The following is a 225,222-nucleotide window of genomic DNA, read 5'->3' as shown; positions in this document are numbered from 1 at the left end:
ATGCTGCGCGCCGCCCGCGCGTCAGGCTCTGAACTGGGTCAGCGCGTTGCGACCATCATGGACGAAGGCGGCCTCGTGTCCGACGAGATCGTGATCGCCCTGATTGATGAACAGCTGACCGCCAATCAGGGCGCAGCGGGCTTCATCTTCGATGGCTTCCCGCGCACGGTCGGACAGGCCGCTGCCCTGGATGAGCTCCTGAAATCCCGTGGAACGGAAGTGAACCGCGTTGTCCGCCTGGTGGTGGATGACGAGCAGCTTCTGGCACGCGTCACTAAGCGTTTCGAAGAGCAGGGCCGCAAGGATGACAACCCGGAAACCTTCTCGAAACGTCTTGAGAAGTATTACGAGGATACTGCCCCGCTGGTGCCGATTTACGCTGAGCGGAGCATCCTGACGGAAGTCGACGGGATGGCCTCGATTGAAGAGGTTGCAACCCAGATTGACGCTGCGCTGAAAGAGACGGCATAAAGCTGGGATTCCGCTGTTGACGCGTTAATTTCCCCAGTTATAAGCCTCCATTCTTAGCTTAAGGCTTAATCGCCGGCGCGCGAGGCGGATCCGCTTTCCGACTCGGCGCGCTTTTAATGTTTGAACAGTCCGCTTGAGGAGAATCGGCTTTGGCCCGTATTGCAGGCGTAAATATCCCGACCAACAAGCGCGTCGTAATTGCGCTGCGGTACATCCACGGCATCGGCCCGGCCTTCGCAAAGGAAATTTGCGAGAAGGTGGGTGTCGACGAGTCGCGCCGCGTGACCGAACTGACCGACGCTGAAGTGATCAAGATCCGCGAAACGATCGACTCCGATTACATGGTCGAAGGCGACCTGCGCCGCGATACCTCCATGAACATCAAGCGCCTGATGGACCTCGGCTGCTATCGTGGCCTGCGTCATCGCCGCAAGCTGCCGGTTCGCGGTCAGCGTACGCACACCAACGCTCGTACCCGCAAGGGTCCGGCCAAGCCGATCGCCGGCAAGAAGAAGTAAGGGGTAGCTCGTTATGGCTCGTGAGACGACCCGCGTCCGCCGCAAGGAGCGCAAGAACATCACCTCTGGTGTCGTTCATGTGAACTCCTCCTTCAACAACACGATGGTGACCATCACCGACGCGCAGGGGAATACGATCTCCTGGTCGTCGTCTGGCACGATGGGCTTCAAGGGGTCGCGTAAATCGACCCCGTATGCTGCCCAGATGGCTGCCGAAGATGCCGCGAAAAAGGCCATGGAGCATGGCCTGCAGACCGTCGAGGTTCTGGTGCGTGGTCCGGGTTCGGGCCGCGAAAGCGCCCTGCGTGCCCTTCAGGCTGCTGGCCTGACGGTTACGGCGATCAGCGACACCACGCCGATCCCGCACAATGGCTGCCGCCCGCCGAAACGCCGCCGCGTCTAAACGGAATGAACCTTCCCGGCGGCGCGCCCAATTCGCGCCGCCATCCGCTTTTTGAGGATCGCCACACATGGCAGAGAACACCGCCGTAAACGACCGTAACTGGAAAGAACTGATCCGCCCGAACCGCCCGGTGGTTCAGGCTGGATACGACCCGAAGCGTAAGGCGAAGCTCGTCATCGAGCCGCTGGAGCGTGGCTATGGTACGACGCTGGGCAACGCCCTGCGCCGCGTGCTGCTGTCCTCTCTGCAGGGCGCTGCCATCATTGGCGTCCAGATCGACAACGTCGTTCACGAATTCTCCGCCATCCCGGGCGTCCGCGAAGACGTCACGACGATCGTCCTGAACCTCAAGCAGGTCGCGATCTTCATGGAAGGCGACACGGCCAAGCGCATGGTGCTGAAAGCGACCGGCCCGGGCGAAGTGAAAGCTGGCCAGATCGAAACCTCGGGCGACACGAAGATCCTCAATCCGGATCACGTGATCTGCACGCTGGACGATGGCGCTGAAGTCCGCATGGAATTCACTGTCGCCACCGGCAAGGGCTATGTCCCGGCCGAAGCGCACCGTCCGGAAGACGCTCCGATCGGTTATATCCCGATTGATGCCATCTATTCGCCGGTTCGCCGCGTTGGCTACCAGGTGGAAGACACCCGCGAAGGCACGAAGCTGGACTTCGACAAGCTGACCCTCGACATCGAAACCGATGGCTCGGTCACGCCGGAAGATTCCGTCGCTTACGCCGCCCGCATTCTGCAGGACCAGCTGCAGCTCTTCATCAACTTCGAAGAGCCGACGCTGGAAGCCGGCACCCAGACAGAAGAAACCGATCTCGGCTTCAACCCGGTCCTCCTCAAAAAGGTGGACGAGCTGGAACTGTCCGTGCGTTCGGCAAACTGCCTGAAGAACGACAACATCGTTTACATCGGTGACCTGATCCAGAAGTCGGAAGCGGAAATGCTGCGCACGCCGAACTTCGGCCGCAAGTCGCTGAACGAAATCAAGGAAGTCCTCGCTGGTCTTGGCCTGCATCTCGGCATGGAAGTGCCGGACTGGCCGCCGGAAGACATCGAAGGCCTCGCCAAGAAATACGACGACCACCTATAGGACCCGGCAGATGGGGGCCTGATCACCTCCTGAAGGACAATCACAATGCGCCATAAACTTGCACACCGCACTCTGAACAAGTCGACTTCTCACCGGAAGGCGATGTTCGCCAACATGGCCGCAAGCCTGATCGAGCACGAGCAGATCGTCACGACGCTGCCGAAAGCCAAGGAAATGGCGCCGATCATGGACAAGCTGGTGACTCTGGCCAAGAAGGGCGACCTTGCTGCCCGCCGCCAGGCTCTCTCCAAGGTCCGTAACGAAGATGCTGTCCGCAAGCTCTTCGACGTGTTCGGCGATCGCTACAAGGACCGCAACGGTGGCTACACCCGCGTGCTGAAAGCCGGCTTCCGCCATGGCGACAACGCACCGGTTGCTGTCCTCGAGATGGTCGATCGTGACGAGACCGCCAAAGGCGCCGCTGACAAGGCCCGCCACGAGGCTGAACTCGAAGCCGGCGAATAATCTGCGCAAAGAATTTTCCGCAAGGAAATCAAAGAGCCCCGGAGCTTTCCTCCGGGGCTTTTCGTTTTTGCGGTTGACGCCTCTGCGCGTTTCCATCATACGGCGCCTCCAATGCAGCCAGAGGACGGACCGATGAAACGGCCAGAATCAAATTTCCAGAGGACAGCTCCGGCCCTGTATCAGGGCGAGGATCGCTGCCGCATGGAGGTTGCTGGATAGGGGTTGATGGTCAGTCCCGGGCTCCGAAAGGAGTTTATGCCGCCCTCCGCGCTTTTACCGCCCGGAGGGTTTTTCTTTGTCTTTCTAAACCCGAAGGACCGCGCGGAGGGCTTATCAGGAGGAGCTTTGTCAGAAGAAGCTGTGAGAACGATGAGCCAGTTTGAAGTATTTGAAACCAGCGCCGGTGGGCGCATCAAGGCCTGGGTGAAAGGGGTCCCTGTCGAATCGCAGGCGCGCGCGCAGCTTGAGAATGTTGCGGGCCTGCCTTTCATTCACTCGCACCTGGCCGTGATGCCCGACGTCCATTTTGGGCGCGGGGCGACGGTCGGGTCGGTGATCCCCACGAAGGGTGCGATCATTCCGGCGGCTGTCGGCGTCGACATCGGCTGCGGAATGATGGCGGTTCGGACCAGCCTGACGGCGAACGACCTGCCGGACAGCCTGTCGGCCATCCGCAGCGAGATCGAACGCAAGGTACCGGTCGGCAACGGTCGCGGTGGCAACCACAAGGAAGCGCCCGCCCGTGCGGCCACCGCGCTGCGCGCCTCTGGCCTCGCCGACAAGCTCGACGTGATCCTCCGCAAGCACAAGCGGATCCAGCGCACGGCCTTTGCCAAACAGCTGGGCACGCTTGGCGGCGGGAACCATTTCATCGAGCTCTGCCTCGACGAAGCGGATCGCGTGTGGGTAATGCTGCACTCGGGCTCCCGCGGCACGGGGAACATCCTCGGCACCTACTTCATCCAGGAAGCCCGCGAGGCCTTGGAGAAGCGGGTGCTCGGTTATCACGTCCCGGACAAGGACCTCGCCTTCTTCGTGGAAGGGGAAGAATTGTTCGATGACTACACGATGGCCGTCGGCTGGGCGCAGGACTACGCGCGCCTCAACCGCGAAGTGATGATGGACCGTGTGCTGCTTGCGCTGCGCGATTTCTTCCCCGGCTTCTCGCTGGAGAAGGAAGCGGTGAACTGCCACCACAATTATGTGGAGCGGGAACACCACTTCGGCGCCAATGTCTGGGTCACCCGCAAGGGCGCAGTAAGCGCCAAGACGGGCGAACTCGGCATCATCCCGGGATCGATGGGGGCGAAATCCTTCATCGTGCGCGGGAAGGGGCATGCGGACTCGTTCTGCTCGTGCTCGCACGGGGCAGGGCGGACGATGAGCCGGTCGGAAGCCAAGCGGACCTTCACTGTGGAGGACCACCTTGCGGCGACCGAAGGCGTCGAATGCCGGAAAGACTCCGGCGTCATCGACGAAACGCCGATGGCCTACAAGGACATCGACGCTGTCATGGCGGCCCAGTCCGACCTTGTGGAGATTGTTCACACGTTGAAGCAGGTCGTGTGCGTTAAGGGGTGATCGAATTAATTTCGACGTGTCCTTGACAGTCAGTGGTGGCTCACCTTATACGCCACCTTCCTCTTGACCAGCCATCCGAACACGGATGGCTGGTCAAACCAACCAACGGACCAAACAGATGAAGCACGGTTGCGCAAAAACAATCCTGCTCCTCAGTCGATGGGGAGCGCTGTCAGCGTCCCCCGCGCGTTTGCCGGTGGGCGTCTGACCTCACAATTTTTCTGACTTCAATCGGTCCGTGTCCGGCTTTCCGGATTGCGGGCGATCTGGAAGGAGGTGGATCATGGGCAATCCCATGACCCGGCGCCTTGTGCGGCTCCATGGCCGTGCCGGTGCCATGACGCCCTTGCTCCGGTTTCTTGCCGGGGCGCACGCTGAAGCGCTTGCCATTGCATGGCCGGCACCTCATGCGGGCTTTCTAGCCTTGCCGTCCGCCCGCCGTCATGCGGCGGCGATCCTGCTGTCGCGTGATCTCGACTTGTACGAGATTGCGCGGGTCGTGGAATACGGACGGGATGGAGATGTTGCGAAACACCTCATGCACGGACAAGCCTCGGGTGGATTGATGAAAGCACTGTCCCGGCTGGGTGAAACCCTGTGGGAGGCGGCAGATTATGATCTGTTCCTGTCCCTTTTCTCTGATGAGAATACGGCGCAGGTGCTGCGGCATACGGATGAGATTCGTCCGCCGCAGCTTTACCTGATCCGCAGGCTTCCTGTGCTGCTCCGAGTGCCGAAAATCCTTCGGCACATTCCGGACAGCCAGGGCGCCGTAGATGACCTGGCGGAGGCTTTCCGTCTGGCCGTCCGCATCCGCGGTAAGGAGCAGACTGCATCCATCGCGCGCCGGTGGGAGCGAGCTGCATCTGCAGAACGCCTTTTTGACATGGCGGCGGAAGATCTTCAGCCGACCGAGTTCGGGAAGTCGTTGGCTCCGCCGGATCTGCCGTCTGCCTTCTCCCGGGTCACCGACAGAAAAACGCTGGAACAGGTCGCACTGGAATTCCGTAATTGCCTGCGGGATTTCACCAGCGACATCGCGGCCGGGCAAATGGCGGTCTACGTCCTGCGCGACGGTGTCGAGCGGGCCGTCCTGGCGCTTCGCCGGGATACCGCCGGCTGGCGGCTCGCAGAGGCGAGAGGCAAAGACAATGCGGATCTGCAGGAAGACACCCTGCGCTTCATTGTCGATGCCGTGGAAAAGGCAGGGGCCCGTACCGGCGAATCCAGCTGGATCCTTGCCCGGCGCCTGCACGAGCATGTCTGCCGCCGTTGCGGACCGGCGCATGCGCCGATGCGGGAGACCTGGGTCGACCAGCTGGCGCTGGGCTCGCTCTGGGACTGATTGTCGGTGCGCAACATGGGACGCCTCTCCGGAAACGGAGGGGCGTCTTGCGTATGGAAACGCTTGTGTCCTCCGGAATTACGGATAGGCTCAACGCCGCTTATCGGAGCATTCCCCATGATATTCGACCGTATCAAACCGCTCGACGCCATCCTTGCGACAGCGGAGAAGAAGTCCCTGCACAGATCCCTCGGCGCCTTCCAGCTTACCATGCTGGGCATCGGGGCCGTGATCGGGACAGGTATTTTCGTTCTCACCGCTGCGGCTGCTCAGAAGGCCGGGCCGGGGATGATGTTCTCTTTCGTCATTGCAGGTTTCGTCTGCGCCGTGGCCGCGCTCTGCTATTCTGAACTTGCCTCTATGGTGCCAGTGTCGGGCTCTGCCTACACTTATACATATGCCGTGATGGGCGAGCTTCTGGCCTGGATGGTGGGCTGGGCACTGATCCTCGAATACGCCGTGGCGGCGTCGGCGGTGTGCGTGGGCTGGTCCGGCTATGTCATGGGCCTCGTGGAGAATTTAACCGGGTTTACCTTGCCCGGGGCGCTCAGTAGCGGCCCCGCCTGGGGCTTCGCAGGCGGTATCCCGCACGTCGATTTCAGCCATGGCGTGGTGAACCTGCCGGCCATTGTGGTGGCGGCTGTGGTGACCTGGCTTCTGGTCATCGGGACCAGCGAAAGCGCCTCGGTCAACGCGGTTCTGGTGGCCATCAAGGTCACGGCACTGACGGCTTTTATCGTGCTTAGCTTCCCGATCCTGAAGGGGGAGAACTTCACACCGCTGATGCCAACCGGCCTGCTGGGGCATGACGGGCTCGGCGTCGTCGGGGCGGCGGCGACCATCTTCTTCGCCTATGTCGGCTTCGATGCGGTTTCGACCGCTGCTGAAGAAACTAAGAACCCGCAGCGCAACGTGCCGATCGGCCTGATCGGTTCGCTCGCTATCTGTACGGTGTTCTACTTCCTTGTTGCGGCCGGTGTGGTTGGAACCGTCGGGGCCCAGCCCGTGCGGGATGCTGCCGGCGCAGTTCTCCCACCGGATGGGGCAGGCTTTGCCGCCCGCTGCACAGAACTCAGGGCGCTGGGCGAGGCACCAATCGTCTGTTCGGACGAAGCACTTGCCGAGACGCTCCGTATTGTCGGCTTCCCCATAATCGGCAACCTCGTCGGCCTCGCGGCCTCCATCGCCCTGCCATCCGTCATCCTGATGATGATCTACGGCCAGACGCGGATCTTTTTCGTCATGGCCCGCGATGGCCTGCTGCCGGAGAAGCTTGCCGACGTGCACCCCAAATTCAAGACGCCGTGGAAGATGACTATCTTCACCGGGATTTGTGTGGCCATCGCAGCGGCCTTTTTCCCGGTCGGCCAGCTGGCGGATATTTCGAACTCCGGCACGCTGTTCGCCTTCTTCATGGTTGCGATTGCGGTGATGATGCTCCGACGGACAGATCCGGACCGCTTCCGCCCGTTCCGCACCCCATTCGTCTGGGTGATCGCCCCGATCGCGGCGATTGGCTGCCTTGGCCTTTATCTGAACCTGCCATTCGTGGCGAAGATGGTGTTGCCGGTCTGGGGCGCGATCGGACTCGCGATCTACTTCTTCTACAGCCGTAAGCGCAGCCATGTCGGCCTTGGCCTGATCGAGGTGCACGAGGAAGATTCTGACGTTCCGCCTTCGGCTGCGCCGCCGATCTGACGGGACGGGGATTGGAACTCTCTCGCGGCGGGGCTATCCTGCCGCGAGACAACAAGAAACCGGAGGAAATGAGATGGCTGACGGACACGCCGTAGGCGAACGCGCAAAATTCCGCGAAATGCTGGAGGGCACCAAGGAAGACTGGGAAATCATCGCGGAGCATTCCAGGATCTTCAACAAGGGCCTCGCCAAGCGCGTGCTGGATCACCTCCGTCTGCTGGATGGCGATTTCGGTGGTTTCCCCATCGACCGGCTGGAGCACTCGCTGCAGACGGCGACCCGCGCCCACCGCGACGGCCGGGATGAGGAATATGTTGTCTGTGCGCTGCTGCACGACATTGGTGACACGCTTGGCAGCATGAACCATCCGGACGTGGCGGCCGCGATCCTGAAGCCGTTCGTGTCGGAGGAAAATCTCTGGATGGTCGCCAATCACGGCGCCTTCCAAGGCTATTATTTCTTCGAGTATCTCGGCCTCGACAAGAACATGCGCGAACAGTTCAAGGACAGCCCGCACTATCAGCGTTGTGCCGAGTTCTGCCACAAATACGACCAGGCGGCCTTCGATCCGGACTATGAAAGCGAGCCACTGGAATTCTTTGAGCCGATGGTGGAGCGCGTCTTCTCGAAGCCAAAGAACTCCATGTACCTCAAGGCGATGAAGAGCGCTGAATAGTCTGCACGCAGAATGAAAAAAGGGCCCGTATTCCAGAGGAGTACGGGCCTTTCTTCATCCGTGAGCGTGAGGCTTTGCTGTCAGCTCTCTTTCACCTTGCACTCGCCGGGATAGGCGACGCTGACGCCCTCGGCATAGGCTTCGCAGCGATTGCCATAGGTTTCGCCATCGCATCCGCAGACCGGGCGGTATTCCTTGGTGCAGAACGGTCCGGCTTTCCTGCAGGTGCCAGCGGCATCCGCGATGGCGTGGCAGGCACCATCTTCATAGATACAGGTCAGCCCGCTTTCGCATTGGATGGCCGCGATCCCGCCGCACATTTCGCCTTCGGCCGCCTCGGGGATGCCCGGCGATGTAGCGTCTTCATCCTGGGGCGTGGAGATGTCTTCTGGCGGAGCGGTGCGGTCCGGCACGACGCCCGGTTCGAGAAACCATGCGCAACCGGCTAGAAACATTGGGAAAAACAAAAGAACGGCGAGGCGCATGGGAGTTCTCCTTTTCAGGGAACAACCTGCGCCTCGCCGTCATTTTTGGCAAGCTTTCGAGGCGGGTGGCGTTCCCGCCTCAGGCTTCAGTCTCAGCCCTTGCCTTTGCCTTCAGCGACAAGCGAGAACATGTTCGCGCCGTGCTGGCCGCCGGAGGTGAAGGCGTCGAGCGTCTTGCTCGTGTCGGTGATTTCGCCCCATTTCGCGGCGACGGCCTCGGCGGTGAGCTCTTCGCCCTGGCCGACATAGGCACCGCGGGTTTCGACGATGCGGGCCATCGAGAAGGCACCGGCGCCAGCCGACAGGATCATGCCGGTCGGGGCGTCGTCTTTCACCAGGTTCATCACGCCCGGCGTGACATATTCCGGCTTCAGCTGCTCCAGCGCTTCCGGCGGCATCAGGCCTTCGGTCATGCGGGTCGCGGCGACCGGGCAGACGGCGTTGATCTTGATGTCGTTCTTCGCGCCTTCGATTTTCAGCGTGTTCATCATGCCGACCACGCCCAGCTTGCCGGCGCCATAGTTCGCCTGGCCGAAATTGCCGTAGAGGCCGGTGGAGGAGGTGGTCACGACGATCCGTCCGTAGTTCTGCTCCTTCATGATGTTCCAGGCAGCGTGGACCGGCAGGAAGGTGCCGCGCAGGTGAACGGCGAGGACCAGGTCGATGTCCTGGGTCGTCATCTTGGAGAAGGACTTGTCGCGCAGGATGCCGGCATTGGCGATGAGGATGTCGATGCGGCCCCATTTGGCCATCGTGTCATCGATCATTTTCTGCACGCCGGCCTCGTCGGCGACGGACGAACCGTTGGAGATGGCTTCGCCACCCAGCGCTTCGATTTCCTTGACGACAGCTTCAGCCGCTTCGGAGCTGCCGCCCGAACCGTCCATGGAAGCGCCAAGGTCGTTGACGACGACTTTTGCGCCGCGGCGGGCGAGTTCGAGGGCATGGCAGCGGCCAAGACCGCCACCAGCGCCGGTGACAATGGCAACACGGCCGTCAAAACGGATGTCAGACATGGGCTTTCTCCTGAAAAGTCTGGGGGTTTCACACCAGACGCTCACGTGAACGTCAAGCATCTCCCCTGCGTCATACCTTGCGCGTGTTGTCGCGGCGTGTATCGGTTCCATTCTGGAATGCACCAGAGGAGGAAACAACATGCTCGCTTATGTCACGCTCGGCTCCAATGATACGGCCAAGGCCTGCGCCTTTTACGACGCGGTTCTGGGGGAGATGGGGGCCAAACAGGTCTTCAACAATGGCCGCCTCTATTTCTATGGCACAGGTCCGGGCGCGCCCATGCTGGCAATTGGTGGCCCGTACGACGAAAAGGCGGCCAGCTGCGGCAATGGCGTGATGCCGGCGATTGCTGCGCCCGACGCTGCCACCGTCGACAAGGTCTACAACAAGGCCATCGAACTCGGCGCACAGGACGAAGGTGCCCCCGGCCAGCGCATGCCGACTTTCTACGGCGCCTATTTCCGCGACCCGGACGGCAACAAGATCTGCGTCTGCAAACTGGGCTGATCCGGTTTTCGATTCTCATGAAAGCGCCCCCGGCAATTTGCCAGGGGCGTTTTTTATCGGGCTTTAATCCGGCCGTTGGTCTTCCAGCTGTCCGGCGTAGAAGCTGCGAATATCCTTCACCAGAGCATCCAGCGCGCCTTCGTTCAGGTACATCATGTGGCCGCCCTGATAGTAGGTCATGTCGACCCGGTCCTGCGGGATGCCATAGCGTGCGAAGGTGATCTCCGCGTCGAAGAAGGGGCAGATCAGGTCGTAATAGCCGCTGGCGACCATGACGTTCAGACCGGTATTGTGGCGCATGGCGGTGGTCAGCTTGCGCCCGGCATTCACATAGTGCGGTTCCCAGTACTGGCCTTCCGGCACGTCGCGGAAGTTCCATTGCTCGCCTGCATCCGGGCTGGAGACCATGTAAGGCCGGTCCATCTCAACGCCGAGATCGGTGGCGAGATACTGGTTCATCAGGGCCGAATAGGCCGAGCTGACCGCATAGCTCGCCACGTCATCTTCCGGGCCTTCGGCAATGTCGTCGGCCTCATCGCCCAGATAACGCCCGTCGAGCCGGCCGAGCGCCACGCCCTCGTCGCGCAGCAGCTCTTTCTGGAACCGGTGCATCAGGATGCGCAGGTTCGACGTCTCGACATATTGCGGATCGAGCCCGGTGAAATAGACGAGCTTGTCACGGATATAGGCGCGCTCCTCCGGGCTCAGCCGGTCGCCTTTCCAGAGGGCCGGGCCATATTCGTCGCGTGCAAAGGCGCGGGCCTCAGCCAGGAAGTCCGCCTGCGGAATGCCTTGCCCGGCACGGCCATGATACTGGGCCACGGCTGCCATGGAGGGCAGGTAGGTGACGTAGGAATAGACATTGTCGTGGACGGAGGTGGAACCTTCATAGTCCAGCGCCTGCGAGATCAGCACGATGCCGTTGAGGGCAATGTCCACGTCGCCGACCGTCAGCTCATTGGCAAGATACGCCGCGCGCGTCGTGCCGAAGCTTTCGCCGATCAGGTATTTCGGCGCGTTCCAGCGTTTGTGCTTCGTGATCCAGATGCGGATGACTTCGGCGATGGATTCCTTGTCGCCCGCTTCGCTCCAGTAATCCTTGTTCTCGCCTTCGCCGATGGCCTGGCTGAAGCCGGTGCCGACCGGGTCGATGAAGACAAGGTCAGTCTGGTCAAGGATCGACAGAGGATTGTCCACCATCCGGTAGGGCGCGGCGCCGTCATCCGCGTCAGCATCGCTCGCCACCACGACGCGTTTCGGCCCCAGCAGGCCGAGATGCAGCCAGACCGAGGCAGAGCCCGGCCCGCCATTGAACACGAAGGTGACCGGGCGGTTCGGACCGGCATTATCCTGAATGTAGGAAATGGTGAACAGGCTCGCCGCCGGCTTGCCTTCGTCATTCCTGATCTGCGTCTCGCCTGCCTCGACCTTGTAGTTCACCTTCTGGCGGCCGAACGTGCCGGAGTGCTGGGTGACGAACATGACCGGTTCGGGGACTGGCCTGGCTTCGGTCTCCTTCGCCGTTTCGGCGCTGTCGGTTTCGGCAAAAGCGGGGGCGGCCATGGCCATGAGGGCAGCCATGAAAAGAGCACGCAGTTTCATTCGGGTCTGTTCTCCTGGGCGACGGGCGGTTTGTCTCTCAGGAGACGGCGCCAGAGGCCTGAATATTAAGGCGAAAACCTATCCACCGCAGGTATCTGCGTCAAATGAAGGTTGAGTCTCATGTGCGGTTGGCCGGCCGGGCGCCTGCGGGACCGCCAGGAACCGCGCATTGCACCCGCCGCACACATGAAAGCTTTCCCTGCGGCGATGTCACGTTTAATCCATAAGGCTCATATCTTCGGGGAAGGGAGACTGGGCCGGGATGAACATCATGGGTTTCGAATGGGGCTGGGACAATGCCCGTGCGTTGCTCGGCATCGCCATGATCTACGGCCTTTGCTGGGCCTGGTCTGAAAAGCGCAAACTGTTCCCGTGGAAGGTCGTCATCGGCGCCACCGTGATGCAGTTCGTTTTCGCGCTGATCCTGTTCGGCATTCCCTTCATCCGCTCCATCCTGTTCCGCGCCAATGATGTGGTCGACGGCCTTCAGGCGGCGACGCGCGCGGGCACCGGCTTCGTGTTCGGCTATGTCGGGGACAATGTCGCCGGGGCCGAGCTGATGGATGGCACGCCCCCGCCACTCTTCTTCTTCCAGATCCTGCCCATCGTGATCGTCGTGGCCGCCCTGTCGGCGATGCTCTGGCACTGGGGCATCCTGAAATGGATCACGAACGGCTTCGCCTTCATCTTCCGGCGGGGCATGGGCCTTGGCGGAGCGACGTCGCTGGCCGTTTCCGCCAACGTCTTCATGGGCATGACCGAGGCGCCGGTTCTCATCCGGCCCTACATCAAGGGCATGACGCGGTCGGAACTGCTGATCATGATGACAGCCGGTTTTGCGACCATCGCGGGCTCGGTCCTCGTCGTGTACGGCTCGTTCCTTGAAGGCAAGATGGCGAACCCGCTGGCCCAGCTGCTGACCGCGTCCATCATGGCTGCGCCCGCAGCTGTCGCCGTCGCGCTCACCATGATTCCGGAAACCACCCCGGCGACCGAGCGCATGAAAGAGCCGGACTTCAACTACGCCTCAACGATGGATGCCTTCTCGCGCGGGGCGACCGACGGGCTGCAGATCGTGTTCAACATCGCGACAATGCTGATTGCGGCGCTGGCGCTGCTCTGGCTGGTCAATGCCGGGCTTGGTGCCCTGCCGGACGTTGCCGGCGCACCGCTCTCCATCGAGCGTATCCTCGGCTGGATCTTTGCGCCGCTGATGTACATGGTCGGCGTGCCGATGGAGGAGGCGGCGAAGTCAGGCTCCCTGATGGGCGTGAAGACGGTGCTGACCGAATTCGTCGCCTTCCTGCAGCTCGCCGAAGTGCCGCCGGATGCGATGGACCCGCGCACGCGCATGATCACGGCCCACGCGGTCTGCGGCTTTGCCAATTTCGGCTCCATGGGCATCCTGATCGGCGGCCTGTCGATCATCGAGCCGAGCCGCCGGGATGACTTCCTCTCCCTGTCCTGGCGCACCCTGGTGGCGGGCACGTTCGCGACCTGCCTCTCGGCAGCCGTCGTCGGCGCGCTGCCTTATCAGCTCTTCGCCGGGCATGCGGGCTGACCAGCTGACAAAAGCCTGACACGCAGGCGTGACTGACTGGCCCTTGCGTGCCGCAGCGGCACGTACGAAACACAAGGCTTCCGCTTGGGAGGAAGCGTTCATGCATACTGGTCCGGATCGTGTCATCCCGGAAAACGCGAAGCGTTTGTCCGGGACTCAGCTCAGACTTTCGCTGATGGCCTCTGGCTCCCGGCTCTCTGCGCTTTGCGCTGCGGCCGGGATGACGATGGCTTTTGGCTCACTACCGGCCTTCGCGCAGCAAGCCGGTAATGAAGACGTCTCGCTTCCTGCCTGCGATGCGCCGGTCGACAAATCGCAAGGCGCAGGAACTTGCGTTGATGAAACCGGTCAGAAGCGCGTCTGGTGGATTGAGAATAGACTTTCTCCGGTCGAAATCTGGGGTGACCGGTCTGAAGCCGATCCCGGCAGCCAGAGTTTCGCGACGGCAGAACAGATTGACGCCACCGCCGCCGACCACCCGGCTGAAATCCTGAACCAGCTGCCCGGCGTGAACGTGCAGATGAATTCCGGGCAGGAGCATCTGATTGCCATCCGTTCGCCGGTGCTGACCGGCGGAGCCGGGCAGGGCAGCTTCCTGATCCTCGAGAACGGTGTCCCCACCCGCTCCCCTGCCTTCGGCAACGTCAATTCCCTGATCGAGCCGCACCATGAGATCGCCGATGCGATCGAGGTTGTGCGCGGGCCGGGCAGTGCGAAATACGGCTCAAATGCCGTGCACGGACTGATCAACGTGATCCTGCCAGAACCGGGCGAAGGCAGCGAAGTGCGCGCCTCCTATGGCACGCTCGGCCGCTGGCGCACCGACATGAAGCTGGACGAGGGGCAGCACTGGCTGGTGAACCTCTCGCTGATGAAAGACACTGGCTGGCGCGATAATACCGATGTCAGCCAGCAGAAACTCTCCCTCATTGGCAAGTTCAATCCGGGCCTTTGGGACGCGACCGTCTGGCTATCCGGCCAGAACCTCGAGCAGGAATCCGGCGGCTATATCACCGGCGCCGATGCCTACAAGGATGAGGACATCGCGAAGACGAACCCCGATCCGGATGCCTATCGCAATGCCTGGTCGGCACGCGTTGGTGCGCGTCTTGAACGGCCCCTGTTCGATGGCATACTGACCCTCATCCCCTATGCGCATTCGCAGGCGATGATCTTCTCCCAGCACTTCCTGCCGAATGGCGGCGTGGAGAAGAACGGCCATACCGGCGGCGGCGTCATGGTGCGCTATGAGCAGCCTGTGTCCGAACAGCTCACCTGGCGCGTCGGCACAGATCTCGACGCGGCCAGCGGTTACCTGCGCGAAATCCAGCCGGACCCGTTCGGCTTCTTCCCCGGCGACTCCCGCTTCCCGCAGGGCGTCCACTATGACTATGACGTCGACACCACCGTCGCGGCGCTGTGGACCGAACTGGAATGGGCGCTTTCTGAAGATGTCCGTATCCTCGCAGGGCTCCGCGGTGAAAGCCATGACTATGACTACAGCACGAAGGCTCCTGCGGGCATCAATGGCCGCTTCAACGTGCCCGCCGACCGGTTGGATTCCTATGAGTTCCTGACACCGAAGCTCGGCGCTGTCTGGTCCGTCTCCGACACGTTCGATCTCTATGCCAACTATGCGCGCGGCGCCCGCGCCCCGCAGGTGTCGGACCTCTACCGCCTGCAAAGCCTGCAGGTCGTCGGCCAGATCGATGCCGAAACGCTGGACAGTGTGGAAATTGGCGCACGCGGCGCGGCCCTCGACGGACGGCTTGTCTTCGATGTCTCCGCCTACTGGATGGACAAGGAGAATTTCTTCTTCCGCGACTCCGACGGCCTGAACGTCACCGACGGCTCAACCGAGCACAAGGGCATCGAAGTCTCCGCCGCCTACGACCTCACAGACACGCTGTCCCTGTCCGGCAATGTGTCCTGGTCGGACCAGACCTATACGTTCGACCGCATTATTGCAGGCTCTGCCTCAAACACGATCCTCGACGGTAACGAGATCGATACCGCACCGGAATGGCTCGCCAATGCGCGCCTGAACTGGCAGGCAACGGACCGGCTGGCCCTGTCGCTGAATGTCGAACACATCGGCGAATACTTCACCGATCCCGGCAACCAGTATACCTATCCGGGACATACCGTGCTCGGCGCCCGCGCGGCCTGGGCCTGGACGGATACGCACACGGTCTGGATCAATATCCGCAACCTGACAGACGAGCGCTATGCCGACCGGGCAGATGTCTCTTTCGGCACGCCGCGCTACTTCCCAGGCGAGCCAGTCAATGCCACGATCGGCCTCAGCCGGACATTCTAGAACATAATCGGAGGAAACCCATGAAGCTCTATCACAGCCCCAAGGCGCCGAACCCGGACCGTGTCGTCTACTTCCTGCGTGCCAAGGGCAAGCTGGATGCGGTCGACCTCCAGGAAGTCTCCATCATGCAGCAGGAGCACAAGACGGCGGAATACCGTGAAGTCTCGCCTTTCTCGCAAGTGCCTGCACTGGTGCTGGATGACGGCACCAAGATCACCGAGAGCCGGGCGATCTGCACCTATTTCGAAGGCATCTTCCCGGAGCCGAACCTGATGGGCGCAGATCCGAAGGAGAAGGCCCTGATCGAGATGTGGGACCGGCGCGTGGAACTGATGTTCTTCATGCAATTTGCCACCTGGTTCCGAAATGCCCATCCCATGATGGCCCCGCTCGAAGTGCCGCAGAGCGCCGAGGCTGCTGCCAAGGGCGAAAAGGCCGCGAAAAAGATGGCCGAGCGGTTCGACGCGCATCTCGCCGGCAATGAATTCCTCGCCGCCGGCCGCTTCTCCATTGCGGACATCACGCTCTTCATCGGCTGCGGTTTCTGCGGCGTGATGAAATGGGCCCCGCACAAGGAGCACGCCAATCTCGGCCGCTGGTTCGAGGCCATGAAGGCACGCGGCTTCGCGGGCTAGGCCATCGCTTCGGCGATCAGCTCATAGGAGCGGATGCGGTCTTCGTTCCGTTCCGCCAGTGTCAGGATGAAAAGCTCGTCGGCGCCATGCTCGCCCGCGAACGCCGTGAGCTGCCCTGCGACATCGCCTGCCGCGCCGATCACGCCGCGTCCTTCCGCGGCCGCCAGCGCTTCGGGCGACGCGGCGGCGATCACGGCATCGGCCTCGGAAGACGGGACAAAGGCGCGGAAGTCGCCCGTGCTGCGGGCGAGGTTCCAGGCGATGGCGGGTTTTGACAGGCGGCGAGCTTCCGCCCCGGTCTCCGCGGCCAGCGCAACGAGTCCCACGGCGGCATAAGGTTCAGACGCGAACGGCGAAGGTTCGAACGCCTTGCGGTAGGTCTCGATCGCGGCGCCCGCTCCGCCCGGCGCGAGGAAATCCGCAAAGGCGAGCTTCAGGCCCATCGCCCCGGCAAAGGCGGCGGAGTCCGGTGAAGACGACAGCATCCACAGATCCGGGCGGGCGCCGCGCGGCCCGACATGGATACCCGTGGCACGGTGGCCTTCCGGCAGGGGCGCCTCGCCGCTCGCGTCCAGCATCCAGTCCATCAGCATGCGCAGCATGGTCGGGAAGGCCTGCGCGCCGGGGCCGAGCAGGGCGGCGGAGGTGCGCGGGTCCGCCCCGGTCGCCCGTCCCACGCTCAGTTCGATCCGGTCCGGCGCCAGGGCTTCCAGCGCGCAGAACTGCTCTGCCACTTTCAGCGGTGAATAGTTCGGCAGCATCACCCCGCCCGAGCCGAGCTTCAGGTGCTGCGTCCGCTGGCTGAGCGCGGCGATCAGGACTTCCGGCGCGGCGCCTGCGAAGCTGCGTGCATTGTGATGTTCCTGCACCCAGAGCGACCGCCAGCCCCGCCCGTCCAGCGCCTCGGCCAGTGCCAGAGAATTGGCGAAGGCATCTGCGGCGGTCTGGCCCTCGAACAAGGGGGACGGATCGAGTATCGACAGGGCAGGTTTCATGCCCCTCGTGATGCGCTATGCAGGGGCAGCATACAAGACAAGGAAGCGATTCATGCGGTATCTGGCAGCGTCCGTTCTCCTCCTGCTGGCGGCCTGCGTGCAGCCGTCGGCATTTGGTCCTGAGGTGCGGGCCGTGCCCATGGACACGCTGCGCGAGGCCGCGCCACGGGGCCAGCTTTCCGGCGTCGCCCAGCCGGTCGCCTACCGGGTGGAGATGAAGGTCGATCCGCGCGAGACACATTTCTCCGGCCGGGTTCTGATTGATGTGAACCTTGAGGCCTCCTCGCCCGGCATCTGGATGCATGGGGCGGACCTCGACGTCTCGTCCGTGAAAGTCACGGCAGGCGGCGAGACGCGGCCAGCCAGCTGGACCCAGGTCGACCCCACCGGCGTTGTCTGGGTAGGATTTCCGAACCGAGTTCATGCCGGCGGCATTACGCTCGACATCGACTATACCGCCGCCTTCGACGCGAATCTCGCCGGCCTGTTCCGGGTGGAGGAAAAGGGCGAGGCCTATGCGCTGGCCAAGTCCGAGAGCATCCAGGCCCGCCGCTTCCTGCCAAGCTTTGACGAGCCGGGCTTCAAGGCGCCGTTCGACATCACGCTGATCGTGCCGGACGACATGCTGGCGATCGGCAACACGCCGATTGCCTCACGCGTGCCGGACCAGGCAGGCTATGACCGGGTGACCTTCCTGCGCACCCGGCCGCTGTCGACCTATCTTCTCTCGATCGCGGTGGGGAATTTCGAAAAGGTTTCCGCCGGGACGATCCCGGTGAATGCGCTGCGCGACTGGCCTGTGCCGCTGACAGGCTATGCCCGTGCGGGCAAGGGCGAGGAGCTTGACGCGATCCTCTCCATCACACCGGCCATGGTGGAGTTCTTCGAGGACGCGCTGCAACAGCCCTATCCCTATGAGAAGCTCGACATCATCGCCGCGCCGCAATGGCCATCCGGCGCCACCGAACTTGCCGCTGCGATCACGTACCGGGAAAGCCGGATCCTCGCCAATGAGAAGTCGGGCGCTCTGTTCCTGCGCTCCATGAAGGGCGTGCACGCGCATGAGCTGTCGCACATGTGGTTCGGCGATCTCGTGACCCCGCCCTGGTGGGACGATCTCTGGCTGAAGGAAGGCATCGCCAGCTGGGCCGAGCCGGCTGTGCTCGGCTTCCTGGAGCCGGATGGCGGACATGACATTCAGGCCGTCGCCGATGCGATCTCCGCAATGCAGCTCGACAGCCTGTCCAGCGCCCGCGCGGTGGCCCAGCCGATCACCGAGAATGCCGACATCCGCAACGCCTATGATGCGATCACGTACAATAAAGGCCAGGCCGTGCTCGGCATGGTGGACGCCTGGTTCGGGCCGGAAGCCTTCCGCCAGGCCCTAGGCCGCTATATCGCCGAATATGCCGACGGCGCCGCTGACAGTGCGGAGTTCTTCAAGGCCATAGGGAAATCGACCGGCAACAGGGACATTGGCCGCTCGCTGAAATCCTTCGTCACGCAGAATGGTGTGCCGCTGCTGGAGACCGAACTTCAGTGCACCAGTATCGGCGCGAAAGTGACCCTGGAGCAGAGCCGCTATCGCCCGCTCGGTTCCGATGCGGACCCGGCACGCCACTGGATCATCCCTGTCTGCGTGTCCTGGCGCGAAGGTGACGAGTCGGGCCGGTCCTGCACGCTGATGCAGGCGCGCCGACAGGTCATGTCGTTGGAGGGCGCGCACTGCCCGGACATGTATCATCCGAATGCGAACGGTACCGGCTATTACCGCTTCAACCTGGCGGGCGATGGTTGGGACCGCCTGATCAGCACCTTGCCGGACCTGCCCGCAACGGAAGCCCTGACGGCGATCGATAGCGCCCAGGCAGACTTCGCGGCTGGCAAGATGGATGCGGCCACGCTGCGCCGCCTGCTGGCCATCGGCGCAGCACATGAGGACTCCGCGGTCGCCTCAGCGGTGCTGAACCTCTATGCGGACCTGATGGACCGGCTGGACGGTGCAGATGTGCCGGGCCTGCAGGCCGATGCCGAGGCCGCGACCGAGCGTTTGTGGGGGCTGATGGAACGGGATGGCGACAAGGAGCTCGAGGCCAGCCTGACAAAGTTCGAAGCCGTGATCCTGAAGCGCGAGGCGGCCCGCGAGCGCCTCGGCACGGAGATGGACAAATGGCTGGACGATCCGGATTCCGACGTGAACCTGTCCAGTGACCTTTATGCCGCCGGCCTCAGCGTCCTGCTGGATGAGGGCGGCGAGGCAGCCTATGATCGTGTGCTGACGGCTTATGACACGATCGACGACCCGGCCTTCGGCCAGTCGGTCGCCATGGCGCTTGGCGGCGTGACGGACCCGGCGCAGGCGGCCCGCACGCGGGGCCTGATCGCGTCGGCGGAACTGGGGCCACGCGAAACCTACACTATGGCCCTCTTGCAGATGCAGGCACCGGAAACCCGCGCGGCAATGTGGGCCTTCCTGGAAGACAATTTCCCGGCTTTCCTGAAAGCGATCCCGGCCCAGTGGAAACGCCGCACGCCGGGGCTCGCCGCCTATTTCTGCGATGCAGACGGCCTGGAGTCGCTGAACTCGCTCTTCGAGGAATATGGCGACCTCGCCGAAGGCCATGAACGCGCCCTGTCGCAGGCACGCGAGCAGATCAATCTCTGCATCGCCCAGAAAGCGGAGACAGAAGCGGACCTCGAAGCCGCCTTCGCCGCGATGCCGTAGTGCGGCGAGACCTGTCCTTCCTGCTTGTGGCCGTCACCGCGCTGGCGACCGCGTGTTCAAAGGACATTCCGTCGGCAGAGCCTGACGTGGAGCAACTGCCTCCGCAGCAGATCCTGTCAGACGTCGGTGCAGACAGCCGGGCCTTTTCGGTGGCCTCGGCAGACGGCACGCAGATAACCGGGCAGGTGGATGTGCCCATGGGGGGCGACGGTCGCGAACCTGTGGTCGTTCTGTCGGCGGGCACGGGTCTCTTTGATCGGGACGTCATGCTCGGCAATTCCGGTACGGAACGCGACGCCGTGTTCGCGGATCTGGCCCGCCGGTTCACGCAGGCGGGGATTGCAGTTGTCCGGTATGACCGGCGCGGTGTGCGCTACAGGCCCGCGGACGGACAGATGCTGGACAAGGCCGTGTCCGGAACATCCACGGTAGAGAGCCAGCGGGATGACCTTGGTGCCGTCTATGATCAGGCGCGTAAGGATTTCGGCGGACCAGCGGCCTGCATCGCCCTGCTCGGCCATTCCGAGGGCCTCCAGCATATCGCCGGTCTCGCTGCGGCGGATGCGGTCGCACCGGATCTCGTGGTCGGTATCGGCGGGCCGCTGCAGGCGCCGGCAGACGTGTTCAGATGGCAGCTCTCAGGGCGTGATGGCTTTTCCCTGCACCAGATGGATGCGGATGGTGATGGTGTGACAACCAATGAAGAGGTGCGGGCAGGATTGTCCGGCACGCCGTCCGCTGTGTCCGGCAAGCTCCAGCCCTATCTTCATCCGTCTGGAAAGTGGATGCCGGGGGCCATTGCGCGGAAAATGGCCGGGCAGAAGATGAACTACGAGGTGGCGAAGCTGCAGGCGCTGGCAATGCCGCCGACGGCGCCTTATCCGGACGCGAAGACGCCGATGGCGCAATATAGCTGGTTTCAGAACTGGTATACGGACGATGCACCAGTTGCCGGGAAACTTGCCGCCTGGAATGTGCCGATGCTGCTCTATTATGGCGACCGGGATTCCCAGGTACGCTACGAATTCCAGAAGCCGGTGGCAGAAGCGTTTCTGGGCAACCGGGCAGAGATGCACATCCTGCCCGGCCTTGGCCACTCGCTCGGCCCCCATGTGCTGTTTGGACCAATGGACGAGGCGGCGGCGGACGCGCTGGTCGCCCGCACCGCCGCCATCCTCAATGAGCGTTGTTCGTCCTAGGCGTTCTTGCCCTACGCGTTCTTGATCGTCAGGCCGCCATCGACCGGGATGAAGACGCCGGTCATGAAGCTGGCGGCCGGCAGGACGCAGGAGAGGGTGATGTTGGCCACCTCTTCCGGAATGCCGTAACGGCGCAGCGGCACGCGGCGCTTGGAATAGATTTCCTTGTGCTCGTCGGGAATGCCCGCCGTGATGCCAGTCTTGATCGGGCCGGGGCAGATGCAGTTTACGGTGATGCCTTCGCGGCCAAGGTCCACGGCGAGGCCGCGGGTCAGGCCGATCACGCCATGCTTCGCGGCGACATAGGGGCTGTTGCCGGGCGTCGCGCCGAGGCCTTCCGTAGACGCTACATTCACGATCCGGCCATAACCCGCCTTGCGCATATAGGGCAGTGCCGCGCGGATGGCACGCTGGTGGCTGGTCAGCATGACATTGATGCTGGGGCCCCAGCTGTCCTCATAGCTTTCCTCGGCAATATCGGCCGGAATGGCGAAGCCGGCATTGTTGACCAGGATTTCCAGCCCGCCGAAATGGGCGGCCGCTTCGTCGATGACGCGCTTGATCGTGGCGGCGTCGGAGACGTCCATCGCCCAGCCCTTCACATGGTCGATCCCGGCGGCCTTGATCTCCTCGACCACCTTGTCGACGGCGTCCTGCTTCAGGTCCGTGACGGCGACGTTCGCGCCTTCGCGGGCGAACAGGTGGGCGGTGGCCCGGCCCATGCCGCTGGCGGCGCCCGTGATGAGGGCGGTCTTGCCCTTGATCGAACGCGACAGCGCTTCATAGGGTGGCTGGCTCATGACTGTTTCCTCTTTTTGATGGTTCCGGAGAAGTTCATGACCGGCCGGCCGTCCTCTCCGCTTATGATTCCCCGGATGAAGCTCAGCGAGCCGCCCTTGCGTAGCACGTCGCCGCGCGCTTCGAGGCGTTCGCCTTCCAGGGCGCCGCTGATGAATTCAGCATTGAAGGCCACGGTCACGCCGTAGGCGCCTTCCATGGCTTCGTGCCCGATGGCGAACAGCGAAAAGTCGGCAAACGTCATCAGGCAGCCGCCATGCACGACGCCGCCGGCATTCATGTGCTTGCGCTGCACCCGGAAGGCGGCGACGGCGCCCTCCTCATCGACCCTGAAATAAAACGGACCGGCGCTTTCAAATTCGAACGGCTCGTCCTTCCACGTGGTCCAGCCCGCGAATTCGCCTGTATCCTCAATTGTTTTAGTCATCCTCGCCCTACGTACCTGTCATCCCGGGGCCGCGAAGCGGAACCCGGGACCTTGTCCATGATCGTCCCGAATAGCCCTGCGCTGCGAACCTGCAAAGCATTCCGCGGCGTCAGGGCTTTGTCAGCTGGTCATAAAGATCCACCCATTCGGGGTTTTCCTTCGCAATCAGCTCATCCTTCCAGGCTCGCCGCCAGCGCTTTAGCTTCTTCTCGAACGCGATCGCATCTTCAGGATTGGGGAACTCGTCGAACCAGACGAGCCGCCGGATGTGGTACTTTTTTGTGTGCCCTCCATAGGTGCCCTGGCGGTGCTGCCAGACACGGCCCAGCAGGTCGCTGGTGATGCCGACATAGATCGCGCCGTCCTTTTTCGAGGCGAGGATGTAGACCCAGTATGACTCCATTCGCCAACGGTAGGGTTGTGACACGGGGTTGTCATTACGGCATGGGGCAGAAGGTCCCGGGTTCCGCTTCGCGGACCCGGGATGACAGGTCCTCACGGCGGGCTTACAGTGCGCCCGAAACGATAATGCCCCAGAAAATAATGAAGGGAAGCAGACCATGGCCTTCGACGCCGAGATCCGGGACGCACTGATTGAACAGGTGCGCCGCTTTGTGACCGAGAAATGCGTGCCGGCAGAGGCCGAAGTCGCCGAAAATGACGAGGTGCCGCAGTCGATCGTCGACGAGATGAAGAATCTCGGCCTGTTCGGCATCGCCGTGCCGGAGGAATATGGCGGCCTGCAGCTGGATATGGAGACCGAATGCCTCGTCGCCTTCGAGCTGGGCCAGACCTCTCCGGCCTTCCGCTCCGTTGCAGGCACGAATATCGGTATCGGCTCCCAGGCCCTCGTCCTGTTCGGCACCGAGGAACAGAAATCGAAATGGCTGCCCGGCGTTGCCTCGGGCGACCTGATCGCCAGCTTTGCCCTGACCGAGCCGGAAGCCGGCTCCGACGCCGGCAGCCTGACGACCAAGGCCATCCGCGACGGCGATCACTATGTCTTCAACGGCACCAAGCGTTACATCACCAATGCCAACAAGGCCGACATCTTCACGGTCATGGCCCGCACCGATCCGGACATGCCCGGCGCAAAAGGCGTCTCGGCTTTTGTGGTTGAGCGTGACACGCCCGGCGTCTCCGTCGGCGTGCCGGAGAAGAAGATGGGCCAGCAGGGCGCCCATATCTGCGACGTCATCTTCGACAATGCCCGCGTGCCGGCGTCGAACATGATCGGCAAGGAAGGCGAGGGCTTCAAGGTCGCGATGAGCGTGCTGGACAAGGGCCGCCTGCACATCTCCGCTGTGGCGACCGGCGTTTCCAAACGCCTGATCCGCGAGATGGTGAACTATGCGCTGGAGCGCAAACAGTTCGGCAAGCCGATCATGGAACACCAGATGATCCAGGCCATGATTGCCGACAGCCAGGCCGAGACCTATGCGGCCGAGTGCATGATCATGGATGCCGCCCGCCGCCGCGATGCGGGCGAAGACGTCACCCTGCTCGCCTCGTCCACGAAACTGTTCGCCACTGAGGCGTGCGGCCGTGTGGCCGATCGCGCGGTGCAGGTATTTGGCGGTGCAGGCTATGTCTCCGACTATGGCATCGAGCGCTTCTATCGCGACGTCCGCATCTTCCGCCTCTATGAAGGCACCAGCCAGATCCAGCAGATCATCATCGCCCGCGAACTGGCGCGTGCGGCGAAGAAAGGGGCCCTGTAAGGGCGCCATTGCCGAAGCGGGCGGACCGGGTAGAGTCCCCGCCCGTCCGCTGACGCCACAACAAGCATACCGGGATAACAGGAAACGCACGCAGATGTTCGAACACGACCCTACAGATCCGCATGAAGTCGGCCTTAATGCGGACCGCCTCGCGGCGGTTCCGGCTTTCTTCGCCGAGAATTATCTCGACACCGGCAAGCTGCCCTGCATGGCAACGCTGATCTCCCGCAATGGCGAGATTGCGCTGGAAGACTATCGCGGCACGACCGAGTTCAGCGGCTCCACGCCCATCGGCCCGGAAACGATCTTCCGCATCTATTCGATGACCAAGCCGATCACATCCCTGGCCGCGATGATGCTGTTCGAGGAAGGCAAGCTGCGCCTCGATCATGACGTCGCCCGTTACATCCCGGAATTTGCCGATGTCGAGGTTTTCGACAGCGGCAGCCGCGAAGACTACAAGACGCGCAAGCCTGACCGGCCAATGAAAGTGCTGGACCTGTTCACCCACACGTCCGGCCTGACCTATGGCTTCATGATGCAGTCGGAAGTCGACGCGCTCTACCGCAAGGAAAAGATCGGCCGGCCGGACGAGACGCTGCAGGAAATGGCGAAACGCCTCGCCAAGCTGCCGCTCGAATGCTCGCCGGGCGATGAGTGGTGGTACAGCCACTCGACGGATGTGCTGGGTGCCATCGTCGAAATCGTTTCCGGCATGGAGCTTGATCAGTTCTTCCGGGAGCGGATCACCGGCCCGCTCGGCATGGACGACACGGATTTCTGGGTGCCGGAAGACAAGATCGACCGTCTCATGGCCTGCTATGAGCGCCACCCGATCACCGGCGAAGTGACGCAGTCCGATGGCGCAGGCCGGGCTTCGAAAGCCTATTCGAAACGTCCGAAGCTGCTGAATGGCGGTGGCGGGCTTGTCTCCACGGTGCGCGACTATCACCGTTTCTGCCTCATGCTGCTGCGCGGCGGCACGCTGGATGATGCCCGCATCATCAGCCCCAAGACCTGGGAATTCATGCGCCAGAACCATCTGCCCGGCGGGCAGACGATCCGCGACATGGGCCGTTCCCTGTTCAGCGAAGTGATCACGGGCGGCACGGGCTTCGGCCTTGGCGGCTCGGTCGTCACCGATGTTGTGGATACACAGCAGCCGGGCAGCGAGGGCACGTTCAGCTGGGGCGGTCTCGCCTCCACCTTCTTCTGGATCGATCCGGAAGAAGAGATCATCGGTATCCAGATGACCCAGCTGATGCCGTCCTCGACCTATCCGATGCGGCCCCAGTTCCAGCAACTGGCTTATTCGGCCATCGACTGGTGAGCGAGCCATCCACAAACCCCGTCCGCGAGGCGATCCTGGAGCTGACGGAAGCAGCCGGTCCCGGCAAGTCGATCAGTGCGGAGCAGGCGGCCCGGGCCGTCAGCGACAAGAACTTCCAGCGCGTCCTGAAGGATGTGCGGGCAGAGGCGATCCGCCTGCACAAGGAAGGCACCGTCCTGATCTACCGGAAAGGCAAGCCGGTGGAGGACCCGGACGCCTTCAAGGGCGTCTACCGGCTCGGGCGCCCGGCTGCCAGCTGATGGCCAAGCCGCCGGACCCGTTCCATGAATTCGTCATGGAACTGTTCGCGCCGATGGGGCCGGTCAGCGTGCGGCGCATGTTTGGCGGCGCGGGCGTTTTCAAGGATGGCCTGATGTTCGCGCTGCTGGCCGATGACGTGATCTACCTGAAAACCGACGCGGCCTTCCGCGCGGAACTGGAAGCCGAAGGCTGCCAGCCCTTCATCTGGACCCGGCCGAGCGACGGCAAGCAGACCGACATGGGCTATGTCAGCCTGCCGCCGGATGCGATGGACGAAGCCGACCTGGCCAGCGAATGGGGCCGCAAGGCGTTCGGCGTTGCGCTGGCCGCAAAGGCGAAGAAGCGCAAATAGAGCCCGTCAGGCGCCGCTATATATGGCGTATATATGGTCTGTATATTGGATTGTTCATGGTCTGAAGGGCGGCTTATCCAACACCGGAGTTCTCCCTCTGGTAGTGAGGCTTTTATTCCCCGTAGCGGCGCAGCTCGCTCTTCACCCGGCCTTTGGTAACCGTCACGACATAGAGCCGGTCATACTCATCGGCCTCAGCAATCGGGGTGCCGGGCTTGCCGCCCAACAGGCCCACAAGGTCCGGAATCGTATTGGAATGGCCGACGACCAGAATGGCGCCGGGCGTCGCTTTCAGCCGGCTGGCGAAGGCGGGCTGGCGGCTGGCATCATAGATCTGGACGGGCAGGCCGGCGCGAGTCGCGGTCGGCTTGGCGGTTTCGATCGTGCGGGTTGTGTCCGTTGACCAGACTTCCGTAAGCCCCGCATCCTGTAACTCCCGCGACAGGATGTCGGCGCGGGCACGGCCCACGACGGTCAGGTCCGGATTGTCACCGGCCTGTTTCTCCGCATGGCGGACGAGGTAAATCGTTGTGTCTGGCGGTGTCGGCGCGCTGGCGCAGGCGCCAAGGGCCAGGAAGGACAGGGCCGCGAGGGTGCCGCGGCGCGTCAGGTTCATGCGGCGACGGGGCGATCCATCGGATCGTCCAGCGAGAAGGCTTCCGGCGTCGAGCCGTGTTGCCTCAGGTGCTGCAGTTTCTGCCATCCGTCCTCCATCGAGACGCGTTCGCCCCTCGGAGCCCACCACATCACAAAGCTGGCGCCATTGGAACGGTCGATCTCCGCTGCCAGACGTCGCATGCTCGGCGGATGCGTGCGGCCGGAATAGGAAAATTCCCGAAGTTTTTCAAAGGATTCCCAGCCACCCATGGTCGACACGTCCGGCGCGCCCATGCCTTCCGGATAAGGGAAGATCCCGTCCAAAGGCATCCACACCCCGTCCGGGCGGCGCACGCCATGACGGTGAAAGTGCAAACCTTCGAACGCGGCAGCATCCGCAAAAACACGCGGCATGATGCTTACAAATACACGAATGAACTCATTCTCAAGACTGAACGCCCCAAGTGGGCGCGCACAGTTGAAATGAATAAGGCGATAACCCATCCCCAGCCTCCTGAATGCGGAGGATTTACCGGGAAGGAATTACCCCATTCTTAAAAGCCCGTGGGTAAGCGTCATAAATCTTAGGTTACTTTCCCTGAAAGTTCGCCTGCCGCTTCTCGAGGAAGGCTTTGACCCCTTCGCCAAAATCGGCTGTCCGGCCCGCCGTGCGCTGTGCCAGGCGCTCCTGATGCAGCGCTTCGCCGAGATTGGTCTCGGTGGCATCCCAGATCAGCTTGCGCATGCCGGCGAGCGCGACGGTGGGGCCGGTCGAAAGGGTCTCAGCCCATTCCATCGCAGTCGCCATCAGCTGGTCATCCTCGACCACCTTGTTGATCATCCCCCACTCCAGTGCCTTGTCTGCAGGGAGTTTTTCACCGAACAGCGCCATCTCCATCGCGCGGACGCGGCCAACATTGCGCGCAAGCAGCCAGGTGGAGCCGCCATCCGGCACGAGGCCGATGCGGCGGAAGGCCTGAAGGAAATAGGCGCTTTTGCCGGCGACGATCAGGTCGCCCATCAGGCCGATGGAGCAGCCCACGCCTGCCGCCGCGCCGTTGACGGCGGTGATCACCGGATGGGGATGCTCGCGGATGGCGACGATCATCGGGTTGTAATGGGTATCCAGCGGGCGGCCGGCATCCGGCTTGGAGCCCGGATGGCTGAGCGACGGGCCCGAAACCTTGCCGAGATTGGCACCGGAGCAAAAGCCGCGGCCATTGCCGGTGATCACGGTACAGCGCGCTTCGTCCGCTGCCTTCTCAAGGGCGTGCAGCATTTCCTGCGCGGTATCGACGCCGCAGGCATTCATTGTCTTCGGGTCGTTGAAGGCGATGACGGCAACATTGCCCTTCAGTTCGTAGGAAATCAGCTCGTAGCTCATGCTCGCCCTCCCTTTGGCGGTGTCTCTTGATTTGACAGCAATCTAGCCGCCCCGGACGGCTTGTGAACGCCTCACCCGGCGGCAAGGCCAATCTCCCATTGTTAAGCCCTGAACGTGCGCTACACTGTTCACAACAACCGATAAGCAGGGAGATCGGATCCATGGCCCTCGACAGCGCCCCCACCACCGGCATGGCCGGCATTCTCGCAAAGCAGAAAGCCGCGCACATCCGCGACGGAATTCCGTCCGCGGCCAAGCGGACCGAGTGGCTGGACAAGGCCATCGACCTGCTGATCACCTATAATGACGAACTGGTCGATGCCATGTGCCAGGACTTCGGTCACCGCTCGAAAGACCAGTCGGGCTTCACCGACATTGCCGGCTCCATCGGCGCTCTGAAGCACGCCAAGAAACATGTCGCCAAATGGATGCGCCCCGACAAGCGCAAGCCGGAATTCCCGCTCGGCCTTTTGGGCGCGAGAGCGGAAATCCAGTACCAGCCCAAAGGCGTGATCGGCGTCATCAGCCCGTGGAACTTCCCGGTGAACCTGACCTTCACGCCGCTGGCCGGCGTCTTCGCTGCGGGCAACCGCTGCATGATCAAGCCGTCGGAATTTACTGAAGTCACATCCGAAGTGATGAAAAAGGCGATCGCGCAATACTATTCTGATGAAGAAGTGGCCGTGATCACCGGCGGGCCGGAGATCGGCGCCGAGTTCACGAAGCTTGCCTTCGACCACATCCTGTTCACGGGCGCGACCTCCATCGCGCATCATGTCATGCGGGCGGCGGCGGACAATCTCGTTCCGCTGACACTGGAACTGGGTGGCAAGAGCCCTGTCGTGCTCGGCCGGTCAGCCGACCTGCAGAAGGCGGCGACCCGGATCATGGCGGGCAAGGCGCTGAACGCCGGGCAGATCTGCCTTGCGCCGGACTATGCCTTTGTGCCGAAGGAAAAGACGTCCGACTTTGTGGCCGCTGCAACCAAGGCCATCGAGACGATGTATCCGAGCGGCTTGAAGGACAATGACGACTACACGTCCATCGTGAACCAGCGCCACTATGACCGCCTGATGGGCTATATCGACGAAGCGAAATCAAAAGGCGCCGAAGTCATCGAGATCAACCCGACCGGCGAGAACTTCTCCCAGCAGCCGCATCACAAGATCCCGCCGCACATTATCGTCGACCCGTCCGACGACCTGAAAGTGATGCAGGACGAGATCTTCGGCCCGATCCTGCCAATCAAGTCCTATTCGGACACCAAGGACACGATCGCCTATATCAACGCTCACGACCGCCCGCTGGGCCTCTACTATTTCGGTGAGGATGCAGCGGAGAAGGATATGGTGCTGAACAACACCACGTCCGGCGGTGTGACCGTGAATGACGTCATCATGCATGTCGGCCAGGAAGACCTTCCCTTCGGCGGTGTCGGCCCGTCGGGCATGGGGTCCTACCATGGCCGCGAAGGCTTCATGGAATTCAGCCACAAGAAATCTGTCTTTACACAGACGGGCAGCGAAATGATCTCGATGATCCGCCCGCCCTATGGCGAGAAGTTTCGCAAGCAGATCCAGGGCAGGCTGAAGCGCTAGCCCCCTCAACCAACAAAAAGAGCCCCTCGTCCGCACGGATGAGGGGCTCTTTTTGTCAGGTTCTGGCTGGAAGCGCTTAGCGCTTCAGGAAGGCCGGGATGTCGTTGCCGAAGCCTTTGACGTTTTCCGGGGCCGGATCCAGGATGAGATCGTCATCCTTGCGTTTGCGGTCACGTTTCGGCTTGTCCTTGCGCTCGGCGCGTTCGCGCTTCGGTTTTTCAGACTTTTCCGGCTTTTCAGATTTCTCTGACTTCTCGGACTTCTCTGGCTGCTCAGCTTTCCCGGTCTTTGCGGCCTTTTCCGGTTTGTCGGATTTTGCCGTTGTTTCCGGCTTGGCCGGTGCGTCTTCTGTCACAGGCGTGTCCGCCTGTTCGGAGGCCTTCGCGGTTTCCGCGTCGTCCTGCTGCGTTTCCTCGCGGCGGCTGCGGCTGCGGCTTCCGCCGCGCGTCCGCTCACCGCGCCCGCCCCGGCTGCGTCCGCCATCGCGGCTGCTGCCACGGCGCCCGCGCCCGGATTTTTCTTCCGGCGGCAGGTTTTCGATTTCTTCGAGCAGGCCTTCCGGCATGTACTCTTCGACATCCTTGTTGATCATCTTGAGGACAAAGCCCCAGGATTTCTCATCATCCGGGGAGACCAGCGTGAAGCTCTCGCCGGTGCGCCCGGCGCGGCCCGTGCGGCCGATCCGGTGGATATAGTCTTCATCCTTCGGCGGCGGGGCGTAGTTGAAGACATGGCCGACATCCGGAATGTCGAGTCCGCGGGCCGCAACATCAGAGGCGACGAGCAGTTTCAGGTCGCCGTCACGGAATTTCTGGAGCGTTTCGGTCCGGATGGATTGCGGCAGGTCGCCATGGATCGGCGCGGCGTCATGGCCATGCTTGGTCAGCGATGCCGCCACGATGTCGACCTCGACCTTGCGGTTGCAGAAGACGATGCCGTTTTTCACATCACGCGACTCGATCACGCGGCGCAGCGCCGTGCGCTTGGCCTTGGCGCTGTCGGTCGGCAGGTGGACAACATGCTGGGTGATCGTGGTTGCGGCATCAGTCGGACGGGCGACTTCAATCTTGACCGGATCGCGCTGGAAGGTTTTCGCCAGGCGCTGAATATCGGTCGGGAAGGTGGCGGAGAAGAGCAGCGTCTGGCGGCGCGGCGGCAGCTTGGCGCAGATCTTCTCGATGTCCGGAATGAAGCCCATGTCGAGCATGCGGTCGGCTTCGTCGATGATGAAATATTCCACGCCCATCAGCAGCAGCTTGCCGCGGTCGAACTGGTCGAGCAGGCGGCCCGGCGTGGCAATCAGCACGTCCACGCCGCGTTGCAGCAGGCCTTCCTGCTCCTTGAAGCTGACCCCGCCGATCAGCAGCGCCATGGTGAGCTTCAGATACTTGCCGTATTTTTCGAAACTCTCGGCAACCTGCGCAGCGAGTTCGCGCGTCGGGCAGAGGATCAGGCAGCGCGGCATGCGGGCCCGGGCACGGCCACGGGCCAGGCGGTGGATCATCGGCAGCACGAAGGCAGCCGTCTTGCCGGTGCCGGTCTGGGCGATGCCTGTGACGTCTCCGCCACTCAGTACATGCGGGATGGCTTCAGCCTGGATCGGCGTCGGATGCGTGTAGCCCGACTCGTCCAGGGCTTTGAGAATGTTCGGGCCAAGCCCGAGGTCGGCGAATGTTTTTTCAGTCAATGTCTGTCGTTCCTGAGATGGAAGTTGTTACCCGGTGCAGCCCGAATGGCCGCCAACATTCCGCTTTCCGCACACCCATGTGCGTTCCACGGACCGGGCGCTTTCCATGCCCGGAGCGTCTTGTGCGCTGCACATAGTGTATTTCGGGGCTGAGGTGAAGAGCCTGCGTTCAGGACCGGGAGTCAGCCTCCGGCCGGCGTGTCGCGATACTTCATCACATCTTCCACCAGCGCCTTCAGGACACGCTTGGACTGGCCCATGTCAGAAAGCTGCCCCGGAACGGTGATGGCAGCGCTCATCAACGTGCCTTCCTCCTTGGCTTCCAGTGTGATGATCAGGTCCCCTTCCCAGGACCAGATCGAAGACAGCATTTTCGAGCGGATAACACAGCCATTGGTGGCTTCGGTGATGTCTTCGAGCGGCTGGCTGCGGCTGGCGAGGGAGCAAAGCACGGCGGCCAGCGTCTCGCCGAATGTGTTGCGGAAGCCCTGCGACGTGTCCCGGCTGGTTTTCATGCCCAGCCTTGCGGAGATCGGCAGGGAGATGTCCTTGATGAGTTTGAGCGGCGGGACAGGACCGGCGCCGGTGATCGCCATGACAGGCCGGGCAAACTCATAGAATTGCTCGGCCGACATGCCTCTTGGGTTTTCGCCGGTGACCGCCTCGATCCGCGCGCGGACGTCGGGATGCCCCATGATCTCGCGCGGCACCATGGAGGCGCGCCAGTCAAGCGACGGATCGGTTTCTGGTACAGGGGGAGGTTGGGGGGGAGCCGCTTCAGCGCCGGCTTTCGGCGCGCCGCACTGGGCGCAAAATCTGTCAGTCTCGCCGAATTTTCGGCCGCACTGCGTACAGAACATGGTCGGGTCCCCACGACATTTCTCGCGGGGACCCTACCTCAATTAGGCGCCCGCGTCAGCGAGGTTCTGGTTCACGAAGTCCCAGTTCACCAGGCTGTTCAGGAAGGTGTCCATATAGTTCGGACGGGAGTTCTGATAGTCGAGATAATAGGCGTGTTCCCACACATCCATGGTCAGGAGCGGGGTCGTGCCGTCTTCGGTCAGCGGGGTTTCGGCGTTCGGAGTCTTGGTGATGGCCAGCTTGCCACCTTTCAGGACCAGCCAGGCCCAGCCGGAACCGAACTGGCCGCCACCAGCCGCCTTGAACGCTTTGACGAACTCGTCATAGCCGCCAAGGTCGCGGTCGATCAGTTCAGCGGCCTTGCCGTGCGGCTTGCCACCGCCACCTGGCTTCATGGAGTGCCAGTAGAAGGTGTGGTTCCAAACCTGAGCGGCGTTGTTGAACAGGCCGGCCTTCGATGCGTCTGCTGCGGCGACCTTGATGATGTCTTCGAGCGACTTGCCTTCGAGGTCAGTGCCTTCGATCAGGCCGTTCAGGTTCGTCACATAGGCCTGATGGTGCTTGCCATGGTGGAAATTCAGGGTCTGTTCGGAAATGTGCGGCGCCAAAGCATCGCGCCCATAGGGAAGATCGGGAAGTGTGAATGCCATCTGGAATTCCTTTCTTGCAGGTAGGTATCTGGTAGATAAGCGCGTCATCCGACATATGGGTTCCATGCCGAACACAACCAACCCCCTCTCCAAATCACAGTGGGCCGCAATCGACAAGCGCGTGCGCAAGGTCGATGAGGACCGCTGGATCTCCAGCCGCTACGCGCCCGCAGCCCAGCGCCAGGCGCTGACGGCGCTCTATGCGCTGGCCTATGAACTGGCCCGGGTCAGGCTGGCCGTCTCCGAAGAGACGCTGGGCCTGATCCGCTTTCAGTGGTGGCGCGAGGCGCTCAACGAGCTGGACGAAGGCAAGCCGGCCCGCGAACACGATGTCTGCCTCGCTCTGGCAGAAGAGGTCGCCGCCGGCCGGCTGAAGCCCGGCGCGATGCAGCGGCTGGTCGATGGCTATGAGGCGGCCTTCGTTGCGCAGGATCGCAGTCAGGAACCGGAAGCCTGGCTTGCTTTGATCGCAGCAAGCCTGCTGGCCAGCCATCACGACTGGGCCGAGGAAATCCGCGATGTGGCCCCCGCCTATGCCGCGCTCCGCCGGTCAGAGACGAAAGCTTTCGGCCCGCATGTAAAGTCGGTGCCGAAATCCATCCGCCCGGCCGTCGCCCATTACCGCCTGCGCAAGCACTATAGCGAAAAGGGCGAGCCGAACGCGGTCACCAAACGCCTCAGCATCCTGAAAGCCATCCGGACGGGGCAGGTTTAGACGGTCTCTGCCGACTGCGCTGCCAGCCAGCCATCAATGTCCTGCAGGGCGCGGGCGGCTTGAGCACCTTTCTTGGCGCGGCCCTTGGCCTTGCCACGCAGGCGCTTTCCGTTCTCGTCCTTTTTCGGGAAATCCTCGATGTCCGGGAAGAGGCCGAAATTGACATTCATCGGCTGGAAGGTCTGCTTGCCTTCAAGGTGCCCGCCCGTGATGTGGGTGACGAGCGCGCCGAGCGCTGTGGTCGGCGGCGGGGCATCCAGCGTCCGGCCAAGCCGCTCCGCCGCAGCAAAACGACCGGCCAGCAGGCCCATGGCCGCGCTTTCGACATAGCCTTCGACGCCGGTCACCTGACCGGCAAAGCGCAGGCGCGGCATGGACTTCATGCGAAGCTGCGCGTCCAGCAGTTTCGGTGAGTTCAGGAAGGTGTTGCGGTGAATGCCGCCAAGGCGCGCGAACTCTGCCTTTTCAAGGCCGGGGATCATGCGGAAGATGTCCGTCTGGGCGCCGTATTTCAGCTTGGTCTGGAAGCCGACCATGTTCCACAGCGTGCCGAGGGCATTGTCCTGGCGCAGCTGGACGATGGCATGGGCCTTCACATCCGGCTGGTGCGGATTGGTCAGGCCGACCGGTTTCATCGGTCCGAAGCGCAGCGTCTCGCGGCCGCGCTCTGCCATCACCTCGATCGGCAGGCAGCCTTCGAAATAGGGGGTATCCTTTTCCCAGTCGCGGAACTCCGTCTTCTCGCCTGCGATCAGCGCGTCGATGAAGGCATTGTATTGCTCTTCCGACAGCGGACAGTTGATATAGGCAGCCGTGTCGCCGCCGGGGCCCGGCTTGTCGTAACGGCTCTGGCGCCAGGCCTTGTTCATGTCGATGCTGTCGAAATAGACGATCGGCGCAATGGCATCGAAGAAGGCGAGATCGTCTTCGCCTGTGTGGGCGTGGATCGCTTCGGCGAGGGCGATGGAGGTCAGCGGGCCGGTCGCGATGATGACGCTGTCCCAGTCCTCCGGCGGGATGCCGGTAATCTCTTCGCGCACGATGGTGACATTCGGATGCGCTTCCAGTTTGGCGGTGACCGCTTCGGCAAAGCCTTCCCGGTCGACGGCGAGCGCACTGCCGGCCGGCACCTGGTGTTCTGCTGCGGTCGAAATGATCAGCCCGTTCGCGCGGCGCATCTCTTCGTGCAGCACGCCGACAGCGTTGGATGTGTGATCGTCGGAGCGGAAGGAGTTCGAACAGACCAGCTCTGCCAGCTTGTCGGTCTGGTGGGCGTCGGTGCCCTTCACGCCGCGCATTTCGTGCAGGATCACAGGCACGCCGGCATTCGCCGCCTGCCAGGTTGCTTCCGATCCGGCCATGCCGCCGCCGACGATATGAATGGGTTTGATGCTCATGCGCCGGACATGCGCAGGCCGGCCGCTTCCGTCAAGACGGGGTTTGCGGCTGCGGCTGGGAGCGCTAAGGCATTCTGCATGGAGTCAAACACGTCACCCCCGGCCGCGTCGCCGTCCATACCTGACCTGATTGTCGAGGCCTGGCGCCTGGCGGCAAAGTCGGCTCTGCCGGCGCTGCCCTGGCTGGTCCTGTTGTCGCTTATGGGCGGATTCTACAAATGGGCGCTCAACACCGGCGCTGGCGGCACGATGCTCACCCTCGCCGCGCTGGTCGTCCTGTTCCTGGCAGGCGTGCAGGCCTCCCTGACGATTTACCGGGCGATGATTCCCGATGCGAAAGGCGCCTTCATGGCCCTGATGCACATGAATCTCGCGATTTATCTCGCCTTCTTTTTCGTCAGCTTTTTCATCTTCTTCTTTGTCGGCATCTTCGGCGTGGTGATGCTGCAGCTGTCAGGCCTGGTGGATCTGGCAGCGGAAGGCGCGGACCAGCAGATCCCCGCCGCGCTGGCAGGGATGATGTCGACGCCCTATGGCTGGGCACTGTCCATCGTCTATGCCACGGGGCTCGGCGGCCTTGCCTTTCTCGCGCTCCGGCTGCTGCTGACAGGCGCGGCCACGGTGAAGACCGGGCGGGTGATGGTGTTCCGCACCTGGCGCTGGACGAAGGGCGATGCCGTGCGCTTCGGGACGGCTTCGCTGGCCACGCATGTCCTGCCATTCCTGGTGGGGTATGTCGCCAATCTCGCGATCGTCAGCCTGGCCGGGCAGGGAGAGATCGCTCTCTTTGCCACGGGCGTGACAGGACTGTTGCTGCAGGCGCCATTTATCCTTGCGGGCCATGGCCTGGCCGTGGCCGCGCTGAGGGCGGTGAACCCGGCGTCCGACATTGCCTAAGCCGCCGAAACCGGCTTAGCTCCCGGCTTGTGGGGCAAGACTGAGGGACGCAACATGGCCAGCCGGTTTACGTTCGATGGCGCATTGATGTTCGGCTTCCGGGCCGCGCACGCAAAGTCGTTTCCCTGGAAATTTGCGCTGGCGTTCGCGGTTGTCAGCACGGTGCTGACTGCGCTCTTCGCCTGGCTGACCAAAGACGCGATCTTCGGCTTCATGGACACGGTTGAGCAGCTCGACAGTGTGGGCGCCGATGACCCGGCACAGGTTTTCAGCGTTTTCTTCAGCCTGTTCGGCGGGCTGCTGCCGTGGATCGTGCTGGGGTCGCTCGCCAGCCTGGTCGTGTGGGCAATGTTCATGGCCGCGACGCAGCGGCGTTATATCCGCGATGAGGCGTTTTCGATCCGGTTCGGGCCCGACGAATTACGGATTATGGCGGTTGGCGTCGTCTGGTATCTCGGCGTGTCGCTCATGTATTTGCTGCCGGGCCTGGTCATGCTGCCGATGTTCGGCATCGTCTCTGACTTCGCGAATGGCGACATCTCGGAAAATGAAATGGTGGCCTTCATGCTGGGGCGCATGAGCATCGTGGCGCTGATGTTCCTGGTGATGTTCCCGGTCTACGTCTTTTTCGCAACACGGTTCTCGCCGGTCTTTGCCATGACCGTGAAGGAGCGCCGGATCGCGTTCGGTGATGCCTGGATCGTGTCACGCGGCCGTTTCTGGCCGATCCTCGGAGCCTTTCTGATCCTTGCAATCGTGGGCGGTATGGCGGTCGGCTTTGCCGGGTCCATTGCCCAGATGCTGGTCACCCCCGCCTTCATGGGCTCGGTATCCAGAGTGGAGGATTCGTCGGAGCTGCGCAGCCTGTTCACCCCGGCCCTCACGATCGCACTGCTGCTCTATGCCTTCATCCGCTATTTCCTGTCGGGTTTGCTGATGCATTTCGTACAGGGGCCTGCGGCCTTCGCCGCGCGGCACGATCCGCGTGGCAGTGTCGACGATGCTCTGAGTGTCGAGGAATTCAACTGAGGCAAAATTCATGACCCCGATCGAGTTCAATTTCGGAAATGCCGTCGGCCACTTCACGAAAACAGACGGGCCGCGCGGCTTCCTCTGGAAGTTCGCATTGGCCTATGCGGCGCTCGCCTGCCTGATGCAGGTCTTTTCGGTCTTCATGCAGTGGCCGATCTATGAAGCCTATATCCAGCTATTCACCGGTGGCGGGGACTTCGATCAATATGCCGAGGACATGGAGAACATGTCCATGGCGACCACGTTTGCCGGCCTGCTGACCATGCCATTGGGCATCCTGCTCTGGGTAATGTTCGAAGGGGCAAACCAGCGCCGCTACATGCACGGGGCAGGCTTTGGTGTGCGTATCGGGGCTGATGAAGGCCGTCTGCTGCTGGTCGGACTGATCTGGATCGCGCTGTTCATTGGCATGTATATCGGCTTTGCCATCATGATCGCAATCCCGGTTGCTGTCGGGCTTGCTATGGGCTCGGATGCGGCGATGCTGGCGGTCCTGCTCGGTATCGTCCTGGTGCTGGGATATATGTTGCTGGTGCTGTGGTTATCGGCACGTCTCTCCGCAGCGGCCGCGCTGACGGTGCGGGACAAACAGATCCGCTTTTTCGAATCCTGGCGGGTCACCCGCGGAAAAGGCTGGACGATTCTCGGCGCGTGGATCGTTCTGGGTCTGATCGCGACGCTGGTAATGATCGCCTTCTACCTGCTTCTTTTCGCACTCGGCGCCGGCATCTTGTCGGTGCAGGTGCCGGACCTCATGGATGGCCGTGCGCCTGACGATGAGATCATGGCGGCGGTGATGTCCCCGGTCTTCTGGGGGCCTATGCTGTTTCTGGTGCTGGGATTCGCGGTCGCGCAATCCATGCTGATGCATATTTTCAGCGGCCCGGCCGCCCTGGCGGCGCGAACAGATCCGGAATGGATCAGCGAAGGTACACTCGGCGCCTTCGAATAGAGCGCCCGGCCAGCCGCTATTTGGCAGGGCTGGCCGTTTTCTTTGCGCGGGGTTTGGCCGGAGTTTTTTTCGCGGCAGGTTTCTTCGCAGGCGGCTTCTTTGTGGCTGGCTTCTTGGCGGCCGTCTTGGTGCTGTTCTGCTTCGCCGCAGCCGCCGGGGCTTTGGCCCGCTTGTTGCGGGCGGCGCGTCGCTCATCCTGGCGCCGGAAAGTTTCGACCAGGAAGCGGCCGGTCCAGCTTTCCTTGCAGGCGGCGATGTCTTCCGGCGTACCGGCGGCAATCAGCTGGCCGCCACCGTCTCCGCCTTCCGGCCCGATGTCCAGCACCCAGTCGGCCGTCTTCACGACGTCCAGATTGTGCTCGATCACCAGGACGGTGTTGCCGCCGTCGACCAGCTCGTGCAGCACCTCCAGCAGCTTGCGCACATCCTCAAAGTGAAGGCCGGTCGTCGGTTCGTCCAGAATGTACAGCGTACGGCCGGTTGCGCGCTTTGAGAGTTCCTTGGCGAGTTTTACGCGTTGCGCCTCACCGCCGGATAAGGTCGTCGCCTGCTGGCCGACCTTGATATAGCCGAGGCCAACGCGGTTCAGCGTTTCAAGCTTGTTGGCAATCGCCGGCACGGCGGAGAAGAATTTCGCGCCGTCTTCCACCGTCATGTCCAGCACATCGGCGATGGACTTGCCCTTGAACTTCACTTCCAGCGTCTCGCGATTGTAGCGTTGGCCCTTGCAGGTTTCGCAGGTGACGTAGACGTCCGGCAGGAAGTGCATCTCGATCTTGATGACGCCGTCGCCTTCGCAGGCTTCGCAGCGGCCGCCCTTCACGTTGAAGCTGAAGCGGCCCGGCGCATAGCCGCGGGCCTTGGCTTCCGGCAGGCCGGCATACCAGTCGCGGATCGGTCCGAAGGCGCCGGTATAGGTCGCCGGGTTCGAACGTGGTGTCCGGCCGATCGGGCTCTGGTCGATGTCGATGACCTTGTCGAGATGTTCGAGGCCCTGAATGCTTTCATAGGGCAGCGGCGGGCTGGAGGCGCCGTTCAGCTTACGCGCCAGCGCCTTGTACAGCGTCTCGATGATGAGGGTGGACTTGCCGCCACCGGAGACACCGGTCACGCAGGTGAAGCTGCCGAGCGGGATGGTCGCATCAACGCTCTTCAGATTGTTGCCGGTTGCACCTTTCAGCGTGATCTTGCGCTTCACCTTTTCCACTGGGCGGCGCTTCGGGATGACAATTTCCTTCGTGCCGTTCAGATAGTCCGCTGTCAGACTGTCCTTTGATTTCAGAATGTCTGCGGGCGTGCCTTCGGCAATGATTTCGCCGCCATGCACGCCGGCGCGCGGGCCCATGTCGATCACATGATCGGCAGTCAGGATCGCGTCCTCGTCATGCTCAACGACGATCACGGAATTACCGAGATCGCGCAGGCGTTTCAGCGTTTCCAGCAGCCGCTCATTATCGCGCTGGTGCAGACCGATGCTGGGTTCGTCCAGAACGTACAGTACGCCGGTCAGGCCGGAACCGATCTGGCTGGCGAGTCGGATGCGCTGGCTCTCCCCGCCCGACAGCGTGCCGGACGCGCGCGACAGGCTAAGATAGTCGAGGCCGACATCGTTGAGGAAGATCAGGCGGTCATTGATCTCTTTCAGGATGCGGGAAGCGATCTGGTTCTGCTGCTTGGTCAGCGACTTGTGCGCGACAGCGAACCACTCGCCGGCCTCCCGGATCGAGAACTGGCCCGCATCGGAAATGTCGAGCCCGGCAATCTTAACCGCCAGCGCTTCGGGCTTCAGGCGTTTGCCGCCACAGGCCGGGCAGGGGGCGGCGGCCTGGAACTTGCCGATTTCCTCGCGCACCCACTGGCTGTCGGTCTCGCGGTAGCGGCGCTCGAGGTTCGGGATGACGCCTTCGAACGTCTTCGTCACTTCATAGCGGCGCATGCCGTCATCATAGACGAAGTCGATTTCTTCCTCACCCGTGCCGAACAGGATGACGTCCTGTACTTTCTTCGACAGCTTGTTCCACGGGTGTTTCAGGTCAAAACCGTAATGGTCCGCCAGAGCCTGCAGGGTCTGGGTCTGGTAGGGCGAGGTCGACTTGGCCCAGGGCGCGATGGCGCCATTCATCAGGTCAAGGTCCTTGTCCGGAACGACCAGGCCCTCATCGATCTTCAACTGCTCACCCAGACCGTCACAGGTCGGGCAGGCGCCGAAGGGGTTGTTGAAGGAGAAGAGGCGCGGCTCGATTTCCGGAATCGTGAAGCCGGACACCGGGCAGGCAAAATTCGCGCTGAAGGTCACGCGCCGCGGCTCGGTCTCGTCATCCGCCTTGTCGGCGAATTCCGCGATAGCGATGCCGTCGGCGAGGCTGAGCGCGGTCTCGAAGCTTTCCGCAAGGCGCTGCTCCATGCCTTCGCGCACGACGACGCGGTCGACCACGACGTCGATGTCATGCTTGAATTTCTTGTCGAGCTTGGGCGGGCTTTCGAGTTCGTAGAACTCGCCGTCCACTTTCACGCGTTGGTAGCCGTTCTTCAGCAGTTCGGCGAATTCCTTGCGGTATTCCCCCTTCCGGCCACGGACGATCGGGGCGAGCAGGTAGAGACGCGAGCCCTCCGGCAGGTCCAGCGTCCGGTCCACCATCTGGCTGACCGTCTGGCTCTCGATCGGCAGGCCGGTGGCGGGCGAGTAGGGCACGCCAACCCGCGCCCAGAGGAGGCGCATATAGTCGTAGATCTCGGTCACCGTGCCCACAGTGGAGCGCGGATTCCGGCTGGTCGTTTTCTGCTCGATGGAGATGGCAGGCGAGAGGCCCTCGATGCTCTCCACGTCCGGTTTCTGCATCAGCTCGAGGAACTGGCGGGCATAGGCCGACAGGCTTTCCACATAGCGGCGCTGGCCCTCGGCATAGATCGTGTCGAATGCCAGCGAGGATTTGCCCGAGCCGGACAGGCCGGTCATCACAACCAGTTCGCCGCGCGGAATGTCCACGTCGATGTTCTTGAGATTGTGTTCCTTTGCGCCGCGAACGCGGATGAAGGGGGACTCAGCCATGGTGGGGACTTTCGGGCTTTTTGCTCGTTACGTCTGCAAAACGGGAATTGGATTGGTGCTAGTGCTTATGTGTGTCGCGAGTCCAGCTTGACGACAAGAACAAAGTATGAACATCTTTGGGCTGCTGCAAAAATGTGTCAGCAGCGATCTCTTGTGGACAGAGGGCCTGCGGCCGCTGCCCGGCAGGCGACAGAGGCGCCCAGTCGGGGTACAAGGGTCGAATCGAATACGAAACGGATCAGATCGGAGCGGAGTTTCAACCATGGCAGGATCAGTGAACAAAGTCATCCTCGTCGGGAATGTCGGGCAGGATCCTGAGGTTCGCCAGTTCCAGAACGGCGGACAGGTGGCCAGCTTCTCGCTCGCGACGTCTGAAACCTGGAAAGACAAGAACACCGGCGAGCGCCGCGAAAAGACCGAATGGCACCGTATCGCCGTGTTCAGCGAAGGTCTCGTCCGCGTGGTTCAGAACTATGTGAAAAAAGGTTCGAAACTGTACATCGAAGGCCAGCTTGAGACCCGCAAGTGGCAGGACAAGGATGGCCAGGACCGCTACACGACCGAGGTTGTGCTGCGTGGCTTCAATTCCACGCTGACCATGCTCGACAGCCGCGGTGAAGGCGGCGGCCGGTCTGCCGGTGGCGATTTCGGCGGTTACTCGCAAGGTGGCGGCGGTGCCCGCCAGATGAGCGGCCCGCAGGAAAGCTTTGCCAGCCACGATCTCGACGACGAGATCCCGTTCTAAGGCTCACCAGTATGGTCAGGGCGTTGCTCTGGCCGTTTCTGGCGGCGTCGGCCTGCCTTCTGGTCGCATGCACGCTTCCGGTGTCCGGTAATGCGCCGCAGAGCGTTGAATCCTCTGTCGAAAAGGCCGGTGTGGATCCCTCGCGGTCTGCAATGCTTATCGTGCGTCTGGAAGATGGGGCAAGCTGGTCCAGCGGCGGCGCCCGGGTGGACGAGCGGTTTGTTGCCGCCTCCACGTCCAAGATCCCGCACACGCTGATCGCCATTGAGACGGGTGCGGTGTCCGGACCGGACGAATGGTTCGAATGGGACGGGCAGGCGCGCTTCCTGCCGGCCTGGAACAAGAGCCAGACGCTGGCCGATGCTTTTCGCAACTCGACCGTCTGGATCTACCAGACGATCACGCCGCGCATCGGAAGCGAGGCCCTGCATGGCTGGCTTGAGGCATTCGGCTACGGAAACGCCGACACAGGCGCCCCTCAAGATGTGACGACCTATTGGCTGCGCGGGCCGCTGCGCATCTCTGCGCGCGAGCAGGTGGGCTTCCTGACGCGGCTGGTGCGGCGTGAGCTGCCCCTTTCGGCACGTACTTACGATCTTGCCGTGCCGGTCATGCTGGCGGACGAGGGCGAGGATTGGCGCCTCTATGCCAAAACCGGCTGGTACAGCAGCGATGAAGCGCAGGACATCGGCTGGTATGTCGGATGGCTGGAGCAGCGCAGCGGTGCCGCACAGGACACCTATGTCTTCGCCTTCAATATGGATATTGAGGCCCCGGAAACGGACATTCCGAAGCGTCCGGAGGTTGTCCGTGAGGCGCTTGTGGAAATCGGGGCGCTGCCCGCGCCCTGAGCCTTGTTGTAAAACCGTTTTTTTACCCCGGAATCACTGCAATTTTCGGGGCTTTCAGGTTTGTTTTGGCGCCCTGAAATGCTAGACAAACAGGCAAGATATAGAAGCGCGATTCCCGCGCGCCCTCTGCAGCTGACACGAGTTTCTCATGAGCGACCAGACGACCCCTCCGGAAGACCCGGAAACCCCCGAAAATGGCGGTGGGGGCGGCGCCGGCCTGCCTGACGGGATTGAGCCCGTTTCCATCGAATCCGAGCTGAGAAGCTCCTATCTCGACTACGCGATGAGCGTGATCGTCAGCCGGGCGCTGCCGGATGTGCGCGACGGCCTGAAGCCGGTGCACCGGCGTATCCTGTATGCCATGCAGGTGAACGGCAACACGCCGGACAAGCCCTACAAGAAATCCGCCAACATCGTCGGCGCCGTGATGGGTAACTACCACCCCCATGGCGACAGCGCGATCTATGACGCGCTGGTGCGGATGGCGCAGCCTTTCTCGATGGGCCTGCCCCTGGTCGACGGGCAGGGCAATTTCGGCTCGATCGACAATGATCCGCCGGCCGCCATGCGTTACACCGAATCCCGGATGATGAAGGCGGCGACGCACCTCCTAGCCGACATCGACAAGGATACGGTCGATTTTCAGGATACCTATGACGGCTCCCAGCAGGAGCCGATGGTCCTGCCGGCCCAGTTCCCGAACCTCCTGGTCAATGGCGGCGGCGGCATCGCGGTCGGCATGGCGACGAACATCCCGCCGCACAATCTGGGCGAAGTGGTCGATGCGACGATTGCCGTGATCGATGATCCGGAAATCGATGACGATGCGCTGTGTGAAATCGTCCCCGGACCGGATTTCCCGACCGGCGGCCTGATCATGGGCATGTCCGGGTCCCGCAAGGCGCTGCTGACAGGACGTGGCAGCGTGATTGTCCGTGCCAAGACGGATATTGAAGAAGCCCGCAATGGGCGTCAGGCCATCATCGTCACCGAGATTCCCTATCAGGTGAACAAGGCTGCGATGATCACCAAGATTGCCGAACTCGTCCGCGAGAAGCGGATCGAAGGCATTGCTGACCTGCGTGACGAATCCGACCGGCACGGCATCCGCGTCGTGATCGAGGTGAAGAAGGACGCCAGCGCCGAAGTCGTGCTGAACCAGCTTTACCGCTTCAGCCAGATGCAGAACTCGTTCCCGGTGAACATGCTGGCGCTGAATGGCGGCCGGCCGGAACTGATGAATTTGCGCAAGGTGCTCGATTGCTTCATCGCCTTCCGCCAGGAAGTCGTTGTCCGCCGCACCAAGCACGATCTCAACAAGGCACGGGACCGGGCACACGTCCTCGTTGGCCTTGCCATGGCCGTCGCCAATATTGACGAAGTCATCCGCATCATCCGCCACTCGCCCGATCCGAACACGGCCCGCGAACAGCTGCTTGCGAAAGCCTGGCCGGTCATGGACATGGGACCGCTGCTGGACCTCATTGCAGACCGCCGCACGCGCAAGGGCGAAGGCGATACGATCTACCTGTCGGACGAGCAGGCCCGCGCCATTCTCGCGCTGCAGCTGTCGCGCCTCACCGGCCTTGGCCGGGACGAAATCGGCAATGAAGCCAAGGGCTTGTCCGAGAAGATCGCCGACTATCTCGACATTCTCAGGTCCCGTCCTCGCATCCGCGACATCATCAAGGGCGAGCTGACCGAGGTGAAAGAAAAGTTCGCTGTGCCGCGCCGGTCCGAGTTCACCGCCGGCGGCATCGACATGGAAGACGAGGACCTCATTGAGGTCGAAGACATGGTCGTCACGGTCACGCATGGCGGCTACGTCAAGCGGACGCCGCTCTCGACCTACCGGACGCAGCATCGCGGCGGCAAGGGCCGCTCCGGCGTGTCGATGAAGGAAGACGATTTCGTCGTCCAGCTCTTCTCGGCCACGACGCATACGGAGATGTTGTTCTTCTCGTCTGCGGGCATGGTCTACAAGGAGAAGGTGTGGCGCCTGCCGGTCGGTGGGCCGACCTCACGCGGCAAGGCGCTGGTCAACATCTTCCCGCTGGCTGCTGACGAACGTATCGAGAGCGTCATGCCGCTGCCGGACGATGAAGAGTCCCGCAACGAACTGGACGTCATGTTCGCCACCAAGACGGGCAATGTCCGCCGCAACAAGCTGTCAGAGTTCATCCGCGTCAACCGCAACGGCAAGATCGCGATGAAGCTGGAGGAAGATGCCGATGACGGCATTGTCAGCGTGAAGATCTGTTCCGAGAAGGACGACATCCTGCTGACCACGGCACTCGGCCAGTGTATCCGCTTCCAGGTCACGGACGTGCGCGTCTTTGCAGGCCGTAACTCCACCGGTGTCCGCGGTATCCGCCTCGCCGATGGCGACGAAGTCATCTCCATGGGCATCCTGCGCCATGTGGATGTCACCTCGGAAGAGGCGCGCGCCTATCTCAAGCACGCAGCGGCAATGCGCCGTGCGGCGACGGGCGAGGAAGAAGAAGTGTCCGACGATGACGAGGAGGTCACGGAAGAGGCGTCCCTGTCGACCGAGCGCCTGGCCGAGCTCGGCGCGGCAGAGGAGTTCGTCCTGACCATTGCCGATGACGGTATGGGCAAGCGCTCTTCCGCTTACGATTATCGCGTCACCGGACGGGGCGGCAAAGGCCTTGTCGCCCAGAACATCTGGGGCCGCGACAAGAAAAAAGGCCCGGTCAAGAAAGTGGCCCAGTCCTTCCCGGTCGATGATGGGGATCAGGTCATGCTTGTCACCGATGGCGGACAGCTGATCCGCACGCCGGTGGACCAGATCCGTATTGCCGGCCGCTCGACGGGCGGTGTCTGGGTGCTTCGCACGGCGGAAGGAGAGCGCGTTGTTTCCGTTGCTCGCCTTGTGGAAGACGCTGAAACCGTTATTGAGGAGGGCGGCGGCGCTGAGTAAGCGCCGCTGTTGTACGAATAACAGGGCCGGGGAGGGCCGCCATGCACCGCGTTGGATTGTATCCGGGAACATTCGACCCCCCGACCATTGGCCATATCGACATCATTGGCCGGGCACGCAAACTGGTCGACACGCTCATCATTGGCGTGGCGATCAATGAAGCCAAGAAGCCCTTGTTTTCACTGGAAGAACGCGTCGCCATGGTGCGCTCGGAATGTGAGAAACTGAACGGGCCGGGCCTGGCGGACATCAAGGTCATGCCGATGCACGGCCTGCTCATGAAATTCGCTGAAGCGTGCGGCGCGCAGATCATCGTGCGTGGCCTGCGGGCTGTGCAGGACTTCGAATACGAATTCCAGATGACCGCGATGAACGAGCAGCTCAATCCGGACATTGAGACGGTGTTTCTGATGGCCGATGTGCGCCATCAGGCTGTGGCATCGCGTCTCGTCAAGGAAATCGCCAGCCTTGGCGGCGACATCACGCCCTTCCTGACGCCGGATGTGAAGCGCGCGCTGATGGAAAAGTACGGGAAGTAATTCCTGCGCGACGGATCAACTGTCTCAGACCGTTGAAACCTGACAGGTGATGCCTGACATTACGGGCAACACATGGCGCCGTGCGTGCGCCCGGATGGAGACGTTGCCTATCATGAATCTGGCCCCCCTGAAATTTGCGTCCCTGGCCTTTGCGGCCTCCGCCGTGGCCCTGTCCTTTGCGGCAAACGCCGAAGATGCTGCGGAGGCGGCGCCTCCGGTTGAAATGACGCTGGCGCAGGCGAAGGCAGACCCGGACAACTGGCGTCCGGTCGATCCGGAGAACCTCTTCATCTTCGATACGACCAAGGGCCGCGTCCTGATCGAGGCCTTCCCGGAGGTCGCGCCGAAACACTATGAGCAGTTTTCAACCATCATCCGGTCCGGCGATTTCGACGGCACCAGTTTCCACCGCGTGATCGCTGACTTCATGGCGCAGGGCGGTGACATTTTTGCGCTCAAGGGCCGGGATTCCGGTCTGCCGGATCTTGAAGGCGAATTCACCTTCCGGCGCGATCCGGCGGCGATGCCGCTGGAAGCCACGATTGGCCCGGAAGACACGGCGAAGTTCGGTTATATCAAGGGCTTTCCGATCGGGACGCAGGCCAGCTTCTTTGCGGAAATGTCGGTCGACGGCATGGTCGAAAGCTACATTCCGCACTGCAAGGGCATGGTCTCCACCGCCCGGACCGATGATCCGAACTCGGCCAATTCGCAATTCTTCCTGATGCGCGGCCAGGCCGAACACCTTGACCGTAAATACACGGCCTGGGGCCGTGTGGTCGTGGGGGAGGATGTGGTCATGGCTATCAAGCATGGCCCCGATGCCCGGGATGGCCATGTCGACAATCCGGACATCCTGAAATCGGCCAAGGTTGCCGCCGACCTGCCGGAGGGCGAACGCCCCGAAGTCTGGGTTGAGCGGACCGATGGGCCGCTGTTCCTTGCCGAAATGGCCGACAAGGACGACATCGACGTCTGCTCGCTGCCGTCCGTGCCTGCGGTTGTCGGCGAGTAAGGCCTGCACAGGTCTTGTTGCGCGGCGCGCGGCTTTCTGCGAGACGGGCGCCCCATGGACCTGAGCCAATTCCAGTTTGACCTGCCCGAACGGCTGATCGCGCTTCGCCCGGCGGAGCCGCAGGATTCCGCGCGCCTTCTGGTCGTGCATGGCGATGGCCGGCTGGAAGATGCCGGTGTGCGGGATCTGCCGCGTTACCTGAACAAGGGCGATGTTCTGGTCTTCAACGACACGCGTGTCCTGCCCGCTGCGCTGAAGGGCATACGCCCCGCGCGGGACGAGGCGGGGCAGGACGTTGCCTGCGACGTGAACCTCACCGAACGGGTGGACGGCCGCAACTGGCGTGCGCTGGCCCGGCCGGGCAGGCGGCTGAAAGACGGCGATACGATCGTCTTCGCCGAAGGCTTCACCGCAGAGATCACCGGCCACCATGAGGGTGGCGAAATCGGGCTTCGCTTTTCCCTGGAAGGCGAGGCGCTGACCGCGGCGCTCGACAAACACGGCGCGATGCCGCTGCCCCCCTATATCGCGCGCCGCCGCCCGGCCGATGCGAAAGACCGGGAAACCTACCAGACCGAATTTGCGGGCGAAGACGCCGCCTCCGTCGCTGCGCCGACAGCGGGCCTTCACTTCACGCCGCGCTTGTTGGCTGAGTGTGACGCGGCAGGGCTCGTACGGGAGACTGTGCGCCTGCATGTCGGCCTCGGAACGTTCAAGCCGCTCGAAGAGAAACAGCTGGAAGAGAACCGGCTGCACCAGGAGTGGCGCCGCCTGACGCCTGAAACCGCTACGCGCCTGAATGCGGCTCGGGCCTCAGGCCGCCGGGTGGTGCCGGTCGGTACGACGGCCATGCGTACGCTGGAAAGCTGTGTGGATACGGAGGGTGTTCTTCACCCGGCCACGGGCCCGACGGACATCTTCCTGAAGCCGGGCGATGCGGTGCGCGGCACCGATGCCCTGGTGACGAACTTCCACCTGCCGGGCTCCAGCCTGTTCATGCTGGTTTCGGCCCTGATGGGAACGGAGGTGATGCGCGCAGCCTACGCCCACGCCATCGCGAACGAATACCGCTTCTACTCCTACGGCGACGCCTGCCTGCTACTTCCCTAGCTGGGAGGCGACGTCCGGGCGGAGTTCCGTCATTTCACGGATGGCTTTGGCAGCCGTGATGCGGGCGAGATGACGGCCTTTCTCATCGCGCCAGTCGGCTTCGACAAGACCTGTGGTCCGGCCCCGGCTGACAAGGCGGCCTTCAATCGTGATGATGCCGTGCGGCACCGGGCGCAGGATGCGCGTCTGCAGTTCCATCGTGGTGAACCATTCGCCATTTTCCAGCGCACTGGCCATGGTCATGGAGACGATGTGGTCCGACAGGCCCGCAACCCAGCCGCCAAATACGCGGCCATCATTGATGTCGCGGTCACCCTCGTTCGGCCACTCATACAGTGTGCGGCCATAGCTGACTTCTTTCAGCCAGAGGTCCGGCCGGATACCGAGATTGCGGATGCCCGGGGGCAGCTCCCATTCGCCGCTTTTCAGCCGGTCGAAAAAGGCTTTCTGTTGTTCGGATAAATCTGTCCGGCTCATGCGAGGCGTGCTCCGTTCGGGACGGGTTTGTCAGGGGAAAACATGACGATGGCGCCTTCGGCATCGGCAAAGCCGAGTGTCAGCACTTCCGACATGAACTTGCCGATCTGGCGCGGCGGGAAATTGACGACGGCGGCGACCTGTTTGCCGACCAGTTCGTCCGGCGAATAGTGCGCCGTGACCTGGGCGGAGCTTTTCTTCACACCGACGCCAGGGCCAAAATCGATCTGCATGCGAATGGCGGGCTTGCGCGCGCCTTCCAGCGGCGCGGCTTCCAGCACCGTGCCCATGCGAATGTCCACCTTGCGGAAGTCGTCAAAGCTGATTTCGTCCGCAGCGGCGTTTTCAGGCGCGTCGACCAGATGCATCAGGTCGACGTCGCCCCGCCATCGACCACCATCATCTGGCCGGTCATGTAGGCGCCAGCTTTCGAGGCGAGATAGACGGCGGCGCCGGCGATCTCTTCCGGTTCGCCGATCCGCTTCAGCGGCGTGCCGGACAGGCTGCGCTTCAGCGTGTCGGGATTGTCCCACAGCGCTTTGGCGAAGTCGGTCTTGATCAGGCCCGGAGCGATGCAGTTCACGCGGATATTGTCGACGCCGAGTTCGGTCGCGAGGTTGCGGGCGAGCTGGAAGTCCGCCGCCTTGGAGATGTTGTAGGCCCCGATCACAGGCGAGCCGCGCAGGCCGCCGATGGACGAGACGATGATCACCGCGCCATCCTTGCGCTCGCGCATTTGCGGCACGCACATCTGGATCAGCCAGTTATTGGAAATGATGTTGTTCTGCAGGATCTTGGCGAAGGCATCGTCTTCAATCCCGCTCATCGGGCCGTAATAGGGGTTCGAGGCGGCGTTGCAGACGCAGGTGTCGATCTTGCCGAACGCCTTGTTGGTGGCATCCACCATGGCCTGCAGGTCTTCCTTGGACGAGATGTTGGCCGGCACCGCGATGGCTGTGCCCTCGCCGTGTTTGGCGTTGATCGCATCCGCCACTTCCTGGCACGGGCCGGGCTTGCGGGACGAGATCGTCACTTTGGCGCCGGCATCGGCCATGGCTTCGGCGATGGCCTTGCCGATGCCGCGGGAAGATCCGGTGATGACGGCAACTTTGCCGGTAAGGTCGAACAGGCTCATGGCGGGGCTCCCTGCATGCTGTGTTATCCCGCACAGGCTAGGCCCTCCGGCGGGTTGCCGCTAGGGGTTCCCCAAGGAAAGCAACGGTCTCAGCGCTGTCAGATGTCCCAGGCTTCGCAGAGGATGTTGACCAGCATCTCGGTCCGCTTGCGCACCACGTCCGCCGTCCAGGCATGCTGGTCCTGCAGGTCGCGGGTGAGGGCGAAGTCCATCCCGCCGCCGCCATTGAAGTAGACGTCCTTCTTGGCGCGATAGTCCTGCCGGTCGGCCTTCTGGTTCACCTTGTGTGTCAGCAGCACGAAATTGCCGAGCGTGTCGCACTGTTCGCGGCGTTTCGCCGGGTCCGGCCAGACCGTCAGCCAGTGGCTGTCCTCATGGATATTGCGCGGCAGAACATGCTCCACCGTCGCGTCGGATTCCGGCGGGATGGTCAGGCCATCTTCCAGGGCCGCGTTCAGCCGGAGGGCCATCGCCCGGCGCTGGGCGAAGGTGGCGAACCGGCCGAGCATCCGTTCGCGGGCCTTGCGGGCGTCCGAGCGGTCGACCGACAGCGGGCCGTTCTTGGCGAACAGGGTGCGGTCATTGGTGATCGCGTCCATCACCTTGTTGAAGCGCCGGTTGCGCTGGTCGCGGTCGGTGACCACCAGCATGATGATGAAGGCCTGGCGTTCCAGGCGTGTGAAGAATTCCGGCGCTTTCGGGTCTGCCACGCCCCGTTCGACCAGGAATTTCAGGGCCGGTGCGCGCCAGCTGGACTGATCGAGGGCGCGCATCTGGTTCAGCTTGTCGCTGACGATTTTCGCATTCGGCCCGTCCTGCACTTCGCCCGTCGTGATCAGCCGGTAGGCGTCGACATAGCGCGGCAGCACTTCGTCCAGGAAGGTGCGCGGGTCGACCTTGGACAGCACCGCTTTCGGGAAGGCCGAGACCAGTTCCCCGCGCCCGGACTTGTCATAGATCGAGCGGATCTGGCGCAGCAGGTCGTCAAAGGCGGATCCGCCGAGCGCCGCCTCATGTTCCGACCAGCGTTCGGCATAGGCGCTGGCTTCCTCATCGGTGAATTTGGCCCGCTGGAACAGCTCGGTCTTGATGATGTCGTGCGCGTCCGGCTCCTTGCCGCGCGTGTTGAGCACGCGGAACACCTTGAAGCCCTGATCCTTTTCGCCAACGACAACCCGCACCAGCGCGCAGCGGTTCATCACGACATCGGCGAGCGCGCGCCGTGTGTCGTCACTCATGCTCTCGATCCGTTTGGCAAAGGCGGCGGCGTTGCGCACCATGCGCGCCTGGCTTTCGCTTTCGCCGGGTTCCTTGTCCAGGTTCCGCGTGGCGCCCGGCGTCTGGATCGAGGCGCGGAAGAACGGCCCGTCCATATGGTTCAGCGTCAGCCGCCAGTTGGCGCCTTCTCCCAGCATCGGCCGCGCCTCGTCGGCGATCAGCGCATGCAGCATGGCCGCGCGCGCCTTGTCCGGTTCCAGGTCGCGCAGCACGGCCAGCAGGATGGTCAGCGTGGTCAGCCGCTGCTGGCCATCGACAATCTCCAGCACGCCGCTTTCCGCACCGTGGATCAGGACGATCGCACCGACAAAGTGCGGTGTGCCCGTTTTGACGGAATCGATGAGATCGCCGAGCAGTTCGTTGGCTTCCCTCGTCTCCCAGGAATAGCTGCGCTGATAGGGGGGCATCTGCAGCCGTTCGCCCGGCGCAAAAATCGCCCGCACGGAGCTTTCCTGCGCCCGGACTCCGAGGTCGATATTCTGGTCCATGGCAGTGTCCATTCTGGCGCCCTCGTAACTGTCTTCTGACTAGCTCTTGCCAACCCACGTCACAACGCGAGATGAACCGCGTGACGTGTGTTTCTGGCTGAAGTGTGACGAGAGGGTAACGATATGCATGTGATCAGGTACCGCCAAGGAAATTCTATCCGATATGGAAGACTGTCTGCACAGTCCGTAACCCCGATTCGGGGGACGAGCCTGGAAGAGGCCATGAAAGGCGAGGCGGACGGCGCGCCTGTGCCGCTCGCTGAAATCGACATCCTGTCGCCTGTTGCCCGGCCGGGAAAAATTCTCGGCATCGGTGTGAACTATGCAGCGCACGCCGCAGAGAGTGTCAGTTTTGTCGATACGAAAAAACCGGAAATCCAGAAATGGTTCAACAAGCAGGCCACAGCAATCAACGATCCGTATGCTGATGTCGACCTTCCGAAAGTGTCGGAACAACTTGATTATGAAGGGGAATTGGTGGTCGTGATCGGCAAGCGCGGGCGGCATGTGCCGCGCGAGCGGGCGTTCGAAATCGTGGCGGGCGTGACCATTGGCTGCGACTATTCGGTGCGCGACTGGCAGCGCGCCAGCCAGACCATGATCATGGGCAAGGGGTTCGACACGCATGCCCCGGTCGGCCCGGCCATTGTCACGCTGGATGAGATCGAAGACCTGTCCGCGCTGGAAGTGCGCACCTTCGTGAACGGCGAACAGCGCCAGTCCGGCCATGTGCGGGACATGGTTCACGACATTCCCGCACAGATTGCGCACCTGACGGCAGCCTTCACGCTGGAACCCGGCGACCTGATCTTCACCGGCACGCCGGCAGGTGTCGGCGCAGGCTTCAATCCGCCGAAATGGCTGAAGGCCGGAGACCGTGTCCGGGTCGAGATCGACGCGCTGGGTTACATCGAACAGCAAATCGTGACAGAGCCGGGACGTACGGTGATCGGCTGAACCGCGAGGTAGTCCTGTGCCCCGATCCGGCGTTATCGCCTTCCTGTTTTCTGTCATCCTGTCTGCGTGTGGAAACGGGCAGGGCGCCGTGTCTGCCATCGGCCCGGATGACATCCGCAGCGCCGACTATGCCCTGTTGCCCTGTGCCGCCTCGACCGCCACGGCACCGTGCCTTCTGGTTGTGGCCGGCGGCAAGCGGGTGCTGTTCGGCACGCCGCCGGGGCTTCGAGCGGCGATGGACGGGCCTGTACTGGCCAGCCTCGATGCCGTCCTGTTGTTCTCCCTGCAGGGGGCGAATCTCGAAGGGCTGGACGAGGTGCGCAATGCGGGCTGGACGGCCGGGCGTGAGACGCCACTGGCGGTCGGTGGCCCGTCCGGAACGCGGGATGTCGTCGCGGCGCTGAACAAGGCGTTCGAACTTTCTGATGCGGAGATATTCGTGAAGGATTCGCCGAAGGGCGGTTTTGGCGCCGCGCTTCTGGGTGTCCTGCCGGGCGAAGGCGATGCGAAGACGGAAGTCTTCAATACCGGAGATCTGGTCGTCACCAAGATCGAGTCGGCAGATGGCCAGGCTGGGTACTGGGTGGACTATGGCGGCCAGCGGGCCGTGTTGCAGCCCTGCGGCATGACCCTCGCGGTGAAGTTCAATCAACAGGAGGCGTTTGCCCTGTCCTGCGGCGCAGATTCGCCGAATGCATGGCCGCTCGGCAAGGTCCATTACCTTGTTGAAGGGGCCAGCGCAGAGCCTTGATTTTTGTCTGAAAACAGAGCCCTGAGAAAGGACCGGGGCGCACATTTCTGCGCGCCCCGTGTCTCCCCCGAGACTGCCCCCGCTCCGGCCAATAAGATGGCCGCGGACCGGTGGTGCCGGGTCTCTGACTCTTGGCTATCGGGCGTTCCGCGTCCTGTCCAGTTACGGTTTGTATCCGATTGTGACACGCGCCGTGTCTGTGACCTCTCCGCAACAATGTTCGGCGGGATTGCCGGACCACCCAAATTGCGCCACATCCAAGCAATTCGTTAACTTCTGGACCTTATCTGTTAAGATTGACGAATTGTTTCGGGTGCTGAGCTGATGACGTTTATCTTGTTCCTGCTGTACATGGCAGCCGGCGGTGCCGCCGGATACGCCGGCGCGACGGTGCTGGAACTCGGCCTGCCGATCTCCATCGGCGCTGGCGTGCTGACGACCGCCGTTCTCAGCCAGATCCACGTCCTTGTTTCCAATGGCAGTTCGAAGCGCGAAATCGATGCGCGCATGCAGGCAATTGAGAAAGAGAACCGTGACGCCGAACGCCGGATGGACGTGATCGAAGCGCGCACTGACGTGGTCGAGGAAACGGTCAAGCATGAGTTGACCGAACGGCGCGATGCGCTGGTCTCGGAAATGAAGCAGCTGGAAAGCCTGATCGACCGGCTGTCCCACAGCTTTGAAACCCGTCTGGCGGAAACCTCCACCAACAAGATCGTCGCCCCGCAGGAAGATGCGATTCTCCGCGATGTGCGTGACGCGCTGAAGGATGGCCGGGTGGATCTGCACCTGCAGCCGATCGTGTCACTGCCGCAGCGCCGCGTCTCTTTCTATGAAGGCTTCACGCGGCTGCGCCGCCCGGATGGCTCTCTGATCCTGCCGGCGGAATTCCTCGACGCCGGCCGCCGCGCGAACCTGATGGGGCAGATCGACAATTTCACCCTGTTCCGCTGCGTGCAGATCGTGCGCCGCCTGGCAGAGCGTGACCGCCGCGTTGGTGTCTTCTGCAACATCGCCGCAAGCTCGCTGGAAGATTCGACCTTCTTCCCGATGTTCCTTGAATTCATGACGGAAAACCGGGACCTCTCCGGCGCCGTCATTTTCGAGATCCGCGCCGACCGGTTCGAAACCCGCTCGCGCACCATGCGGGACAATATGGACAAGCTGACCGCGCTCGGCTTCCGCTTCTCCATCGACCACGCCCCGGACCTCGGTCTCGACCTGCCGCGTCTTCAGTCGGCCGGCGTGCGCTTCGTGAAGATGAATGGCGGCGCCCTGATCGACCAGCTGCGTGACCCGGCTGGCCCGCGTCCGGTGTCCTCCATCAACCGCCGCGTCGATGGCGAGGAAGTCTCCGCCGTGTTCTCCCGCTATGGCATCACCATGGTGGCCGAGAAGATGGAAGACGAGGCGAGCGTCGTCGAAATTCTCGAATACGAGATCCCGTATGGTCAGGGCCATGTCTTCGGCGCGCCGCGCCCGATCAAGGCCTCGCTGATGGAAGAAACCGCCCCGCCGCGGGAAATGGTCCAGCGCCTGACCAATTTCGGCTAGGCGCCGGTCTCCCTCAAATCGCCCCAATCCCGGTGTGTGCTGGCCTCCGTTTCAAAGCGGAGGTGTTTTCATGCGTGCGATAATCCTGGCGCTTGCTGCCTTGCCCGCCGGTGCCGCGGCCGGAGAGGTCCGGACGGTCGTCGCGGACCTGCCGGGGCCTGTGGAATTCGAGGCGCCCGAGTCGCTCCAGGCACTGGAAGAAGGCCCGGTCTGGCTGGACCTCTCGATTGCGCCGCCGCTTGATCCGGCAGGGCAGCAGGAAGACGGCTCATGGTCCGTTATAGTCTGCGATAGTCATGGCGAGGTCAGCGCGAAGTCGGTCTCAGTCCCCACCGGGTCCAACCATTTGCTGCTGGAAGTCCGACCCGGCACGCCGGAGCAGCACGCCGCAAACATGGTCTCCTGCAACTACGCGCCCCAATATTCAGACGAGACAAGCCTCGGCCATGTGATCCGTATCAAGGGCTGCTATTTCGCCAATTCGGTCTCCATCCCGACGGCCAATCAGTGGATCCTGAACCCGCTGCCCGCCAGCGCCTGCCAATCCCGCGATTGACCGAAGCGCCTGCGCAGCTTACCTCGCCGCGCATGACCGCACCGCAATTCCCGCAAGGGCTTTCCGAAATCGCCAGCCGCTACGACACGATCCTGTGTGACGTCTGGGGCGTGATCCACAATGGCCGCAGCGCATTTACCGAGGCGTGCGAGGCGCTGGTGCGCTTTCGCGAGGGCGGCGGGCATGTCTGCCTGATCACCAATGCGCCAGTGCCCAAAGCGCAGGTGACGCGCTATTTCCAGCCGCTGGGTGTGCCGGACGCCGCGTTCGACGATTGTGTCTCCTCCGGCGATGCCACCCGCGCGGAACTGGTCCGGCGCAAGGGGCAGGCCGTCTGGCGTCTCGGCGCTGATGAAGGCTGGGAGCACGACCGCCACCTCTATGAGGGGCTGGACCTCAAATTCACCGAGGCCGACGAAGCCGACCTGCTGCTGTGCATCGGCCTGCGCGATCATGTCGGCGAGCATCCGGAAGACTATCGCGAGGAACTCTCCGCCGGCATCGCCCGGAACCTTCCCATGATCTGCGCCAATCCGGACAAGCAGGTGCGTGTCGGCGGCCAGCTCTACTGGTGCGCAGGCGCTCTGGCCGATGTCTACGAAGACCTTGGCGGCAAAGTGATTTATCCCGGCAAGCCGCACCCGCCGATCTATCATCTCGCTATTGAGCGGGTCGAGGCGCTGACCGGCGGCAAGCCGCTCGACCGGTCACGCATCCTCTGCATCGGCGACAGCCCCGGCACGGATGTACGCGGCGCAGGCGTGCAGGGCTTTGACAGCCTCTATGTCGGCACCGGTCTCAAGGAGCATGGCGAGGATTTCGAAGAGGAAGTCGCCGAATTGCTGGCAGCCTATGGCGAGCAGGCAACCTGGGCCATGACAGGCTTAAGATGGTGACGCATCGCCCTCAGGCGTGTAACGAAGCCCGTCGAAAGAATCGGAGCATCCCGGAATGACTGAATTTACCGGCTTCAAATACGAAGACCTCGAAATCGGGCAGTCGCACGAAACCGTGCACAAGATCACTGCAGACGACATCCAGCGCTTTGCTGAAGTGTCGGGCGATTTCAATCCGCTGCACATGTCCGACGAATATGCCGCCACGACCATGTTCGAGAAGCGCATCGCCCATGGCGCGCTGACGGCCAGCTATATCTCCGGCATCCTCGGCAACAACCTGCCGGGACCGGGGGCGGTCTTTGTCGGGCTGAACATGCGGTTCCGGCGTCCGGTCTATATCGGCGACACGGTCACGGCGAGGGCGACGGTCGCCGAGAAGATCGACCGCGGCAACCGGGTTGTCCTCAAGATCGAGTGCATCGTGGATGGCAAGCGTGTCATCGCCGGTGACGCGGAAGTGGTCGCACCGAGCCGGGGGGCCTGATTGGCTGTCTATGCCGGCTACCGGGACCTGCCCGCCGTCGCGCGGGGCGCTTCGATTGCGCTCGGCAATTTTGACGGGCTCCATGCCGGCCACCGGGCGGTGATGGAGGCGGCAAAGCAGGCGGGCGGCGGCAAGTTCTCCGTCGCCACCTTCGAACCGCCGCCGCGCGCCTATTTCCGGCCAAGCGACCCGCCTTTCCGTATTTTCCGGCCTGAGCGGCGCAATAACGCCATTCTGGCAGCTGGCGCCGATACGGTGTTCGAATTGCCGTTCAATGGCGAAATGGCGTCGATGACCGATGAAGCCTTCGTTCGCGAAGTTCTTGTCGAGGGGCTGTCAGTCAGCCATGTGTCTGTCGGTTTCGACTTCCGGTTCGGGCGCGGCCGGATGGGCCATGCCCAGCGGCTGGCCAGTCTCGGACGGGCCCTCGGATTCGGGGTAACGATCGTTGACGAAGTGATTGAGCTGGAAGGCAAGGCGTCGTCCACGGCCATCCGGCAGGCGCTCCATGCCGGCGAACCCGAAACGGCTGCTGAGCTGCTTGGCACTTGGTGGATCGCCGATGGCGTCGTCGAGAGCGGCGAGAAGAATGGCCGTACCCTCGGCTTCCCGACGGCAAACCTGCACCTCGGCGACCTGATCCATCCGCGCCACGGCATCTATGCGGTGCGGGCGCGGATCGACCGGCAGGGCGACTGGCTGGACGGTGTTGCCAATTTCGGCCGCACGCCCACGACCGGTATCCGCGATCCGCTGCTGGAGACCCACATCTTCGATTTCGACGGTGACCTCTATGGCAAGTGGCTGGAGGTCCAGCTGATCTCCTTCATCCGGCCCGAACTGAAGTTTGCCGATCTGGATGCTCTGGTTGAAGCCATGCACGCAGACGCTGCAGAAGCCCGCAAACGCCTCGCGAATCTGTAAATTTCGTTAGACTTTTCTCTTTTCATTACCGCCGTACCCCGCCATGCTGCGCCCATCTGGGGACAGCAACAGGGAGTTTCCCATGCGCACTTTGCTCACCACGGCAGCCTTGGCGGCGGCCATATCCTTCCCGGCTTTCGCACAGGAGTTCAGCGCCGACACGTCTCTGGCGAATGACGACCGGATCGTGCGCAGCGTCAACCTGGAAGACCTGAAGGCTATCGCGGTTTCCGAAGGCCATACAATCACCGAAGTTGGCGGCGAGGGCGATGTCTCGGTCCGGGCAACAAATGCCGACGGTCTGATCTTCCACCTGATTGGCACGGCATGTGGCTCCGAATACTCCGAGGATTGCCTCGGCATGATGGTGCAGGTCCGTTACGACAGCGACGAGGACGTCACGGCGGAAAAGATCAATGAGGCCAACCTCGCCTACGCCGCGGTTTCCACCTGGTGGGACAAGGAGGGCGAGACGCTTGGCGTCACCCGCTACATCATCCTAGACGGCGGTCAGCGGATGGAGAATTTGAAAATCAATCTCCAGAATGCACTCGCCCTGGGCCCGCTCGTGGCAGATGTCATCTGGCCCTATGAGGACGACTACGACTGGCTGTGGGACGAAGAAGACGAGGACAGCGAGTAACCCGCCTCGGGTCTGCCATATTACTGACATCGAAGCCGGGCATGAGATATGTCTGGCGGGGAATTGGCAGGCAAGGGGTGAGGTTTGCGGACTGTTTTCGCAGCATTTTTTCTTTGGGCACTCGCAGGCAGTGAGGCGCTGGCTCAACCGGTATCTGTGGCGCCGCCAGAGACACTGGAAGACGTGCCGCGTGTCAGCCGGTCTCCGGATGTCCTGATCCGCAATGTCCAGCTCGATGACCTTCGCCTGCTCGTCGACGATCTCGGCGGTGCATTCCTGGCAGCCGGACAGAATGAGACGGGTGCCCCGTTCGTATTCGCCCGCTTGCCGGATGGCCTGACGCTCGGGATCTATTCGGTTTGTGCGGATGAGGCGGCGACCGATTGCCGGGGCGTCGAGTTCATGGCGGCTTTCGGCTCGGCCATGTCCTATGAGGAGGTCACGGCCATTGACCGGTCCTTCAGCGCTGTCTCCATCTACAAGGAGGACCGGGATACGGTGCATGTATCCCGCTATGTGATCCTCGATCAGGGCATCACCTGGGGCAATCTGATCGAGAATGCGGCCGTTTTCGATGCCCTGTGCGCCAAAGTGGCCAGCCGCCTGGCCTATGGCCCGCCACAGGCCGCGGTCACGGCACCGCGCTGAGGCATCCGCCCTAGTGACAGGTTAACCTCTGCCTGTTAAGGCGCTTGCCGATGGACCGGATATTCACAATTCGAATTAGCCGCCCGGCTGCGCGCTGACCCCACCGAAGGGTCTGGGCGAGGCCGGGATTTGCTTTTCGAGCCCTGCATTCCTCTTCCAATCCGTTCACACTGAAGATCCATGACCGATTCCCTGACCGACCGAGATTATCGCGACACCCTGTTCCTGCCCGCGACCGAATTCCCCATGCGTGGCGGCCTGCCCAAGCGTGAGCCTGACTGGATCAGGCGCTGGGACGATCTGAACCTGTACGACCGCCTGCGCGCCGATGCGAAGGAACGCGGTGCGAAGCCGTGGATTCTCCATGATGGCCCGCCCTACGCCAACGGCCACATCCACCTCGGCACGGCGATGAACAAGATCGTCAAGGACATCATCGTCCGCTCGCACCAGATGGCGGGTTTCGACGCGTCCTACCTGCCGGGTTGGGACTGCCACGGCCTGCCCATCGAATGGAAGGTGGAAGAAGAGTTCCGCGCCAAGGGCAAGACGAAGGACGATGTGCCGCCCGGAGAATTCCGCGCCGCCTGCCGCGCCTATGCCGAGAAATGGGTCGAGGTGCAGGGCAAGGAATTCCGCAACCTCGGCATCGAGGGCGAGTGGGACAATCCGTACCTGACGATGAAGTTCGAGAGTGAAGCCTCTATCGTCGGCGAATTCCTGCGGATGGCGATGACCGGCTCGCTGGTCCGCGGCGCCAAGCCGATCATGTGGAGCCCGGTGGAGCGCACAGCGCTCGCCGAAGCGGAAGTCGAATACCACGACCGCAAGGTGCCGGTGATCTGGGTGAAGTTTCCTGTTGCGGAATATACCGGGGACCCGAGCGGCCATTTCGACGAGTTGGAACACGCGAGTGTTGTCATCTGGACAACGACTCCGTGGACCATTCCCGCAAACCAGGCCGTCGCATTTAATCCGAATGTCGATTATTCACTGTATCGCGTGGAGGAGGTTTATTCCTCTGAAGAACTGGGCTTCGAACCTTATGCGCTGCCGGGTGATCTCCTCATCGTTGCGGATAAGCTTGTTGATGAGGTGATGGCCGCAGCGAAGGTCAAATCATTCCGAAAAGTGATTGAACTGACCGCTGAGGAAAACCTCAATCATATCAAATTGCATCACCCCTTTGTCCGGAGCGGCCCGGACGGGCGGTTCGATGACCATTGGGCTAAGGAATTCTGGTCGGAGTTGCGTCCGCTCCTCGCCGGTGAGCACGTCACCGACGATGCCGGTACCGGTTTCGTGCACACCGCACCGGCACATGGCGAGGACGACTTCAATGTCTGGGTCGAGTCCGGCCACACGACGCAGGAAATCCGCCAGATCGTCGATCCGGACGGCTGCTACACGCCGGATGTGCCGCGCTTCGGCGGCATGGACATCATCCGCACCAGCGGCAAGAAGCGCGGCGAGCCGGGCAAGGCGAACAATGAAGTGATCGCGGCCCTCGCCGAGAGCGGCAATCTGCTCGCACGCGGCATGACGACGATCCGCGATGCGCACTCCTGGCGCTCGAAAGCGCCGGTCATCCGCCGCGCTACGCCGCAATGGTTCATCTCGATGGACAAGCCCGGCCCGAACGGCAAGACGCTGCGCGAGAACGCGCTGAAAGCCATCGACGAGACCGAATTCTTCCCGGCCGTCGGCCGCAACCGGCTGCGGTCCATGGTCGAGGGCCGTCCGGACTGGCTGATCTCGCGCCAGCGCAACTGGGGCGTGCCGATCACCATCTTCGTCAACAAGTCGGGTGAGCCGCACACGGCCGCGCTGGCGAAAGAGCAGGCGGACGCGCTCAACGCAGCCATCCGCACCGCCATCTCAAAGGGCGGCGTCGAAGCCTGGTTCGATACGCCGGCGGAAGACTTCCTGAGCCCCCTCGGCCTGTCGGCCAATGAATGGGACAAGGTCACGGACGTGCTCGACGTCTGGTTCGACTCGGGAACCACGCACGCCTTCGCCCTGCGCGAACGCGGCATCATCGATCCCGAAACCGGGCAGGCGGACCTCTACATGGAAGGCTCCGACCAGCATCGCGGCTGGTTCCAGTCGTCCCTGCTGGAATGCTGCGCCACGCGCGGCATGGCGCCCTACAAACAGGTGCTGACGCACGGTTTCATCGTCGATGCCGAAGGCAAGAAGATGTCCAAATCGATCGGCAACACGATCGAGCCGGAACAGATCCAGAAACAGTACGGGATCGAGATCCTGCGCATCTGGACCGCGTCCGGCGACTATACCGAAGACCTCCGCATCTCCGACGAGATCATCAAGGGCTCGGTCGAAACCTACCGCAAACTGCGCAACACGGTGCGCTACCTGCTGGGCGCGCTCGACGGCTGGACGGAAGACGAGGCGATCGAAGCGGCGAAAATGCCGGGTCTCGAACGCTGGGTCCTGCACCGACTCGCCGAGCTCGATGCGCAGGTGAAGGCCGCCTACACGGTCTACGACTTCAAGCGTGTGATGAGCCTGCTCATCAATTTCGCGGGCGTGGACCTGTCGGCCGTCTATTTCGACATCCGCAAAGACAGCCTCTATTGCGACCCGCGTTTCAGCACGATGGAAGCCTGGGATGATCTCACGACCGTCTATGGCAACCGCCGCCGCGCCGCGCGCACGGTCATGGCCGCCGTCCTTGAGCGCCTGCTCACCTGGCTTGCGCCGGTAATGCCGTTCACGATGGAAGAGGCCTTCCTCGAAAGCCATCTCAGCGGCAAGGCGGACTCGGTCCACCTGCTCCTTTTCCCGGACACGCCGGAAGACTGGAAAGACGAGAAGCTGGCAGAGCGCTGGGCGAAGATCTTCACCGTGCGCCGTGTCGTGACCGGTGCGCTGGAAGTGGAACGCCGCGAGAAGCGTATCGGGGCTTCGCTGGAGGCGGCGCCGGTGGTGCACATTGCGGATGAGGACCTGGTGAAAGCCTTCGAAGGCGAAGACGCAGCCGACCTGTTCATCACGTCGGGCGTCGAGCTGGTGAATACGCTGGAAGGCAAGGGTGGCGGCTTCACGCTGGACGACACGCCCGGTGTGGTCGTCTACCCGCAAAAAGCCGAGGGCATCAAATGCCGGCGCAGCTGGAAGTATTTCGACCCGGCCATCGCCGATCCGGAATTTCCGGACATCACCCCGCGTGATGCGCTGGCCGTGAAGGCCTGGGATGCGACGCACGGCGAGTGAGCGGACAAACCTGCACGGAATCGCTTGATCTGACGGGGACGGGGTGCAATCTCCCCGCATGCAAATGAAACCTGCTCAGGTCTGGCCGCTGGCCATCATTCCGGTCACGCTGATTGCAGACCAGGTGACCAAATCGATGGTTCTGGCGAATGAGCGGTTCCGTGCGATGGAATGCTTCCATAACAGCTTTGCCTGCGGAACGGTCGAACTGCCCGGCCCGGTCAACCTGTCCATGGTTTGGAACCGGGGCATGAGCTACGGCATGTTCCAGTCCGAGGGCATCGGCCGGTGGATCCTGGCCGGCATCATGCTGGCCATCGCGCTGGGCTTCCTGCGCTGGCTGCTGGTGGCCGAAGGACGGCTGCTGAAACTGTCGCTGGCACTGGTGATCGGCGGGGCGTTCGGCAATCTGATCGACCGCGTGCGTTTCGGTGCCGTGGTGGACTTCATCAACGCCGGCGCCCTTCACTTTCCGTGGGTCTTCAATGTCGCCGATGCTGCGATCAGTGTTGGCGCGGTCTTGCTGTTTGTCGATCAATTCGTACTGTCGGGTAGAAAGCCGTCCGGGAAACCGGACCGGCCATCCAAAACTTAGAGGCGAGGACGCCACATGAAGACGCAGCTTTCCCTTCTGGCCCTGGGCGCCGTTTGCCTGGCGACGGCGGCCTGCTCCAGCGGAGCCGGTTCCCGTACGCCGGACGAGTTCCGGGTTGTCACCAAAGCGCCGCTGACTGTGCCGCCGGACTATTCTTTGCGCCCGCCGGGGGCTGGCGAGTCGCTCCCGCCTGAAGTGGAGGCCGCCCAGAATGACAATGCAGCCGCCTTCGGCGCGACGCTCGGCGTCAATGCCAGCGCCTCGGAACGGGCGCTCGTGGCCGCAGCGAACGCAAATGCCGTCAGCCCGATGATCCGCACCCGCCTCGACTATGAAGAGTTCAAGTCGATCCGGAAGCCGACCACGATCACCGACCGCATCCTGTTCTGGCGGAAGGACAATCCGGAAGACGCTGAATCGGCGGCGACGGACAACGCTACCGGCAATGAACCGGTGATAATCGAAAGCACGTCGGCCAAGCCGCGCGTCAAGCTGCCGGGAACCTGATCCAGCCCGGTGTCGGACCTCCAACTCTTGCAAGGGAACAAGCCCATGAAACGGACACTGACCGGAGGGCTTGTGGCCCTTGCCGTCTTTGCCCTGCCGGCCCTGGCTGACAATGCCACCGCCCCGGCAGAGGCATGGACCCCCAAAACCTTCGAACTCGACAATGGCATGGAAGTGGTCGTGATCCCCGATCACCGCGCGCCGGTCGTGACCCATATGGTCTGGTACAAGGTTGGTGCCGTCGATGAGGCGCCCGGCAAGAGCGGGATCGCCCACCTCTTCGAACACGTCATGTTCCAGCAGACCGATACGCTGGCGCCGGGTGAGTTCGACTCCATCGTGTCGCGCAATGGCGGCCAGTCCAACGCCTTCACCAGCTGGGACTACACTGCCTATTTCGAGCGCGTGGCCAAGGAACAGCTCGGCACGATGATGGAGCTGGAAGCGGACCGCATGGTAAACCTGGTTATCGATGACGACCCGGAAGGCGCCTTCATCTCCGAACGGGATGTTGTGAAGGAAGAACGCCGCCAGCGGATTGACAACAATCCCGGTGTTATCCTGCAGGAACAGGTCCTGTCCGAACTGTGGAAGGGCCATCCCTACGAGATCACTGTCATCGGCAACATGGATGAAGTGGCCGCGCTGACGCCGGAAGACGGCCTGAACTTCTATCATGAATACTACAGCCCGGAGAACGCCATCCTGGTCGTCGCCGGCGATGTGACCGAAGACGAAGTGCGCACGCTTGCCGAGGCGACCTATGGCCAGATCGTTCCGACCGGCACGGCACATGGCCAGCGCAAATGGCGCGACGTGCCGCTGCTGACCGAGAACGACCTGCTCATCCATTCCGACCCGAAAGTCCGTCAGCCGGTCTGGAGCCGCTACTACAATGGCGTATCGAAGATCCGCTCCCCGGAAGAGGCTTATGCGCTCGAGGTTGGCCTGGAAGTACTGGGCGGCGGCATGACCAGCCGCCTCTACCAGTCGCTTGTGGAGCAACAGCAACTGGCGATCAGCGCCTCCACCTATGCCTGGACCGATCTGCACGATCAGGGACCGGCCGTGATCTCGGCCAGCCCGGCCCCAGGCGTCAGCATGGATGAGCTGGAAACGGCCGTGATGGCGGAAGTCGGCAAGGCGCTGGAAGAGGGCTTCACGGAAGAGGAAGTCATCCGGGCCCGGAACAAGTTGGCCGCAAGCGCGATCTATGCGCGTGACAGCCAGTCGACCATGGCGAATGTCTTCGGTTCGACCCTCGCCATCGGCGGGACGATTGAGAGCGTCCTTTCCTATCCGGATGATGTCCGCGCGGTTACGCCGGAAGAGGCCATCGCCGCCGTGCGCACCGTGTTTGGCCCCGACCGTCATTACATCGAGGCACAGCTGCTGCCGTCCGAGGAAGGAAACTGATATGAGACTCCTGACTTTTACCGCCGGCCTGCTTGCCGCGACCAGCCTGTCCGCCTGCGCCTATTTCAATCCGCCGCCGGTGGAGCCGGAAACAATTGTCGAAGTCGAGGTGGAGACCGTCGAGGAACCGGCACCGCTTGAAGTCGCGGTTCACTCCGGCGACTTCGCCGAGATCCAGCAATTCACGACGCCGGGTGGCGCTTCGGTCTGGCTGGTGTCGGAACCCTCGATCCCGATCCTGTCGCTGAACATGGCGTGGAAAGGCGGCGAGGCGAGCGACCCGGAGGGGCTGGAGGGCCTGACCGATGCCGTCACCTATCACATGAATGAAGGCGCCGGCGATCTCGACTCCCTTGGCTTCCAGACGCGGATGGAAGACCTGAACATGAGCTTCGCCTGTTCGGCCTCGAATGACTGGACCTCCTGCTCGGCTTCCATGCTGACCGACAATGCCGGTGATGCCATGGACCTGATCGCGACGGCCTTTGCCGATCCGCGGTTCGACGAAGGCCCGTTCGAACGTTTCCGCCGTGAGCAGCAGGTCGGTCTCAAGACCCGTGAGACGAGCCCCGGCTATCTCGCCTGGAAAGCCACGTCGCAGGCGCTTTATCCCGACCACCCCTATGCACGGACGAAATCAGAGGAAAGTGTCGCAGCGCTGACGCCGGAACTGGCGAAAGAACAGATGCGCAAGCTGATGGTGAAAGACCGCCTGCTGGTCACCGCAGTTGGTGCGGTCACGCCGGAAGAATTGGCACCGATGATCGACGAGGTTATTGCCGAGCTTCCCGAGACGTCGACACTGCCGGAAACGCCGGACATCGTCCTGCCGGAACTGGAGCCTGCTGATCCGATTGTCGTCGACCTGCCGCAGCCGCAATCTCTGGTACAGTTCACCGGCCCGGGCCTTGAGCGGGACGATCCGGATTTCTTCACCGCCTATGTCCTGAACTATACCTATGGCGGTGGCGGCTTCGAGAGCCGGCTGATGAAAACCCTCCGTATCGAGAAAGGCCTGACCTACGGCATCTATACGAGCCTGTCGGCAGGCGAACACCTGCAGACCTGGGGTGGCGGCGGCCAGACCAAGAATGAAAGCGCCGGTGAATTCATCGAAGGCATCAAGGCCGAGATGGAAGACTTCGCCCAGAACGGTGTCACCGAGGAAGAGCTGGCGGATGCCAAGGCCTACCTCACCGGCTCCTACCCGCTGGGCTTTGATTCAAATGCCAAGATCGCCAGCCAGATGATGGGCGTTCGTCAGGAAGAACTCGGCATCGACTATTTCGACACGCGCAACGACATGGTGCGCGCAGTTACGCTGGAAGATGTGAACCGCGTGGCGAAGGAATATCTCGATCCGCAGCAGTATCTCTTCATCGCCGTGGGCCAGCCGGAAGGCATCGCCGAGGAAGAGTTCGAAACCGAAGCGGAAGAATAAGTCAGTCTGCTGACCGGCGCGGGGTCGACAGGCCCGGCGCGCCGGTCGAGATGGCCTGGTCCCGGCAGAAGCGGTAAAGCTCGGCCGGGCGCCCGCCCGTTCCGGTCTCCATGGCGCCCGTGCCCGTCACCAGCCCCGTCTTGTCCAGCGCGCGGCGGAAGTTCTGCGTGTGCAGGCTGAGGCCGAGAATGCCCTCGACCGTCCGCTGTAGCGCCGACAGGGTGAACCGCTCCGGCATCAGCTCGAACACGACCGGACGGTATTTGATCTTGCCGCGCAGGCGGGAGATGGCGGTGGCGAGAATGCGCCGGTGGTCGGAGGCCATCGCCTCGCCCAGTGCAATGTCCGGCTCGGCGAGGTTCGCATCGCGTGCGCACTCAGCCACGAGGCCAGCTTCATAGAGCAGCTCGTAGCGGTCCAGCACGCGCTCCTCTGCCCAGCGCGCGCCATCCAGGCCGAACGCGATCTTTGCCCGCTCCAGCCGCAGCTCCTTGCCGGCCGCCCAGGTGAACAGGCGCGGCGCGATCTGGTTGTCGATCAGCTGCGGGCGGCCGTTGCGGTGATCTTCCCAGGGGAAATAGCGGTACCAGTTCTGCCAGCGGGCTTCGAAACCGGCTCCGGCCGGTCGGGCATCGGGGGTCAGTGCAAGATAACCGACAGAGATGACGCGGGAATCCGGCGGAGCGCCGGCCAGTGTCGCTTCCGGCGTTTCCCGGTCGCGGTCGCCGAATGTGTAGAGCTGTTCGACATAGCCGAGTTCAAAGCCCGTCTGTTCCCGCACCCAGCCGCGCAGCGACAGGTCGAACGTGCGGTGCTTGTCCGGGTGGAACGGGCCGAAGGGTAGCGCATCCTCGCTGCCGCGGCGCGTGACCAGCACCAGCGGCATGTCGTCCTCGATGGCCACCATCACGGCGGAGAGGCCAATCAGCAGCGGAGATGCGGAGCTCATCATGGCGTGCCGATCTCCGTCATGATTTCGCGGAACCGGGCCAGAAAGGCGTTCTGTGCGTCGGTCACGGATTTCGGGGCGAGGCGCAGGCGCACGCCTTCGGGCGGCACCACGAAGAAGCGGTTGGCCTCGGCCTCGTCAAACCCGGCCAGCTGCGTCGCCTCGAACCAGGCGCAGATCAGGTCCGCTTTCTTGATCTTCTTCTTCAAACGCGCAGGGGTGACCGGCGGCAGGCCGAAGCGGATATGGATCGCTTCCTGCAGCCGGCCTTCAATATCCTTGTAGCCTTCGCCCAGCAGTGCCTTGAACGGCGAGATCATGTCGCCGATCACATATTCCGGGCTGTCATGCAGCAGGGCCATCAGGCTGTGCTTTGCGCTCATGGTCGGGTCCAGCTTGCGGCAGATCCGTTCCACGATGACAGAATGTTCGGCAACGGAGAAGGCATTCTCGCCTTTTGTCTGTCCGTTCCACCGGGCCACCCGCGCCAGGCCGTGGGCGATGTCCTCGATTTCCACATCCATGGGCGAGGGGTGGGCAAGGTCCAGCCGCCGGCCGGACAGCATGCGCTGCCAGACCCTCGGAGCCTTAACGGATTGCTTCTTGCGAACGCTCATGGAGGCCTTCTTTAAAGCATCAGTAACAAGGGTAAAGAAAGGGGGGCATTCTGGTTACAAACCCGCCCTGCGATCGCCCCTATTTCCAAATGCGCTGTTAAGGGCTTTGCGCGAAAACTGCTGCACTGACAACAGGGAACGGAATCAGCTCCGTTTACCCGGCTCAATAAAAGGCGGTGATGATGTTTGAAGCAGTGGCACAGACGGCTCCCTGGCAGGTTATGGCGTTCTGCGTGCTTCTGATGGGCGGAATCATCGTTGTCGTCGAGGCTGCCAAGTCCAGCCGCGAAGTCTTCTGGGGCGACCTGTTCAGCGACGACGAGTACGACTGAGCCCGCAGGGGCCGCTCGTCTTACGCCGTTTTCTCGACAAACACCGTGCCGGCGGAGTAGCCCGCGCCGAAGGAGCAGATTAGCCCCTTCTCGCCGGGTTTGAAGTCTTCCGAATGCTTGTGGAAGGCGATGATCGATCCGGCCGATGAGGTGTTGGCATAGGTGTCCAGCACGGTCGGGCTTTCATCAGCGCTGGCCTCGTGGCCCAGCACCTTGGTGGAGATCAGCCGGTTCATGTTGGCATTCGCCTGGTGCAGCCACAGGCGGCGCAGGTCCGTGCCCTGAAGGTTTAGTTCATCAAGATGTTCGCCGATCATCGTCGCCACCATGGGCACGACTTCCTTGAACACTTTGCGGCCTTCCTGCTTGAACAGCTTGTCCGGCGCGCCGATGCCTTCCGGCGCCGCGCGGTTCAGGAAGCCGAAATTGTTGCGGATATTGTTCGAGAATTCGGTCTTCAGCTTCGTGCCGAGAATCTTCCAGTGACCAGCCGGCGCGATGCTCTCCTCTTCCACCAGAACGGCGGTGGCGACATCGCCGAAGATGAAGTGGCTGTCGCGGTCGGTGAAGTTCAGGTGGCCGGAACAGATTTCCGGGTTCACCATCAGCACGGATTTCGCAGACCCCGTGCGCACGAAATCGGCGGCGGTCTGGATGCCGAAGGTCGCTGAGGAACAGGCGACATTCATGTCAAAGGCAAAGCCGCCAATGCCGAGGGCCTGCTGCACTTCGATGGCCATGGCCGGGTAGGCGCGCTGCATGTTGGAGGCGGCGCAGATCACAGCGTCCACGTCTTCCGGCTTGCGGCCAGCCCGCTCCAGCGCCTGACGCGCCGCGTTCACCGCGATTTCGGCGAGGACCGAGATCTGCTCGTTCGGGCGTTCCGGAATGCGCGGGGCCATAATGTCCGGGTCCAGCACGCCGGATTTGTCCATTACGTAACGCGCCTTGATGCCGGAGGCTTTCTCGATGAATTCGACGGAGGAATGGGTCTTCGGCTCGATCAGGCCGGACGCAATATCGGCGTCCCGCTCGCGGTTCCAGTTGTCCGCCCAGGCATTGTAGGCTTCGACCAGTTCTTCATTTGAAATGGAATGCGGCGGCGTCCACAGGCCCGTGGACGAGATGACGGCGTTCTTCATTGTGCCCTCTTGATGCGAGCCGCATGCAGGTCACGCGGCAAGATGCTGAATCGTTAGCTGATTTTCTGTAGCGCGGCTTTGGGGCCGGGTCGAGTTGCCCGTTCAGTCCCTGCCGGATCAATCAGGCAGGTGCAGGCCGGACTCGATGGTCTGTTTCGCATCTTCGCGGGAGACGCCGGAAGCTTCCAGAATGGCCTGGCGCTGCTCCGCGTCTTCACGGTTGGTCTGGATGCGCTGGGCCTCGTTGCGCTCACGCGCCTGGATCAGCGCCAGTTCGGTCTTCATGCATTTCTCGCGCTCTTCCGGCCCGGGGGCATAGCGGCATTTGGCATAGGCCTCGGCTTTCGCGCCTTCGGCACTGTTGGCAGACACACAGCCAGCCATCAGCGGCAGGGCCAGCATGGCGGTCATGGCAACGTATTTCATAGCGGCTCCGTAGGTCTCGTTTTGCAGCGGTCAGGGTGCAGCGCGCATTCTTCGGCAGTCGGGAGGATCTGGCAACCGTCCGGAACCTGGTCGCAAAGGTCCAGCGGCAGGCCGCGGGAACGGCTTTCATAGATCAGGCGATTGTCACGGTTCGCATCGTCTTCGGTCTGGCGGCACATCTGCCGGTCGGAACCAGGTTCGAGCGTATCGCATACGCTCGCAGTCTCGGGCGCCTTTGTTGCAGGTTCACTGCCAGAGGCGCACGCGGAGGCGAACAAAATCAGAGGCAGGAACAGGATGCGCATTTTACATCTCCTGCACTTCGCGGTGACGGGGGCAAGTTACGTCATGGTCATTCACCATGCCAACTGCCTGCGCCCAGGCATAGACGATGGTCGGGCCAACGAATTTGAAGCCGCGCTTCTTGAGGTCCTTCGACATCGCCGCCGACCAGTCAGTGGAGGTGGGCGCCTGCCGGAAATGCTTCCACTTGTTCACGATGGGCGCGCCGCCGACAAAACCCCAGCAATAGTCGGCAAAGCCCTCACCGGCTTCTTCCATGGCGAGGAAGGCCTGCGCATTGCCGATCACGGCGTCGATCTTCTTGGGGCTGCGGATGATGCCCGGATTTTTCAGCGCTTTCTCGGCGCGCTTTGGTGTCCACCGGGCGAGTTTCTCCGGGTCGAACTGGTCGAACTCCTCGCGGATGGACTCGCGCTTGCGCAGGATGGTGATCCAGGAAAGGCCGGCCTGCATGCCGTCCAGCTGCAGCTTCTCCCACAGCGCCCGGCCATCATATTCCGGCACGCCCCATTCGGTGTCGTGATAAGTGCGGTAAAGGTCGTCCGTCAGCGGGGCCCAGGCGCAGGGGAAGTCGTCACTCATCATCCGTCTCCGTCAGCGCAGCCAGTTCCGCCTCGGCCCAGTCCTGCAGTTCGAACCGGGCGGGCGCTTCATTGCAGGTCAGGTCTGCGCTGCCGGTCAGGGCTTTCTGAAGCCGGTCGGTGCGGACGAGGGCGAGGCCCGTGTCTCCGGCAGCGCTGGTCACGGTGCCGATGGGCGCGCCTGCCAGAATGTCGGCCCCGGCTGTCAGGCCGGCGCCGTGCACGATCAGCGTACGCTTCCGTATCTTGCCGCGCCGCTTCATCCGGCTGGCCACTTCCTGCCCGACAAAGCAGCCCTTCTTGTAATCGATGCCACCCATCACATCCATGTTGATGTCGGTCGGGAAGACTTCCGCCGCGCGGTAGTCGCTGCCCCATTCAGGCACGCCTGCCGCGATACGGTTAGCGGTCCAGTCGGCGTCCGGGATCAGGTCTCCGGCCTCGGCCAGCGGGACCCATTTGCGGCCCCAGAGGGTGGGTGACCGAGGGTCGCTGCCATCCGGGTCGCGAACGGCGGCGAATGTGTCGTCGAGCGCGATCTCGACCGCAGCGCGCAGGCGGAACATCTTGAGGCGCTTCATCAGGTCTTCGGCGGCGTCTTCATGCACATCCAGAAGCACGCCGTCGTCCGTCCTAAGCACGGTATAGTCCGATATGATCTTGCCCTGGGGGGTCAGAAGTGCGCCGTAGCGCACCTCGCCCGCCGCCCAGTCCTTCACGGAATTGGTCACGGTCCGCTCCAGAAGAGCGATTGTGTCAGGCCCGGAAAGGCGGATCAGGCTGCGGTGCGGAAAGCGCATGCTCGGTGTCCCCGGCTCAGGCCGACCGGCGCGGGAAGGCGGCCAGCAGCGCCGTGGCCAGACCGCTCTTGATCAGCGCGCCCAGCAGGAACGGCGCCACGCCGGTCGCGAAGGCAATCTCCGGCCCGGTCAGCGCGGACAGCCAGCTCCAGCCGGCAAACAGGATCACGCCGTGCAGGGCCAGGAAGCCGGCGAGGCGGGCGCCATGCGCGCCAAGCTGGTCGCCCTTCGGCAGGTACCCGGCCGCGAACGCCACGAGCGGGAAGGAAATCAGATACCCCGCAGTCGGGCCGGCAAGGGCCACAAGGCCCGGCTTGCCGCCGGAGAGGACCGGAGCGCCCGTAACCGACAGGGCGAGCCATGCGAGCACAGTGGCAGCACCTGCCCGCGGCCCCATCAGGGCGCCCAGCATCAGCACAACCAGCGTCTGCATCGTCATCGGCACCGGGTACATCGGCACAGAGATGTGCGAGGAGGCCGACAGGGCCGCAACACCGGCAAGGCCGATCAGCAGCGGGCGCAGCAGGGTCTGGATGTTGGGGCGGGTCTGGGCGAGCTTCATGGGGAGGGCCTCGTATCCGGTGGGAAAGGAGGCCGAGTTGTGGGATGCCACCGGCGACGGGTCAAGCAGCCCTGCTGACAGCTCTTGTCAGCGGCGGAACACGAAATAGCGATTGAGCAGGTAATTGGTGCTGAAAGACGCGCCGACCCCGGCTGCGAAATACAGACTCACCCAGATGCCGGCAGGTGCCCGCGCCCATTCCAGCGCTGCGATCACCCCGACCCGCACGGCGCCGGACAGGATCAGAACGCCCATGTTCGCGGCCATCCGGCGCGTTGAAAAGCGGGAGGATTCCTGCCGGAAGGTCCAGAATTCATGGACGAGGTAAAACACGGCCCCGACGGCGATAAACGCAATTGCGGCGGATACCGACAGGTCCAGATGGGCAAAATAGTAGAGCGCCAGCGTCACAACATAGTCGATGGCCAGCGCCGCAAGACTGGCCGTGAAATAGCGGGCGCCGGGGCTTTGCCGGAGCCGCTTCACTGCTGCGCTATCGAATGTCATGGTCACGCGTGTGCCCGTGCTGGCTTCAGACCGGGCGATCCTATACGCGAATCCCTAACATCCCCCTGCGGTCAGGCGTCTGCCTTTTCCGCGGCAGGCCAGGGCTGCATCTTCGCCGGTGGTGGAGACGGTTTGAACTCGGTCTCGTCCAGCGCGGCGAGGGCGCGTTCCCGGTCGGCCGGTGTAAAGCTGCCCGTCGTGGCACAGAACTCCACCATGTTGCCGTTCGGATCGCGGGTGTAGACCGAGTGGCACCAGTTGTGGTCGATCTCCAGCACGTCCAGCCCGGCGGCGTTCCAGCGGTCCTTCCACGCCAGCAACTCCTCGACCGTATCCACGGTGAAGGAATAGTGGTTCGTGCCCGGCGGCAGGCCGGCGGCTTCGTTGAGATCGTATTTGTAGCCTTCCTGCCCGGCAGTATCGTGCAGTTCCCAAAAGGCGATGAAACGCTTGTCGTCGCCATCCATGCGGTAGAAGAAGTGCTTGCCCCAGCCGCCGCCGGGAATCGGTGCGACTTCGACCTTTACCAGTTCGAAGCCCATGATCCGCTCGTAGAAATCGTGCGTCGCCTTCATGTCCTTCGCGGCGAGGGCGAGGTGATGGTATCCCATGATCAGTTCTCCTCCGTATCGACCATGTTCATGACATCGGCGCTATCGCCGGTGGGTGCGGGCACTTCGACCACCCGTTCATCCACATCGTCATATTCAAGGCGCAGCGCCCGGCTCATCACCGCGTGCATCATGTAGGTGCAGGTGATGTAGGTGAATTCGAGGATTTCCTCGTCGCTGAGGTGCTTCTTCAGCGTTTCGAAAACCCCATCCGGCACACGTCCGCGATCCAGCACCAGCGCGTCAGTGTAGGCGAGAAGTGCCCTTTCTGTCTCGTCATAGCAATTCGCCACCTGCCAGTGCGGAATGGCCTGTATCTGTTCTTCGGTGAAACCGGCATCGCGGGCGGCCTTGCAGTGCTGCGAAAAGACAAACTGGCTGCCAACGGCATAGCCTGCCCGGATCTGCCCGAACTCGCGATGTTTCGCGCTCAGCTTGCGGTTCGGCGATCGATAGAAGCGGAAGCCTTCTGTCGTATGCTCGAAGGCGTCCGGTACGATGTTGAACACCGTCCACCAGTTTCCGGGCGTTCCGGTTGCGGTGCCGGGCTCTGTGAGCGGGTCGCGGTCTCCGAACAAAATGTCGAAGAGACGGTTGGCATACGGGTTGCCGGCCTCGCGCCCGGCCTGTTTCAACCTGGGCATTCCATTTCCTCCTGCCGCGGTTTTGTCCCGCAGTCTGCATTCAGCCTATGCGCAGGGGCGCAAAGGGCAAGTGTCACGCCGCGTCATCTTACGTGCAGACGGGGCGGGTGACATGACGGGCAGGCAGGCGCATATAGGGCCTTATGAGCGAGACTTACGACCTGATCCTTCGCGGCGGCACTGTCGTCACTCCCGGTGGTGAAATGGAGGCTGACATCGGCGTGCGCGGTGAGCGCATTGCCCGTATCGGCGACCTGTCCGGCGCGTCTGCCGGTGAGATCTACGGCGCCACCGGCCTGCACATCCTGCCGGGTGTCATCGACAGCCAGGTGCACTTCCGTGAGCCGGGCATGGAGTACAAGGCCGACCTTGAAAGCGAGGCGCGCTCCGCCGCGCTTGGCGGCGTTGTTGCCGTGTTCGAGATGCCGAACACCAATCCGGCCACGACGACCCCGGCTGCTCTGCAGGACAAGCTGGACCGCGCGGCCGGCCGCATGGATGTCGACCACGCCTTCTATGCCGGCGCCACGCACGAGAATGTCGACCTGCTGCCCGAGATGGAGCGCATGCTCGGCTGTTGCGGGGTGAAGGTCTTCATGGGCGCTTCGACGGGCGACCTGCTGATTGCCGATGATGAAGGTGTCGAAGCCGTGCTGCGCGCTATCAAGCGCCGGGCGGCCTTCCACTCCGAAGACGAATACCGGCTCGAAATGCGCCGCAACCTCGCGGTGGAGGGGGATTGGCGCAGCCATCCGGTTGTGCGCGATGTCGAGGCGGCCGTCTCTTCTACCACGCGCCTGCTGCGCCTCGCCCGCAAAGTGGGCAAGCGTATCCATGTGCTGCACATCTCCACGGCCGAGGAAATGGAATTGCTGCGCGATGCCAAAGACATCGCCAGCGTGGAGTGCCTGCCGCAGCACCTGACCCTCGCGGCGCCCGAATGCTATGAGCGGCTCAAGGGCTATGCCCAGATGAACCCGCCGATCCGCGAGCAGCGCCATCAGGATGCCCTGTGGCGCGCGCTGAACGCCGGTATCGTCGATGTCATGGGCTCCGACCATGCTCCGCACACGAAGGAAGAGAAGGCACGGCCTTATCCGGCCAGCCCCTCCGGCATGCCCGGTGTGCAGACCACCGTGCCGATCATGCTGACCCATGTGAACAATGGGAAGCTCAGCCTGCAGCGGTTCGTGGAACTGACCAGCGCAGGGCCCCAGCGCGTGTTCGGCCTCGCTGATAAAGGCCGGATTGCCGAGGGCTATCACGCCGACTTCACCGTCGTTGACCTTAAGCGGAAGGAAACGATCACGACTGACTGGTCGAAATCGAAATGTGGCTGGACACCGTTCGACGGCTTCGAGGCAACCGGCTGGCCGGTCGCAACGATCATCCGTGGTGGCTTCGTCATGCGTGACGGCGAGATCGTCAAAAAAGGCGGCGGCAAGCCGGTGCGTTTCAATGAGACGCTGGAGCCTGCCACTTGATCCCAGCCGCCCTGATGGAAGCCCTGCGCCAGCGCCATGGCGAGCCGCAGCGCCACTATCACACATGGGCGCATGTCGACGCGCTGCTCGGGCATTACCGACGGTGGGTACGCTATCTGAACCGGCCGGGTCCGGTGCTTTGGGCGCTCTATTGGCATGATGCGGTGTACGACCCGCGGGCGAAAGACAATGAGGAACAGAGCGCGCGAATGCTGGAACGGGAAGCGGCCGGCCATCTCTCACCCCATGACATAGACTTTGCCGCCACGATTATCCGTGCCACCGCAACCCATACCGTGCCGGAAGGGCTGCCCGCGCAGGATGCTGAAGACCTCGCCCTGTTCCTGGACATGGACCTGTCGATCCTCGGTGCGCCGGAGGCCGTCTATGACCGGTACGAACAGGACATCCGCGCCGAATATGCCTTCGTTCCGGACGAGGCCTATCGCGCCGGGCGCGGCGCAATCCTGACAGGCTTCCTCTCCCGTCCGCGCCTTTACTTCACCGACATCGCCCATGCAGAATGGGACGCTGCGGCGCGGGCGAATCTGACGCGCGCCGTGCGGGTGTTGGAGCAGGGGCCATGAAGCACGAACGCAAAGGGCTGAACCGCGCCCTTTTCTGGCTGTATGAAGGCCATGGGCCCTGGCCATTCCGGTTCCGCTGGCTGATGCTGACCTTCGATTTTGTGACGATCGCCTACTTCCTATGGGCGCCGTTCGAGCAGCGCGGCTATCATCATGTCCTGCTGGACTATGTGATCGGGATCGTCATCGCGTTCGATTACATGGCCCGGCTCTACATCGCCCGGCACAAGGTCAATTTCTTCTTTCGGCCGGTCAATCTGGCAGACCTCGTGGTCGTGGTGACCATGCTGGCGCCGCTGCTGGTGTCGAACTTTGCGTTCCTCAGGGTCCTTCGGGCGATGCGGGCCATCCGCGCCTTCACCTTCGTTCGGCGTGTGAAAATCCTGACGCCCTTCTTCCAGCGGCATGAGCAGGTCATCGACAAGGTGACGAACCTGATCGTGTTCGTCTTCATCATGTCGGCTCTGGTCTATGCGACGCAGGTAGGGATCAATCCGAACATTCATTCCTATCTGGACGCGCTCTATTTCACCGTCACAAGCCTGACGACGACGGGCTATGGCGATGTGCTGATGATCGGGCGTTGGGGCCGGATCCTGTCCATCATCATCATGGCCCTCGGCCTGACCCTGTTCCTGCAGCTGCTGAAAGCGATCATCGAGCCCAATGACAAGGTGGAGTACGAGTGCCCGGAATGCGGCCTGATGATGCACGACCGGGATGCGGTGCATTGCAAGCATTGCGGCCATGTGGTCCACATTCCCACACGCGGCCTCGTCTGAGCCGGAAAAACAATAAATCAGGGAGAGCCACAGCGTGGCCGACACAGCACATATTCCATTCCGCGAAGTGCCCTACCTTCCGCTGAAGCTGAAGGTGGACAGCCGGGATGACGGCACGATCTATCTGGACAATGGCAATCCGCTGAAGGCCTGCCCGCCGCACATGCTGGCGCCGCTGGTGAAGTGGGCTGCGGAGAGGCCTGACACAGTCTGGCTGGCCGAACGGCCGAAGGACGGTAGCGATGGCTGGCGGGAAGTCACCTATGCGCAGGGCCTGGCAACGGTGAAGCGCCTGGCGCAGGGCTTCCTCGACGCTGGCGGCGGCCCGAACGCGCCGCTGATGATCCTGTCGGCCAATGCCGTGGACAATGCGCTGATCAAATATGCTGCGATGTGGGCCGGCTGCCCGGTCGTCCCCGTGACACCGGCTTATGCCCTGCTGTCGGAAGACCTCGGGCGCCTCAAATATATCGACCATCTGATCGAGCCGAAATTCATCTATGTCGAGGATGGCGCCGCCTATCAGCGCGGACTGGACGGGATGGGCATGGAGGGCCGGCTGGTCATCCATGGCGGCGAGGCCCCGGAGGGCTGCGATGCCGTCCGGATCGAACAGTTCGGACGCGCGCCCGGGCCGGAAACCGACGCGGCCTATGACCGGCTCACGCCGGACACGGTTGCCAGCTACATGATGACGTCGGGATCAACCGGTGAGCCCAAGGCAGTCATCAATCTGCACTCCATGGTCGCCTGTAATGCCCGTATGATCCGGTCTGTGTGGGATGAAGCACGCCTTGATGAGATCACAGGCGGGCCGCAGGTCATGTGTAACTTCCTGCCGTGGAGCCATACGTATGGGGCTCACTCCATCCTGCACAACATGCTGGATTGGGGCGGCACGCTCTATATCGACGAAGGTGCCCCGACACCGGCGCGCCTGCCGGCCATGATCCGCAATCTGAAAGATGTGCCGACGACCCAGCACACAACCGTGCCCGCCGCCTGGGCGGCGCTGGCGACGGAACTGGAGCGCGACCAGGAACTGGCGGACGCTTTCTTTTCTCGCCTCGTCTGCATGGCTTATGGCGGCGCCTCGATGGGGCAGGACATCTATGAGCGCATTCAGGCCGTCGCTGTCCGCACAACGGGTGAGCGCATTTCGCTATCCGCAGGTTATGGCGCGACCGAGACCGCACCGACGGCGTCCAACGTCCACTGGCCGAACGACCGGATGGGTCTGATCGGGCTGCCGCTGCCGGGTAACACGTTCAAGATGGTACCGAACGGCGAGAAAATGGAACTGCGCGTCAAAGGCGTGAACATCACGCCGGGCTACTACCGCAATCCTGACAAGACGGCCGAAGCCTTCGATGAAGAAGGCTATTACAAGCTCGGCGACGCCGTGCGTTTCGTCGATCCCGACAATCCCGAGCGTGGCCTCGCCTTTGACGGCCGTACGGCGGAGGAGTTCAAACTCTCCAACGGCACCTGGGTTTCCGCCGGTACGGTGCGCGTGCAGGCGGTTGCCGCTACGGGTGGCGCGTTGTCCGACGCCGTCGTCTGCGGCCTGAACCAGGCCGACATCACACTGCTCGGCTTCCTCAACGAAGCTTGGTGCCAGCGCCTCATCGGAGAGCCGCTGCCGCTGGAAGACCTTGCCCGTCACCCCAAGGTGATCGAGCATGTCACGCTGGGCCTCCAGGATCACAACCGCCACCATCCGAACCCGGCGGCGCGGATCGCCCGTGTCCTGCTGCAACCGGTGCCGCCGCGCGCCGATGCCGGTGAGATCACAGAGAAGGGCTATATCAACCAGTCCCGCACGCAGGATCTGCGCCGCGCGGATGTCGACAAGCTTTATGCCGCAGAGCCCGTACCCGAAATCATAGACCTCAGGCGTTGATCGGAAATGCCGACAGGCTAAACACGGGCAACAGAGACGACAGGAAGGAAACACCATGGCCGATACGCAGGTTCAAACAATGACCGGCGCCGAAGCGCTCGTCTCCACTCTGGCCGATCATGGCGTCACCGCCTGTTTCGCCAATCCCGGCACATCCGAGATGCACCTCGTCACCGCACTCGACCATGAGCCGCGGATCAAGTCTGTCCTTTGCCTGTTCGAAGGTGTTGCCACGGGCGCAGCGGACGGCCATGCCCGCGTCACCGGCAATCCGGCGATGACGCTGCTGCACCTTGGCGCTGGCTACATGAATGGCGGCGCTAACATCCACAATGCCAAGCGCGCCTGGACGCCGATGATCAATGTCATCGGGGACCATGCCGTGCCGCACCTGCGCTATGACGCACCGCTGACGTCAAACATTCTCGGTCTTGCCGGGCCGAACTCGAACTGGATTAAATCCGCCGACAAGGTGGCCGATGCCGGAGAACTTGCGGCTGAGGCATGGGAGGCGAGCTTTGGCCCCGTGTCCGGTCCGGTCAGCTTGCTGTTGCCGGCAGACACGGCCTGGAATGAAGGCGGCAAACCGGGCAAGACCCGCGCGCGCCCATCGCTTCGCAAGCCGGATGCTGCCCGTATTGAGGATGCTGCCCGGAAACTGAAAGACGCGAAGAAGCCGGTGATCCTGATTAACGGCACGGCGCTCACGAAGGAAGGCCTCGCCCAAGGCGCGCGCCTGAAAGCGGCTGGCCTCCGCGTTATCACCGACACCTTCTTCCCGCGTCAGGCGCGGGGCGCCGGCACGTTTATACCGGACCGGATGCAGTATTTCGCCGAAGGCGCGATCGCAGACCTCGAAGGTGCTGACCTGATGCTTGTCGCTGGCACGCAGGTGCCGGTGGCCTTCTTCTCCTATCCGGGCAAACCATCCGTCCTCGTGCCGGAAGGCTGTGAGCCGTACATCATTGGCGGGCCGGAAACCGACAGCGCCGCGGTCCTTGGTGCGCTGGCAGACGCCATCGGCGCAAAGGATGCCGCCGGGTTCGCCGAACTCGACATTCCCGGCCAGCCGACGGGCGACCTGAATGCCATGACAGTCGGCATGGCCCTCGCGCGCCAGATGCCGGAGGGCACCTTCGTTTCCGATGATGGCGTGTCGAACGGCCTGCCATGTTTCCTGATGACCCAGAAGGCGCAGCCGCATGACTGGATGATGCTGACGGGCGGTGCCATCGGGCAGGGCATGCCGCTCGCGCTCGGCGCAGCGGTCGCCGCGCCTGACCGCAAGGTACTCTGCATCTCTGGCGACGGTGCCGGCATGTATACGAACCAGGCGCTGTGGAGCATGTCGCGTGAGAATGCGAATGTGGTCAACGTCGTGTTCGTCAACCATTCCTACCGTATCCTGAATATCGAGCTCGCCCGCACCGGCGCCGGCAATCCCGGTCCGACGGCAAAGTCGATGCTCGAACTCGGCGAGCCGGAAATCGACTGGGTCAAGCTGGCCGAGGCGCAGGGCGTCGAAGCGCAGGATGCCTTCACGGCGGAAGAGTTTGACGCGGCGCTGGAACGTGCCTTTGCTGCCGATGGTCCGCAGCTGATCGCAGCGCACGTACCGGCGAGGTAAGGCGGTTTACTCCTTCCCGCGCTCCAGGTCTTCCTGGATCCTGATTTCTTCCGGCTTGCCCGAGAGACGCGAGCGGTAGACCTGCGTATTTTCCAGGATGCGCTGGACGTAGTTGCGCGTCTCGCTGAACGGAATGAACTCCACCCAATCGATCGGGTCGACCTGCCCGGTGCGCGGGTCGCCATAGTCGGCGATCCATTGGTTAGGCCGTGTCGGGCCGGCATTATAGGCGGCCGCCGTCATGATGTAGCTGCCATTGAACCGGTTCAGCAGGTAATCGAGGTGCTGGCCGCCAAGCGTCATGTTGTAGCCCGGGTCATCCGTCAGCCATGACTGTCGATAAGGCAATCCGCTCATCCGTGCCTCACGTGACGCGGTGGACGGCATGAATTGCATCAGGCCCCGCGCACCGACATAGGAGATCGCGTTCGGGTTCATCTCACTTTCCTGACGCGACAGGGCCAGCATCAGCGAGCGCTCGACCTGAGGCTCCTTCAGCAGCGGATAGGAGACGACCGGGTAGGCAGCATCCGTTGCGACGATGCCTTTGGCGAGGCCGGCCTTGGCGCCGCGCACGCCGATGTCCGGCACATGATATTCGCTGGCAAGGTTCGAGAGCTGGATATAGTCCGCCTCAGTCTCCAGAAGGTCATCCAGATGGTAGGCGAAGGTGCGGAAGAGTTGCGTTTCGCCGGTCTCGCCCAGCAGGCGCAGGGCCTTGACCATCGGGCGCGCCTCGAAGGCGGCTGTCTCTTCCTCTGTAGGCGGAGCAGCTGGCTCAAAGTAAACCTGCCGGTCTCCCACGCGTTCTGCCGCGAGCTGCCCATAATAGGTAAACTTGTGTTCTGCCGCATCGAGATAGGCCAGCTGGGCCTCGGTGTCTTCGCCAAGGGCGTCCTGCGCCCGGCCGGCCCAGTACTCGCCGCGGGACAGACTGATCGGCGTCGATACGCCGTCCGCCATCGTTTCGAAATGCTGCAGCGCGCGTTCCGGTTCACCTTTCAGCCGCAGGGCGATCCAGCCGGACACCCACTCGGCCTCGGCGAAATCCCCGCCGGATGTCAGTCCATGCGGAGAGGCGAGCTGATAGGCGCGGTTCCAGTTGCCGTCTTTCAGGTCGGTCCGCATCGCGATGGCGCGTTCTTTCCAGAGCTTTGACCGGCCCGCGGCAGGGACGTCCTTGCCGTCGATCTGTGTCAGCAGCGGGATTGCGCCTTCCTGATTGCCATGTGTCCGGCGCCAGCGGGCGCGATCATAGAGCAGGCCCGGATTGTCTTTCAGACTCTCCGGCACGGCATTGACCAGCGCATCGACATTCCGGCCCCGGCTGGCCAGCGCGATACGGGCATCCACCAGTTTGCGATAATCCGAGCTGAGCAGGGATTTCAGGTTCGACGCTGCAGTACGCTGGTTGGTCCAGAGCAGGAACTCGACGCGGGCCTGGTGATCGGCCTGTGTCAGCTTGCTTCCAAAGCGGGCCAGGACCTGACGCTCCAGTGCGCGGTCCATGGAATGATTGTGCCAGGCATCTCTGACGGCCTCGACGGCTTCGTCCATCATGCCTACTTCGCGAAGGGCATTCGCCAGGGCCACTTTGCCTTCACCGGTGCGCGGGCCGGAGGCTTTCAGCCATTCGATCCGCTGCGTCGCCGAGAGGGTAGAGAGTTCGATGATCTCTTCGGCCCGGGCGCGCATGTTTCCGGCTTTCGGCCAGTCGTGCAGACGGGTGAGGGCGTCATTGACTTCATCAAACCCCATGCCCGGCACTCCTTCGCTGGCGCGCTTCCACATGATGAGGTCGCGGACCGCCGGGTCCGTGGCCTCTGCCTGGTAGCGGGCAACCGCACTCCAGTCATACCGGCCAGCCGCTTCCAGCGCCTTGTGGAGAATCTCGGCGTTCCGGGAATCCGTCGCCGTCGACACATAGGGCCTGTCGGGTTTCAGGCTGGGGGATTCAGGCAAACCGGCCGCGGCGGCGCCGGAGACGGCAACGGCTGCAAACAGGGAAAGCGCGAAGGGTCGGATCATGTGAGTTGTCACCGGGTGTTTATTTCTGAGCCAAAGCGTGGGAAGGCAGAGGCAATTCATATATGGATCATTCCAAACAACACCTGAATCGCGGCAAGAATACGATGTTTCATGGCTCAATCCCAGCGCTGGTCACCCCATTCAAGAACGGCGCCGTGGACAAGAAGGCGTTTGCCGAGCTGGTCGAGCGCCAGATCGCCGGGGGCTCTGCTGCACTGGTGCCTGTGGGAACGACGGGCGAAACCTCCACGCTCAGCACGGATGAGCACAAGCAGGTTGTCTCGCTTTGTGTAGAGGTTGCTGCAGGCCGCGTGCCCGTGATCGCGGGCGCCGGATCGAACTCCACGGATGAGGCGATTGACTTTGTCGGCCATGCCAAAGCCGTCGGCGCCGACGCCGCGCTGGTCGTCTGCCCGTACTACAACAATCCCAATCAGGACGGCCTCTTCGCCCACTTCAAGGCGATCAACGATGCCGTCACCATGCCTGTGGTGCTCTATAACGTGCCAGGCCGGACTATAGTGGACTTGCAGCCGTCTACCGTTGCCCAGCTCGCGCGCCTGCCGAACGTCGTCGGCATCAAGGACGCAACCGGCGACATGGATCGCGTGTCCCAGCACGCAGCCCTGATCGGCGAAGGGGAACAGTTCGTACAGCTCTCCGGGGATGACCCCTCGGCCCTCGGCCACCTCTCCATGGGCGGGGCGGGCTGCATCTCGGTGACCGCGAACGTCATGCCGGAAGCCTGCGCTGCCATGCACAAGGCGTTTGCAGCCGGAGACATCGAAACCGCCCAGACGATCGAGCGGCGCCTGATCGCGCTGCACAAGGCCATGTTCTGCTCGCCCTCGCCGGGGCCGGCCAAATATGTGCTCCACCGCCTCGGCCTCTGCGAGCCGGACGTGCGCCTGCCGCTGACCCCGCCAGACGCCGCCGCACGCGAGCAGATCGATGCGGCCATGGCACTCGCCGGGCTTCATGCCTAAATAGGGCCCATGTCTAAGAATTCTCAAACCAAGGGCCGCTCCGACGGGATGATCGCGGAGAACCGCCGGTCCCGACGCGACTATGAAGTGGAAGACACGCTCGAAGCCGGCATCATGCTGACTGGCTCCGAGGTGAAATCCCTGCGCGAAGGCAAGGCCAATATCGCCGAGGCCTATGTTAGTCCCGAGGGCGGCGAGCTGTGGCTGATCAATTGCGAGATCCAGACCTATAAGGGCGCCAACCGCTTCAATCACGAGCCGCGCCGCAAGCGGAAACTCCTCGTCTCGAAGCGGGAACTGGCGAAACTGTCCCAGGAAGTCGAACGGGCCGGCCGCACCATCGTGCCGCTGAAATTCTATTTCAACGACCGCGGCCTTGCGAAACTCCTGATCGGCACAGCGACCGGCCGCAAGAATTACGACAAACGGAACGTCGAAGCGAAACGCGACTGGCAGCGGCAGAAGGCGCGCATCCTGAAGGAGGGGTGAGCCCTATTTGTCGCGCGGAAGCAGTTTCAACGGCATCCGGATCATCTGGGACATCAGAAGGTTTTCGAACCAGGGGTAGTCCGCGTCCACCAGGACCAATTCAAACTCCTGCTTGCCGAGTTCTTCGAGAAGTACCTGCGCAAGCATGGTGGCGACGATCCGCCCGACGCAGATGTGCGCCCCGCCGCCGAATGTCGTGACGCCCCGCAGGTTACGGTCGAGCCGGAATTCCTGCGGCGCTTCAAACACGGCGGGATCGTGATTGCCGGCCGCCCACATCATCAGCACCTGCGTGCCCTTCGGGATCGCAACGCCCAGATATTCCATATCTGCGAGGGCATAGCGTTTCAGCGCAATGACCGGCGGCTCGCACCGCAGGGCTTCCATCACGGCAGTGCCCATCTTTTCAGGGTTTGCCCTCAGTTCCTCCATGGCTTTCGGCTGCCTCAGCAGCGTGAAGACCATGTTCGCGGCGCCGACTGCGGCTGTATGGAAGCCATCAACCAGATTGCCCGCCAGCAGCTTCCCGACATTCTCCGGAACAATGCCGGCAAGTGTGGGATCGCCCGTGATGTCGATGTCCGTCAAGCTGGCCGCCAGACTGTCCACAAACGGATGCGTTCCGTCGGCGCGGCTGCGCATCGCCGCCGTCTCGATGATCTGCCCGTATGCCAGCATCGCCTCATCGGCCAGCTGCACGGCGTCCATCGTCATCCTTACAAGGAACATGTTGCTCATATTGTGGACGGCAATGGCCAGTTGCCCCAACTCGTCCTGTGTCAGGCCGATCAGGCGCCCCCAGAAGCGCAGGGTCAGCTGTTCGGCAACATCTCCGACGAAATCGATTGCGTCCCTCGCTTTGACGTCGTTCAGGATTTCCCGGACAACTTCCTGCGCGGTCTCATTCATCTGCGCGGCCTGCCTGGGGTTCAGCTCGCGCCAGAGCGCCATCCGCACAGGCCCATGAACCGGCGGGTTCGCCGTGAAAACCTGGTTGGAGATGACGCGCCCGATGCCGTCGCCGGGCAGGGTGGTCCCGTCATGGGCGCGACTGTGAAGCCCCGGAAACATTGCGTCCGGCGGCACGGCGCCAAGGTCCGGCATTGCACCGAAAGCCCGCAGGTCTTCGTGGCGGTAAACCGCTAGTTCATTGGCCTCTGTGCGCAGGAGGCGCGGCATGCCGGGAGCGAAGGCGACATCGCAGAAGGACCGGAAACTGTTCCGTCCGCCTGTAAATCCGAGGGATTCGACAGACGTCAGAGACGAAATTTCCTGAAGCGAGCCAGCTTGCATATCCCCGCTGTCGGTCATGATGAGACATCCTGATAAGGTAGCGAAGGCTACTATATTGGGATGTGACGCATCCGCAACCACTCATTTGTGCTGCGGAGTGTTGGAGTGGGCGACGGTATTCGCGCGAGTTTTACCCGATCGCTTCCCGCGCCATGGCGAACACGTCTTCGAACATCTCGGCCGTCAGCCGGCCGGTGTTCGTGTTGTAGCGGGAGCAGTGGTAGCTGGAGACCAGCAGGTAATCGCGCCCGCCTGCGTTCACCTCATACCTTGTTCCGTGCCCGAACGGATGATCTTTCAGCTTCAGGCCGAGGGCGCGCACGGTCGAGTCATGCGAAATCTTGCCGAGGCAGAGCATGACTTTCAGTTTCGGCAGCGCCTCGATGCGTGAAAGCAGGAACGGTCGGCAGGCATTGATCTCCGCGCCGACGGGCTTGTTCTCCGGCGGTACGCAGCGCACGGCATTGGTGATCATGGCGCCGGTCAGTTTCAGGCCGTCATCCGGGCTTGCGGCGAACTTGCCTTTGGAGAAGCCGAACTTGTCGATGGTCGCGTAGAGCAGGTCGCCCGCCCAGTCGCCGGTAAAAGGCCGCCCCGTCCGGTTCGCCCCGGTGACGCCCGGCGCGAGGCCGATGATCAGGAGTTCTGCCGTCTCATCGCCAAAGCTCGGTACCGCGCCGTTGAACCAGTCCGGCTCCTTCGCGGCGACGGCGCGGCGATACTCCACAAGGCGCGGACACAGCGCGCAATCCTTTGGCGCTTCGGGCGGGTAGGGCGTGTTTGTCATGGGAGACTATCTGGCGCGATTCGCGCCCGCGTCCTGTGCGTCGGCCTTCTTTGCACGCAGCTTGTCTGCCGCCGCAATCAGGCGCTCACGGTTTTTTTCCCCGTTGCCGTCGAGTCGGACATAAATCCAGCCAATCAGGGCGGTCCCCCAGAAAGGCGCCAGAAGGGTGATGATGATCAGCGGCAGTGCAACAAACTTTATAAATAGGCTCTGTTGGTCACTAAAAATGACCCAGGCGATAAGCCAGAGCAACAGCCCAGCATATACCGCAATTAGGATTCCCAGCATGCCGGAGATGAAAATGCCGACCCAGCGCATTGTCCCGGCACCGCTTGGCTTGAACTGAGCCTTCCCGTGCCAGACGTTCATCTGGATGATCCGGCCGGAATTCGCGCCCGTCTTCGTGCGGCGGCCCCGGCGCCTCAGCAGCCTTTTCAGGCTCTCGGATTTTGTGTGTCTGTGCGGGTCCCCCGCCATATCTTTTTCATCCTCCAGAATAGACATGGGAAGTGCGGCACAACCTGCAAGAGCAAATCGGTCCGCACCCACCCACTTGCCCCGACTCACCGGCGCCGCCACAAGATGGGGCATGCCTGCGACCCCGACTCTCGACGATGCCCGTGACCTGCTGAAGCGGGTTTATGGCTATGAGGCGTTCCGGGGCCTGCAGGAGGATGTGATCGCCGATGCGCTGGCGGGGCGGGACGCGCTGGCCGTACTGCCGACCGGCGGCGGCAAGTCGCTCTGCTACCAGATCCCGGCACTGCTGCGCCCCGGCGTCGGCCTCGTCGTCTCGCCGCTGATCGCGCTGATGGCCGATCAGGTAGACGCGCTGAAACAGGCAGGCGTGCGCGCCGAACGGCTCGACAGCTCGATGGACTTCACCGCCCGCGCCGATGCGTTGGACGCGGCCCAACGCGGCGAGATGGATTTGCTCTATGTCTCGCCCGAAGCACTTGGCACCGGCTTGGCCGACCGGCTGGCGAAGATGAGCATCTCCCTCATCGCCGTGGACGAGACGCACTGTGTCAGCCAGTGGGGGCATGACTTCCGCCCCGATTACCGCGCGCTTGGCCGGCTGAAGGATCTCTTCCCCGGCGTGCCGCGCCTTGCCGTCACCGCGACGGCAGATGCCCGCACGCGGGATGACATCCTCGCCCAGCTCAACCTGACGAAGCCGTCCGTCCACGTCGCAAGTTTCGACCGGCCGAATCTCGCCCTCGCCGCCGAGCCGAAAGAGGGCAACCGCACGCAGCGCGTTGTTTCCCTCGTGAAAGCGCGGCCCGGCCTTTCCGGCATTGTCTACTGCGCCACACGCAACGCCACCGAAGACCTGGCCGATGCGCTTGAGAAAGCAGGCATTCCGGCGCTGGCTTATCATGCGGGGCTTGAGGCAAATCTGCGAGCCGAGCGCCAGCGGCGCTTCCTGTTGGAAGATGGCCTCACCATGTGCGCCACGGTCGCCTTTGGCATGGGCGTCGACAAGCCGGATGTGCGCTTCGTAATCCATGCCGATCCGCCGAAAACGATGGAAGCCTACTGGCAGGAAGTCGGCCGGGCAGGGCGCGACGGTGAACCCGCAGAGGGCATCGCCCTTTATGGCCCGGCGGACATGCGCCGTTCCCTCAGCTGGACCTATGACAGCGATGCACCGGACGAAGTGAAGCGCGTCCAGATCACCAAGACGCGCCAGCTGTTCGCCTTCTTCGATGGCGACGAATGCCGCCGCCTGGCCGTCCGCCGTTACTTTGGCGAGGAGACGTCCGAGACCTGCGGCACGTGCGACATTTGCCGGGGCGAGGGCGTGGAGAGCCATGATGCGACCCGCTGGGCACAGATGGCCGTCTCCGCCGTGCTCCGCTGTGGCCAGCGCGTCGGGCGCGGGCGCCTCGTCCAGCATCTGATGGGGCAGGCGAAGGATGCGCTTGATGAGGAGCTGTCGGCGCAGTCCACCTTCGGCATTGGCGCGGAGCTGCCCAAGCAGGGCTGGAACCGGATTTTCGATGCGCTGCTCTATGACGGCATGCTGGCCGAAGGCGGCGATGCGATGCGCCCCATCGTCATGGTGCCGGATGCAGATGCGGCGCGGGCGCTGTTCAAGGGCGAGCGGACGCTCTTCCTGCGGGCCGACCCTGCCGCTGCCCGCCGCCGCAAGACGGGCCGGGTGGCGCGGGCAGGCGTGCAGGATGACCTGTCAGAGCGCGATCAGGCCCTGTTCGATGCCCTGCGCCTCTGGCGGACGGAAACCGCCAAGGCCCGCGGCGTACCGCCTTACGTGATTTTCCACGACCGGACGCTCGCTGAAATCGCCCGCGAGCGCCCCGAAAACCCGGATGCCCTGCGCGACATCAGCGGCGTCGGCGAGAAAAAAGCCCAGCGCTACGCCGAAGATGTGGCAAGGATCGTCGCGGAAGCCGCCTGATCCCCCTGTGGAACAGCGCATCCCCGCCCTTGACCCGGGCGCCGGGGCACCGCACCTATGACTCCGTAAGAATCCCCGCGAACCGGAGACATCATGGACTATTCTTCCCGCGAGCCGCGCCTCGACGACGAGAATGACGAGAAAAAGGCTTCCGAGCCGAATGCCTTCCTTGAGGAAGCGCTGTTCAAGGCCCGCACGATCCTGCTGACCGGCGGCATCGACTTCCTGCAGGCCCGCCGCGTGTGCGAGCGCCTGCTGGCCCTGTCGTCCGAGAATGACAAGCCGATCCTGCTGGTCCTGTCCTCGCCGGGCGGCCATGTCGAATCCGGCGACATGATCCACGACATGATCAAATTCGTCCCGGCGCCTGTGAAGATCCTCGGCACGGGCTGGTGCGCCTCTGCAGGCGCGCTGATCTATGCCGCGGCGAAGAAGGAAAACCGTTACGCCCTGCCGAACACCCGCTTCCTGCTTCATGAACCGCGCGGCGGCGTTGGCGGCCAGGCGACGGACGTGGAAATCCAGGCCCGCGAGATCATCAAGATGCGCGAGCGCCTGAACCGCATTTTCGCGGAAGCCACCGGCAAGTCCTACGAGAAGATCAAGGAAGACACCGATCGCGACTTCTGGATGAGCGCCAAGGAAGCCGTCGAATATGGTCTTGTCCACAAGATCGTGAGCCACCACAGCGAGATCGTCTGACCCTTCTCGGGCCTAGACGGTTAACTCGCCGGTAACCAAAAGTTAGCGGCCTCTCAATCATTCCCGGCGAATATCTCTCTTCTGTTTGACTGAAGAGAGACCGCCCGGATGCTCGCGCGCGTCGAAGACATTTCTTTGCCGATTTCGCCCGTTGCGGCGGACACCAATTGCGCAGCTGCGCTCAGCCTTTTCCTGTCAGATGTTTCGCTGTTCGCCATACCCTTGCGGGCTGAGGGCGGTGCGCTGACCCTTGTGACGCGTGCAGCCGTCACCGAAGCCATGGCGGGCCCTGAAGCCCGGACGATCTGGGCCGCTCAGCCCGTTTCGATCCTCGCCTCGGCAGATCCACAGATTGTGGATGCGGCGACGCCGGTCGGCCTTGCCGCGAACAATGCAGCGATGAAGTGCCCGGCCGCGCTCTCTGAAGGTCTCATTGTCACCCGGGAAGATGTCTATTGCGGTCTGGTCAGCCCGGCTGACCTCACCGTCGCGATTGCAAAAGAGAATGCCGCGCGTGCCCGCACGCTTGGCCAGGCCGCCCGCCGTATGGAGGCCGCCAAGGCAAGGCTGAATTCTGCCGCAAGGGAGAAGGCGGATTTCCTCGCCTTCCTGGGGCACGAGATCCGTACGCCGCTGACCGGTATCCTGGGGGTCGCCGACCTGTTGCAGGACAGCGTCTCCGGCGGTGAACCGAAACGCCTCGCGCGGACCATCTCCGATAGCGGCCATCATCTGGAGCGTTTGCTGAACGACCTGCTGGATCTGTCACGCCTCGAAGCGGGCAAGATGCCGCTGCATGCCGCGCCGTTCGATCTCGACGAGTTCGCTGCCGAGGCCCGGGATGTCTGGCAGCCGCGCACGGACGGCAAACGGGTTGCCCTGCGTATCCATGTCGAGGAAGGCACGCCGCGCATCGAGGCGGACGCTCTGCGCCTGCGGCAGGTCCTGTTCAACCTGCTCAGCAATGCCCTGAAGTTCACTGAACAGGGACATGTCGATGTCTCGCTCGCCACCTGGCGGGACGAGTCCTCCCTGCGCCTGCGCATGAGCGTCTCAGACACCGGTTGCGGCATCTCGGAGGAAGACAAGGCTCGCCTGTTTGAAGCGTTTGAACAGGCCAGCGCCAGTACCGTCCACACACATGGTGGCTCAGGCCTTGGCCTCGCGATTGCCAAGTCGCTGGTGAAGGCCATGGGCGGCGAGATCGTTCTTGCCGATAATCCGGATGGGGGCAGCATTTTCACGGTCGACCTACCGGTGCGCAAAGCCGGTCCGCGTCTGGTCAGCACGGCTACGAAGGAAAAATCCGTGCGGCCGCAAATGGGCAAGTTCGAACTGGGCCGCATTCTGGTCATCGAAGACCATGCCGCCAGTGCGCTGGTGATTACCGAAGCCCTGCGCGCCGCAGGCTGGGAGGTGGATCATGCGCCGAGCGCGGCCATTGCCCGCGAGCATTTGTTCGATGTGCCTTACCAGGCTGTCCTCACCGACATCCATCTGCCGGATGAAAGCGGGGACATGATCCTCCGTACCCTGCGCACAGATGCCGGACCAAACCGGGATACACCGGTCCTGGCGGTAACGGCAGATCTGACCGACCGCCGGCGCACTACCTGCCGGGCAGCCGGCTTCGTTGCGATGATCGAGAAGCCGATCCGGCCGCGCGCGCTGGTCGCGACCCTGGCCGATATTCTGATGCTGGGCGACAGCCCCGACGCCTGGGCCCGGGCGGGCTGAGGCAGGGCGGATCCGAAGGCATGAGCAGGCGGTAAGAACGAGCGCCTGACTGCGGCCCATCGCCTCCCGGCTGGACCGGCCCCCGGTTGACCCGTTAGCGTGCAGCGACTGCCATGCCTGAGATTGCTCGCCCCTCATCCCGGACCGCGCTTGTTCGCGGGCTCGCCCTGAAATGTCCGTCATGCGGGCAGGGCGCCCTTTACCGGGCCTACCTGAAACCTGTGGATACCTGTGCGTGCTGCGGCGCGCCTCTGGGCCAGGTGCCATCCGAGGATGGTCCGGCATGGCTGACCGTGTTGATGCTGGCGCCTTTTCTGGTGGCCGTGACGTTCTTCGTGTCCATGTCGAGCCTGCCGCTCTGGATCAGTCTGCCGGGCGCGGCCCTTGCCGTCACAGGACTGGTCATGCTGGCCCTGCCACGCGTCAAAGCTGGCTGGATCGCCGTGCTCTGGTCAATGGGCAAGGTGGGGGCAAGCCAGGAATAGTTTAGCGGGAAAATGGTGGTTCGGGGGAGACTTGAACTCCCGACCTCGCGATTATGAGACCGTTTCAGGTGAAGCGACTGAGAAAAAACTGAATATCTTCAGTGTTAAGAGCGATTCCTAGAGGACTAGCTGGACCCAAAATTGGGCTCAAAACTCCAGTTTGCGTGTCATTTGCATGCCAGCTGGAATTCCACAAATAACCATATAAGGGCTTCAGCCACGGCATATAGCGAGGTTGGGTGCAAGCATTAAATTTCTATAATTAGGGGACAAGGTCCGCTCCTTTAAATTGACATTTTGGGTGTAGTGAGGGCAAGCGAGAGACATGCTCAATAATCAAAAGATCATGCAGCGGATTGGACTCGAGGCGACTTTTAGCCGAGAGGTGCTGAACTATTTTGTCCGGTATGCGTTCCCTCTGTTTGCTGTCTCCACGGTGATGGGAATTTTGTTTCTCGCATCTCCGATTTTCATGCTTCAGGTCTATGACAGGGTTCTGGGATCCGGCAATCTCGGAACATTGGCTTTCCTTGCAGCGATTGCCATATTCTGCCTCGGCTGCATGGCCGTATTTGACTATTTGCGAGCGCGTGCCCTGTCTCATTTGGCTGCCGCTATGTACCAGAAATTTGCACCGCGAGTTCTCGAGATGAGCGCAGCGCAAGCTGCCAGGTCATCTCAGGCAACGATTGTGGGGTTACGAGAAATAGATACCATTCGAAATGTGGCATCTGGTTTCGCAGTCAGCACGATTCTGGATGCGCCAGTGGTGCCTCTGTTTCTCTTTGCCATTTTCGGGGCGAGTTTTCAGTTGGGCATCGTTGTCTTGATTGGCGGGATAGCTCTTTTTTCAATTGCCATCTTGTCGGATGCACTGACGCGCCGCGCGGCAGGACAATCTCATTCGGATGAGATTCGCTCGTTCGAATTCGCTGAACAGGCTGTCGGATCGGCTGACTTCTTCGCGGCAACGGGCCGTCTGGGGGCTATCGGCGAAACGTTTGGTCAGATCGTTTACAAGCAACTTTCGGAACAGTTGAAAACGCACCAAGTTCAAACGGTAGCCAGTAGTTCTTCCAAATTCATTCGCTTGCTCATTCAGGTTTCAATTCTGAGCGTCGGTGCGATCCTTGTTATTCAAAGTGAAATCAGCGCTGGGGCAATGATCGCGTGCAGCATTATTTCCGGGCGCGCTCTGGCCCCGATTGAACAGTCAATTGGCGCTTGGAATCAAATTCAATCCGCTCGGCAAGCTTTGTCCATTTTGGGGCGTCTGGAGACGTTTCGATCAGATGTCCGCCCGGATTTCGAGTTACCTTCGCCGAGAGGCCGCGTTCGATTGGAGCGCCTTACGTGTCGGCTCCCTAATTCGCCACAGCCGCTCTTTGCGGGTATCAGCATGGATATTCAGCCAGGTCAGCTTGTTGCCGTTGTGGGGGAAAGCGGAACAGGTAAGTCGACGCTTTGTCGTTTGTTGACCGGCTTGATGCAACCGGTAGCCGGCAAGGTGACGATTGATGGCGTCGACTTGCAAAACTGGAGCAATCAGCAGGTACAGAGGATGCTCGGCTATCTGCCGCAATCCGTGAAGCTGCTCCGCGGTACAATCGCACAGAATATCGCGAGTTTTGATGAAACAGTCACAGACGAGCAAATTGTAGCGGCTGCGCAACTGAGTGGCGCTCACGGGATGATCGCGCAACTACCGAAGAACTACTCGACTATGATCGGGGCTAACGGAACACAGCTTTCAGGCGGGCAGACCCAACTGGTTGGCTTAGCTCGTGCACTCGTTCTGAATCCGACTGTGCTGGTTCTGGATGAGCCAACGGCCCATCTCGATCACGTTTCCAAGCAGCATTTCGGCGCCTTTCTCAAGCGCTGCGTACTGATGAAAAAGACAGTCGTTCTCGTAACGCACGACCGCCAACTTGCCCAGGCTTGCGATGTGGCGCTTGTCCTTCAGCCAGAAGGGCGCTTCGAGCTGAAAAGAAACGAATCCATGTCTCTTTCAAAGCTCGCCAAAGGGGAGGAGCTTAATGCGCAGCGTGCCTCTTAGTCTCTCAGACAGCCCGGCAGATGCTGAAGGGGACTTGCAGTTCCGTCTCAAGCGTATCTTGTTTGGACGTACAATGATTGTTCTGGTTGTGATGCTTGCGGGTTTCTTGCTGTGGACGATTTTTGCCCCCCTAGCGGGTGGGGCAATCGCCTCCGGACAAGTGGTGATCGATGGGGAGCGTATCCCGATCCAGCATCAGGAAGGTGGGCTGCTCGACAAGATCTCCGTGCGCGAGGGTGATTTTGTAGAGCAGGGACAAGTTCTCGCAGTTGTCAAATCCAAGGCGCTGACGGCCAAGAGGAATGCAGCAACTCTGAATTTGTTTTCACTACAGGTGACCGAGGCGCGTTTGATTGCAGAGCGCGACGGCGAGCAGAATATTGCCATTTCAGCAGACCATATTGATGAGGACCTGCGCGGAAGAGCCCAGGATACCATCCGCGAAGCAAAGGACCTGCTGCAGAAGAATAACGGTCTGTTCGAAACCCAGATGGATACGCTTTCAGCGCAGGAAGCCCAGACAAGATCTCAACTTGCTGGTCTTTTGGCACAACTCCAAAGTCTTGATGAGCAAATCACATCTCTCCAAGATGACATGGAGGCTCAAAGAACGCTGTTGGAAAAGGGACTGACCCGTCTTCCCGCCTATCGACAATATGAGCGTCAGTTCGCAGCATCAAAAGGGCAACGCAAGTTCACTGAGAGTGAAATCACTCGGCTTGAAGCAGCGCTTCAGGAGATTTCCTCGAACCGGGCTGCGAAGATGGCGGAAAAAAATCAAAGGATTGCAAGTGAGCTGACGGATACAAAATCCAGGATTACCCAAGCGGTTGAAGAGCTCTCTTATCTGGAAGACGCGTTTGAGCGTTCAGAAATCAAATCACCGATTGCCGGACAGGTGATCAATGTTGCTTATGATGCTCCCGGCAGCATCATACCTTCCGGCGGGCAGCTGATGGAGATTGTCCCTCCTGACCCTAAAGTGGTCATTGAGGCTCATGTCGCCCCAAAGGATGTAGAAAACCTTCGTGCCGGTAATACGGCGGTTCTGAGCTTCCCGGGCCTCAGTCGCCGGGAAATGCCACGGATTACTGGACGGCTCACGTCTCTTAGTGACGACGTGATCGTCGACCCGAATGCAGGAAAGCCCTACTATCTTGCGCGTGTCGAAGTGCCTTTTGAAGACGAGCACGTGAGCCATGCTCTCGAGCTGGTGCGCCCGGGTATGCCCGTAGAGGTAACGCTTGTGACGAAATCAAGGACTCTTGCGGAATACCTCATTGAGCCAATTGCTGAGTCCTATTCGAAGGCTTTTGTGAGCAACTGAACAACGGCAAATCTTCGTGGAATGCAGGCCCGGAACACGGTATTGCGCTTCAGTCTCAGGATCCAATATAGGTCGCTTCCTCAATGATCACGCGCGCAAATGCTTTTTTTCTGGGTCGTCGCCAGACGGCGCAGGAGAATTTCTTCAAGAGTCTGTTTTTGAACCAGAAAGCGACCATGAATGACGGGAGAGTCGAGCTGGAGGTTGTGCGCCCTTACCTCAAGAGCAACTCGGTGATTATCGACGTGGGGGCCCACGTCGGGATCTTCTCCAGACGCCTCGCGCAGTTGGCTCCTGACTGCGTTGTATTGTCATTCGAGCCGCAATCTTTGCCGCGCTCAGTTTTTGGTCTCGCCGGTTTTTTTCGTTCAGCTAAAAATATATTGATTATGCCTTTCGCGCTTGGTGAAGAGGCGGGTCTTATTGAGCTCAGCATACCGATTAAGAAGAAAGGTGGTGTGGGAATTGGCCTGGCGCATGTTGGTGATGATACTGACCTGCGCGATCGTTTCGAAGTCAAGAAAGAGCTCGTATCAATTGTTCGCCTAGACGATGTGATGGCCCGCATGGATTTCGGGCCGGTCAGCCTCATCAAGGTTGATGTCGAAGGAGGGGAGCTGAACGTATTGAAGGGGGCTTTAGACCTCATTACGTCCCAGAAGCCTGCCATTCTTTGTGAGATTGATGGACGTGAGCACCGGTTTGGATCCAGCTCTCAGGAGCTGTCCGATTTCCTTGCAGAGCTTGGTTATATTCCACACAGTCTCGAAACAGGAGAAATTCTGAAGGCCAGTGAGCTTGAAAAAAATACGCTTTTCCTTGCTGTCTGAGATCCTTGTTTCATTCTCTTAGTGAAATAAAATTCGGATATAGATAAATTTCTTAAGTTTAAAAAATAATTTTTTATTTCTCTCTAAGGTTTCACTTTTAAGGCGAGTTTTTTTCACTACCCTCCGAGTGCTCCTTCAATCCCGAAGGGGCAAATCAATCGGAGGCAATGATGCCAAACTACTATTATGGAACAAGCGGGAACGACACCCATAACGGAAATGGCGCTGTAGACATCATGTATGGGCGTGCTGGTAACGACACGCTGCGCGGGTATGGCGGTAACGATATCCTGTATGGGGAAGATGGAGATGACACGCTGCAAGGCGGTGATGGCCAGGACACGCTTTACGGCGGAAACGGCAACGATCCATACCTGCGCGGCGGCGGCGGAAATGACTGGATTTATGGCGAAGATGGAAACGATTCCCTGATCGGCGATGACGGGAACGACTATCTCAGTGGCGGGGCTGGAGCCGATAGCTTGCAAGGGGGCAACGGGAGTGACGTCGCGTATGGCGGCACGGGAGATGATTATCTCCGAGGTGGTTCAGCTGATGACTGGCTGTACGGAGAAGCCGGTAACGATGAACTCATCGGCGATAACAACAATGACTGGCTTTTTGGAGGAGATGGGGCCGATATCCTTCGCGGCGGTAACGGAAACGACCGGCTGATAGGCGGAGCTGGTACAGACGCGATCTATACAGGTGGTAACGATAGCTCTGCAGACCACATCTATTTTGAAATGGGTGATTCGCTCCTAGGGGATGTCGTCTATGATTTCTATGCGAATGACACAATATACATTGACAGCCGGATGTCCTACACGATTACAGACAGTATTCCAAATGATGGCTATGCAGTGATTACGCTTGGTGGCGGTCAAGGTGAGATATCTGTGTATGGTCCGGGTGCAAACGCCTTGAGCTTTGGTGTCACTCTCTACGTCGCGGGAAGCGCCGATGATCCGTATAACACCCATGGTGGCGGTCCAAACGGAGACGGAACAGACTATGGTCACGGATGATCGTTTCTAAGGTCAGATCGGCATTTGCTGGGGAGAAAATTCTCCCCAGCAATTTATAGATTGTCCCCCCCTATTGATCGTTCGAAAACGGTCCGGTTGGTATGTCATCTGCCTGCGAAGGGTGCACTAGGAAATAATCGCGCCAGCGTCTTTGTTGATCCAACTCATTTGTGCGGATAAGTTCGGAGTCGTCATCACTCAGGCGCCATGCTTCGTAACCGTTATCCAGAAAGTAATTCAGCACTGTTTCCGGATCCCGATTAAAATTGTTCCGTAGAGAGAAGGGATGGATTTCAATAAGGAAGGCAGGAAGGTGCTGTTCGATCGTCTTCTTTCCACCCTCGATCATCAGGCACTCAGCGCCCTCAATATCGCAGCGGATGAAATCAACAGTATCAAGTTTCATCTTCGAGACGATGGAATCCAGCGAGATTACGGGAGTCTTCTGCCGCTCAAACTGAGTGTTGTTTGATGTTGCAAGAATTTCCTCGGATCCCCGGGCATCGTCCCCGATCACAGCGTAAGCACGCCCCAGATGCCCGCTTTTCTTCAGCGGAACATTCAGGGTTGTCTCGCCATCCTTTTCGCCAATGGCGTAGTTGTGGGGAAAGACATTGGAGAGTTTGTGCCACTTAATAAGGCGGCACATTATTTCGTATGAATACCGTGAGGGCTCGAAAGCGTGGATGGTTCCTTCAGGGCCAACGATCTGCGACATGAGATACGAGTGCCGACCATCACTGGCGCCAAAATGCAAGCACGTGTCGCCTGACTTGCAAAGGTATCGCATATATGGCGCTTCCGGCTCGAACTTTCGGCCGGATAGATTTCGCTGGTACATCCGCCACGTTGTGTAGAGGTTGCGTATATTCATCATCGTACTCATTTCGGTTTTCCGCCTTGGATGGGGGCGCAGGTGGTTCATTCTACCAATAGAATACTCGTAGGCAGACTTCGAGTAGAATAACGTAGCTTGAAAGTTGATGCCCAGTCAGTCCACAAGATGACCGACGCCAGCATGATGAAGGTCTACGCGCCACCCAATGTGTCCTGTTTGACAGAAAGCCCGAAAATTCAGTTACCTCAGGAGGTGGGAGTAGGGGGCTGCCGATCTCGCAATATGAGACCGTTTCGGATGAAACCGCTGAAAAAAGCCGAGTATCTTCAGGTTTGGCTCTCTTGCCCATTCCTCAGCTCCATAGTCGAAGCCGGAACTAACTCAAATAACGGACCATTTTTTGGGGGGGGCAGAGCAGGTTTTTCGGGCGATTGCTTCCACGGTATCTGAACTTGTTAGAGCAAGATCTGAAATACCCTGATCCAATTTAGCTTGATCAATCTTTCCGCCGAAATCACTAAATTCGATCAGATTTGAATATGCAGATGCTATTGCACACCCAAGAGCAAACTTTTCGTTTTGAGGGTGAGTTGTGTGTTTTTTTTGACAGAAAGTCTGAAAAATCAATGTTCTCAGGAGGGTCAATGGTGGTTCGGGGGAGACTTGAACTCCCGACCTCGCGATTATGAGTCGCGCGCTCTAACCAGCTGAGCTACCGAACCGTTCGCTGGTGCGAAGGGGGCCTAATACACGCGGGCGCGCCTGCCTGCAAGCGGGCGATATGCACCTCGTTGCATCGCCGCATCCCAATGATTGCAGCGAAGGTGCCAGCAGGCTGCCAACGGCCCCTGCGGCAATGGTTTCAGGCAGAATGTTGCTTCGAATCAAGGCTGCGCGCCGGGATGCTTCCGGCGCCTCCGGGACACCTCTTGGCAAGTTGGCAGCCATCCCCATAGACTTGCCGGCATGAAGCGCATTCTGATCGCGTTGCCCGCCGCCATACTGATCGGTCTGTCCCTGCCTGCCGAGGGGCAGGAGGCGGAGGCGATCGACGCCTATTTGTCGGGCAATTACGCGGCTGCGCTGGCCAGGACGGCGAAAGCGCCGGATGCCGATTCCCGGGCGTTCGCAGCGCGGATCCTGCTGGCCGAGGCGATTTGCCAGGACGGCCAGCCGTCGCAGGCATTGCTGCAGAATGCGCTGGCCGAAGCCAACCAGGCTCTCACTCTCCAGCCTGGCCATATCGAGGGCCGGCTGCAGAAGGCGATCACCCTGTCCCTTATCAGCCGTCCGATGAGCACCGGAGAGATACGTCGCACAGGGATCGGCGGTGAAGCGCGCGACCTGGCCGAAGGCGTGCTGGCTGAGGAGCCCGGCAATGTCTATGCGCATGGTTTTCTGGCGGTCTGGAATGTGGAAGTCGTCCGTCGCGGGGGCACGCTGGGGGCGATGATGATGGGCGCCAGCCTCGACAATGCCCGCAGCCACTACCGAGCAGCGGCGGCGCTTGCGCCCGGCGATGCGGCGATCCGCTGGCAATGGGCTCGCGCGCTGGCGGCGTTGAATGCGAGAAAATACGGGGCGGAGATCGAGGACGCCCTTGATGCGGCCCTGGCGGCGCCGGGCGACAGCGAGCTTGAGCGAGTCATGCAGGCCCGCGCAGGCACGCTCAAGGCTGTGTTGGACGCTGACGGCCCCCGCGCCGCCGAGGCGCGCGCGTTGGATATGCTGTAAGCGGAGCTGGTTCGCAGGCCTATTCCGCCGCGACTGTTTCGGTGGTGGCTTCCTGTTCTGACAGGAAGCGTTCGGCGTCCAGCGCCGCCATGCAGCCCATGCCCGCCGCTGTCACGGCCTGGCGATAGGTCTCGTCGGTGACGTCGCCCGCGGCGAACACGCCTGGGATTTCCGTCTGCGGCGTGCCGGGCTTTGTGATGAGATAGCCATTGTCCTTCATGGCCAGCTTGCCTTTGAACAACTCCGTCGATGGGGCGTGGCCGATGGCGATGAAGACGCCATGGACAGGGATGAGTTTTTCCTCGCCGGTCTTTACATTCTTGATCTTCGCGCCGGTCACGCCGAGCGGGTTTTCGTCGCCGATGACTTCTTCGAGCACGTGATCCCAGATCACTTCGACCTTCGGATTCTTCACCAGCCGTTCCTGCAGGATCTTCTCGGCGCGGAAGCTGTCGCGGCGGTGCACGACGGTGACCTTGGAGGCGAAATTCGTCAGGAACAGCGCTTCTTCAACGGCGGTGTTACCGCCGCCAACGACCAGGACCTCACGGCCGCGATAGAAGAAGCCGTCGCACGTGGCGCAGGCGGAGACGCCGAAGCCCTTGAACTTCTCTTCCGTCGGCAGGCCCAGCCATTTGGCTTGGGCGCCTGTGCAGATGACGACAGAATCTGCGGTGTAGACCGTGCCGCTCTCACCGATTGCCTTGAAGGGGCGGCTGTCGAAGTCGACTTCGGCGATGTGGTCGTTCTCGACCTTCGCGCCCATGGCTTCGGCATGTTCCTGCATCTTCACCATCAGGTCCGGGCCCTGGATCTCTGTAAAGCCGGGATAGTTTTCGACTTCCGTGGTGATGGTCAGCTGGCCGCCGGGCTGGATGCCGGTGACGACCAGCACATCGCGCAGGGCGCGGGCGCCATAGACGGCAGCCGTCCAGCCGGCAGGGCCGGAGCCGAGGATGAGGATTTCAGCGTGTTTGGTCTCGGCCATGTCGGTACTCCGGATGTGCCTGATGGAATCGGCTTTTGCACATAGGGCGGGTCTATCGAGGCTTAAAGGCCCCGGCCGCTCATATCAATGTGACGTAAGCCGGAAAGCTCAGCAGGGCTCGGAAACCACTTCCACAGTGGCGTGGGAGACGTCAAACCGGTCCGCGAGGCGGGCTTTGACGTCCCTGCGCAGGGTTTCAATGCAGGCGCCTTGCTTGGCGGTCACTTCCAGCGTGATGAGCGGCTTCGATTCGGTCAGGGCCCAAGCGTGGATGTGCGAGACGCTGGCGACGTTGCCGACATGATCGATCAGGTCTCTCCGGATGTCTTCGGGCGACAGGCCATCCGGCGTGCCTTCCAGCAGGATGTGACCAGACTGGCGGGCGATCCGGACGCCGGCGACGAGGACGAGCAGGGCCACAAGCACGGACAGAATCGGGTCGGCCGGTGTCCAGCCTGTGGTCAGGATGACAATGGCTGCGGCGATGGCGGCAACGGAGCCGAGCAGGTCCCCGATGACGTGCCACAGCGCACCCTGAAGGTTCAGGTCATGCTTGTCGCCGCCGTGCAGCACCCAGGCTGCGAGCACGTTCACGACGAGGCCGCCAATAGCCACCCAGAGCATGATTCCGCCCAGAACGGGGGCCGGATCCAGCAGGCGATGAATGGCTTCCCAGACAATCCAGCAGGCGAGGGCCACCAGCGCGATACCGTTCGTGAAGGCGGCGAGGACTTTCATCCGGCCGAAGCCATAGGACCGGGCAGGGTCAGCGGGCCGGTCCGCCAGCTTGTAGCCAACCCAGGCCAGGATGAGTGAGGCTGCATCAGTCAGCATATGCGCAGCGTCTGCCAGCAGGGCGAGCGAGCCTGAGATCAGGCCGCCGGTTACCTCCGCGAGCATGAAGCTGGCCGTCAGGACCGCCGCGATGGCCACCCGCTTGCGGGAATCGGCTGTCGTCATATCGGCATGGTCATGGGAATGCCCATGGCCGTGTCCGTGGTCGTGCCCATGCGCGTGATCATGCCCGTGCTCATGGGCATGACTGCGGGACGCGTCCGGCGTTTTCGTTGTCAGGTCGCAACTCATGAGCCTGAGGTGGAATCCTTTCCGGGCCACGTCAATTCGGCTGTAATAGCGTTTCGTTGGGGGCGGCGCCGATTTTCCGCTCTGCCCTTGCGGCATGTGTGCTAAATTGCCCGGAAAACATAACAGAATAAACCCGGAGGACACCCATGAGCCCACCGCGCCTGCGCCAGCTTGTGATTGCCGCAAACAGCCTAGACACCGCCGACATATTGCAGAGCGTTCTTGGGTTGGGGGAGCCGTTTCCGGATCCCGGCGTGGGAGAGTTCGGTCTTGTGAATGCCGTATTTGCCATCGGCGACCAGTTCCTGGAAGTTGTCGTGCCGACGACCGACAAAGCGCCGGCGCGGCGCTTCATCGACCGGGGCGGCGAGGGCGGCTATATGGCGATCTTCCAGACCGACGACATGGCGGCCTTGCGCACCCGTGTCGACGGGCTCGGCATCCGCCGCGTCTGGAACATCGACCTGCCGGATATTTCTGCCAGCCACCTTCACCCGGCAGATATTGGCGGGGCCATCGTTTCCGTAGACGAGCCGCGCCCCGCAGGCAGCTGGCGCTGGGGCGGTCCCGGCTGGCGCGAGCGATCCGCTCCCGGACGGTTCACGCATGCGGTCCTCGAGACGCCTGATCCGGATGCGCTGGCGCAGAAATGGGGGCTTGTCTTCGGCCTCACGGCGGACAAGCGCCGCCTCTTCCTGGCGGATGCTGTGCTCTATTTTACGGAGGGACCAGCAGACCGGATGATAGAGTTCGGCTTTGAGCTTCCGGATGCTGATCAGGTGATCGCCCGCGCAAAAGAAAAGGACCTGCCCGTTGAAGACAGGTCCATCTCGATTGCAGGCATTACCCTGAAGCTGGAGAATTAGTACCCGCTGGCAATGCCGTCCTTGCGCAGCTCGGTGGCGGCGATGTAGGCGCCGCTTTCGAAGTCGCGCATGATGGCCTGATAGCCGCCGCCATTAGCCTGGCAGCACTCGACTTCCACGCCGCGGGCTTCGAGTTCCGCGCGGGTGTCTGTCGGGATGCCGCTTTCCAGCAGGACTTTGCCGATGTCGGCTTCGCAGGCCGGGTCATCATATTTGCCGGTCGGCTCACAACCGCCGCGATGCTCCCAGCGGGCTGCGTCACCAGCCTCCTGAAGGCCCATATCGAAATCGACGAGGTTCAGGATCACCTGCACATGGCCTTGCGGCTGCATGCCGCCGCCCATCAGGCCGAAGCTCAGCCAGGGTTCGAACGGGCAGGCTTGCTCGATCGGTTCCGCGCGGACCTGACAGCCCGGCATGTCCTTCTTGAAGGCGAAGGCCGGAATGATTGTGTGGAAGGGGCGTTTGCCCGGTTCCCAGACATTTGGGTGGGCCGGGTCAAGGCTGAACAGCTGGCCGCGGTCCTGGAACATGAAGCCCATGTTGTCGGCGACCAGGCCTGATCCCATGCCGGCAAAATTCGACTGGATCAGCGAGACCATCATGCCGTTTTCGTCCGCCACGGTCAGATAGGTCGTGTCGCCATCTTCCAGCTTCTTGTCAGCGGCCGGGAAGTCGAGCCCTGCCTTGACGTTCGGCATGGGTTTGGAGAGGTCGATCAGTTCGGCACGCTTGGCATTGTAGCCTTCGGCGATGAACATCTGCGGGTCGATCCCGGCGAAGTCCGGGTCGGCATAGCCCTTGGCGCGGTCGGCGAAGGCGAGGCGTTTGGCTTCCACCTGCGCCATGATCGAATCTGTCGAGCCATAGCCCATGGACCGCAGGTCGAATTTTTCGAGCATCTGCAGCATCTGCAGCGCAGCGATGCCCTGCGTGCTCGGCGGCAGTTCGCAGACCTTGTAGTCCTGACGATAGGTCACGCAGACCGGCTCGATCCAGTTGCCGGTATGGCTGGCGAAATCTTCATACCTCAGGAAACCACCGATCCGGGTGAAGTAGGCATCCATCCGTTCGGCCAGTTCGCCCTTGTAGAAGGCATCCCGGCCGCCCTCGGCAATCTGGCTCAGCGTGTCGGCGAGGTCCGGGTTCTTGAACAGGGCGCCTTCGCGGGGCGGTGGAGAGAAATAGGTTTCCGTCGCATTGTCGAACTCTTCCAGCGCGCCACTCTCAACGGATCCCTGAAAGCGCTTCTGGTTCATGTGCCAGTAATAGGAAATGACTTCCGGGATCGGCGCGCCTTCGCGGGCATAGGTGATGGCAGGGCTGAGGTCATCCGCAATTGGAAGCTTTCCGAATTTTTCATGCAGCGCGAACCAGCCATCGACCGTACCCGGAACGGTGACCGATGCAGACCCGTGGAACGGGATCATCTCGCCATCCATGTATTCATCGGCTTTCGCCTGAATGTCGGCCAGTGTCGCGCCTTTGGGGCTGCGGCCGGAGCCTTCATAGCCGTATAGCTGTTGCGTTTCCGGATCCCAGACAATCGCGAACAGGTCGCCGCCGATGCCGTTTGCCGTCGGCTCCACAAGCCCGAGCATGGCATTGGCGGCAATCGCCGCGTCAACCGCCGAGCCACCAGCCTTCAGCACATCGATTGCCGTTTGCGTGGCCAGCGGGTGAGCCGTGGCCGCCGCGCCATGCGGTGCCACAACCGAGGACCGCACGCCAACATCCCGCCCGGTCGGCATCCGGTCACCGGGGCCGGGGGCTGTGGGCTGCGGCACCATCACGGTTTCCGTCACGATCACTTCTTTTTCGACGATCTTCGTGACGGGCTCTGGGGTGATGCAGGCGCTAAGGCTGGTTGCAAGCGCTGCGGTCAGGAGTGTCCGGACTGCTGTCATGTATTTCACCTCTCATGTCTGAGGAGGACCTTAACGCCCTGCGCCGTCTTGGCGAGTCCCGTCCCGGCCAATAGAAGTCATCAGCTGGCCGGATGGTTTGCGAGAGGGCTTCGAGATAGCTCTGTGCCAGTCCTTCAAGCATAGCTGACCACCTCCCATTCGATTCCATCATGATCGTGGAAGTAAAACCGGCTGCCTGGATCATAGGTTTGATGGCTGTGAGTCTTGATCCCGGAAGCCAGGATGCGCTTTTCGGTTGCATCCAGGTCTTCCACGAGGATGCCGAAATGGTTCACGGCGCCGGTGCGATAGTAACTCTCTTCATCAGGCCGGTCCTGCTTCGGCAGGGCGTAGAGGGCGATATATTCGTCATCGGTGCCGACATGGACCGTGTAGCCATCATACTTTGATGGGCCTTCCCATCGCACATGCCAGCCGAACAGATCCACCAGCATGGCGGCGGTCTTTTTCGGATCCGACACTGTGACATTCACATGTTCAAACAATGCGGGTTTCATTTTCTTCAGGCTCCTTTTGCCTTTCATCCGGGGTTGGTTTGACCTTCGTAATTCCTCAACCTAACTTTAGGTCAAGCATTAAACGTAAGGAAATTGCGGCATGAAACAGGGGCTATCGATCGGGGATGTCGCCCGCCGGACCGGGCTGTCGGTCTCGGCGATCCGGTTCTATGAATCGCGCGGCCTGGTGAAGCCGGACCGGCGCCCTTCCGGACAGCGGGAGTTTGCCCGCGCCGACATCCGCCGCCTGTCCTTCATCCTGATTGCCCAGCAGATGGGGCTCACCATTGAGGAGATCAGCGAGGTGTTGAGCGACCTGCCGGACAACCGCACCCCCACCAAGGCGGACTGGACGCGGATCAGCCAGCATTTCCGCAAACGGCTCGACGATCACATCGCGATGGTGGAGCGCCTGCGAAACCGGCTGGATGGCTGTATCGGCTGTGGCTGCCTCAGCCTGAAAACCTGCAAGCTCTACAACCCGGATGACCGCGCCCGCGCCGCCGGCCCGGGGCCCCGCTTCGTGATGACGGGGGAATCAGTCAGCCCGCAGGCCTAATCCGGCTTTTTCGGGAAATAGTGCATCGCCATCCGTTCGGCGATTTCCTGGCCCTGGCGGGCGAAGCGCGCTTCGGCTTCCACGGCGCGGTTGTCGCATTTCAGATAGTCGCGGCTGGTTTCCTGATAGGCATCGTTGAACTTGGCCACGAGGCTGGAGCGGAGATTGCCGCGATTCGGCGCCTCATAGCTCAGCATGTCCGACATGTACTGGCGCCAGTACTGGTCTTCCCGGCCGTTGCAGCGCACCCGGATGGCATGCGCAGAGCCGAGCGCGCCCGCCAGATCCGAAGCGTCGCGGAAGTAATCCGGCCCGCGCATGGGCAGGCCTGATTGTGCAGCGCTTGCGCCACAGACCATCAGGGCGCTAAGCAGGACAACATGAAAACGTGCCTTGTTCATGAAAAGACCTTTGCCCGCATCCAGCCTCGGCTCAAGGATGTAGAACACAAACTTGATGTCCTCATTATGACCGATGAGGGGCGCTTCTATCATGCCGGCAGCCGGGTGGTGACCGACAAGGTAGAGCCTGAAATCGTCTTCGGCAGCCTCGATTGCTTTTTCGGACCGGCAGCCGGGACTTTTGTCAGAACCGTCATGGCCTCAGACCGGCTGGACTGGTTCCAGTCACCGGCAGCAGGTGTGGACAATGCGGTACTGAAAGGCATCGGAAAAGCCTCTAAACACTACACGACCAACCACACTCAGGCCGAATCGATGGCCGAATGGGCGCTCTGGGCGGCTTTGGATTTCCTGCGTGAAGGGCCACTGCACCGGGCCCAGCAGCAGGCCGCGGAATGGAAACGTGTCCAGTCGCGCGAGATTGCAGGCAGCCGCTGGCTGATTGTCGGCTATGGATCGATCGGCGAGGCCGTCGGCAAGCGGGTAACGGCCCTTGGCGGGCATGTCACGGGCCTGCGCCGTTCCCCCGGGCCTGCGCCGGGCGCACACGAAATCCTGCCGTCCAGTGTGCTGATGGACGAATTGCCGGGCGCGGATGTGGTTTTGCTTTCACTGCCGCACACGCCGGAAACGGAAGGCATGGCCGGAACAGATTTCTTCTCGAAAATGAAGCCTGATGCCCTGTTCATGAATCTCGGGCGCGGGGCGCTGGTGAATGAGGATGCGCTGATTGCGGCGCTGGATGAAGGCCGTCCGGCTTATGCGGCCCTGGATGTGACGGGCGTTGAGCCGCTGCCGGAAGAAAGCCCGCTTTGGCATCATCCGAAGATTATGCTGACGCCACATGATTCCTCCCAGACGACCGGGACAATCCTGCGGGCGGACGGGACGTTCGTGGACAATCTCCACCGCTACCTGAACGGTGAGCCGCTCAGGAACCTCGTCGACCGCAAGGCGTTCGAGGACTGAGCGGCAGGGTCATCCGTCTACGCTGTTTCTTTCACTTTCATGCCGGCGATGCGGTCAATCGAGGCTTCGGCATCGCGCATGATGTCTTCTACGATGGCGGCCACGGGCTTTACTTCATGCACGCCGCCGGCTGACTGGCCCATGGCGAAGCAGGAGCTGTCCGGATTGAGCTTGGCTTCGTCCGTGATGCCCCCAATGCCGCCAATGACGCCCGTCTGGTGCGAGTGGATGGCCTGGTGCGGGAAAGGCTTGATGTCCTGCGGGCGGCTCTCCCAGTTATTGATGTAGTCATTCGTGCGGCAGCGCATCGGCTTGCCGGAATAGCAGCGCGTGCGCGTCGTATCGGTATCGCCCGCGCCAACGACAGCCTGCTTGTACATGTTTGCGGCATGGGCTTCTTCGGAGGCGATGAAGCGCGTGCCCATCCAGACGCCCTGTGCGCCAAGAGCCAGAGACGCCGCAAGGCCGCGCCCGTCATAGATGCCGCCAGCCGCGATGACCGGGATCTTCACCGCTTCGACGGCCTGAGCCACCAGCGGCAGCGTGCCGACGAGGCCAGTGTGCCCACCGCCTTCGCCGCCCTGAAGAATGACCGCATCGCAGCCAGCCTGTTCAGCCTTGATAGCGTGCTTCACTGCACCGCCGACGACCATGACTTTGACGTTCGCCTTTTTCAGACGTTCCATGATCGGCATCGGCACACCGAGGCCTGCCACGAAGCTGTCAGCCCCGCCATTGATGATAACGTCCACGGACTCTTCCAGGCTTTCCGGGCTGGCGGCCAGCAGGTCGACACCGAACGGCCGGTCGGTCAGTTCACGGACCCGTTTCATCTGTCCGGCGATGAAATCCGGTGTCGTGCCGGCCATGCCGAGCACGCCATAGCCGCCCGCATTGCACATCGCGGCGCAGACCTCTGCATAGGAAACCCCGCCCATGCCAGCGAGCATGATCGGGTGCTTGATGTTCAACATCTCTGTCAGGCGGGTTTTCAGGGCCATGTCGGGCTTCCTCTCTGGTGATTTTATGAGGAAGCCCTAGCGCCCCGTCGCAGCGTCAACGCAAGAGGCGGCGCCAGCCCGCCGCGTCTCCGCCCCATTCCCGCCGCGTTCTGCCGTCAGGATAGCGGGTGGACTGGCAGAATCGCCGGTCCGGCGTCACATGCTGAGGCCAACTGGACCGGCTCTCACGAGCTGGCCCGCCCTCACGAAGGACGCGGCAACCGGCCGACGGGCGCTGCCCGGGAACAGGTCCGGTTGCCCATCTTCTGCCCTTTTCCGGGGGTCCGGGAGAGGTTGGTTCGGTTCAGGGGCTTTACAGCGATGCCAAGGCCCGTTCTGAATTGAACTATCCGTTTCGCTTGGCGGATGCTATGACGCCGTTCGGTCGCAAGACCTTAATCAGGGGTAATATCATGAAGAATATCATCACTTTGGGCGCTGCCGCCCTGGCTCTCGCAGCCTGCGCACCGGCCGAGGCTCCGGCTGAAGACACGCCGGTTGTCGAAGAAACCACGGTCATCGAAGAGTCTGCTTCTGACGCAGCCGACGCTGCCGTTGAAGCCGCTGACGACGCTGCCGCTGCAGCTTCCGATGCTGCTGATGCCGCTACAGAAGCGGCTGACGATGCCATGGACGCGGCTGAAGAAGCCGCTGCGGACGCCGCCGATGCAGCTGAAGATGCCGCCGACGCGACTGCCGAAGAGATGACGGAAGAAGAGCCGCAATAATCGGTTCTCCATCCGGATAAAGATCGGGCCGCTCCATCAGGAGCGGCCCTTTTGATTCGAATTCCGGAACTCCGGATCAGAATTTCGCGTAGCCGCCGTCCACGATCAGTGTGTCGCCGGAGTGGTAGCTGGATGCATCGGAAGCCAGATACACCGCGATTCCGCCGAAATCTTCCGGTTCGCCCCAGCGCCGGGCCGGCACACGCGAAATCACTTTGGTCTGGAAAACTTCGTTCCCCTGAGCTCCTTCGGTCATGTCCGTGGCGATCCAGCCTGGCAGGATGGAGTTCGCGCGGATTCCGTAGCGGCCATACTCGGTGGCGATGGCGTTCATCATGGCAATCAGGCCGCCCTTGGTGTGGCCGTAGGCTTCATTGCGCGCCGCACCTTCAATGCCTGCCAGCGATGCTGTACCGACCAGGCTGCCGCCCGGGTCGCCGGCCTTGGCACGCGCCACCATGGATTTGCCGGCTTCGCGAAGCGTGAAGAAGGCGCCTTCGGAGTTGATGCGCTGGTTGTAGCGCCAGGTCTCCAGCGTCATCTCGTGGAAGTTCGCCGCGCCGCGGCCGACACCGGCATTGGCGATGCAGCAGTCGATCCGGCCGAACTCTTCCTCGGCTTCCTTCATCGCTTTGACGACTTCGGCTTCCTCGCCGACATCCACTTTCCACGCCTTGATCTTGCCGGTTCCGAGTGCGTCGGCCTTTTTCACGGCAGCGGCATTGTCGGCTTCCTTGCGGCCCCAGATCACGACGTCGGCATTGGAAGCGGCCAGCGCCTCCACCATGCCGAGGCCGATTCCCTTGTTGCCGCCGGTTACAACGCAGACCTTTCCTGAAAGATTGAATGGGGCGTAGGTCATGGTTTTCTCCTGAAAGACTTGGGTTTGTTTGTCTGGCGTCACACAAGAGAGGTGACGCTGGGGCCGGTCAAGAGGCTGATTGGCTGGCCAGGACGAGCGCGCGGGCCGCTTCGATGATGCGCCGGGTTTCGTCCCAGATCTCGATTTCCGCCAGACGGGCCGGGCTGATCCATTCGGCATGGGCCGCATCATCGCCCGCCATTACCGTACCGGAAACCCAAACGGCGGCGTAGTCGAACAGGACGAAATGCCGGGTCACATCGCCCGTCGTGCGGGACGTGAAGATACCGTCCACGACATCCACGAGACCCACCAGCCGGGCGGTAAGCCCGGTCTCTTCCTTCAGTTCGCGCAGGGCGGCATCGCCAGCGCGTTCGCCGAACTCGATCTTGCCGCCGGGCAGGGACCAACTCCCCGCCATCGGCTTTGTGCCCCGGCGGATCAGGGCGACATCGTCGCCGCGGAAGCAGACGGTGCCGACGGCTGGGACAGGCTTCTGGGCACTCATCCTGCACCTCCCCGTTCCAGCAGGACGACCGTCTCCACATGAGGCGACCACAGGAATTGGTCGACCGGCTGCACCAGGACGAACCGGTATCCGGCATCGACCAGCACACGCAGGTCCCGCGCCAGCGTGCCGGGGTCGCACGAAATATAGGCGATACGCGCGACACCGCTTTGCGCGATTTCCGCCACCTGTTTGGCGGCGCCATGCCGGGGCGGGTTCAGCACAATACCCTGAAAGCGCGACAGTGTGGCTGCCGGAACCGGATTGCGGAACAGGTCACGCACTTCCGCCGTCACAGGTTTCAGGCCGGACGCCGCCCGGGCGGACGCTTCCAGCGCTTCGATCGCATCTGAATCGCCTTCGGCGGCGTGCACGCGGGACTCTTCAGCCAGGCGTAGTGCAAATGTTCCGCAGCCGGAGAAAAGGTCGGCAACTTCCAGCGCAAACTTCAGGTGCTGGCGCACAAGGCTCGCCATGAAGGCTTCAGCTTCGGCGCTGGCCTGCAGGAAGCCGCCCGGGCGGGGGCGGAGCGCGGCCTTGCCGACTTGTATCTCCGGCGTGCCCTGCTGCAGCGGGATATCATCGCCGATGGAGACGCGGAGGAAACCGGCGGCCAGCGCTTTGGCCCCGGCCATCATGACATCGTGCGGGGCAGCGAAAGTGGCAGTGTCTGTGATGTGAAGGTCCAGCCCGTTCGGCATCACAGTGACTTTGAGAACCATCTCGCCTTTCAGGGGCGCCAGCGGCGCGGCCAGCTCCTTCAGGGCACTGAGTTTCCGTGTGATCTCGGGCGAGGCCACCGGGCATGTGGAAATGTCGACAATGTCATGGCTGCGCCGGGCATGAAAACCGAGCTGCACACCGGCCTTTGTGCGCCGTGCCGCCAGAGACATGCGCCGCCTGGTGCCGGGCGGGGTGACCCAGATGTCCTCGACATGCGGCTCCAGCCCGCGTGCCTTCAGGGCGTTTACAACAAGCGAGCGTTTGAAGGCCTGATATGGGCCATCGGCAAGGTGCTGCAGGCTGCAGCTGCCACATTGGGAAAAATGCGGGCAGGCGGGTACCTGTCTGTCCGGCGAGGGCCTCACGATTTCGAGCAGGCGCGCGCGGTCTTTCTCGACGGCAATGCGCACTTCTTCGCCAGGCAGCGCCTGCGGAACGGAAACCCAGTCTCCGTCGATCCGCACCTGCCCGTCGCCCTTCGATCCGAGGCGTTCTATGGTTACAGTGCCGGTCCCGCGGGCATCCGGATCTGGAATAGCAGGCATGCCGGGCTCCCCACTGGTTGTATGCCGATTCACGGGTTAGCACCGCAGGACGGTCGCGAACAGGAGGCTTGAATGGCGAAACCGGCACAAAAGCCTCTCAGTCTCGCTTTGCAGGGCGGCGGAGCCCATGGCGCCTACACATGGGGCGTTCTGGACCGCCTCGTTGAAGAGAACCGCTTCGACATCCGAGCGATCACGGCCACTTCCGCAGGCGCGATGAACGCTGTCGCATTTGCCGGCGGCTATGGTGCCGGCGGGGTCGATGGAGCCCGTCAGGCACTTGAATCGCTCTGGGAAGCCATCTCGCATAGCGGCCGGCCTGCACGGGCCTATGGTGTCAACAATCCGGCCGCCTTCGCTTACGCCTCCGCGCTGCAAAGCTGGGCGAGCCCTTATGACCTGAACCCGTTGGGGCTGAACCCGCTACGCGATGCCGTTGAAAGCGCAATCGATTTCGAAGCCGTTCGGGCCTCCGGCCTGCAGCTGTTCCTCAGCGCGACGGATGTGGAATCCGGCCATGTGAAAGTCTTTACAGGCGAAGAGGTGACGCTCGATGCCGTGCTCGCCTCCGCCTGCCTGCCGCAGACCTTCCAGGCGGTGGAGATCGACGGCCACGCCTATTGGGATGGCGGCTATATGGGCAATCCCAGCATCTTTCCGCTGATCTATGCGGGCGCTCCAACGGATGTCCTGCTCGTTACGTTGAACCCGATCGAGCGGCCGGGCGTGCCGAAGCGGGCGGGGGAGATCCAGGAGCGCGTTAACGAGATCAGCTTCAACGCTGCCCTGATCGGTGAGCTGCGCGCCATCGCCTTCGTTCAGCGCCTGCTGGATGACGGCATGCTGAAGGCGCCGATGCTGAAGAAATACCGCCGCCTGAACGTGCACACGATCCGCGGCGGGCAGGATCTGGTCGATCAGAGCCTGCACACCAAGTTCGATACCAGCTGGCGTTACCTCACCGGCTTGCGCGATCAGGGCCGAGCGGCCGCTGAGGCGTGGCTGACCGGCGAAGCAGACCTCGTCGGCACGAACAAATCGAATTGCGACCTTCGGGAGGAATTCCTGAAGGGCTAAGGCGGGCGGGGCGCCCGCACCCATGCTTCGACTTCGCTCAGCATGAGCGCTCAATACGCGCGGACTCATCCTGAGCGAAGTCGAAGGATGAAGAGATGGTGTGAGGGTCAGGTCTGCTTCAGGAACCAGACCCGCGCCGCGCCATAGTCGCGCGTCTCCAGGACCTCCCATCCTTCCGGTGCAATCAATTCGTCCGAAGCAGTCTCCACCACGGCGATGGCGTCCTCGGCCAGCCACTTGCCCTCGGTGAGGCAGGCGAGTGCCGGGGCGACGAGGTCCTTGTGATAGGGCGGATCGAGGAAGGCGATGGTGAAGGGGCTGCCGACGCCGGCGGGCTTTTCGCCAAGGTCCGTCGCAGAGCGGCGGTGGATGCGCGTGTTCCCGTAGAGGCCCAACGTCTCGATATTGTCGCGGATCGCGCCGCGCGCGGCATGATCGGTTTCCACGAACAGGCAGAAGGCAGCGCCCCGGCTGATCGCTTCGAGGCCCAGTGCGCCGGAGCCTGCAAAGAGGTCAATCACCCGCGCGCCCTCGATCTCCGGTGCCCAAGTCGCGTGGGCCAGCATGTTGAACACGCTCTCGCGCGCACGGTCCGCCGTCGGCCGTGTGCCCTGTCCTTTCGGCGCGGCAATCGCGCGCCCCTTGTGCTGTCCGGCAATGATGCGCATTCTTAGGTTGATCCGGGGGTTGCTGAATGTTCGACCAGTATTGGAACAGTGCGTCCCTGTTAAGGGCTTCCCTCATCAGTGCCGGAATACCCGAGGATGTTGCAGAACTTGTGACCGCAAAAACGCGGGACAATTCTGAAGTCATGTCGACGGTTTTCGTGGCTGGGCTACCTTCCGCTGCTGCCGGAATAGTTGTCGCCGGGGTTGCGTATCTGTTCGTCGGATACCTTGTTGGTCTCGGTTATATTTCTCCGAATTTCGCGATCTTCTATGTGCCTCAGCTGGCGGCTTTGACGACAATCATGGGGGTCCAATTATGGCTGGCGCAGGTTTGGGATGACCTGCGATACATCATGTTTGTCCGCATCGCGCTAAATCAGGGTACACTGGGCGTCGGGATGCTCTGCGCGCCCGCGATCCGAAGCGCATCGGGGTTACATGGTGGAGACTATGTCCGCAAAGTCGTGTCTTTGCCGTTGCAGATTCCCGTAAGGGTTTTTGGAGGAGTGACTGTTGCCGTCTTGTGCTTCAGTCTGTTTTAGAAAGGCGTCTGCGTAGACTTCCGGGTTTACTTCCGGCCCGTCTGGGGCGATCTCATCTCCATGACAATTCTCGCTGATCCGATGACCCGCGCGCTGGAACTCGCGGCTGAAGCGGCCGCAGCAGGCGAAGTGCCTGTCGGCGCGGTGATCGTCGATCCGGAATCGGGCGAGATCGTCGCCGAGGGGGCCAACGCGCCGATCAGCAGACATGACCCGACTGCGCATGCCGAGATCGTCGCTCTGCGCCGCGCTGCAGAGGTGCGCGGGAATTACCGCCTCACGGGCCTCACAATGTATGTCACGCTGGAACCCTGCGCGATGTGTGCCGGGGCGATCAGCCTGGCCCGCATCGGCAAGCTGGTCTTCGGTGCATGCGATCCGAAAGGCGGCGCGGTGATCCACGGCGCGCGTTTCTTCGAACAGCCGACCTGCCATTGGAAGCCGGATGTCGAGCAGGACGAGGAACGCGGCGAAGCGGCGAGCCAGCTGTTGAAGGACTTCTTCAAGGCCCGCCGAAAATAGCTGGGGGCTAGCTGAAACCCCGCCTTTCACGCGTGACGCGCCGGAAATGCTTGCTTTCCTTGAGGGCACGGGCTGCCTTGTGCCGCAAAAGGAGATCCTCATGACCGCGACCGTCAGAACCGAAAACGATATTTCCGTCGTCACCATGGATGACGGCAAGGCCAACGCCATTAGCCTCGACATGCTGGAGGCGGTGAACGCCTGCCTCGACGAAGCCGAGAAAGACGGCAAGGTGCTGGTGCTGACCGGGCGCGAAGGCAAATTCTCCGCCGGCTTCGACCTCAAATTCCTCGCCACATCTGACGGCGACGGCGTGCGCAAGCTGGTCACTGGCGGCGGCAAGCTGGCGATGCGTTTGTTCACCTCGAAGATGCCGGTCGTGATCGCATCGACTGGGCATTCGATTGCCATGGGGGCGTTCATCCTGCTGGGCGGTGATACGCGGATCGGTACGCGCGGGCCATTCAAGATTGGCGCGAACGAAACGGTCAACGGCATGACGCTGCCGGGCTTCGGGCTGGAACTGCCGCGCGCGCGTCTCAACCCGATGTACCTGACCGAAGCGCTGGTGCAGGCCCGTCTCTATTCGCCGGACGAAGCCGTGCCCGTCGGCTGGCTGGACAAGGTGGTGGAGGTCGATGCGCTGATGGACACGGCGATGGAAACTGCCACCGCCCTGAAGGCCATTGCGAACGGCGCGTACTATCGCAACAAGATGCTGGTCCGGAAACCGGCCATCGACGCGATCATGCCGACACTGGAACAGTCGACCGTCTAGGCCGCCGTCACCGGCGCCTCCTGCGGTTCGGAACCCGTCAGTTCACGGGCAATATCCCGGATCAGGCTGCGCATCCAGGTCAACGCCGGGTCCCCGGCATATTCCCGGTGCCAGTAGAGCGTCGATTCCGGGGATGGATAGTCGAACGGCAGGTTCAGCACCGCAAGGCCCGTATTTTCTGCGATCTGCCGGGGTGCCACCAGAGCCAGTTGGGTCTGCCGGACAATTTCCAGCGCCGTCATATAGTGAGGCAGGCGCTGTGTCGGCGTGATGCGCCGGCCAACGGTGCGGGCCATTTCCTCGATCAGGCTGCGCCCCTCGCGGCGGCTGGACACCGTGATATGGCGCAGGTCGAAGAATGCGTCCTGCGTCAGGGCCTGGTCTGCCTGCGGATGATCCGGCGAGAGGACGCAGATATAGGGCGTCGACAGGAGCGTCTCCCGTTCCATGTCCACACCCAGCAGGTCTGACACGTCGATGGCGAGGTCCAGCCGGCCTGACGCAAGTTCCGCGGCGACGGCAGAGCGGTGCAGCTGGCTCCAGGAAATCCGTACGCCGGGGGCCATCTGCTCCAGCCGCGCGGCGAGCGCCGGGGCGATCAGGAAGGCACCGGCATCGCGGGCAGACAGGTTGAATACCCGGGTGGAACGTGACGGCTCGAACACGGAACGCGGCTCCAGCCCGGCCCGCAGCTTGTCCAGCGCTTCGCGTACGGCAGGCATCAGGGCTTCTGCCATCGCGGTCGGCTTCACGCCGCGCCCCTCGCGCACGAAGAGCGGATCCTCGAAATAGGTGCGCAACCGGGAGAGCGCATTGCTGACGGCAGGCTGGGTAATCCGCAGGATTTCGCTGGCACGTGTCAGGCTCCGCTCGTCATAAACGGCTTCCAGAACAGGCAGCAGGTTCAGGTCGATTGACCGCAAATTCATGGCGGGCTCCCAATTATCACCAGTAGTGATGTTTGGGCTTCATATAATAAAGTTCCCGAATAGTCGACCATGAGGCATTGTCACCTTGTCGACAGTGGAGTTTCCCGATGCGTGCGGCGCTACAGCCAGCCTGCAGCTTTCATCAGCATGACGGCACCAATTGCGGTGACGAGGTATTTCATGCCGCGCTTGAAGTTCACGTCACTCATCCGGTCCAGCACCTTACCGCCCAGCGTTGTCCCCAGCATGGAAAGCGGGGCCGCCGCCACGATCAGCCACCAGGGCGGCAGCGCCTGAAGGCCGGCGGCCATGATGACCGGCGTGCTCCAGAACACGATCTTCACAAAATGCGCCAGCACCTGCGTCACGGCCTTGGTCGCCACAATGGCATGGCGCGTCATGTCTGTGTGAACGAAGAACTGGTCCAGCAGCGGGCCGGATACGCCGGCAATCGTGTTCAGCGACTGTACGACGAAACCGGCGCCCTCGGCCTGGAAGCGTTTCTGGATGTCGAGGTCCAACAGCGTTTTCGGCAGCCAGACCAGCATGGCGACACAGCCCAGCAGCACGTAGACAACCTGTTTGTCCGGGCGCCAGCTGAGCGCGAACAGCAGGGCAATGGCGGCAACCGAGCCAACGGCGTAGCGGCGGAAGATGCGCCAGTCGATATGCGCGCGCCACAGAAAGGCGCGGTAGCCATTGGAGATCATCTGCACGGCGCCGTGCACGATCATGGCGGTGGCCACCGGCACCAGCGCGGCCAGCACGCCCATGAAAATGATGCCGCCCGCCATGCCGAAAATGCCCGAAATGAAGCTGGTCACCAGCACAGTGACGAGAATGATGGCAGCGGCGATCGGGCTCATGCCTGCGCTCTAGACCCGATTTCGATTCGGCGCAAAACGCGCGCCTTGCGGACCGCGCCGCCCGGAAACATTGCCAAGAAAGAATTTGCGGCCACCCGGCCGCACGGACTACCAATGGATCAACGAAACAAACTGAAGGAGGACAGCCATGGCTGATACCCAGCATTCCATGGACGCAATGGCCGAACTGAATGACCTGCGCATGTCGGAGGAGGCACGCCCCCTCTACGAACATGTGAAGCGGTTCATCAAGGAAACGGTCGAACCGATGTATGAGGAATTCGAACGCCTCGGCGAAGGCAAGACCGACATCTGGTCTTATGCGCCGGGCCAGCTCGAAGCCCTCGAAAAGGCCAAGGACGAAGCCAAGAAGCAGGGCCTCTGGAACTTCTTCCTGCCGGACGCCGAAACCGGCGAAGGCCTGAAAAACCTCGACTATGCCTATATCGCTTCGGAGCTCGGCAAGAACCCGCTCGCCTCTGAGTCGATGAACTGCTCGGCGCCCGACACCGGCAACATGGAAGTGCTCGAGCGCGTCGGTACGCCGGCCCAGAAGGAACAGTGGCTGAAGCCGCTGCTGGAAGGCAAGATCCGCTCCGCCTTCGCCATGACCGAACCGGCCCTGCCGTCGTCGGACGCCAAGAACGTCTCCATGAGCGCCGTTCTGGAAGGCGACGAGTGGGTTATCAATGGCGAGAAATACTACATTTCCGGCGCAGGCGATCCGCGCTGCCGCATCATGATCACCATGGTGAAAACCAATGACGGTCCGGATGTGAACCGCCGCCAGTCGCAGATCCTCGTGCCGCTGCCGCACCCGGGTGTCACCATCATGGGCCCGATGCACGTCTTCGGCGATCCGGATGCCCCGCATGGCCACATGCACATCCGCTTCGAAAACGTCCGTGTTCCGAAAGAAAACATGCTGCTCGGCGAAGGCCGGGGCTTCGAGATCTCGCAGCTGCGCCTCGGCCCGGGCCGTATCCACCACTGCATGCGCTCCATCGGTGCGGCAGAGAAGGCGCTGGACCTTATGGTCGTACGCGGCATGACCCGTCAGGCCTTCGGCCGTGACCTGATCAAGCTGGGTGGCAACCTCGAGAAAGTGTCCCGCGCCCGCATCGAGATCGAAGCCATGCGCATGATGGTCCTCAAGGCCGCCAAGGCGATGGACGTGCTGGGCAACAAGGAAGCCCGCGTCTGGATCTCCATGGTCAAGGCCATGGTGCCGGAGCGTGTCTGCGCGATCATCGACGATGCCATCCAGCTGCACGGTGCAACCGGTGTATCCCAGTGGACGCCGCTTGCCCGCATGTATGCCAACCAGCGCACGCTGCGCCTGGCGGACGGCCCGGACGAAGTGCACCACATGGTCGTCGGCCGCGCCGAAACCCGCAAGTATACGGGCGAGGAAGAAGATCCGGCGATGGCTGCTGTCTGGCGCAAATAAGCCTGACTTCAGGTCAAACGATCAGCGCGGCTCTGCAAAGGGCCGCGCTTTTCATTTAAGCGACCGCCGCATCCAGCGCATCCTCCAGCCGGTCGTCGCCCCAATAGAGTTCGCCGTTCACGATGAAGCTCGGCGCTCCGAAAATGCCGAGCCGGAAGGCTTCCTCCACATTCGCCTTGAGGCGGTCCTTGTTTGACTGGGCCTGCGCACGGGCCAGCACGTCCGGTCCGGCGCCGGCCATTACGGCCAGCCGTTCCAGCAGGCCTGCATCGGCAATGTCCTTTCCGTGCGCGAATTCCGCCGAATAGACCTTCCGCGTGAAGTCCTCGCCCCAGCCTTCGTTCAGCCCGATCAGCGCCATGCGCGCCGCCATCAGCCCGTTTTGCGGAAAGGCGCCGGGGCCGCTTTCCGGCAGGCGCCGGAAGGGCAGTCCATAGCGTGTCGCCCGCCGGGCCATGTCGCGCCACATATATTCGCCCTTGGCCTTGTAAATGTTGAAGGGAGAGGTGTCCCATCCCTGTGCAGTGAAGACCGGGCCCAGCAGAAAGGGCCGCCAGTGCACGGCCACACCGCGTGCCGCAGCCGCGTCTTCAATGCGCATCGCCGTGAGATAGGAATAGGTGGAGCCGAATTCGAACCAGAATTCGATCGATCGTGTCATGTGGCGCCCCCGCTTGTCCGGAGAGACAAGCTAAGCTCGCGATGGCTCGTGGGAAAGGGGGGCTAGAACCTGAACGTGTTGCCGAAGCGCAGGACGGCGCTGGTTTGGACCGAGCGGAAGTTCCGGCGGAAGTCGTCGCCTTCGATTACCGCGCCATGGCCGAGGGAGAAGAAGACTTCCGTCTGCGGGCGCAGCTCCCAGTTCACCCGGCCGAAGAAAGACAGGCTGTTGGTGATATTGTCATACTGCGTCTGCGTCGTGATCGAGAGGTCTGTCGACACATTGAACACGGTTTCCAGTGAACCGATCTGTACGCTGACATCCCCGGCAGGGACGGAAATGTCTTCCCGTTTATAGCCGGCCTTCAGGTCCACATGCGGGTTCGGGCGGAAGTTCACATTGACATCGTAGCGTTTCGACTCGCCGCCATAGAAATCCCTGAACTCGATCTCCGATGTCGTGCCCCAGGGGCGCACATAGGAGGACTGAACGCGGAATTTCACGCCATTATTGTCATAGACACCCACCGGCACGACCAGCCCGCCGGGCAGAAAGAAGGGCGTGTTGATATGCTCTTCATTCTGGCTGGCGGTGAAGGTGAGGTCGTCGGTCCAGATCGTATTGGCGTTCAGGACCAGCGCGTTGACCGTGGTTTCGGCATTGCCGTCGAGGTCGGTGATGTATTCGTGGCTCGTGCCGAACTGCCACCAGCGGAATTTCCCGGCGGACTGGCGGAAGCGCCGGTGCCACTCGGCAGAGAAAGTGCGCGTGCCGGGCCGGTTCACGAAGCCGAGCGCCGGCGCGAAATCCTCGCCGATCTGCCGGGCTTCCAGGCTCCAGGCCCATTTGTCGTTCGGATAGTCAAACTTTGCGCCAAAGGAATCATCATCCTCCAGCGTGGAAGAGAATGTGCGCTGGTAGAAAACATCCGCCTGCATCCGCCCGCCGCCAAAGAAAGACGGGACACGATAGCTGAAGTCCGCCCCGGCCAGCGTATTGTCGGACAGGCCTGTCGGGTCACCATTCGTGGCGATGAAGCCGACACGCGACTGGTCCAGCACATCGACGGTCGCGCGCGCCACCGACAGGTTCTGCGAGCCGATATTGCCGATGGCTCCGGTCTGCGCCGACAGGATGCCGATCTCGACACCCTCGATCTCTCCGCTCAGCTTCAGGCCCGCATCCACTTTCACCGACTGGCCGTTCACGATCCCGATCCGGCGCGAGAAGAAGGGCTGGCCGTTCGGCGCACCGGCAAAGGTCTGTCCTGCAAACTCGAACAGGGCCGCGTCCTGCAGGAAGAAGTCCCGCGTCTCCGGGAAGAAAAGTGAGAAGCGGCCGGTATTGATCTGCCGGTCATCCAGCGGCGTGTCGGAAAAGTCCGTGTTCAGCGTCACGAGGCCGGTCAGCGACGGCGTGAATTTATAGGAGATGTTCGCGCTCGGCTCAATCGACAGGTCATCGTCACGCGGCCGGTCCCAGCGGCGGTTCCCGTTGAGGCCCGCCTGCAGCTGCACATCGAATCCCTTGCCCTTGTTTATATTGTCGATGCCCTCGATATAGCCCGGCCGGGCAAAGCCGAACTTGTTGACCGACTGGTCGATCCCGGCCCATCGGATCTCTTCGTTCGCATGGGCGTGCTCGCGCGTCATCATCAGGCCCCAGCCGTCAGAGGCGGGGTCAAAGCTCAGTGAGCGGAAGGGCAGGGCGATCTCAGCGGTCCAGCCGTCTTCGGTCCGCACGCTGTCGGCGTCCCAGATGATGTTCCAGGCATCGACGGGCGCCTGTCCGTAGCGGATCAGGCGTTCGGTGCGCGCGCCGAGGGCGTTGATGTCGAACCCGAAGCCGGATGTGCCGGTGTTGAACGGGTCGATGTAGAAGCGGAACATGTCATCCCGCCAGATCTCGCCGTCGCGCTCCAGCACGGAGGCGAGGATCGCTTCGGGCATGTCATCCTGCGCATGGATGCCGACATAGAGATTGTTTTCGTCATAGGCGAAATAGACCCGCGTCTCGACGGTGGGCGGGCCGACCTTGGGTTCCACCTGGTAGAACTCGCTCACCTCGGCCGCCTTCGACCACATCGCCTCGTCCAGCTTGCCGTCGATCACCGGGGCTTCGCTGGTGTCGATCCGCACCGGGCGGACCGTCGGCTGGTAGGTGGTGAAATTGCGGACCGGCGGATCCTCTTCCGCCATGGCGAGCCCGGCGCCAGACAGTGCGATGCAGGCGCCCAACATCCATCGATGCACGTATACTTCCTCCCGGTACCTTACCCGACCGCCTTTGACGTATCGACCCCTCGCTGCCCGTCGAATAGGAAGCGCCGCCGGGCAGGGCCAGCGCTTCTTTTTATCGCAAGCTGAAATTTCGGAGGCTGCCTCAATTTGAGGCATTGGTTTTCATCTGAAACTCAAAGCCGTCCTCGTAATGAGCGTGCCGCTGAGAATTGTGTGGATGATTCGCGCTGCCTGTTCATTTGGTGGGTGGGAGGTGCCAGGCGGCAGCGATCGCTGACATTCTGAAAGAGGGGGCAAATCGTATGGGAAATACGAAAAAATCGAGAAATGCATTACGATTCAAGGTTGACAATACTTTAAACCATAATTGAATAGGTTAACAAAATTTTAGGGAGATTCAGCGTGAGTGGATCAGAATTTAGTGTGGTCAGCAGCGGCGCTACCGTCCGAGTCACTTTTCGAGCGTCCTATGAAGCGACGCAAAGTCTAAATGTGATTCGCAAGGGGCGAAGTGTTGAAAAGCTCCGTAGGCAGACCACGTGCAACGGTGCAAGCATCGCGTCGGATGATTCGGATCTGGTGCGGACGAATTACAATATTTACTGCGCAGGCGGATTAAAGGGCAGAAAGACGGTCAGTTTTCAGCTCACGGATAACTGTCAGAATATTGTTGATGACTTTCGGAGCAAACACCCATACATTGAATCCGAAGAGCTTGCGTATCGGATTCTTTTTGAGATAGGGGTCAAGCATGGGGGGCAGCATCTCCAATGAGGAAGAGATAAGGCGAGGGCAGGATCTTTGTGAGCGCGTAGCTAAACACTACGGTAAAAGCGCCTGCGATGTGACTGATGAAGAGTTGTCAGAATATCTGGTTCTTGAAATCAGAGCAGACCACGAAGCCTTTTTGAGACAAAAATTCCCTTTTTTGGTGGATGATCCGCCGGCGATTGAAGATCAGTCGGTAACTCAATCATATTTTGCTAAATTGTGGGGCCTGCTGTTTGGGGGAGCAAAAGGTGCAGTGTCTGGTCATCGATCCAAAGCAATTGATCGAAACCCAAGTCCGGAAGTTTAGCTTTCTGCACCAGTGCGTTGCGGAGGCAGGTATAGTGAATGACTGCCCGATCGAGCAGATTTCACTTCATCACGCACTAAATGGCTATTCGTTTTGGAGGTCTGAGCACCCTGGAACGGAAAATGACCCTAAGATTGTGCTGCGAGCGCTTCGAAAATCAATCGATCAGCTAAAAAAGGCTGTTAGCTTGGTTATGAGTGCTGTTGTGAGTGCGGAGTTTAAAAGACAGCACCAATTCATTGCGGCATTTGAGCTTATAGGAAGAGAGCTTCCTCAGACTCCGATAATATTGTTCGGTATGCCAACAAAAGGAAAGATCGCCTTTGCGTATCAAACGGAGCTATCAGCGATCTCAAACTTCGCGAGTGTCGATGTGCGGCAACCTGATTTTCAGATTGCGTGTGACGAATGTATCGGAGCTTTTCAAAGCCTCCTGAAGGAGGTCGGTGCAGTCAATTCCGAACTACAGAATAAGTATCTGTGGGCTGAGAAATACTTGGATGACAAAAGGCGCGTTCGTTACACTATCTGGGGGTTCTTTCTGTCGGTACTTACTTTGATTATCATAGATATTCTGTTGCCGTATTTGGTGCCGCATATGGCGGAGGCATGGAATTTTATTCTTGGATCACTGCAGGCGTTCATTGAGTTCTTTGGTTTTCTCATTCGGTTCATAATCAAGCTGCTTAGTTAGCGAGAGCTCGCTTAAGCAAACAGGTGCCTTTATCTGGACCGCCATGAAAATTGACGTGTCTATCTGAATCAAAACGGCACGTTCGGGTCGTCTTCGCCTTTGCCGCCGGGGGCGAGGCTTAGGAAATCGAAAAGCGCCGGGTCGTGCAGGTGGCTGGGGCGGACGGTGGCGAGAGCGTGGGCCATGACCTGCCGCACGCCGGGCTTCTTGCGTTCCCACTCGGTCAGCATCTGTTTCATCGCCACGCGCTGCAGGCCGTCCTGGCTGCCGCACAGATTGCACGGAATGATCGGGAAGTTCATTGCATTCGAGAACTTCTCAAGATCGTCTTCCGCCGCCGTGATCAGCGGACGGAGCACCATGACATCGCCTTCATCGTTCAGCAGCTTCGGCGGCATCGCCGCGAGGCGGCCGCCATGGATGAGGTTCATCATGAAGGTTTCCAGCGCATCGTCGCGGTGATGGCCGAGCACGATGGCGTCGCAGCCTTCCTCCCGCGCGATGCGATAGAGAATGCCCCGGCGCAGGCGTGAGCACATGGAGCAGAAAGTCCGGCCCTCCGGCACTTTCTCGGTGACGATGGAATAGGTGTCCTCGGTCACGATGCGATAGGTGGCGCCGATCTTCTCCAGCCATTCCGGCAGGATGTGCTTCGGGAAGCCCGGCTGGCCCTGGTCCAGATTGCAGGCGATCAGGTCGACGGGCAGGGCGCCCTGGTATTGCAGGTCCATCAGCACGGCGAGGAGGCCATAGCTGTCCTTGCCGCCGGAGAGGCAGACCAGCCATTTCGGACGGGGCGCCGCGCCGCTCTCCACCGCGCGCCGGTCGACCATGCCATAGGCATCAATCGCCTGAAGCGCGCCGCGCACCAGCCGCTTGCGCAGCTTCTTGAAGCTCACCGAATCCGGCGTCTCCGCAAAAAGCGGGGGCACGCCGGTGAAAGAGGTCACATCATCTGCCATGCGCGCCCTATCCCACGGGCCGGGCGCCTCGGGAAGCACTTCGCGTCAGACGGCTTGCAATATTATCGAAATTCGATAATAACTGCGTGATACAGCCTGGCGATTGGAGACTGACATGACCCCGCCCGTCCGAACCGCCCGACTGGCGGGTCTTGCCTATCTCTACATCATTTTCGCCGGCCTCTTTGCCGAGATCGGTGTGCGGGGCCAGCTGGTTTCTTACACAGACCCGGCTGGCACGGCCGCGAAGATCCTGGCGTCGGAGATGCTGTATCGCGCCGGCTTCGTGGCGGAGCTGCTCATGACGGCGGCAGACATTCTGGTCGCGCTCTGCCTTTACCGCATCCTTCTGGTCGTGGACCGGCATGTCTCGCTGGCCGGCCTCGTGTTCCGGCTGATCTCGGCGGCGATTGCCGGGACCAAGGCGCTGTTCTTCCTGATGCCGCTCATCCTGCTGCACATGGATCCGCAAACGAGCGGATTTTCAGCGGGCGAGCTTGAGCGCCTGTCGGTCCTGTCGCTGAGGCTGCACGGGCAGGCCTACAATATTTCCCTGGTCTTCTTCGGTTTCGATTGCCTGATCATCGGCTGGCTCATCTGGAAGTCCGGATTCCTGCCGCGCCTGATCGGGACGGGCATTGTCGTGGCGGGGGTCTGCTACCTCGTCACGTCGCTCATGATCTTCCTGACACCGGCGCTGGCAGCGTCCGGCTGGTTCATGCTGCTGTTCGTGCCATGCCTCATTGCCGAAGCCGCGCTGGCCGTCTGGTTGACGATTCGCGGGATCAATGCGGAGGCATGGAAAAAGGCGGCCGGAGCCGCCTGAGATCATGAGCTGGTCCGGTATAGTCCGGTTTAGTCCGATATGATCAGGTCAAAAACGGCAGGCGGAACCAGCGTTTGATCTTCCACCAGCGGCGCAGGCGCTTGTTGTTGGGCGCGTCATCCGCCCCGCGCGGGATGAGGATGTCGTTCATCCGCGGCTGGTAATTCCGGATCAGGTCTTCCTCGACCCGGGCCCGGTCCGCCGGTTTTTTTACAATCATTACATGGCGTTCGGTCGCCCCGCGTTTCCACCAGGCTTCCCACCAGCGCTCATGCCCGATCAGGCGCGAGCGGAAATTGGCGGCCTTGCCGATGTAGAGCGGCTCCAGGAAGAACACGAAGCGCCGGCGCACGAAGATGTAGATCCCGCCCTCATCCGGCAGGCCCTTGCGCGTCAGCGTAATATTGAACCGGTACGGCCGGCCGGATTCGCCCCACCAGGTATGCCAGCCAAACAACAGGATCATGGGTCCCTCCACGTCGATTCCGCGAAGCTCGGCCGAGACGGTTAATGGGCGGTTAACCCTCTGGGATCTGGTGGACGTAGACTTCGTTGTGCGTGATCAGGCCGTCTTCGATAATGACGAGGTCAAAGCCCCGCATCAGGCCGTCCTTTCCGCCTTCGCCGATATGGCAATACCAGCGTCCGCAATAGCCGCCGGGAATCGGCCAGGTCTCGTCCGGCTTGTAAACCATGGGGGGGGTCGCGCCGAACAAACCGGTCAGATAGGTACGCAGGGCGTCGTGACCGCGCAGGCCTGCAGGTGTCTGCGGATCCTTGTAGACGGTGTCTGGCGAATAGAAGCCGACAAGCCGGTCCACATCCTTGCGGCTCCACGCGTCCAGCCAGCCGGCATTGAAGCCATCGATGCTGAAACTCATGCGGCGGTCTCCTTCGGTTCGCCCAGCACGCGGGCGCGGTGGGCATCGGTGAAGAATTCGGGCGGCACGGTTTCCGGCCCGGCCATGATGGCGATGCCGTGAATGCCGAGGCTCGGGTCTTCTGCCTTGCGTGTGTGATAGGACAGGCGCCGGGCCTTGGCCGTCTCCCCGAACTCCATGTCGAGGATGGCCTGGAGCTGGCCCGCAAAGCGCAGCCGCCGCATCCGTTCTGCGCGTTCTTCAGCGTAGGATGAGAAGTCCGGTGAAGCGCCTTCGGGCGTGTCCTTCAGGATCTCCGACACGATGCGCACATCGCGATAGGTGATCGACAGGCCGAGCCCGTTGATCGGGTCGTTCCAGCCGGCTGCATCGCCGATCAGCACACAGCCCGGCGCGAAAGGCTCATCCGTCCAGCTGTCATTGTTGAAATAGGAATAGAGCGGACCGGCCGGCGTGCCGTCCGCCAGCGCCTTGTTGTGCGGGGCGCACTCCATGCGGAACGCTTCAAGGAACCGGGCAGGGCCGTCCTCACCCGCAAACCGGCCTTTTTCCTCCAACGCGTAGCCGCCATAGACCCGCACGCGCCCGTCGCCTTGCGGGAAGGCAAGGAAGCCGAAGCCGCCCTCTGTGCCGATGGCCTGCCGCTTCGGGTCCCAGCCCTCGACATTCTCCACCAGCAGGCCGGTGAACCAGTGATGCGGCCGGTCCTGGTGCAGTTTGATGCCGGCGGCGGCGCGGACCATGGACTGGCGGCCTTCGGCACCGACGATCAGGCGCGCTTCCACCGTTTGCTGCTTGTCGTCATGCGTGAAGGTGACGGACGGCGTGTCGCCCAGCGTCACCGACTCGACATTCACCGGGCGCAGGCAGGTCGCGCCTGCCGCCTGTGCGGCATCGTAAAGCGTCTGGCAGTGATGTGGATGGCCGATACACAGCGGACCCGGAATATCCGGGATCAGCATGTTCAGCGGCAGCGGTGAGGCTTCGCACAAGTCCGGCGGCAGGCTTTCGTCATAGGTGATGTGTTCGGACAAATGATGTCCGCCCGCCGCGATCAGCGTGTCGTAGAGGCCGACGCGTTTCGTCTCCACCACGCCCCAGGGTGCGATCCACTCGCCCCGTACACGGTCTTCGTATTCGGCGGATTTTTCGAGCACCAGCACGCTGCGCCCGGCCCGCGCCATGACGGTGGCCAGCGCACTGCCGCCGATACCGCCGCCCACAATGACGAGATCGTAGATCATCGGTTTCCTCCAACGGCCTCTGACGGGCCTTCAGACAGGAGGATGCCTTGAAGGGGCAGGACTGACAAACCCTGACGCGGGGGAGGCCTGACGGGGCGTCATCCGTAAAAATCAGGCCGACAGGCTTGCCTTGCGGACAGGCGCGAAGCTCATCCGGTGGCAGGGTGCCGGGCCGAGGCGGGTCAGCGCTTCGGCGTGGGCGGCCGTGCCGTATCCCTTGTGTTTGCCGAGGCCGTAGCCTGGATGGGCCGCGTCCAGTGCCAGCATCAGCGCATCGCGCACCGTCTTGGCGAGAATGGAGGCGGCAGAGATGGCCGGTTCTGTCAGGTCGCCTTTCACGATGGCGCGGGCATCGCAGGCCAGGCCGCCGGGCAGGGCGTTGCCGTCGATCAGCGCGAGGGACGGCCGATGCTGCAGCCCCTCCACTGCGCGCCGCATGGCCAGGAAAGTGGCCTCGCGGATATTCAGCCGGTCGATCTCCTCGACGCTCGCATGCGCGACGCACCAGGCGAGCGCACGTTCCCGGATCAGCGGTGCGAGGGCTTCGCGCCTGGCTTCGGACAGTTTCTTGGAATCGGTAAGGCCCTCCACCGGTTTGGCCGGGTCGAGGATCACGGCGGCGGCCGTCACCGGGCCGGCCCACGGGCCACGGCCAGCTTCATCGACGCCGCAAGTGAGGTTTCCGAACAGGTCCATGGGCCGAACAGATCGCGAGTCGGGCTTGCGCTCCACCGCGCAGCGCGGTTCAACGGTGCGAACGGTGGCCATCCGGGGGATCTTCCATGACCGAACTACTTGCTTCACCAGCCTTCTGGGGCAGCCTTGCCACCCTGACCTTTCTGGAAATCGTGCTTGGCATCGACAATCTCCTGTTCGTGTCCATCGCGACCGGCAAGCTGAAGGGCGACCAGAAGCAGACCGCCACGCGCATCGGTGTCTGGGGCGCCATGGTCCTGAGGATCGCCATGCTGGGCCTGATCTTCTGGATCCTCCAGCTCGACAAGTCGCCCCTGTTCCACTTGCCGCATGCCCTGGCCGTGTTCGTGGCAAACGGCAGCACCGAGGTGATGCACCACGTTGAAGAGGTGACTCTGAAGGACCTGATCCTGTTCGGCGGTGGCCTGTTCCTTCTGTGGAAAGGTACGCAGGAAATCCACTCGGCCGTCGAGGGGACCGGCCATGAAGAGACGACCGCGCAGAGCGGCTTTGCCAGCGTTGTGATCCAGTTGTTCGTCATCAATATCGTGTTCTCGCTCGACAGCGTGATTACCGCCATCGGCATGACGGATCTGTTGCCGGTGATGATCGGGGCGGTGATCCTGTCGACTTTCGTCATGGCGGTCGCTGCCACGCCGCTCGCAAACTTTATCGCAGATCACCCGACGACCAAGATGCTGGCCCTCGCCTTCATCCTTCTTGTTGGCGTAGCGCTTGTGGCCGACGGCCTCGGCTTCCATATTCCGAGAGGCTACCTCTACTTCGCCATTGCCTTCTCGCTGGCGGTGGAGCTGCTGAACATTCAGGCGCGCAAGAAAGCGCCAAAAGCTGGAGGACACTGACATGCACGAGCCTTACCGGATTATCATGAACGAAACCGGCGGCACGGATGTGCTGAAAGTGGAACAGTTCGAACCGCGCCAGCCGGGCCCCGGCGAAGCGCTCGTCAAACAGGCCGCATCCGGCCTCAATTTCATCGACACCTATTTCCGCACAGGACTCTACCCAGTGAAGCTGCCCTTCGTGCAGGGCTCCGAAGGGGCTGGCACGGTCGAAGCTGTCGGTGAAGGTGTCACGAACGTGAAGCCGGGTGACCGGGTCGCCTATCTCGGCAACGGGACCTACGCCACGCACTTCACCGGCCCGGCAGACCGGATGGTGAAACTGCCGGACGGCATTTCGGAAGAAGATGGCGCAGCTGTCCTGCTGAAAGGCCTGACGGCCTGGATGCTCCTGTTCGAGATCCGCCCGATCACAGACCGTGACACGGTTCTGGTCTGGGCACCTGTCGGCGGCGTGGGCAGCGTGCTGACGCCCTGGGCCGCCAGCCTCGGTGCCCGCGTGATTGCTGTCACCTCGACGCCGGAGAAAGCTGAAAAGGCCGAAGAGCTCGGCGCCAGCGACGTCATCATCGGATATGACGATGTCGCGAAGAAAGTGCGTGAGCTGACGGATGGAAAAGGCGTCGATGTTTCGCTCGACAGCGTCGGCAAGCGCAGCTTCGAAGCCTCGCTTTCCAGCCTGAAAAAGCGCGGCTGGATGATCTCCTACGGCAACGCCTCAGGCGCGGCAGACCCGATGCCGCCGGGACGGCTCGCGGCCGGCGGGTCGCTGGTCCTGACCCGGCCGACGCTGTTCAGCTTCATCGACACGCCGGAAGATCTGGCCCGCGGCGCGCGTCACCTCTTCGCCGCCATGAAGACCGGCACGTTCGGCGCCGACATTGGCCAGCGTTTCTACATGAAAGAAGCCGCCAAGGCCCACGAAGCCCTCGAAAGCGGCAAGACCACCGGTGCGACCGTGCTGTTGCCTTAAGTCCGGGCGATTGACCCGGGGAGCAATTCCAAGAAAGCTGTCCGCTTTGGAACTTTCGAGGCGGACGCGCATTGGATACTTTGGACGCACAGAAACTGAAACAGGACTGGCTTGCCGACTGGCGGAAGGCGGACTTCAGCTGGAACGGCAAGGCGCTGAAGGACACGGGAACTCCCTCCCTCTACAACTATGCTGTGCGCCGTCCGCACGGGTTTCCGGAAGATGGCCGGTTCCAGACCAGCAGTCCGGGCATTTCGGCTCAGGACTATTGGCGCTGGTCGCTGGGCCTTCCGGGGCCATCGCGCCTTTTATCGGATGACGAGCTGACAGAACTCGGCCTGCTGGTGACGCACGAGGGGACGACCTACCACCTGCTGCATGCGCCGACGCTGGAGAAAGACAATCCGCATCTCGACAACATGATTGCCGAGCGGGCACGCCTGTCGATGGCGCCTTTCCAGGTCTATGATGCTGAGGACCCGCCACCGCTCTATCTTGATGGCGGTTGGCTACCGACCGGTACGGTAAAGCGATTGCCTTCAGGTAGTGCCCTCATGGCGCGGCTCGCTCATTTTGATACTCCGCTATACGAAAACACGCTCCGGTACATGCATTGTCAGCGGTCGCTTTTTTCGGGGGCGGCAATATTTACCGGGATAAAACTGACTGGAAAGATGGACTTTGCGCAGTCTGTCTTTCTGGATGATGCCTGGTGCGATGAGATGACCATCGGCGGGGATGCCAGTTTTGGCCGGTGCGCCTTCCTGGCGAGAGCAGATTTCAACGAGTGTGAAATCGATGGCGATATGAGTCTCAACAGCACCCGGTTTGCTGAACGGGCGAATCTGAGCCTGCTCGCCTGCAGCAAGGATCTATGGTTTTGGGACTGCGACCTCCAAGGCGGAGCAGATGCAGACAGTATGAAAGTCGGCGGGAAGCTGTATGGCCGGAACATGAAGTGTAACGGCTCCTTTGATTGCCGTGCGAGCATTTTCCGTGGACCAGTTGATTTCGATGGAACGAGGTTCGCGCAAAGCGTTTCCTTCTCCGGGTCAATGTTTGAGGACACATCATCCTTCGCACGGATCAATTGGCCGGATCAGCCGATCGACAATGCCTTTGCCGATGTCCGCTTCCGCGACCGGGCAAATTTTGATGGCGAGGATTTTGCGCCTGTCAGCGCATTGAACCATGTGACCTTCGACGTGCCCCCAGTATTCCCGGAACCGCATGAAAGCGCCGTCTTTGAACGCCAGTATCGCGCAGCCGTCGCAAGGACACGTGCGGCCATCAGACGGGACAGGACACGCGACCCGAAAGCAGCCAGCGGCGATATCGGTCCGGCGCGGACGGCCGATCAGCGCTGGGCCGCCCTTTCCGGCGGATACCGTACCCTGAAGAATATCGCGCGTGAGCACGGCGACTTCTTTCTGGAGCAGACTTACTACCGGTACGAGATCAAATCCCGGATGAAGCGCCCGAAAGTATCCATGTGGGAAAAGGCTGTTGCGGCGATGTACGGCGCGGTGTCCGACTATGGTAGCTCCGTCGCGCGTCCCTTTGTGGCCCTTTTTGCGGGTCTGATCGTTTTTTCAACCGTGTACCTGGCCATAGGCCTGGCGGTCGACCCGCCCGTAGACCCGTCTGCTCCAGAAGTGTCTGTGGTGTCTCAGGACATGGTCTGGCAGAGCTGGGAGTTTTCCTGGAACAACACGTTCCGTCCGCTGTCGGCATTGTCGACGGATGCCCCGCGTGAAGGAGACGTCAGCCGGCTGCAAGGGCGTTTGCTCTATGATCACGGCGGAGCGGTCGCGGCTTTGGTGAGAGGTGTGGCCACATTGCAGTCGCTGTTGAGCGTTGTCCTGGCGTTCCTGTTTGCCCTTGCTGTGAGGCGGCGGTTCCAGATCGACGCCTGACGCGTTCAGCAACCGGACGCTCTGAACACCGTTCGGTTCGCATCGATATAGACCTCTGCTCCCGGTCTTCGCCCGCCTGCCAGCATGCGGCGGGTGAGGCGTTCATAATGCTGGATGAACCGGCGGACCCAGTCGCGGCGCTCTTTCGGCATGGCCTCGCCGCGGGCTTCCCAGAGCGTGGCTTCCTGTTGCAGGCGCCAGCCGAGCACGCAGTCGAAATCCGGCGGTACGATGTGACAGAAGCTGTCTGCCGCATCCCACAGGTCGCGATAACCGCTGGCGAGAGCCGTTTCCTGATAACGCCGCCAGACACCGGTGCGGTCTTCAGCCTCCACCGGATTGAGCGGCGCTTCCCACGCCGAGGCGGCATGCGGCAGCACGCCCATCAGCCAGCCTTCAATCACGATGGCGGCCGGGCGGCCGGTAAAGCTGCGCCAGTCTGAGACGGGGGCGCGATTGTCTTTCAGCTTGTCGAACACGGGCAGCGGCGTTTCCGCCGTGTCGCCGGCCGCGCGCAATGCGGCGACCGTCATCGTCAGCAGCGTCAGATCGTGCGTGCCGGGCGGGCCGCGCGTCATGAACAACGGGCTGACGCGGCGTGCCAGTTCCATCCGTTCGGCATGGGTGAGGTAAAAATCGTCGATACTCGCCCCGGCCACGGGATGGGGAACCGCTTCGATTGCGGCTGCGAGAGCAGTCGATTTGCCCGCCCCTTGCGGCCCTGACAGGAGCAGCAGCGGCACATGGCCGGCAGGCGCCGCAGCAATGGCGCCTTCGATCCATGCCTGCACACAGCCCGCAATGGTTTGCACGATGCCGCCCCCCTGATCCCGTCCGGTCCCGCTCTGGATCCGGATCTTATCGCGTGAGTCTTTAGACATGGCGCTGGCTGACGGCCATGCTAAGGTTGATGCGAACCAATCTCAAACAGAGCCTTCTGCGCGCGGGGCGCACAGTCAAGGGCCGGGAGGACAAGGCATGCCTGGGGTGGAAACGAATCTGGAAACTGCCACGGCTCTGGACACCGCTGCGCTTGTTCGAAGCGGCCGCCTGAGCGCACTGGAAGCCTGCGACGCGGCAATCGCGCGGATCGAGGCGAAGAATGGCCCGCTGAATGCCGTCGTGGTGAAAGACTATGATCGCGCGCGGGATGCGGCGAAAGCCCTGGACGCGCGCCGCACCCCGGACGATCCCCGTCCGTTGCTCGGCGTTCCGATAACGGTGAAGGAGGCCAATGACGTTGTGGGCCTGCCGACGACCTGGGGCTTCGAAATGTTCGCGAATTTTCAGCCGCAGGAAGATTCCCCGCCGGTTGCCCGGCTGAAGGCGGCAGGCGCTGTCATCCTCGGCAAGACCAATGTGCCCGTGGCGCTCGCCGACTGGGAAAGCGTGAACCCTGTCTATGGCCGCACGGTGAACCCCTATGATCACAGCCGCACGCCAGGCGGGTCCTCCGGAGGATCGGCCGCGGCGCTGGCCTCTGGCATGGTGCCGCTGGAACTGGGGTCTGATATTGGCGGCTCGATCCGGTTCCCGTCCAATTTTTGCGGGGTCTGGGGGCATAAGCCGACCTATGGCATCGTTCCCCTGAAAGGTCATAATCCACCGGGTACGGATGGCGTGGATGTGCCGCTGGCAGTGGTGGGGCCGATGGCGCGTAGCGCGGCGGACCTGCGGGTTGTCCTCGATGTTGTGGCCGGGCCATTGAACGCCGCCTGGAAGCTGGACCTGCCAGCGCCGCGCCACACGGCCCTCAAGGATTTTCGTGTGCTTGTCCTCGGCACCGATGATCTGCCGCCTGTCGACGCGGCGGTCTCGGGTCCGATTGCGGCGCTCGCCGAAGCGCTGGAAAATCAGGGGGCTCAGGTGGTGCGCAAGGTCTCCGGGTTGCCGGACTTCGCCAGCGTTCATCAAGACTACCTCCGCCTGCTCAATACGGCGATCACCCGCGGCACGCCCGAGGCCCGGCCCATCGATGCGCATGCCTATATGAATTTGCTGGACGCCCAGCTGAACCTGCAGCGCCAATGGGCCAGCCTGTTCCGCGACATTGATGTCGTCCTGTCGCCCGCGTTCAGCACAGCGGCCTTCCCGCATATGGAAGAGGCCGAGTGGGCGAAACGGCAACTGACCGTGAACGGGCAGGCGATCCCCTATGCCTCTCAGCTGATGTGGGCGGGGCTCGCGACCTTCCCCGGTCTGCCATCGACGGCCGTGCCGCTGGCGCGCACGTCAGAAGGCCTGCCGACCGGCATGCAGGTGCTTGGCAATCTGTATGAAGACCGCACGATGCTGGCCTTTGCGGAACTTCTGCAGGCTGAAGGGCTGTCTGCCTAGTCTGTTACAGGCAGGTCCAGCAGCAAGGCCGGGTCGATATAGAAATCGCCGCCGCGGTCGCCGGTTTCCGGATTGCGCCACTTTACCGCCCAGTGCAGGTGCGGCCCTGTTGTGCGGCCGGTATTGCCCGACTTGGCCAGCAGCGCGCCGCGGGCCACAACGTCACCGGCCTCCACGTCAACTTCCGACAGGTGCATGAATACCGACACGAGGCCGTGGCCATGGTCGAGGAAGACCGTGCCACCCTCATAATAGAGGTCCGGATCGGCGAGGATCACGGTGCCCGCCGCCGGGGCGACGATCGGCGTGCCCACTGGCGCAGCCATGTCATAACCCCGGTGGACCGAGACGGATTCGCACGGCTCGCCGGTCACCTTGCTGACGCCGATATACTTCCGCGCCGGGCCGAAGGGAGAGGACGCAGGAACATTTGCCGGTTTGATAAAGCCGGTCAGGGCGCCGGGGCCGTCATTGAATGTCGCGAAGGCCTCCTGTTTCTTCACCCAGGAGCGCCCGGCATGAGCCTTTTGTTCTTCGCTGCGTGCGTCGACCTTGTCGCAGTCGAAGCCTTCGATCACGCGGAACTCGTCATGGCGCGCGGCAATGGACAGGTCGCCAAAGGCACCATTGTCCGATGACCAGCCGATGACCGATGGGGCGTCTGTGGCGATGCCGAATTGGGCAGAGCCGGATTTCCCGGCGGTCAGTTTCTTTCCGGCGACAGTGAACACAGTGCCCGGGGCGCCATGGCAGAGGACAAGCCCGCCCTGTGTCAGCGCGCCGTCGCAGCTTTCTGTTGTGGCGGGTGCCGGTGCGACCGCTGTTTCAGCACCGGCCATCGGCGCGGCAAGGCATGTGCCCGTGCACATCACCACCATCAGGAGGATGTCACGCATCATGCGTGTGTCAGTCTTTTGCCGGAACCATGCGGGACGAGGCGGCCTCTGCATCCCAATAGGCTTCCTGCCGGTCGACACTCCAGTAGCGCAGGGCCTGGACCGGAATTTTCCGGCCAGTAACGGCGCAGACGACATAATCGCCCGGCGAAATGACGTCGATGTCGGCATCGAGATAGCGAAGGCGGGCTTCGCCGGCGGGCTGGCTGGATCGTGTAAGCATAAGACACAGCATGCCTGAAACGGGCTCTGAAGAAAAGAGCAGCCTGCAGAAAGTTTCTGCTTTGTTCCATAGAACAAACGTGGTACATACGATTCAGATGAGGCGACCGGGGGGCCTTGCCAAAAACACCCCCATAGTGGACCTAAGGAGACGACTCATGGCGAAACCAGCGCTGCAACTCGTGGACAAGGAAACCGGCGTGGACAAGCAGAAGGCTCTCGAAACGGCGCTCAGCAATATTGAACGGTCCTTTGGCAAGGGCTCGGTCATGCGCCTCGGCGACAAGAAGGCCATGGATGTCGAGGCCGTTTCGACGGGTTCGCTCGGGCTGGACATCGCCCTCGGTATCGGCGGTCTGCCGAAAGGCCGCATCATTGAGATCTATGGCCCGGAAAGCTCGGGCAAGACGACGCTGTCGCTGCACAGCGTGGCCGAAGCGCAGAAGAATGGCGGCGTGTGTGCCTTTATCGATGCCGAACACGCGCTGGACCCGGTCTATGCTGCCAAGTTGGGCGTGGACCTGGACGACCTCCTGATTTCCCAGCCCGATACGGGCGAGCAGGCGCTGGAAATCGCCGACACGTTGGTGCGTTCCGGCGCGGTGGACCTTCTGGTCATCGACTCCGTGGCCGCCCTCACGCCGCGCGCCGAACTGGAAGGCGAAATGGGCGACTCGCTGCCGGGCCTGCAGGCCCGCCTGATGAGCCAGGCCCTGCGCAAGCTGACCGGCTCGATCTCCAAGTCGAAATGCATGGTGATCTTCATCAACCAGATCCGGATGAAAATCGGCGTCATGTTCGGCAGCCCGGAAACCACGACAGGTGGCAACGCCCTGAAATTCTACGCCTCTGTCCGTCTCGACATCCGCCGTATCGGCTCGATCAAGGACCGGGACGAAGTGATCGGCAACCAGACCCGCGTCAAAGTGGTGAAGAACAAGGTGGCCCCGCCGTTCCGGCAGGTCGAGTTCGACATCCTCTATGGCGAAGGTATCTCCAAGACCGGGGAGCTGATCGATCTCGGCGTGAAAGCCGACGTGATCGAGAAATCCGGCTCCTGGTATTCCTACAATGGAGAGCGGATCGGCCAGGGCCGTGAGAAAACCCGCACCTTCCTGAAGGAAAACCCGGCCATTGCGGACGAAATCGAAGATGCCGTCCGCCGCAATGCCGGCCTGCTCGCCGACGAATTGCTCGCGGCCGGCATGGATGGTTCCGAAGATGACGACGACACCAAGGATGCTGCCGAGGGCTGATCGGGGCTGACCGGCCTTCTCTCTCGCGTTTTCCCTGCAGAAAGCGTCCTCTCAGGGCCGGTTTCCACTCTCTCGTCCGGCAAACTGGCCCCTTTGTGGTGCGCCAATCTTGGCGCGCGGCAAAGGGGCCTTTATATCGCGCGTAAAGCCCCGGCGCCGGATTCGGCGTTTCGGGACAATTTTATACGCCGAGGACCCTGAGATCATATGACCAGCGTAAACCAGATCCGCGAAGCATTTCTCGCCTATTTCGAGAAGCACGGGCACACCCGCCGGGCGTCCGCGCCGCTGGTGCCGCAGAACGATCCGACGCTTCTGTTCGTCAATGCCGGCATGGTGCCGTTCAAGAACATTTTTACCGGCGCCGAGACGCCGGAGTCGCTGCGGGCCGTCACCTCGCAGAAATGCGTCCGCGCCGGCGGCAAGCATAACGACCTCGACAATGTTGGCTATACGGCCCGCCACCACACTTTCTTTGAAATGCTGGGGAATTTCTCCTTCGGCGACTATTTCAAGGACGACGCGATTGCGTTTGCCTGGGAGATGGTGACGAAGGAGTTCGGCCTTGATCCGAAACGTCTTCTCGTCACGGTCTATTCCGAGGACGACGAAGCCGCCGCGATCTGGAAGAAAGTTGCCGGGTTCGATGACTCAAAGATCATCCGCATCAGCACCTCGGACAATTTCTGGTCCATGGGCGATACCGGCCCGTGCGGCCCGTGCTCCGAAATCTTCTACGATCACGGCGAAGACATCCCCGGCGGCCCGCCCGGAAGCCCGGATGAGGATGGCGACCGGTTCATCGAGATCTGGAACCTGGTCTTCATGCAGTTCAACCAGCTGGCCGGCGGCAAGCGCGAGAACCTGCCCAAACCGTCGATCGACACCGGCATGGGGCTGGAGCGGATTTCCGCCGTCCTGCAAGGGGTTCACAACAATTACGAGATCGACCTGTTCCGTGGCCTGATCGAAGCCGAGGAAAGCGTCTACGGGACGAAAGCCGCTGGCGACAAGCTGGCCTCCTTCCGGGTCATCGCCGATCATCTGCGTACTTCCGCTTTCCTGATCGCCGATGGCGTCCTGCCGTCGAATGAAGGCCGCGGCTATGTCCTGCGCCGTATCATGCGCCGCGCCATGCGCCATGGCCATCTGCTGGGTGCGCGTGAGCCGCTGATGCACAAGCTGACCCCGGCGCTGATTTCCGAAATGGGCGAAGCCTATCCGGAACTCGGCCGCGCCAAGGCCGCTATCGAGGCGGCGCTGGAACAGGAAGAGGCCCGCTTCCAGCGTACGCTGGGCAATGGCCTGTCGTTGCTGGAGAAAGAAACCGAAACGCTGGTGGAAGGCGCGGCCCTGCCGGGCGAAACTGCGTTCAAACTGTACGACACCTATGGCTTCCCGCTGGACCTGACGCAGGACATTCTGCGCGCCCGCGGCATGACTGTCGACGTTGACGGTTTCGATGCTGCCATGGAAGTCCAGCGCGAAGGCAGCCGCGCTGCAGGCTTTGCCTCCGGAGATCAGGCGACGGACGAAATCTGGTTCCGCGTCCGGGACAAGGCCGGCGCGACCAAATTCACCGGCTATGGCAATACCGAAGGCACCGGCAAGCTGGTCGCTATCGCGGCCGGTGGGGCGCTGACAGACACGCTATCGCCCGGCCCGGCTGAACTTGTCTTCGACACGACACCTTTCTATGCCGAGTCCGGCGGTCAGGCTGGCGACCATGGCGAGATCGTTTTCGAGGGTGGCGCGCGCTTTATTGTGCGCGATGTCCAGAAGCGCGCCGGTGACGTGCACGTCCATATCGGTGAGCTTGTGTCCGGCGCGGCAAAAACCGGCGCCACGGCGCAGCTGCATGTGGATGCCGTCCGCCGCAAGGCCGTGATGGCGAACCATTCGGCGACGCACCTGATGCATGCTGCCCTGCGCAAGGTGCTCGGCGAGCATGTCACGCAGAAAGGCTCCCTCGTGGAGGCCGACCGCCTGCGTTTCGACTTCTCGCATGGTGGCCCGCTCAGTGCCGCCGAGATCGAGGCGGTGGAAAACGAAGTGAACGCCCAGATCCGCGCAAACCAGCCGACCGGCATTCAGGTGACATCGCCTGAGAAGGCCATTGAGGCCGGCGCGCTCGCCCTGTTCGGCGAGAAGTATGGCGATGAAGTCCGTGTGCTGTCCATGGGCACGGGTGATGACCGCCGCTATTCGGTGGAGCTCTGCGGCGGCACGCATGTGGAACGCTCCGGCGACATTGCCGTGTTCGTGATCACGTCGGAAAGCGGCGTTTCCGCCGGGGTGCGCCGCATCGAGGCGGCCACAGGTGCCGAGGCACTTGACTGGCTGAAAGGCCGCGCGCAGATCGGCGCCGACATTGCCGACAGCCTGAAAGTGCCACTGAAAGATCTGCCGAAGCGCGTTGCGACGCTGGGCGAGGAAAAGCGCAACCTGGAGCGCGAGCTTGCCGAAGCCAAGCGCAAGCTCGCCATGGGCGGCGGTGGCGGTGCGCCTGCCGGTCCGGAAGAGATCAACGGCGTGAAACTGCTGGCCCGTGTGGCCGAAGGCGTTGGCGGCAAGGACCTGCGCGCCTTGGTCGACGAGGCGAAGGCCCAGATCGGCTCCGGCATCGTGGCCTTTGTCGGTGTTGCCGATGGCAAGGCCGGTGTCGCCGTGGGTGTGACGAAAGACCTGACGGAGAAGTTCTCTGCCGTCGATCTGGTCAAGGCCGCGTCCGAAGCCGTGGGCGGCAAGGGCGGCGGCGGCCGGCCCGACATGGCGATGGCGGGTGGGCCGGACGGCTCGAAAGCCGAAGACGCGCTGAATGCCGTCCGTGCCCTGCTGAAAGGCTAGGCTGCGCGGAAAAGATACGGAAGAAAAGAAAGCGGGCCGGTTTTTCCGGCCCGCTTTTTTTATTGTGCCGGGGTGAGCGGTGCCCGCTCCGGCGCACTCTTCAACACCGGGACGGCCAGTGCAATTGCCAGAGCCAGCGCCAGACCGTCCGATATCGGGAAGGCAAACCAGATCGCCTGCGCGCCCTTAGTGGCCGCCAGCGCTGCGATCAGCGCGGGCAACAGAATGAAGGATTTCGACAGGGTCAACAGCCCGGCCTTTTGCGGCTGGCCGATGGCCTGGAAGTAAAGCGCCAGCGACAGCACAGGGCCTGTGAACAGGTAGAGCAGGCCCATCAGGCGCAGGATTCCGGCAACCTCTGCTATCACGCGCGGATCGCCGATAAAGGCCGCCCCGATGGCCGCGCCGCCGGTCAGGAAGATGACTTCCATGCACAGGCTGTAGGCCAAGGTCGTCAGAAGGGCGATCCGCAGAACGCTCCGTGCACGGTTCTGCAGGCCGGCGCCCCAATTGTTCCCGGCGATGCTCTGCAGGGCCAGGGCGAATGCCATGCTCGGAAGGAAGGCAAAACCCAGCACACGGGTGACGATGCCATAGGCGGCAATCGTGTCAGCATAGTCTGTCCCGGCGGTCAGGCGCAGGGACACGATCACACAGGACGAAACAAGCGCCATGCCGATGAAGCTGAGGCTGAGCGGCGCGCCAAGTCCGGCCAGACGGGCCCAGCTTCCGGTCCATCGATGCCGGCGCAGGGCCTGTAGCGGCACGATGCCCTGTCCGCGGCAACGCAGCCACATGAGCAGGCCGAGGCCGAATACCTGTGCCATTGCCGTGCCCCAGGCAGATCCGGCCACACCCAGCCCCATTCCGCCGATCAGGACGAAGTTGAGCAGGATGTTCGCCAGCGTCACGCCAACGGACAGCAGCGCGATCAGCCCGGCCCGGCCTTCGTTCCGCCATGTGTCCGCATGCAGACCAAGGGCAAACTGGACCGGTAGGGCCAGCACGGTGATCGCCATATAAGTGAAGGCCATGTCGGCAATGGCCGGGTCAGACGCGGAAAGCTGGTTCGCAACCGCCCGTCCCCCGCACAGGAAGGCGATCATCACCACCGTTGCAATGGCGAGGGCGAGGCCGTGCGCACTGGCCAGCGTGGCGCCTGCACCGTCTTTATCGCCCGCGCCGAGCTGGCGGGCCAGAAGGCTGGACATGCCGCCGCTGACCAGCGTGGACAAGGCGATCAGTACCATGATGGCAGGAAAGACAAGGCCGATGGCCGTCATCGCGCCGGTGCCCACGAAGTGGCCCAGAAAGGCCGCGTCGATAATGTTCAGCAGCCCGTTCATCAGCATGATCAGCATCATGGGCAGGGCGTTGGCGGCGAACACCTGGCCGGGCGGCCGTGTCAGGAATTGATTGTCGGGCGATGGTCGCAAAGACATCACACACTCCTCAAAAGAGGCATTCCGACTGGGATGGGGGCCTGCATTACCCACCGTCGAAATGCATCGAGGGTGAGGGAAGAGATGTCTTGAAAGAGCTTCACCGTGACGGGACGTCTGCAGGCGGCAGGGGCTCAGAACCCTTGCGCGGGGCAATAGGCCGGGTTGGGGCGGGTTGTCAATTGGGGGGATAATGTCGTGCGGCAGGGCGCTTGCTCGCGCGGCGCGCATTTCTTTCCTCTTTTTGATCCACCGGATCAAAAAGTCCGGCGAAGCCGGACTGGAAAGAAATGGTCGGAGTGAGAGGATTCGAACCTCCGGCCCCTGCCTCCCGAAGACAGTGCTCTACCAGGCTGAGCTACACTCCGTGCCGAAGAACGGGCTGTTTACGCCCCGCGGCGGATTTTGCAAGGGGGCAAAAGCGGGCGGGTGCAGCTTATCCGGCAACAGGCCCGGAAAGAGGTAAGGCGGGTTCGGCCTCGCCAGGCGCCCATTGGGGATATTTCTTCATGATAGCGCGGAAGCGGGCGCTTTCCTTGTGTCCGGCGAGCCAGGTTTTCACCGGGCCGGGCGCGGCCGCCTCCCACCAGTCCATGTCGGTGTGGGCGAACTGGCGCACGAAGGGGAAGATCGCCATGTCGGCCAGCGTGGGTGCAGGGCCGAAGAGCTGCCCGCCATGGGCCGCGATCCGCTCTGACAGGCCTTCCAGGATGGCGAGCCCCGCCTCGCGATTGGCCACCGGATCGGCGCTCTCATCCTCATACCGGTTCGGGTATTTGTAGCGGTCGAGCGCGCGTTTGAACGGCCCGTCATTCTGCGCGATGAGGGCGTCTGTCTCCGCCGCATCCGCTTCCAGCCAGCCTTCGGGATCATTCTCCGCCAGCGCCCAGCGCATTACGTCGAGGCTCTCGTCGATCACCTCGCCGCTTTCCAGCACCAGAACGGGTACCGTGCCCTTGGGGCTCGCCTCCAGCATCGCCGCCGGCTTGTCGCGCAGCACCACTTCCCGCACGCGAATGTCCAGCTGCGCGGCAGAGAGGGCCAGCCGCGCGCGCATGGCATAGGGACAGCGGCGGAACGTGTAGAGGATCGGGGGTGCGGCGTCCGGCATCACTTCGCGGGAAAGCCTTCCGGATATTCCGGAAGCGTGTCTTTCGGGTCGTACCAGCTGGCGCAGTCAGACCGCCAGATATGGCCCAGCGGATTGCCTTCGATCTCAGTGTCGAGACAGCCGAGCCGCAACAGCACGACCGGCTGGCTCACCCGCTCTGCCATGATGTGAGAGCCGCATTTGCTGCAGAAGTTCCGGAACTTGCCTTCGCTCGATTCAAACCGGTTCAGCGCCTCTTCGCCGGCGGTCCAGCGGAAGGCTTCGCGTGCCACCGGCATAACGGAGGAAAACGCCGTCCCGTGTGCCTTGCGGCAGGTGTGGCAATGGCAATGAACGATCGGGCCGGGGTCGGCGGTGACTTCGTAGCGCACCGCGCCGCAGAGGCAGCTGCCTTCAAGCATCTTCGGTGCCTGCGTCTTCCTTGGCGGCCTCTGTTGCTTCCTGGCCTTCTCTTGCCTTCGCTTCCAGCGCCTCTTCGCGGCGGCGGGCAGCGACGGCAGCTGCGTCGGGGCCCATATGCGCTTCGCCGCGCTTTCGGGCGAGGTTGATCTGCTTCTGGCGCTCGGCGAAGCGGCGCTTCTGATCCGGCGTCATCTCATCGATACAGTGCGGGCAGGAGACGCCGGGCACATAGGCGTTGCCCATCTTGTCGTCCTCGGTGATCGGCCGCTTGCAGGCGTGACACATGTCATAGTCGCCTGGGGTCAGGTCATGCTTCACCGAGACGCGCTCATCGAACACGAAACATTCGCCGCGCCACAGGCTTTGTTCTTCCGGCACGTCTTCCAGATATTTCAGGATGCCGCCTTTCAGGTGGAACACATCCTCGATGCCTTCGGCCTTCACGAAGCTCGTCGCCTTCTCGCAGCGGATGCCGCCGGTGCAGAACATGGCGATCTTCGGCTTGCGGCCTTCGGCTTCCAGTTTCTCGCGGAAGGCGCGGAACCATTCCGGGAATTCACGGAAGGTTTTGGTTTCCGGGTCGATGGCGCCTTCGAACGTGCCGATGGCGTATTCATAGTCGTTGCGCGTATCGATCAGCACCGTGTCGGGGTCGCTGATCAGCGCGTTCCACTCTTCCGGCGTGACATAGGTGCCGACCAGCGAATTCGGGTCGGTGCCCGGCACGCCCATTGTGACGATCTCCTGCTTCAGGCGCACTTTCAGGCGCAGGAACGGGTTCTCGTCCGCTTCGGAGAATTTGGCCTCCAGCGCCTCGGCCCCCGGCAGGGCCCGCAGGGCGGCGAGCGCCGTGTCGATGCCCTCGGGGCTGGCGGCGATGGTGCCGTTCACGCCCTCGGCGGCCAGCAGCACAGTGCCTTTGACACCGGCAGCCTCCAGCGTGGCGCGCAGCGGCTCACGTGAGGCCTCGAAGGCCGGGAACGGGAAGAACAGGTAGAAGGCGGCGATGCGTGTGGTCATGGCGGCGCTTATGCCAGATTGCGCAGCGGATTTGAACATTCCGCTGCACGCGGCAAATCGGGCCATGCGCCCTTTATGGTCAGGCGGTTCGCTTTGCCGCATGCCGCCCCGGTTTCGATTGCACCTGCCGGGGGCTTCGCTTACCGTCCCCATGGTAAAGCCCATGGAGACTTGCATGAAGATTCGTCAAACCACTTTTGCCCTCGCCGCGATTGCCGGTGTGTCCCTGCTGGCCGCGTGCGGCGGCAGCGACTCGAGCGCCCCTGAATCAGAGGTTGCTCCTGCGGCTGAGGAAGTCGTGCTGGACAATGGCATGACCCCGAAAGAGCAGATCGAACTGCGCCAGGGCCAGCTGAAGAAACTGGGCAAGGCCTTCAAGACGATCAGCGACCAGCTGAAAGCAAGTGAGCCGGATATGGCAGCCATCCAGGCTGCGGCGGCCAGCGTGCCGGTGGAGTCCGAAGGCATGGCCGACTGGTTCCCGGCCGGCACCGGGCCGGATTCCGGCGTGAAGACCGATGCCCTGCCGGCGATCTGGGAAGAGCCGGACCTCTTCACCGAGAAGCTGTCTGACTTCCAGATGGCGGCAGGCGCTCTGGCTACAGCTGCTGAGACCGGTGACCTGGCTGTGATTGCCCCGGCGTTCGCCACAACCGGCGGCACCTGCAAATCCTGCCACGAAAAATTCCGCGCAGACGACTGATCCGCGATGGCAAAGGGTAACCGTATCCTCGTCTGGGACGGGGCGCTGCGCCTGTTCCACTGGTCCACCGTGTTGCTGGTCGTCGCCATGTGGTGGTCCGCGGAAAACCACATGATGGACTGGCACCGGCGGATGGGGATGATCCTGGTCGGCCTGGTGACGTTCCGGCTGGCCTGGGGGCTGCTTGGCCCGCGCACCGCCCGCTTCACCAGCTGGCAGCTCGGGCCGGGGGCCATGCTGGGTTACCTGAAAAGCCTGAAGCATGGTGTCCACAAGCCGAGCTTCGGGCACAATCCCATCGGCACGCTCAGCGTGATCGCCATGCTGGCGGCGCTCTGCGTGCAGCTGGGGACGGGCCTGTTCGCGGTGGATGTGGACGGGCTGGAATCCGGCCCGCTGTCGACGCTTGTCTCGTTTGAGGCCGGGCGTCAGGCGGCGGAGATCCATGAGGTCAGCTTCAACATCCTGGTTGCCCTGATCGGCCTGCATGTCGCGGCCGTGGCGGTGTACCTGATCTTCTTCAAGGACAATCTCGTCCGCCCGATGGTCACCGGCCGCCGGGCCAGTGAAGACTTTGGCGATGTACCCTTAAGCGACGCAAAGCTTTCCTGGCTGCGCCTCGCCATTGCGGTGGCCGTGGCGCTCGCTGCCATGTGGGGCATTTCGAACGCAGGCTGAATGGAAAACCGGGGACGCGGCATCCCGCGCCCCCGGCCTTTCGAGGCAACCCCATCCTACTCGGCAGCGATGGGTTCGATCCGGCCGGTTTCCAGCGGACGCTCCAGCGCCGCCCAGTCGATCTCTGCATCGGTTGCAGCATTCTCATACTGCAACACGCCGAGCGCCTCGAATTTCGGTTTCACTTTTTCTGTCAGCAGGCCGACCCGTTTCAGGTTCGGGATCATCCGCTCAAAGAGGAAGTTGCGGAAGGCCTGACCACCCGCCGAGTCGATGGCGGCGCGGCGGGCTTCCTCGCGGTCGAAGCCGAACTCTTCCTCCACCACGGTGGAGAACAGCCGTTCGCGCATGATGGCGCAGGCTTCATAGGCGAACTGGGCGCGTTCCTCGATTTCCTCTTCCGGCAGCGACTTGATCCAGTCCTCCAGATAGTTGACGCCGAAGGCGACGTGCCGGCCCTCGTCACGCATCACCAGCGTCACGATCTGGCGCAGCAGCGGATCGCGCGTGGTTTGCGCCATGGTCTGGAACGCGGCCAGCGCCAGTCCTTCGACCAGCACCTGCATGCCGATGAATTTCAGGTCCCAGCGCGGATCGGTCAGGATCTTGTCCAGCAGAAGCTTGAGGCTCGGATTGATCGGGTATTCGACCCCGCAGCGCGTGCGCAGGTATTTGTTGAACACTTCCACATGGCGGGCCTCATCGAAGGTCTGCGAGGAGGCGTAGAGTTTCGCATCATAGGTCGGCGCGCAGGAGACGAGCTGAGAGGCGACCATCATGGCGCCCTGTTCGCCGTGCAGGAACTGCGAGAGCACCTGCGCCTGCGACCGCCAGGCATATTCGTTTTTCTCCTCGTCGCTCATGGCGAGATAGACGGGGTGGTCGTGCAACGGGTTGAGACCGGCCTGCGAGGGGCCTTCGCTCTTGTCGAAGTACACATCCCAGTCGACATCGAGTTCGGCGTTCCAGTTGAACCGCTTGCCGAGTTCATAGAGGCGGCGGATCTTCGCGTTCGCGCTTTCATAGTCCCAGTTATAGGAACCGGTCAGCGGCGTGTTGAAGATTTCGCGGATGATTTCGACGTCTTCCGGCGTCAGTTTGTCGGCCAGTTCGCCGGGGTCCTCGAAGGTGCGGACATCGGTGGGCGGGCCGGAGACGAGTTGGACTTTCATGGCATTTCTCCCAGTTTATCGCCGGCCATGAACGGGCGGACTGGCCGGATTGGAGAGAGGCTAAGTCCTCGGAAACAGAGGCGAAATACGGAAAATGACGTAGGCGTCATCTTTTTTTGGGTTAAATTTCGGAAAGCCGGCCGCCAGGCTTGCGGAAATGCTGTCATGACAAGATTTTCCTGCTGTCAGACAAGGCCTGCGTGGTAAGATTCGCCCGGTTCGTGCCACCAGCGAACCGCCTGCAAAGGAGAGCCACCAGATGACGGGCCGTCCTCGTCAGCCGAAGAAAAGCGAGAAAATCGAGGTGCGCCTGTCTCATGAGGAGAAGAGCGCCCTGCAGTCTCTCGCGCGGCGGCAAGGCCGGACAATCAGCACAATCGTGCGCGATTTGCTGGCCGATCATCTGAAGGGTGTCCTGCAGGCGGAACAGCAACCCTCAATTCGGGAACGAACCGCAATGATCCTCAAACCCGTGGCAACACATCCCCGCAAACTGGCAGCCGCACTGGCCGCCTCGCTTGGCCTCGGCGTCCTCGTCCTGCCCACGGCCGTCGCAGACCCTGTGAAAGTCGAACTGCAGGGCGATTTCCAGCGCACAGGTGACGCCTACAAGGAGCAGCACAGATTCAATTCCACGATGGCGGTCGAGCCGGGTGTGCCCGGAACCTTTGTCACCGCGACGCCGGAATCGGATGTGCCAGGTTACCGGATCGAGCTGACCGTTACCCCGGATGAAGGCGACCGTCTCCTGATCGACGTATCGATCTATCGCGGTCTTGAGGGCGATGACCTGATCGCGCATCCGGTTCTGACGGCCGAATCCGGAAAAGAGGCCCGGATCCATGTCGGCGACGATGCGGAATCCTACGAGATCGCGCTGAAAGTCGGGGACAGCTGAGGCGCGCTTACGCTGTCAGCACGCGCGGCAGTTTGAAGGTGACGGTCTCGCGGGCGGTTTCGATATTCTGCACGGTCACGTCGAACCGGGACCGGCAGGCGGCGATGACGCCCTGTACCAGGTCTTCCGGCGCGCTCGCTCCGGCGGTCAGGCCCAGAATGGTGACGCCGTCGAACCAGTCCCAGTCGATGTCTTCGGCACTGGCAACCAGTTCGGCGCGGGCGGCCCCGGCGCGCAGGGCCACTTCGACCAGGCGTTTGGAATTGGAACTGGTCTCCGCCCCGATGACGAGGACGAGGCCGGTGCCCTGGCCGATCACTTTCACCGCTTCCTGGCGGTTGGTGGTGGCGTAGCAGATGTCTTCCTTGTGGGGCGTCGAGATGCCCGGGAACCGCTTTTGCAGCGTCGCCACGATGTCGGCGGTGTCGTCCACGCTGAGGGTCGTCTGGGTGACGAAGGCGAGATTGGCCGGGTCTTTCGGCTGGAAGACTTCGGCATCCTCCACCGTCTCGATCAGATGGATGCGGCCCGGCGGCAGCTGGCCCATCGTGCCGATGACTTCCGGATGCCCGGCATGGCCGATCAGCACGATCTCACGGCCTTCGCGGTCGTGGCGTTCGGCCTCGACATGTACCTTGGAGACCAGCGGGCAGGTCGCGTCGACATAGATCATCTTGCGCGACTCCGCCTCGGCCGGCACCGATTTCGGCACGCCATGAGCGGAGAAGACGACCGGACGGTCCTCCGGGCATTCGTCGAGTTCCTCCACGAAAATGGCGCCCATCTTCTCCAGCCGGGAGACGACATGCGCATTGTGGACGATCTCGTGGCGCACATAGACCGGCGCGCCCCATTTTTTCAGCGCTTCTTCAACGATCTGGATGGCCCGGTCGACGCCCGCGCAGAAGCCCCGGGGGGCTGCGAGGCGGATGGTGAGGGGGCGCCTTTCCGTCATTTCATCTCGTCTCCGGTTGCCATGCCGACCTGTCTGCCTTAGCGGCGTTGCACGGGGGGCCGTAGCCCTTTAACACAGGCCGGGCAAGTTCAGATGGGGTCCCAGGCCGCCCAGCCAAGAGACACGCCAACAGATTCTGGCCAAGAAGGACAGCGAAACGCATGCGCATTATCCTACCGATCCTCGCCCTGGCACTGGTGGCCGGATGCTCCAGCACCAAGGACCTGGCCGAGTCGCTCAACACCCGCCAGAATGCCGGTGCCTGCCCGCCGGTCGGATCGGTCTATGATGCGGCGCGGATCGTCGAGTTCCGCGACGGATCGGACGAGCTTTACAGCGACATCCGCTACACCGGCGAGATCACCGATGTGCGCAGCTTCTGCCGCTATACTGGGGACAATCCGCTGACCGCCGAGCTGGAGATCGATTTTGCCTTCGGCAAGGGCCCGCTGGCGGATGCGAACACGCATGATTTCGGCTACTGGGTCGCCGTCACGCGCCGCAATGGCAAGGTGCTGGCCAAGGAATTCTACACCGTCACCGCCCAGTTCGATGGCAATTCCCCGCTGGACGGCGCGACGCAGACGATTGACCGCATCACCATCCCGCGCGCCGACGAGACCATCGCCGGGACCAATTTCGAGATCCTCGTCGGGTTTGACCTCAGCGAGCAGGAGCTTGAATTCAACCGCGCGGGCAAGCGCTTCCGCATGGATGCCGGATCGTAAGCCATGGCCAGCCTGACGAAAGACCTGTCGGCGGCCGCCAGCGCCGCCTTTGAGGCCATGGGCCTTGAGGCGCGGTGGGGCGATGTGCGCCGCTCCGACAAGCCGGAACTGGCTGACTTCCAGTGCAATGGCGCGATGGGCGCGGCCAAGCAGGCCGGAAAGATCCCGCGCGACGTGGCCACAGAGGTCGCTGCGGCGCTGAGAGACCATGAGATGGTCCTGTCGGCGGAAGTTGCCGGGCCGGGCTTCATCAATATCCGCGTCTCCGACGCCGCGCTCGCCGCGCGGGCAGAGGCTGTGCGCGAAGAGAAGATGGCAGGCGCCGAAGGCGCGCCGGACCCGCAGGTCACCGTCATCGACTTTGGCGGTCCGAACGTTGCCAAGCCGATGCATGTCGGCCACCTCCGCTCCGCCGTGATCGGCGACACGCTGCGCCGCCTGCTCACCTTCCTCGGCGACGAGGTGACGGGCGACGTCCATCTCGGCGACTGGGGCCTGCAGATGGGCCACCTCGTCACCGAGCTGCAGGACGAACAGCCGGGCCTCATCTATTTCGACGCAGACTTCACCGGTCCGTATCCGGAAGAACCGCCGGTCACGATCGACGATCTCGCCCGCATGTATCCGGCTGCCAGCGCGAAAGCGAAGGAAGACCCGGCCCGGCTGGAGCGCAGCCAGAAGGCCGTTGCCGAATTGCAGGCCGGCCGTCCCGGCTATCGCGCGCTGCTGAAGCATTTCATCGACGTGTCGGTCGCCGCGCTGAAGGTCGACTATGAATTCCTGAACGTCCATTTCGACCTCTGGAAGGGCGAAAGCGACGTGGATGATCTGATCCCGGAGCTGGTCGAGCGCTTCAAGAGCGCCGGTCTGGCCCGCGAGGATGATGGTGCGTGGATCGTGGATATTGCCCGCGAGGGCGAGAATGTCCCGGTCGAGAAGAACGGCAAGACGACGCTGAAAAATCCGATGCCGCCGATCATGCTGATCAACAGCCGCGGCGGCACCGGCTATCACACGACCGACCTTGCCACGATCCTTGACCGGATGGAACATCTGGAGCCGGTGCCCCAGCGCATGCTCTACGTGGTGGACCAACGCCAGGCGCTGCACTTCCAGCAAGTGTTCCGCGCCGCCGAAATGGTCGGCCTGATTGACGAAGGCCGCCTCGAACATATCGGCTTCGGCACGGTCAATGGCCCGGACGGCAAACCCTTCAAGACCCGCGAAGGCGGCGTCCTGCGCCTTGCAGACCTGAACCAGATGGCGTTCGAGGAAGCACAGAAAAAGATCGCCGAGGCCGGCAAGCTGCCGGAAGACATGGGGGCCGAAGAACGCCATGAGGTGGCTGCGAATGTCGCGCTCGCCGCGCTGCGTTTCTCGGACCTGATGAATACGCGGACCACGAACTATGTCTTCGATCTCGACAAGTTCACGAGCTTCGAAGGCAAGACGGGTCCGTATCTTCTGTATGCTGCCGTGCGCGTGAAATCGCTGCTGCGCCGCGCCACCGAAGAGGGCAACAAGCCGGGCGGCATCGTCATTGGCCATGACGCCGAACGGGCGCTCGTTCTGCAGCTAGACAATTTCGCCTTTGCCTGCCTGCAGGCGCGCGAGAAGCGGATGCCGCACGTCCTGTGCGAACATCTCTACAATCTCGCGCAGGCCTTCAGCAGCTTCTATGCGGCCCTGCCGATTGCGGCGGAGGGCGACGAAGCCACCCGTGCGAGCCGCCTTGGCCTCGCCTCGGCCGTGTTGAAGCAGCTGGAAACCGGGCTGGACCTTCTGGGCATTCGCGTGCCCGAGCGGATGTAGCAGCCGGCAGGCGCTCCAGACAGCAGACCTGAACCAGGGTGAGCGCCTGCAGCGCCGCCAGCATCAGCGCGGGCAGGAACACCGCGTCAGATGGCATCATGCGCCGGAAATTTCTCGGGTCCGGATCGCCGCAAATCCAGCAGAGCACGGCAATGGCAGGGATCAGCAGCACGATGGCCGCATCCACGCCTCTGTGGAGGCGGTGGCGGTGCGCGGCCGCATGCCGGGGTAGCAGCAGCGTTCCGAAAGACCAGGCCGCATACCAGATCACGCCGCCGGCCAGCAGCCAGAGATTGGCATGCAGCTTGGCGCGCTCCAGCACGAAGCCGAAACTCTGATGCGGCTGGCGCTCCATGAGGAAACTGCCCAGCCACAGCCATGGGCCGCCGGCAAGGAACGCGGTGGTCCAGCAGGCATGACGGGCAGGGGCGCGCAGGCGGGTCATGGGAAGGCTCCGGAAGTCGCCTCCCGATCTGGCATGCGCCTTCAATCCGGGAAAATCACTTAGGGCTCACACTTGCGTGGGCGAGAGGTGATCCGGGCAGGTCCGGTATAGTCACTTATAGTCCGGTATGGTCATGGTTAGTCATGTATGGTCATGGCGTAGACGGATGTAATCCTGTGGCAGTCACGCTTCGACATTCCCCCGCACGCGTCACGCCCGATGGCTAACGGCCATCTGGGCGCCCATCTCTGAACGCACCGGCATGCGCGTCATGACATGGCGTTCCCGAGGGAGCGTTCAGAGATGGATCCCCAGACCGCTGCGCGGTCGGGGATGACGCAAGGAGTGGGCTTATCCACCAGCTAGCCGCACTGAACCTGCCGCAACAATTGCCGCCCAAACAAATTTATCCGACACCTCCGTGAGCTGACGTATAGTCCGGCCCATGTCACTCTTTCATCCACCCTCACACTTCCCTCCGCAGCTTGCTTTTCTCTGGCCCATCATCTGGGTCCAGGTACTGATGCTGCGCGCGCAGATAAGGGCCGCCTATGGCCGGGGCGTGAAGTATCACTGGGGTGTGACGCCAAACCTGCGCGTCTACCTGGTCAGTATCGACTGGATGCCCTCTCAGAAGAAAACCCGCGAGTGGCTGGCCCCTTCGGAACATTTCAATGACCGCATCGCCGCCGCTTGTGATGGGCGCGCGGCAGCACCCGCCTATCTCCACTTGCAGCCCCTCTCCCTCGGGAGAGGGGTTGGGGTGAGGGGCAAAGGCGTTTCCGCAAGTGCCGCACGCGCGGATATGGCTTACCCCCTCATCCCCAACCCCTTCTCCCCAGGGAGAAGGGGCTTAAACCTGCCCCTGCCGGAAACCTGACGCCAAACCTGACCTCAAAAACCAAACCCACACCAAGCGCCTTAACGGGCGTCGCACGTGCTTGTCCGGACGCAGGGTGTTGCCTCAGCCGCGCGGCTATCCCACCTATGGAGTGAGTTCAGCTCAAAACAGGGAGGATACGCGACATGGCCAGGAAGAAGGCCAAGGCGATACCGGGCCCGGACCAGCCCGCAAAGGATGGCACGGAATGGGAGCTGGCCTCCCAATGGGCGCAGGGCTGGAAATTCCTCAAATGGTCGGCGACGGCCTTCCTGGTGATCGCCTTCATGGTTGTGATCGGGCAGGGCTTCCTGTTTTACCGCCTGTTCGACGATGTCCACCCGGTGCTGGGCTATGCCTATATCGTGGTTCTGGCGCTGATGCTGGTCGTGCTGGTGGGCCGGCCGATCATGGGCTTCCTCTCCATGCCGGTGGCGGCGAAACCGCCCTCCATCCCGATCGACCCAAAAGCGCCGTCCCCGAAAGCACTTGCGGCGCGTCTGCGCTATGACCTGAAATACCTGTTGATGCTGTCCGAAAATCCGCTGGTGAAAGAGGAACGCGGCGAACTGGAGGAAAGCATCCTGCGCGGGCAGGCCCTGCTGGAACGGGCCCGCCGGGCCGGGCCGGAAGAAGCGCTGATGATCTCCGCCGATCTGGAACATTTCGAGCGGGACCATATCGAGGCGGTCCTCAAGCCGCTCGACAAGAAGGTGGACCAGCTGATCCATGCCGAAGCCGTGGGGGTCGGAATCGCGACGGCCGTTTCCATGAACGGTACGGTGGATGCCTTCATCGTGCTGTGGCGCAACGCGAATCTCGTGGCCAAGGTGGCGCGGACCTATTTTGGCCGGCCCCACCTGTGGGGCAGTCTGCGCATCCTGCGCGATGTGGCGGCCATCGTGGTCGTCGCCCGCGCGCTGGAAGATGTGACGGATCTCACCGGCGATGTCATCGGCAGCCTGCTGGGCCGGATGGGCGGCCTGGTCGCCGGGCCGGTCATGGATGGCGGGGTGAACGCGATGATGACGCTGAAGCTCGGCTATCTCGCCAAGCGCCGCTGCCGCAGCTTCAAGGGCTGGTCGTCGGGACAGGCGAAATCGATCTCGGCTGAAGCGCTGAAGGATGTGAAGGAAGAATCGGGCTCGGTCATCGGCGATTTGCTGAAAGGCGTCGGCGGGCTCACCTCCACGGCCACCCGGGCGACCGAGAAGGCGCTCGCCGGATCGCGCAGTGCCTGGGGCCTGGTACAGAGCTGGTTTGGCGGCAACAAGCCCGCGGGCTCGGGGCCGGGGAGCTGACGGGAGGGCTGGTCGGAAGGCGGCTCGATTGCTTTCCGGCCAAGCCTTGTGCAAACATCGGAAGGCAAATGGCGTGAACCAGCGGGGAGTTCCGTTTTGATCCTTCTCATTGCATGGCTGACTGCCGTGGCGACGGTCGTGCTGGCCTATGTCATCGCCGGTCCGATCTGGGTGAAGCGGCATTCGTTGCGCTTCCGGGTCGGCAAGACCGTCCGCCGCACCAGCGGGGCTTATGGCGAAATCGCGATCGTCAGCTTCGCGGCGGCGATGGTCTGGCTGATCGACAGCGCCGGCAAGGATGTGAGCCTCGCCAGCCTGATCATGGATCATCCGGTGCCTGTGGGCGTGGCGGCGGTTGTCGTTGGCCTCGTTGTCTATATTCACGGCATCCGGACGGCGTTTGCCGCAGAGCCGGACGAGCGCTGGCGCCTGTTCTTCACTTACCTCGTCTATGGCGTTTACAGCCTGATCGTCTTTGCCGTCGGTGCTGTGGTCGTGGCGCTTCTGGTGATGCAGGCCATAGCCGACACGCAGAACCTGTCATCGCTGGCGGATGCGGCAATTGCCGGCCTGCCCGCAGGGCCGGGCGTGGGCAATGGCGACCTCATCCGCAGTATCGAGTTTTCCTATCTCGACATGCAGTCGCTTCTCTCGGTGGCCGAAGAGAGCATGACGCCGGTCTTCATGTTCATGGCCGGGATCTTCGCCATCAACCTCGCGATCCGGCTGACGCCGCTGCGCAGCCTGTTCATCAACAACGCCGTGTTGCTGACCATGATCTCGACCCTGATCGGCCTGATGGCCGTGCTGGCCGTGGGGATCTGGACCTATGTCGGCAATTATTCCGCGGTGATTACGCAATATGTCGACGCCATGGCGGCGCTGCGCCCACAGGCGGCAAAGATGCATCCGGACTATGTGATCCGATACTCGGAAATCATGGTGGAGATGATGGACCAGAAATCGCTGCTCAGCTTTGTCACCCGCATTTCCAGCGAATGGGGCGGCGTGGCGGCCGCTCTGGGTCTGGCACAATGGGTTGCACAGCAATTCAACCGTCCCGAGGCGGATGAAAGCCCCGGCGAAATCGCGAGGGCGGAAGGCCACTGATGCGACGCTTCTATATACCCCTCGTCCTGTTTGGGTTAGCGCTGGTCTATCTGTTGCTAGCGGGGTGCGTGACCTTGTCCGACAAAACCATTCCGACAAAGGTCGCCACGCCGGCGGACCAGTCGCCGCCGGCGAACGAGCCGCTTTATGTCATGGTCTGGAACATCGGCTATGCGGGCCTCGGCGAGGAATCGGACTTCAAGGCCGATGGCGGCGAGATGCTGCGTCCGCCCGGCAAGGATGTGGTGAAGAAGAATCTTGCCGGCATTCAGGGCGTGCTGAAACAGGCCGAGCCGGATGTCGTGCTGATGCAGGAACTGGCCGGGCCGGGCTTCCTGACCATGGGTGTGGATGTGCTGGGCGGCGTAAAGGACACGCTGGCCGATTATTCGATGTTCTTCTCCTCCGACATCCGGACGCGCTTCTTTCCGGGGCCGATGTCGCTGAAGCATGGCCTCGGCACCTTCATGCGGGTGGCGCACGAGCCGACAGAGATTATTCGCATTGCGGAAGAGCCCGGCACGATCATGGGCTTCATCAAGCGACGCTATCATGTGCAGGTGACGGAGCTGGACGTTTCAGGCCAGCCCTGGGTGCTGATCAATGTCCACCTTTCGGCGTTCGATGAGGGCGCGAACACGCGGATGGTGCAGTTGCGCGAAGTGCTGGACCTTGCTGACAGCTACTACCAGCAGGGCAAAGCCGTCGCGGTGGGCGGGGACTGGAACATGCGCCTCGCGCCGACGGATTTCGCCTATACGGCAGACGATTCTGCCCAGTTCTGGATTCATGACTTCCCTCGGGAAGAACTGAAAGAGGGCTGGCAGCTGGCAATCGACCCGGCCGTGCCGAGCGTCCGCACCAATGAGCAGCCTTATGAGGCCGGCCGGAACTACACGACCAATATCGACGGCTTGCTGCTGTCACCGAATGTCATGCTCGAATCGGCCAAGGGCTTCGATCTTGGTTTCCAATATACAGACCACCAGCCGGTCCTGTTCACGCTGCGCCGCGAAGAATAGGCATCGGCAAGCGCCTTAATCGGAGGCAGGCCTGTGGATTGCGCAGGTTCCGCGCCTGTGCGCGCTTGCTGGCCTCATGATTCCACGCTAGCAGGGGGAAAGTTCAGTTCCTCCCGGGAGAGAGCGGGTATCAAACCCCGCCGCCGAAGGCGCAACCGCCCCGGAAACGCTCAGGCAAAAGGGCCGGGAGAGAACCAACACGCTGGAAAGAGGCGGGCCATCTGGCGCCACCTCGCCGAAGGAGCAAGCCCGGAGTAATCGGGCGGAATCTCTCAGGCGCCGAGACAGCGGGGGCGACGGAAACGCGGCCATGGCCGCTGACGTCTCCTGTGATGAGGGCGCCAATGGGTGAGACAACCACCGAGACACTGAAGCGGACTCCGCTTTATGACCTGCACGAAGAGTGCGGGGCGAAGCTGGTGCCGTTCGCCGGCTATGAAATGCCGGTCCAGTTCCCGGACGGCGTGATGGAAGAGCATAACTGGACGCGGGCGCATGCCGGCCTGTTCGACGTCTCCCACATGGGCCCGTGCTTCCTGACCCTCGAAGACGGGATCGGCGGCGGCGATGAAGCCCACGCCAAGATCGCGGCGATGATCGAGGAACTGGTCCCGAGCGACATCACCAGCCTGAAACAGGGCCAGGCGCGTCTTACCGTGCTGCTGAACGAAGAAGGCGGCATTCTGGACGACCTGATCATCACGCGCCCGATTGGCGATGACGCGCAGGGCAGTCTCTACATCGTCGTCAACGGCGCGATGAAGGAGCAGGACTGGGCGATCTTCGAAGAGAAGCTCGCCGGACGCGCCGTGCTGACCCGCGCCGATGACCGCATCCTGTTCGCCCTTCAGGGGCCGGAAGCGGCCGATGTGATGAAGGATTTCTTTCCCGGCTGCGAGGACCTCAAGTTCATGCACCACATGCCGTTTGAGCTGAACGGCACGCGCTGCATCGTCTCGCGCTGCGGCTATACCGGCGAAGACGGGTTTGAAGTGCTGGTGAAACCGGAAGCCGGCCTTCCGCTGGTCAGGGAAATGCTGACCGACGAGCGCGTAAAGCCGATCGGCCTCGGCGCGCGGGACTCATTGCGCCTTGAAGCGGGGCTCTGCCTCTACGGCCATGACCTGGATCCTGCAACGTCGCCCATCGAAGCCGACCTTGGCTGGGTGATCCAGAAACGCCGCCGTGAGGCGGGCGATTTTCCTGGCGCAGAACGCATTCTCCGGGAGCGGAGCGAAGGTCCGGCCCGCAAGCGCGTCGGCATCAAGCCGCTGGAACGCGCTCCGGCCCGCGAAGGTACGGAAATCTTCATCGGCGACGAGAAGGTCGGCGTGATCACGTCCGGCGGTTTCGGTCCCACGGTCGGCCACCCGGTCGCTATGGGATATATCGCCAGCGCCCACACCGAACCCGGCACCGAAGTCCAGCTGATGGTGCGCGGCAAGGCGCGCCCGGCTGTCGTCGCCGATCTTCCCTTTGTTCCGCATAATTATAAGCGATAGGAGCCAGACCCCATGACCCGCTACACACAGCCGACGACCTTCTACACCAAGGACCATGAATGGGTGACGGTTCACAACGACCTCGCCACTGTGGGCATCACGCACTATGCCGAAAACGCACTCGGCGACATCGTCTTCGTAGAACTGCCAGAGGTCGGTGCCGAGTTCGCACCGGGTGACGACATGGCTGTCGTCGAGTCCGTCAAGGCTGCCTCCGACGTCTACGCCCCGATCCACGGTAAAGTGGTCGAGGTCAATCCGGCGCTCGGCGACAAGCCGGAGACGGTGAACGAATCCCCGACTGAAAAAGGCTGGTTCTGCGTCCTCGAAATCAAGGACGGCGCCGAGATCGCCGGCCTGATGGATGAGGCCGCTTACAAGGCCTATTGCGAAACCCTCTGAGGCCAGAGCCTCACAGACGGAGTACCGGAATGCGATACCTCCCCCTGACAGCGGACGACCGCGCAGACATGCTGAAAACGATCGGCGCGAAGTCGGTCGATGATTTTTATGCGGATGTTCCCGAGAGCGCCCGCCTGCACGGCACGGTGGACGGCCTGCCAAACCATCAGGGGGAACTCGCCGTTGAGCGGCACATGTCGAAGCTTGCCGCCAAGAACCGCGCGGCTTCGTCCGGCCCGTTCTTCGTCGGCGCCGGGGCTTACAAGCATCACGTGCCGGCCAGCGTGGACATGATCATCCAGCGCTCCGAATTCCTGACGACCTATACGCCTTACCAGCCGGAAATCGCCCAGGGCACGCTGCAGACCCTGTTCGAATTCCAGACCCAGGTTGCGGCCCTCACGGCGATGGATGTGGCCAACGCTTCCATGTATGACGGCTCGACCGCCTGTGCCGAAGCGGCCGTAATGGCGACGCGGGCGACGCGCCGCAAGAAGGTGATCCTCTCCGGCGGCCTGCATCCGCACTATGCTGCGGCAACGAAAATGCTGTGCGAGGCGCAGGGCATCGAGGTTGTGCAGCTCGAGCACGCCATCGACGGCGAACTGGCGCTGGCCGATGCTGTGGACGACCAGACAGCCTGCTTGATCGGCCAGTCGCCGAACACGTTCGGCACGGTGACGGATCTCTCGCCGGTGGCCGAAGCGGCGCATGGCAAGGGCGCACTGCTGGTCTCAGTGTTTACCGAAGCGGTTTCGCTCGGCCTCGTGACGCCGCCCGGTGAAATGGGCGCGGACATTGCCGTCGGCGAGGGCCAGTCCATCGGCAACGGCCTGAACTTCGGCGGGCCTTATGTGGGCCTCTTCGCCTGTACGCAGAAGCTGGTGCGCCAGATGCCGGGGCGGCTTTGCGGTGAGACGACCGATGCCGATGGCAAGCGCGGCTTCGTGCTGACGCTCTCGACGCGGGAGCAGCATATCCGCCGCGACAAGGCGACGTCGAACATTTGTACGAATTCCGGTCTCTGTACGCTGGCCTTCACCGCGCATATGACCCTGCTGGGCGGAAAGGGGCTGGAACAGCTGGCCGTGCTGAACCATGAAGCCGCCTGTGACCTTGCGGATGCGCTGGCCGCTGTGCCGGGTGTCGAAATCCTGACGCCGCGCTTCTTCAACGAGTTTGCGTTCCGCACGCCGATGAATGCCGAAGCCGTGCTCGCCATGCTGGACGAAGCGGGCATTGTTGGCGGCGTCCGCGCCAGCCGCTTGTTCCCGGGCGACCATATGGGCGACGTAATCCTTTGCGCTGCGACAGAATGCACAACACAGGAAGACATCGCCGCTTACGCCGCCGCCCTGAAGGAGATCATCTGATGAAGAGAGATGCCGACCTCCTTCGTAAGATTCTGTTGGCCGCGGAAGCTAAGAGTGATGATGGGTTGATAGTCACGCTAACGCCCGAAGATTTACCTCATCCCAATTTTGAAGAGGTGATGTGGTCACACGTTCTTGTACTTGAGGACCTTGGTTACATCGCACACGAACAACAAGCGTGCGACGAAAGTGTTGATGTCGGCCGCATTACTGCGGCTGGTTATGATTTTCTCGACTCTGTGCGAGATGACGAAGTCTGGCGTAAGACAAAGGAAGCGGCGGCTTCGGCTGGTGGCTTTACGATCGACCTTCTAGGTGATCTTGCAAAAGGACTGATCAAAACGCAGATCAAACGACTCACAGGAGTTGAAGTTTAACATGACGATGAACACTCAGGGCCGTCCCACCACTCCGGAGTCTGTCTCCATGTCCTCCATTGAAACCGTTTCCGGGTCGCGTGGTCTTCTGCAGGCGGAAGGTCTGATCTTCGAGATCGGCACGCCGGAGACGACCGGCGTCGACCTGCCGGCGCCGAAAGGCACGAAGAACCGTCTCGGCGGCGTGGCGCGCAAGCAGCCGACCGGCCTGCCGGGCCTGTCCGAGCCTCAGGCGGTGCGCCACTACATGCGCCTCAGCCAGAAGAACTATGCCATCGACCTCGGCCTGTTCCCGCTGGGCAGCTGTACGATGAAGCACAATCCGCGCCTCAACGAGAAGATCGCGCGCCTGCCGGGTTTTGGTGACATCCACCCGCTGCAGCCGCAGGCGACGGTGCAGGGCGCACTCGAGCTGATCGACGAACTGGCGACCTGGCTGAAGACGCTGACCAATATGCCGGCTGTGGCGATGAGCCCGAAAGCCGGCGCGCATGGCGAGTTCTGCGGTATGATGACGATCCGTCAGGCGCTGATCGCGCGCGGCGAAGTCGAGACCCGCAAGCGCGTTCTCGTCCCGGAGTCCGCCCACGGAACGAACCCTGCGACGGCCGTCCAGTGCGGCTTTATCGTTGACGAGATCAAGGCGAACAAGCGCGGCCGCGTCGATATGGAAGACCTGAAAGCGAAGCTGGAAAAGTCTGACGACATTGCCGGTATCATGCTGACCAACCCGAATACGTGCGGCCTGTTCGAAACCGACATCAAGGAAATCGCCGACCTGATCCATGAGGCGGGCGGCTATTTCTACTGCGACGGTGCGAACTTCAACGCCATCGTCGGCCGGGTGCGACCGGGCGATCTCGGTATCGATGCGATGCATATCAATCTTCACAAGACATTCTCCACGCCGCACGGCGGTGGCGGCCCGGGCTCTGGCCCGACAGTCCTGTCCGAAGCGCTCGCGCCGTATGCGCCGGTGCCGTTCGTGGTGAAGGATGCCGACGGCATGTTCCGCCTTGTTGAGGACATCGAAGGCGTTGCGTCCGAAAGCTTTGGCCGGATGGCGGCGTTCCATGGCCAGATGGGCATGTTCGTGCGGGCGCTGACCTATATTCTCAGCCATGGCGCTGATGGCCTGAAGCAGGCGTCTGAAGATGCCGTGCTGAATGCCAACTATGTCCAGGCACGCCTCAAGAGCGTGATGACCGCGCCGTTTGACGGCTACTGCATGCACGAGGCGCTGTTCTCGGATGCGTTCACGGCAGAAGGCATCGAGACAATCGACATCGCCAAGGCGCTGATCGATGAGGGATACCATCCGATGACGATGTATTTCCCGCTGGTCGTGCATGGCGCCATGCTGATCGAGCCGACGGAGTCGGAGTCGAAAGCGGAGCTGGACCGGTTCTGCGATGCGCTGGAATCCATTGCCCGCCGGGCAGCCCAGGGTGACGAAGCGCTGAAAGGCGCGCCATACCTTGCGCCGATGCGCCGGCTGGATGAAACCAAAGCGGCCCGTAAGCCCGTGCTCAAATGGGAAGAGCCAGTCGTCGCGCCGCCGGTTGCGGCTGAATAGGGAATGTTCAGGCCGGGGCCGTTTCGGAACGGTCCCGGCGGAACAGCGCTTTGCGAAGACGTCCGAACAGGACGTTGAGCGGGGATTCATACATCCGGTAGCTGAGCCAGGAAGCAGCGATTGTGAGCGCAATGCCGCTGGCAGCGTAGGCAAAATTGTCCAGTACGCCGGGATGCCCGAGGCGGAAAACAGGTGCCAGGCTGTCTGACTGTCCAAGCATCGCGAAAATCCGGCGCAGGGCGCTCAGCACAATCAGGTGCGACAGGTACAAGGCGAACGACCAGTCGCCGAGCTTGACGGCTGCGCTCAGGAGTGGGCGCAGGAATGCTCGGGCTCGCAGCAGGAGGTCTGGTGCGCCCTGACCCAGCAGCCAGCCAAACCAGATGACGGCGAGCATGCCGATCCCGCCAACGGTGACGGTCAGGAGCGTTGCATCGCGCCGAGCGCTGTCAGGGCTGTCACCATCAATACCGGTGAGCTGAAACAGTGCCAGGGTTACAAACCAGCCGACAAGTGCAGGGAAAAGCCAGGCGTGCCGGTCATGCATGTCCAGCCCTGCGACGGCATAGATCAGAAGCGCAGCTGGCAGTCCGTACCAGAGGACGCGGCCCCATTCGAGCAGGAAGGCAGTTTCCTGTCCCTGATAACAAAGTGCCGCCAGGAGCCACAAAGTGGCAAGAAGGGTCAGCGTGCCACTGCGCCAGATCAGGCCGTTCGTGATGGCGAGGCCTGCGACGGCGCCGAGAATGAATTCCAGTGTCATTGGGTGGAAGGCCAGGGCAACCCAGTTCATCGCGAAGGGGGCTGACAATCCGATAACGCCTCCGGCGGTCACCAGTACTGCCCAGCCGCCAATCAGGAGAGGCAGCCATTTTCTGGGAAGCAGCAGGAACAGTGTGAAGACGGCGTAGAAATAGACTTCGTGAACCAGCGTCCAGCCGACATTGAGGATCGGGAACGCCGGCTGCGGGACGAGCAGGAAGGACTTCACCAGGAAGGGCAGCGCCGGCTGGCCAAATGATGCCTTCTGCCAGCCGGCGCTCTGGCCGCTCATGCCATAGGCGGCGAGCATATAGATGGTCATACATCCGGCGAACGCCCACCAGACCGGGTAGATGCGTGTCACCCGGGCGAAGAGGAAGTCGGCAGCCTGTTTTGGACCCGGCACAGTGTTGCGTGTGACGAACACCATGATGAAACCGGAGATGACGAAGAACAGGTCTACGCCGGCATAGCCATTAGTGAAGAGGCCGCCGACCCAGGCCCGCTCCGTCAGGTTGTTGTCAGCAATGGCCAGCACTTCAAGTTCATGGATATGAAAGATCAGGACCAGCAGCGCCGCGAGGCCCCGAAGCGCCTGAATGGACTGCAATTTCATACTGGCCTCGCTGTCCGGCGCCCTCCCGGCGATCTATTTCTAGGCAGATGTGTAGCAACCACGCAACGCGGTTGCCAGACTTTGGACACATCCCGGTGATTTTACTTGGCAATGAATTTGCTCTGAACCCATATCCTCTGCATGTCCTCAACCGAGCCCCCAATGACTGACTCCTCTGCCGGTTTCCTTCGAAAGCCGATTGATATGGCCCGCCGGCATGTCGGGGGCCTTTTCCGTCAGATGCTGGCGGTTCTGGGACTGATGCATATTGTGGTGGCAATCCCGGTCGGCATGGCCACGCCATTCCTGCCCATCGGCCTGCCTCTGGCGATCATCGGCGTGATCCTGCTCGGCCGGAACTCGGTCTGGGGACGACGCTGGATGGAAGGCATTCTCACGCGGCACCCGCGGGTCGAGCGGTTTGCCCCGAGCTGGCTGATGCGGCTGGTCTTTGGCCGTGAAAAGCGGGATCATCTGCAGCCTCAGGCAGACTGAATCCGGCCGCGTGCCTTGCGGCGCTGCCTGATCCGCGCTCTATGGAACAGGTACGAAACGGGCAAAGCCGGGGCTAAGAATGATGATCAGACGGAACTGGGTTGCGCTTGCTGCAGCAGCCATATTCCTGACCGCATGCGGCGGTAGCGGGGAAAGCGATGGACCTGCGATCAAGCCGTTTACGCCGAATGAGCCGTTCGACCCAGACCCTTATCCGTCGACTTACGAAGCGTTCCCCAACGCGCCCGTCCTGATCACGAACGCGACCATACTGGATGGGGAAGGCGCGAAGATCGATAATGGTAGCCTGCTACTTCAGGACGGTAAGATCTCGGCCATCGGTGCCGATCTGGAAGCACCTGAAGGCTCGACGGTCATCGATGCGTCCGGCCGCTGGGTAACTCCGGGAATCATCGACAATCACAGCCACCTTGGCGCTTATCCGTCTCCCTCGGTTTCGGCGCATCAGGATGGCAACGAAATTTCCGGCCCGGTGACCGCTGAAGTCTGGGTTGAGCATGGCATCTGGCCGCAGGATCCGGGGTTTGACCGGGCGCTGGCAGGCGGCGTCACATCGCTGCAGGTTCTTCCGGGCAGCGCCAACCTGTTTGGCGGTCGCGGCATCACGTTGAAGAATGTGCCTGCCCGAACGGTGCAGGGAATGAAATTCCCAGCGGCGCCTTATACGCTGAAGATGGCCTGCGGGGAAAACCCGAAACGGGTCTACGGCTATGGCAATGGCAGCATTCCGGGCGGGGCGCCGTTTTCCCGCATGGGTAATATGGCCGGGTACCGGACAGCCTGGATCAAGGCCGCCGAGTACAAGCGCAAGTGGGACAAGTATTCGGCCGAGGGCGGTGAGATGCCGGCCCGGGACCTCGAACTGGATACGCTGGCCGGTGTTCTGGCGGGCGAAATCCTGGTCCACATGCATTGCTACCGCGCCGACGAGATGGCGCAGATCATGGATCTGTCGAAGGAGTTTGGCTACAAGGTTACGGCCTTCCACCATGCTGTCGAGAGCTACAAGATCGCTGACAAGCTGGCGGACTATGGCGCCTGTTCCTCCATGTGGGCGGACTGGTGGGGCTTCAAGATGGAAGCCTATGACGGCATCCCGGAAAACATTCCGATGGTCCATAATGCCGGTGCCTGCGCGATTGTGCATTCTGACAGCGACATCGGTATTCAACGCCTGAACCAGGAAGCCGCCAAGGCGTGGGCCGACGGCAAGCGCGTCGGCATTGACGTACCCATCGAGGAGGCTTGGGAGTGGTTGTCACTGAACCCGGCCAAATCGCTTGGCATCGATGCGCGCACCGGTTCGCTGAAGCCCGGGAAGATGGCTGATGTGGTCATCTGGTCCGGCAATCCGTTCAGCGTCTACACCAAGGCTGACCAGGTCTTTATCGACGGTGCGCTGATGTATGACCGTACTGACAATGCCGCGCGTCCCGTGCGGGACTTTGAGCTCGGCCAGCCTGGCGAAGGAGACATGAAATGATCCGCAAGCTGATGGCAGGTGCGGCAATCGCGGTCGTGGCAGCGTTCGGTGCTTCCGCGCAAACCTATGTGGTCGAAGGCAAGAAGGTGTGGACGGGTACCGATGCCGGCACCATTGAAAACGGCATTGTCGTCATCCGGAACGGCACGATCATGGCGGTTGGCCCCTCGACGATGGCGAAGCCTGAGGGGGCTGAGGTGATCAGCGCGGAATGGGTGACGCCCGGCCTGATCTCGGCCTTTTCGCGGACCGGGATTATCGAAGTGGATGCCGAGGATTCGACCAATGACGCCGTGGCGGCCATGTCCGGCTTCTCGGCGTCTCTTGACGCATCCGACGGGTTCAATCCTGATGACACAGCCGTCGATGTCAGCCGCCTTGGCGGGGTAACGCGTGTCGCCGTCGCACCGCAGCCATCGACAAACCTGTTTGCCGGTCAGGGATTCATTGCAGATACCAGCGGCGCTCAGGATACGGACCTCAAAGAAGAGGCGTTCACCTTCATCACGCTCGGTGAAGGCGGGGCAGGGCTGGCAGGCGGCTCGCGCCCGGCGGCTTGGGCCCAGCTACGAGCCGCCTTTGACGATGCCCGGGCCTATCCGACGCGCTATCTGGCGGGCGGGGAGGGCGACGTCCTCTCGCGCCGAGATGCCGAGGCGCTTGCTCCGGCAGCGCGCGGGCGTCAGCTAATTCTGATCGATGCCCGAAGCGCCACGGACCTGAACGCCGTGATGGACCTTGCAGAGTCGAACCGGAATTTAACGTTCGCGATCCTGGGAGCGGACGAAGGCTGGCGTGTCGCAGACCGGCTCGCCAAGTTGAAGATTCCCGTGATCGTGGACGGCTTTGCCAATCTTCCCGCCAGCTTCTCCCAACTCGCGGCGACGCAGGAAAATGCTGCCCGTCTCGATGCGGCTGGCGTTCCGGTGGCGATCGTCAATCTCGATGACTCCACTCATCTGGCGCGTCTCATGACGCAGATTGCCGGCAACGCTGTGGCGAATGGCATGGACTGGGACGATGCCATGAAGGCGCTCACCGTGACCCCGGCTTCGATCTACGGACTGTCCGGCTACGGCATTCTCGCGCCGGGCGCGCATGCTGATGTCGTGGCGTGGGATGGCGATCCTCTGGAAGTGACCACCAATGCCGACGCTGTTTTCATCGATGGTGAACCGCAGGAGATGCGTTCACGGCAGACGGAACTGCGCGACCGGTATCTGTCGCTCGACAAGGAAGACCGCCCCTACGCTTATGTGAAGCCTTAAGGGCGGGGAGGTCAGCTGGCCGTTGCGCCGGCGTTGAGTGTATCGATCAGGTCTTCGGTAACCGTGCCGGTAACTGGCAGGTTGTTGGAGATCTGATATTCACGGATGGCTGTGGCCGTTCCATTCCCCATGATGCCGTCCGGTGTGCCGGCGGCGTAGCCCAGGGCATTCAGCGCTTTCTGGATAGCCTGAATCTGGAGCGGGTTCCCCAAATTCCATGGCTGGGCACCGAAGCGGCCATTAGCAATCGCGTTTGCTGTGGCGGGCTGCCAGCTTGCGGCGCGGCTACGGGCCTGGGCGGCGGCTTCCGGTGAAACGCGTTCGATCAGTTGCGCAATCTTGGCAGGCGCGCCGCCGTCGCCATTGCGGTTGGCGACGTCGAACCAGAACAGGGATTCGGTCAGGTTCGGGCTGATGCCGAGACCTTGCTCATAAAGGACGCCGAGATTGTACTGGCTGTCGACCACGCCATATTCGGCGCCTTTGCGGAACCACTCCACAGCACCGGCATAGGTCTGTTCACCGCCTTCGCCCTCGGCCATGAAGACGGCAAGATCGTGCATGGCTTTGACGTTCCCGCCCATGGCGGCCTTTTCCGTCCATTCCCGCGCGAGCGAGAGATCCTTCGGAACGCCGGTTCCGCGCTCATGCAGCTTGGCGAGCGCGTATTGGGCGATTGGCAGGCCTTTCTGTGCGGCTTTGCGCATGAGAGCGGCGCCATCGGCATAGTCGCCGGCTGTCAGCTTTTCCTGCGCCAGCTGGTATTGGGCGATGTAGTTTCCGGCGGCAGCCGAAGCCTGCACGGTCACGACGGGTGGAACCGGCGCATAACGGGCCGGTGCGGCCGGTCTTGCTGGTTCGCCGAACAGGTCTTCTTCCATACCCGCGACAGAGGTCTCTTCGGCAGACGACTCTTTAGCCGTCATCTCGGGGACAGGCTCAGCCATCTCCGTGGCGCCCGGGTCGACATAGGTGCTTGCAGGTACGGCCTGCACCGGCGCGTCCTGTTTGCCGCGGATATAGAGGTAACCACCAGCCGCGACACCCGCGACAGCGACAGCGGATGCGGCGGCAATCAGGGGCAGGCGGCCGGACCCGCCACCGGACGTCATCCGGACCATCAGGCGCCCTGAAGCGCTGACGGTTTGGGCGCTGTTCTTGCCGAAGCTGGCCGCCATGGCCGCTTTGCGCGCGCGGGTCAGATAGTCTGCGGTGTCGGCGTCCAGCTCCTTGTCGTCTTCAGGCTTGGCGTCTGTGTCCACGGTGGCTTCCGTTTCCAGCTCAGGCGTATCAGCCGACGGCAGATCCAGGACCTCGAATTCCTCATCGTCGAAGATGTCGGAGTCGCGGGCTTCGGTATGAGCTTCGTCGAGGTCCTCGAGTCCGGCCAGAGCGTCAAGCGGATCGATGAGGTCATCGTCTTCGGTTTCGTCTTCAAGCATATCCAGACCGGCTTCAAAATCCGTCTCGTCTATGCCGTCTTCATGGCCTGCCGCAGCAGTTTCTTCGGAGAGGTTGCCGGTTTCTGCTTCCTGTGTGGCAAAGCTCAGGCCTTCCACGGCCGCGCGGATGGCATCGAAATCGTCCTCAAACGAGTCAGCAGTTTCTGGTTGGGAGCCCTGTTCTGCATTGGCACTCCAGGACTCGATGCCTGCTTCGAAAGTTTCGGCATCGCCTTCCTCTTCGGGCTCAAGCCCATAGTCTGCGTCATCTTCGAACGCGACGCCCATTGTGTCTTCGGCCGTTTCGGACAGGGAGTCTGCCGGGGCCTCCATTTCAGGAGCCGCTTCCACTGCCTCAGGCAGCGTGACCACTGGAGCGACATCGGTGTCCGGTTCGTCTGCCGTTTCCAGGTCTGCAAATGCACTGAATGTGTCGAAATCCTCGAAGGATTCCAGATCATCGGCGTGTTCAAAGGCTTCAAACTGGCCGTCCGACAACGGATCATCATCAACGTTTGCAAGACTTGCCGGAACGGTATCCAGATCGACAGGGGCGCCAGCCGGCGATGTGCCGTCCTCCAGGTTTTCCAGCCGGGCGGCCAGCATCGCAATGGCTTTCTGAACAGGGGAGAGCGACTCGTTCGCCTGCGACTGCATCTGTTCCAGGCGTTCGGTCACACCTGCCAGGGCGTCGGACAGGCGCTCGTCTGCTTTGCGGCGGTTCTCGTCAACCTGCTCGGCAAGCGATTTGATTGCTTCGTTCTGACGGGTCTGCAGGCGGTTGGTGGCGGCAGCAACCTGATCGCCGATCTGTTCGATCGCCTCGGCACTGCGAGTCTCGCTGTCATTGACGCGCTGGGTCAGATCCTCTGCCAGCTCATCTATCCTGTCGCTGACCGTTTTGCCGAGGCGTTCGATTTCCTCGCGAACCGCTTCGCCGGTTGCAGCGTCGCTACGTTCTTCGACCTCGCGCAGACGTGTGTCGAAAGTTTCATTGAGCGCGCCGACTTGCTCGGACACTTTTTCGATCGCGCCGGCCTGGCGTTCTTCGCTGGCTTCCAGCCGCTCCTGCATGCCGCCAAGTGTGTCCTTCATCTCAGCAATCGCCTCTTCACCGGCATTCGTTGCTGTGCGCGCGATCTCTTCTGCCAGTTCCTGGCGGACCGAATCCACGGTCTCGCGGACGGAGGACATCATGTCTTCCAGGCGGGACTCAAATTCGCTGCGCAGGCGGTCAGCAAGATCAGGATCCATCTTGCTGGCGACGTCACCGACCCGTTCGTCGAGGCTGGATACGGTTGATTCCAGATTCTTTAGCGCAGAATCGGTCGTGGTTTCCGCACGCGTCAGCCTGTTCTGGATCTGGTCGAAACGCATATCGAGCGAGTCGAGCGCGCTCGATACGTCCGTTTCGATGGCCTCCACGCGCGTTTCGGTGGCTTCGAGGCGTTCTTCGCGGTCGCTCAGCGCAGCGAGGCGCTCATGAACTTCGGTTTCGAGCCCGTCCACACGTTCAGAAACCTGGCGCGCGACCCCTTCCGCGCGGAGGGCCGCCTGTTCCACGCCTTGCTTGATCTGATCGGCTGTTTCCGTCCGGCTGCTCTCAACACGCGTCTCCATGGATTCGACGCGTTCGATGATGTCCATGAAGCCGGATTCCACGCGGCCCTTGATCGCCTGTGTTTCCTGCTCTGCCAGCTCATTTTCTTCGTAAACATGGCTGGCCAGTTTGCCGAGCGCACTTTCCAGCGCCTTAAGCGCTTCCAGGTTTTCCTGCCGGGAGTCGTCCTCTTCCAGCCGGCGGACCTTTTGTTTCAGGGCGTCATGGGTTTCCCGCAGCTGGTCGATCACACCTTCGACATGCCCGGCAATGGCTGCGGTGGTTTGCTGGGTATCCTCCAAACGGCCGACCAGGTCGTGGATCGTGTGATCCATGCTGGTAATGGCCATGGCCGAACGGGCTTCGGTGGCTTCGATCCGGCGGGTCAGCCGCTCCAGGACTTCATCTCTGGAATCCGGACGGGGGCGGTGTGCGTCCGACGGAGCGGGCACTTCGTTCGGTTGAGGGCTGCCGGCGGGAGCCTTCATCAGCCGGTCCAGGTACTCGCCCAGCGTCAGGCCCTCCGAGCGAGCGGCCTCTCTGGCGGCTTCCCGGGCGCGCTGGTCGATCCCTTTCGCGGCTCCTGTGCCTGACTGACTCATCCCCATACTCCTGACAGCCAACCCACCCGTTCCGGTTAATGAAACGGGCGGTTTTGTTCATTTTCCCAGTGTGTGATGGCAGGCGCCGTCTTAAGGGGAGGTTAAAGGTAAAGATTTCCGATTAATCTGATAACCGAGGGGTAATTTCCGGTTAATCGGGCCTGAGCCCTTGTGTGGCGCAAAATTTATTCGCAGCTTACGTTGACGTTCGCGTAAGGTTTGATCTAAGCTATCCTTATGTCACACAAGCATCCCTCGATTTCCGCTGCAGATTCCCGCACCTACACGATCTCTGAACTCGCCCGGGAGTTCGGGGTGACACCGCGTGCTCTGCGTTTCTATGAAGACAAAGACATGCTGCACCCGGCGCGTGACGGCATGATGCGGGTCTACTCGAACCGTGACCGCGCCCGGCTGACGATCATTGTCCGCCTGAAGCGTCTTGGTTTGCCGCTGGCCGACATCCGCGAGATCCTCGATCTCTATGCGCTGAATGACGGCAAGCGGGCGCAGACGCGCATGATGCTGGAAAAATTCCGCAAGCAGGTGAAAGAGCTGGAGATCCAGCGCGAAGACATCGACACCGCGCTGGGCGAACTCCGCAAGGGCATCGTCTGGCTGGAAGGCCTGGTCGACCAGGTCGGTCCGAGCGAAGAAGGCAAGCGCCAGGCTGCCGCTTATGAGGCTGTGGCGCGTCGCCAGCTTGACGAAGTCTGATCTGTAAGGCGGGTTTCCGCTATATTAGAAAGACCTTTCCAGAAGGGCGCGCTACGAAAGTGGTAGTCGCCCTTCACGCATTAAAGGACATGCACGATGCCTCGTTATGACGCCCCGATCCGCGATATGCGCTTCATTCTACAGGAAGTGCTTCAGATCCAGAATTATTCGAACCTGCCGGGTTTCGAGGAAGTGACACCCGATCTGGTCAGCGCGATTCTTGAGGAAGGCGGCAAGTTCGCGAAGGAAGTGCTGTACCCGCTGAACGCTGTGGGCGACCGGCAGGGCTGTGTGCGTAGCGATGATGCCAGTGTGAAGACGCCGGATGGCTTTCCCGATGCCTACAAGCAGCTGGTTGAAGGCGGATGGCCGCTCCTCTCCGTCGATCCGGAAATGGGCGGGCAGGGCTTGCCGCATGTCGTGAATATTGCGTGGACGGAAATGGTCTCCTCCGCGAACATGGCATTCGGCATGTACCCGGGGCTGACGCATGGCGCCTTCCAGGCGCTGATGGCGGGTGGCTCTGACGAACTAAAGGCCAAGTACGGTCCGAAAATGGCGTCGGCCGAATGGGCCGGCACAATGAACCTGACCGAGCCGCAGTGCGGTACCGATCTCGGCCTGATCAAGACTAAAGCCGTGCCCCAGCCGGATGGCACTTATAAAATCACAGGCCAGAAGATCTGGATTTCCGGTGGCGAGCAGGATCTCACCGAGAACATCATTCACCTCGTCCTGGCCCGCATCGAAGGCGGCCCTGAAGGGATCAAGGGTATCTCGCTGTTCCTCGTGCCGAAATACATGGTCGGTGAAGACGGCTCCATCGGCGAGCGCAATGCCTGCTCCTGTGGTGGCCTCGAAGAGAAAATGGGCATCCATGGCAACGCGACCTGTGTCATGAACTATGACGGCGCGACCGGCTTTCTCGTCGGCGAGGAGCATAAAGGCATGCGCACCATGTTCGTGATGATGAACGAAGCGCGCCTGGGCGTTGGTCTGCAGGGCCTGTCCCAGGCCGAACTGGCTTATCAGAACGCGGCAGACTTTGCGCGCGATCGGGTGCAGGGCCGTTCCCTGACCGGTGTGAAGTCGCCAGACCAGCCGGCCGACCCGATCATCGTGCACCCGGATGTGCGCCGCATGCTGATGGATCAGAAGGCCTTCATTGAGGGAGCGCGCTGTTTCACCTACTGGACGGCCTTCCAGGCTGACCTCCAGCACAAGGCGCCGGAAGAAGGCGTGCGCGAAAAGTCTTCGGATTATATGGCGCTGCTGACGCCAGTGGTGAAAGCCTACCTCACGCACAAGGGCTATGAGTGTGCCAACTGGGCGCTACAGCTGCATGGCGGCTCTGGCTTTACCCGGGAATGGGGTATGGAACAGATCGTTCGCGACTGCCGGATCACCACGATCTATGAAGGTACGAACGGTGTTCAGGCGCTGGACCTGGTTGGACGGAAGCTCGCTGCCAATGGTGGTCGGGCCGTATTCTCGTTCTTCTCTGATGTGGATGAGTTTGTTGCCGCGAATGAGGGCAATGAAGAGCTGGCGTTGTTTGTCGAAGGTCTTCAGTCGATCAAAGCCGAACTGCAGGAAGGCACGATGTGGCTGATGCAGAACGGTATGTCCGATTTCAATAATGCAGGGGCGTCCAGCCATGACTACCTGCACCTGTTCGGCCTGACCGCTCTGGCCTACATGTGGGCGCAGATGGCCAAGGTGGCTCTGGAGAGCAAGGGCAAAGAGCCCTTCTACGAGCAGAAGCTGGCGACGGGTCGGTACTTCGTTGAGCGTCTTCTGCCGGACGGCGCCGCGCATCTCGCAAAAGTGAAGACGGGTGCGGCACCTCTGATGGATCTGGAAGCGGACGCCTTCTGAGGCGAATCTTTCCTGTTTTGGAATGTCTAAGGGGAGTCACGGGAGTGTGTTACACTCTCGATGGCGACCTGCGGCAAAATTTTCCCTGAATCCCTGCGGTCTACCGCTGGGGAAGGACTGGGAAAAATCAGGCCAGACCGCTACATGTTTACGTGAACGTAAGCGGCAATTGCCCGCTTGCATCCTATATCAGAGGAAACCCGGAGACCGACAATGCAACAGAGCCCGCTCAACGTACCCAAGCCCGCGTGGCGTCAGGATGAGGAGCTCGAAATTTTCTCCGATGCGGTTGGCCAGTTCTTCGAGAAGGAATGCGCGCCGCACGTGCCGGAATGGCGCAAGGCAGGCATAGTCCCAAAAGAGGTCTGGAAGAAGGCCGGGGAAATGGGCCTGCTGGGCGCTTCTGTCCCGGAAGAATATGGCGGCGCGGGCGGTGACTTCCGCCATGAGGCCATCATCATCGAGCAGCAGCAGTGGAAGGGCATCGATGGCTTCGGCATCACGCTGCACAACGCCATCATCGCGCCCTACATCACAGCCTATGGCACCGAAGAGCAAAAGCGCCGCTGGCTGCCGGGAATCTGCAATGGCGACATCGTAACCGCCATCGCCATGACAGAGCCGGGCGCCGGGTCAGATCTTCAGGGCATGAAGACGACCGCCAAACGTGACGGCGACGAATATGTCATCAACGGGTCGAAGACCTTCATCTCAAATGGCCAGACCGCCAATCTCATCCTGGTCTGCGTCAAGACAGACCCGAGCCAGGGCGCAAAGGGCATTTCCATCATCGGCGTCGAGACCGACAAGGTGGAAGGCTTCCGCCGTGGCCGGAACCTGGAGAAAGTTGGCCAGCACGCAGCAGACACATCCGAACTGTTCTTCGACGAGGTGCGCGTGCCAGCGTCGAACCTGCTCGGCGAAGTGGAGGGCAAAGGCTTCATCCAGCTGATGCAGAAACTGCCGCAGGAGCGTCATATCATCGGCCTGCAGGGCATCGGCATGATCGAGCGCGCGATCCATGAGACGGTGGAATATGTGAAAAACCGCAAGGCGTTCGGCGGCACGATCTTTGACTTCCAGAACACCCAGTTCAAACTGGCCGAATGCAAGACTGAAGCGACCGTTGCCAAAGTGTTCGCCGATCACTGCACGGAGCTTCTCCTGAAGGAGGAGCTGGACGCCGCGACGGCCTCCATGTCCAAATACTGGATCAGCGATTTGCAGTGCAAAATCATCGACGAGTGCCTGCAGCTGCACGGCGGCTTTGGCTATATGGACGAATATCCGATCGCTCAGATGTATGCCGACGCACGCGTTCAGCGCATCTATGGCGGCGCCAACGAAGTCATGAAAATGTTGATCGCGAGGACGCTTTAGCCCGACATGCCCGACAGTCACCTCATTCGTGATGTCTTCCCGACGCCGAGCCCGAGCTCAACCTCGCTCGGTTTCGAGCTAATCTCGCTCGACATGAAAGAGCTGATGGCGCGAGTGCGGTTCGATGGTCGGCCGGAGTTCTGCAACCCGGCCGGAGTCATCCAGGGCGGTTATCTTGTCGCCATGATGGATGATACGATCGGTATGCTGGCTGGCATGAAAGCCGGAAAGACGAAACTGCCGTCGACGGTTGACCTGCATACGCATTTCCTGCGCCCCGTGCGCAAGGGCGCCATCGAAGTGGTTGCCCGCCTGCGTAATGTCGGCCGGGCGATGCTGTTCGCCGAAGCCGAACTTTATGATTCCCGTGGCAAGGAAGCCGCCCGTTCCACTGCCAGCCTCACTCTCAACCCGGTTCTGAAGCCGGCCAGCGAGAGGTAATATGACCGTCATGGAGAACTATGCCGAACTCCTGTTCACCGATGCGGTGAAAGCCTACCAGGAAAAGGCGGGCATGCGGGAGAAGTACGAAAGTATTTACCAGGACCGACACCGCGGTCCATTGGATGACGATACGATTGCGTTTCTTTCGAGCATGACAAGTTTCTACATTGCCACCACCGGGAGCCATGGGTGGCCTTATATCCAGCATCGGGGCGGTCCCGCTGGCTTCATAAAGATCCTTGGTCCGGACACGATCGGATTCGCAGACTATCTCGGCAATCGGCAGTTCATCACGCGCGGTAATCTCGATGGGTCCAACCGTGTTTCCCTGTTCTTCATGGATTATCCTCGTCGCGCCCGGCTGAAGATGCTGGGAGAAGCCCGCATGGTCGATGCTGCCTCAGATCCGGAATTGCAGAATACTCTGGATCAGGATGGGCAAGGTCCAGTGGAGCGGTTGATGACGATAAAGATCGTCGCCCGTGACTGGAATTGTCCGAAATATATCGTGCCGCGATATACGGAAGAACAAGTTGCTCAATTGATCGCCCCGCGGCTCAACCAGCTGGTGGAAGAGAACCAGCTGCTTAAGGCCCGGATCGCTCAGTTGGAAGGCAAGCAATCGCCTGACACAAACCCGGAATAACAACCACTCCCAGGAAAGGAGTAACTTCAAATGACTGAAGCCTATATCTACGACGCGGTCCGCACGCCGCGCGGCAAAGGCAAGAAAAGTGGTTCGTTGCACGAAATCACGTCACTTAGCCTCGCCACGCAAGTGCTGCAGGCCATCCGCGAGCGGAATGACCTTGACACCTCCAAGGTCGATGATGTGGTCCTCGGCTGTGTTTCGCCGGTCGGCGAGCAGGGTGCCGACATTGCCCGCGTTGCCGTGCTGAATGCAGACTATGCTGAAACGACCGCCGGTGTGCAGGTCGATCGCTTCTGCGCTTCCGGTCTTGAGGCCTGTAACATGGCCGCTTCGAAAGTCATGACCGGCGAGGCCGACATGGCTATCGGCGGCGGTGTCGAATCCATGAGCCGCGTGCCGATGGGCGCGTCCGGCGGTGCCTGGTCGACCGATCCTCAGGTCGCGCTGAAGACCTATTTCACGCCGCAGGGCATCGGCGCTGATACGATCGCAACGAAGTACGGTTTTTCGCGAGACGACGTCGACGCCTTCGCCGTGGAAAGTCAGCGCCGTGCCGCGCAGGCCTGGAAGGAAGGCCGCTTTGCGAAATCCATCGTTCCGGTGAAAGACCAGATGGGTGGCATCCGCCTCGACCATGACGAGCACATGCGCCCGGATGCAGATATGCAGTCGCTCGCCGGACTGAACCCGTCCTTTGCGGGTATGGGGGCGATGGGTTTCGACGAAGTCATCAAGCAGCGCTATCCGGAGCTGGAAAGCATCAACCACGTCCATCACGCCGGCAACTCTTCCGGCATTGTGGATGGCGCCTCGGCTGTCCTGTTCGGTTCCAAGGAAATGGGCGAAGCGCTCGGCTTGAAGCCGCGTGCCCGCGTCAAAGCCATGGCATCCATCGGTTCCGAGCCGGGGATCATGCTGACGGGGCCGACCTATGTGTCGCAAAAGGTCCTGAAGAAAGCCGGTATGAACCCGGAAGACATCGACCTTTATGAGCTGAACGAAGCCTTTGCGTCGGTTGTGCTGCTGATGATGCAGAACCTGAACATCCCCCACGACAAGATGAACGTGAATGGCGGAGCCATCGCCATGGGCCACCCGCTGGGCGCCACCGGCGGCATGATCCTCGGCACGATGGTCGACGAGTTGGAGCGGGCCGACAAGGAAACCGCCCTGATCACGCTTTGCGTCGGTGCCGGCATGGGCACGGCCACAATCATCGAACGCGTCTAATCCTTACACAGAATAATCGGAACATAGTATCATGAAACTCGAGACATTTGGTTGGGACATCGACGCAGACGGCATTGCACACGCTGTTTTCGACGTGCCGGGCCGCAGCATGAACACGCTGACCGGTAAGGCCGTTGCCGACATTATCGCGATTGCCGACGAAGTTGCTTCCAACGACGACATCAAGGGGCTGGTTATCTCATCCGGCAAGCCGAGCGGTTTTTGTGCCGGAGCTGACCTTGGTGAAATGGGTCAGCGCGCTGGCGGTGGAGAGAAAAAGGAGCTCTCTGAAGCTGAGCTGAAGAAGCAGCAGTTCGACCAAGGCTTTGCTCTGAACGGCACCCTGCGCAAGCTGGAAACCTGCGGCAAGCCGGTGGCCGTGGCCCTGAACGGCCTCGCCCTTGGCGGCGGCCTCGAAGTGGCGCTTGCCTGTCACTACCGCGTTGCGGCCAATGACAATCCGAAGCTTCAGTTCGGCCTGCCGGAAGCCAAGATCGGCCTCCTGCCGGGTGCTGGTGGCACGCAACGTCTGCCGCGTCTCGTCGGCGTTCAGGCAGCTCTGCCGCTGATCCTCCAAGGCGAAAGCTTCAACGCCGAGAAGGCTCTCGCCATGGGTGTGGTTCAGGAACTGGCAGCGTCCTCGGAAACGGTCGAAAAGGCCAAGGCCTGGGTGAAAGCCAACCCGACCGCGAAAGCGCCGTGGGATGAAAAAGGCTACAAGGTGCCGGGCGGCGTGCCGCACAAATCTCCGGGTGCTGGCCAGGTCGCCACGATGGCGAACATGATGCTGTCGTCGAAAACCTACGGCAACTATCCGGCCCAGAAGAACATCCTTTCCTGCATCTACGAAGGCATTCAGGTGCCGATCGATGCCGGCCTGCGCATTGAAACGCGTTACTTCATTAACACCCAGCAGCGCCCGGAAGCGAAAGCCATGATCCGCTCGCTGTTCCTGTCGATGCAGGAACTGTCGAAAGGCGCAAACCGCCCGGCAGGTCATCCGAAGACGGAGTTCAAGAAGATCGCGGTCATCGGCGCCGGTCTGATGGGCGCAGGCATTGCCTACGTCCAGGCGAAGGCGGGCATTCCGACCGTTCTGGTCGACGTATCGAAAGAGAACGCCGAGAAAGGCAAGGACTACTCCCGTCGGCTCGTGGACAAGGACGTTTCGCGCGGCAAGTCCACAAAAGAGAAGGGTGATGCACTCCTCGACCTGATCACCACGACGGATTCCTATGATGATGTCAAAGGCGCGGATCTCGTGATCGAAGCTGTGTTCGAAAATGTCGAGCTGAAGGCGAAAATCACCGAGATGGCAGAAGCTGTTCTGGATGAAGACGCAGTGTTCGGTTCCAACACGTCGACCCTGCCGATCACCGGCCTCGCCAAGGCGTCGAAGCGTCCGGAAAACTTCATCGGCATTCACTTCTTCTCGCCGGTGGAACGCATGGGTCTTGTGGAGATCATTTCCGGCAAGGAAACCAGCGAAGCCACGCTGGCGAAGGCCATCGATTATGTTCTGGCCATTCGCAAGACGCCGATCGCTGTGAACGACAGCCGCGGCTTCTACACCTCGCGCTGCTTCGGCACCTACACGCGTGAAGGCATGGAAATGCTGGCCGAGGGCATCAAGCCGGCGATCATCGAGAATGTCGGCCGCCAGTGCGGTATGCCGATGGGGGCGCTCGAAGTGTCTGACTCCGTTGGTCTCGACACTGCCCTGAAAGTCACGCGCGCAACGGCCGAAGCCGCTGGCGTCGACCTGCAGGGCGATGACCGGACTCAGTTCCTGGCATGGCTGGTCGAGGACCAGGGCCGCGTTGGCCGCAAGGCCGGCAAGGGCTTTTACGACTACAACGAAAAGGGTAAGCCGGAACGCCTCTGGCCGGACATCAACAAGATGATCGAGGTGAAGGTGGATGAATGCTCGCCGGAGCTGAAGCAGGAGCTGACCAACCGCTTCCTCGTCCGTCAGGCCATCGAAGTGGCGCGCTGCTTCGACGAAGGCGTCATCACCGATGCCCGCGATGCTGACATCGGCTCAATCCTTGCCTGGGGCTTCGCGCCGTTCACGGGCGGGTGCTGCTCCTATGTCGACCTGGTCTGGGGCATCAAGGAGTTCGTCGCTGAGGCTGACCGTCTCGCTGCCAAGTATGGCGAGCGCTTCGAACCGCCGACTGTCCTGCGTGACATGGCGGAAAAAGGCGAGGGGTTCTACGACCGCTTCCCGCCAGCAGGCACGAAAGCGAAAGCAGCCGCTTAACCGCGATCTGTTGATCCAGTAGAAAAGGCCGGAGCAGTGCTCCGGCCTTTTTATTTTGTTTGCAAGTTGAGGCGCCGGATTATTTCCGGGCGCGCGACCACCAGCCTGTGCGACGGGGGGCGGCAGGCTTCTCGGCCTCGGCTGGCTCCGGGGCAGGTTTTGGCTTGGCTTCCGCTGCCGCGGCGCTTTCATCCATGTGTGCGACAACCGCCTCAGCTTCGACTTCCGCTTCTACCGTGTCTACGGCTTCTGCGGCGACATCCGCCGGCATCACTTCCGGATCGGGCAGATCTGCTGTTTCCGTTTTCGCTTCTTCAGCCGGTTTTTCGCCTGCCGATTCCGGCGCTGTGTCCTCAACGGCGGTGTCCTTTGCGTCGCTCTTGCGGGCGCGGGACCGGCGGGTGCGTTTCGGTTTTGGCTTTTCTTCGGTACCAGTTTCCGGCTCTGCCGTCGCTTCAGCGACGGCTTCCTCGGCGACCGACTCCGGCATGATTTCCGGTTCAGACGCTTCCAGTTGGGCTGGAGGCGTCTCGTCCAGCATGTCCGGCGCACTGGCGGCCAGACCATCCAGATAGGCTCCGCCGTCAGACGGGACGTTTTCGTCCTGTCCTTCGGCGCCTTCCGCGCGGTCTGAATTGTTCCGGCGGCGGCGGCGTCCGCCCCGGCGTCCGCGGCGGCGGCGCTTGCGAGGCGTTTCGGAGCCATCTTCGGAAGAGGCTTCATTCCCGTCGCCGTCCTCGTCGTCGGAGTCGTCATCGTCCTGGGTGTCATCATCCAGCGCGACGATGGGAGTGTCCCCGTCGACCACTTCCATACCGGTTTCGCGGTCGCCCTTGTTGCGGCGGCGACCACCCCGGCGGCGGCGTTTGCGGCGGGACTTTTTCTCGTCTCCGTCGTCACCATCGGATTCGGTTTCGGTTTCGGAATCAGAGGTCTCGTCGTCCTCGATGGTTTCGTCATCCTCGTCCTCGGACGGGGCTGGCTTGGACGGCTTCTGGAGTGAGCGAGGCTGCTTGCGCTTCTTCGGCTTGGCGTTCTGGTCACGCTCGGCATCGATTGTGAAGTCGCCCGGCAGCATCTCTTCGGAAGAATGGATCGACACGGCAAAGCCAGCGATCCGCTCGATCTCGATCAGGGCTTCGCGCTTGTTGTTGAGAATGTAGAGGGCCACATCCGTCGGGGCTTTCACCGAGATGGACTTCAGGCCGCCGGTTGCAGCACGCGCTTCGATGGCCCGGATCAGCTGCAGGGCAGCCGAAGGAATCGAACGGCGGCGTCCCGTGCCGTTACAGGACGGGCAGGGATCGGACGTTGCCTGAAGCACGCCCTGGCGGCGGCGCTGGCGGGAGATTTCCATCAGGCCGAATTGCGAGATCCGTCCATGCTGGACGCGGGCCCGGTCGACCTTGAGGCATTCTTTCAGCTTCTTCTCGACGGCACGGTTGTTCTTGTTCTCATCCATGTCGATGAAGTCGATCACGATGAGGCCGGCGAGATCGCGCAGGCGCATCTGGCGGCAGGCTTCCTCGGCGGCTTCCAGATTGGTCCGCGTTGCCGTCTGCTCGATATTCCGCTCACGCGTGGCCTTGCCGGAGTTCACGTCGATGGCAACCAGCGCTTCGGTCTGGTTGATGACGAGATAGCCGCCGGATTTCAGCTGCACGACCGGGGAATAGATCGAATCGAGCTGTTCCTCGACCGCTTCAGAAACGAAAAGTGGCTCCTCGTCCTTCCATTGCTGAACCTTCTTGGCCTGACTCGGCATGATCAGCTTGGCGAGGTCTTTCGCTTCGCGATAGGCGTCCTCGCCCTGGACAAGGACTTCCTCGATCTCCTTGTCGAACATGTCCCGCATGGCGCGATGGACCAGGCCGCCCTCGGCATTGATCAGCATCGGCGCTTCAGACGCGAGCGTCTTTTCGACGATCGTTTCCCAGAGCTTGGAGAGGTATTCGTAGTCGCGCTTGATTTCGGCTTTGGTGCGCTTGGCGCCAGCCGTGCGCACGATCAGGCCCATGCCGTCCGGCACTTCCAGTTCGGAAACGATGGATTTCAGGCGCTTGCGGTCGGAGCTGTTGACGATCTTGCGGGAGATGCCGCCGCCACGCGGTGTGTTCGGCATCAGGACCGAGTACCGGCCAGCGAGCGAGAGGTAGGTCGTCAGGGCCGCACCCTTGGAGCCGCGCTCTTCTTTGACCACCTGAACCAGCATCACCTGACGGCGGCGAATGACTTCCTGGATCTTGTAGCGCTTGGAGATCGACGTGCGGCTGGACTTGCGGGCCGGGCGGCGACCGGAAGCCTTGGCGGATTTCTTTTTCTTTTCGCCGTTTTCGTCGTCTTCGCCATCGGAAGAGGCTTCGTCGTCCTCTTCTTCGGCATCGGAATCGTCTTCGGCGTTCGCTTCGTCTTCGTCGCCTTCGGAGTCGTCAGACTCGTCGCCATTCTCTGTGTCCGCTGAGGCTTCATCGTCCTCATCGTCGTCTTCGATGGCGGCTGCTGCTTCTTCCGCAGCTTCGCGCAATAGCGCTTCGCGGTCTTCGGCAGGAAGCTGGTAGTAATCCGGGTGGATCTCGCTGAAGGCGAGGAAACCATGGCGGTTGCCGCCATATTCCACGAAGGCCGCCTGCAGCGACGGCTCAACCCGCGTTACCTTTGCGAGGTAAATGTTGCCGCGGAGTTGTTCGTTACCAGTTGTTTCGAAGTCGAAGTCGTCGACCTGCCCGTTGTTGACGATCGCCACACGGGTCTCTTCCGGGTGGGCGGCGTCGATCAGCATGAGTTTGCTCATGTAGAGGAACCTTTTGATCCGGCGCTGCTGTAACGGGCGGTTTCCGCCTCAGGCAGTCTAGCTGGCCGGTCTGAATATTGAGGGGATGGGTGCAGGCACGACCGCGTTCATGCCGCCCTGGCAGCATGATAAAAGCGGATTTAAGGGCGGCACCCTGGTACATTTGCTCTGCTTTCCGGAGCGCGGCGCCCGCCGACCTGTATACGGTGAGCCGGGATCGCTGGCGCGTCATAAGGAAACTTGCGTTGTAGCGCGGCAATCCGGCTACGACCCGGATAGTGCCCAATTTTCCCGCCCAAGAAAAGAGTCAAATCATGAATTGGCTGCTGTTCCTGATTAGCTCCGGTCAATCGTGGGTTAATGTTCGGTTTGCTATGGAAGCTGTTCGTTGAGCTTTTTTGTTGTCCAGTGGTGGTAAGCAAATCAACCATATGTTGATTTTTCGCGTAATTTTCCTGGCTATCGCCGTCTGCCTCGGGGCCTCACAGGCCCTCGCCGAGGTGCGCAATGTGCGCGTGGTGGGCAATGGAGCGCCGACCCGAATCACAATCTGGACCGATACGGCCCAGGATCCGCGTGCCTATATGGTGGAAGGGGCCGCCGGCCGCTCTGTTGTCCTGCCTCTGCGCGGACCGGCGAGCGAGCGTTCCGGAACCGGCATGGGCGGTGTGCCGGAATGGGCCGTTACCGGCTCGGAACTGCGTTTCAATCTCGATCGGCCCCTGATGGTGACGCGGGTCCTGACCCTGCCGCCCACAGGCACAGCCACTGAACACCGGGTGATCATTGACCTCGATACGGTGTCTGAGGCCCGTTTTGCCAGCGTTGCCCGGCGCGACATGCGCCAGCTGGCCCGGGCCCTGACAGCGCGCAACGAGGCTGGTCAGCGCCAGGAAGTCGCGGCGCTGAAGCCGGGTGTCGCCCAAAAGAAATATGTGATCGTTGTCGATGCAGGGCATGGCGGGAAAGACCCGGGCGCGCTTGCCGTTACGGGCAAGAAGGAAAAGGACATCACGCTTGCCGCCGCCTTGCAGCTGAAAGAGCTGCTTGAGGCGGACCCGCGCTATGAAGTTCGCCTGACGCGCGAAACCGATACATTCATCGAACTGGAAGACCGCGTTACGCTTGCCCGGAACTGGGGGGCGAACCTGTTCATTTCGTTGCACGCTGATGCGGCCGGACGGGACAGCGTATCCGGCGCATCGGTCTATACGATTTCGGCGCGGGGTGAATCCCGCATCGACAAGGAAGCCAGTAAAAATGACTGGGAAATCCCCCTTGAGGACGGCACCGCCCAGTCCATCACCGGCATCCTCAAAGATCTGGTGAAGCGTGAGACCAAGACGCATTCTGCCGAGTTCGCCGAACTCCTCCTGCCGGAGCTGCAGCAGGCCGGCCCCGTTCTGCGGGACACACACAAGAATGCGGGTTTCTATGTGCTGCTCGCACCCGACGTGCCGGCAGTCCTTCTGGAGCTGGGCTTCCTGACCAACCGGGACGATGCCAACCGGCTGCAATCCCGATCCGGCCGGCAAAAATCGATGGCTGCGGTGAAGCGCGGTATCGACCGCTTCTTCATTCAGCAGGAAAAGTTGCTGGCAGACCGTTCCGGCTGATGTTTCGGGGAAATTCGCTTGCCGGGCCGGGAATGAACTGAGACACTTTCATGATGAGACGAACCGGGGCCGTTTCCGCATTCCTGCTGTCGCTGAGCTGCGCGGCCTGCGCGTCCTATCCGGGCTTCGGGGCTCACGGCTTTTACATTGATTCCGCCTATGCACCACCGAAAGATGCCGAGGCGCTGGGGGACTATCTTGTCGCGCGGTATGCGGCGATGACGAATGATCCGCGGGAGGCTGCCAGCCGCTATGCTGCCTCGATCGATACGGCGCCGGAATCGACGGGTATTGCAGAGCGTGCCGTCTTCTCGGCGCTCGTGTCCGGGAACTATCAGCAGGCCGTGAACCTGGCGAAGAAGGCCCATGGTGCCGGCAATTTCGGCACACTGGTCCGCCTGACCCTTGGCATCGAGGCGATGACCGAAGGCAAGGATGCCGTATCGGCCGCCTATCTCACGGAGGATGGTTTCGGTCCGTTCAACCGGACGGTCGCGCGCGGCATCTCGGCATGGCGGATTCTGGAGCATGACGGGCCTGAAGCCGCTGAGGGGTACCTGCAGCAGACACTGACCGGCGACCCCCGCCTCGATAGTGCCACCCTCTACATGATGGGCCTGATTCAGCTGGCGGCGCAGAGCGACGCGGATGCGCTGGAGACGTTCGAGACGCTCTGGAATTCCGGCGCCCGTCTGGCCATTGGCCTCGATGCGCATGCGCGGCTGCTGGCTGCGAACGGGGACAGGGCGCGCGCGCTGCAACTGTTGAAAACATTTCAGGAAGAGGTCGGTGAGAACGCACCGCTCGAGACGCTGCGCCGCGAGATCCAGGCGGGCAGGGACATTGAGGTTCCGCGCCTCAGCCCCCGGCAGGGCGCGGCGCTGGCGGTTTACATCCCGGCGGCGGCTCTGATCACCCGGACGGACGACGATGTGGCGTCGGTCTATTTCGTGCTCGCGCTGGCCCTCGATCCGGACCTGCATGAGGCCCGGACCCTGTGGGCGCAGTCGCTGGAGAAGGCGGGCCGCGAGGTCGAGTCCATCTCCATTCTTTCCCGCATCCCTGATACGTCGCCTTATTATGCGCCGGCACGCGGGCAGATCGCCTGGGCCTTGTTGCGGCTTGGCCGCGAGCAGGAGGCGCTGCAGGTTGCCCGGCAGGCGCTGGACCAGACGCATGACCGGGGGCTGCAGATACAGCTGGCCGAAATCTACCGGGCGATGGCGGCATATGAGGACGCCGACAGGCTGTTGTCCGAGATCATCCGGGTCGATGCCCTGAAAGGGCGGACTGACTGGCGCCTTATGTTCTCGCGCGGTGCGACCCGCGAGGCGCTGGACGACTGGGAAGGCGCGGAGGCAGATCTGAAGCTGGCACTACAGCTTCAGCCGAACAGCCCGCTGGTGATGAACTATCTGGGCTATGCCTATGTCGACCGGGGGATTCATCTGGAGGAGGGGCTGGACCTGATCCGGACAGCGCTGACCCATGACCCCGATTCCGGTTTCATCACCGACAGTCTCGGCTGGGCCTATTACCGCCTCGGCCGGTATGAGCTGGCTGTCTACTTCCTTGAAAAGGCAGTGGAATTGGAGCCCGGAGACCCCACGCTGAACGATCATCTGGGCGACGCCTACTGGCGCAGCGGGCGGAAGCTGGAGGCGAAATATCAGTGGGAGCGGTCGCTGAAGCTGGAGCCGGCCGAGCAGCAGCGCGCGCGGATCGAGGTGAAGCTGCTGAAGGGACCGGATGAGCCAGCTGTCGTACAGGCAGAATCCGACCAGCCCCTGCCACACCGGCCTTAAACCCAATGAAAACAGATAGCTACAGCGCGCTGGCCCCGGCCAAGGTGAACCTGTTCCTGCATGTCGGGCCGGTGCAGGCGAACGGCCGCCACAAGCTCGACTCGCTCGTCATGTTCGCCGGAGAGGAGGCCGCAGACCGCCTCGACGTCATGATCAGCGACGACCTGTCCATGACCATAACCGGACCAGGCATGACCAATCCGGACTATATCGGACCTATCCATGACAATCTCGTGCTTCGCGCGGCGAGAGCCCTGCAAGCCGAGACGGGCACCACGAAGGGCGCCGCCTTCACCCTGGACAAACACCTCCCCATCGCCGCCGGCATCGGAGGCGGCTCCGCCGACGCCGCCGCCGCGCTGCGCCTGCTGACAGACCTGTGGGGCACAGACCCGGCTGCCGCCCGCAAGGTCGCGCCGGAGCTTGGCGGCGACGTCCCGGTCGCGCTGCAGGGGCATGCTGCGCTGATGCAGGGCGAGGGCGAGCGGGTCCGCCGCGCGCCGGGCCTGCCGCGTGTGCCGGCCCTGCTGGTCAATCCGAACCTTGCCTGCCCGACAGGGCCCATCTTCCGCGCTTATGACGAAGCAGGCGGCGGGGCGGCCTTCCGCGAGTTCGGCGCCGTACCGCCATTCGAGCGGGTCTGGGACCTCGTCCACTGGCTGCGCGAACAGCGCAACGACCTTCAGGCCCCGGCCATCGCCGCCGTGCCGGAGATTGCCGGCGTGCTGGACACACTTCAGGCATTGCCAGACGCGCAGCTCACCCGCATGAGCGGATCGGGGGCGACCTGTTTCGCCCTGTTCGAAACCGGAGACGCCGCCCGGCGCGCCGAAGCGCAGCTCAGCGCCGCACGGCCGGACTGGTGGATCCGCGCGACCATGCTGGGGGATGCCGTTTGAGTTGGGAAGCAATCACCTTCATCCGCTTCATGGGGCCGGTCCTGTTGTCGGCGGCCCTCTGCGGCATGATGTTCCTGATACGGATTGACGATGCGCCGGATGGCGGGCGCAAGACGCAGGCCGCGCCGGTGCCAAGCTCTGGCGGTGTCGCGATCCTCATTACGCTGGGCCTCTCGGCCTGGCTGGCCGGGGAGGCGAATTTGATCTCCCAATACTGGACGCGCAACGGCACGCAGAGCGTGCTGGCCCTGGCCCTCGCGGCGGGCGCCATCGGCTTTGTGGACGACAAATGGGGCATGAATGCCTGGCTGAAACTCGTCCTCACCGGCACACTGGCCATCACCTTCGCCGTGCTGGACCCCGGCCTGCGCCTTGCCAGCCTGCCATTGCCGCTGGTCATGGCGGGCGTTGCGTTCTGGCTGATGGTCACCATGAATGGCGTGAACTTCATGGACGGGTCCAACGGCCTCGCCATGGGCTCGTCCGCCATCATGCTGCTCGGCGCGGCGGGCATTCTTGGGCAGGTGCCGCGCGCCGAAGACTGGGTGGGCCCGGCGCCAGATCTTGCCTTCCTCTGCATCACCGGCGCGCTCGCCATTCTGGGTTTCCTCGCATGGAACCTGCCGGGCAAGCTTTATGCCGGGGATTCCGGCGCCTTCGGTATCGGGGCTTTCTTTGGCGGCGCGGGCATCATCGTCGGCGTCGTCTCGACCATCTGGACCGCCGCGATCCTGTTCCTGCCGTTCCTTGTGGATGTGGTGCTGACCGTCCTGTGGCGCGCGAAGAACGGCCAGTCCGTCATGACGGCCCACCGCGACCACGCCTACCAGCTGTTCCTGCGCAGCGGCTGGAAACACATCCCCGTCGCCGTCCTCTGGTGGGTGTTCAGCTGGGCCTGCGCGCTGGCCGCGATGAACGTGCCGGATGGGCTCGCCGTATTCGCCTTCTTCGGGCTGACGATTGTGGGGAGTGGGTTGTGGGTGCTGCAGCGTATGACGCTTGGGCGGAAGCTGGCGGCGGAAGGTTTTAGGAGATGTCGTAGGGTGGGTTGAGCGAAGCGATACCCACCAGACTGCACGCGCCCTAGAATCCGGATTGTGGATATCGACGGTGCCTCAACCCACCCTACGGCTTTCTAGGCTGCGACGTGAAAGTCAGATCAGTAAAGGGCCGCCGTAGATGGCCGGTATTCACCTAGAGCGTTTACTGTATGGTGGCATCAGGCCTAGAAGGCGTGCGAAAGTCAATTGTGACGCTGAGTATCGGTTTCTAGGAGCCGAATTGCGATATCGAGGGCAATGGGAATTGATTCCTGCAAATCGCCGCGTCCTTTTCCCTCGTGCACATATGAACTTCTCAGCGCATATAGCTTATCAAATCGCTTTGCGTCTTCATCACCCAACAGGCTGCGAAGCTTTTTCATGTAGCCCTGCCTTATCGACGGTTTCTTTGCGTTTTCTAACGTGCGCATGAGCGTTTCCCTAACACCTCCACCAACATCAAACTCCGCAAGTGTACCGCATAGCTTTTCGACCGCTGAAATCTGCTCCGTGGACGCCGCAGCTTTACCACTTAGCGCTTCAACAGCAGTGATGAGTAGTATGAATTTTGCGTCTGCATGACCTACGAATTGCGCGTCATTTATCAGAGCCGCACAAGTAAGCTGCGATTGGTTCATTTGGTCCGAAATTGAATACCAATGCCGCATGCCAGTTTCCAAGGGCGCCAAGTCTGTCTCAACCACGACGCTGGCACTCATGCCCATGATAGCAGCATTTCCGTCTTCATAGATCATAAGACCCAGCACTTCCGACCGAAGCTCCAATTCAAATTGCTCCCGAATAATTTTGTGGATTTCCTCTCCGTACTGCAGAGTGCTCCGGCTAAATCCAACATCAACTCCTAAGCGTCCAACTGCTCCATACATTTGAATCGCATTCGCGAACCGTCGTCCGGCAGACGTCGCTGAATTCTCGTCGGGAAATCCACGACAGATAAAAGTATGGAAATTGCTATAGTTTGGCTTTGGCGCATCCGACCCTGGATTTGCTGCGTGTCCAGCCTTCAACTCTTGGCGCTCCACTTCGATCGGGGGCAGTCCGGGAACGCTCAACGTGGCGGGCAGCTCAGAGACCTTTACGCTTTTAGACAGCCGAGCTCTCAGCCGAAAAACATAGCACATCCGTGTGATCCTTGGCCTTTCGATTTGGGACGAATTTGGCTGATCCTTCGCTGATTTATCTCGCAGAATCAGATTTGACAAACTTTCAGTATGTCGGGATTGGTTCAATACACGACATCCGGCGGCTTTAGACTTCACGCCATCCTATCTTACCGAGCCTCCAAAGAGATCCCACCTGCCGCGAGGTGAGACTTCGCGCTCCGTTGCCTGCTGACCGGAAGCCGCGCAGAGTGGGGTCAGAAACCAGAGGCAAAAGAGGAAGCGCACAATGGACGACCTGAATACCGAGCTTTTCGACCTGACGATGTCAGAGAAAGCGAAGCCGCTTTTCGAGCGGGTGAAGAAGCACCTCGAAGAGAATGTCGCGCCCTGGCAGGAGGAGTTCGCGGCGCTCAACAAGGAAAAGGAAGACCGCTGGACCTGGCATCCGCGCCAGCTGGAGCTGCTGGAAGGCGCCAAGGCCAAGGCGCGTGAGGCGGGGCTGTGGAACTTCTTCCTGCCGGATGCCGAGACGGGCGAGGGCCTCAGCAATCTCGACTATGCCTATATCGCAGCCGAACTCGGCAAATATCCGCAGGGGTCGGAAACGCTGAACTGCTCGGCGCCGGACACGGGCAATATGGAAGTGCTGGAACGGGTCGGCACACCGGCGCAGAAGGAGAAATGGCTGGAGCCGCTGCTGAGAGGCGAGATCCGCTCCGCCTATGCGATGACCGAGCCGAATGTCGCCTCGTCTGACGCCAAGAACATCTCCACCACGGCCGTGCTGGATGGCGATGAATGGGTCATCAATGGCGAGAAATTCTACATCTCCGGCGCGGGCGATCCGCGCTGCAAGATCATGATCGTCATGGTCAAGACAGACCCGGATGCCGCGCCGTCGAAACAGCAATCCCAGATCCTCGTGCCGATGGACACGCCCGGCGTGGAAATCCTCGGCGGCATGGAAGTGATGGGCGAGGACCATGCCCCGCGCGGCCACATGCACCTGCGGTTCAACAATGTCCGTGTGCCGAAGGAGAATGTTCTGCTGGGCGTCGGGCGCGGCTTCGAGATTTCACAGGTGCGCCTCGGTCCCGGTCGTATCCACCACTGCATGCGCTCCATCGGCAAGGCCGAGATCGCGCTGGAGCTGATGATCAAGCGCGCCGGCACCCGCGAAGCCTTCGGCAAGCCGATCGCCAAGCTCGGCAAGAACCTCGAAGTGATCTCCCGCGCACGCATCGAGATCAATGCCATGCGGCTCGCCGTGCTACAGGCAGCCAAGGCGATGGACGTGCTCGGCAACAAGGAAGCGCGGGTCTATGTCAGCGCGGTGAAGGCGATGGTGCCGGAGAAGGTCTGCCTGATCATCGACCAGGCGATGCAGATGCACGGCGCGGCGGGCATGTCGCAATGGTTCCCGCTGGCCGGCATGTATGCCGACATGCGCCACCTGCGCTATGCCGACGGGCCGGACGAAGTGCACCACATGGTGGTCGGCCGCGCCGAAGTGCAAAAGCACGGTCTCTGGTAAGCGGAAGGGATCTCCGGCATGAGCGAACTTGTTATCTGGACATATGACTGGGTGCCGGAGATGCCCCGCGGCTTCGTGCGTGACATGCGGCTGCGGTGGGCATGCGAGGAGGCGGGGCTGGAGTATGATGTCCGGACCGTGCCGTTCGAAAACCGGGGGGCTGAGCATCTGGAGCGTCAGCCTTTCGGCCAGGTGCCGTTCCTGAGCGATGGCGACCTCAGGATTTTCGAGAGCGGTGCCGGCCTCCTGCATCTCGCCCGGAAGAGCGAAACGCTCATGCCGGGCGATGCGGCCGGACAGGCCGAAACACTGGAATGGGTGATTGCTGCGCTGAACTCGATCGAGATGGTGTCGGTGCCCTGGTGGTTCCTTCAGATGACTGGCGGAGATGAAGGCGGTCTGGCCGGGTGGCTGGAGGGCCGGCTTGGCCATGTCGAGCGCGTGCTGGGCGAGCGGGAATATCTGGCGGCCGGGCGTTTTACCGTGGCGGATTTGCTGATGGCGGATGTGCTGCGGGTGCCGAAGGTACGCGAATTCGGGGACCGGCCTGCAACGCAGGCCTATGTGGCGCGGATTACGAACCGGCCCGCCTTCCAGCGGGCGCACGCGGCGCAGATGGCGCATTTCGCGGCGGCGGATGCGGCGCGCGGCTAGCGGGTCAGTGAAACCGCTCATCTTTCGATGCCGGCGCCGTTTCGATGCGGGTGGCCTCGCCATCCGGGCCGATGATCCAGCCGGGATAGACTTCGGCGAATGTCCTGAACATGTCCGCCAGCGGAAGGTCCAGATGGCTACCGCGTTCGCGGACATATTCCATATGCCGCCGGCCGGACTGGTCGAAGGGGTGCATCAGCGCGCCCTCGACGGGGTCGAATTCCAGCGTCTTCACGCCGAACCGGTCGCACAGCTCCTTGTTGAACGCGGTCGACAGTTTCACCCAGCGGCCGTTCAGCCACAGCTCGCTATAGCCGTGCCAGGCGAAGAGGTCGGTGCCCATCGTCTCTGTCAGCTTCTCGCTGGTCAGGTGATTGCGCACATCGGCAAAGCCGAGCCGTGCCGGGAGGCCTGAGGCGCGGGCCAGTGCTGTCAGGACAATCGATTTCGGCACGCACCAGGTGGCCGTTTCGCTGAGGATGCTGCTCGCCCTGAACGCTTCGCGCTCCGTGGCGAGATTGTACGGATCATAGCGGAAACCATCCCGGACGGCGTAAAACAGGCGCTCGGCAATCTGCACGTCATCGGTTGCCTCATCGGTGATCTCAAGAGCTTTCGCGATGATCGCCGCATGATCGCTGTCGACGAAGTAGGTTGCCTTCAGCGCGTCTTCCTGTTCCGACATCATCCTCGCTCCGGTCTGCTGTGCCTTTGGTTTCGGCAGATGGTAGCGAAGAAGGGGCGCGCGTAAATTATGCCCTTGCGTCACCCCTGAGGGTCAGTTCGCGCCGGTGATTTCCTTCACCTTGTCCAGCGGCAGGGCTTCGACCCGGCGCGGTGACTGGGTGGAGACGTCGAACCCATCGACGGTCTCGGCCATGAACAGGGAGTTGTAGATCGCTTCCTCGGTCGCTTCGATTGTCGCCTGGAACAGGGGGGACATGTTGTCGTTCTCTGTCTGCGCGGCGGCCGGATCTGTCTGGCGGTAGGTCGAGAAGGCGACGACATAATCGCCGGACCCGTTGGTCATGGAGGCGCCGGTCCTGGCAAGGCCTGCGATGGCGCGCTTGGACAGGCGTTCCAGGTTGCGGGACGAAAGCGGAGCATCCGTCGCGATGACGATCATGATCGATCCGTCGGCCTTGTCGGAAGCGACCTCATCCTTGAGGTAATACTGGCCAAGCCGCTCTCCGACCGGCGCGCCGTCCACCTGGAGGATACCGCCGAAATTGCTCTGCACAAGGACGCCGATCGTATGGCCGCCAAGGTTTTCAGGCAGATGCCGGGAACTGGATCCGATGCCGCCTTTCCAGCCAAACGCGATGGTGCCGGTCCCGGCACCGACCGCGCCTTCCTGAACCGGCCCGGTTGAAGCGGATGTGATGGCCTCCCGGATCATGTCCGGTGTCAGCACGCGTTTGCGGATATTGTTCAGCCCACTGTCATTGGTTTCCCCGACAACGGCATTCACCGAACGCACGCGCTCATTCCCGGGCTGGTCCAGCGTCCAGTCGATAATTGCCGACATAGCCCGGTCGACCGACAAAGTATTCGTCAGCACGATCGGCGTTTCGATCTCGCCAAGTTCGGCAATCTGCGAGATGCCGGCCAGCTTGCCATATCCGTTGCCGACAAAGACGGCGGCCGGGACAGGGGACTGATAAAGATTGCCGTCATGCGGCAGGATGGCCGTTGCGCCGGTGCGGATGTCGTTGCCTTCAATCAGGGTCACATGGCCGACGCGCACGCCGGCGACATCCGTGATGTCGTTCTTCTCGCCGGTCGGCAGGACCCCGGGCGCGATGCCGAGTTCCCGCGCGCGGACGCGGTCCGTGTCTGGTTCTGCCTGCATGGGCGAACAGGTCCCCTGGGCTATGAGAAGCAGGATCAGGGCCGACAGCGGTTTTACACCTGTTGCAAATTTCACCTGCATCTCCGTTGTTTCATGGCCGCCGGTCTGGCGCCGGGGCCGCCTGTTGCAGGCGGCCAGTGAAACCTCAGAGTATCGGGCGTACGTCCGGTTCGTCCAGTGCCGGACGGTTGCTGCAAACTGTCGTGATTGCAGGTTAGTAAGCGCGGCTGACGCAGAAGTCGGCGAGGTCGATCAGGGCGTCGCGATAGGGCGAGTCCGGCAGCTGGCGCAGGGCGCCCTTGGCCATGCCGGCATAGGCTTCGGCTTCCTGAACAGTCGCCTCGGCGGCGCCGGTGGCGCGGATCAGGTGCACGGCGTGGGCGAGGTCTGCGTCTTCCTGCGTGTCCGGGTTCATGGCCCGGTCCCAGAAGGCGCGGTCTTCGTCAGAGCCGCGGCGCTTGGCGATGATCACCGGCAGGGTGATCTTGCACTCACGGAAATCGTCGCCGACCGATTTGCCGATCACAGAGGTCGTGCCGCCATAGTCCAGCACATCGTCGATGATCTGGAAGGCGAGGCCGAGATTCTTGCCATAGGTCGCAAAGGCATGGGCGAACTTGTCGCCGCCGGCAGACATGGCGCCGGATTCGGCAGCGGCCTCGAACAGGGCGCCGGTTTTTGCCTCGACAATGGCGAGGTATTCCTCGGTCGGCAGGTCGCGCGCATTCATGGCGGCCAGCTGGCGCACTTCGCCTTCGGCAATCGTGGTGGAGGCCGTGGCCAGCTTGTCCAGGATTTCCAGGCTGCGCGTCTCGACCAGAAGGTTGAAGGCGCGCGCGAACAGGAAGTCACCCACCAGGATGGAGGCGCTGTTGCCCCAGATCGCTTTGGCGGCGGGCTTGCCGCGGCGCAGGTCGCTCTCGTCGACGACATCATCGTGCAGCAGCGTGGCTGTGTGGATGAACTCCACAGCAGCGGCCAGGACGTGCGTGGCGTTATTGGGTTTTCCGACAGCGTGCGCGGCCATCAGCGTCAGCATCGGGCGCAGGCGTTTGCCGCCGGCCGAAACGATGTAACCCGAAAGATCCGGAATAACGGCAACAGGGCTGGCTGCGCGGTCAGCGAGGATTTTTTCGACTTCGGCAAGGTCAGCGGCCACGAGTGCCTGCATACGGTCCACCACCGAGCCGGAGGCAGCCTTGCCTTTCGGTTTGGGGGACAGGGTCAAGCGGAGCACTCCGGAATTTTCACAGACAGGTGCAATTAGGCTTAAGCGAGCGGCGAGGCAAGAACGACGTGGCACCGGGCCGCAGCCATATCTGCACAAATCGGCGTGATCATGTAAGTGCTGGCCGAAGGGCAGGCTTGCAGGTTAGATTGGCGGCATGAAGCGTCTCCTGATGTGTTCCGCGATCGTGTTGGTGGCAGCCTGCGCCAGTACGCCCGCCTACGGCCCCGCCGCGAAATCCGGCGCCATGGGCTATGAGTCCCTGCAGATCGAGAACAACCGGTTCCGCGTGTCCTACACCGATACCGACGCCGCAAAGGCCCGTGACAGGGCCCTCCTGCGTGCGGCGGAGATCACAATGGAGCGGGGCGCGGAGTGGTTTGAGGTGACCAGTTCCTACTCATCCGACGAATCAGTGGGCGACCGCGCGCCGCGATCCTCCGTCACGATTGGCGGCTCGAGCGGTTCCTATGGCCGTTCCAGCGTCGGTGTGGGCGTCGGGATCGGCTTTCCCATCGGGGGCAGCAGCGGCGGCAAGGTCACCGAAGTGCTGGAGATCCTGATCGGATCCGGCGAAAAACCTGACCGCCCCAATGTCTATGACGCCCGGTCTGTGGACATCAACCTCCGGGGCGCGGCCACCTCCTGATGGAAGAAGTCTTCCGTACCAACGACCTGATAAAGCTGAGCTATGTGGAGCATTTGCTACAGGAAGCGGGCATCGATTATTTCGTGGCCGACCAGCATATCTCCGCCGTCGAAGGCAATATCGGAGCCTTCCCGCGCCGCGTCATGGTGAAGGAAGCCGTGAAAGAGCACGCGCTGGCGGCGCTGGCCGGGGTCGAGAAGGGATGACGACCGAAGACACGGTCTATCAGGGCCGGGTGCATCTGGTTCAGCCGGAGCGGGGCTTCCGGGCAGGTACGGATTCGCTGCTGCTGGCGGCAGCGGTTGCGTGCCGGCCGGGCGGGGAGGCGCTGGAAATCGGCTGCGGCTGCGGCGGGGCGCTGCTGCCTGCGGCCTGGCGTATGGACGACGTCCGCCTGACCGGGCTGGACCTCGACATGACTATGGCGGACCTGGCCCGCACCGGCGCAGACCGTAACGGATTTGCCGGACGGGTGAGCGTGGAGACGGGCGAAGCCTCCGATTGGGTCCGCGATCATGAGAACCGCTTCGACCTCGTCTTCGCCAATCCGCCCTATTTTGAGCCGGGCCGCATCTCGGCCCCCGGTGAGGGCAAGACGGACGCCTATATCGAGACGCTGGACCTGGCCGGCTGGATCAAGGCGATGGCCTTCGCCGCCAAACCTCGTGCCCCCATCGTGATGATCCACCGCGCGGCAGAACTCGCCCGGATCCTCACCACTTTCGACCGGCAGACCGGGGAAATCACCGTCCTGCCCATCGCGTCGAAACCGGGCGAGGAGGCGCGCCGGGTATTGGTGCGCGGCAGAAAGGGCCTGAAGCGCGGGCCGGTGCGCCTGCTGGCGCCGCTGGTGACCCATCAGCCGGACGGGACGGCCAGCCCGGCGCTCGAGGCCGTCCGCCGGGGCGAGCCAATCGACTGGTAGGGCCTTGTTCTGACTTGTGCTATCCTCGCCTGACCCCATCTCTGTCTGGAGGGGGCAGGAAGGAACCCTGATATGTTCGGCGTCTTGTTCTGGATTTTCATGATTGTCGGCCTGATCGTTGCCGCACTGGGCTTCTCCAGCATGTACCGGCGGCGGGACGACCGCGACGGGCGCTACTGAGGAGACAGGTCCCGTGTTTGCTGTCCTGTTCTGGCTGTTTCTCCTGTCCGGCATATTCGTCGCCATGATGGGCCATTCCGGCTTCTACCGCCTCGTGACCGGCCGTGATGGCGGCAGCATGGACCATCCCGACTCGCGCGGGTGCCTCTGAGCGCACGCCTGCGCTTGCGCCCTGGCTCCGGCGAGGCTAGTCCGGCAGGGAATTTTCCAACGGAACAGAGCCATGTCCGCACCGAAGGCCGAAGCGAAACCGAAATCCTTTCAGGATCTGATCCTGACGCTCCAGAATTACTGGGCGGAGCAGGGCTGCGCCGTGCTGCAACCGTATGACATGGAAGTCGGGGCGGGGACGCTGCATCCGGCCACCGTGCTGCGCGCGCTCGGGCCGAAGAACTGGCGGGCCGCTTACGTCCAGCCGTCGCGCCGCCCGAAGGATGCGCGCTATGGCGAGAACCCGAACCGGCTTGGCCACTACTACCAGTTCCAGGTGATCCTGAAGCCGAACCCGGACAATCTGCAGGACCTCTACCTCACCAGCCTCTACAAGATCGGCATCGACCCGACCGTTCACGACATCCGCTTTGTCGAAGACGACTGGGAAAACCCGACTGTCGGCGCCTGGGGCCTCGGCTGGGAAGTCTGGTGCGATGGAATGGAAGTCAGCCAGTACACTTACTTCCAGCAGGTCGGCGGCCTCGACGTGCGCCCGGTTTCCGGAGAGCTGACCTATGGCCTCGAACGCCTCGCCATGTATGTGTTCGGCGTCGATAATGTCTATGACCTGCCGTACAATGATCCGGACTCGGACGTTCCGCTGACCTATGGCGATGTCTTCCTTGAGAATGAGCGCCAGCAGTCGGCCTTCAATTTCGAATTCTCCGATGTCGAAATGCTGAAGCGCTGGTTTGCCGATTGCGAGAACCAGTCGAATGCCCTGCGCGCCGCCGGCAAGCCGCTGCCAGCTTATGACTATGCGCTGAAAGCTTCGCACACCTTCAACCTGATCGACGCGCGCGGCGCGATCAGCCCGACCGAGCGGCAGGCCTATATCGGCCGCGTCCGCGACCTTGCCCGCGGCGCCGCCGAACAATGGGCCGAGCAGGAAGACGCGCGGGCCGGGGGATGAGGGCAGCGGTCCTCTTCGCGGCACTGGCCTTGCTCGCAGCATGCGGCGGGGAACGTGTTGCGGAAGACGGCCCACCGCCTCTCTACAAATACACGGCACTGAAAGAGGCTGTCACGGATGCCCGGCAAACGCTGCCCGTGTTCTGGAAAGCCTATGAGTCCGGTAATCCGGCCTATTCCGATTTCGCGCTGAATGTGACGACAGGCTCTGACCGGTACACGGAAGAACATGTCTGGCTGACGGACATCCGGCATGTCGATGGCGAACACTATGCCGGCGTCATTCCGGAAGATCATGAGATCCGCGATGGCCTGGCCCCCGGCGACATGATCGCCTTCCTGCCGGAACAGGTCGCCGACTGGCGGTTCCGGGAAGACGGGAAATTCCGTGGCGCTTACACGACGCGGGCCATGATGAATTTGGCGCCGGATGCCAATATCGATAATATCCGCGCCATGTTCCACGACTCGCCGGTGCCCTGAGCCCCCGCGGGCGTATAATGGCGGAGGCTGAACATGTCCGGAGATGCTGAAATCGGCGGGCGCGAGCCCATCGCGGTCGAGGTCGAAGAAGGCAAGATGTATTGGTGGTGTGCCTGCGGCCGGTCGAAGACCCAGCCATTCTGTGATGGCAGCCACAAGGGCACGGAATTCGTTCCGCAGGGCTGGGAAGCGCCAAAAACCGGCAAGGTCTTCTTCTGCGCCTGCAAGCGCACCGGCAAGAGCCCGCTTTGCGACGGCAGCCATAGCAAGCTTTGACTTGGTCTGATCCGGCCATCGGGGTAACCTCTCCTCCGTGGGAGGAATTCAGATGTTCCGGACGATCTGCCTGCTGTTGATTTCGGTCTGTCTGTCTCTGGCAGCTGCGGCGCAAACCAATCGTGCCTTCATTGTCGGGGTTGGTGAGTATGCCGAGCTGACCGACCTGCAGAAGACGGTGGGCGATGCGACCGGCTATTCCAGCGTTTTCGCTGACGATCTGGATTTTGACGTCACGCCGCTTATCAACCCGGATACGGACACGTTTCTGGAAGCGTTTGACGCCTTTCTTCAGACGATTGAACCGGGTGACCGGGTGGCCTTCATCTTCTCGGGGCATGGATGGTCGGATGGCGGTCAGAACTATCTCGCTTTATCGGATGCGCCCTATCACAGCTCGCTGCTGGGACTGCGCAAGCGGACGATCTCCCTGAGCGAGGAAATTCTGGACGAAATCCGTGCCCGGCAGCCGGAAATGGTGTTCGCGGTGATCGACGCCTGCCGGGACAATCCGTTCGACACCGGCACACGCAGCATGACCAAGGGCATGGCGCGCACGGGCATCACCTCCGATACTTTGGTTGTCTATGCTGCCGGCGCGAACCAGATGGCGCTCGACCGGCTCGGCCCCGAAGACGATGCGCCGTATTCGGTCTTCACGCGCAGCCTGTTGCCGAAACTGAAGGATCCGAACTTTCCGCTGTCATTCGCTGTCGGGGAAGCCAGTGAGGAAGTGGCCGAACTTGCCGCAAGTGTGGAGCACACGCAGAAGCCGGCGGTTTATTCCGATGTGGACCCGCGCTTCTGCTTTTCCGGAGATTGCCAGTTCGGTGAAATGGATCAGGAAGAGAAGGACTGGATCTACATTTCCAGCGCCGGTTATGTGCAGATGGACGTCTGCTCCAAATATAGCGAACATCTTGAGAAATACCCGGACGGCAAGTTTGCTGCGGTTGCCGAGCGCAATCTGTCCAATCCGCCCTGCGCGATGGCGCGCCTGAAGCTCAAATCCGCTTCCTGGTATGCCGACCTTCAGGGCCATACCGATGAGATCTATGGCCTCGACTACAGCCCGAGCGGCCGGTTCCTGGCCAGCGCGTCGGCGGACAAGACGGCGCGGATCTGGGTGGTGGGCATGTCTCCGTCAGAGTTTGGGGAGCTTTCCGTGCTGGAGGGCCACACCGAGCCGCTCCTGTCGGTCCAGTTCAGCCCGGACGAAGAATATGTTGTCACAGCGTCTCAGGACGACACCGCCCGTATCTGGCGGGCGACAGGTGGAGAGCCTGTCCGGATCCTGCGCGGCCATACGGGCGATGTCTCCTTCGCGGATTTCAGCCCGGATGGCGAACGTGTGGTCACCGCCTCCTATGACGGCACCGTCAGGGTGTGGGAGGTCGCGACCGGTGAAGAGGCCTTCCGGATCGAGACGCATTCCTCGGCTGTACGCTCCGTTCACTACAGCCCGCTTGGCAACCGGCTGCTGACCGCGTCGAATGACGGCACGGTTCGGCTGTTCAATTCCAGTAATGGTGAACTGGTGCGCACGATCGAGTCCGGCCCTGTTCCGGCGACCTATGCGGAGTCCGATGCCACGGCTGACCGGGTGCTGGTTGCCTCCGCCGACGGGACGGCGCGCATCTGGAGCGCTACAGGCGACCCGATTGAGCTTGAAGGCCATGACGGCCCGCTCTGGAATGCCGCATTCAGCCCGGATGGCGAAATGGTGGTCACCAGCGCGGATGACTTGTCCGCCCGGCTGTGGGACGCGCGGAACGGCGCGATGCTGGCGAAAATCCAGGACCTTGGTGCCTTCGGGGCGAACTGGGCGGTGTTCTCACCGGACGGGCAAATGGTCGCCGCGGCCATGAAGGGGGCGCATCTCCAATTGTGGAAGCTGACCTTCGAGACGGAGTTCGCGCCGGAGGAACCTGCCGATCCGGCGCCTTGATTCCTGATCCAACTACAGACCTGCCGCTTGACCCGTGTGCGGGCGCCTGTAAGCCGTGGCGGTCTTTATCTTTCCTGACCAATGCAGGGCATTATGGCTGAGCTGCTTCTAGAACTCTTTTCCGAGGAAATTCCTGCGCGCATGCAGGCAAAGGCCGAGGCCGACCTGCGCGATGCCATGGAGAAGGCCCTGAAAGAGGCCGGTCTTAAATGGAAGCTGCTGGCCGCCTGTTCCGGCCCGCGCCGCCTGACCGTATCGATCACCGGCCTCAGCGAGCGGTCGGCCGATGTGAAGGAAGAGCGCAAGGGTCCGAAGGTCGGCGCGCCGGACAAGGCGGTCGAAGGCTTCCTGCGCGGCGCCGGGCTCAGCGACATCAGCCAGGCCGAAGTGCGCTCCGATCCGAAGAAGGGCGATTTCTATGTCGCCGTGATCGAGACGCCGGGCCGCGACGCGAAGGACATCATCGCTGAGGCTGTGCCGGCGATCATCCGTAGTTTCCACTGGCCGAAATCGATGCGCTGGGGCACGGGAGACCTGCGCTGGGTGCGCCCGCTGCAGCGGATCACCTGCGTGCTGGAGGGTGCGGTCGTTCCGTTCGACGTGGACGGCATTGCCAGCGGCAATCAGGTGGAAGGCCACCGCGTGCATGGCCGCGGGCCGTATACCGTGACCGGCTGGGAGGATTATTCCAAACAGCTGGAAGGCGCCGGCCATGTGAAGCTGACGCGGGCCGACCGCCGGGACGTGATCCTCAAGGGCATTCAGGAGGTCTGCAAGAAGGCCGGCCTCGAATGGATCGAGGATCAGGGCCTGCTGGAAGAAGTGACGGGCCTTGCCGAATGGCCGGTCGTCGTGCTGGGCGACATGGACCCGGACTTCCTGAGCCTGCCGCCGGAAGTGATCCAGCTGTCCATGCGGACGCACCAGAAATACTTCGCCGTGAACGACGCCAGGACCGGCAAGCTCGCGCCGCACTTCATCGTGGTGGCGAACATCGACGCGGCCGATGGCGGCAAGAAGCTGGCCGAGGGCAATTCCCGCGTCCTCTCCGCCCGCCTCGACGATGCCCGCTTCTTCTGGGATCTCGACAAGGCGAAGCCGCTGGACGAGATGGCGGAAAAGCTGTCGACCATCGCCTTCAAGGCAGAGCTCGGCTCGCTGGGCGACAAGGTGGAGCGGGTCGCCGCGCTGGCGAAGGAACTGGCCCCGAAAGTGGGCGCCGATCCGGACCTCGCCGAACGCGCCGCGCGCCTCGCCAAGGCGGACCTTGTGTCGGAAATGGTCGGCGAGTTCCCGGAACTGCAGGGCGTGATGGGCCGCTACTACGCGCTGGAAGCGGGTGAGCCCGCGGCCGTCGCCGACGCCATCCGCGACCACTACAAGCCGCAGGGGCCGAGCGACAATGTGCCGACCGACCCGGTGGGGATCGCCGTCGCCCTCGCGGACAAGTTCGACACACTGGTCGGCTTCTGGGCCATCGATGAGAAACCGACCGGCTCGAAAGACCCGTTTGCGCTGCGCCGCGCGGCGCTGGGCGTGGTTCGGATTGTGTTGGAAAACGGAGTCCGGCTGCCGCTGACGGATGTGTTCCAGAAGTCTCTTGAGACCAATACGAAGCACTTCTGGCAGTTCGGCAATCTGTACTGGGTCAGCCCACTCACTCGCGGCGACTATGACGTGCCCCATGAAGGCCTTAGCAGCGGACCGGGATACCAGGTATCTGAATTCACGACCGTTCAGCACCTCGGCGAATGGCAGGCGGAATGTGGCCATCCCGGAGAGCTTGTCGTTGTCGACGGTATCTGGTCTGGAAACGGCGTCCTTCCTGAAACCCGCAAAAAGGAATTCGATGCGCACCTGAAGTTTCGGCTCGCGAACATTTGCGGTGTGACGCCTGACCTTATTTCCTTCCTGGCCGACCGCCTGAAACAGTACCTCCGAGATCAAGGCCAACGCCACGACCTGATCGATGCCGTGTTTGCCCTCGGCGAAGACGATCTCGTGCTGATCACCAAGCGCGTCGAAGCGCTCGGCGCCTTCCTCGGCACCGAAGACGGGGCCAACCTGCTGGCGGGCTATAAGCGCGCCGCGAACATCCTGAAGGCCGAGGAGAAGAAAGGCGCGCTGCCGGAGACTCTGGAAGTCGACGGCGCGCTGATCGATGCCGGGGCGGATCAGGAGATTGCGCTTCACCAGACGCTGGGCCAGGTACGCCATGACATCGAAGAGCCCCTCAAGAATGAGGACTTCGCCGCTGTGATGACCGAGCTCGCCAAGCTGCGCGGGCCGGTCGATGCCTTCTTCGAACATGTCATGGTCAATGATGAGGACCAGAAAGTGCGGGCGAATCGCCTGGCGCTGCTCGCCGACATCCGCGACACGCTGCATCGCGTGGCCGATTTCTCTCAGATTGAAGGCTGATCCCGGCGGCACGGCGTGTCGCTTCGGAACAGATTTTCCCCGTGTGACGCCGGGCTGTGCGGTTTGATACAGCTATGTGACGTAAAACAACGTTGTCAGGGCATAAGCGACCTTTCAGCCGCTGGCCATTGGCGTTGCGATGCAGCATAGGTCTTGCAATCCCCTCGCGCGCGAGCGGGCATGTAGAGACGCGCGCAGACAATTGAAGAGGACACCATGGGTGAAGCAGCACTGAAGCACGCGGAAGAGACCTGGGTTTATGCATTCGGCGGAGGCACTGCCGATGGCGACGCTTCCATGAAAAACCTGCTGGGCGGCAAGGGGGCAAACCTCGCCGAAATGGCCAAGCTGGGCCTGCCGGTGCCGCCGGGCTTTACCATCTCCACCGCTGTCTGCACCGCCTATTACGAGCTGGAACGGGAATATCCCGCGACGCTGGCCCCGCAGGTGGACCAGGCGCTGGCCGATCTGGAGAAGAAGTCCGGCAAGGGCTTCGGTGATCCGGAAAACCCGCTGCTGGTCTCCGTGCGCTCGGGCGCGCGCGCCTCGATGCCGGGCATGATGGACACGGTGCTGAACCTCGGCCTCAACGAAGCCGCCGCGGCCGGCCTCGCCAAGAAGGCCGGTGAGCGCTTCGCCTATGACAGCTATCGCCGCTTCATCCAGATGTATTCCAACGTCGTGCTGGGCATCAGCCATGACGAGTTCGAGCACCTGCTCGACGAGTACAAGGACCGCCAGGGCATCGACCTGGACACCGACATGAGCGCCGATGACTGGAAGAAGATCATCGTGCTCTACAAGGAAGCCGTCGAGAAAGAGCTGGGCAAGCCGTTCCCGGAAGACCCGAAAGAACAGCTGTGGGGCGCCATTTCGGCTGTCTTCGGTTCGTGGATGAACGACCGCGCGATCACCTATCGCAAGCTGAACGACATCCCGGCCGAATGGGGCACGGCGGTGAACGTACAGGCCATGGTGTTCGGCAATCTCGGCGAAACCTCCGCCACGGGCGTTGCCTTCACGCGTGACCCGTCGAATGGCGATCCGATCTTCTATGGCGAATACCTGATCAATGCGCAGGGCGAGGACGTGGTGGCGGGCATCCGCACACCGGCCCCGATCTCGCGTGAGCGGGCCGACACGCTGGGCTCCGAAGATGCCCCGCTGGAAGAGGCCATGCCGGAAGTCTACGCCCAGCTGCGCGACGTCGCGAACACGCTGGAGCGCCATTACAAAGACATGCAGGACCTCGAATTCACGGTCGAGGACGGCCATCTCTACATGCTGCAGACGCGGAGCGGGAAACGCACTGCTGCCGCTGCGCTCAAGATCGCCGTGGACATGGCCCGCGAAGGCCTGATCACCGAGAATGAAGCCGTGCTGCGCCTGATGCCGGCACAGCTGGACCAGCTGCTGCACCCGACCATTTCCGAAGATGCGGCGCGCGACGTGTTGGTCGTTGGCCTGCCGGCGAGCCCCGGCGCAGCAGTCGGCAAGGTTGTGTTCGACTCCGACGAGGCCTTCCAGTGGGCGGAGAAAGGCGAAGACGTCATTCTCGTCCGTATCGAGACGAGCCCGGAAGACATCAAGGGCATGCACGCGGCACGCGGCATCGTCACCGCCCGTGGCGGCATGACCAGCCACGCCGCCGTTGTGGCCCGCGGCATGGGGCGGCCCTGCGTCTGCGGTGCCGGTGGCCTGCAGGTCGACGGCAAGGCGGGCGTGTTCCGTGTCATGGGCCGGGAAGTGAAAAAAGGCGACGTCATCACCGTGGACGGTGCAACCGGCCAGGTCATGCTGGGCGCAGTCGATATGGTCCAGCCGGACCTCTCGGGTGACTTCGGTACGCTGATGGCCTGGGCCGATGCGGCCCGCCGCCTGAAAGTGCGCGCCAATGCGGAAACGCCGCTCGACACGCAAACGGCTGTCGAGTTCGGCGCAGAAGGCATCGGTCTTTGCCGTACAGAGCATATGTTCTTCGATGAAGAGCGTATTCCGGAAGTGCGGGCGATGATCCTGTCGAACGATGTGGCAGGCCGCCGGGCATCCCTCGACAAGCTGCTGCCGATGCAGCGCGGCGATTTCGAGGAGATCTTCCGTATTCTGGAAGACCGCCCGGCAACGATCCGCCTGCTCGACCCGCCGCTGCACGAATTCCTTCCGCACACCGATGAGGATATGGAAGACGTTGCCAAGGCGTCCGGTGTCAGCGTCGAAGAGCTGAAGCGCCGCGCCTCGGATCTGCATGAGAGCAATCCGATGCTGGGGCACCGCGGTTGCCGTCTGGGCATTACGTACCCGGAAATCTATGAAATGCAGGCCCGCGCCATCTTCGAGGCCGCTGTGAACATCGCCAATGAAACGGGCCGCAAGCCTGTGCCGGAAGTGATGATCCCGCTGGTCGCGACGCACCGCGAGCTGCAGATCCTGAAAGACGTCGTGGATACGCAGGCCAAGGCCGTGTTCGCCGAAACCGGCGTCACGCTGGACTATCTCGTCGGCACGATGATCGAACTGCCGCGCGCCGCCCTGCGCGCCGGGGATATTGCCCAGTCGGCCGCGTTCTTCTCGTTCGGCACGAACGACCTGACGCAGACCACGCTGGGCATCTCGCGCGACGATGCCGGCCGCTTCCTGAAAGTCTATGAGGACAAGGGAATCTACGAAAAAGACCCCTTCGTGACCCTGGACCAGGAAGGCGTTGGCGAGCTGGTGAAAACGGCCGCGGAGCGGGGCCGGAACACCCGTCCGGGCATCAAGCTGGGCATCTGCGGCGAACACGGCGGCGACCCCGCTTCCGTGGCGTTCTGCCACCGGACCGGCCTCGATTATGTGTCCTGTTCGCCCTACCGGGTGCCGATCGCGCGTCTCGCCGCGGCACATGCTGCGCTCTCAGAATCGGACAGCTGACAGTTTCGGTCCCGAATCAATTGCAGGCGGCTGTGGTAATCGTGCCACAGCCGCTTTTTTGCACCGCAACATGCTTCTTGTCACAAACGTGGAAATTTTACGAAAAATCAACAAGTTGACCGTCTGGCGGAAATTACATCGAATTAATTCGCGTCTGAGGCGAATTTCACCTGACGGAATTGTCACTCCAAACTCTGGCGAGCTTCTTGCTAGGTAGCTGTCCGGCAGCATATTCCGCTTGTGAAAGGGCGGTAAAAGCCGCCGGAAACAGTCAAACCAAGCAGTCCCGGAACTGCACAACAGGGCGGAATCATATCGCCCACCGGGACCTGGGGAGAGCGGTGATGTTAAGGAATCTTCAACCACGTCAGGCGACCCTGTCGTCAATGCGTGGGCTCCAAGGGAAGCTCAAGCGTTGGTGGATGGCTATGACGAACGAGGAACAGCGCGATATTGTCATTCGCGGCGCGACTGTAGCGGTCTGCGCTGTGGCGGCGACTGTGACCCTGCCGGTGATCGGCTCGGTTCAGGCCGACATTCGTGCTCAAGCTGATTTCAGCGAACAGGCTGAGCGTTTCGCACAGATCGAAGACGGGGGCGCGAGCGTCCGTCTGGCCGATCATGCGCCGTCCCTGCTGGACACGCCGTGGATCCGCACGGTCGAATACACGCTGGAGCGCGATACCGCCTCCTCGATGAGCCGTTATGCCAAGCGCGACCGCGACGGTGCGGCGATTGCCTCGCTGGTTTCGTTCAAGCCAGAGCACCTGAAGCGCGCCGAAGCGCTCGACTCCGAAGCGCACTGCCTCGCCCAGGCAATTTACTACGAATCGCGGAACGAGCCGCTGGCAGGCCAGCTGGCTGTTGCCGAAGTGATTTCCAACCGGGTTCGCGACCATCGCTATCCTGACTCCGTTTGCGGCGTTGTCTTCCAGGGTGCAACGCGCACCACCGGCTGCCAGTTCACTTTTACCTGTGACGGCGCGCTTGGCCGGAAGCCGAAAGGCACCGCCTGGGAACAGGCTCAGGAGATTGCGGCGCACGTTCTGATGAACCTCGCCGAGGATCGCACAGGCGGGGCAACCCACTATCACGCGACCTATGTCGACCCGGTGTGGAGCGCTGGCCTGATCAAGACCGACAAGATCGGCCTGCATGTGTTCTACCGGTTCCCGCGTGGGTCTGAATGGGCACAGGTGCGCAGCGCCAGCGCGTCCCGCTCTGCCAAGGCTCCTGTGGTGCAGGCAGCTGCCGACACGCAGGACCTGAATGCTGCGACCCTGAACGTTCTGCGCGAAGCGACGCCAGGTGAGATGAAAGTGGCGGGCAAAGTCGACGCCTCCGCGGCGCCGGCGACAGTCACCACGTCGACCCGCACGATCACCAATGGTGCCCCGCGTATGACAACGGCCCGTGACGCATCGTTCGATGTCGCGTCGAAAGACGCTGCCGTCGATCCTTATGCCGCGGCACAGGCCGCCAAGGCCGTGTCCGCTGCGGGCGGCATGCGCTGATCTTGATGATCCGGATTTAAAAAAGCCGCCGGCATATCGCTGGCGGCTTTTTTGTGTCCGGATACGGGGCCGCTCAGTCGCGTGGCGGAACGGACTTCTTCACCTGATTGCGGATCAGGCCCGGCGCCCAGCGGCTGATGAATTTCGCCCGCTGCGCCGCCTTGCCGGCCATGTAGTGGATGTCGTCGCCATGCGCGGCGTCCCAGGCACGTTCAGCGGCCAGGGACACGGGATAAACATCCTGCCCGGCATCGCGGATCTCGTCGGCCATCTTTACATTGGCGCCTTCTGTCGTGCCCATGTCGAGGATCGGTGTGTCGATGAACCAGGGCATCAGGCTGGTCACGCGGATGTCCAGGTCGCGGAATTCCGCATCGAGGGCTTCCGTCAGGCCACGGACGGCGAACTTCGTGGCAGAGTAAACGGCAAGCCGCGGCGAGCCGACGATGCCGGCGGTGGACGCAGTGTTCACGATGCGGGCGCCTGCCGTGTCCTTCAGCAGCGGCAGACAGGCCTGCACGCCATTGATCACGCCTTTGACATTCACATCCACGACCAGGTCATTGTCTTCGCCGGAAATGTCTTCGAACCAGCCATGGCGTCCGATGCCGGCATTGTTGAACAGGACATGCATGTTGCCGCCGGTTGCTTCGGAGAAACCTTTGACGGCGAGCGCCCAGTCATTGCGGTCGCGGACATCCAGCTTCGCGTAGACGGAATTGCCGGTGCCCAGTTCGCCCGCTACGTCCGCCAGGCCGGCGGTGTTGATGTCATAGAGGCCGCAAAACCAGCCCTTTTTGGAAAACAGGCGCGCGGTTTCCGCGCCGATGCCGGAAGCGGCACCCGTAATGAAAATGCTTTTGCGGCCGTTTGCGCTGGCCATGTCTGAAATCCTCCTGCGCGGGCATCTGCCCTCTTCGCGCAGTGTCAGACCACATCCATTCCGAGGTCAAGGTTTGGTGCCGAATGCGTGAGGGCGCCGACCGAGATAAAATCAACGCCTGTCTCTGCAATTGCCGCAACGGTATCCAGGTTTACCCCGCCGGATGCTTCCAGCACGACCTTGCCGCCTGCAATCGCGACGGCTTCGCGCAGCGTGTCGGGCTTCATATTGTCCAGCAGCACGGCGTGCGGCCCATGTGGCAGTGCTTCTTTCAGCTGGTCGAGCGAGTCGACCTCTACCTCGATCATGCGCAGGTGCCCGGCATAGGCCTTGGCCCGTTCCAGTGCGGTGGAGACGGACCCGCAGGCGGCGATGTGATTGTCCTTGATCAGCACGGCGTCATCGAGACCGTACCGGTGGGCTGTGCCACCGCCGCAGCGGACGGCACGCTTCTCAAGTGCCCTGTGGCCGGGCGTTGTCTTCCTTGTGCAGACAATTGTTGCATTCGTATGCGCGATCTTGTCGGCGAAGGTGCGGGTCATGGTCGCCACGGCGGAAAGGCGGCCAAGGAAGTTCAACATCGTGCGTTCGGCAATCAGGATCGAGCGGGCGGAGCCTTCCAGCCGCGCGACGACGTCACCCTTTTCCAGTATGGAACCGTCCGGCTTTTCGATGGCCAGCTTCACAGCCGGGTCGATCAGTTTTAGGGCGTAGGCCGCGGCGTCCAGTCCGGCAATCACCCCTTGCTGGCGGGCAGCGATGACGACTTTCAGCTGCGTCTCCGGTGCGATGGTTGCGTCGGTCGTCAGGTCCCCGGCACGGCCGAGGTCTTCTGCGAGCGCAAGGCGCACGATCGGATCAAGGATGATGTCGGGAAGCGGCGGCGGTGTCGGGGTCATGACGAAACGGTCTCTTCAAACGGGCGCTGGAGGAATTGGCGGCGGGGCTCGCCGGCATCCGGGAAATCGGAACGATAGTGACTGCCACGGCTTTCGTGGCGGGCTTGTGCGCTTTTGACGATGAGCCCAGCTGAGGTGACGGCGCGGGCCGGGCCGTGCTGGTCGCGCAGCTGGTCGATCAGCGCTGCAACTTCCGACAGGCCTTTGGCATCGCGGACCACGCCGCACTTGTCTGACATGGCAGTCCGCAAGCTCTGCAGCGCTTCATGTGGCAGGGCGTCCGGCACATGACCGCGGCTGGCGCGAATGTCGGGCAGGTCCGCTTCGCGCAGGCGTTCGGCGATCCGATGCGCGAATACAACCGCTTCAAGCAGCGAGTTGGAGGCAAGGCGGTTCGCACCATGCACACCGGTTGACGTGCATTCTCCGCAGACGGAGAGCCCATCCAGGGAGGACTTGCCCCAGAAGTCCGGGACAATGCCGCCCATGTGATAATGAGCAGCTGGTGCGATGGGGATCATGTCCGTTCGCGGGTCGATGCCGGCAGATTTGCAGGCGGCAAACACGGTTGGAAAATGTTCGGGAAAATGCTCTCCGACGGCTTCACGGCAGTCGAGGAAGGCGCCACGACCGGAGGCGCGCTCGGTGTGAACCGCGCGGGCGACTTCGTCGCGCGGGGCGAGTTCGGCAAGCTCGTGATAGGCTTCCATGAAGCGGGTGCCGTCGCGATTGCGCAGGATGGCGCCTTCGCCGCGCAGGGCTTCGGTTGCGAGCGGCGCCGGATCGCGGCCGATGTCGATGGCGGTCGGGTGGAACTGGACGAATTCGAGATCGGCAACCAGCGCGCCGGCCTCCCAGGCCATGGCGATCGCGTCGCCCCGGGCGGCGGGCGGGTTGGTGGTCACCTGGAAAAGTCCTCCGGAGCCGCCGGTGCAGAGCACGGTCTCGCGGGCCATCTGGGTCGAAAGGCGCCCGGCGGAGTCGCGCAGGATGACGCCGGCCACGTTGAGCTGATCGTCCTGCATCAGGCCGACCGCGCGAACGCCTTCGATGATCCGGATATGCGGGGCCGCGTTCACTGCTGCGACAAGCGCATCCATGATCGCCTTGCCGGCAAGGTCTCCTGCCACGCGGGCGACGCGCGGATGGGAGTGGGCGGCTTCCAGAGACAAGGCGAGCGCGCCATCAGGGGTCCGGTCGAATGGGACGCCGAGGGCGATCAGGTCACGCACGCGTGCGGGGCCTTCTTCCGCGATCAGGCGCGCGATGATCGGGTCCACGAGGCCCGCGCCTGCTGCGATCGTATCGGCGGCATGCTGTTCCGGGCTGTCGTTCGGGTGAAGCGCCGCCGCGAGGCCGCCCTGCGCCCAGGCAGAAGAGGCAGCCTGTCCGAGCGGGGCCGGTGAAATGACGATACAGGGGCGCGGTGCCAGCTGTAGTGCCAGGAAGAGGCCAGCCAGGCCCGCTCCCACGATCAGGACATCACCGCCGGCATGTGCGTCTGCCGTCAGGGTCTGGACATGCGCCCCATCTGCCAAGTCAGGAAATACCGTTTGTTGCGCGCCGGAATTCCGCCGGTGCGGTCACCGCCGAGACGAGCGCGCCGAACATGCGGTCTGCCGACTCGATGGTGAGGGTGAAATTGTCAGGTACGTAAATCAGCCCCTCGACCTTGGCTTCCAGCATTTCCTCAATCTCGGACCGGATGGAAAGCTGGTTGCCGAAGCGCCGCGCCTTGCAGGACTGACGCACGACAGAGCGGCCCCAGACGGTGCACACTTCTACGGCGGTCAGTTCGCAGGTGTACTGGCCTTCTTCGGGATGCGGAGTGAGGTTCATCGTGCCGGTCATCAGGCATTCGCCGCCGCGATAAGGCTTGGTGCGGAAGCTCCAAGTGCCGAGCACATCGGACGGGTCATCCCCTGTGCCGGCATGAGCCAGCCCGGTCGCCAGCAGGGTTCCCGCCAGCGCGATCGCGGCCATGCGTGCCAGGCGGGAGATCATGCTGCCACTCCTGTTTGTCCTCACACGCTTAACCTAGACCCGGTGGCGGGCTTCGCCAACGCCCTAGCCGCTTATACCACCATCTCGATTTCGAGGGGCTCGAGGCCCGTGACGAAGTCGAGCGGCTTCTCCATGCGCGGCAGGGCCATCATGGCGTCGAGCGCTTCCTTGGCACGCACGCGCACGTCTTCCGGAATGGTCACCTCATGTTCGCCCGTCACCAGGCAATCATAGATGTTCTCCAGCGTGATACGTTTCATGTGCGGGCACAGATTGCACGGACGGATGAAGTTGGTGCCGGGGTTCTCGGCGGCGACATTGTCGCTCATCGAGCATTCCGTCAGCAGGACGACTTTCGGCGGGTGCTTCTCGGCCACATAATTGGCAAGCGCAGCCGTGGAGCCGGCATAGTCAGCGGCTTCCAGAACGTCCGGCGGACATTCCGGGTGAGCCAGGATGACGACGCCAGGGTGGGCATCGCGCAACTGGTGCACATCCTCGGCGCTGAACATCTCGTGCACTTCGCAGGCGCCCGGCCAGGTCATGATGCGGATGTCCGTCTGGGCGGCGACGTTCTTGGCGAGATACTGGTCCGGCACAAGGATGACGGTGTCGGTGTTCCATTCCTTCGCAACCGCCTCGACGACCTGCGCGGCGTTGGAGCTGGTGCAGGTGATGTGGCACTCGGCCTTCACGTCCGCGGTCGTGTTCACATAGGTGACAACCGGATAGTTCGGGTACTTTTCCTTGATCAGGCGCACGTCCGCACCCGTGATCGAGGCAGCAAGCGAACAGCCTGCGCGCGTGTCCGGGATCAGGACGGTCTTCTCAGGCGCAAGAATCTTGGACGTCTCAGCCATGAAGTGCACGCCGGCCTGGACGATGATATCGGCATCGACCTTGGATGCCTCGCGGGCGAGCTGCAGGCTGTCGCCCCGGAAATCGCCAACCAGGCGGAAAATGTCCGGCGTCATATAGTTGTGCGCCAGAATGACGGCGTTCTTCTGAACCTTCAGGCGGTTGATTGCCGCGACGAGCGGGGCAATGGCCGGCCACTCCATCGGCGTCACGAAATCTTTGACCAGCGGGTAGAGGTGGTCTGTCTCTGCGCGCACGGCATCATCATAGGTGAGGCCACGGGCTTCAGCCGCATTCGGGCCGCGCAGCGGCGTGGGGGTGGGGCAGCCAGGACCAGAATCGATCAGACGAGCCATGTCACGTCCTCCTTTGACCAACCGAGCGCTTTTGCTCGATTTGAGTATAATATGGCCCCGAAAGTGTGCGTTTCAAGGGGAAGACCTTCAAACGTCCGGGATCAGGGCGCTCGTGCGACAGGCAATTGAAGCTTTTGCGCACTATGAGCAAAAGGGGGTTTAGCGCAGCCCCGGCGAAAACGCAATCGTAGAAAGGTCCGGGTGGCGCGGCGTCAGTCCTTGAAAAGTTCCAGCGCGGCTGCGGTCATGGCGTCCGATCCGGTCTGGATCGTGCGGGCATAATCCGGTGCGAACAGCGAGGAGTGCAGGGACGGCAGCGGCATGCCATCGGCTTTTGCCTTGGCATATTTCGACGGCTCCACGGCGCCGACCCAGAACAGCACGCTGGGGATATTTTCGTCCGTGCGGCCGTACTGGGAGAAATCTTCCCCGCCCATAACCGGTTTGACCTGGGTCACATATTCCGCGCCCAGCTTCTTGCTGACCGCTTTCATGGCGCGTCCTGTTGTTTGCGGATCGTTGTAAGTGGAGGGCGTATAGTCGGACTCGATTGTGATTTCCGGCTCCGGCGCGTCGAAGGCAGCCGCCTGTGCCTTGGCGATCCGCTGTATGCCGTCGAGGAGCATCTGGCGGGTGTCATCATCATAGGAGCGGACGGTCAGGAGCAGCGTGGCTTCATCCGGAATGATGTTGTGCTTGGCGCCGGCTTTGAACGAGCCGACGGTAACGACGGCGCTGTCGAGTGGATCGACATTGCGGGCGACGAGGCTTTGCAGGGCGGTCACGATATGGGCGCCGATCAGGATCGGGTCGCGCGTCGCCTGCGGATAGGCGCCGTGGCCGCCGACGCCTTTGACGTGGATGTCCACGCTGTCGACATTCGCCATGGCATAGCCGGAAGAGTAGACCACGGTGCCGGACGGCGCATCCGCGGAGACGTGCAGGGCAAGGTTATAATCAGGCGTCGGGAAGCGCTCAAACAGGCCATCGGCCAGCATGGCTTCTGCGCCAAGGCCGATTTCCTCGGCCGGCTGGGCGATCATGACCAGCGTGCCTTTCCACTTGGACTTCTGGGCGACCAGCGCGCGGGCCGTCGCGAGCCAGGAGGTCATGTGCACATCATGGCCGCAGGCGTGCATCACCTTGCTTTCCACACCGGTCCAGGTCTGCGCTTCAACCGTGGAGGCGTAGGGCACGCCGGTCTGCTCCGGCACTGGCAGGGCGTCCATATCGGTCCGGATCAGGACCGTCGGGCCGTTGCCATTCCGGAGCACGCCGACGACGCCATAGCCGCCCACGCCGGGTTTGACCTCGCCGATGTCGCGCGTTGCCTTGTCGACCACCCAGTCCTGTCCGACGCCGGTGGTGACTTCAAAGCCAAGGGATTCCAGTTCACTCGCCAGGATGGAGGAGGTCTTGGCCTCCTTGAATGAGAGTTCCGGCGCCTGGTGAAGCTGAAGATAAAGGTCGAGGATCGACTGTTCCGGCGTCGCAACCTCGCGGACGGACATGGCCGCCGGCTGGACCGCGGCTGTGTCTGATGCCGTGGAGTCTGTCGTGGTGCTGGCGGCTGCAACCTTTGCCGGCGTGTCCGCTGCGGGCGCTTCGCTCTTGCTGCATCCGCTGATGGCAAGGCCGAGGGCGAGGGTCGAAACGAGAGCAGGGCGCAGCATGGCAGATCTCCGGAAAATTGACCGGCTGACCCTAGCAAGGTTTCGCTGAGTGCCAAGTGTGGCTGCTGGGCGCGGACGTAGATGGCTCAGTCGTCGTCATCGAGAGATGGGGCGTCCGGCTGGTCACGGCGCGGCCGGGCGATCATCTCTGCGATGTCCTCCAGTTCGATGAAGGCATCCGCCTCGCGGCGCAGGTCGTCGGCTACCATGGGCGGGCTCGACGTATTGGTCGAGACGATCGAGACCCGCACGCCCCTGGCTTTCACGGCCTCCACAAGCCGCCGGAAATCCCCATTGCCGCTGAACAGAACGATATGGTCTGCATGTGCGGCCGTTTCGAGCATGTCGACCGTCAGTTCGACGTCCATATTGCCCCGGTGGCGCTTGCGGCCTTCGCGATCGGTATATTCCCGGGCGGCCTTCTTCACGACCGTGAAGCCGTTATAGGCCAGCCAGTCGACAAGCGGGCGTATCGGGCTGTAGTCGTCGCTTTCGACCAGGGCGGTATAGTAGCTGGCCCGTATAAGGCGGCCACGTCCCTGAAATTCCTTGAGTAATTTTCGGAAATCGATTTCCAGTCCAAGGGCCCGGGCCGAGGAGTACAGGTTTGCTCCATCGATGAAGAGCGCAAGGCGCTCGTCTTTGTAAAACGCCATGAGAAGCCTCGAAATGTCCGCCAGAGCGGGAGTGGCAATAAATTATACAAAGTACAATTATTTAGCTTAGTTTCCGCTGCAATCGGGCGCAAGTGACGGGTTGCGTGCCCTTGTTGCGCTGCATATAAGGAGCGGTTCAAAGGAGACTCTGAATCCATGGCCCGAGTGACCGTCGAAGACTGCATCGAGCAGGTGCCGAACCGTTTTGACCTTGTGCTGCTTGCTGCGCACCGTTCCCGTATGATCCGCGAAGGCTCGCCGATTACGGTGGACCGCGACAACGACAAGGATCCGGTCGTCTCCCTGCGCGAAATCGCCGATCAGTCGGTTGACCTGAAAGTGGTGAAAGAAGCCCTCATCTCCGGCCTGCAGGACATCCGTCCGGGCGAAGAGAACGAGCGCGAAGCAGACCGTATGGCCCTCGAAGCTGCCCCGGCAGCAACGGAAGAAGACGTCATGCGCGCTTATCAGGCTGAACTCGAATCCGGGCGCGACGACCGGCTCTAGGAGGATCGATGGACGGCAGCACCCTTTCCGCCAAGGACAAAGGGGCTGGCGAAGCGTCACCGGCCGCTGAGGCTGTGGGCGAACACCATGTCCTCACCCGCGAAGAACTGATTGCCAAGGTCCGCGCGTACCATCCGCGCGTGAAGTCCGAACTGCTGGGCGCAGCTTACGACTTTGCCAAGACGCATCATGGCGAACAGAAGCGCGATTCCGGCGACGCGTATTATTCCCACCCCGTGGAAGTCGCGAGCCTGCTCGCGGATGTACATCTTGACGAGATCACGATCGTGGCGGGCCTGCTGCACGACGTTGTCGAAGATGTCGAAGAGATCGACATAGGCGAGATTGAAGTTCGTTTCGGTGCGGACGTCGCAGAGCTTGTCGATGGCGTGACCAAGCTCGACAAGATCGAATTCTCGTCCAAGGAGGCCGCGCAGGCCGAGAACTTCCAGAAGTTCATCCTGGCGACGACCAGCGACATCCGTGTCCTGCTGGTGAAGCTGGCCGACCGGCTGCACAATATGCGTACGCTGCATTTCCGCAAGAAGGCGGAAAGCCGTCACCGCACCGCGCGTGAGACCATGGACATTTACGCGCCGCTGGCCCGCCGCGTCGGCCTCTATCAGCTGGCCGCAGAGATGGAAGACCTGGCCTTCCAGGAGCTGAATGCGGAAGCGCGCCGGGCCATTCTCTACCGCCAGGAAGAGCTGGCACTGGAGAATGCCGATGATTTGGAGCGTATCCGGGCTGACCTGACCCAGCTAATGGAAATGGCCGGCATTCCGTGCCGCATCAAAGGCCGCAAGAAAGCGCCGTATTCGCTTTGGCGGAAACTGGAGCGTAAATCCATTTCCTTCCGCGATGTGGCGGATCTGTTCGCGTTCCGTATCATTGTTCAGTCAACGGAGGAATGCTACCGCGTGCTGGGTGAGGTTCACACGTTGTGGGCATGTATCCCGGACCGGTTCCGCGATTTCATTTCTGTGCCGAAGCCGAATGGCTATCAGAGCCTGCACACAACAGTGCGCGCCTCCGGCAACCGCCGGGTCGAGCTTCAGATCCGGACCGAAGCCATGGACCAGACGGCCGAGTTCGGTGTGGCCGCGCACTGGGGCTACAAGAACAAGCAATATGGTTTCGATGCGGAGTCGGCCAGGGCGGCAGGCCTCGACCCGGCCGCCAGCCTCGAAACCATTTCGAGCCTCCTGCAGGATGGCGCCGACGCCAAGGAGTTCCTCGAGCACGCCAAGCTCGAAATGTATCGCGAGCACGTTTTCACATTCACGCCCAAGGGCAAGCTGATCATCCTGCCGGCCGGCGCGATGCCGCTGGACTTTGCCTATGCCGTCCACTCTGTTGTGGGAGACACTTGCGTCGGCGTAAAGATCAATGGCGAGGTGAAAGCGCTGCGCCGTCCGCTGAAGAATGGCGACGTGGTTGAGATCATTCGTGGCAAACAGCCCTCAGCTGTTCACGGTTGGGAAGGTCTGGCGATCACCGGGCGGGCGCGCTCGGCGCTGCGCCGTCTGGTGCGGGAGCGCGATACGGCAGATTTCCGCCGCCTTGGTGAAGGCCTGATCAATCAGGCGCTGCGCCGCGCCGGGATCGACCCGGTCGACGTGAAGATGACCCACACGGCGCGGCTCGCCGGATTTGAAACCCGCGAAGAAATGGCTGAAGCCGTCGGACGCGGCCGGATCAGCTCTGCCGATGTGATCCAGGCGGCATTCCCCGGCTACAAGGCCGAGCCGATGGGCGACCCTTCCAAGACCAAGGTCGACTCCCAGCACGCGCCTCTGCTCGTGTCGGGCCATGATCTGACGCCCGGCGTCACGCTGCATCTCGGCAAGTGCTGCTGCCCGCTGCCGGGTGACCGCATCATGGGCGTCCAGGTGCCGGACGAGGGCATTGTTGTCCACGTTGCCAGCTGTCCGAAGCTCGCCGAATATGATGACAAGCCGGAGCTCTGGGTGGACCTCAGATGGACCGAGCTTGCCCGGACAGACGCCATGGCCGTGGGCCGGATTCGCATTAATGCCGCGAACACGCGCGGCGTGCTGGCCAAATTGTGCGCAGCTGTGGCGCAATCGAACGGGAACATCGTGAATATCGCCACTGTGGAACGCCAGAAGGACTTCACTGAGCTGGTCATGGAAATTGAGGTTGAAGACCTTAAACGCCTGACGCAGATACTGGCCGCGCTCCGGTCGCTCGCAGTGGTCGACCGGGCAGTGCGTGACCAGGAGGGTGAAGATGACCAATGAAGAAGTGCTCGCGGTGTTCCGCGAGGCAGGCGCGTTGCTGGAGGGGCATTTCATCCTCTCGTCCGGGCGCCGCAGCCCGGTATTCCTGCAGAAGGCGCTCGTCTTCTCCCAGCCAGACAAGTCCGAGAAACTCTGCGCGGCGCTTGCAAAGAAGCTGACCGAGAAGTTCGGAAAGATTGATGTTGTTGCCGGCCCGGCCGTGGGTGGCATCATTCCCGGCTATGAGCTGGCACGCCAGCTTGGCTGCCGGTCAATCTTCGCTGAGCGCGTGGATGGCCAGCTTCAGTTCCGCCGCGGTTTTTCGATTTCCGAAGGCGAGCGGGTGCTGATCGCCGAAGACATCGTCACGACCGGACTTTCCTTCCGCGAAACCGTTGAAGCCCTTGAGGCGCTGCCGGGTGAAGTGGTCGGTGGCGCTTGTATCATCGACCGCTCCGGTGGGCGCGCCGATGTCGGCTGCGAGCTTGTCTCGCTCGCTTCGGTGAATTTCCCCGACTATGACGCGGACGACCTGCCGCCTGAACTGGCCCTGATGCCTGCCGTGAAACCCGGCTCGCGAGGGCTTGCTTGATGAGCGGGCGGCTGCGCCTTGGGGTGAACATCGACCATGTGGCGACCATAAGGAACGCCCGTGGCGGAGCTCACCCTGATCCGGCGCGGGCCGCCGAGATCGCCGCCGCCGCAGGCGCTGACGGCATCACGATTCATTTGCGGGAAGACCGCCGGCACATTCGAGACGGAGACCTTGAGGCCATCCGCGCTGCCTGCAGCCTGCCAATCAATCTGGAAATGGCTGCGACCGAAGAAATGACGGAGATCGCCTGCCAGTATCATCCGCATGCGGCCTGTATTGTTCCGGAAAAGCGCGAGGAACGGACTACCGAAGGCGGGCTCGACGTCGCCGGTCTGCACAATCAGATTTCTCCCATCGTACGCCAGTTGCGCGATGCAGGGGCTCGCGTGTCGCTATTCATCGAGCCGGACCCGGTGCAGATCGCTGTGGCCGAAGTGCTGGGCGCGCCGGTCGTGGAACTCCACACAGGTCGCTATGCTGAACTCTGGAACGAGGGCGGCGCGGAAGCGGCTGCTGTCGAACTGGGGCGTTTGCAGGCAGCTGCGGAAGAGGCGCGCAAGCGCGGGATCGAACCGCATGCGGGACATGGTCTGACGTTCGAGAATGTCGGCCCTGTCGCCGCCATCCCGGAAATCGCTGAGCTGAACATTGGCCACTTCCTGATCGGCGAAGCGATCTTCATCGGCCTTGAAGCGGCCATCCGCGAGATGCGCCGCCTCATGGATGAGGCCAGAAGCGGGGCAGGCGCATGATCATCGGCATCGGGAACGACCTCTGCAATATCGAACGGATTGAGAAGACCCTCGAAAAGTTCGGCGAGCGGTTCGAAAACCGCGTGTTCACCGAGACGGAAATTGCGCTGGCACGCCGCCGCCGCCGGACGGCAGAGACCTATGCCAAGCGCTTCGCCGCGAAGGAGGCCTGCGCCAAGGCGCTCGGCACGGGCGTGCCGCGGCGCGGGGTGCACTGGAAACACCTTGGCGTTGTGAATCTGCCCACAGGTAAGCCAACTCTGGCCCTGACCGGCGGAGCCGCGAAGCGCCTTGAGGCGATGATGCCAGAAGGTCATGAGGCGATCATCCACCTGACGATCACGGACGATCACCCCTGGGCCGAAGCGCAGGTAATCATCGAAGCCATCCCGGTGAGCGGCCAATGAAGCCCGCGCGTCCGAAACGCACCCGCCTGCGCGGCAAAGGGAAGGCGTCAGCCCCCGTCCTGTCGGATGATCGCCTGAAGGCGGCGCAGGATGCAATTGGCTACAAGTTCAAGGATACGAAGCTTCTGGTTCGCGCGCTGACGCACCCAAGCGCAGTCGGGGGTGGCGATGCGGTGCGCGACTCCAACCAGCGCCTGGAGTTCCTGGGCGACCGCGTACTGAACCTTGTTATCGCAGAGCGGCTGATGGAACGCCGCAAGATGGAGAGTGAGGGCGAACTCGCCCCGCGCCTGAACCGGCTGGTGAAGAAGGGCGCATGCGCAGATGCTGTGCGGCATCTGGAGTTGCAGGAATTTATCCTCTTGTCGGATGGCGAGGAAGCCGCTGGCGGGCGCAAGCGTGAGTCCACGCTGGGCGATGCCTGCGAGGCAATCATCGGGGCGATCTTCAAGGATGGCGGCCTGTCCCCGGCACGCAAGTTCATAGAAAAGGCCTGGGCCCCGCAATTCGCCTCGACCCCGGCAGAGACCAAGGACCCGAAGACCCTGCTGCAGGAATGGGCGCAGGGGCAGGGTCTTCCGTTGCCGGATTATGACGTGCTGAGCCGGTCCGGCCCCGATCACGAACCCATTTATGAAATCGAAGCGAAGGTCGATGGACGCGGCAGTGCCGTGGCGACCGGGCCTTCCAAACGCGAAGCCGAGCGCAGCGCTGCTGCCCTGCTGCTCCAATCGCTGGCAGGATAGACATGAGCGAGACAGACATCACCCATGCCGGCTTTTGCGCCATCATCGGTGCGCCGAATGCGGGCAAATCCACCCTGACCAATCTGTTGGTTGGCGCGAAAGTCGCCATCGTGACACACAAGGTGCAGACGACGCGCTTCCCTGTGCGCGGCGTGGCACAGACAGACCACACACAGATCGTGCTGGTCGATACACCCGGGATCTTTGCGGCCAAACGCAGGCTGGATCGGGCCATGGTCAAAGCGGCCTGGAGTGGTGCGGAAGATGCCGACGCCATTGTGCATCTCGTTGATGCATCTGCTTGGGTGGCGGACAGGGAAGGCAAGGAAACTGCGGCGCAGAAGCACTCCATCGAGGACGATCGCCGTGTGGTCGAGCAGCTGAAGGCGAGCGGCCGTAAGGCCATTCTTGCGCTCAACAAGATTGACCTGTTCCCGCACGATCAGGTTCTGCCGATCATCGCTGAGCTCAACGAAACAGGCGCCTATGAAGAGGTTCACATGATCTCGGCCGAAAATGGCGATGGGGTCGAAAAGCTGGAAGAGGCGATTGCCGCCCGCATGCCGGAAGGGCCTGCGCTCTACCCGCCGGATCAGGTGGCAGACCTGCCGATGCGCTTGTTGGCGGCGGAGGTGACGCGCGAGAAGCTGATGCTGCGTCTGCACCAGGAACTGCCTTACCAGCTGATGGTCGAGACGGAGAGCTGGGAAGAGCGCAAGGATGGCTCCGTCCGTGTGCAACAGGTCATCGTCGTCGGCCGCGAAAACCACAAATCCATGGTGCTCGGCAAGGGGGGCAAGACGATCAAGGACATCGGCCGGATGGCCCGCGAGGAGCTGTCCGAAATGCTCGGCCGCAAGGTGCACCTCTTCCTGTTTGTGAAGGTGGACGAGCGCTGGCAGGAGCGCCGCGAAAGCTATCAGGGGCTCGGCCTGGAGTTTGATGTCTGAGGCGAGATGAACTGGTCCGATGACGGAATTATCCTTGGTGGACGCCGCTTTGGTGAAGGCGGGCTGATCCTGGATGTCCTGACCCGCACGAAGGGGCGCCGGTCCGGCTTGGTCTATGGCGGGAATTCCCGCCGGCGCCGGGCGCAGTATGAGGCTGGCAATTCTGTTTCTCTGTCATGGACAGGCCGTCTGGAAGACCAGCTCGGCCGGTTCGATGTCGCGGAAGCGAGCAAGGAACGCGCCTCTCACGTTCTGGACGATGCCAAGGCTCTGGCCGCCGTTTCCGCCATCACCTCCATTCTCCGGATGTCGCTGGATGAAGGCGATGTGGCAGGATCTGCCATGTTCGAGGCGACGGAAGTGTTGCTGGATCAGATCGAAGCACGCGAGATCTGGCCAGCGCTTTACGTTCGATGGGAACTCGGCCTGCTGTCGGCCCTGGGATTCGGGCTGGATCTGGATGAGTGTGCCATCAGCGGCGCCAATGACGGCCTGACCCACGTCTCGCCTCGTACCGGCCGGGCTGTGCGCGGCTCTGAGGCCGAGGACTATGTCTCACGCCTGTTCCGGCTTCCGTCTTTCCTTGTCACATCATCCGCGCCCGTCGGCGATGATGACATCGCAGACGGGCTTAAGCTGACCGGCTATTTCCTCGAGGCGCGGGTGTTTCACGCCATGAACCGCGCCATGCCACCAGAGCGGGAAAGGCTGGTCAAGCGATTGGTGGGCTGAGGGTCAGGCTTTGGCGCTCGGTCGCTCGCCAACTTTCGCGAACCAGGCTGCGTAGTTCTTGAATTCCGGATTGACCGGCTGGCCGACGGCATTGCCGAATGCCTGGAAACAGAACAGAAGGATGTCCGCGAGGCCGAATTCGTCACCCGCGACATAGGGCTGTTCAGCCAGGCGCGCGTCGAGAAACTTGATCTTGTCCTGCGCGCAAGCCTTCAGGCCATCGGCAGCTTCGGGAATGCAGCGCATCCGGTCCTTGAACATGGGCAGTCCTTCGGACGAGCGGAAGCCATTGCCCATCGGCTCGACGATGTTGAGATCGACCCAGCGGGTCCAGCGGCGGTTCTGCGCCCGCGCTTCGGGCGTATCGCCCATCAGGCGGTCGCCCGGGAATTTCTCATCGAGATATTCGCAGATCGCGGTGATCTCGGTCACGACAGATCCATCGTCCAGCACGAGGCAGGGCGTCTGACCGGCCGGATTGGTTTTCAGATAGGGCTCCTGACGGTTCAGGCCCTTCTGGATGTCGAGCTCTTCCAGCGGGATGTCGATGCCGCGTTCGGCCATGAACATCCGGACGACGTGCGGATTCGGGCCCACAGAGTTGATGAGTTTCATTTGGTTCCTCCCAGAATGCAGCGCTCGTCATGTGCGAGCCTCCACTATTCATAGTCGGTTCAGGAAGGGCCGTCATATGTGACGTTGGGGTAGATGGGCGTTTGCTTCCTGGAGGCTGATGCCAATGAAAAATTCAATGATCCTCGCTGCCGTGCTTCTGGCGGCGAGCCTGTCCGGCTGTATCGCGGTCAGCGGGGTGCATGACGAGGATATAGTGCGGGCGAATACAGAACTTGCGGTCCGCGTCTGCGGCGGCGAGGCAAACATTCAAGAGGTGACCGAAGACGGTTACGTCTGCCGGACCAACCCGTAACTCTCACTTACAGGCGCTGCCGGGACCCATATCCATGTGGAAATGGTCCCGGTGCGCCGCATTGTATTCCGGCCCCAGCGTGACGGAGAACAGATCGCAGGCGCCGGAATGCACTTTCCTGAGGAATTTTGCTTCCTTGCCGCCTTTCCCCCAATGCGTTTTCACGTCGATCAGGCGGCCGTCTTCCAGCCGGAATCCCGAAATATCGATCGCATTACCGTGTGCATGTTCCGACAGGCGGCCGGATCCGGCGATGTTCCTGCAGGAAAAGCTGCCATAAGTCTCGATCCGGGCGATGGGCGAGCCGAGGATTTCCACAGCTGCCGGCCGGGCGACATGGCGCTCCCACACATAGAGCGCAGCTGCCTCGCCGCAGGTCATACGCAGCGTGGCGGAATAGGGAGTCAACGTCTGGTCCAGCGTCAGCGCATTGTAAAGGCCGCACTTTTCTCCCTTTGGCGTATCATCAAGGCGCGTGTAGCGCACCCCAGCCTTGTCCAGCGCCGGGAAACAAACCTCCGGATGCTTTGCCGCCCGGGCCAGCTGGTGGCCGGTGCCGAGGCCTACTCTGTCGCTCAGGTCGACCGGCGCGAAGGGGTTATGCCGCGGGGGCGCCGACATCAGGAACAGGGCCACACACAGGGCGGGCACTGTCAGCAGGATGAGCCAGGCGCGTAAGTGGGGCATCTGCAGTCAGTACCTATAGGGTTCCTTAACCAAAGGGCTATTTCTGTTAACTTACGAGCGTTCGCGACTCGCAGGCGATTCTGCCCGCGGACCTGCACCAGAATGTGGCACGAACCGAGAAGGGGCCAGAATGTCCGACCTCAAGGATGGCGAGCCGGAGAACCGGATCATCAATGAACCCATGAGCGAGGCGCTCTCTAAGCGCTATCTCGCTTATGCGCTCTCGACCATCACGGCGCGGGCCCTGCCGGATGTGCGCGACGGGCTGAAGCCTGTGCAGCGCCGCATCCTGTATGGCATGCGCGTTCTGCGGCTGGATCCGGAAGGCGGCTATCGCAAGTGCGCCAAGATTGTCGGCGACGTGATGGGTAACTTCCACCCGCACGGCGATAGCTCGATCTATGACACGCTGGTGCGCCTGGCGCAGGACTTCACCGTCCGCTACCCGCTGGTCGATGGCCAGGGCAATTTCGGCAACATCGATGGCGATAGTGCTGCTGCCTATCGTTACACCGAAGCGCGGATGACCGTAGCGGCAGAGCTTCTGCTCGAGGGACTGAACGAAGACGCGGTCGATTTCCGCGCCAACTATGCCGAGAACGATGAAGAGCCTGTAGTGTTGCCCGCAGGCTTTCCGAACCTGTTGGCCAATGGCGCGAGCGGCATTGCCGTCGGCATGGCGACCTCGATCCCGCCGCATAATGCAGCCGAGGTGATCGATGCGGCACGCCTGCTGATCGAGAAGCCGAAGGCGACGACCGCCGAACTGATGGACTTCGTGAAGGGGCCGGATTTCCCGACGGGCGGCATCATCGTCGAACCCTATGAGTCGATGCTGGACGCTTATGAAACCGGCCGCGGCAGCTTCCGCATGCGCGCACGCTGGGAGACGGAAGACACCGGACGCGGTACCTATCAGATCGTCGTCACCGAGATTCCTTACCAGGTGCAGAAATCCCGCCTGCTGGAAAAGCTGGGTGAACTGATCGAAGCGAAGAAGGTCCCGCTGCTGGACGATGTGCGCGACGAGTCGGCCGAGGATGTTCGTCTCGTCCTGGTGCCGCGCTCCAAGACGATCGAGCCGGATGTGTTGATGGAGAGCCTGTTCAAGGTCTGCGATCTCGAAACGCGCTTCAGCCTGAACATGAACGTGCTCCATAAGGGTGCGCCGCAGGTCATGGGCCTGAAGGAGGTGCTGCAGGCCTATCTGGACCACCGCCGCGAAGTCGTGGTGCGCCGGGCCCAGCACCGTCTCGACAAGATCGAGAAGCGCCTGCACCTGCTCGATGGCTACCTGATCGCTTATCTCAATATCGATGAAGTGATCCGCATCATCCGGAACGAGGATGAGCCGAAGCCGGTGCTGATGGAAACCTTCGGTCTCACGGATGTACAGGCCGAAGCGATACTCAATCTCCGCCTGCGCGCCCTGCGCAAGCTGGAGGAAATGGAAATCCGCGGCGAGCACCAGAAGCTCACCGAAGAGCGCGAAGATCTGATCAAGCTGCTGAACTCGGATCGCCGCCAGTGGACAAAAGTGTCCAAAGAGCTGAAAGCGGCCCGCGACGCCTTCGATCCGGATACAGAGCTTGGCCGTCGCCGCGCCAGCTTCTCCGATGTCAAGGATGTGGATCTCGCTGCCGCGCTTGAGGCTTCCAAGCCGAAGGAGCCGATCACGGTCGTCCTGTCGCAACAGGGTTGGATCCGGGGCATGAAAGGCCACGGCCTCGACACAAGCTCGGTCAAGTTCAAGGATGGCGACGAACTCTACCTCGTCGAGGAAGTGATGAGCACGGACAAGCTCATCCTGATGTCTTCCGACGGGCGGGCCTTCACCATGGCAGCGGACAAGCTGCCAGGTGGGCGCGGCCATGGCGAGCCGATCCGCCTGACCATCGACCTGGAAGACAGCGTCGACATTATCGCTATGTTCCGGTTCGAGCCGGAGCGCAAACGCGTGATGGCTTCCTCCACCGGCTATGGCTTTGTCGTCGACGAGAAAGAGCTGGAGTCCAACCGCAAGGCCGGCAAGTCCGCCGTGAACACGGGGAAGGGGCATCTTGTCTGTTGTCCGGTCGTCGAAGGCGACATGATCGCGGTTGTCGGCACAAACAAGAAGATGCTGATCTTCCCGCTGTCCGACCTGCCGGAAATGGCGCGCGGCAAGGGCAACAAGCTGCAATCCTATAGCGGCAAGGCCGAGTTGAAAGACCTGATCACCTTCGACAAGCGCGACGGCCTGATCGTCATGACGGGTGACCGCCACCGTGCCTTCCCGGAATGGAAAGACTGGAAAGGCCAGCGCGCCCAGGCCGGCAAGGTCGTGCCCAAAGGTTTCCCGAGAAGCGGAACGTTTACAGGATAGTCAAGAGCGCCCGGCGATACAGCCGGGCGTTTTTCATTTCGCTTAGTAAACCCGTGCGACCGTCTGCTTCATGAGCGGACCGATCTCCGTGTGCAGAACAAGGTCGGCATAGGAGTCGTGGTCGGTTTCTTCGCGGTTCACGATGACCACCGTCGCGCCGGTCCGCTTGGCGATCACCGGCAGTTCGGCGGCCGGGTAGACGACCAGGGATGAACCAAGCACGATGAAGAGGTCGCTGAGTGCGGCTTCTTCCATGGCGCGGTTCATCTCGTCTTCCGGCATCGCCTGGCCGAAAGAAATGACCGCCGTCTTGATCAGGCCCGTACAGAAGACGCAGGTGATGTCTTCGCCCGCTTCCCAGCGGGGCTTCAGGTCTTCCAGTTCGTAGCGCTTGCCGCACTGCAGGCAGCGGGCATAGCTGGCATTGCCGTGCACTTCGATCACCCGGTTGTCTGCCACACCGGACGCCTGGTGGAGATTGTCGACATTCTGGGTGATCACGCTGGAGACCTTGCCCATTTTCACCAGATCCGAAACGGCGAAATGGCCGTCATTCGGTTTCGCCCCGGTCCAGCCGGCGGGATTGTTGAACACCCGGTTCCAGGCCTCGGTGCGCTGCTCGCGCGAGCTGACAAAATCCTGGAAATAGATCGGCTTCATCTTGCTCCACACGCCGCCCGGGCTGCGGAAGTCGGGAATGCCGCTTTCGGTGGAGATTCCCGCGCCGGTGAAAACCACGGCGCGGCGGCATTGCGAGATCAGGCTGGCAAGAGCTTCAGGTGCGTCAGTCATGTTCCTAATGCTACACGATTTAACCGGCGGCGCTACTGGCTGTGCCTTCAACGGGCTGGCCGAAGAACAGTACGGCGACTGCGAGAATGCCGAACAGCGCGAAAGCCGCCCCGCGGACCGGTGCTTTCGCCTCCCGGAACGCGCCGACCGACGCGATCCCGCATTGCAGCGCATAGTAATAGGCAAACGCCTTCGAGGCGAAGCTGATGATCTGGAAGACATTGGAAAACCAGGTCAGGCCGAGCCCGATCAGGACCAGCATCAGATAGGCCATGCGGGGCGATACCCGGCCGCCGGACAATTCCTCCACCAGGCCGCCGGCGCCGCTGGTGTCGGCAATCGCGGCGCTGAACTGTGCCGACAGCGCCGCCACGATGAGCAGGGCCGGCAGGATGACGGACACGATCTTCATCATGTCGACAATCGCCGTTTCGGTCAGCGGGACGGTTTTGGCATCGAAGGCATAGGTCAGCAGGATGACGTAGGCCATGTAGATGGCGGTCGCGAGCCATTGGGCATAGCGCATGGAGCGGATCCGCATCTCCGGCTTGTATTCGTCACCGAGATAGCGGGAGGTCTCGAAGCCCTGCACCGTAATGATCAGGCCAAAGGCGAGCGCCATGCCGGTCCAGCCGGTTTGCGACGGCGCCGCAAAGGTGAGCTGGCTCTGGTCAGCCTGGTGAAAGAAGTAGGCGCTGAGCCCGGCCAGCAGGCCTCCGATAATGGCGAGCTTCAGGCTGACGGCGACCTGCTCCATCTTCTCCATGGCCGAAAAGCCGCGCAGCCAGCCAACCGCCAGGATCAGCAGCAGCACCGCGCTGGTCACGGCCTTGGCCATGGCAGGGGAATTGAGCGGCGTCATCTTCACGGCAAAGGCGCCGAACAGGTTCAGGTAGTAGGCAACCGAGATGCAGTAGGCCAGCGAGAGCGCCCAGGAGGCGAAATACTCAGTCCGCCGTTCCGGCGCGCTCCGGTTCGGCCGGACGGCAATATTGGCAATGTTAAACCGGATCGCTGCGCCGAATGCATAGGCTGCCAGGCAGAGGAACAGCATCATCATTGGCGCGTACTGGCCGTAGGAGTGGGACAGGATCGGCCCCAGCACGAGGAAGCCGCTGCCGATGATGGAGGCGAGCGGCGTGACCGTGGCGTGCCAGGCGCGGGCCCCTCTCACGCGCGGCAGCATCAGCAGGCCCAACAGGGCGAGCGTCGTCAGGCTGATGAAGATGTCCTGCAGCAAACCGGCCAGCTTTCTTCCAACTCCGGAACAGAATGGATCAGACTGCGCCGGGTTCCGTTTACGCGTGGTTTCCGGCTGCGGCCTAGACCACGGTGCCGAACAGGTGGCCGATGATGCCCGTCACCACCATCGCCGCAACGCCCCAGAATACGACGCGGGACGCCGCCTTCAGCTTGCTGGCTCCACCCGCCCGGGCGGAGAGCGCGCCGAGAATGGCGAGGCTGATCAGCGAGATCACCGCGACGACTGGCGTGATCTGGCCAGCCGGAGCGATCAGGGCGGCAAGGATCGGCAGCACGGCGCCGACGGTGAAGCTGGCGGCGGAGCTGAAGGCCGCCTGCACCGGCCGTGCGGCGACTGCATCGCTCATGCCGAGCTCGTCGCGGGCATGGGCTTCGAGCGCATCATGCTCAGTCAGCTGCCGGGCCACTTCGCGGGCCGTCTCCGGATTGAGGCCACGCTTCATATAGATGTCGGTCAGCTCTTCCAGCTCGGCTTCCGGGTGGCTCTTCAGGGCGGCCCGTTCGATGTCGAGGTCAGCCTTCTCAAGATCCGCCTGCGAGGAGACGGACACATATTCGCCCGCCGCCATCGACATTGCACCTGCCACGAGCCCTGCGAGGCCCGCCGTCAGGATGGCCCCCGTCGAGGCCTCTGCCGAGGCCACCCCGATCACCAGACCCGCTGTCGACAGGATGCCGTCATTCGCCCCAAGCACAGCCGCCCGCAGCCAGCCGACCCGCTGGAAATAGTGGTGTTCCACGTGAATGTAGGAATCGTCGGAATGCGGTGGAGATTCTGCCATTTGCCTATCCTGTTCAAGATCTTATCCGTGGCCAAGCCGGGCGCGATGGTCAAGCGCGCAAATCGCGCAGGTTGCGGCATGACCGGCCCGCTTTCCCTTGCGCGATCCGGCGGCGGCGTTTAGGCGTTGATCTGCAAGGCTTTCCGGAGGGACACATATGCTTATCGCGCTTGGCGTTATTGTTGCCATTATTGGCTTCATTATCCTTATCTATAACGGGCTGGTGATGAAGCGGCAGCGGGTCAACCAGGCCTTTGCCGATGTCGATGTGCAGCTGAAGCAGCGCCAGAACCTGATCCCGAACCTCGTGGAGACGGTCAAAGGCTATGCCAAGCATGAGCAGGAAACCTTCCAGCAGGTGATCGCCGCCCGCAACGCAGCGCAGAGCGCCGCGACCCCGTCGGAAATGAGCCAGGCCGAAGGCATGCTGACCGCCTCGCTCGGCAAGCTGTTCGCCCTCGCCGAGGCTTATCCGGATCTGAAGGCCAACCAGAACTTCATCCAGCTGCAGAACGAGCTTTCGGCCATCGAGGACAAGCTGGCCGCGGCGCGCCGCTTCTACAACTCGGCCGTTCAGGACTACAACACGTCCCGCGAACAGTTCCCGGGCTCGATCATTGCCGGCATGTTCAATTTCGAAGGCCGCGACTTCTTCGATGTCGGCGTCGAAGGCCGCGAGGCCCTCAGCACACCGCCGGAAGTGAAGTTCTAGGCGGCGTCCGGATGTGGTAATCTCCCGGCCAAACCGGGAGGTGACCATGAAAAGTTCTATCCATGCGGCGGCGATCCTGATTGCCGCCGCTTTTGCATCTGGCTGTGCATCCGGTGGCAGCGGGGGCAGCTGGAGCGCCTCCAGCTGGAATGGCCTCGCGCCGCAGAATGTCTATGCCGGGAACTACCAGTTCTATGCCGCGCCGGCGGAAGGTCAGGGCTTCAAGCTGAAATTCACGGTAAAGACCGACGGCAATTTCAACATTGCCAGTGCCGGCCCGCCCGCCGAGGCAGACCTGCAAACCGCCGCCGAAGCCGCTGCGCCGGATGGCTGCAAGCTCGTCTCTGTCGAACGCACGCCAGATGGTGGGGCCTTGGCCGATTATGATTGCGGAGACGAAAACGAATGATCCGGAAAGTCTCGACCTATCTGATGTTTACCGGCCAGGCCGCCGAAGCACTCGCGCTCTATACGGATGTTTTTCCCGAGAGTGAAGCAAGCGTGCGGGATGCGCCGGTCTACATGGCTGACTGGCGGTTGGCCGGGCATGATGTCATGCTGGTGGACAGTCCGAATGTGCACGATTTCACCTTCACGCCGTCCATGTCCCTGTTCGTGGATTTTGGCGACGCCGCAGCGCTGGACGCCGCCTTTGCCAGGCTTTCAGAAGGCGGGCAGGTGATGATGCCAGTGGACAATTACGGGTTCAGCCAGCGTTTCGCCTGGGTGGCCGACCGGTTTGGCGTCAGCTGGCAACTGAACCTGCCCTGAGACCAGCACCAACGACGCCCGTGAAGGCGCT

The 225,222-nt window shown here is 62.1% G+C and carries 215 protein-coding genes, 2 tRNA genes and 1 riboswitch (1 of these 218 only partly in view); of the genes, 133 read left to right on the top strand and 84 right to left on the bottom strand.

The window, feature by feature from the left end; genetic code table 11:
• From HJA_RS11435 to HJA_RS11395, 9 genes are all read left to right on the top strand, one after another.
• Positions 1–471, top strand: partial view of an adenylate kinase gene (locus tag HJA_RS11435; protein ID WP_035582246.1) — the 3' portion only. It extends 99 nt beyond the left edge of the window; only the last 471 of its 570 coding nucleotides appear in the window; its start codon lies beyond the left edge, outside the window; it ends in the stop codon at positions 469–471.
• Positions 472–620: 149 nt separating this feature from the next.
• Complete coding sequence (gene rpsM / locus HJA_RS11430; RefSeq protein ID WP_035582243.1) at positions 621–989, top strand: 30S ribosomal protein S13; 369 nt, start codon at positions 621–623, stop codon at positions 987–989.
• A 13-nt stretch (positions 990–1,002) separates the two neighbouring features.
• The gene (gene rpsK, locus HJA_RS11425) at positions 1,003–1,392 is read left to right on the top strand and encodes a 30S ribosomal protein S11 (RefSeq protein WP_034765851.1); all 390 of its coding nucleotides are present in this window, start codon (positions 1,003–1,005) and stop codon (positions 1,390–1,392) included.
• A gap of 67 nt (positions 1,393–1,459) precedes the next feature.
• Complete coding sequence (locus HJA_RS11420) at positions 1,460–2,497, top strand: DNA-directed RNA polymerase subunit alpha (RefSeq protein ID WP_035582240.1); 1,038 nt, start codon at positions 1,460–1,462, stop codon at positions 2,495–2,497.
• Between the two features lie 45 nt (positions 2,498–2,542).
• Complete coding sequence (gene rplQ, locus HJA_RS11415) at positions 2,543–2,962, top strand: 50S ribosomal protein L17 (protein ID WP_081814664.1); 420 nt, start codon at positions 2,543–2,545, stop codon at positions 2,960–2,962.
• Positions 2,963–3,322: 360 nt separating this feature from the next.
• The gene (locus tag HJA_RS11410; RefSeq protein ID WP_035582392.1) at positions 3,323–4,543 is read left to right on the top strand and encodes an RtcB family protein; all 1,221 of its coding nucleotides are present in this window, start codon (positions 3,323–3,325) and stop codon (positions 4,541–4,543) included.
• A gap of 283 nt (positions 4,544–4,826) precedes the next feature.
• Complete coding sequence (locus HJA_RS11405; RefSeq protein ID WP_035582237.1) at positions 4,827–5,888, top strand: hypothetical protein; 1,062 nt, start codon at positions 4,827–4,829, stop codon at positions 5,886–5,888.
• Between the two features lie 117 nt (positions 5,889–6,005).
• Positions 6,006–7,586 carry an amino acid permease gene (locus HJA_RS11400; RefSeq protein ID WP_035582234.1) on the top strand — a complete coding sequence of 527 codons (1,581 nt, stop codon included), beginning with the start codon at positions 6,006–6,008 and terminating at the stop codon, positions 7,584–7,586.
• A 73-nt stretch (positions 7,587–7,659) separates the two neighbouring features.
• Complete coding sequence (locus HJA_RS11395; protein WP_035582231.1) at positions 7,660–8,262, top strand: HD domain-containing protein; 603 nt, start codon at positions 7,660–7,662, stop codon at positions 8,260–8,262.
• An 80-nt stretch (positions 8,263–8,342) separates the two neighbouring features.
• Here the strand turns inward: HJA_RS11395 and HJA_RS11390 are convergent, their stop codons facing one another.
• A complete protein-coding gene (locus HJA_RS11390) occupies positions 8,343–8,747 on the bottom strand; it encodes a Kazal-type serine protease inhibitor family protein (RefSeq protein WP_035582229.1) in 405 nt (134 codons plus the stop codon).
• Positions 8,748–8,839: 92 nt separating this feature from the next.
• Complete coding sequence (locus HJA_RS11385; RefSeq protein ID WP_035582227.1) at positions 8,840–9,763, bottom strand: SDR family NAD(P)-dependent oxidoreductase; 924 nt, start codon at positions 9,761–9,763, stop codon at positions 8,840–8,842.
• 139 nt (positions 9,764–9,902) lie between these two features.
• Between HJA_RS11385 and HJA_RS11380 the strand changes: the two genes are divergently transcribed.
• On the top strand, positions 9,903–10,271 hold the full coding sequence (locus HJA_RS11380; RefSeq protein ID WP_035582225.1) for a VOC family protein: 369 nt from the start codon (positions 9,903–9,905) through the stop codon (positions 10,269–10,271).
• 63 nt (positions 10,272–10,334) lie between these two features.
• Here HJA_RS11380 and HJA_RS11375 read toward each other — a convergent pair whose 3' ends face one another.
• Positions 10,335–11,873, bottom strand: coding sequence for a S10 family peptidase (locus HJA_RS11375; protein ID WP_035582221.1), 1,539 nt, complete (start codon positions 11,871–11,873; stop codon positions 10,335–10,337).
• Between the two features lie 262 nt (positions 11,874–12,135).
• Between HJA_RS11375 and HJA_RS11370 the strand changes: the two genes are divergently transcribed.
• From HJA_RS11370 to HJA_RS11360, 3 genes are all read left to right on the top strand, one after another.
• The gene (locus HJA_RS11370) at positions 12,136–13,434 is read left to right on the top strand and encodes a NupC/NupG family nucleoside CNT transporter (protein ID WP_241764346.1); all 1,299 of its coding nucleotides are present in this window, start codon (positions 12,136–12,138) and stop codon (positions 13,432–13,434) included.
• A gap of 100 nt (positions 13,435–13,534) precedes the next feature.
• Entirely contained in the window at positions 13,535–15,754 is a 2,220-nt protein-coding gene (locus tag HJA_RS11365; RefSeq protein ID WP_241764345.1) for a TonB-dependent receptor, read from the top strand.
• 20 nt (positions 15,755–15,774) lie between these two features.
• Positions 15,775–16,389 carry a glutathione S-transferase family protein gene (locus tag HJA_RS11360; RefSeq protein WP_035582219.1) on the top strand — a complete coding sequence of 205 codons (615 nt, stop codon included), beginning with the start codon at positions 15,775–15,777 and terminating at the stop codon, positions 16,387–16,389.
• On the opposite strand, the gene HJA_RS11355 is transcribed toward HJA_RS11360, so the two are convergent.
• Complete coding sequence (locus HJA_RS11355; protein WP_051597609.1) at positions 16,386–17,384, bottom strand: MsnO8 family LLM class oxidoreductase; 999 nt, start codon at positions 17,382–17,384, stop codon at positions 16,386–16,388. The genes HJA_RS11360 and HJA_RS11355 overlap by 4 nt on opposite strands.
• A 52-nt stretch (positions 17,385–17,436) precedes the next feature.
• Between HJA_RS11355 and HJA_RS11350 the strand changes: the two genes are divergently transcribed.
• Entirely contained in the window at positions 17,437–20,109 is a 2,673-nt protein-coding gene (locus HJA_RS11350) for a M1 family metallopeptidase (protein WP_035582215.1), read from the top strand.
• Positions 20,109–21,308 (top strand): alpha/beta hydrolase, encoded by a 1,200-nt coding sequence (locus HJA_RS11345; RefSeq protein WP_035582213.1) that lies wholly within the window; start codon positions 20,109–20,111, stop codon positions 21,306–21,308. Before HJA_RS11350 ends, HJA_RS11345 begins: the two co-directional genes overlap by 1 nt.
• 11 nt (positions 21,309–21,319) lie before the next feature.
• On the opposite strand, the gene HJA_RS11340 is transcribed toward HJA_RS11345, so the two are convergent.
• The 3 genes from HJA_RS11340 to HJA_RS11330 all read right to left on the bottom strand — a co-directional run bounded on the left by HJA_RS11340 (position 21,320) and on the right by HJA_RS11330 (position 22,960).
• Complete coding sequence (locus tag HJA_RS11340) at positions 21,320–22,108, bottom strand: SDR family NAD(P)-dependent oxidoreductase (protein WP_035582210.1); 789 nt, start codon at positions 22,106–22,108, stop codon at positions 21,320–21,322.
• On the bottom strand, positions 22,105–22,533 hold the full coding sequence (locus tag HJA_RS11335; RefSeq protein ID WP_035582208.1) for a PaaI family thioesterase: 429 nt from the start codon (positions 22,531–22,533) through the stop codon (positions 22,105–22,107). The genes HJA_RS11340 and HJA_RS11335 overlap by 4 nt, the downstream gene beginning before the upstream one ends.
• Before the next feature lie 109 nt (positions 22,534–22,642).
• The gene (locus HJA_RS11330; protein WP_206741715.1) at positions 22,643–22,960 is read right to left on the bottom strand and encodes a GIY-YIG nuclease family protein; all 318 of its coding nucleotides are present in this window, start codon (positions 22,958–22,960) and stop codon (positions 22,643–22,645) included.
• 133 nt (positions 22,961–23,093) lie between these two features.
• Here HJA_RS11330 and HJA_RS11325 point away from each other — a divergent pair, with 133 nt between their 5' ends.
• The 4 genes from HJA_RS11325 to HJA_RS11310 all read left to right on the top strand — a co-directional run bounded on the left by HJA_RS11325 (position 23,094) and on the right by HJA_RS11310 (position 26,197).
• Complete coding sequence (locus HJA_RS11325; protein WP_035582204.1) at positions 23,094–24,254, top strand: acyl-CoA dehydrogenase family protein; 1,161 nt, start codon at positions 23,094–23,096, stop codon at positions 24,252–24,254.
• Between the two features lie 94 nt (positions 24,255–24,348).
• Positions 24,349–25,584: a serine hydrolase domain-containing protein gene (locus tag HJA_RS11320; RefSeq protein WP_035582201.1), complete on the top strand. Its 1,236-nt coding sequence runs from the start codon at positions 24,349–24,351 to the stop codon at positions 25,582–25,584.
• A complete protein-coding gene (locus HJA_RS11315) occupies positions 25,581–25,844 on the top strand; it encodes a DUF3253 domain-containing protein (protein ID WP_155839940.1) in 264 nt (87 codons plus the stop codon). The genes HJA_RS11320 and HJA_RS11315 overlap by 4 nt, the downstream gene beginning before the upstream one ends.
• Positions 25,844–26,197: a TfoX/Sxy family protein gene (locus tag HJA_RS11310; protein WP_035582198.1), complete on the top strand. Its 354-nt coding sequence runs from the start codon at positions 25,844–25,846 to the stop codon at positions 26,195–26,197. Before HJA_RS11315 ends, HJA_RS11310 begins: the two co-directional genes overlap by 1 nt.
• Before the next feature lie 112 nt (positions 26,198–26,309).
• Here the strand turns inward: HJA_RS11310 and HJA_RS11305 are convergent, their stop codons facing one another.
• The 3 genes from HJA_RS11305 to HJA_RS11295 form a co-directional block, all read right to left on the bottom strand.
• On the bottom strand, positions 26,310–26,813 hold the full coding sequence (locus tag HJA_RS11305) for a SixA phosphatase family protein (RefSeq protein WP_051597608.1): 504 nt from the start codon (positions 26,811–26,813) through the stop codon (positions 26,310–26,312).
• Complete coding sequence (locus HJA_RS18050; protein WP_051597607.1) at positions 26,810–27,298, bottom strand: DUF3291 domain-containing protein; 489 nt, start codon at positions 27,296–27,298, stop codon at positions 26,810–26,812. Before HJA_RS18050 ends, HJA_RS11305 begins: the two co-directional genes overlap by 4 nt.
• A gap of 85 nt (positions 27,299–27,383) precedes the next feature.
• Positions 27,384–28,178 carry an enoyl-CoA hydratase/isomerase gene (locus tag HJA_RS11295; protein ID WP_035582194.1) on the bottom strand — a complete coding sequence of 265 codons (795 nt, stop codon included), beginning with the start codon at positions 28,176–28,178 and terminating at the stop codon, positions 27,384–27,386.
• A 161-nt stretch (positions 28,179–28,339) separates the two neighbouring features.
• Here HJA_RS11295 and HJA_RS11290 point away from each other — a divergent pair, with 161 nt between their 5' ends.
• Positions 28,340–29,776 (top strand): coniferyl aldehyde dehydrogenase, encoded by a 1,437-nt coding sequence (locus tag HJA_RS11290; protein WP_035582193.1) that lies wholly within the window; start codon positions 28,340–28,342, stop codon positions 29,774–29,776.
• A 76-nt stretch (positions 29,777–29,852) separates the two neighbouring features.
• Here HJA_RS11290 and HJA_RS11285 read toward each other — a convergent pair whose 3' ends face one another.
• The 3 genes from HJA_RS11285 to HJA_RS11275 all read right to left on the bottom strand — a co-directional run bounded on the left by HJA_RS11285 (position 29,853) and on the right by HJA_RS11275 (position 32,974).
• Positions 29,853–31,463: a DEAD/DEAH box helicase gene (locus HJA_RS11285; RefSeq protein ID WP_035582191.1), complete on the bottom strand. Its 1,611-nt coding sequence runs from the start codon at positions 31,461–31,463 to the stop codon at positions 29,853–29,855.
• 182 nt (positions 31,464–31,645) lie between these two features.
• The gene (locus tag HJA_RS11280) at positions 31,646–32,176 is read right to left on the bottom strand and encodes a hypothetical protein (RefSeq protein ID WP_035582189.1); all 531 of its coding nucleotides are present in this window, start codon (positions 32,174–32,176) and stop codon (positions 31,646–31,648) included.
• 189 nt (positions 32,177–32,365) lie between these two features.
• Entirely contained in the window at positions 32,366–32,974 is a 609-nt protein-coding gene (locus HJA_RS11275; protein WP_035582187.1) for a superoxide dismutase, read from the bottom strand.
• Between the two features lie 64 nt (positions 32,975–33,038).
• On the opposite strand from HJA_RS11275, the gene HJA_RS18045 reads away from it, so the two are divergent.
• Positions 33,039–33,689: a squalene/phytoene synthase family protein gene (locus tag HJA_RS18045; RefSeq protein ID WP_162177052.1), complete on the top strand. Its 651-nt coding sequence runs from the start codon at positions 33,039–33,041 to the stop codon at positions 33,687–33,689.
• On the opposite strand, the gene trmFO is transcribed toward HJA_RS18045, so the two are convergent.
• On the bottom strand, positions 33,686–35,086 hold the full coding sequence (trmFO, locus tag HJA_RS11265; RefSeq protein WP_035582184.1) for a methylenetetrahydrofolate--tRNA-(uracil(54)-C(5))-methyltransferase (FADH(2)-oxidizing) TrmFO: 1,401 nt from the start codon (positions 35,084–35,086) through the stop codon (positions 33,686–33,688). The two genes, HJA_RS18045 and trmFO, sit on opposite strands and share 4 nt — an antisense overlap.
• Positions 35,087–35,164: 78 nt before the next feature.
• On the opposite strand from trmFO, the gene HJA_RS11260 reads away from it, so the two are divergent.
• The 3 genes from HJA_RS11260 to HJA_RS11250 are packed head-to-tail and all read left to right on the top strand — an operon-like array spanning position 35,165 to position 37,967.
• The gene (locus HJA_RS11260) at positions 35,165–35,983 is read left to right on the top strand and encodes a hypothetical protein (RefSeq protein WP_035582181.1); all 819 of its coding nucleotides are present in this window, start codon (positions 35,165–35,167) and stop codon (positions 35,981–35,983) included.
• 54 nt (positions 35,984–36,037) lie between these two features.
• A complete protein-coding gene (locus HJA_RS11255; RefSeq protein WP_035582178.1) occupies positions 36,038–37,012 on the top strand; it encodes a hypothetical protein in 975 nt (324 codons plus the stop codon).
• 10 nt (positions 37,013–37,022) lie between these two features.
• Entirely contained in the window at positions 37,023–37,967 is a 945-nt protein-coding gene (locus HJA_RS11250; protein WP_035582175.1) for a hypothetical protein, read from the top strand.
• Positions 37,968–37,983: 16 nt separating this feature from the next.
• Here HJA_RS11250 and uvrA read toward each other — a convergent pair whose 3' ends face one another.
• Positions 37,984–41,016, bottom strand: coding sequence for an excinuclease ABC subunit UvrA (gene uvrA, locus HJA_RS11245; protein WP_035582174.1), 3,033 nt, complete (start codon positions 41,014–41,016; stop codon positions 37,984–37,986).
• A 262-nt stretch (positions 41,017–41,278) separates the two neighbouring features.
• Here uvrA and ssb point away from each other — a divergent pair, with 262 nt between their 5' ends.
• The 6 genes from ssb to queA all read left to right on the top strand — a co-directional run bounded on the left by ssb (position 41,279) and on the right by queA (position 48,217).
• Positions 41,279–41,761: a single-stranded DNA-binding protein gene (gene ssb, locus HJA_RS11240; RefSeq protein ID WP_035582171.1), complete on the top strand. Its 483-nt coding sequence runs from the start codon at positions 41,279–41,281 to the stop codon at positions 41,759–41,761.
• 11 nt (positions 41,762–41,772) lie between these two features.
• Positions 41,773–42,612, top strand: a complete 840-nt coding sequence (gene blaOXA / locus HJA_RS11235) for an OXA-1090 family carbapenem-hydrolyzing class D beta-lactamase (RefSeq protein ID WP_081814661.1) — start codon at positions 41,773–41,775, stop codon at positions 42,610–42,612.
• Between the two features lie 148 nt (positions 42,613–42,760).
• The gene (gyrA, locus tag HJA_RS11230; protein ID WP_051597604.1) at positions 42,761–45,553 is read left to right on the top strand and encodes a DNA gyrase subunit A; all 2,793 of its coding nucleotides are present in this window, start codon (positions 42,761–42,763) and stop codon (positions 45,551–45,553) included.
• 41 nt (positions 45,554–45,594) lie between these two features.
• Positions 45,595–46,092, top strand: coding sequence for a pantetheine-phosphate adenylyltransferase (gene coaD / locus HJA_RS11225; protein WP_035582169.1), 498 nt, complete (start codon positions 45,595–45,597; stop codon positions 46,090–46,092).
• A gap of 112 nt (positions 46,093–46,204) precedes the next feature.
• Positions 46,205–47,107 carry a peptidylprolyl isomerase gene (locus tag HJA_RS11220; RefSeq protein ID WP_051597603.1) on the top strand — a complete coding sequence of 301 codons (903 nt, stop codon included), beginning with the start codon at positions 46,205–46,207 and terminating at the stop codon, positions 47,105–47,107.
• 54 nt (positions 47,108–47,161) lie between these two features.
• Positions 47,162–48,217 carry a tRNA preQ1(34) S-adenosylmethionine ribosyltransferase-isomerase QueA gene (queA, locus tag HJA_RS11215; RefSeq protein ID WP_035582167.1) on the top strand — a complete coding sequence of 352 codons (1,056 nt, stop codon included), beginning with the start codon at positions 47,162–47,164 and terminating at the stop codon, positions 48,215–48,217.
• Here queA and HJA_RS11210 read toward each other — a convergent pair.
• The 4 genes from HJA_RS11210 to HJA_RS11195 all read right to left on the bottom strand — a co-directional run bounded on the left by HJA_RS11210 (position 48,206) and on the right by HJA_RS11195 (position 51,607).
• A complete protein-coding gene (locus HJA_RS11210; protein ID WP_035582165.1) occupies positions 48,206–48,694 on the bottom strand; it encodes a PaaI family thioesterase in 489 nt (162 codons plus the stop codon). The genes queA and HJA_RS11210 overlap by 12 nt on opposite strands.
• Positions 48,691–49,062 (bottom strand): tRNA-binding protein, encoded by a 372-nt coding sequence (locus HJA_RS11205; protein ID WP_035582163.1) that lies wholly within the window; start codon positions 49,060–49,062, stop codon positions 48,691–48,693. Before HJA_RS11205 ends, HJA_RS11210 begins: the two co-directional genes overlap by 4 nt.
• Entirely contained in the window at positions 49,062–49,829 is a 768-nt protein-coding gene (locus HJA_RS11200; RefSeq protein WP_035582160.1) for an SDR family oxidoreductase, read from the bottom strand. The genes HJA_RS11205 and HJA_RS11200 overlap by 1 nt, the downstream gene beginning before the upstream one ends.
• Before the next feature lie 98 nt (positions 49,830–49,927).
• On the bottom strand, positions 49,928–51,607 hold the full coding sequence (locus HJA_RS11195) for a DUF262 domain-containing protein (protein ID WP_051597602.1): 1,680 nt from the start codon (positions 51,605–51,607) through the stop codon (positions 49,928–49,930).
• 111 nt (positions 51,608–51,718) lie between these two features.
• On the opposite strand from HJA_RS11195, the gene HJA_RS11190 reads away from it, so the two are divergent.
• The 14 genes from HJA_RS11190 to HJA_RS11125 all read left to right on the top strand — a co-directional run bounded on the left by HJA_RS11190 (position 51,719) and on the right by HJA_RS11125 (position 66,207).
• A complete protein-coding gene (locus HJA_RS11190) occupies positions 51,719–52,552 on the top strand; it encodes a fumarylacetoacetate hydrolase family protein (RefSeq protein WP_035582159.1) in 834 nt (277 codons plus the stop codon).
• Positions 52,553–52,568: 16 nt separating this feature from the next.
• Positions 52,569–53,303 carry an MBL fold metallo-hydrolase gene (locus HJA_RS11185; RefSeq protein ID WP_155839939.1) on the top strand — a complete coding sequence of 245 codons (735 nt, stop codon included), beginning with the start codon at positions 52,569–52,571 and terminating at the stop codon, positions 53,301–53,303.
• Between the two features lie 324 nt (positions 53,304–53,627).
• Complete coding sequence (locus HJA_RS11180) at positions 53,628–54,857, top strand: EAL domain-containing protein (RefSeq protein ID WP_035582154.1); 1,230 nt, start codon at positions 53,628–53,630, stop codon at positions 54,855–54,857.
• Between the two features lie 70 nt (positions 54,858–54,927).
• The gene (locus HJA_RS11175) at positions 54,928–55,413 is read left to right on the top strand and encodes a hypothetical protein (protein ID WP_035582153.1); all 486 of its coding nucleotides are present in this window, start codon (positions 54,928–54,930) and stop codon (positions 55,411–55,413) included.
• 32 nt (positions 55,414–55,445) lie between these two features.
• The gene (locus HJA_RS11170; RefSeq protein WP_035582368.1) at positions 55,446–56,309 is read left to right on the top strand and encodes a TIGR01459 family HAD-type hydrolase; all 864 of its coding nucleotides are present in this window, start codon (positions 55,446–55,448) and stop codon (positions 56,307–56,309) included.
• A 55-nt stretch (positions 56,310–56,364) separates the two neighbouring features.
• Positions 56,365–56,796 (top strand): MaoC family dehydratase, encoded by a 432-nt coding sequence (locus HJA_RS11165; protein ID WP_035582151.1) that lies wholly within the window; start codon positions 56,365–56,367, stop codon positions 56,794–56,796.
• Positions 56,797–57,720: a riboflavin biosynthesis protein RibF gene (gene ribF, locus HJA_RS11160; RefSeq protein ID WP_035582149.1), complete on the top strand. Its 924-nt coding sequence runs from the start codon at positions 56,797–56,799 to the stop codon at positions 57,718–57,720.
• A gap of 82 nt (positions 57,721–57,802) precedes the next feature.
• A complete protein-coding gene (locus HJA_RS11155) occupies positions 57,803–58,363 on the top strand; it encodes a YbjN domain-containing protein (protein WP_035582147.1) in 561 nt (186 codons plus the stop codon).
• Between the two features lie 84 nt (positions 58,364–58,447).
• Entirely contained in the window at positions 58,448–59,011 is a 564-nt protein-coding gene (locus HJA_RS11150) for a type III secretion system chaperone family protein (protein ID WP_155839938.1), read from the top strand.
• Between the two features lie 180 nt (positions 59,012–59,191).
• Positions 59,192–62,248: an isoleucine--tRNA ligase gene (gene ileS, locus HJA_RS11145; RefSeq protein ID WP_035582141.1), complete on the top strand. Its 3,057-nt coding sequence runs from the start codon at positions 59,192–59,194 to the stop codon at positions 62,246–62,248.
• Between the two features lie 64 nt (positions 62,249–62,312).
• The gene (gene lspA / locus HJA_RS11140) at positions 62,313–62,843 is read left to right on the top strand and encodes a signal peptidase II (RefSeq protein WP_035582366.1); all 531 of its coding nucleotides are present in this window, start codon (positions 62,313–62,315) and stop codon (positions 62,841–62,843) included.
• A gap of 15 nt (positions 62,844–62,858) precedes the next feature.
• A complete protein-coding gene (locus tag HJA_RS11135) occupies positions 62,859–63,350 on the top strand; it encodes a DUF3035 domain-containing protein (RefSeq protein ID WP_051597600.1) in 492 nt (163 codons plus the stop codon).
• Positions 63,351–63,395: 45 nt separating this feature from the next.
• Positions 63,396–64,766: a M16 family metallopeptidase gene (locus HJA_RS11130; protein ID WP_035582139.1), complete on the top strand. Its 1,371-nt coding sequence runs from the start codon at positions 63,396–63,398 to the stop codon at positions 64,764–64,766.
• 1 nt (position 64,767) lies between these two features.
• Complete coding sequence (locus tag HJA_RS11125; RefSeq protein WP_035582136.1) at positions 64,768–66,207, top strand: M16 family metallopeptidase; 1,440 nt, start codon at positions 64,768–64,770, stop codon at positions 66,205–66,207.
• Position 66,208: 1 nt separating this feature from the next.
• On the opposite strand, the gene HJA_RS11120 is transcribed toward HJA_RS11125, so the two are convergent.
• Together HJA_RS11120 and HJA_RS11115 are read right to left on the bottom strand one after the other, a co-directional pair.
• Complete coding sequence (locus tag HJA_RS11120; RefSeq protein WP_035582361.1) at positions 66,209–67,156, bottom strand: NUDIX hydrolase; 948 nt, start codon at positions 67,154–67,156, stop codon at positions 66,209–66,211.
• Positions 67,156–67,773, bottom strand: coding sequence for an HD domain-containing protein (locus HJA_RS11115; RefSeq protein ID WP_051597599.1), 618 nt, complete (start codon positions 67,771–67,773; stop codon positions 67,156–67,158). Before HJA_RS11115 ends, HJA_RS11120 begins: the two co-directional genes overlap by 1 nt.
• 179 nt (positions 67,774–67,952) lie before the next feature.
• Here HJA_RS11115 and HJA_RS18580 point away from each other — a divergent pair, with 179 nt between their 5' ends.
• The gene (locus HJA_RS18580) at positions 67,953–68,105 is read left to right on the top strand and encodes a hypothetical protein (RefSeq protein ID WP_155839937.1); all 153 of its coding nucleotides are present in this window, start codon (positions 67,953–67,955) and stop codon (positions 68,103–68,105) included.
• A gap of 20 nt (positions 68,106–68,125) precedes the next feature.
• On the opposite strand, the gene HJA_RS11110 is transcribed toward HJA_RS18580, so the two are convergent.
• From HJA_RS11110 to HJA_RS11070, 9 genes are all read right to left on the bottom strand, one after another.
• On the bottom strand, positions 68,126–69,247 hold the full coding sequence (locus tag HJA_RS11110) for a beta-ketoacyl-ACP synthase III (RefSeq protein ID WP_035582133.1): 1,122 nt from the start codon (positions 69,245–69,247) through the stop codon (positions 68,126–68,128).
• 117 nt (positions 69,248–69,364) lie between these two features.
• Positions 69,365–69,673 carry a hypothetical protein gene (locus HJA_RS11105; RefSeq protein ID WP_035582131.1) on the bottom strand — a complete coding sequence of 103 codons (309 nt, stop codon included), beginning with the start codon at positions 69,671–69,673 and terminating at the stop codon, positions 69,365–69,367.
• Positions 69,670–69,978, bottom strand: a complete 309-nt coding sequence (locus tag HJA_RS11100) for a hypothetical protein (protein ID WP_035582126.1) — start codon at positions 69,976–69,978, stop codon at positions 69,670–69,672. The genes HJA_RS11105 and HJA_RS11100 overlap by 4 nt, the downstream gene beginning before the upstream one ends.
• A gap of 1 nt (position 69,979) precedes the next feature.
• The gene (locus HJA_RS11095; protein WP_035582125.1) at positions 69,980–70,558 is read right to left on the bottom strand and encodes a DNA-3-methyladenine glycosylase I; all 579 of its coding nucleotides are present in this window, start codon (positions 70,556–70,558) and stop codon (positions 69,980–69,982) included.
• Positions 70,551–71,357, bottom strand: coding sequence for a CAF17-like 4Fe-4S cluster assembly/insertion protein YgfZ (gene ygfZ / locus HJA_RS11090; RefSeq protein ID WP_035582124.1), 807 nt, complete (start codon positions 71,355–71,357; stop codon positions 70,551–70,553). The genes HJA_RS11095 and ygfZ overlap by 8 nt, the downstream gene beginning before the upstream one ends.
• A gap of 16 nt (positions 71,358–71,373) precedes the next feature.
• The gene (locus HJA_RS11085; RefSeq protein WP_035582123.1) at positions 71,374–71,919 is read right to left on the bottom strand and encodes a biotin transporter BioY; all 546 of its coding nucleotides are present in this window, start codon (positions 71,917–71,919) and stop codon (positions 71,374–71,376) included.
• An 87-nt stretch (positions 71,920–72,006) separates the two neighbouring features.
• Entirely contained in the window at positions 72,007–72,426 is a 420-nt protein-coding gene (locus HJA_RS11080) for a GtrA family protein (protein WP_035582121.1), read from the bottom strand.
• Positions 72,427–72,497: 71 nt separating this feature from the next.
• A complete protein-coding gene (locus tag HJA_RS11075) occupies positions 72,498–73,037 on the bottom strand; it encodes a VOC family protein (protein WP_035582119.1) in 540 nt (179 codons plus the stop codon).
• A gap of 2 nt (positions 73,038–73,039) precedes the next feature.
• Positions 73,040–73,681, bottom strand: coding sequence for a carboxymuconolactone decarboxylase family protein (locus HJA_RS11070; protein WP_035582117.1), 642 nt, complete (start codon positions 73,679–73,681; stop codon positions 73,040–73,042).
• 143 nt (positions 73,682–73,824) lie between these two features.
• Between HJA_RS11070 and HJA_RS11065 the strand changes: the two genes are divergently transcribed.
• From HJA_RS11065 to HJA_RS11045, 5 genes are all read left to right on the top strand, one after another.
• Entirely contained in the window at positions 73,825–75,165 is a 1,341-nt protein-coding gene (locus HJA_RS11065; protein WP_035582116.1) for a dihydroorotase, read from the top strand.
• Positions 75,162–75,752: an HD domain-containing protein gene (locus HJA_RS11060; RefSeq protein ID WP_155839936.1), complete on the top strand. Its 591-nt coding sequence runs from the start codon at positions 75,162–75,164 to the stop codon at positions 75,750–75,752. Before HJA_RS11065 ends, HJA_RS11060 begins: the two co-directional genes overlap by 4 nt.
• Positions 75,749–76,534, top strand: coding sequence for an ion channel (locus tag HJA_RS11055; RefSeq protein ID WP_035582111.1), 786 nt, complete (start codon positions 75,749–75,751; stop codon positions 76,532–76,534). Before HJA_RS11060 ends, HJA_RS11055 begins: the two co-directional genes overlap by 4 nt.
• Positions 76,535–76,568: 34 nt before the next feature.
• On the top strand, positions 76,569–78,437 hold the full coding sequence (locus HJA_RS11050; protein WP_035582109.1) for a feruloyl-CoA synthase: 1,869 nt from the start codon (positions 76,569–76,571) through the stop codon (positions 78,435–78,437).
• A gap of 79 nt (positions 78,438–78,516) precedes the next feature.
• Entirely contained in the window at positions 78,517–80,064 is a 1,548-nt protein-coding gene (locus tag HJA_RS11045) for an acetolactate synthase large subunit (protein WP_035582358.1), read from the top strand.
• Positions 80,065–80,070: 6 nt separating this feature from the next.
• On the opposite strand, the gene HJA_RS11040 is transcribed toward HJA_RS11045, so the two are convergent.
• The gene (locus tag HJA_RS11040) at positions 80,071–82,092 is read right to left on the bottom strand and encodes a lytic transglycosylase domain-containing protein (RefSeq protein ID WP_035582107.1); all 2,022 of its coding nucleotides are present in this window, start codon (positions 82,090–82,092) and stop codon (positions 80,071–80,073) included.
• 104 nt (positions 82,093–82,196) lie between these two features.
• Here HJA_RS11040 and dapA point away from each other — a divergent pair, with 104 nt between their 5' ends.
• Both dapA and smpB read left to right on the top strand, forming a co-directional pair.
• Positions 82,197–83,078: a 4-hydroxy-tetrahydrodipicolinate synthase gene (gene dapA / locus HJA_RS11035; RefSeq protein ID WP_035582356.1), complete on the top strand. Its 882-nt coding sequence runs from the start codon at positions 82,197–82,199 to the stop codon at positions 83,076–83,078.
• Between the two features lie 9 nt (positions 83,079–83,087).
• Entirely contained in the window at positions 83,088–83,567 is a 480-nt protein-coding gene (gene smpB / locus HJA_RS11030) for an SsrA-binding protein SmpB (RefSeq protein WP_035582105.1), read from the top strand.
• Positions 83,568–83,570: 3 nt separating this feature from the next.
• On the opposite strand, the gene HJA_RS11025 is transcribed toward smpB, so the two are convergent.
• The 3 genes from HJA_RS11025 to HJA_RS11015 all read right to left on the bottom strand — a co-directional run bounded on the left by HJA_RS11025 (position 83,571) and on the right by HJA_RS11015 (position 86,151).
• On the bottom strand, positions 83,571–84,878 hold the full coding sequence (locus HJA_RS11025) for a cytochrome P450 (RefSeq protein WP_035582103.1): 1,308 nt from the start codon (positions 84,876–84,878) through the stop codon (positions 83,571–83,573).
• A 112-nt stretch (positions 84,879–84,990) separates the two neighbouring features.
• Positions 84,991–85,647, bottom strand: coding sequence for a uracil-DNA glycosylase (locus tag HJA_RS11020; RefSeq protein WP_035582100.1), 657 nt, complete (start codon positions 85,645–85,647; stop codon positions 84,991–84,993).
• 6 nt (positions 85,648–85,653) lie between these two features.
• The gene (locus tag HJA_RS11015; protein WP_035582099.1) at positions 85,654–86,151 is read right to left on the bottom strand and encodes a hypothetical protein; all 498 of its coding nucleotides are present in this window, start codon (positions 86,149–86,151) and stop codon (positions 85,654–85,656) included.
• 85 nt (positions 86,152–86,236) lie between these two features.
• Here HJA_RS11015 and recQ point away from each other — a divergent pair, with 85 nt between their 5' ends.
• The 8 genes from recQ (at position 86,237) to HJA_RS10975 (ending at position 96,237) form a co-directional block, all read left to right on the top strand.
• On the top strand, positions 86,237–88,069 hold the full coding sequence (recQ, locus tag HJA_RS11010; protein ID WP_035582092.1) for a DNA helicase RecQ: 1,833 nt from the start codon (positions 86,237–86,239) through the stop codon (positions 88,067–88,069).
• A gap of 93 nt (positions 88,070–88,162) precedes the next feature.
• A complete protein-coding gene (locus tag HJA_RS11005) occupies positions 88,163–88,771 on the top strand; it encodes an ATP-dependent Clp protease proteolytic subunit (RefSeq protein ID WP_035582091.1) in 609 nt (202 codons plus the stop codon).
• A gap of 108 nt (positions 88,772–88,879) precedes the next feature.
• A complete protein-coding gene (locus tag HJA_RS11000) occupies positions 88,880–90,508 on the top strand; it encodes an ATP-binding protein (RefSeq protein WP_035582090.1) in 1,629 nt (542 codons plus the stop codon).
• A gap of 113 nt (positions 90,509–90,621) precedes the next feature.
• Positions 90,622–90,993, top strand: coding sequence for a DUF983 domain-containing protein (locus HJA_RS10995; RefSeq protein WP_035582089.1), 372 nt, complete (start codon positions 90,622–90,624; stop codon positions 90,991–90,993).
• Positions 90,994–91,318: 325 nt separating this feature from the next.
• Complete coding sequence (locus tag HJA_RS10990) at positions 91,319–93,052, top strand: type I secretion system permease/ATPase (protein WP_051597598.1); 1,734 nt, start codon at positions 91,319–91,321, stop codon at positions 93,050–93,052.
• The gene (locus HJA_RS10985) at positions 93,033–94,379 is read left to right on the top strand and encodes an HlyD family type I secretion periplasmic adaptor subunit (RefSeq protein ID WP_035582088.1); all 1,347 of its coding nucleotides are present in this window, start codon (positions 93,033–93,035) and stop codon (positions 94,377–94,379) included. Before HJA_RS10990 ends, HJA_RS10985 begins: the two co-directional genes overlap by 20 nt.
• 83 nt (positions 94,380–94,462) lie before the next feature.
• Entirely contained in the window at positions 94,463–95,209 is a 747-nt protein-coding gene (locus tag HJA_RS18040) for an FkbM family methyltransferase (protein WP_051597597.1), read from the top strand.
• 170 nt (positions 95,210–95,379) lie between these two features.
• A complete protein-coding gene (locus HJA_RS10975; RefSeq protein ID WP_162177051.1) occupies positions 95,380–96,237 on the top strand; it encodes a calcium-binding protein in 858 nt (285 codons plus the stop codon).
• Between the two features lie 70 nt (positions 96,238–96,307).
• On the opposite strand, the gene HJA_RS10970 is transcribed toward HJA_RS10975, so the two are convergent.
• Positions 96,308–97,123, bottom strand: a complete 816-nt coding sequence (locus tag HJA_RS10970) for an FkbM family methyltransferase (protein WP_035582087.1) — start codon at positions 97,121–97,123, stop codon at positions 96,308–96,310.
• A 597-nt stretch (positions 97,124–97,720) separates the two neighbouring features.
• Positions 97,721–97,797: transfer RNA gene (locus tag HJA_RS10965), tRNA-Met, on the bottom strand.
• Positions 97,798–98,041: 244 nt separating this feature from the next.
• Between HJA_RS10965 and HJA_RS10960 the strand changes: the two genes are divergently transcribed.
• Entirely contained in the window at positions 98,042–98,809 is a 768-nt protein-coding gene (locus HJA_RS10960) for a hypothetical protein (protein ID WP_035582086.1), read from the top strand.
• Between the two features lie 19 nt (positions 98,810–98,828).
• Here the strand turns inward: HJA_RS10960 and trxB are convergent, their stop codons facing one another.
• Together trxB and HJA_RS10950 are read right to left on the bottom strand one after the other, a co-directional pair.
• Positions 98,829–99,797, bottom strand: coding sequence for a thioredoxin-disulfide reductase (trxB, locus tag HJA_RS10955; protein ID WP_035582084.1), 969 nt, complete (start codon positions 99,795–99,797; stop codon positions 98,829–98,831).
• 108 nt (positions 99,798–99,905) lie between these two features.
• Positions 99,906–100,757: a cation diffusion facilitator family transporter gene (locus HJA_RS10950; RefSeq protein WP_241764347.1), complete on the bottom strand. Its 852-nt coding sequence runs from the start codon at positions 100,755–100,757 to the stop codon at positions 99,906–99,908.
• A 272-nt stretch (positions 100,758–101,029) separates the two neighbouring features.
• Between HJA_RS10950 and HJA_RS18035 the strand changes: the two genes are divergently transcribed.
• Positions 101,030–101,749, top strand: coding sequence for a VOC family protein (locus HJA_RS18035; RefSeq protein ID WP_051597594.1), 720 nt, complete (start codon positions 101,030–101,032; stop codon positions 101,747–101,749).
• Here HJA_RS18035 and HJA_RS10940 read toward each other — a convergent pair.
• A complete protein-coding gene (locus HJA_RS10940) occupies positions 101,746–103,656 on the bottom strand; it encodes a gamma-glutamyltransferase family protein (protein ID WP_081814657.1) in 1,911 nt (636 codons plus the stop codon). The genes HJA_RS18035 and HJA_RS10940 overlap by 4 nt on opposite strands.
• A 134-nt stretch (positions 103,657–103,790) precedes the next feature.
• Entirely contained in the window at positions 103,791–104,174 is a 384-nt protein-coding gene (locus HJA_RS10935) for a VOC family protein (RefSeq protein ID WP_035582341.1), read from the bottom strand.
• A 100-nt stretch (positions 104,175–104,274) separates the two neighbouring features.
• On the opposite strand from HJA_RS10935, the gene soxR reads away from it, so the two are divergent.
• Positions 104,275–104,733, top strand: coding sequence for a redox-sensitive transcriptional activator SoxR (gene soxR, locus HJA_RS10930; protein ID WP_035582082.1), 459 nt, complete (start codon positions 104,275–104,277; stop codon positions 104,731–104,733).
• Here the strand turns inward: soxR and HJA_RS10925 are convergent.
• The gene (locus tag HJA_RS10925) at positions 104,730–105,227 is read right to left on the bottom strand and encodes a TIGR02301 family protein (protein WP_051597593.1); all 498 of its coding nucleotides are present in this window, start codon (positions 105,225–105,227) and stop codon (positions 104,730–104,732) included. The genes soxR and HJA_RS10925 overlap by 4 nt on opposite strands.
• Here HJA_RS10925 and HJA_RS10920 point away from each other — a divergent pair.
• On the top strand, positions 105,201–106,103 hold the full coding sequence (locus HJA_RS10920; RefSeq protein ID WP_051597592.1) for a D-2-hydroxyacid dehydrogenase: 903 nt from the start codon (positions 105,201–105,203) through the stop codon (positions 106,101–106,103). The genes HJA_RS10925 and HJA_RS10920 overlap by 27 nt on opposite strands.
• Before the next feature lie 17 nt (positions 106,104–106,120).
• On the opposite strand, the gene HJA_RS10915 is transcribed toward HJA_RS10920, so the two are convergent.
• Positions 106,121–107,104, bottom strand: a complete 984-nt coding sequence (locus HJA_RS10915) for an NAD(P)H-dependent flavin oxidoreductase (protein WP_035582081.1) — start codon at positions 107,102–107,104, stop codon at positions 106,121–106,123.
• Between the two features lie 413 nt (positions 107,105–107,517).
• Between HJA_RS10915 and HJA_RS10910 the strand changes: the two genes are divergently transcribed.
• Complete coding sequence (locus HJA_RS10910; RefSeq protein ID WP_035582079.1) at positions 107,518–107,832, top strand: hypothetical protein; 315 nt, start codon at positions 107,518–107,520, stop codon at positions 107,830–107,832.
• Positions 107,833–107,908: 76 nt separating this feature from the next.
• Here HJA_RS10910 and HJA_RS10905 read toward each other — a convergent pair whose 3' ends face one another.
• The 3 genes from HJA_RS10905 to HJA_RS10895 form a co-directional block, all read right to left on the bottom strand.
• A complete protein-coding gene (locus HJA_RS10905; protein ID WP_035582076.1) occupies positions 107,909–108,694 on the bottom strand; it encodes an SDR family NAD(P)-dependent oxidoreductase in 786 nt (261 codons plus the stop codon).
• 67 nt (positions 108,695–108,761) lie between these two features.
• Entirely contained in the window at positions 108,762–109,202 is a 441-nt protein-coding gene (locus tag HJA_RS10900; RefSeq protein WP_035582072.1) for an NUDIX hydrolase, read from the bottom strand.
• The gene (locus HJA_RS10895) at positions 109,199–110,470 is read right to left on the bottom strand and encodes a class I SAM-dependent RNA methyltransferase (protein ID WP_051597591.1); all 1,272 of its coding nucleotides are present in this window, start codon (positions 110,468–110,470) and stop codon (positions 109,199–109,201) included. The genes HJA_RS10900 and HJA_RS10895 overlap by 4 nt, the downstream gene beginning before the upstream one ends.
• Positions 110,471–110,542: 72 nt before the next feature.
• Here HJA_RS10895 and HJA_RS10890 point away from each other — a divergent pair, with 72 nt between their 5' ends.
• The gene (locus tag HJA_RS10890; RefSeq protein ID WP_035582069.1) at positions 110,543–111,547 is read left to right on the top strand and encodes a patatin-like phospholipase family protein; all 1,005 of its coding nucleotides are present in this window, start codon (positions 110,543–110,545) and stop codon (positions 111,545–111,547) included.
• 107 nt (positions 111,548–111,654) lie between these two features.
• On the opposite strand, the gene rsmD is transcribed toward HJA_RS10890, so the two are convergent.
• Complete coding sequence (gene rsmD / locus HJA_RS10885; protein WP_035582066.1) at positions 111,655–112,215, bottom strand: 16S rRNA (guanine(966)-N(2))-methyltransferase RsmD; 561 nt, start codon at positions 112,213–112,215, stop codon at positions 111,655–111,657.
• A 26-nt stretch (positions 112,216–112,241) separates the two neighbouring features.
• Between rsmD and HJA_RS10880 the strand changes: the two genes are divergently transcribed.
• The 3 genes from HJA_RS10880 to HJA_RS10870 all read left to right on the top strand — a co-directional run bounded on the left by HJA_RS10880 (position 112,242) and on the right by HJA_RS10870 (position 114,057).
• A complete protein-coding gene (locus HJA_RS10880) occupies positions 112,242–112,757 on the top strand; it encodes a hypothetical protein (protein ID WP_035582063.1) in 516 nt (171 codons plus the stop codon).
• Between the two features lie 60 nt (positions 112,758–112,817).
• A complete protein-coding gene (locus HJA_RS10875; protein WP_035582061.1) occupies positions 112,818–113,279 on the top strand; it encodes a nucleoside deaminase in 462 nt (153 codons plus the stop codon).
• Between the two features lie 100 nt (positions 113,280–113,379).
• A complete protein-coding gene (locus tag HJA_RS10870) occupies positions 113,380–114,057 on the top strand; it encodes a crotonase/enoyl-CoA hydratase family protein (protein ID WP_035582332.1) in 678 nt (225 codons plus the stop codon).
• On the opposite strand, the gene HJA_RS10865 is transcribed toward HJA_RS10870, so the two are convergent.
• Together HJA_RS10865 and HJA_RS10860 are read right to left on the bottom strand one after the other, a co-directional pair.
• Positions 114,054–114,986: a LysR family transcriptional regulator gene (locus HJA_RS10865; RefSeq protein WP_035582059.1), complete on the bottom strand. Its 933-nt coding sequence runs from the start codon at positions 114,984–114,986 to the stop codon at positions 114,054–114,056. The genes HJA_RS10870 and HJA_RS10865 overlap by 4 nt on opposite strands.
• A 119-nt stretch (positions 114,987–115,105) precedes the next feature.
• Positions 115,106–115,852: a sulfite exporter TauE/SafE family protein gene (locus HJA_RS10860; protein WP_035582055.1), complete on the bottom strand. Its 747-nt coding sequence runs from the start codon at positions 115,850–115,852 to the stop codon at positions 115,106–115,108.
• A 148-nt stretch (positions 115,853–116,000) separates the two neighbouring features.
• Here HJA_RS10860 and HJA_RS10855 point away from each other — a divergent pair, with 148 nt between their 5' ends.
• On the top strand, positions 116,001–117,302 hold the full coding sequence (locus HJA_RS10855) for an acyl-CoA dehydrogenase family protein (RefSeq protein ID WP_035582053.1): 1,302 nt from the start codon (positions 116,001–116,003) through the stop codon (positions 117,300–117,302).
• A gap of 55 nt (positions 117,303–117,357) precedes the next feature.
• Here the strand turns inward: HJA_RS10855 and HJA_RS10850 are convergent, their stop codons facing one another.
• Both HJA_RS10850 and HJA_RS10845 read right to left on the bottom strand, forming a co-directional pair.
• A complete protein-coding gene (locus HJA_RS10850) occupies positions 117,358–117,963 on the bottom strand; it encodes a 2-hydroxychromene-2-carboxylate isomerase (RefSeq protein ID WP_035582052.1) in 606 nt (201 codons plus the stop codon).
• Positions 117,964–118,025: 62 nt separating this feature from the next.
• Positions 118,026–120,215: a sugar-binding protein gene (locus HJA_RS10845; protein WP_162177050.1), complete on the bottom strand. Its 2,190-nt coding sequence runs from the start codon at positions 120,213–120,215 to the stop codon at positions 118,026–118,028.
• A 739-nt stretch (positions 120,216–120,954) separates the two neighbouring features.
• On the opposite strand from HJA_RS10845, the gene HJA_RS18575 reads away from it, so the two are divergent.
• Both HJA_RS18575 and HJA_RS10840 read left to right on the top strand, forming a co-directional pair.
• Positions 120,955–121,281 carry a hypothetical protein gene (locus HJA_RS18575; RefSeq protein ID WP_155839935.1) on the top strand — a complete coding sequence of 109 codons (327 nt, stop codon included), beginning with the start codon at positions 120,955–120,957 and terminating at the stop codon, positions 121,279–121,281.
• 34 nt (positions 121,282–121,315) lie between these two features.
• Positions 121,316–121,975 carry a hypothetical protein gene (locus HJA_RS10840; protein ID WP_155839934.1) on the top strand — a complete coding sequence of 220 codons (660 nt, stop codon included), beginning with the start codon at positions 121,316–121,318 and terminating at the stop codon, positions 121,973–121,975.
• Between the two features lie 68 nt (positions 121,976–122,043).
• On the opposite strand, the gene ttcA is transcribed toward HJA_RS10840, so the two are convergent.
• Complete coding sequence (gene ttcA / locus HJA_RS10835; protein WP_035582047.1) at positions 122,044–122,937, bottom strand: tRNA 2-thiocytidine(32) synthetase TtcA; 894 nt, start codon at positions 122,935–122,937, stop codon at positions 122,044–122,046.
• Between the two features lie 115 nt (positions 122,938–123,052).
• Between ttcA and HJA_RS10830 the strand changes: the two genes are divergently transcribed.
• A complete protein-coding gene (locus HJA_RS10830) occupies positions 123,053–123,763 on the top strand; it encodes a DUF4386 domain-containing protein (RefSeq protein ID WP_035582045.1) in 711 nt (236 codons plus the stop codon).
• Between the two features lie 43 nt (positions 123,764–123,806).
• Here HJA_RS10830 and HJA_RS10825 read toward each other — a convergent pair whose 3' ends face one another.
• The 4 genes from HJA_RS10825 to rnhB form a co-directional block, all read right to left on the bottom strand.
• The gene (locus HJA_RS10825; protein WP_051597589.1) at positions 123,807–124,229 is read right to left on the bottom strand and encodes a GIY-YIG nuclease family protein; all 423 of its coding nucleotides are present in this window, start codon (positions 124,227–124,229) and stop codon (positions 123,807–123,809) included.
• A 52-nt stretch (positions 124,230–124,281) separates the two neighbouring features.
• Positions 124,282–124,644: a nuclear transport factor 2 family protein gene (locus HJA_RS10820; RefSeq protein WP_035582044.1), complete on the bottom strand. Its 363-nt coding sequence runs from the start codon at positions 124,642–124,644 to the stop codon at positions 124,282–124,284.
• Complete coding sequence (locus HJA_RS10815) at positions 124,641–125,888, bottom strand: FAD-dependent oxidoreductase (protein WP_035582042.1); 1,248 nt, start codon at positions 125,886–125,888, stop codon at positions 124,641–124,643. Before HJA_RS10815 ends, HJA_RS10820 begins: the two co-directional genes overlap by 4 nt.
• 111 nt (positions 125,889–125,999) lie before the next feature.
• Positions 126,000–126,584: a ribonuclease HII gene (gene rnhB, locus HJA_RS10810; RefSeq protein ID WP_035582328.1), complete on the bottom strand. Its 585-nt coding sequence runs from the start codon at positions 126,582–126,584 to the stop codon at positions 126,000–126,002.
• 86 nt (positions 126,585–126,670) lie between these two features.
• Here rnhB and HJA_RS10805 point away from each other — a divergent pair, with 86 nt between their 5' ends.
• The 3 genes from HJA_RS10805 (at position 126,671) to HJA_RS10795 (ending at position 130,336) form a co-directional block, all read left to right on the top strand.
• Positions 126,671–127,447: a TerC family protein gene (locus tag HJA_RS10805; RefSeq protein ID WP_035582040.1), complete on the top strand. Its 777-nt coding sequence runs from the start codon at positions 126,671–126,673 to the stop codon at positions 127,445–127,447.
• A 1-nt stretch (position 127,448) separates the two neighbouring features.
• Positions 127,449–128,420 carry a quinone oxidoreductase family protein gene (locus tag HJA_RS10800; protein ID WP_035582038.1) on the top strand — a complete coding sequence of 324 codons (972 nt, stop codon included), beginning with the start codon at positions 127,449–127,451 and terminating at the stop codon, positions 128,418–128,420.
• A gap of 71 nt (positions 128,421–128,491) precedes the next feature.
• On the top strand, positions 128,492–130,336 hold the full coding sequence (locus HJA_RS10795) for a pentapeptide repeat-containing protein (protein WP_155839933.1): 1,845 nt from the start codon (positions 128,492–128,494) through the stop codon (positions 130,334–130,336).
• A 5-nt stretch (positions 130,337–130,341) separates the two neighbouring features.
• On the opposite strand, the gene HJA_RS10790 is transcribed toward HJA_RS10795, so the two are convergent.
• Positions 130,342–131,217 (bottom strand): hypothetical protein, encoded by an 876-nt coding sequence (locus HJA_RS10790; protein ID WP_051597588.1) that lies wholly within the window; start codon positions 131,215–131,217, stop codon positions 130,342–130,344.
• Positions 131,218–131,314: 97 nt separating this feature from the next.
• On the opposite strand from HJA_RS10790, the gene HJA_RS10785 reads away from it, so the two are divergent.
• A complete protein-coding gene (locus HJA_RS10785; protein ID WP_035582034.1) occupies positions 131,315–132,673 on the top strand; it encodes an amidase family protein in 1,359 nt (452 codons plus the stop codon).
• On the opposite strand, the gene HJA_RS10780 is transcribed toward HJA_RS10785, so the two are convergent.
• On the bottom strand, positions 132,670–133,572 hold the full coding sequence (locus HJA_RS10780) for a M23 family metallopeptidase (RefSeq protein WP_051597587.1): 903 nt from the start codon (positions 133,570–133,572) through the stop codon (positions 132,670–132,672). The genes HJA_RS10785 and HJA_RS10780 overlap by 4 nt on opposite strands.
• Positions 133,573–133,579: 7 nt before the next feature.
• The gene (locus HJA_RS10775) at positions 133,580–133,792 is read right to left on the bottom strand and encodes a DUF2093 domain-containing protein (RefSeq protein ID WP_035582032.1); all 213 of its coding nucleotides are present in this window, start codon (positions 133,790–133,792) and stop codon (positions 133,580–133,582) included.
• A 157-nt stretch (positions 133,793–133,949) separates the two neighbouring features.
• Here HJA_RS10775 and recA point away from each other — a divergent pair, with 157 nt between their 5' ends.
• Complete coding sequence (gene recA, locus HJA_RS10770) at positions 133,950–135,047, top strand: recombinase RecA (RefSeq protein WP_035582030.1); 1,098 nt, start codon at positions 133,950–133,952, stop codon at positions 135,045–135,047.
• A gap of 207 nt (positions 135,048–135,254) precedes the next feature.
• Positions 135,255–137,894 (top strand): alanine--tRNA ligase, encoded by a 2,640-nt coding sequence (gene alaS / locus HJA_RS10765; protein ID WP_035582028.1) that lies wholly within the window; start codon positions 135,255–135,257, stop codon positions 137,892–137,894.
• 59 nt (positions 137,895–137,953) lie between these two features.
• Here alaS and HJA_RS10760 read toward each other — a convergent pair whose 3' ends face one another.
• From HJA_RS10760 to trhO, 5 genes are all read right to left on the bottom strand, one after another.
• A complete protein-coding gene (locus tag HJA_RS10760; protein ID WP_035582026.1) occupies positions 137,954–139,336 on the bottom strand; it encodes an MATE family efflux transporter in 1,383 nt (460 codons plus the stop codon).
• A 291-nt stretch (positions 139,337–139,627) separates the two neighbouring features.
• Positions 139,628–139,704 (bottom strand) — tRNA-Pro (locus HJA_RS10755).
• A gap of 68 nt (positions 139,705–139,772) precedes the next feature.
• The gene (locus HJA_RS10750) at positions 139,773–140,447 is read right to left on the bottom strand and encodes a glutathione S-transferase (RefSeq protein ID WP_035582023.1); all 675 of its coding nucleotides are present in this window, start codon (positions 140,445–140,447) and stop codon (positions 139,773–139,775) included.
• Positions 140,447–140,848 (bottom strand): GFA family protein, encoded by a 402-nt coding sequence (locus HJA_RS10745; protein ID WP_035582021.1) that lies wholly within the window; start codon positions 140,846–140,848, stop codon positions 140,447–140,449. The genes HJA_RS10750 and HJA_RS10745 overlap by 1 nt, the downstream gene beginning before the upstream one ends.
• Positions 140,841–141,869 (bottom strand): oxygen-dependent tRNA uridine(34) hydroxylase TrhO, encoded by a 1,029-nt coding sequence (trhO, locus tag HJA_RS10740; protein ID WP_081814668.1) that lies wholly within the window; start codon positions 141,867–141,869, stop codon positions 140,841–140,843. The genes HJA_RS10745 and trhO overlap by 8 nt, the downstream gene beginning before the upstream one ends.
• A gap of 175 nt (positions 141,870–142,044) precedes the next feature.
• Here trhO and HJA_RS10735 point away from each other — a divergent pair, with 175 nt between their 5' ends.
• Entirely contained in the window at positions 142,045–142,572 is a 528-nt protein-coding gene (locus HJA_RS10735; protein WP_051597585.1) for a c-type cytochrome, read from the top strand.
• Between the two features lie 6 nt (positions 142,573–142,578).
• A complete protein-coding gene (locus HJA_RS10730) occupies positions 142,579–143,250 on the top strand; it encodes a cytochrome b/b6 domain-containing protein (protein WP_035582019.1) in 672 nt (223 codons plus the stop codon).
• A 56-nt stretch (positions 143,251–143,306) separates the two neighbouring features.
• On the opposite strand, the gene HJA_RS10725 is transcribed toward HJA_RS10730, so the two are convergent.
• Complete coding sequence (locus HJA_RS10725; RefSeq protein ID WP_035582017.1) at positions 143,307–144,422, bottom strand: ferritin-like domain-containing protein; 1,116 nt, start codon at positions 144,420–144,422, stop codon at positions 143,307–143,309.
• A 259-nt stretch (positions 144,423–144,681) separates the two neighbouring features.
• Here HJA_RS10725 and HJA_RS10720 point away from each other — a divergent pair, with 259 nt between their 5' ends.
• On the top strand, positions 144,682–145,320 hold the full coding sequence (locus HJA_RS10720; RefSeq protein ID WP_035582015.1) for a ribbon-helix-helix domain-containing protein: 639 nt from the start codon (positions 144,682–144,684) through the stop codon (positions 145,318–145,320).
• A gap of 7 nt (positions 145,321–145,327) precedes the next feature.
• On the opposite strand, the gene ispH is transcribed toward HJA_RS10720, so the two are convergent.
• On the bottom strand, positions 145,328–146,275 hold the full coding sequence (gene ispH, locus HJA_RS10715; RefSeq protein ID WP_035582013.1) for a 4-hydroxy-3-methylbut-2-enyl diphosphate reductase: 948 nt from the start codon (positions 146,273–146,275) through the stop codon (positions 145,328–145,330).
• A 161-nt stretch (positions 146,276–146,436) separates the two neighbouring features.
• Here ispH and HJA_RS10710 point away from each other — a divergent pair, with 161 nt between their 5' ends.
• The 11 genes from HJA_RS10710 (at position 146,437) to gcvPB (ending at position 158,803) form a co-directional block, all read left to right on the top strand.
• Positions 146,437–147,003, top strand: coding sequence for a hypothetical protein (locus HJA_RS10710; RefSeq protein WP_035582011.1), 567 nt, complete (start codon positions 146,437–146,439; stop codon positions 147,001–147,003).
• Between the two features lie 3 nt (positions 147,004–147,006).
• Complete coding sequence (argS, locus tag HJA_RS10705) at positions 147,007–148,815, top strand: arginine--tRNA ligase (RefSeq protein ID WP_035582009.1); 1,809 nt, start codon at positions 147,007–147,009, stop codon at positions 148,813–148,815.
• Positions 148,816–149,705: 890 nt separating this feature from the next.
• Complete coding sequence (locus HJA_RS18635; RefSeq protein ID WP_035582005.1) at positions 149,706–150,140, top strand: hypothetical protein; 435 nt, start codon at positions 149,706–149,708, stop codon at positions 150,138–150,140.
• 146 nt (positions 150,141–150,286) lie between these two features.
• On the top strand, positions 150,287–151,441 hold the full coding sequence (locus HJA_RS10690; protein ID WP_035582002.1) for a YcjF family protein: 1,155 nt from the start codon (positions 150,287–150,289) through the stop codon (positions 151,439–151,441).
• Between the two features lie 96 nt (positions 151,442–151,537).
• Complete coding sequence (locus tag HJA_RS10685) at positions 151,538–152,551, top strand: hypothetical protein (protein ID WP_035581999.1); 1,014 nt, start codon at positions 151,538–151,540, stop codon at positions 152,549–152,551.
• Entirely contained in the window at positions 152,551–153,573 is a 1,023-nt protein-coding gene (locus HJA_RS10680) for an endonuclease/exonuclease/phosphatase family protein (protein ID WP_035581996.1), read from the top strand. Before HJA_RS10685 ends, HJA_RS10680 begins: the two co-directional genes overlap by 1 nt.
• A 104-nt stretch (positions 153,574–153,677) precedes the next feature.
• Positions 153,678–153,769: riboswitch (glycine riboswitch) on the top strand.
• Positions 153,770–153,917: 148 nt separating this feature from the next.
• Positions 153,918–155,075 (top strand): glycine cleavage system aminomethyltransferase GcvT, encoded by a 1,158-nt coding sequence (gcvT, locus tag HJA_RS10675; RefSeq protein ID WP_035581993.1) that lies wholly within the window; start codon positions 153,918–153,920, stop codon positions 155,073–155,075.
• Between the two features lie 12 nt (positions 155,076–155,087).
• On the top strand, positions 155,088–155,477 hold the full coding sequence (gcvH, locus tag HJA_RS10670; RefSeq protein ID WP_035581991.1) for a glycine cleavage system protein GcvH: 390 nt from the start codon (positions 155,088–155,090) through the stop codon (positions 155,475–155,477).
• Positions 155,478–155,506: 29 nt separating this feature from the next.
• Positions 155,507–156,850, top strand: a complete 1,344-nt coding sequence (gene gcvPA, locus HJA_RS10665; protein ID WP_035581988.1) for an aminomethyl-transferring glycine dehydrogenase subunit GcvPA — start codon at positions 155,507–155,509, stop codon at positions 156,848–156,850.
• Positions 156,850–157,227 carry a DUF2513 domain-containing protein gene (locus HJA_RS10660; protein WP_035581984.1) on the top strand — a complete coding sequence of 126 codons (378 nt, stop codon included), beginning with the start codon at positions 156,850–156,852 and terminating at the stop codon, positions 157,225–157,227. The genes gcvPA and HJA_RS10660 overlap by 1 nt, the downstream gene beginning before the upstream one ends.
• 1 nt (position 157,228) lies before the next feature.
• Positions 157,229–158,803 carry an aminomethyl-transferring glycine dehydrogenase subunit GcvPB gene (gene gcvPB / locus HJA_RS10655; RefSeq protein WP_035581981.1) on the top strand — a complete coding sequence of 525 codons (1,575 nt, stop codon included), beginning with the start codon at positions 157,229–157,231 and terminating at the stop codon, positions 158,801–158,803.
• A gap of 7 nt (positions 158,804–158,810) precedes the next feature.
• Here the strand turns inward: gcvPB and HJA_RS10650 are convergent, their stop codons facing one another.
• The gene (locus HJA_RS10650; protein ID WP_035581979.1) at positions 158,811–160,181 is read right to left on the bottom strand and encodes an acyltransferase family protein; all 1,371 of its coding nucleotides are present in this window, start codon (positions 160,179–160,181) and stop codon (positions 158,811–158,813) included.
• Between the two features lie 162 nt (positions 160,182–160,343).
• Between HJA_RS10650 and HJA_RS10645 the strand changes: the two genes are divergently transcribed.
• The 3 genes from HJA_RS10645 to HJA_RS10635 all read left to right on the top strand — a co-directional run bounded on the left by HJA_RS10645 (position 160,344) and on the right by HJA_RS10635 (position 163,448).
• Positions 160,344–160,676 carry a hypothetical protein gene (locus tag HJA_RS10645; protein WP_035581977.1) on the top strand — a complete coding sequence of 111 codons (333 nt, stop codon included), beginning with the start codon at positions 160,344–160,346 and terminating at the stop codon, positions 160,674–160,676.
• A 79-nt stretch (positions 160,677–160,755) separates the two neighbouring features.
• Entirely contained in the window at positions 160,756–162,180 is a 1,425-nt protein-coding gene (locus HJA_RS10640) for an amidohydrolase (RefSeq protein WP_081814652.1), read from the top strand.
• Complete coding sequence (locus HJA_RS10635) at positions 162,177–163,448, top strand: amidohydrolase family protein (protein ID WP_035581975.1); 1,272 nt, start codon at positions 162,177–162,179, stop codon at positions 163,446–163,448. The genes HJA_RS10640 and HJA_RS10635 overlap by 4 nt, the downstream gene beginning before the upstream one ends.
• A gap of 11 nt (positions 163,449–163,459) precedes the next feature.
• Here HJA_RS10635 and HJA_RS10630 read toward each other — a convergent pair whose 3' ends face one another.
• The gene (locus tag HJA_RS10630; protein ID WP_035581972.1) at positions 163,460–167,092 is read right to left on the bottom strand and encodes a peptidoglycan-binding protein; all 3,633 of its coding nucleotides are present in this window, start codon (positions 167,090–167,092) and stop codon (positions 163,460–163,462) included.
• 237 nt (positions 167,093–167,329) lie between these two features.
• Between HJA_RS10630 and HJA_RS10625 the strand changes: the two genes are divergently transcribed.
• From HJA_RS10625 to HJA_RS10595, 7 genes are all read left to right on the top strand, one after another.
• The gene (locus tag HJA_RS10625; RefSeq protein WP_051597584.1) at positions 167,330–167,809 is read left to right on the top strand and encodes a MerR family transcriptional regulator; all 480 of its coding nucleotides are present in this window, start codon (positions 167,330–167,332) and stop codon (positions 167,807–167,809) included.
• Between the two features lie 96 nt (positions 167,810–167,905).
• Positions 167,906–169,687 carry an acyl-CoA dehydrogenase C-terminal domain-containing protein gene (locus tag HJA_RS10620; RefSeq protein WP_035581970.1) on the top strand — a complete coding sequence of 594 codons (1,782 nt, stop codon included), beginning with the start codon at positions 167,906–167,908 and terminating at the stop codon, positions 169,685–169,687.
• Between the two features lie 213 nt (positions 169,688–169,900).
• Positions 169,901–171,067, top strand: coding sequence for an acyl-CoA dehydrogenase family protein (locus HJA_RS10615; RefSeq protein WP_035581967.1), 1,167 nt, complete (start codon positions 169,901–169,903; stop codon positions 171,065–171,067).
• Between the two features lie 6 nt (positions 171,068–171,073).
• Positions 171,074–171,508 (top strand): PaaI family thioesterase, encoded by a 435-nt coding sequence (locus HJA_RS10610; protein ID WP_051597583.1) that lies wholly within the window; start codon positions 171,074–171,076, stop codon positions 171,506–171,508.
• 1 nt (position 171,509) lies between these two features.
• On the top strand, positions 171,510–172,157 hold the full coding sequence (locus HJA_RS10605; protein ID WP_206741713.1) for a pyridoxamine 5'-phosphate oxidase family protein: 648 nt from the start codon (positions 171,510–171,512) through the stop codon (positions 172,155–172,157).
• Between the two features lie 30 nt (positions 172,158–172,187).
• Complete coding sequence (locus HJA_RS10600; protein WP_035581964.1) at positions 172,188–173,393, top strand: acetyl-CoA C-acetyltransferase; 1,206 nt, start codon at positions 172,188–172,190, stop codon at positions 173,391–173,393.
• A 31-nt stretch (positions 173,394–173,424) separates the two neighbouring features.
• Entirely contained in the window at positions 173,425–175,656 is a 2,232-nt protein-coding gene (locus tag HJA_RS10595; protein WP_035581961.1) for a 3-hydroxyacyl-CoA dehydrogenase NAD-binding domain-containing protein, read from the top strand.
• 79 nt (positions 175,657–175,735) lie between these two features.
• On the opposite strand, the gene HJA_RS10590 is transcribed toward HJA_RS10595, so the two are convergent.
• A complete protein-coding gene (locus HJA_RS10590) occupies positions 175,736–178,447 on the bottom strand; it encodes an Rne/Rng family ribonuclease (protein ID WP_035581960.1) in 2,712 nt (903 codons plus the stop codon).
• Between the two features lie 431 nt (positions 178,448–178,878).
• Here HJA_RS10590 and HJA_RS10585 point away from each other — a divergent pair, with 431 nt between their 5' ends.
• From HJA_RS10585 to HJA_RS10570, 4 genes are read left to right on the top strand one after another with little or no spacing between them, the layout of a single operon-like run.
• Positions 178,879–180,063 carry an N-acetylmuramoyl-L-alanine amidase family protein gene (locus HJA_RS10585; protein WP_051597582.1) on the top strand — a complete coding sequence of 395 codons (1,185 nt, stop codon included), beginning with the start codon at positions 178,879–178,881 and terminating at the stop codon, positions 180,061–180,063.
• A gap of 50 nt (positions 180,064–180,113) precedes the next feature.
• Complete coding sequence (locus HJA_RS10580) at positions 180,114–181,868, top strand: tetratricopeptide repeat protein (RefSeq protein ID WP_051597581.1); 1,755 nt, start codon at positions 180,114–180,116, stop codon at positions 181,866–181,868.
• 5 nt (positions 181,869–181,873) lie between these two features.
• Positions 181,874–182,767 carry a 4-(cytidine 5'-diphospho)-2-C-methyl-D-erythritol kinase gene (locus HJA_RS10575; RefSeq protein WP_035581956.1) on the top strand — a complete coding sequence of 298 codons (894 nt, stop codon included), beginning with the start codon at positions 181,874–181,876 and terminating at the stop codon, positions 182,765–182,767.
• A complete protein-coding gene (locus HJA_RS10570) occupies positions 182,764–183,819 on the top strand; it encodes a glycosyltransferase family 4 protein (protein WP_155839929.1) in 1,056 nt (351 codons plus the stop codon). The genes HJA_RS10575 and HJA_RS10570 overlap by 4 nt, the downstream gene beginning before the upstream one ends.
• Positions 183,820–184,010: 191 nt before the next feature.
• On the opposite strand, the gene HJA_RS10565 is transcribed toward HJA_RS10570, so the two are convergent.
• Positions 184,011–184,835, bottom strand: a complete 825-nt coding sequence (locus tag HJA_RS10565; protein ID WP_155839928.1) for a hypothetical protein — start codon at positions 184,833–184,835, stop codon at positions 184,011–184,013.
• Positions 184,836–185,217: 382 nt separating this feature from the next.
• On the opposite strand from HJA_RS10565, the gene HJA_RS10560 reads away from it, so the two are divergent.
• Together HJA_RS10560 and HJA_RS10555 are read left to right on the top strand one after the other, a co-directional pair.
• Positions 185,218–186,465 (top strand): acyl-CoA dehydrogenase family protein, encoded by a 1,248-nt coding sequence (locus HJA_RS10560; RefSeq protein ID WP_051597580.1) that lies wholly within the window; start codon positions 185,218–185,220, stop codon positions 186,463–186,465.
• An 18-nt stretch (positions 186,466–186,483) separates the two neighbouring features.
• Positions 186,484–187,119, top strand: a complete 636-nt coding sequence (locus tag HJA_RS10555; protein ID WP_035581951.1) for a glutathione S-transferase family protein — start codon at positions 186,484–186,486, stop codon at positions 187,117–187,119.
• A 4-nt stretch (positions 187,120–187,123) separates the two neighbouring features.
• On the opposite strand, the gene HJA_RS10550 is transcribed toward HJA_RS10555, so the two are convergent.
• From HJA_RS10550 to HJA_RS10540, 3 genes are all read right to left on the bottom strand, one after another.
• Complete coding sequence (locus HJA_RS10550; protein ID WP_206741712.1) at positions 187,124–187,807, bottom strand: transglutaminase-like domain-containing protein; 684 nt, start codon at positions 187,805–187,807, stop codon at positions 187,124–187,126.
• Positions 187,808–187,897: 90 nt separating this feature from the next.
• The gene (locus tag HJA_RS10545; protein ID WP_035582301.1) at positions 187,898–188,971 is read right to left on the bottom strand and encodes a P1 family peptidase; all 1,074 of its coding nucleotides are present in this window, start codon (positions 188,969–188,971) and stop codon (positions 187,898–187,900) included.
• A gap of 214 nt (positions 188,972–189,185) precedes the next feature.
• Positions 189,186–190,142, bottom strand: coding sequence for a polyprenyl synthetase family protein (locus HJA_RS10540; RefSeq protein ID WP_199285800.1), 957 nt, complete (start codon positions 190,140–190,142; stop codon positions 189,186–189,188).
• 214 nt (positions 190,143–190,356) lie between these two features.
• On the opposite strand from HJA_RS10540, the gene HJA_RS10535 reads away from it, so the two are divergent.
• The 11 genes from HJA_RS10535 to HJA_RS10490 all read left to right on the top strand — a co-directional run bounded on the left by HJA_RS10535 (position 190,357) and on the right by HJA_RS10490 (position 202,630).
• On the top strand, positions 190,357–190,848 hold the full coding sequence (locus HJA_RS10535; protein ID WP_035581949.1) for a CC0125/CC1285 family lipoprotein: 492 nt from the start codon (positions 190,357–190,359) through the stop codon (positions 190,846–190,848).
• Entirely contained in the window at positions 190,848–191,054 is a 207-nt protein-coding gene (locus HJA_RS10530) for a putative signal transducing protein (protein ID WP_035581947.1), read from the top strand. The genes HJA_RS10535 and HJA_RS10530 overlap by 1 nt, the downstream gene beginning before the upstream one ends.
• On the top strand, positions 191,051–191,773 hold the full coding sequence (locus HJA_RS10525; protein ID WP_035581945.1) for a tRNA1(Val) (adenine(37)-N6)-methyltransferase: 723 nt from the start codon (positions 191,051–191,053) through the stop codon (positions 191,771–191,773). Before HJA_RS10530 ends, HJA_RS10525 begins: the two co-directional genes overlap by 4 nt.
• A 193-nt stretch (positions 191,774–191,966) precedes the next feature.
• Positions 191,967–192,104 carry a hypothetical protein gene (locus HJA_RS18570; protein WP_155839927.1) on the top strand — a complete coding sequence of 46 codons (138 nt, stop codon included), beginning with the start codon at positions 191,967–191,969 and terminating at the stop codon, positions 192,102–192,104.
• A 72-nt stretch (positions 192,105–192,176) separates the two neighbouring features.
• On the top strand, positions 192,177–193,079 hold the full coding sequence (locus HJA_RS10520) for a glycine--tRNA ligase subunit alpha (RefSeq protein WP_035581943.1): 903 nt from the start codon (positions 192,177–192,179) through the stop codon (positions 193,077–193,079).
• Entirely contained in the window at positions 193,076–193,561 is a 486-nt protein-coding gene (locus tag HJA_RS10515) for a DUF2314 domain-containing protein (protein ID WP_035581939.1), read from the top strand. The genes HJA_RS10520 and HJA_RS10515 overlap by 4 nt, the downstream gene beginning before the upstream one ends.
• 33 nt (positions 193,562–193,594) lie before the next feature.
• Positions 193,595–193,837, top strand: coding sequence for a CDGSH iron-sulfur domain-containing protein (locus HJA_RS10510; RefSeq protein ID WP_035581934.1), 243 nt, complete (start codon positions 193,595–193,597; stop codon positions 193,835–193,837).
• A gap of 52 nt (positions 193,838–193,889) precedes the next feature.
• Positions 193,890–195,785 (top strand): caspase family protein, encoded by a 1,896-nt coding sequence (locus HJA_RS10505; RefSeq protein WP_035581932.1) that lies wholly within the window; start codon positions 193,890–193,892, stop codon positions 195,783–195,785.
• Between the two features lie 93 nt (positions 195,786–195,878).
• On the top strand, positions 195,879–198,206 hold the full coding sequence (gene glyS, locus HJA_RS10500) for a glycine--tRNA ligase subunit beta (protein WP_035581930.1): 2,328 nt from the start codon (positions 195,879–195,881) through the stop codon (positions 198,204–198,206).
• A 216-nt stretch (positions 198,207–198,422) separates the two neighbouring features.
• The gene (gene ppdK, locus HJA_RS10495) at positions 198,423–201,116 is read left to right on the top strand and encodes a pyruvate, phosphate dikinase (protein WP_035581928.1); all 2,694 of its coding nucleotides are present in this window, start codon (positions 198,423–198,425) and stop codon (positions 201,114–201,116) included.
• A 422-nt stretch (positions 201,117–201,538) separates the two neighbouring features.
• On the top strand, positions 201,539–202,630 hold the full coding sequence (locus HJA_RS10490; RefSeq protein WP_241764340.1) for a cell wall hydrolase: 1,092 nt from the start codon (positions 201,539–201,541) through the stop codon (positions 202,628–202,630).
• A gap of 73 nt (positions 202,631–202,703) precedes the next feature.
• Here the strand turns inward: HJA_RS10490 and HJA_RS10485 are convergent, their stop codons facing one another.
• The 7 genes from HJA_RS10485 to HJA_RS10455 form a co-directional block, all read right to left on the bottom strand.
• The gene (locus HJA_RS10485) at positions 202,704–203,513 is read right to left on the bottom strand and encodes an SDR family oxidoreductase (protein ID WP_035581927.1); all 810 of its coding nucleotides are present in this window, start codon (positions 203,511–203,513) and stop codon (positions 202,704–202,706) included.
• 44 nt (positions 203,514–203,557) lie between these two features.
• Complete coding sequence (nadC, locus tag HJA_RS10480; protein ID WP_035581925.1) at positions 203,558–204,412, bottom strand: carboxylating nicotinate-nucleotide diphosphorylase; 855 nt, start codon at positions 204,410–204,412, stop codon at positions 203,558–203,560.
• Positions 204,409–205,950 carry an L-aspartate oxidase gene (locus HJA_RS10475; RefSeq protein ID WP_081814646.1) on the bottom strand — a complete coding sequence of 514 codons (1,542 nt, stop codon included), beginning with the start codon at positions 205,948–205,950 and terminating at the stop codon, positions 204,409–204,411. The genes nadC and HJA_RS10475 overlap by 4 nt, the downstream gene beginning before the upstream one ends.
• Before the next feature lies 1 nt (position 205,951).
• Positions 205,952–206,416, bottom strand: a complete 465-nt coding sequence (locus HJA_RS10470) for a hypothetical protein (RefSeq protein WP_035581922.1) — start codon at positions 206,414–206,416, stop codon at positions 205,952–205,954.
• A gap of 71 nt (positions 206,417–206,487) precedes the next feature.
• Positions 206,488–207,630 (bottom strand): quinolinate synthase NadA, encoded by a 1,143-nt coding sequence (nadA, locus tag HJA_RS10465; protein WP_035581920.1) that lies wholly within the window; start codon positions 207,628–207,630, stop codon positions 206,488–206,490.
• A 212-nt stretch (positions 207,631–207,842) separates the two neighbouring features.
• Positions 207,843–209,300 (bottom strand): amidohydrolase, encoded by a 1,458-nt coding sequence (locus HJA_RS10460; protein ID WP_155839943.1) that lies wholly within the window; start codon positions 209,298–209,300, stop codon positions 207,843–207,845.
• Between the two features lie 89 nt (positions 209,301–209,389).
• Positions 209,390–209,959 carry a LabA-like NYN domain-containing protein gene (locus HJA_RS10455; RefSeq protein ID WP_035581919.1) on the bottom strand — a complete coding sequence of 190 codons (570 nt, stop codon included), beginning with the start codon at positions 209,957–209,959 and terminating at the stop codon, positions 209,390–209,392.
• 156 nt (positions 209,960–210,115) lie between these two features.
• Here HJA_RS10455 and rpoZ point away from each other — a divergent pair, with 156 nt between their 5' ends.
• Genes rpoZ through recO form a run of 8 tightly spaced genes read left to right on the top strand, consistent with a single transcriptional unit; the run spans position 210,116 to position 216,891 of the window.
• On the top strand, positions 210,116–210,466 hold the full coding sequence (rpoZ, locus tag HJA_RS10450) for a DNA-directed RNA polymerase subunit omega (RefSeq protein WP_034766242.1): 351 nt from the start codon (positions 210,116–210,118) through the stop codon (positions 210,464–210,466).
• Positions 210,467–210,474: 8 nt separating this feature from the next.
• Positions 210,475–212,730, top strand: a complete 2,256-nt coding sequence (locus tag HJA_RS10445; protein ID WP_035581917.1) for a RelA/SpoT family protein — start codon at positions 210,475–210,477, stop codon at positions 212,728–212,730.
• Positions 212,720–213,301 (top strand): orotate phosphoribosyltransferase, encoded by a 582-nt coding sequence (gene pyrE, locus HJA_RS10440; protein ID WP_035581915.1) that lies wholly within the window; start codon positions 212,720–212,722, stop codon positions 213,299–213,301. Before HJA_RS10445 ends, pyrE begins: the two co-directional genes overlap by 11 nt.
• Positions 213,301–214,056, top strand: coding sequence for a pyridoxine 5'-phosphate synthase (locus tag HJA_RS10435; protein WP_035581913.1), 756 nt, complete (start codon positions 213,301–213,303; stop codon positions 214,054–214,056). Before pyrE ends, HJA_RS10435 begins: the two co-directional genes overlap by 1 nt.
• Positions 214,053–214,463: a holo-ACP synthase gene (gene acpS, locus HJA_RS10430; RefSeq protein ID WP_035581912.1), complete on the top strand. Its 411-nt coding sequence runs from the start codon at positions 214,053–214,055 to the stop codon at positions 214,461–214,463. The genes HJA_RS10435 and acpS overlap by 4 nt, the downstream gene beginning before the upstream one ends.
• Positions 214,460–215,209 (top strand): ribonuclease III, encoded by a 750-nt coding sequence (gene rnc / locus HJA_RS10425; RefSeq protein ID WP_081814644.1) that lies wholly within the window; start codon positions 214,460–214,462, stop codon positions 215,207–215,209. The genes acpS and rnc overlap by 4 nt, the downstream gene beginning before the upstream one ends.
• Positions 215,210–215,211: 2 nt before the next feature.
• Positions 215,212–216,159, top strand: a complete 948-nt coding sequence (gene era, locus HJA_RS10420) for a GTPase Era (RefSeq protein ID WP_035581910.1) — start codon at positions 215,212–215,214, stop codon at positions 216,157–216,159.
• Between the two features lie 6 nt (positions 216,160–216,165).
• Complete coding sequence (gene recO, locus HJA_RS10415) at positions 216,166–216,891, top strand: DNA repair protein RecO (RefSeq protein WP_035581908.1); 726 nt, start codon at positions 216,166–216,168, stop codon at positions 216,889–216,891.
• A gap of 3 nt (positions 216,892–216,894) precedes the next feature.
• Here recO and HJA_RS10410 read toward each other — a convergent pair whose 3' ends face one another.
• A complete protein-coding gene (locus HJA_RS10410; protein WP_035581906.1) occupies positions 216,895–217,506 on the bottom strand; it encodes a glutathione S-transferase family protein in 612 nt (203 codons plus the stop codon).
• Between the two features lie 124 nt (positions 217,507–217,630).
• Between HJA_RS10410 and HJA_RS18565 the strand changes: the two genes are divergently transcribed.
• Positions 217,631–217,819, top strand: coding sequence for a hypothetical protein (locus HJA_RS18565; protein WP_155839926.1), 189 nt, complete (start codon positions 217,631–217,633; stop codon positions 217,817–217,819).
• A gap of 3 nt (positions 217,820–217,822) precedes the next feature.
• On the opposite strand, the gene HJA_RS10405 is transcribed toward HJA_RS18565, so the two are convergent.
• Complete coding sequence (locus HJA_RS10405; RefSeq protein WP_035581905.1) at positions 217,823–218,506, bottom strand: extensin-like domain-containing protein; 684 nt, start codon at positions 218,504–218,506, stop codon at positions 217,823–217,825.
• Between the two features lie 130 nt (positions 218,507–218,636).
• On the opposite strand from HJA_RS10405, the gene parC reads away from it, so the two are divergent.
• Positions 218,637–220,871 carry a DNA topoisomerase IV subunit A gene (gene parC, locus HJA_RS10400; protein WP_035581903.1) on the top strand — a complete coding sequence of 745 codons (2,235 nt, stop codon included), beginning with the start codon at positions 218,637–218,639 and terminating at the stop codon, positions 220,869–220,871.
• 42 nt (positions 220,872–220,913) lie between these two features.
• On the opposite strand, the gene HJA_RS10395 is transcribed toward parC, so the two are convergent.
• The 3 genes from HJA_RS10395 to HJA_RS10385 form a co-directional block, all read right to left on the bottom strand.
• The gene (locus tag HJA_RS10395; protein ID WP_035581901.1) at positions 220,914–221,663 is read right to left on the bottom strand and encodes an SIR2 family NAD-dependent protein deacylase; all 750 of its coding nucleotides are present in this window, start codon (positions 221,661–221,663) and stop codon (positions 220,914–220,916) included.
• Between the two features lie 19 nt (positions 221,664–221,682).
• Positions 221,683–222,903, bottom strand: a complete 1,221-nt coding sequence (locus HJA_RS10390) for an APC family permease (protein WP_206741710.1) — start codon at positions 222,901–222,903, stop codon at positions 221,683–221,685.
• A gap of 82 nt (positions 222,904–222,985) precedes the next feature.
• A complete protein-coding gene (locus HJA_RS10385; protein WP_051597579.1) occupies positions 222,986–223,708 on the bottom strand; it encodes a VIT1/CCC1 transporter family protein in 723 nt (240 codons plus the stop codon).
• A 157-nt stretch (positions 223,709–223,865) separates the two neighbouring features.
• Between HJA_RS10385 and HJA_RS10380 the strand changes: the two genes are divergently transcribed.
• Genes HJA_RS10380 through HJA_RS10370 form a run of 3 tightly spaced genes read left to right on the top strand, consistent with a single transcriptional unit; the run spans position 223,866 to position 225,191 of the window.
• A complete protein-coding gene (locus tag HJA_RS10380) occupies positions 223,866–224,420 on the top strand; it encodes a LemA family protein (RefSeq protein WP_035581899.1) in 555 nt (184 codons plus the stop codon).
• 46 nt (positions 224,421–224,466) lie between these two features.
• A complete protein-coding gene (locus HJA_RS10375; RefSeq protein ID WP_035581897.1) occupies positions 224,467–224,829 on the top strand; it encodes a hypothetical protein in 363 nt (120 codons plus the stop codon).
• Complete coding sequence (locus tag HJA_RS10370; protein WP_035581894.1) at positions 224,826–225,191, top strand: VOC family protein; 366 nt, start codon at positions 224,826–224,828, stop codon at positions 225,189–225,191. The genes HJA_RS10375 and HJA_RS10370 overlap by 4 nt, the downstream gene beginning before the upstream one ends.
• The last annotated feature ends 31 nt before the right edge of the window (positions 225,192–225,222 follow it).

Source organism: Hyphomonas jannaschiana VP2 (assembly GCF_000685215.1).
Classification (GTDB): Bacteria; Pseudomonadota; Alphaproteobacteria; order Caulobacterales; family Hyphomonadaceae; genus Hyphomonas; species Hyphomonas jannaschiana.
Note: the sequence above shows the minus strand (reverse complement) of the source record. Positions and strands in the feature narration are given on the sequence as shown.

What these genes read in the sequence shown, in the direction of transcription:
- HJA_RS10530 (WP_035581947.1), top strand. Translation starts at nt 190,848, where the DNA reads ATGGAAGAAGTCTTCCGTACCAACGACCTGATAAAGCTGAGCTATGTG.
- HJA_RS11195 (WP_051597602.1), bottom strand. Translation starts at nt 51,607, where the DNA reads ATGGACACTGCCATGGACCAGAATATCGACCTCGGAGTCCGGGCGCAG.
- coaD (WP_035582169.1), top strand. Translation starts at nt 45,595, where the DNA reads ATGCACCGCGTTGGATTGTATCCGGGAACATTCGACCCCCCGACCATT.
- HJA_RS10445 (WP_035581917.1), top strand. Translation starts at nt 210,475, where the DNA reads ATGGACGGCAGCACCCTTTCCGCCAAGGACAAAGGGGCTGGCGAAGCG.
- blaOXA (WP_081814661.1), top strand. Translation starts at nt 41,773, where the DNA reads ATGGTCAGGGCGTTGCTCTGGCCGTTTCTGGCGGCGTCGGCCTGCCTT.
- argS (WP_035582009.1), top strand. Translation starts at nt 147,007, where the DNA reads ATGGCCAGCCTGACGAAAGACCTGTCGGCGGCCGCCAGCGCCGCCTTT.
- HJA_RS10405 (WP_035581905.1), bottom strand. Translation starts at nt 218,506, where the DNA reads ATGCCCCACTTACGCGCCTGGCTCATCCTGCTGACAGTGCCCGCCCTG.
- HJA_RS10605 (WP_206741713.1), top strand. Translation starts at nt 171,510, where the DNA reads ATGACCGTCATGGAGAACTATGCCGAACTCCTGTTCACCGATGCGGTG.
- HJA_RS10635 (WP_035581975.1), top strand. Translation starts at nt 162,177, where the DNA reads ATGATCCGCAAGCTGATGGCAGGTGCGGCAATCGCGGTCGTGGCAGCG.
- HJA_RS10515 (WP_035581939.1), top strand. Translation starts at nt 193,076, where the DNA reads ATGAGGGCAGCGGTCCTCTTCGCGGCACTGGCCTTGCTCGCAGCATGC.
- HJA_RS11165 (WP_035582151.1), top strand. Translation starts at nt 56,365, where the DNA reads ATGACTGAATTTACCGGCTTCAAATACGAAGACCTCGAAATCGGGCAG.
- HJA_RS10875 (WP_035582061.1), top strand. Translation starts at nt 112,818, where the DNA reads ATGACAATTCTCGCTGATCCGATGACCCGCGCGCTGGAACTCGCGGCT.
- HJA_RS11405 (WP_035582237.1), top strand. Translation starts at nt 4,827, where the DNA reads ATGGGCAATCCCATGACCCGGCGCCTTGTGCGGCTCCATGGCCGTGCC.
- HJA_RS10590 (WP_035581960.1), bottom strand. Translation starts at nt 178,447, where the DNA reads ATGAGCAAACTCATGCTGATCGACGCCGCCCACCCGGAAGAGACCCGT.
- HJA_RS10905 (WP_035582076.1), bottom strand. Translation starts at nt 108,694, where the DNA reads ATGACCTACGCCCCATTCAATCTTTCAGGAAAGGTCTGCGTTGTAACC.
- HJA_RS10660 (WP_035581984.1), top strand. Translation starts at nt 156,850, where the DNA reads ATGAAGAGAGATGCCGACCTCCTTCGTAAGATTCTGTTGGCCGCGGAA.
- HJA_RS10815 (WP_035582042.1), bottom strand. Translation starts at nt 125,888, where the DNA reads ATGATCTACGATCTCGTCATTGTGGGCGGCGGTATCGGCGGCAGTGCG.
- HJA_RS11295 (WP_035582194.1), bottom strand. Translation starts at nt 28,178, where the DNA reads ATGAGCTACGAGCTGATTTCCTACGAACTGAAGGGCAATGTTGCCGTC.
- HJA_RS11110 (WP_035582133.1), bottom strand. Translation starts at nt 69,247, where the DNA reads ATGAAGAACGCCGTCATCTCGTCCACGGGCCTGTGGACGCCGCCGCAT.
- HJA_RS11125 (WP_035582136.1), top strand. Translation starts at nt 64,768, where the DNA reads ATGAGACTCCTGACTTTTACCGCCGGCCTGCTTGCCGCGACCAGCCTG.
- HJA_RS10640 (WP_081814652.1), top strand. Translation starts at nt 160,756, where the DNA reads ATGATGATCAGACGGAACTGGGTTGCGCTTGCTGCAGCAGCCATATTC.
- HJA_RS10510 (WP_035581934.1), top strand. Translation starts at nt 193,595, where the DNA reads ATGTCCGGAGATGCTGAAATCGGCGGGCGCGAGCCCATCGCGGTCGAG.
- HJA_RS11070 (WP_035582117.1), bottom strand. Translation starts at nt 73,681, where the DNA reads ATGCCCAGGTTGAAACAGGCCGGGCGCGAGGCCGGCAACCCGTATGCC.
- HJA_RS11305 (WP_051597608.1), bottom strand. Translation starts at nt 26,813, where the DNA reads ATGAACCTGACGCGCCGCGGCACCCTCGCGGCCCTGTCCTTCCTGGCC.
- gyrA (WP_051597604.1), top strand. Translation starts at nt 42,761, where the DNA reads ATGAGCGACCAGACGACCCCTCCGGAAGACCCGGAAACCCCCGAAAAT.
- HJA_RS10630 (WP_035581972.1), bottom strand. Translation starts at nt 167,092, where the DNA reads ATGAGTCAGTCAGGCACAGGAGCCGCGAAAGGGATCGACCAGCGCGCC.
- HJA_RS10610 (WP_051597583.1), top strand. Translation starts at nt 171,074, where the DNA reads ATGCCCGACAGTCACCTCATTCGTGATGTCTTCCCGACGCCGAGCCCG.
- HJA_RS10750 (WP_035582023.1), bottom strand. Translation starts at nt 140,447, where the DNA reads ATGCCGGACGCCGCACCCCCGATCCTCTACACGTTCCGCCGCTGTCCC.
- HJA_RS11275 (WP_035582187.1), bottom strand. Translation starts at nt 32,974, where the DNA reads ATGGCATTCACACTTCCCGATCTTCCCTATGGGCGCGATGCTTTGGCG.
- HJA_RS10485 (WP_035581927.1), bottom strand. Translation starts at nt 203,513, where the DNA reads ATGGCCAGCGCAAACGGCCGCAAAAGCATTTTCATTACGGGTGCCGCT.
- HJA_RS10650 (WP_035581979.1), bottom strand. Translation starts at nt 160,181, where the DNA reads ATGAAATTGCAGTCCATTCAGGCGCTTCGGGGCCTCGCGGCGCTGCTG.
- recQ (WP_035582092.1), top strand. Translation starts at nt 86,237, where the DNA reads ATGCCTGCGACCCCGACTCTCGACGATGCCCGTGACCTGCTGAAGCGG.
- HJA_RS10825 (WP_051597589.1), bottom strand. Translation starts at nt 124,229, where the DNA reads ATGATCCTGTTGTTTGGCTGGCATACCTGGTGGGGCGAATCCGGCCGG.
- rnhB (WP_035582328.1), bottom strand. Translation starts at nt 126,584, where the DNA reads ATGGACCTGTTCGGAAACCTCACTTGCGGCGTCGATGAAGCTGGCCGT.
- HJA_RS10780 (WP_051597587.1), bottom strand. Translation starts at nt 133,572, where the DNA reads ATGATGCGTGACATCCTCCTGATGGTGGTGATGTGCACGGGCACATGC.
- HJA_RS11075 (WP_035582119.1), bottom strand. Translation starts at nt 73,037, where the DNA reads ATGGGATACCATCACCTCGCCCTCGCCGCGAAGGACATGAAGGCGACG.
- HJA_RS10680 (WP_035581996.1), top strand. Translation starts at nt 152,551, where the DNA reads ATGCGACGCTTCTATATACCCCTCGTCCTGTTTGGGTTAGCGCTGGTC.
- HJA_RS11385 (WP_035582227.1), bottom strand. Translation starts at nt 9,763, where the DNA reads ATGTCTGACATCCGTTTTGACGGCCGTGTTGCCATTGTCACCGGCGCT.
- HJA_RS18045 (WP_162177052.1), top strand. Translation starts at nt 33,039, where the DNA reads ATGCCGAACACAACCAACCCCCTCTCCAAATCACAGTGGGCCGCAATC.
- HJA_RS10380 (WP_035581899.1), top strand. Translation starts at nt 223,866, where the DNA reads ATGCTTATCGCGCTTGGCGTTATTGTTGCCATTATTGGCTTCATTATC.
- HJA_RS10785 (WP_035582034.1), top strand. Translation starts at nt 131,315, where the DNA reads ATGCCTGGGGTGGAAACGAATCTGGAAACTGCCACGGCTCTGGACACC.
- nadA (WP_035581920.1), bottom strand. Translation starts at nt 207,630, where the DNA reads ATGGCTCGTCTGATCGATTCTGGTCCTGGCTGCCCCACCCCCACGCCG.
- HJA_RS11380 (WP_035582225.1), top strand. Translation starts at nt 9,903, where the DNA reads ATGCTCGCTTATGTCACGCTCGGCTCCAATGATACGGCCAAGGCCTGC.
- HJA_RS10370 (WP_035581894.1), top strand. Translation starts at nt 224,826, where the DNA reads ATGATCCGGAAAGTCTCGACCTATCTGATGTTTACCGGCCAGGCCGCC.
- HJA_RS10900 (WP_035582072.1), bottom strand. Translation starts at nt 109,202, where the DNA reads ATGAGTGCCCAGAAGCCTGTCCCAGCCGTCGGCACCGTCTGCTTCCGC.
- HJA_RS11290 (WP_035582193.1), top strand. Translation starts at nt 28,340, where the DNA reads ATGGCCCTCGACAGCGCCCCCACCACCGGCATGGCCGGCATTCTCGCA.
- HJA_RS10395 (WP_035581901.1), bottom strand. Translation starts at nt 221,663, where the DNA reads ATGACTGACGCACCTGAAGCTCTTGCCAGCCTGATCTCGCAATGCCGC.
- HJA_RS11095 (WP_035582125.1), bottom strand. Translation starts at nt 70,558, where the DNA reads ATGAGTGACGACTTCCCCTGCGCCTGGGCCCCGCTGACGGACGACCTT.
- HJA_RS10560 (WP_051597580.1), top strand. Translation starts at nt 185,218, where the DNA reads ATGGACGACCTGAATACCGAGCTTTTCGACCTGACGATGTCAGAGAAA.
- HJA_RS10800 (WP_035582038.1), top strand. Translation starts at nt 127,449, where the DNA reads ATGCACGAGCCTTACCGGATTATCATGAACGAAACCGGCGGCACGGAT.
- rpoZ (WP_034766242.1), top strand. Translation starts at nt 210,116, where the DNA reads ATGGCCCGAGTGACCGTCGAAGACTGCATCGAGCAGGTGCCGAACCGT.
- ttcA (WP_035582047.1), bottom strand. Translation starts at nt 122,937, where the DNA reads ATGGCAGATGATGTGACCTCTTTCACCGGCGTGCCCCCGCTTTTTGCG.
- HJA_RS10545 (WP_035582301.1), bottom strand. Translation starts at nt 188,971, where the DNA reads ATGCAGGCAGAACCAGACACGGACCGCGTCCGCGCGCGGGAACTCGGC.
- HJA_RS11360 (WP_035582219.1), top strand. Translation starts at nt 15,775, where the DNA reads ATGAAGCTCTATCACAGCCCCAAGGCGCCGAACCCGGACCGTGTCGTC.
- HJA_RS11340 (WP_035582210.1), bottom strand. Translation starts at nt 22,108, where the DNA reads ATGAGCCAGCCACCCTATGAAGCGCTGTCGCGTTCGATCAAGGGCAAG.
- HJA_RS11255 (WP_035582178.1), top strand. Translation starts at nt 36,038, where the DNA reads ATGGCCAGCCGGTTTACGTTCGATGGCGCATTGATGTTCGGCTTCCGG.
- HJA_RS10920 (WP_051597592.1), top strand. Translation starts at nt 105,201, where the DNA reads ATGACCGATGAGGGGCGCTTCTATCATGCCGGCAGCCGGGTGGTGACC.
- pyrE (WP_035581915.1), top strand. Translation starts at nt 212,720, where the DNA reads ATGACCAATGAAGAAGTGCTCGCGGTGTTCCGCGAGGCAGGCGCGTTG.
- HJA_RS11015 (WP_035582099.1), bottom strand. Translation starts at nt 86,151, where the DNA reads ATGTCTATTCTGGAGGATGAAAAAGATATGGCGGGGGACCCGCACAGA.
- HJA_RS11040 (WP_035582107.1), bottom strand. Translation starts at nt 82,092, where the DNA reads ATGATCCGACCCTTCGCGCTTTCCCTGTTTGCAGCCGTTGCCGTCTCC.
- HJA_RS10940 (WP_081814657.1), bottom strand. Translation starts at nt 103,656, where the DNA reads ATGACAGCAGTCCGGACACTCCTGACCGCAGCGCTTGCAACCAGCCTT.
- HJA_RS11220 (WP_051597603.1), top strand. Translation starts at nt 46,205, where the DNA reads ATGAATCTGGCCCCCCTGAAATTTGCGTCCCTGGCCTTTGCGGCCTCC.
- HJA_RS10895 (WP_051597591.1), bottom strand. Translation starts at nt 110,470, where the DNA reads ATGCCTGCTATTCCAGATCCGGATGCCCGCGGGACCGGCACTGTAACC.
- HJA_RS10880 (WP_035582063.1), top strand. Translation starts at nt 112,242, where the DNA reads ATGTTCGACCAGTATTGGAACAGTGCGTCCCTGTTAAGGGCTTCCCTC.
- HJA_RS11080 (WP_035582121.1), bottom strand. Translation starts at nt 72,426, where the DNA reads ATGACATTCGATAGCGCAGCAGTGAAGCGGCTCCGGCAAAGCCCCGGC.
- HJA_RS11120 (WP_035582361.1), bottom strand. Translation starts at nt 67,156, where the DNA reads ATGAGCTCCGCATCTCCGCTGCTGATTGGCCTCTCCGCCGTGATGGTG.
- trxB (WP_035582084.1), bottom strand. Translation starts at nt 99,797, where the DNA reads ATGGCCGAGACCAAACACGCTGAAATCCTCATCCTCGGCTCCGGCCCT.
- HJA_RS10470 (WP_035581922.1), bottom strand. Translation starts at nt 206,416, where the DNA reads ATGATCTCCCGCCTGGCACGCATGGCCGCGATCGCGCTGGCGGGAACC.
- HJA_RS10855 (WP_035582053.1), top strand. Translation starts at nt 116,001, where the DNA reads ATGGCTGATACCCAGCATTCCATGGACGCAATGGCCGAACTGAATGAC.
- uvrA (WP_035582174.1), bottom strand. Translation starts at nt 41,016, where the DNA reads ATGGCTGAGTCCCCCTTCATCCGCGTTCGCGGCGCAAAGGAACACAAT.
- HJA_RS11375 (WP_035582221.1), bottom strand. Translation starts at nt 11,873, where the DNA reads ATGAAACTGCGTGCTCTTTTCATGGCTGCCCTCATGGCCATGGCCGCC.
- HJA_RS10805 (WP_035582040.1), top strand. Translation starts at nt 126,671, where the DNA reads ATGACCGAACTACTTGCTTCACCAGCCTTCTGGGGCAGCCTTGCCACC.
- HJA_RS11250 (WP_035582175.1), top strand. Translation starts at nt 37,023, where the DNA reads ATGACCCCGATCGAGTTCAATTTCGGAAATGCCGTCGGCCACTTCACG.
- HJA_RS10585 (WP_051597582.1), top strand. Translation starts at nt 178,879, where the DNA reads ATGTTGATTTTTCGCGTAATTTTCCTGGCTATCGCCGTCTGCCTCGGG.
- HJA_RS10520 (WP_035581943.1), top strand. Translation starts at nt 192,177, where the DNA reads ATGTCCGCACCGAAGGCCGAAGCGAAACCGAAATCCTTTCAGGATCTG.
- HJA_RS10915 (WP_035582081.1), bottom strand. Translation starts at nt 107,104, where the DNA reads ATGGCCCTGAAAACCCGCCTGACAGAGATGTTGAACATCAAGCACCCG.
- HJA_RS11400 (WP_035582234.1), top strand. Translation starts at nt 6,006, where the DNA reads ATGATATTCGACCGTATCAAACCGCTCGACGCCATCCTTGCGACAGCG.
- HJA_RS10730 (WP_035582019.1), top strand. Translation starts at nt 142,579, where the DNA reads ATGGCAAAGGGTAACCGTATCCTCGTCTGGGACGGGGCGCTGCGCCTG.
- HJA_RS10490 (WP_241764340.1), top strand. Translation starts at nt 201,539, where the DNA reads ATGGCTATGACGAACGAGGAACAGCGCGATATTGTCATTCGCGGCGCG.
- HJA_RS11200 (WP_035582160.1), bottom strand. Translation starts at nt 49,829, where the DNA reads ATGAGCCTGTTCGACCTTACCGGCAAAGTTGCCGTCATCACCGGATCT.
- HJA_RS10615 (WP_035581967.1), top strand. Translation starts at nt 169,901, where the DNA reads ATGCAACAGAGCCCGCTCAACGTACCCAAGCCCGCGTGGCGTCAGGAT.
- HJA_RS10540 (WP_199285800.1), bottom strand. Translation starts at nt 190,142, where the DNA reads ATGCAGGCACTCGTGGCCGCTGACCTTGCCGAAGTCGAAAAAATCCTC.
- HJA_RS11325 (WP_035582204.1), top strand. Translation starts at nt 23,094, where the DNA reads ATGGCCTTCGACGCCGAGATCCGGGACGCACTGATTGAACAGGTGCGC.
- HJA_RS11025 (WP_035582103.1), bottom strand. Translation starts at nt 84,878, where the DNA reads ATGACCGACAGCGGGGATATGCAAGCTGGCTCGCTTCAGGAAATTTCG.
- HJA_RS11210 (WP_035582165.1), bottom strand. Translation starts at nt 48,694, where the DNA reads ATGAGCCGGACAGATTTATCCGAACAACAGAAAGCCTTTTTCGACCGG.
- HJA_RS11420 (WP_035582240.1), top strand. Translation starts at nt 1,460, where the DNA reads ATGGCAGAGAACACCGCCGTAAACGACCGTAACTGGAAAGAACTGATC.
- HJA_RS10745 (WP_035582021.1), bottom strand. Translation starts at nt 140,848, where the DNA reads ATGCTTGAAGGCAGCTGCCTCTGCGGCGCGGTGCGCTACGAAGTCACC.
- HJA_RS10925 (WP_051597593.1), bottom strand. Translation starts at nt 105,227, where the DNA reads ATGATAGAAGCGCCCCTCATCGGTCATAATGAGGACATCAAGTTTGTG.
- nadC (WP_035581925.1), bottom strand. Translation starts at nt 204,412, where the DNA reads ATGACCCCGACACCGCCGCCGCTTCCCGACATCATCCTTGATCCGATC.
- HJA_RS10860 (WP_035582055.1), bottom strand. Translation starts at nt 115,852, where the DNA reads ATGAGCCCGATCGCCGCTGCCATCATTCTCGTCACTGTGCTGGTGACC.
- HJA_RS18635 (WP_035582005.1), top strand. Translation starts at nt 149,706, where the DNA reads ATGTCACTCTTTCATCCACCCTCACACTTCCCTCCGCAGCTTGCTTTT.
- HJA_RS10690 (WP_035582002.1), top strand. Translation starts at nt 150,287, where the DNA reads ATGGCCAGGAAGAAGGCCAAGGCGATACCGGGCCCGGACCAGCCCGCA.
- HJA_RS18575 (WP_155839935.1), top strand. Translation starts at nt 120,955, where the DNA reads ATGGGGGGCAGCATCTCCAATGAGGAAGAGATAAGGCGAGGGCAGGAT.
- ygfZ (WP_035582124.1), bottom strand. Translation starts at nt 71,357, where the DNA reads ATGCGCTTTCCGCACCGCAGCCTGATCCGCCTTTCCGGGCCTGACACA.
- ppdK (WP_035581928.1), top strand. Translation starts at nt 198,423, where the DNA reads ATGGGTGAAGCAGCACTGAAGCACGCGGAAGAGACCTGGGTTTATGCA.
- soxR (WP_035582082.1), top strand. Translation starts at nt 104,275, where the DNA reads ATGAAACAGGGGCTATCGATCGGGGATGTCGCCCGCCGGACCGGGCTG.
- HJA_RS10870 (WP_035582332.1), top strand. Translation starts at nt 113,380, where the DNA reads ATGACCGCGACCGTCAGAACCGAAAACGATATTTCCGTCGTCACCATG.
- HJA_RS10600 (WP_035581964.1), top strand. Translation starts at nt 172,188, where the DNA reads ATGACTGAAGCCTATATCTACGACGCGGTCCGCACGCCGCGCGGCAAA.
- HJA_RS11365 (WP_241764345.1), top strand. Translation starts at nt 13,535, where the DNA reads ATGCATACTGGTCCGGATCGTGTCATCCCGGAAAACGCGAAGCGTTTG.
- era (WP_035581910.1), top strand. Translation starts at nt 215,212, where the DNA reads ATGAGCGAGACAGACATCACCCATGCCGGCTTTTGCGCCATCATCGGT.
- smpB (WP_035582105.1), top strand. Translation starts at nt 83,088, where the DNA reads ATGTCTAAGAATTCTCAAACCAAGGGCCGCTCCGACGGGATGATCGCG.
- parC (WP_035581903.1), top strand. Translation starts at nt 218,637, where the DNA reads ATGTCCGACCTCAAGGATGGCGAGCCGGAGAACCGGATCATCAATGAA.
- HJA_RS11005 (WP_035582091.1), top strand. Translation starts at nt 88,163, where the DNA reads ATGGACTATTCTTCCCGCGAGCCGCGCCTCGACGACGAGAATGACGAG.
- acpS (WP_035581912.1), top strand. Translation starts at nt 214,053, where the DNA reads ATGATCATCGGCATCGGGAACGACCTCTGCAATATCGAACGGATTGAG.
- HJA_RS11175 (WP_035582153.1), top strand. Translation starts at nt 54,928, where the DNA reads ATGCGTGCGATAATCCTGGCGCTTGCTGCCTTGCCCGCCGGTGCCGCG.
- gcvH (WP_035581991.1), top strand. Translation starts at nt 155,088, where the DNA reads ATGACCCGCTACACACAGCCGACGACCTTCTACACCAAGGACCATGAA.
- HJA_RS10580 (WP_051597581.1), top strand. Translation starts at nt 180,114, where the DNA reads ATGATGAGACGAACCGGGGCCGTTTCCGCATTCCTGCTGTCGCTGAGC.
- HJA_RS10935 (WP_035582341.1), bottom strand. Translation starts at nt 104,174, where the DNA reads ATGAAACCCGCATTGTTTGAACATGTGAATGTCACAGTGTCGGATCCG.
- HJA_RS11020 (WP_035582100.1), bottom strand. Translation starts at nt 85,647, where the DNA reads ATGACAAACACGCCCTACCCGCCCGAAGCGCCAAAGGATTGCGCGCTG.
- HJA_RS11390 (WP_035582229.1), bottom strand. Translation starts at nt 8,747, where the DNA reads ATGCGCCTCGCCGTTCTTTTGTTTTTCCCAATGTTTCTAGCCGGTTGC.
- HJA_RS10970 (WP_035582087.1), bottom strand. Translation starts at nt 97,123, where the DNA reads ATGAGTACGATGATGAATATACGCAACCTCTACACAACGTGGCGGATG.
- alaS (WP_035582028.1), top strand. Translation starts at nt 135,255, where the DNA reads ATGACCAGCGTAAACCAGATCCGCGAAGCATTTCTCGCCTATTTCGAG.
- trmFO (WP_035582184.1), bottom strand. Translation starts at nt 35,086, where the DNA reads ATGAGCATCAAACCCATTCATATCGTCGGCGGCGGCATGGCCGGATCG.
- lspA (WP_035582366.1), top strand. Translation starts at nt 62,313, where the DNA reads ATGAAACCTGCTCAGGTCTGGCCGCTGGCCATCATTCCGGTCACGCTG.
- HJA_RS10625 (WP_051597584.1), top strand. Translation starts at nt 167,330, where the DNA reads ATGTCACACAAGCATCCCTCGATTTCCGCTGCAGATTCCCGCACCTAC.
- HJA_RS10735 (WP_051597585.1), top strand. Translation starts at nt 142,045, where the DNA reads ATGAAGATTCGTCAAACCACTTTTGCCCTCGCCGCGATTGCCGGTGTG.
- HJA_RS11320 (WP_035582201.1), top strand. Translation starts at nt 24,349, where the DNA reads ATGTTCGAACACGACCCTACAGATCCGCATGAAGTCGGCCTTAATGCG.
- HJA_RS11205 (WP_035582163.1), bottom strand. Translation starts at nt 49,062, where the DNA reads ATGCATCTGGTCGACGCGCCTGAAAACGCCGCTGCGGACGAAATCAGC.
- HJA_RS10850 (WP_035582052.1), bottom strand. Translation starts at nt 117,963, where the DNA reads ATGACACGATCGATCGAATTCTGGTTCGAATTCGGCTCCACCTATTCC.
- HJA_RS11170 (WP_035582368.1), top strand. Translation starts at nt 55,446, where the DNA reads ATGACCGCACCGCAATTCCCGCAAGGGCTTTCCGAAATCGCCAGCCGC.
- HJA_RS10710 (WP_035582011.1), top strand. Translation starts at nt 146,437, where the DNA reads ATGCGCATTATCCTACCGATCCTCGCCCTGGCACTGGTGGCCGGATGC.
- HJA_RS10950 (WP_241764347.1), bottom strand. Translation starts at nt 100,757, where the DNA reads ATGACGACAGCCGATTCCCGCAAGCGGGTGGCCATCGCGGCGGTCCTG.
- HJA_RS10990 (WP_051597598.1), top strand. Translation starts at nt 91,319, where the DNA reads ATGCTCAATAATCAAAAGATCATGCAGCGGATTGGACTCGAGGCGACT.
- HJA_RS10645 (WP_035581977.1), top strand. Translation starts at nt 160,344, where the DNA reads ATGACTGACTCCTCTGCCGGTTTCCTTCGAAAGCCGATTGATATGGCC.
- HJA_RS11085 (WP_035582123.1), bottom strand. Translation starts at nt 71,919, where the DNA reads ATGAAGCTCGCCCAGACCCGCCCCAACATCCAGACCCTGCTGCGCCCG.
- HJA_RS10725 (WP_035582017.1), bottom strand. Translation starts at nt 144,422, where the DNA reads ATGAAAGTCCAACTCGTCTCCGGCCCGCCCACCGATGTCCGCACCTTC.
- HJA_RS10435 (WP_035581913.1), top strand. Translation starts at nt 213,301, where the DNA reads ATGAGCGGGCGGCTGCGCCTTGGGGTGAACATCGACCATGTGGCGACC.
- HJA_RS18565 (WP_155839926.1), top strand. Translation starts at nt 217,631, where the DNA reads ATGAAAAATTCAATGATCCTCGCTGCCGTGCTTCTGGCGGCGAGCCTG.
- HJA_RS18050 (WP_051597607.1), bottom strand. Translation starts at nt 27,298, where the DNA reads ATGGGTTATCGCCTTATTCATTTCAACTGTGCGCGCCCACTTGGGGCG.
- HJA_RS11135 (WP_051597600.1), top strand. Translation starts at nt 62,859, where the DNA reads ATGAAGACGCAGCTTTCCCTTCTGGCCCTGGGCGCCGTTTGCCTGGCG.
- HJA_RS11180 (WP_035582154.1), top strand. Translation starts at nt 53,628, where the DNA reads ATGACGTTTATCTTGTTCCTGCTGTACATGGCAGCCGGCGGTGCCGCC.
- HJA_RS11130 (WP_035582139.1), top strand. Translation starts at nt 63,396, where the DNA reads ATGAAACGGACACTGACCGGAGGGCTTGTGGCCCTTGCCGTCTTTGCC.
- HJA_RS10575 (WP_035581956.1), top strand. Translation starts at nt 181,874, where the DNA reads ATGAAAACAGATAGCTACAGCGCGCTGGCCCCGGCCAAGGTGAACCTG.
- HJA_RS11280 (WP_035582189.1), bottom strand. Translation starts at nt 32,176, where the DNA reads ATGGTGCCGCGCGAGATCATGGGGCATCCCGACGTCCGCGCGCGGATC.
- ssb (WP_035582171.1), top strand. Translation starts at nt 41,279, where the DNA reads ATGGCAGGATCAGTGAACAAAGTCATCCTCGTCGGGAATGTCGGGCAG.
- HJA_RS10555 (WP_035581951.1), top strand. Translation starts at nt 186,484, where the DNA reads ATGAGCGAACTTGTTATCTGGACATATGACTGGGTGCCGGAGATGCCC.
- HJA_RS10455 (WP_035581919.1), bottom strand. Translation starts at nt 209,959, where the DNA reads ATGGCGTTTTACAAAGACGAGCGCCTTGCGCTCTTCATCGATGGAGCA.
- HJA_RS11000 (WP_035582090.1), top strand. Translation starts at nt 88,880, where the DNA reads ATGCTCGCGCGCGTCGAAGACATTTCTTTGCCGATTTCGCCCGTTGCG.
- HJA_RS11190 (WP_035582159.1), top strand. Translation starts at nt 51,719, where the DNA reads ATGCATGTGATCAGGTACCGCCAAGGAAATTCTATCCGATATGGAAGA.
- HJA_RS10790 (WP_051597588.1), bottom strand. Translation starts at nt 131,217, where the DNA reads ATGTCTAAAGACTCACGCGATAAGATCCGGATCCAGAGCGGGACCGGA.
- HJA_RS11115 (WP_051597599.1), bottom strand. Translation starts at nt 67,773, where the DNA reads ATGAGCGTTCGCAAGAAGCAATCCGTTAAGGCTCCGAGGGTCTGGCAG.
- ispH (WP_035582013.1), bottom strand. Translation starts at nt 146,275, where the DNA reads ATGACGGAAAGGCGCCCCCTCACCATCCGCCTCGCAGCCCCCCGGGGC.
- gcvT (WP_035581993.1), top strand. Translation starts at nt 153,918, where the DNA reads ATGGGTGAGACAACCACCGAGACACTGAAGCGGACTCCGCTTTATGAC.
- trhO (WP_081814668.1), bottom strand. Translation starts at nt 141,869, where the DNA reads ATGACCACACGCATCGCCGCCTTCTACCTGTTCTTCCCGTTCCCGGCC.
- HJA_RS11370 (WP_241764346.1), top strand. Translation starts at nt 12,136, where the DNA reads ATGAACATCATGGGTTTCGAATGGGGCTGGGACAATGCCCGTGCGTTG.
- HJA_RS10960 (WP_035582086.1), top strand. Translation starts at nt 98,042, where the DNA reads ATGAAGCGCATTCTGATCGCGTTGCCCGCCGCCATACTGATCGGTCTG.
- gcvPB (WP_035581981.1), top strand. Translation starts at nt 157,229, where the DNA reads ATGACGATGAACACTCAGGGCCGTCCCACCACTCCGGAGTCTGTCTCC.
- rpsK (WP_034765851.1), top strand. Translation starts at nt 1,003, where the DNA reads ATGGCTCGTGAGACGACCCGCGTCCGCCGCAAGGAGCGCAAGAACATC.
- HJA_RS11045 (WP_035582358.1), top strand. Translation starts at nt 78,517, where the DNA reads ATGACCGGCGCCGAAGCGCTCGTCTCCACTCTGGCCGATCATGGCGTC.
- recA (WP_035582030.1), top strand. Translation starts at nt 133,950, where the DNA reads ATGGCGAAACCAGCGCTGCAACTCGTGGACAAGGAAACCGGCGTGGAC.
- HJA_RS11395 (WP_035582231.1), top strand. Translation starts at nt 7,660, where the DNA reads ATGGCTGACGGACACGCCGTAGGCGAACGCGCAAAATTCCGCGAAATG.
- HJA_RS11310 (WP_035582198.1), top strand. Translation starts at nt 25,844, where the DNA reads ATGGCCAAGCCGCCGGACCCGTTCCATGAATTCGTCATGGAACTGTTC.
- rsmD (WP_035582066.1), bottom strand. Translation starts at nt 112,215, where the DNA reads ATGCGCATCATTGCCGGACAGCACAAGGGGCGCGCGATTGCCGCGCCG.
- HJA_RS10595 (WP_035581961.1), top strand. Translation starts at nt 173,425, where the DNA reads ATGAAACTCGAGACATTTGGTTGGGACATCGACGCAGACGGCATTGCA.
- HJA_RS10550 (WP_206741712.1), bottom strand. Translation starts at nt 187,807, where the DNA reads ATGATGTCGGAACAGGAAGACGCGCTGAAGGCAACCTACTTCGTCGAC.
- HJA_RS10830 (WP_035582045.1), top strand. Translation starts at nt 123,053, where the DNA reads ATGACCCCGCCCGTCCGAACCGCCCGACTGGCGGGTCTTGCCTATCTC.
- HJA_RS10385 (WP_051597579.1), bottom strand. Translation starts at nt 223,708, where the DNA reads ATGGCAGAATCTCCACCGCATTCCGACGATTCCTACATTCACGTGGAA.
- HJA_RS18040 (WP_051597597.1), top strand. Translation starts at nt 94,463, where the DNA reads ATGATCACGCGCGCAAATGCTTTTTTTCTGGGTCGTCGCCAGACGGCG.
- HJA_RS11055 (WP_035582111.1), top strand. Translation starts at nt 75,749, where the DNA reads ATGAAGCACGAACGCAAAGGGCTGAACCGCGCCCTTTTCTGGCTGTAT.
- HJA_RS10995 (WP_035582089.1), top strand. Translation starts at nt 90,622, where the DNA reads ATGCCTGAGATTGCTCGCCCCTCATCCCGGACCGCGCTTGTTCGCGGG.
- HJA_RS10820 (WP_035582044.1), bottom strand. Translation starts at nt 124,644, where the DNA reads ATGAGTTTCAGCATCGATGGCTTCAATGCCGGCTGGCTGGACGCGTGG.
- HJA_RS10375 (WP_035581897.1), top strand. Translation starts at nt 224,467, where the DNA reads ATGAAAAGTTCTATCCATGCGGCGGCGATCCTGATTGCCGCCGCTTTT.
- HJA_RS11355 (WP_051597609.1), bottom strand. Translation starts at nt 17,384, where the DNA reads ATGAAACCTGCCCTGTCGATACTCGATCCGTCCCCCTTGTTCGAGGGC.
- recO (WP_035581908.1), top strand. Translation starts at nt 216,166, where the DNA reads ATGAACTGGTCCGATGACGGAATTATCCTTGGTGGACGCCGCTTTGGT.
- dapA (WP_035582356.1), top strand. Translation starts at nt 82,197, where the DNA reads ATGTTTCATGGCTCAATCCCAGCGCTGGTCACCCCATTCAAGAACGGC.
- HJA_RS10760 (WP_035582026.1), bottom strand. Translation starts at nt 139,336, where the DNA reads ATGTCTTTGCGACCATCGCCCGACAATCAATTCCTGACACGGCCGCCC.
- HJA_RS11155 (WP_035582147.1), top strand. Translation starts at nt 57,803, where the DNA reads ATGCGCACTTTGCTCACCACGGCAGCCTTGGCGGCGGCCATATCCTTC.
- HJA_RS10865 (WP_035582059.1), bottom strand. Translation starts at nt 114,986, where the DNA reads ATGAATTTGCGGTCAATCGACCTGAACCTGCTGCCTGTTCTGGAAGCC.
- HJA_RS10505 (WP_035581932.1), top strand. Translation starts at nt 193,890, where the DNA reads ATGTTCCGGACGATCTGCCTGCTGTTGATTTCGGTCTGTCTGTCTCTG.
- HJA_RS10910 (WP_035582079.1), top strand. Translation starts at nt 107,518, where the DNA reads ATGAAGAATATCATCACTTTGGGCGCTGCCGCCCTGGCTCTCGCAGCC.
- HJA_RS10525 (WP_035581945.1), top strand. Translation starts at nt 191,051, where the DNA reads ATGACGACCGAAGACACGGTCTATCAGGGCCGGGTGCATCTGGTTCAG.
- glyS (WP_035581930.1), top strand. Translation starts at nt 195,879, where the DNA reads ATGGCTGAGCTGCTTCTAGAACTCTTTTCCGAGGAAATTCCTGCGCGC.
- rnc (WP_081814644.1), top strand. Translation starts at nt 214,460, where the DNA reads ATGAAGCCCGCGCGTCCGAAACGCACCCGCCTGCGCGGCAAAGGGAAG.
- HJA_RS10720 (WP_035582015.1), top strand. Translation starts at nt 144,682, where the DNA reads ATGACGGGCCGTCCTCGTCAGCCGAAGAAAAGCGAGAAAATCGAGGTG.
- HJA_RS10985 (WP_035582088.1), top strand. Translation starts at nt 93,033, where the DNA reads ATGCGCAGCGTGCCTCTTAGTCTCTCAGACAGCCCGGCAGATGCTGAA.
- HJA_RS18580 (WP_155839937.1), top strand. Translation starts at nt 67,953, where the DNA reads ATGATGTTTGAAGCAGTGGCACAGACGGCTCCCTGGCAGGTTATGGCG.
- HJA_RS11065 (WP_035582116.1), top strand. Translation starts at nt 73,825, where the DNA reads ATGAGCGAGACTTACGACCTGATCCTTCGCGGCGGCACTGTCGTCACT.
- ileS (WP_035582141.1), top strand. Translation starts at nt 59,192, where the DNA reads ATGACCGATTCCCTGACCGACCGAGATTATCGCGACACCCTGTTCCTG.
- queA (WP_035582167.1), top strand. Translation starts at nt 47,162, where the DNA reads ATGGACCTGAGCCAATTCCAGTTTGACCTGCCCGAACGGCTGATCGCG.
- HJA_RS10535 (WP_035581949.1), top strand. Translation starts at nt 190,357, where the DNA reads ATGAAGCGTCTCCTGATGTGTTCCGCGATCGTGTTGGTGGCAGCCTGC.
- HJA_RS10410 (WP_035581906.1), bottom strand. Translation starts at nt 217,506, where the DNA reads ATGAAACTCATCAACTCTGTGGGCCCGAATCCGCACGTCGTCCGGATG.
- rplQ (WP_081814664.1), top strand. Translation starts at nt 2,543, where the DNA reads ATGCGCCATAAACTTGCACACCGCACTCTGAACAAGTCGACTTCTCAC.
- HJA_RS18035 (WP_051597594.1), top strand. Translation starts at nt 101,030, where the DNA reads ATGAGCCCACCGCGCCTGCGCCAGCTTGTGATTGCCGCAAACAGCCTA.
- HJA_RS11350 (WP_035582215.1), top strand. Translation starts at nt 17,437, where the DNA reads ATGCGGTATCTGGCAGCGTCCGTTCTCCTCCTGCTGGCGGCCTGCGTG.
- HJA_RS11100 (WP_035582126.1), bottom strand. Translation starts at nt 69,978, where the DNA reads ATGCGCATCCTGTTCCTGCCTCTGATTTTGTTCGCCTCCGCGTGCGCC.
- HJA_RS10890 (WP_035582069.1), top strand. Translation starts at nt 110,543, where the DNA reads ATGGCGAAACCGGCACAAAAGCCTCTCAGTCTCGCTTTGCAGGGCGGC.
- gcvPA (WP_035581988.1), top strand. Translation starts at nt 155,507, where the DNA reads ATGCGATACCTCCCCCTGACAGCGGACGACCGCGCAGACATGCTGAAA.
- HJA_RS11260 (WP_035582181.1), top strand. Translation starts at nt 35,165, where the DNA reads ATGGAGTCAAACACGTCACCCCCGGCCGCGTCGCCGTCCATACCTGAC.
- HJA_RS11105 (WP_035582131.1), bottom strand. Translation starts at nt 69,673, where the DNA reads ATGAAATACGTTGCCATGACCGCCATGCTGGCCCTGCCGCTGATGGCT.
- HJA_RS10975 (WP_162177051.1), top strand. Translation starts at nt 95,380, where the DNA reads ATGCCAAACTACTATTATGGAACAAGCGGGAACGACACCCATAACGGA.
- HJA_RS10775 (WP_035582032.1), bottom strand. Translation starts at nt 133,792, where the DNA reads ATGCTTACACGATCCAGCCAGCCCGCCGGCGAAGCCCGCCTTCGCTAT.
- HJA_RS11335 (WP_035582208.1), bottom strand. Translation starts at nt 22,533, where the DNA reads ATGACTAAAACAATTGAGGATACAGGCGAATTCGCGGGCTGGACCACG.
- HJA_RS10620 (WP_035581970.1), top strand. Translation starts at nt 167,906, where the DNA reads ATGCCTCGTTATGACGCCCCGATCCGCGATATGCGCTTCATTCTACAG.